At 69.2% G+C, this 205,920-nt stretch carries 202 protein-coding genes, 2 tRNA genes and 2 pseudogenes; 89 read left to right on the top strand and 117 right to left on the bottom strand.

From position 1 onward, the window contains the following. The 5 genes and pseudogenes from C475_RS10025 to C475_RS10005 all read right to left on the bottom strand — a co-directional run. Window positions 1-1,299: pseudogene (locus C475_RS10025) on the bottom strand (hypothetical protein); the annotation flags it as partial. Further along, window positions 1,296-1,784, bottom strand: coding sequence for a hypothetical protein (locus C475_RS10020; protein WP_006883708.1), 489 nt, complete (start codon window positions 1,782-1,784; stop codon window positions 1,296-1,298). The pseudogene C475_RS10025 and the gene C475_RS10020, both read right to left, overlap by 4 nt. 82 nt (window positions 1,785-1,866) lie before the next feature. Further along, complete coding sequence (locus C475_RS10015) at window positions 1,867-2,436, bottom strand: type IV pilin (protein WP_006883707.1); 570 nt, start codon at window positions 2,434-2,436, stop codon at window positions 1,867-1,869. A gap of 249 nt (window positions 2,437-2,685) precedes the next feature. Continuing rightward, the gene (locus tag C475_RS10010; protein WP_006883706.1) at window positions 2,686-3,270 is read right to left on the bottom strand and encodes a DUF7344 domain-containing protein; all 585 of its coding nucleotides are present in this window, start codon (window positions 3,268-3,270) and stop codon (window positions 2,686-2,688) included. A 214-nt stretch (window positions 3,271-3,484) separates the two neighbouring features. Beyond that, entirely contained in the window at window positions 3,485-3,955 is a 471-nt protein-coding gene (locus C475_RS10005) for a type IV pilin (protein ID WP_006883705.1), read from the bottom strand. 402 nt (window positions 3,956-4,357) lie between these two features. Here C475_RS10005 and C475_RS10000 point away from each other — a divergent pair, with 402 nt between their 5' ends. The 10 genes from C475_RS10000 to C475_RS09955 all read left to right on the top strand — a co-directional run bounded on the left by C475_RS10000 (window position 4,358) and on the right by C475_RS09955 (window position 13,808). Beyond that, entirely contained in the window at window positions 4,358-5,398 is a 1,041-nt protein-coding gene (locus C475_RS10000; protein WP_006883704.1) for a monovalent cation/H+ antiporter subunit E, read from the top strand. Beyond that, entirely contained in the window at window positions 5,395-5,670 is a 276-nt protein-coding gene (locus C475_RS09995; RefSeq protein ID WP_006883703.1) for a cation:proton antiporter, read from the top strand. The genes C475_RS10000 and C475_RS09995 overlap by 4 nt, the downstream gene beginning before the upstream one ends. Next, window positions 5,670-5,981 carry a monovalent cation/H(+) antiporter subunit G gene (gene mnhG / locus C475_RS09990; protein WP_006883702.1) on the top strand — a complete coding sequence of 104 codons (312 nt, stop codon included), beginning with the start codon at window positions 5,670-5,672 and terminating at the stop codon, window positions 5,979-5,981. The genes C475_RS09995 and mnhG overlap by 1 nt, the downstream gene beginning before the upstream one ends. Then, window positions 5,978-6,514: a DUF4040 domain-containing protein gene (locus C475_RS09985; protein WP_006883701.1), complete on the top strand. Its 537-nt coding sequence runs from the start codon at window positions 5,978-5,980 to the stop codon at window positions 6,512-6,514. Before mnhG ends, C475_RS09985 begins: the two co-directional genes overlap by 4 nt. Next, window positions 6,511-7,011: an MnhB domain-containing protein gene (locus tag C475_RS09980; RefSeq protein WP_006883700.1), complete on the top strand. Its 501-nt coding sequence runs from the start codon at window positions 6,511-6,513 to the stop codon at window positions 7,009-7,011. Before C475_RS09985 ends, C475_RS09980 begins: the two co-directional genes overlap by 4 nt. Beyond that, the gene (locus C475_RS09975) at window positions 7,008-7,364 is read left to right on the top strand and encodes a cation:proton antiporter subunit C (protein WP_049930403.1); all 357 of its coding nucleotides are present in this window, start codon (window positions 7,008-7,010) and stop codon (window positions 7,362-7,364) included. Before C475_RS09980 ends, C475_RS09975 begins: the two co-directional genes overlap by 4 nt. Continuing rightward, a complete protein-coding gene (locus C475_RS09970; protein WP_006883698.1) occupies window positions 7,357-8,901 on the top strand; it encodes a monovalent cation/H+ antiporter subunit D family protein in 1,545 nt (514 codons plus the stop codon). The genes C475_RS09975 and C475_RS09970 overlap by 8 nt, the downstream gene beginning before the upstream one ends. Next, complete coding sequence (locus C475_RS09965; RefSeq protein WP_006883697.1) at window positions 8,898-10,613, top strand: cation:proton antiporter; 1,716 nt, start codon at window positions 8,898-8,900, stop codon at window positions 10,611-10,613. Before C475_RS09970 ends, C475_RS09965 begins: the two co-directional genes overlap by 4 nt. After that, window positions 10,613-12,373, top strand: coding sequence for a Na(+)/H(+) antiporter subunit D (locus C475_RS09960; protein WP_006883696.1), 1,761 nt, complete (start codon window positions 10,613-10,615; stop codon window positions 12,371-12,373). Before C475_RS09965 ends, C475_RS09960 begins: the two co-directional genes overlap by 1 nt. Window positions 12,374-12,500: 127 nt before the next feature. Continuing rightward, a complete protein-coding gene (locus C475_RS09955) occupies window positions 12,501-13,808 on the top strand; it encodes a glycosyltransferase family 87 protein (protein WP_006883695.1) in 1,308 nt (435 codons plus the stop codon). Window positions 13,809-13,844: 36 nt separating this feature from the next. Here C475_RS09955 and coaBC read toward each other — a convergent pair whose 3' ends face one another. From coaBC to C475_RS09930, 5 genes are all read right to left on the bottom strand, one after another. Further along, the gene (gene coaBC, locus C475_RS09950) at window positions 13,845-15,002 is read right to left on the bottom strand and encodes a bifunctional phosphopantothenoylcysteine decarboxylase/phosphopantothenate--cysteine ligase CoaBC (protein ID WP_006883694.1); all 1,158 of its coding nucleotides are present in this window, start codon (window positions 15,000-15,002) and stop codon (window positions 13,845-13,847) included. Between the two features lie 386 nt (window positions 15,003-15,388). Next, window positions 15,389-16,843: a DUF7519 family protein gene (locus tag C475_RS09945; RefSeq protein ID WP_049930401.1), complete on the bottom strand. Its 1,455-nt coding sequence runs from the start codon at window positions 16,841-16,843 to the stop codon at window positions 15,389-15,391. Continuing rightward, window positions 16,840-18,426: a DUF58 domain-containing protein gene (locus tag C475_RS23090; protein ID WP_006883692.1), complete on the bottom strand. Its 1,587-nt coding sequence runs from the start codon at window positions 18,424-18,426 to the stop codon at window positions 16,840-16,842. The genes C475_RS09945 and C475_RS23090 overlap by 4 nt, the downstream gene beginning before the upstream one ends. Next, the gene (locus C475_RS23085) at window positions 18,423-19,115 is read right to left on the bottom strand and encodes a DUF7269 family protein (RefSeq protein WP_006883691.1); all 693 of its coding nucleotides are present in this window, start codon (window positions 19,113-19,115) and stop codon (window positions 18,423-18,425) included. Before C475_RS23085 ends, C475_RS23090 begins: the two co-directional genes overlap by 4 nt. Beyond that, the gene (locus C475_RS09930) at window positions 19,112-20,209 is read right to left on the bottom strand and encodes a DUF4129 domain-containing protein (RefSeq protein ID WP_006883690.1); all 1,098 of its coding nucleotides are present in this window, start codon (window positions 20,207-20,209) and stop codon (window positions 19,112-19,114) included. The genes C475_RS23085 and C475_RS09930 overlap by 4 nt, the downstream gene beginning before the upstream one ends. Before the next feature lie 94 nt (window positions 20,210-20,303). Here C475_RS09930 and C475_RS09925 point away from each other — a divergent pair, with 94 nt between their 5' ends. Further along, on the top strand, window positions 20,304-21,365 hold the full coding sequence (locus C475_RS09925) for a M48 family metalloprotease (protein ID WP_006883689.1): 1,062 nt from the start codon (window positions 20,304-20,306) through the stop codon (window positions 21,363-21,365). A gap of 26 nt (window positions 21,366-21,391) precedes the next feature. Here the strand turns inward: C475_RS09925 and trpB are convergent, their stop codons facing one another. Next, complete coding sequence (trpB, locus tag C475_RS09920) at window positions 21,392-22,549, bottom strand: tryptophan synthase subunit beta (RefSeq protein WP_006883688.1); 1,158 nt, start codon at window positions 22,547-22,549, stop codon at window positions 21,392-21,394. Window positions 22,550-22,669: 120 nt separating this feature from the next. Between trpB and C475_RS09915 the strand changes: the two genes are divergently transcribed. From C475_RS09915 to C475_RS09905, 3 genes are all read left to right on the top strand, one after another. Beyond that, window positions 22,670-23,089: a universal stress protein gene (locus tag C475_RS09915; RefSeq protein ID WP_006883687.1), complete on the top strand. Its 420-nt coding sequence runs from the start codon at window positions 22,670-22,672 to the stop codon at window positions 23,087-23,089. Window positions 23,090-23,185: 96 nt separating this feature from the next. After that, window positions 23,186-23,650: a DUF5518 domain-containing protein gene (locus C475_RS09910; RefSeq protein ID WP_006883686.1), complete on the top strand. Its 465-nt coding sequence runs from the start codon at window positions 23,186-23,188 to the stop codon at window positions 23,648-23,650. 85 nt (window positions 23,651-23,735) lie between these two features. Beyond that, window positions 23,736-24,266: an SRPBCC family protein gene (locus C475_RS09905; protein WP_006883685.1), complete on the top strand. Its 531-nt coding sequence runs from the start codon at window positions 23,736-23,738 to the stop codon at window positions 24,264-24,266. A 31-nt stretch (window positions 24,267-24,297) separates the two neighbouring features. On the opposite strand, the gene C475_RS09900 is transcribed toward C475_RS09905, so the two are convergent. Together C475_RS09900 and C475_RS09895 are read right to left on the bottom strand one after the other, a co-directional pair. Further along, a complete protein-coding gene (locus C475_RS09900) occupies window positions 24,298-24,957 on the bottom strand; it encodes a plastocyanin/azurin family copper-binding protein (RefSeq protein ID WP_006883684.1) in 660 nt (219 codons plus the stop codon). 129 nt (window positions 24,958-25,086) lie between these two features. Then, on the bottom strand, window positions 25,087-25,827 hold the full coding sequence (locus C475_RS09895; RefSeq protein WP_006883683.1) for a halocyanin domain-containing protein: 741 nt from the start codon (window positions 25,825-25,827) through the stop codon (window positions 25,087-25,089). 147 nt (window positions 25,828-25,974) lie between these two features. Here C475_RS09895 and C475_RS09890 point away from each other — a divergent pair, with 147 nt between their 5' ends. Then, on the top strand, window positions 25,975-26,718 hold the full coding sequence (locus C475_RS09890) for an NAD(+)/NADH kinase (RefSeq protein WP_006883682.1): 744 nt from the start codon (window positions 25,975-25,977) through the stop codon (window positions 26,716-26,718). A 127-nt stretch (window positions 26,719-26,845) separates the two neighbouring features. Beyond that, window positions 26,846-27,295, top strand: coding sequence for a DUF7313 family protein (locus tag C475_RS09885; RefSeq protein WP_006883681.1), 450 nt, complete (start codon window positions 26,846-26,848; stop codon window positions 27,293-27,295). A 455-nt stretch (window positions 27,296-27,750) separates the two neighbouring features. Here C475_RS09885 and C475_RS09880 read toward each other — a convergent pair whose 3' ends face one another. From C475_RS09880 to C475_RS09830, 11 genes are all read right to left on the bottom strand, one after another. Continuing rightward, complete coding sequence (locus C475_RS09880) at window positions 27,751-28,023, bottom strand: DUF7314 family protein (RefSeq protein ID WP_006883680.1); 273 nt, start codon at window positions 28,021-28,023, stop codon at window positions 27,751-27,753. Continuing rightward, the gene (locus C475_RS22820; protein ID WP_085946097.1) at window positions 28,016-28,282 is read right to left on the bottom strand and encodes a DUF7315 family membrane protein; all 267 of its coding nucleotides are present in this window, start codon (window positions 28,280-28,282) and stop codon (window positions 28,016-28,018) included. Before C475_RS22820 ends, C475_RS09880 begins: the two co-directional genes overlap by 8 nt. Window positions 28,283-28,465: 183 nt before the next feature. Next, the gene (locus tag C475_RS09870; protein ID WP_006883678.1) at window positions 28,466-29,227 is read right to left on the bottom strand and encodes a cytochrome b family protein; all 762 of its coding nucleotides are present in this window, start codon (window positions 29,225-29,227) and stop codon (window positions 28,466-28,468) included. 4 nt (window positions 29,228-29,231) lie between these two features. After that, window positions 29,232-30,035, bottom strand: coding sequence for a cytochrome b (locus C475_RS09865; protein WP_006883677.1), 804 nt, complete (start codon window positions 30,033-30,035; stop codon window positions 29,232-29,234). A gap of 2 nt (window positions 30,036-30,037) precedes the next feature. Beyond that, the gene (locus tag C475_RS09860) at window positions 30,038-30,919 is read right to left on the bottom strand and encodes a Rieske 2Fe-2S domain-containing protein (RefSeq protein ID WP_006883676.1); all 882 of its coding nucleotides are present in this window, start codon (window positions 30,917-30,919) and stop codon (window positions 30,038-30,040) included. Between the two features lie 2 nt (window positions 30,920-30,921). Then, window positions 30,922-31,311, bottom strand: coding sequence for a DUF7318 family protein (locus C475_RS09855; protein ID WP_006883675.1), 390 nt, complete (start codon window positions 31,309-31,311; stop codon window positions 30,922-30,924). Next, on the bottom strand, window positions 31,311-31,979 hold the full coding sequence (locus tag C475_RS09850) for a plastocyanin/azurin family copper-binding protein (RefSeq protein WP_006883674.1): 669 nt from the start codon (window positions 31,977-31,979) through the stop codon (window positions 31,311-31,313). Before C475_RS09850 ends, C475_RS09855 begins: the two co-directional genes overlap by 1 nt. A 172-nt stretch (window positions 31,980-32,151) precedes the next feature. After that, complete coding sequence (locus C475_RS09845; protein ID WP_006883673.1) at window positions 32,152-33,069, bottom strand: DUF7319 domain-containing protein; 918 nt, start codon at window positions 33,067-33,069, stop codon at window positions 32,152-32,154. Between the two features lie 99 nt (window positions 33,070-33,168). Continuing rightward, on the bottom strand, window positions 33,169-34,266 hold the full coding sequence (locus C475_RS09840) for a hypothetical protein (RefSeq protein ID WP_006883672.1): 1,098 nt from the start codon (window positions 34,264-34,266) through the stop codon (window positions 33,169-33,171). After that, a complete protein-coding gene (locus tag C475_RS09835; protein WP_006883671.1) occupies window positions 34,263-34,748 on the bottom strand; it encodes a low molecular weight phosphatase family protein in 486 nt (161 codons plus the stop codon). The genes C475_RS09840 and C475_RS09835 overlap by 4 nt, the downstream gene beginning before the upstream one ends. Beyond that, window positions 34,745-35,140: an ArsR/SmtB family transcription factor gene (locus tag C475_RS09830; RefSeq protein ID WP_006883670.1), complete on the bottom strand. Its 396-nt coding sequence runs from the start codon at window positions 35,138-35,140 to the stop codon at window positions 34,745-34,747. The genes C475_RS09835 and C475_RS09830 overlap by 4 nt, the downstream gene beginning before the upstream one ends. A 148-nt stretch (window positions 35,141-35,288) precedes the next feature. Between C475_RS09830 and C475_RS09825 the strand changes: the two genes are divergently transcribed. Together C475_RS09825 and C475_RS09820 are read left to right on the top strand one after the other, a co-directional pair. Continuing rightward, window positions 35,289-35,789, top strand: a complete 501-nt coding sequence (locus tag C475_RS09825; protein WP_006883669.1) for a DUF7321 family protein — start codon at window positions 35,289-35,291, stop codon at window positions 35,787-35,789. A 43-nt stretch (window positions 35,790-35,832) separates the two neighbouring features. Further along, window positions 35,833-36,807: a D-2-hydroxyacid dehydrogenase gene (locus C475_RS09820; protein WP_006883668.1), complete on the top strand. Its 975-nt coding sequence runs from the start codon at window positions 35,833-35,835 to the stop codon at window positions 36,805-36,807. Between the two features lie 16 nt (window positions 36,808-36,823). Here the strand turns inward: C475_RS09820 and C475_RS09815 are convergent, their stop codons facing one another. From C475_RS09815 to C475_RS09805, 3 genes are all read right to left on the bottom strand, one after another. Further along, window positions 36,824-37,213, bottom strand: a complete 390-nt coding sequence (locus C475_RS09815; protein WP_006883667.1) for a hypothetical protein — start codon at window positions 37,211-37,213, stop codon at window positions 36,824-36,826. A 49-nt stretch (window positions 37,214-37,262) separates the two neighbouring features. Then, window positions 37,263-38,417, bottom strand: a complete 1,155-nt coding sequence (locus tag C475_RS09810) for an SPFH domain-containing protein (RefSeq protein ID WP_006883666.1) — start codon at window positions 38,415-38,417, stop codon at window positions 37,263-37,265. A gap of 82 nt (window positions 38,418-38,499) precedes the next feature. Continuing rightward, window positions 38,500-39,093: a DUF6663 family protein gene (locus C475_RS09805; protein ID WP_006883665.1), complete on the bottom strand. Its 594-nt coding sequence runs from the start codon at window positions 39,091-39,093 to the stop codon at window positions 38,500-38,502. A gap of 147 nt (window positions 39,094-39,240) precedes the next feature. Between C475_RS09805 and C475_RS09800 the strand changes: the two genes are divergently transcribed. Together C475_RS09800 and C475_RS09795 are read left to right on the top strand one after the other, a co-directional pair. Then, complete coding sequence (locus C475_RS09800) at window positions 39,241-40,119, top strand: hypothetical protein (protein WP_006883664.1); 879 nt, start codon at window positions 39,241-39,243, stop codon at window positions 40,117-40,119. A gap of 78 nt (window positions 40,120-40,197) precedes the next feature. Then, a complete protein-coding gene (locus C475_RS09795) occupies window positions 40,198-41,466 on the top strand; it encodes an outer membrane protein assembly factor BamB family protein (RefSeq protein WP_006883663.1) in 1,269 nt (422 codons plus the stop codon). Window positions 41,467-41,497: 31 nt separating this feature from the next. Here C475_RS09795 and asd read toward each other — a convergent pair whose 3' ends face one another. The 15 genes from asd to C475_RS09720 all read right to left on the bottom strand — a co-directional run bounded on the left by asd (window position 41,498) and on the right by C475_RS09720 (window position 54,892). Continuing rightward, a complete protein-coding gene (gene asd / locus C475_RS09790; protein WP_006883662.1) occupies window positions 41,498-42,535 on the bottom strand; it encodes an aspartate-semialdehyde dehydrogenase in 1,038 nt (345 codons plus the stop codon). Window positions 42,536-42,670: 135 nt separating this feature from the next. Beyond that, window positions 42,671-42,862 carry a 30S ribosomal protein S17e gene (locus C475_RS09785; protein WP_006883661.1) on the bottom strand — a complete coding sequence of 64 codons (192 nt, stop codon included), beginning with the start codon at window positions 42,860-42,862 and terminating at the stop codon, window positions 42,671-42,673. Window positions 42,863-42,949: 87 nt separating this feature from the next. Then, complete coding sequence (locus tag C475_RS09780; protein ID WP_006883660.1) at window positions 42,950-43,666, bottom strand: SOS response-associated peptidase; 717 nt, start codon at window positions 43,664-43,666, stop codon at window positions 42,950-42,952. A gap of 43 nt (window positions 43,667-43,709) precedes the next feature. Next, on the bottom strand, window positions 43,710-44,018 hold the full coding sequence (locus tag C475_RS09775) for a hypothetical protein (RefSeq protein ID WP_006883659.1): 309 nt from the start codon (window positions 44,016-44,018) through the stop codon (window positions 43,710-43,712). 335 nt (window positions 44,019-44,353) lie between these two features. Further along, window positions 44,354-46,108: an archaellar assembly protein FlaJ gene (flaJ, locus tag C475_RS09770; protein WP_006883658.1), complete on the bottom strand. Its 1,755-nt coding sequence runs from the start codon at window positions 46,106-46,108 to the stop codon at window positions 44,354-44,356. Next, window positions 46,108-47,784, bottom strand: coding sequence for a type II/IV secretion system ATPase subunit (locus C475_RS09765; protein ID WP_049930395.1), 1,677 nt, complete (start codon window positions 47,782-47,784; stop codon window positions 46,108-46,110). Before C475_RS09765 ends, flaJ begins: the two co-directional genes overlap by 1 nt. 28 nt (window positions 47,785-47,812) lie before the next feature. After that, window positions 47,813-48,574, bottom strand: a complete 762-nt coding sequence (locus C475_RS09760; protein ID WP_006883656.1) for an ATPase domain-containing protein — start codon at window positions 48,572-48,574, stop codon at window positions 47,813-47,815. Further along, the gene (locus tag C475_RS09755; RefSeq protein ID WP_006883655.1) at window positions 48,571-49,032 is read right to left on the bottom strand and encodes a CARDB domain-containing protein; all 462 of its coding nucleotides are present in this window, start codon (window positions 49,030-49,032) and stop codon (window positions 48,571-48,573) included. The genes C475_RS09760 and C475_RS09755 overlap by 4 nt, the downstream gene beginning before the upstream one ends. Beyond that, window positions 49,025-49,561 carry a flagellin gene (locus C475_RS09750; RefSeq protein WP_049930393.1) on the bottom strand — a complete coding sequence of 179 codons (537 nt, stop codon included), beginning with the start codon at window positions 49,559-49,561 and terminating at the stop codon, window positions 49,025-49,027. The genes C475_RS09755 and C475_RS09750 overlap by 8 nt, the downstream gene beginning before the upstream one ends. Continuing rightward, window positions 49,545-51,194 (bottom strand): FlaD/FlaE family flagellar protein, encoded by a 1,650-nt coding sequence (locus C475_RS09745; protein WP_006883653.1) that lies wholly within the window; start codon window positions 51,192-51,194, stop codon window positions 49,545-49,547. The genes C475_RS09750 and C475_RS09745 overlap by 17 nt, the downstream gene beginning before the upstream one ends. A 228-nt stretch (window positions 51,195-51,422) precedes the next feature. Continuing rightward, window positions 51,423-51,944, bottom strand: coding sequence for a chemotaxis protein CheD (locus C475_RS09740; RefSeq protein ID WP_006883652.1), 522 nt, complete (start codon window positions 51,942-51,944; stop codon window positions 51,423-51,425). A 3-nt stretch (window positions 51,945-51,947) separates the two neighbouring features. Then, window positions 51,948-53,162, bottom strand: a complete 1,215-nt coding sequence (locus C475_RS09735; RefSeq protein ID WP_006883651.1) for a chemotaxis protein CheC — start codon at window positions 53,160-53,162, stop codon at window positions 51,948-51,950. Continuing rightward, window positions 53,159-53,518 carry a chemotaxis protein CheY gene (cheY, locus tag C475_RS09730; protein ID WP_006883650.1) on the bottom strand — a complete coding sequence of 120 codons (360 nt, stop codon included), beginning with the start codon at window positions 53,516-53,518 and terminating at the stop codon, window positions 53,159-53,161. The genes C475_RS09735 and cheY overlap by 4 nt, the downstream gene beginning before the upstream one ends. A 126-nt stretch (window positions 53,519-53,644) precedes the next feature. Next, entirely contained in the window at window positions 53,645-54,226 is a 582-nt protein-coding gene (locus tag C475_RS09725) for a DUF7500 family protein (protein ID WP_006883649.1), read from the bottom strand. A 102-nt stretch (window positions 54,227-54,328) separates the two neighbouring features. Continuing rightward, window positions 54,329-54,892: a CARDB domain-containing protein gene (locus C475_RS09720; RefSeq protein WP_006883648.1), complete on the bottom strand. Its 564-nt coding sequence runs from the start codon at window positions 54,890-54,892 to the stop codon at window positions 54,329-54,331. 357 nt (window positions 54,893-55,249) lie between these two features. Between C475_RS09720 and C475_RS24625 the strand changes: the two genes are divergently transcribed. Both C475_RS24625 and hepT read left to right on the top strand, forming a co-directional pair. Next, the gene (locus tag C475_RS24625; RefSeq protein WP_006883647.1) at window positions 55,250-55,519 is read left to right on the top strand and encodes a hypothetical protein; all 270 of its coding nucleotides are present in this window, start codon (window positions 55,250-55,252) and stop codon (window positions 55,517-55,519) included. A 123-nt stretch (window positions 55,520-55,642) separates the two neighbouring features. After that, a complete protein-coding gene (gene hepT / locus C475_RS09710; protein WP_006883646.1) occupies window positions 55,643-55,933 on the top strand; it encodes a type VII toxin-antitoxin system HepT family RNase toxin in 291 nt (96 codons plus the stop codon). 143 nt (window positions 55,934-56,076) lie between these two features. Here the strand turns inward: hepT and C475_RS25245 are convergent, their stop codons facing one another. The 6 genes and pseudogenes from C475_RS25245 to C475_RS09685 all read right to left on the bottom strand — a co-directional run bounded on the left by C475_RS25245 (window position 56,077) and on the right by C475_RS09685 (window position 59,973). Next, window positions 56,077-56,988, bottom strand: coding sequence for a hypothetical protein (locus tag C475_RS25245; protein ID WP_394295278.1), 912 nt, complete (start codon window positions 56,986-56,988; stop codon window positions 56,077-56,079). Between the two features lie 69 nt (window positions 56,989-57,057). After that, window positions 57,058-57,417: pseudogene (locus tag C475_RS25320) on the bottom strand (archaellin/type IV pilin N-terminal domain-containing protein); the annotation flags it as partial. Between the two features lie 238 nt (window positions 57,418-57,655). Beyond that, a complete protein-coding gene (locus tag C475_RS09700) occupies window positions 57,656-57,931 on the bottom strand; it encodes a DUF7521 family protein (RefSeq protein WP_006883644.1) in 276 nt (91 codons plus the stop codon). A gap of 207 nt (window positions 57,932-58,138) precedes the next feature. Then, on the bottom strand, window positions 58,139-58,474 hold the full coding sequence (locus C475_RS09695) for an ArsR/SmtB family transcription factor (RefSeq protein ID WP_006883643.1): 336 nt from the start codon (window positions 58,472-58,474) through the stop codon (window positions 58,139-58,141). Between the two features lie 168 nt (window positions 58,475-58,642). Next, window positions 58,643-59,368, bottom strand: a complete 726-nt coding sequence (locus tag C475_RS09690) for an RAD55 family ATPase (protein WP_006883642.1) — start codon at window positions 59,366-59,368, stop codon at window positions 58,643-58,645. A gap of 155 nt (window positions 59,369-59,523) precedes the next feature. Continuing rightward, window positions 59,524-59,973 carry a chemotaxis protein CheW gene (locus tag C475_RS09685; protein WP_006883641.1) on the bottom strand — a complete coding sequence of 150 codons (450 nt, stop codon included), beginning with the start codon at window positions 59,971-59,973 and terminating at the stop codon, window positions 59,524-59,526. A gap of 194 nt (window positions 59,974-60,167) precedes the next feature. Here C475_RS09685 and cheB point away from each other — a divergent pair, with 194 nt between their 5' ends. From cheB to C475_RS09660, 5 genes are all read left to right on the top strand, one after another. Continuing rightward, window positions 60,168-61,283, top strand: coding sequence for a chemotaxis-specific protein-glutamate methyltransferase CheB (gene cheB / locus C475_RS09680; RefSeq protein WP_394295277.1), 1,116 nt, complete (start codon window positions 60,168-60,170; stop codon window positions 61,281-61,283). Continuing rightward, entirely contained in the window at window positions 61,284-63,467 is a 2,184-nt protein-coding gene (locus C475_RS09675) for a chemotaxis protein CheA (protein ID WP_006883639.1), read from the top strand. It begins immediately after the preceding gene. 124 nt (window positions 63,468-63,591) lie between these two features. Continuing rightward, window positions 63,592-64,401, top strand: coding sequence for a CheR family methyltransferase (locus tag C475_RS09670; protein WP_006883638.1), 810 nt, complete (start codon window positions 63,592-63,594; stop codon window positions 64,399-64,401). Continuing rightward, window positions 64,401-65,627 carry a HEAT repeat domain-containing protein gene (locus C475_RS09665; RefSeq protein WP_006883637.1) on the top strand — a complete coding sequence of 409 codons (1,227 nt, stop codon included), beginning with the start codon at window positions 64,401-64,403 and terminating at the stop codon, window positions 65,625-65,627. The genes C475_RS09670 and C475_RS09665 overlap by 1 nt, the downstream gene beginning before the upstream one ends. 85 nt (window positions 65,628-65,712) lie before the next feature. Further along, window positions 65,713-66,576 (top strand): CheF family chemotaxis protein, encoded by an 864-nt coding sequence (locus tag C475_RS09660; RefSeq protein WP_006883636.1) that lies wholly within the window; start codon window positions 65,713-65,715, stop codon window positions 66,574-66,576. An 18-nt stretch (window positions 66,577-66,594) separates the two neighbouring features. Here C475_RS09660 and C475_RS09655 read toward each other — a convergent pair whose 3' ends face one another. From C475_RS09655 to C475_RS09595, 13 genes are all read right to left on the bottom strand, one after another. After that, window positions 66,595-67,110, bottom strand: a complete 516-nt coding sequence (locus C475_RS09655) for a DUF5813 family protein (protein WP_006883635.1) — start codon at window positions 67,108-67,110, stop codon at window positions 66,595-66,597. Window positions 67,111-67,185: 75 nt separating this feature from the next. Continuing rightward, window positions 67,186-67,665, bottom strand: coding sequence for a hypothetical protein (locus C475_RS09650; RefSeq protein ID WP_152436377.1), 480 nt, complete (start codon window positions 67,663-67,665; stop codon window positions 67,186-67,188). 226 nt (window positions 67,666-67,891) lie between these two features. Beyond that, window positions 67,892-67,976 (bottom strand) — tRNA-Leu (locus tag C475_RS09645). Between the two features lie 115 nt (window positions 67,977-68,091). Further along, on the bottom strand, window positions 68,092-68,364 hold the full coding sequence (locus C475_RS09640; RefSeq protein ID WP_006883633.1) for a hypothetical protein: 273 nt from the start codon (window positions 68,362-68,364) through the stop codon (window positions 68,092-68,094). 163 nt (window positions 68,365-68,527) lie between these two features. Continuing rightward, complete coding sequence (locus tag C475_RS09635) at window positions 68,528-69,109, bottom strand: DUF7529 family protein (protein ID WP_006883632.1); 582 nt, start codon at window positions 69,107-69,109, stop codon at window positions 68,528-68,530. A 90-nt stretch (window positions 69,110-69,199) separates the two neighbouring features. Further along, window positions 69,200-69,592 carry a DUF7555 family protein gene (locus C475_RS09630; protein ID WP_006883631.1) on the bottom strand — a complete coding sequence of 131 codons (393 nt, stop codon included), beginning with the start codon at window positions 69,590-69,592 and terminating at the stop codon, window positions 69,200-69,202. After that, window positions 69,582-70,919 carry an ABC transporter ATP-binding protein gene (locus tag C475_RS09625; RefSeq protein WP_006883630.1) on the bottom strand — a complete coding sequence of 446 codons (1,338 nt, stop codon included), beginning with the start codon at window positions 70,917-70,919 and terminating at the stop codon, window positions 69,582-69,584. The genes C475_RS09630 and C475_RS09625 overlap by 11 nt, the downstream gene beginning before the upstream one ends. Further along, window positions 70,916-72,067, bottom strand: coding sequence for an ABC transporter ATP-binding protein (locus C475_RS09620; RefSeq protein WP_006883629.1), 1,152 nt, complete (start codon window positions 72,065-72,067; stop codon window positions 70,916-70,918). The genes C475_RS09625 and C475_RS09620 overlap by 4 nt, the downstream gene beginning before the upstream one ends. Further along, window positions 72,064-73,611: an ABC transporter permease gene (locus C475_RS09615; protein WP_006883628.1), complete on the bottom strand. Its 1,548-nt coding sequence runs from the start codon at window positions 73,609-73,611 to the stop codon at window positions 72,064-72,066. The genes C475_RS09620 and C475_RS09615 overlap by 4 nt, the downstream gene beginning before the upstream one ends. A 4-nt stretch (window positions 73,612-73,615) precedes the next feature. Next, complete coding sequence (locus tag C475_RS09610; RefSeq protein ID WP_006883627.1) at window positions 73,616-74,686, bottom strand: ABC transporter permease; 1,071 nt, start codon at window positions 74,684-74,686, stop codon at window positions 73,616-73,618. 103 nt (window positions 74,687-74,789) lie between these two features. Next, window positions 74,790-76,724 (bottom strand): ABC transporter substrate-binding protein, encoded by a 1,935-nt coding sequence (locus C475_RS09605; RefSeq protein ID WP_006883626.1) that lies wholly within the window; start codon window positions 76,722-76,724, stop codon window positions 74,790-74,792. Between the two features lie 220 nt (window positions 76,725-76,944). Continuing rightward, window positions 76,945-77,493, bottom strand: a complete 549-nt coding sequence (locus tag C475_RS09600; protein WP_006883625.1) for a peptidylprolyl isomerase — start codon at window positions 77,491-77,493, stop codon at window positions 76,945-76,947. A gap of 83 nt (window positions 77,494-77,576) precedes the next feature. After that, a complete protein-coding gene (locus tag C475_RS09595) occupies window positions 77,577-78,647 on the bottom strand; it encodes an anthranilate phosphoribosyltransferase (protein WP_006883624.1) in 1,071 nt (356 codons plus the stop codon). 162 nt (window positions 78,648-78,809) lie between these two features. On the opposite strand from C475_RS09595, the gene ahbB reads away from it, so the two are divergent. The 3 genes from ahbB to mptA all read left to right on the top strand — a co-directional run bounded on the left by ahbB (window position 78,810) and on the right by mptA (window position 81,661). After that, a complete protein-coding gene (gene ahbB, locus C475_RS09590; RefSeq protein WP_006883623.1) occupies window positions 78,810-79,859 on the top strand; it encodes a siroheme decarboxylase subunit beta in 1,050 nt (349 codons plus the stop codon). A gap of 136 nt (window positions 79,860-79,995) precedes the next feature. Beyond that, on the top strand, window positions 79,996-80,565 hold the full coding sequence (locus C475_RS09585; protein WP_049930389.1) for a response regulator: 570 nt from the start codon (window positions 79,996-79,998) through the stop codon (window positions 80,563-80,565). Window positions 80,566-80,725: 160 nt separating this feature from the next. Further along, window positions 80,726-81,661, top strand: a complete 936-nt coding sequence (gene mptA, locus C475_RS09580) for a GTP cyclohydrolase MptA (RefSeq protein ID WP_006883621.1) — start codon at window positions 80,726-80,728, stop codon at window positions 81,659-81,661. 87 nt (window positions 81,662-81,748) lie between these two features. Here mptA and C475_RS09575 read toward each other — a convergent pair whose 3' ends face one another. Then, entirely contained in the window at window positions 81,749-82,153 is a 405-nt protein-coding gene (locus C475_RS09575; protein WP_006883620.1) for a hypothetical protein, read from the bottom strand. Between the two features lie 109 nt (window positions 82,154-82,262). Between C475_RS09575 and C475_RS09570 the strand changes: the two genes are divergently transcribed. Further along, entirely contained in the window at window positions 82,263-82,691 is a 429-nt protein-coding gene (locus C475_RS09570) for a universal stress protein (protein WP_006883619.1), read from the top strand. Window positions 82,692-82,727: 36 nt separating this feature from the next. On the opposite strand, the gene C475_RS09565 is transcribed toward C475_RS09570, so the two are convergent. Continuing rightward, complete coding sequence (locus tag C475_RS09565; RefSeq protein WP_006883618.1) at window positions 82,728-83,183, bottom strand: universal stress protein; 456 nt, start codon at window positions 83,181-83,183, stop codon at window positions 82,728-82,730. Between the two features lie 306 nt (window positions 83,184-83,489). Here C475_RS09565 and C475_RS09560 point away from each other — a divergent pair, with 306 nt between their 5' ends. After that, entirely contained in the window at window positions 83,490-83,828 is a 339-nt protein-coding gene (locus tag C475_RS09560; protein WP_006883617.1) for a ferredoxin, read from the top strand. A gap of 184 nt (window positions 83,829-84,012) precedes the next feature. Then, entirely contained in the window at window positions 84,013-84,240 is a 228-nt protein-coding gene (locus C475_RS09555) for a hypothetical protein (protein WP_152436376.1), read from the top strand. A gap of 904 nt (window positions 84,241-85,144) precedes the next feature. Here C475_RS09555 and C475_RS09550 read toward each other — a convergent pair. Next, window positions 85,145-86,302: a KaiC domain-containing protein gene (locus C475_RS09550; protein ID WP_006883615.1), complete on the bottom strand. Its 1,158-nt coding sequence runs from the start codon at window positions 86,300-86,302 to the stop codon at window positions 85,145-85,147. A 164-nt stretch (window positions 86,303-86,466) separates the two neighbouring features. On the opposite strand from C475_RS09550, the gene C475_RS09545 reads away from it, so the two are divergent. Continuing rightward, window positions 86,467-87,321, top strand: a complete 855-nt coding sequence (locus tag C475_RS09545) for an NAD(+)/NADH kinase (protein ID WP_006883614.1) — start codon at window positions 86,467-86,469, stop codon at window positions 87,319-87,321. A 63-nt stretch (window positions 87,322-87,384) separates the two neighbouring features. Here the strand turns inward: C475_RS09545 and C475_RS09540 are convergent, their stop codons facing one another. Together C475_RS09540 and C475_RS09535 are read right to left on the bottom strand one after the other, a co-directional pair. After that, a complete protein-coding gene (locus C475_RS09540; RefSeq protein ID WP_006883613.1) occupies window positions 87,385-87,672 on the bottom strand; it encodes a hypothetical protein in 288 nt (95 codons plus the stop codon). A 104-nt stretch (window positions 87,673-87,776) separates the two neighbouring features. After that, window positions 87,777-88,358: a GNAT family N-acetyltransferase gene (locus C475_RS09535; RefSeq protein ID WP_006883612.1), complete on the bottom strand. Its 582-nt coding sequence runs from the start codon at window positions 88,356-88,358 to the stop codon at window positions 87,777-87,779. A gap of 152 nt (window positions 88,359-88,510) precedes the next feature. On the opposite strand from C475_RS09535, the gene C475_RS09530 reads away from it, so the two are divergent. Together C475_RS09530 and C475_RS09525 are read left to right on the top strand one after the other, a co-directional pair. Continuing rightward, window positions 88,511-90,574: an AMP-binding protein gene (locus C475_RS09530; RefSeq protein WP_006883611.1), complete on the top strand. Its 2,064-nt coding sequence runs from the start codon at window positions 88,511-88,513 to the stop codon at window positions 90,572-90,574. 81 nt (window positions 90,575-90,655) lie between these two features. After that, window positions 90,656-91,525: an SDR family oxidoreductase gene (locus tag C475_RS09525; protein ID WP_006883610.1), complete on the top strand. Its 870-nt coding sequence runs from the start codon at window positions 90,656-90,658 to the stop codon at window positions 91,523-91,525. A gap of 49 nt (window positions 91,526-91,574) precedes the next feature. Here the strand turns inward: C475_RS09525 and C475_RS09520 are convergent, their stop codons facing one another. The 6 genes from C475_RS09520 to C475_RS25125 all read right to left on the bottom strand — a co-directional run bounded on the left by C475_RS09520 (window position 91,575) and on the right by C475_RS25125 (window position 98,014). Continuing rightward, on the bottom strand, window positions 91,575-92,783 hold the full coding sequence (locus tag C475_RS09520) for a hypothetical protein (RefSeq protein ID WP_006883609.1): 1,209 nt from the start codon (window positions 92,781-92,783) through the stop codon (window positions 91,575-91,577). Window positions 92,784-92,810: 27 nt separating this feature from the next. Further along, window positions 92,811-94,055: a double zinc ribbon domain-containing protein gene (locus C475_RS09515; protein WP_006883608.1), complete on the bottom strand. Its 1,245-nt coding sequence runs from the start codon at window positions 94,053-94,055 to the stop codon at window positions 92,811-92,813. Between the two features lie 109 nt (window positions 94,056-94,164). Next, on the bottom strand, window positions 94,165-95,346 hold the full coding sequence (locus C475_RS09510; RefSeq protein ID WP_006883607.1) for a PP2C family protein-serine/threonine phosphatase: 1,182 nt from the start codon (window positions 95,344-95,346) through the stop codon (window positions 94,165-94,167). Window positions 95,347-95,348: 2 nt separating this feature from the next. Then, on the bottom strand, window positions 95,349-96,581 hold the full coding sequence (locus tag C475_RS09505) for a serine/threonine protein kinase (RefSeq protein ID WP_006883606.1): 1,233 nt from the start codon (window positions 96,579-96,581) through the stop codon (window positions 95,349-95,351). After that, entirely contained in the window at window positions 96,578-97,765 is a 1,188-nt protein-coding gene (locus C475_RS09500) for a vWA domain-containing protein (protein ID WP_006883605.1), read from the bottom strand. Before C475_RS09500 ends, C475_RS09505 begins: the two co-directional genes overlap by 4 nt. 117 nt (window positions 97,766-97,882) lie before the next feature. Then, window positions 97,883-98,014 (bottom strand): hypothetical protein, encoded by a 132-nt coding sequence (locus C475_RS25125; RefSeq protein ID WP_268869907.1) that lies wholly within the window; start codon window positions 98,012-98,014, stop codon window positions 97,883-97,885. A gap of 233 nt (window positions 98,015-98,247) precedes the next feature. On the opposite strand from C475_RS25125, the gene C475_RS09495 reads away from it, so the two are divergent. The 4 genes from C475_RS09495 (at window position 98,248) to C475_RS09480 (ending at window position 101,215) form a co-directional block, all read left to right on the top strand. After that, window positions 98,248-99,264 carry an ABC transporter ATP-binding protein gene (locus C475_RS09495; protein ID WP_006883604.1) on the top strand — a complete coding sequence of 339 codons (1,017 nt, stop codon included), beginning with the start codon at window positions 98,248-98,250 and terminating at the stop codon, window positions 99,262-99,264. Next, a complete protein-coding gene (locus C475_RS09490) occupies window positions 99,261-100,109 on the top strand; it encodes an ABC transporter permease subunit (RefSeq protein ID WP_006883603.1) in 849 nt (282 codons plus the stop codon). Before C475_RS09495 ends, C475_RS09490 begins: the two co-directional genes overlap by 4 nt. A gap of 176 nt (window positions 100,110-100,285) precedes the next feature. Next, window positions 100,286-100,924: a hypothetical protein gene (locus C475_RS09485; protein ID WP_152436375.1), complete on the top strand. Its 639-nt coding sequence runs from the start codon at window positions 100,286-100,288 to the stop codon at window positions 100,922-100,924. 3 nt (window positions 100,925-100,927) lie between these two features. Continuing rightward, window positions 100,928-101,215 carry a winged helix-turn-helix domain-containing protein gene (locus C475_RS09480; protein ID WP_006883601.1) on the top strand — a complete coding sequence of 96 codons (288 nt, stop codon included), beginning with the start codon at window positions 100,928-100,930 and terminating at the stop codon, window positions 101,213-101,215. A 177-nt stretch (window positions 101,216-101,392) separates the two neighbouring features. Here C475_RS09480 and C475_RS09475 read toward each other — a convergent pair whose 3' ends face one another. The 3 genes from C475_RS09475 to C475_RS09465 all read right to left on the bottom strand — a co-directional run bounded on the left by C475_RS09475 (window position 101,393) and on the right by C475_RS09465 (window position 112,888). Continuing rightward, complete coding sequence (locus tag C475_RS09475) at window positions 101,393-101,809, bottom strand: hypothetical protein (RefSeq protein ID WP_006883600.1); 417 nt, start codon at window positions 101,807-101,809, stop codon at window positions 101,393-101,395. Next, window positions 101,802-104,264 (bottom strand): penicillin acylase family protein, encoded by a 2,463-nt coding sequence (locus C475_RS09470; RefSeq protein ID WP_049930386.1) that lies wholly within the window; start codon window positions 104,262-104,264, stop codon window positions 101,802-101,804. Before C475_RS09470 ends, C475_RS09475 begins: the two co-directional genes overlap by 8 nt. A 248-nt stretch (window positions 104,265-104,512) precedes the next feature. Next, a complete protein-coding gene (locus C475_RS09465; RefSeq protein ID WP_006883598.1) occupies window positions 104,513-112,888 on the bottom strand; it encodes a PKD domain-containing protein in 8,376 nt (2,791 codons plus the stop codon). 1,147 nt (window positions 112,889-114,035) lie between these two features. On the opposite strand from C475_RS09465, the gene C475_RS23835 reads away from it, so the two are divergent. Beyond that, entirely contained in the window at window positions 114,036-114,200 is a 165-nt protein-coding gene (locus C475_RS23835) for a hypothetical protein (protein ID WP_161625182.1), read from the top strand. A 99-nt stretch (window positions 114,201-114,299) separates the two neighbouring features. Here the strand turns inward: C475_RS23835 and C475_RS09460 are convergent, their stop codons facing one another. Then, a complete protein-coding gene (locus C475_RS09460; protein WP_006883597.1) occupies window positions 114,300-115,271 on the bottom strand; it encodes a phosphoadenosine phosphosulfate reductase family protein in 972 nt (323 codons plus the stop codon). Between the two features lie 146 nt (window positions 115,272-115,417). Between C475_RS09460 and C475_RS09455 the strand changes: the two genes are divergently transcribed. Next, window positions 115,418-116,113 (top strand): stage II sporulation protein M, encoded by a 696-nt coding sequence (locus tag C475_RS09455; protein WP_006883596.1) that lies wholly within the window; start codon window positions 115,418-115,420, stop codon window positions 116,111-116,113. Window positions 116,114-116,197: 84 nt separating this feature from the next. Continuing rightward, window positions 116,198-116,452 (top strand): HalOD1 output domain-containing protein, encoded by a 255-nt coding sequence (locus tag C475_RS09450; RefSeq protein ID WP_049930384.1) that lies wholly within the window; start codon window positions 116,198-116,200, stop codon window positions 116,450-116,452. A gap of 75 nt (window positions 116,453-116,527) precedes the next feature. On the opposite strand, the gene C475_RS09445 is transcribed toward C475_RS09450, so the two are convergent. Continuing rightward, window positions 116,528-117,133, bottom strand: coding sequence for a DUF7110 family protein (locus tag C475_RS09445; RefSeq protein WP_006883594.1), 606 nt, complete (start codon window positions 117,131-117,133; stop codon window positions 116,528-116,530). 196 nt (window positions 117,134-117,329) lie between these two features. Here C475_RS09445 and C475_RS09440 point away from each other — a divergent pair, with 196 nt between their 5' ends. The 5 genes from C475_RS09440 to C475_RS09420 all read left to right on the top strand — a co-directional run bounded on the left by C475_RS09440 (window position 117,330) and on the right by C475_RS09420 (window position 121,044). Then, a complete protein-coding gene (locus tag C475_RS09440) occupies window positions 117,330-117,779 on the top strand; it encodes a DUF5788 family protein (protein WP_006883593.1) in 450 nt (149 codons plus the stop codon). Then, window positions 117,776-119,518: a DNA polymerase/3'-5' exonuclease PolX gene (polX, locus tag C475_RS09435; RefSeq protein WP_006883592.1), complete on the top strand. Its 1,743-nt coding sequence runs from the start codon at window positions 117,776-117,778 to the stop codon at window positions 119,516-119,518. Before C475_RS09440 ends, polX begins: the two co-directional genes overlap by 4 nt. Before the next feature lie 152 nt (window positions 119,519-119,670). After that, complete coding sequence (locus C475_RS09430; RefSeq protein ID WP_268869908.1) at window positions 119,671-120,105, top strand: Mut7-C RNAse domain-containing protein; 435 nt, start codon at window positions 119,671-119,673, stop codon at window positions 120,103-120,105. Window positions 120,106-120,168: 63 nt separating this feature from the next. Continuing rightward, a complete protein-coding gene (locus C475_RS09425) occupies window positions 120,169-120,663 on the top strand; it encodes a DUF5797 family protein (RefSeq protein WP_006883590.1) in 495 nt (164 codons plus the stop codon). Window positions 120,664-120,720: 57 nt separating this feature from the next. Further along, on the top strand, window positions 120,721-121,044 hold the full coding sequence (locus C475_RS09420; protein ID WP_006883589.1) for a DUF5783 family protein: 324 nt from the start codon (window positions 120,721-120,723) through the stop codon (window positions 121,042-121,044). A 55-nt stretch (window positions 121,045-121,099) separates the two neighbouring features. Here C475_RS09420 and C475_RS09415 read toward each other — a convergent pair whose 3' ends face one another. After that, on the bottom strand, window positions 121,100-122,179 hold the full coding sequence (locus C475_RS09415) for a DUF5787 family protein (protein WP_006883588.1): 1,080 nt from the start codon (window positions 122,177-122,179) through the stop codon (window positions 121,100-121,102). A gap of 126 nt (window positions 122,180-122,305) precedes the next feature. Next, entirely contained in the window at window positions 122,306-122,767 is a 462-nt protein-coding gene (locus tag C475_RS09410; protein ID WP_006883587.1) for a bis(5'-nucleosyl)-tetraphosphatase, read from the bottom strand. Between the two features lie 126 nt (window positions 122,768-122,893). Between C475_RS09410 and C475_RS09405 the strand changes: the two genes are divergently transcribed. Continuing rightward, window positions 122,894-123,208 (top strand): uS10/mL48 family ribosomal protein, encoded by a 315-nt coding sequence (locus C475_RS09405; protein WP_006883586.1) that lies wholly within the window; start codon window positions 122,894-122,896, stop codon window positions 123,206-123,208. Between the two features lie 297 nt (window positions 123,209-123,505). Continuing rightward, window positions 123,506-124,786 carry an amidohydrolase gene (locus C475_RS09400; protein ID WP_006883585.1) on the top strand — a complete coding sequence of 427 codons (1,281 nt, stop codon included), beginning with the start codon at window positions 123,506-123,508 and terminating at the stop codon, window positions 124,784-124,786. Window positions 124,787-124,829: 43 nt separating this feature from the next. Here C475_RS09400 and C475_RS09395 read toward each other — a convergent pair whose 3' ends face one another. Both C475_RS09395 and C475_RS09390 read right to left on the bottom strand, forming a co-directional pair. Further along, window positions 124,830-125,309, bottom strand: coding sequence for a type IV pilin (locus tag C475_RS09395; RefSeq protein ID WP_082223286.1), 480 nt, complete (start codon window positions 125,307-125,309; stop codon window positions 124,830-124,832). A 251-nt stretch (window positions 125,310-125,560) separates the two neighbouring features. Continuing rightward, entirely contained in the window at window positions 125,561-126,931 is a 1,371-nt protein-coding gene (locus C475_RS09390) for a geranylgeranyl reductase family protein (RefSeq protein WP_006883583.1), read from the bottom strand. A gap of 144 nt (window positions 126,932-127,075) precedes the next feature. Between C475_RS09390 and C475_RS09385 the strand changes: the two genes are divergently transcribed. Further along, a complete protein-coding gene (locus C475_RS09385) occupies window positions 127,076-127,687 on the top strand; it encodes a DUF998 domain-containing protein (RefSeq protein ID WP_006883582.1) in 612 nt (203 codons plus the stop codon). Between the two features lie 21 nt (window positions 127,688-127,708). Here C475_RS09385 and C475_RS09380 read toward each other — a convergent pair whose 3' ends face one another. From C475_RS09380 to C475_RS09370, 3 genes are all read right to left on the bottom strand, one after another. Next, complete coding sequence (locus C475_RS09380; protein WP_006883581.1) at window positions 127,709-128,161, bottom strand: NUDIX domain-containing protein; 453 nt, start codon at window positions 128,159-128,161, stop codon at window positions 127,709-127,711. Window positions 128,162-128,698: 537 nt separating this feature from the next. Further along, the gene (locus C475_RS09375; protein ID WP_006883580.1) at window positions 128,699-129,433 is read right to left on the bottom strand and encodes a hypothetical protein; all 735 of its coding nucleotides are present in this window, start codon (window positions 129,431-129,433) and stop codon (window positions 128,699-128,701) included. Next, window positions 129,423-130,988 carry a protein kinase domain-containing protein gene (locus C475_RS09370; RefSeq protein ID WP_006883579.1) on the bottom strand — a complete coding sequence of 522 codons (1,566 nt, stop codon included), beginning with the start codon at window positions 130,986-130,988 and terminating at the stop codon, window positions 129,423-129,425. The genes C475_RS09375 and C475_RS09370 overlap by 11 nt, the downstream gene beginning before the upstream one ends. 220 nt (window positions 130,989-131,208) lie before the next feature. Here C475_RS09370 and C475_RS09365 point away from each other — a divergent pair, with 220 nt between their 5' ends. The 3 genes from C475_RS09365 (at window position 131,209) to C475_RS09355 (ending at window position 135,974) form a co-directional block, all read left to right on the top strand. After that, window positions 131,209-132,837 (top strand): DUF3604 domain-containing protein, encoded by a 1,629-nt coding sequence (locus tag C475_RS09365; RefSeq protein WP_006883578.1) that lies wholly within the window; start codon window positions 131,209-131,211, stop codon window positions 132,835-132,837. Between the two features lie 102 nt (window positions 132,838-132,939). Next, window positions 132,940-135,249: a methyl-accepting chemotaxis protein gene (locus C475_RS09360; protein WP_049930381.1), complete on the top strand. Its 2,310-nt coding sequence runs from the start codon at window positions 132,940-132,942 to the stop codon at window positions 135,247-135,249. Between the two features lie 2 nt (window positions 135,250-135,251). Continuing rightward, a complete protein-coding gene (locus C475_RS09355; protein WP_006883576.1) occupies window positions 135,252-135,974 on the top strand; it encodes a bacteriorhodopsin in 723 nt (240 codons plus the stop codon). A 166-nt stretch (window positions 135,975-136,140) separates the two neighbouring features. Here C475_RS09355 and C475_RS09350 read toward each other — a convergent pair whose 3' ends face one another. After that, window positions 136,141-137,112, bottom strand: a complete 972-nt coding sequence (locus C475_RS09350; protein WP_049930379.1) for a transcription initiation factor IIB — start codon at window positions 137,110-137,112, stop codon at window positions 136,141-136,143. 431 nt (window positions 137,113-137,543) lie between these two features. Here C475_RS09350 and C475_RS09345 point away from each other — a divergent pair, with 431 nt between their 5' ends. After that, on the top strand, window positions 137,544-138,602 hold the full coding sequence (locus C475_RS09345; protein ID WP_006883574.1) for a 3-hydroxyacyl-CoA dehydrogenase family protein: 1,059 nt from the start codon (window positions 137,544-137,546) through the stop codon (window positions 138,600-138,602). Further along, window positions 138,599-139,210: a DUF2391 family protein gene (locus tag C475_RS09340; protein WP_006883573.1), complete on the top strand. Its 612-nt coding sequence runs from the start codon at window positions 138,599-138,601 to the stop codon at window positions 139,208-139,210. Before C475_RS09345 ends, C475_RS09340 begins: the two co-directional genes overlap by 4 nt. Before the next feature lie 39 nt (window positions 139,211-139,249). Here C475_RS09340 and mce read toward each other — a convergent pair whose 3' ends face one another. Together mce and C475_RS09330 are read right to left on the bottom strand one after the other, a co-directional pair. Next, a complete protein-coding gene (gene mce / locus C475_RS09335; RefSeq protein ID WP_006883572.1) occupies window positions 139,250-139,639 on the bottom strand; it encodes a methylmalonyl-CoA epimerase in 390 nt (129 codons plus the stop codon). A gap of 105 nt (window positions 139,640-139,744) precedes the next feature. Further along, the gene (locus C475_RS09330) at window positions 139,745-141,430 is read right to left on the bottom strand and encodes an acyl-CoA mutase large subunit family protein (RefSeq protein ID WP_006883571.1); all 1,686 of its coding nucleotides are present in this window, start codon (window positions 141,428-141,430) and stop codon (window positions 139,745-139,747) included. 643 nt (window positions 141,431-142,073) lie between these two features. Between C475_RS09330 and C475_RS09325 the strand changes: the two genes are divergently transcribed. Then, window positions 142,074-143,177, top strand: coding sequence for an aminotransferase class V-fold PLP-dependent enzyme (locus C475_RS09325; protein ID WP_006883570.1), 1,104 nt, complete (start codon window positions 142,074-142,076; stop codon window positions 143,175-143,177). An 84-nt stretch (window positions 143,178-143,261) separates the two neighbouring features. Here the strand turns inward: C475_RS09325 and C475_RS09320 are convergent, their stop codons facing one another. Next, entirely contained in the window at window positions 143,262-143,909 is a 648-nt protein-coding gene (locus C475_RS09320) for a glycerophosphodiester phosphodiesterase (protein WP_006883569.1), read from the bottom strand. 80 nt (window positions 143,910-143,989) lie between these two features. Here C475_RS09320 and C475_RS09315 point away from each other — a divergent pair, with 80 nt between their 5' ends. Next, window positions 143,990-144,715: an SDR family oxidoreductase gene (locus tag C475_RS09315; RefSeq protein WP_006883568.1), complete on the top strand. Its 726-nt coding sequence runs from the start codon at window positions 143,990-143,992 to the stop codon at window positions 144,713-144,715. 25 nt (window positions 144,716-144,740) lie between these two features. On the opposite strand, the gene C475_RS09310 is transcribed toward C475_RS09315, so the two are convergent. Beyond that, window positions 144,741-145,373, bottom strand: a complete 633-nt coding sequence (locus C475_RS09310; protein WP_006883567.1) for a hypothetical protein — start codon at window positions 145,371-145,373, stop codon at window positions 144,741-144,743. 82 nt (window positions 145,374-145,455) lie between these two features. On the opposite strand from C475_RS09310, the gene C475_RS09305 reads away from it, so the two are divergent. Then, on the top strand, window positions 145,456-146,814 hold the full coding sequence (locus C475_RS09305) for a sodium-dependent transporter (protein WP_006883566.1): 1,359 nt from the start codon (window positions 145,456-145,458) through the stop codon (window positions 146,812-146,814). A 39-nt stretch (window positions 146,815-146,853) separates the two neighbouring features. Here the strand turns inward: C475_RS09305 and C475_RS09300 are convergent, their stop codons facing one another. Further along, window positions 146,854-147,480, bottom strand: coding sequence for a uracil-DNA glycosylase family protein (locus tag C475_RS09300; RefSeq protein ID WP_006883565.1), 627 nt, complete (start codon window positions 147,478-147,480; stop codon window positions 146,854-146,856). 242 nt (window positions 147,481-147,722) lie between these two features. Between C475_RS09300 and C475_RS09295 the strand changes: the two genes are divergently transcribed. Both C475_RS09295 and C475_RS09290 read left to right on the top strand, forming a co-directional pair. Continuing rightward, window positions 147,723-149,099, top strand: a complete 1,377-nt coding sequence (locus tag C475_RS09295) for a sensor histidine kinase (protein WP_006883564.1) — start codon at window positions 147,723-147,725, stop codon at window positions 149,097-149,099. Between the two features lie 115 nt (window positions 149,100-149,214). Beyond that, on the top strand, window positions 149,215-150,765 hold the full coding sequence (locus tag C475_RS09290) for an acyl-CoA carboxylase subunit beta (RefSeq protein ID WP_006883563.1): 1,551 nt from the start codon (window positions 149,215-149,217) through the stop codon (window positions 150,763-150,765). Window positions 150,766-150,787: 22 nt separating this feature from the next. Here C475_RS09290 and C475_RS09285 read toward each other — a convergent pair whose 3' ends face one another. The 5 genes from C475_RS09285 to C475_RS09270 form a co-directional block, all read right to left on the bottom strand. Further along, entirely contained in the window at window positions 150,788-151,795 is a 1,008-nt protein-coding gene (locus C475_RS09285) for a YndJ family protein (protein ID WP_006883562.1), read from the bottom strand. Beyond that, window positions 151,792-152,463 carry a DUF4166 domain-containing protein gene (locus tag C475_RS09280; RefSeq protein WP_006883561.1) on the bottom strand — a complete coding sequence of 224 codons (672 nt, stop codon included), beginning with the start codon at window positions 152,461-152,463 and terminating at the stop codon, window positions 151,792-151,794. Before C475_RS09280 ends, C475_RS09285 begins: the two co-directional genes overlap by 4 nt. A 124-nt stretch (window positions 152,464-152,587) precedes the next feature. Next, window positions 152,588-152,746, bottom strand: coding sequence for a DUF1059 domain-containing protein (locus C475_RS23080; RefSeq protein WP_152436373.1), 159 nt, complete (start codon window positions 152,744-152,746; stop codon window positions 152,588-152,590). Window positions 152,747-152,857: 111 nt separating this feature from the next. Beyond that, window positions 152,858-154,000 (bottom strand): pyruvate dehydrogenase (acetyl-transferring) E1 component subunit alpha, encoded by a 1,143-nt coding sequence (pdhA, locus tag C475_RS09275; RefSeq protein WP_006883560.1) that lies wholly within the window; start codon window positions 153,998-154,000, stop codon window positions 152,858-152,860. 57 nt (window positions 154,001-154,057) lie between these two features. Then, window positions 154,058-155,881 carry an L-aspartate oxidase gene (locus C475_RS09270; RefSeq protein WP_006883559.1) on the bottom strand — a complete coding sequence of 608 codons (1,824 nt, stop codon included), beginning with the start codon at window positions 155,879-155,881 and terminating at the stop codon, window positions 154,058-154,060. Between the two features lie 195 nt (window positions 155,882-156,076). Here C475_RS09270 and C475_RS09265 point away from each other — a divergent pair, with 195 nt between their 5' ends. The 4 genes from C475_RS09265 (at window position 156,077) to C475_RS09250 (ending at window position 161,304) form a co-directional block, all read left to right on the top strand. Continuing rightward, entirely contained in the window at window positions 156,077-157,924 is a 1,848-nt protein-coding gene (locus C475_RS09265) for an ATP-binding protein (protein WP_006883558.1), read from the top strand. 64 nt (window positions 157,925-157,988) lie between these two features. Continuing rightward, window positions 157,989-159,338 carry an outer membrane protein assembly factor BamB family protein gene (locus tag C475_RS09260; protein ID WP_006883557.1) on the top strand — a complete coding sequence of 450 codons (1,350 nt, stop codon included), beginning with the start codon at window positions 157,989-157,991 and terminating at the stop codon, window positions 159,336-159,338. After that, a complete protein-coding gene (locus C475_RS09255) occupies window positions 159,335-160,195 on the top strand; it encodes a hypothetical protein (protein ID WP_006883556.1) in 861 nt (286 codons plus the stop codon). Before C475_RS09260 ends, C475_RS09255 begins: the two co-directional genes overlap by 4 nt. 101 nt (window positions 160,196-160,296) lie before the next feature. Next, complete coding sequence (locus C475_RS09250; protein WP_006883555.1) at window positions 160,297-161,304, top strand: biotin--[acetyl-CoA-carboxylase] ligase; 1,008 nt, start codon at window positions 160,297-160,299, stop codon at window positions 161,302-161,304. 40 nt (window positions 161,305-161,344) lie between these two features. Here the strand turns inward: C475_RS09250 and C475_RS09245 are convergent, their stop codons facing one another. The 4 genes from C475_RS09245 to C475_RS09230 all read right to left on the bottom strand — a co-directional run bounded on the left by C475_RS09245 (window position 161,345) and on the right by C475_RS09230 (window position 164,673). Beyond that, window positions 161,345-161,842 (bottom strand): universal stress protein, encoded by a 498-nt coding sequence (locus tag C475_RS09245; RefSeq protein WP_082223290.1) that lies wholly within the window; start codon window positions 161,840-161,842, stop codon window positions 161,345-161,347. 117 nt (window positions 161,843-161,959) lie between these two features. Then, window positions 161,960-162,316, bottom strand: a complete 357-nt coding sequence (locus C475_RS09240) for a four-helix bundle copper-binding protein (RefSeq protein WP_006883553.1) — start codon at window positions 162,314-162,316, stop codon at window positions 161,960-161,962. 80 nt (window positions 162,317-162,396) lie between these two features. Then, entirely contained in the window at window positions 162,397-163,428 is a 1,032-nt protein-coding gene (locus C475_RS09235; protein WP_006883552.1) for an amidohydrolase family protein, read from the bottom strand. Window positions 163,429-163,449: 21 nt separating this feature from the next. Then, window positions 163,450-164,673, bottom strand: a complete 1,224-nt coding sequence (locus tag C475_RS09230) for an HD domain-containing protein (RefSeq protein ID WP_006883551.1) — start codon at window positions 164,671-164,673, stop codon at window positions 163,450-163,452. 103 nt (window positions 164,674-164,776) lie between these two features. On the opposite strand from C475_RS09230, the gene dgoD reads away from it, so the two are divergent. Further along, on the top strand, window positions 164,777-165,904 hold the full coding sequence (gene dgoD, locus C475_RS09225; protein WP_006883550.1) for a galactonate dehydratase: 1,128 nt from the start codon (window positions 164,777-164,779) through the stop codon (window positions 165,902-165,904). Window positions 165,905-165,973: 69 nt separating this feature from the next. On the opposite strand, the gene C475_RS09220 is transcribed toward dgoD, so the two are convergent. Together C475_RS09220 and C475_RS09215 are read right to left on the bottom strand one after the other, a co-directional pair. Continuing rightward, the gene (locus tag C475_RS09220; RefSeq protein ID WP_006883549.1) at window positions 165,974-166,525 is read right to left on the bottom strand and encodes a protein-tyrosine phosphatase family protein; all 552 of its coding nucleotides are present in this window, start codon (window positions 166,523-166,525) and stop codon (window positions 165,974-165,976) included. A gap of 117 nt (window positions 166,526-166,642) precedes the next feature. Next, on the bottom strand, window positions 166,643-167,374 hold the full coding sequence (locus tag C475_RS09215; RefSeq protein WP_006883548.1) for an HFX_2341 family transcriptional regulator domain-containing protein: 732 nt from the start codon (window positions 167,372-167,374) through the stop codon (window positions 166,643-166,645). Between the two features lie 123 nt (window positions 167,375-167,497). Between C475_RS09215 and C475_RS24330 the strand changes: the two genes are divergently transcribed. Continuing rightward, window positions 167,498-167,659 carry a hypothetical protein gene (locus C475_RS24330; protein WP_006883547.1) on the top strand — a complete coding sequence of 54 codons (162 nt, stop codon included), beginning with the start codon at window positions 167,498-167,500 and terminating at the stop codon, window positions 167,657-167,659. Between the two features lie 13 nt (window positions 167,660-167,672). On the opposite strand, the gene C475_RS23830 is transcribed toward C475_RS24330, so the two are convergent. Further along, window positions 167,673-167,819, bottom strand: coding sequence for a hypothetical protein (locus C475_RS23830; RefSeq protein ID WP_006883546.1), 147 nt, complete (start codon window positions 167,817-167,819; stop codon window positions 167,673-167,675). Between the two features lie 213 nt (window positions 167,820-168,032). On the opposite strand from C475_RS23830, the gene C475_RS09210 reads away from it, so the two are divergent. From C475_RS09210 to C475_RS09180, 7 genes are all read left to right on the top strand, one after another. Next, complete coding sequence (locus tag C475_RS09210; protein WP_006883545.1) at window positions 168,033-168,554, top strand: hypothetical protein; 522 nt, start codon at window positions 168,033-168,035, stop codon at window positions 168,552-168,554. 90 nt (window positions 168,555-168,644) lie between these two features. Then, window positions 168,645-169,910 (top strand): serine hydroxymethyltransferase, encoded by a 1,266-nt coding sequence (gene glyA / locus C475_RS09205; protein WP_006883544.1) that lies wholly within the window; start codon window positions 168,645-168,647, stop codon window positions 169,908-169,910. After that, window positions 169,907-170,461 carry a GNAT family N-acetyltransferase gene (locus tag C475_RS09200; RefSeq protein WP_006883543.1) on the top strand — a complete coding sequence of 185 codons (555 nt, stop codon included), beginning with the start codon at window positions 169,907-169,909 and terminating at the stop codon, window positions 170,459-170,461. The genes glyA and C475_RS09200 overlap by 4 nt, the downstream gene beginning before the upstream one ends. Before the next feature lie 81 nt (window positions 170,462-170,542). After that, the gene (locus C475_RS09195; RefSeq protein ID WP_006883542.1) at window positions 170,543-171,556 is read left to right on the top strand and encodes a lysylphosphatidylglycerol synthase domain-containing protein; all 1,014 of its coding nucleotides are present in this window, start codon (window positions 170,543-170,545) and stop codon (window positions 171,554-171,556) included. A 76-nt stretch (window positions 171,557-171,632) separates the two neighbouring features. After that, window positions 171,633-171,968 (top strand): 2Fe-2S iron-sulfur cluster-binding protein, encoded by a 336-nt coding sequence (locus C475_RS09190; protein ID WP_006883541.1) that lies wholly within the window; start codon window positions 171,633-171,635, stop codon window positions 171,966-171,968. A gap of 20 nt (window positions 171,969-171,988) precedes the next feature. After that, window positions 171,989-172,291: a hypothetical protein gene (locus C475_RS09185; protein WP_006883540.1), complete on the top strand. Its 303-nt coding sequence runs from the start codon at window positions 171,989-171,991 to the stop codon at window positions 172,289-172,291. Window positions 172,292-172,353: 62 nt separating this feature from the next. After that, the gene (locus C475_RS09180) at window positions 172,354-173,439 is read left to right on the top strand and encodes a S66 family peptidase (RefSeq protein WP_006883539.1); all 1,086 of its coding nucleotides are present in this window, start codon (window positions 172,354-172,356) and stop codon (window positions 173,437-173,439) included. A gap of 22 nt (window positions 173,440-173,461) precedes the next feature. Here the strand turns inward: C475_RS09180 and C475_RS09175 are convergent, their stop codons facing one another. The 5 genes from C475_RS09175 to C475_RS09155 form a co-directional block, all read right to left on the bottom strand. Further along, window positions 173,462-174,742 carry an ABC transporter substrate-binding protein gene (locus C475_RS09175; RefSeq protein ID WP_006883538.1) on the bottom strand — a complete coding sequence of 427 codons (1,281 nt, stop codon included), beginning with the start codon at window positions 174,740-174,742 and terminating at the stop codon, window positions 173,462-173,464. Window positions 174,743-174,849: 107 nt separating this feature from the next. Continuing rightward, on the bottom strand, window positions 174,850-175,680 hold the full coding sequence (gene panB / locus C475_RS09170; protein WP_006883537.1) for a 3-methyl-2-oxobutanoate hydroxymethyltransferase: 831 nt from the start codon (window positions 175,678-175,680) through the stop codon (window positions 174,850-174,852). A 97-nt stretch (window positions 175,681-175,777) separates the two neighbouring features. Beyond that, window positions 175,778-176,149, bottom strand: coding sequence for a hypothetical protein (locus C475_RS09165; protein WP_006883536.1), 372 nt, complete (start codon window positions 176,147-176,149; stop codon window positions 175,778-175,780). 69 nt (window positions 176,150-176,218) lie between these two features. Then, window positions 176,219-178,612 carry a glycoside hydrolase family 2 TIM barrel-domain containing protein gene (locus C475_RS09160; protein ID WP_006883535.1) on the bottom strand — a complete coding sequence of 798 codons (2,394 nt, stop codon included), beginning with the start codon at window positions 178,610-178,612 and terminating at the stop codon, window positions 176,219-176,221. Window positions 178,613-178,683: 71 nt separating this feature from the next. Beyond that, entirely contained in the window at window positions 178,684-179,121 is a 438-nt protein-coding gene (locus C475_RS09155; RefSeq protein WP_006883534.1) for a hypothetical protein, read from the bottom strand. Between the two features lie 111 nt (window positions 179,122-179,232). On the opposite strand from C475_RS09155, the gene cofD reads away from it, so the two are divergent. The 5 genes from cofD to C475_RS09130 all read left to right on the top strand — a co-directional run bounded on the left by cofD (window position 179,233) and on the right by C475_RS09130 (window position 183,725). Next, window positions 179,233-180,225, top strand: a complete 993-nt coding sequence (cofD, locus tag C475_RS09150) for a 2-phospho-L-lactate transferase (RefSeq protein ID WP_006883533.1) — start codon at window positions 179,233-179,235, stop codon at window positions 180,223-180,225. Beyond that, window positions 180,222-181,061, top strand: coding sequence for a tRNA-dihydrouridine synthase (locus C475_RS09145; RefSeq protein ID WP_006883532.1), 840 nt, complete (start codon window positions 180,222-180,224; stop codon window positions 181,059-181,061). The genes cofD and C475_RS09145 overlap by 4 nt, the downstream gene beginning before the upstream one ends. Beyond that, window positions 181,058-181,897 (top strand): triphosphoribosyl-dephospho-CoA synthase, encoded by an 840-nt coding sequence (locus C475_RS09140; protein ID WP_006883531.1) that lies wholly within the window; start codon window positions 181,058-181,060, stop codon window positions 181,895-181,897. Before C475_RS09145 ends, C475_RS09140 begins: the two co-directional genes overlap by 4 nt. Further along, complete coding sequence (locus C475_RS09135; protein WP_006883530.1) at window positions 181,894-182,514, top strand: DUF447 domain-containing protein; 621 nt, start codon at window positions 181,894-181,896, stop codon at window positions 182,512-182,514. Before C475_RS09140 ends, C475_RS09135 begins: the two co-directional genes overlap by 4 nt. 251 nt (window positions 182,515-182,765) lie before the next feature. Beyond that, window positions 182,766-183,725, top strand: a complete 960-nt coding sequence (locus tag C475_RS09130) for an AAA family ATPase (RefSeq protein WP_006883529.1) — start codon at window positions 182,766-182,768, stop codon at window positions 183,723-183,725. A gap of 23 nt (window positions 183,726-183,748) precedes the next feature. On the opposite strand, the gene C475_RS09125 is transcribed toward C475_RS09130, so the two are convergent. From C475_RS09125 to C475_RS09110, 4 genes are read right to left on the bottom strand one after another with little or no spacing between them, the layout of a single operon-like run. Continuing rightward, complete coding sequence (locus tag C475_RS09125; RefSeq protein WP_006883528.1) at window positions 183,749-185,395, bottom strand: DUF7519 family protein; 1,647 nt, start codon at window positions 185,393-185,395, stop codon at window positions 183,749-183,751. Beyond that, window positions 185,388-186,854 (bottom strand): DUF58 domain-containing protein, encoded by a 1,467-nt coding sequence (locus C475_RS09120; protein WP_006883527.1) that lies wholly within the window; start codon window positions 186,852-186,854, stop codon window positions 185,388-185,390. The genes C475_RS09125 and C475_RS09120 overlap by 8 nt, the downstream gene beginning before the upstream one ends. Further along, window positions 186,851-187,579 (bottom strand): DUF7269 family protein, encoded by a 729-nt coding sequence (locus C475_RS22815; RefSeq protein WP_006883526.1) that lies wholly within the window; start codon window positions 187,577-187,579, stop codon window positions 186,851-186,853. Before C475_RS22815 ends, C475_RS09120 begins: the two co-directional genes overlap by 4 nt. Further along, the gene (locus C475_RS09110; RefSeq protein WP_006883525.1) at window positions 187,579-190,425 is read right to left on the bottom strand and encodes a transglutaminase domain-containing protein; all 2,847 of its coding nucleotides are present in this window, start codon (window positions 190,423-190,425) and stop codon (window positions 187,579-187,581) included. Before C475_RS09110 ends, C475_RS22815 begins: the two co-directional genes overlap by 1 nt. Window positions 190,426-190,831: 406 nt before the next feature. On the opposite strand from C475_RS09110, the gene C475_RS09105 reads away from it, so the two are divergent. The 5 genes from C475_RS09105 (at window position 190,832) to queC (ending at window position 193,585) form a co-directional block, all read left to right on the top strand. Next, on the top strand, window positions 190,832-191,257 hold the full coding sequence (locus tag C475_RS09105) for a DoxX family protein (RefSeq protein WP_152436372.1): 426 nt from the start codon (window positions 190,832-190,834) through the stop codon (window positions 191,255-191,257). Window positions 191,258-191,363: 106 nt separating this feature from the next. Beyond that, window positions 191,364-191,437 (top strand) — tRNA-Phe (locus tag C475_RS09100). 166 nt (window positions 191,438-191,603) lie between these two features. Next, window positions 191,604-192,053, top strand: coding sequence for a 6-pyruvoyl trahydropterin synthase family protein (locus C475_RS09095; RefSeq protein WP_006883522.1), 450 nt, complete (start codon window positions 191,604-191,606; stop codon window positions 192,051-192,053). Continuing rightward, window positions 192,053-192,844 carry a 7-carboxy-7-deazaguanine synthase QueE gene (locus tag C475_RS09090; protein WP_006883521.1) on the top strand — a complete coding sequence of 264 codons (792 nt, stop codon included), beginning with the start codon at window positions 192,053-192,055 and terminating at the stop codon, window positions 192,842-192,844. The genes C475_RS09095 and C475_RS09090 overlap by 1 nt, the downstream gene beginning before the upstream one ends. Window positions 192,845-192,877: 33 nt before the next feature. Next, window positions 192,878-193,585 carry a 7-cyano-7-deazaguanine synthase QueC gene (gene queC, locus C475_RS09085; protein WP_006883520.1) on the top strand — a complete coding sequence of 236 codons (708 nt, stop codon included), beginning with the start codon at window positions 192,878-192,880 and terminating at the stop codon, window positions 193,583-193,585. A 23-nt stretch (window positions 193,586-193,608) separates the two neighbouring features. Here queC and C475_RS09080 read toward each other — a convergent pair whose 3' ends face one another. The 5 genes from C475_RS09080 to C475_RS09065 all read right to left on the bottom strand — a co-directional run bounded on the left by C475_RS09080 (window position 193,609) and on the right by C475_RS09065 (window position 197,351). Beyond that, window positions 193,609-193,842 carry a DUF2249 domain-containing protein gene (locus tag C475_RS09080; RefSeq protein WP_006883519.1) on the bottom strand — a complete coding sequence of 78 codons (234 nt, stop codon included), beginning with the start codon at window positions 193,840-193,842 and terminating at the stop codon, window positions 193,609-193,611. A 67-nt stretch (window positions 193,843-193,909) separates the two neighbouring features. Further along, complete coding sequence (locus C475_RS24325; protein ID WP_006883518.1) at window positions 193,910-194,086, bottom strand: hypothetical protein; 177 nt, start codon at window positions 194,084-194,086, stop codon at window positions 193,910-193,912. 93 nt (window positions 194,087-194,179) lie between these two features. After that, entirely contained in the window at window positions 194,180-194,566 is a 387-nt protein-coding gene (locus C475_RS09075; protein ID WP_006883517.1) for a hypothetical protein, read from the bottom strand. 509 nt (window positions 194,567-195,075) lie between these two features. Next, on the bottom strand, window positions 195,076-196,551 hold the full coding sequence (locus tag C475_RS09070) for an MATE family efflux transporter (protein WP_006883516.1): 1,476 nt from the start codon (window positions 196,549-196,551) through the stop codon (window positions 195,076-195,078). Next, a complete protein-coding gene (locus C475_RS09065; RefSeq protein WP_006883515.1) occupies window positions 196,551-197,351 on the bottom strand; it encodes a TetR/AcrR family transcriptional regulator in 801 nt (266 codons plus the stop codon). Before C475_RS09065 ends, C475_RS09070 begins: the two co-directional genes overlap by 1 nt. A 145-nt stretch (window positions 197,352-197,496) precedes the next feature. Here C475_RS09065 and C475_RS09060 point away from each other — a divergent pair, with 145 nt between their 5' ends. Then, window positions 197,497-197,805: an Hsp20/alpha crystallin family protein gene (locus tag C475_RS09060; protein WP_006883514.1), complete on the top strand. Its 309-nt coding sequence runs from the start codon at window positions 197,497-197,499 to the stop codon at window positions 197,803-197,805. 49 nt (window positions 197,806-197,854) lie between these two features. Here the strand turns inward: C475_RS09060 and C475_RS09055 are convergent, their stop codons facing one another. After that, window positions 197,855-198,817: a C-terminal binding protein gene (locus tag C475_RS09055; RefSeq protein ID WP_006883513.1), complete on the bottom strand. Its 963-nt coding sequence runs from the start codon at window positions 198,815-198,817 to the stop codon at window positions 197,855-197,857. 151 nt (window positions 198,818-198,968) lie between these two features. Here C475_RS09055 and C475_RS09050 point away from each other — a divergent pair, with 151 nt between their 5' ends. The 4 genes from C475_RS09050 to C475_RS09035 all read left to right on the top strand — a co-directional run bounded on the left by C475_RS09050 (window position 198,969) and on the right by C475_RS09035 (window position 205,915). Further along, window positions 198,969-200,243 carry an AGE family epimerase/isomerase gene (locus C475_RS09050; protein WP_006883512.1) on the top strand — a complete coding sequence of 425 codons (1,275 nt, stop codon included), beginning with the start codon at window positions 198,969-198,971 and terminating at the stop codon, window positions 200,241-200,243. Between the two features lie 121 nt (window positions 200,244-200,364). Continuing rightward, window positions 200,365-201,696: an aminomethyl-transferring glycine dehydrogenase subunit GcvPA gene (gcvPA, locus tag C475_RS09045; protein ID WP_006883511.1), complete on the top strand. Its 1,332-nt coding sequence runs from the start codon at window positions 200,365-200,367 to the stop codon at window positions 201,694-201,696. Between the two features lies 1 nt (window position 201,697). Further along, window positions 201,698-203,188, top strand: coding sequence for an aminomethyl-transferring glycine dehydrogenase subunit GcvPB (gcvPB, locus tag C475_RS09040; RefSeq protein WP_006883510.1), 1,491 nt, complete (start codon window positions 201,698-201,700; stop codon window positions 203,186-203,188). Window positions 203,189-203,305: 117 nt separating this feature from the next. Continuing rightward, the gene (locus tag C475_RS09035) at window positions 203,306-205,915 is read left to right on the top strand and encodes a PAS domain S-box protein (RefSeq protein WP_006883509.1); all 2,610 of its coding nucleotides are present in this window, start codon (window positions 203,306-203,308) and stop codon (window positions 205,913-205,915) included. Window positions 205,916-205,920 lie beyond the last annotated feature (5 nt).

Here is a 205,920-nt window from a genome sequence, read left to right as displayed (position 1 = left end):
GAGGTTGATCGCCTGGTCGTTGTCGCGGGCGCCGATGGACCCGTCGTACCCGGCGCGAGCGAAGGTTCGGTACAGCGATTCGGGGTCGGAGACCGCAGACTTCGCACCGGCGACCAACGGGCCGAAGATGAGCCCGGACCGGTCCGCTACCGTCGCGACGATAGTTCGAACGGGTGCCGGCAGGAGCGGCACCGACCCGCCACTCGTGGCGCCACCGCTTCCGTCACTCCCCGCCCCACCGTCGGTCGGAACGGCGAACTCCGAGAGCATCCGCGGCGGTCGGACGGGGTCGCCGGAGATAGCCGCGTTCGTCGCCAAAAGGGGGATGAGCGACGCGGCGAAGGCGGCGGCGACGACGGAGAGGGTCCGCCGGTCGTTTGACGGCGCCGTCGGCAGGTCGACGGCGACGAGCGCGAGGAAGACGGCGAACGCCTCGCCCGCGTGGACCCAGGTGTACAGCCCGACGAGGGCGTATGCCAGCGCGCGAAAGCCAGTCGGCGAGAGGAATGCGTCGCGTTCGTCGGCGTCTTCACCCGTTGACCGACTGCGGTAGAACGCGTAGACTACGCCCGCGAGGAGCGCCGTGACGGTGACGTGGCGCTTGGGGATCGCCGCCCAGAAGCCGACCGGCGTCGCGAAGACCGACACGACGGCCGCGGCGACGCCGAGCCGCCGGTCGTGCATCCGGGTGAACAACCGGTAGATCGTCGTCGCGACGAAGGCGGTTGCGAGGACCGTTCCGAGTTGGAGCGCTGCCAGCGCCGTCAAGCGTTCGGGGATCGGCTCCGCCAGCGCGGCACTGGCCACGAACGTCGCGAGCGCGAGGACGGCGCCCGTCGTCGCGCAGAGCGATTCCCGACCGGTGAGTCGCCCGACCTGAACTCCGAACGCGAGCAGGAGGAGCGACCAGGCCGCCGCGAAGACGAGCCCGATATCGGCGACCCCCGTGACCGCCCGCAGACCCCACAGCAGCGGGACCGCGAAGGCCACCTGACCGTAGTTGCGCCCGTAGGGTCGACCGTCGTACACCTGCATCCCTGGCGCTTCCAAGGTGCCGTAGACCGCCTCGTCGACGACGAGACTCCCGTCGGCCAGCGCGACCAGCGCGTTCGCGAGCGTGTAGTTGTCGGTGATAAATACGCCCAGCCGCCAGGTGACGCCAACCGCGAGGAGTGTCCCGAGGAAGACGACGAGTCCGAGGCGGTCGCCGACGACGGCGCGGACAAGTACCGTTCGAGCCGTCGCAACCCGTTCGCGAACGTCCATCGAGGCGACCGATTCGGCGCGTCCGGTACTCATTCGTTCACCTCCACGGGGACCGTCCGGTTCGCGAGGACGGTCTTCCCGTCGCTGCCGCGTAACACGAGGGACAGCGTCCCGTCGTACCGGTCGGCGTCGACCGCGTCTTCGGCGAGCGTGTCCTCGCGCAGGGACAGCGAAGCCCAGCCGGTGTCGCCGTCGCTTAGGAAGTGCGTCGTCGAGCGGGAGTACCCCAGCGCGGGGATGTCGATGCCGTAGGCGACGGTCGGTTTGCCGTCGATGGCGGCGATGTGAATCCGCGCGTCGGGGACGGTGAGATAGTACGACTGAGACTGGTAGCCCCGGTCGATCGCGACCGACGATGGGAGTTCGACCTCGTCGACGGTCACGTTGCCCTCGCCGAGCCCGGACATGTCGTACCGCGGCGTCGTCAGGTCGACGAGACCGATAGCAGGGCCGCTGAGAACGGTCACGCCGACGATGACCGCGACGGTAGCGTAGACGAACACGCGACCCCGATCCATTGACGGATGACTGCACCCGACCGGTATAAAGCCGCCGGCCGCGACTGGCGAGCGTCGAAGCCGAAAGAAAGGGCGACGAGAGTTAGGCGTCGGGGCCTTCCTGCTCGTTGAGCGTCGAGGAGGTGTCGCCCTCCTGGGACTGGTAGACGACGCTGATCTCGTAGTCCGAACTCACATAGACGTTCGCGCGGTCGCCCGAGACGACGTTACTGTCGTCACCGCTCGTGGTGCCGTTCCAGAGGCCGGTGTCGACATGGTCGATCTGGCCGCCGCCGTTGTCAGCGACGTAGTTCTCCAGTTCGGAGTACGAGGTCGTCGGCGGGTCGTACTCGAAGGTACCACCGGAGTTCTGCCCGCTCGCATTGAATCCGCTCCCCCGAACGTACAGTTCCTGGCTGGAGACGGAGTCGCCGCCGTCGTGTGAGACGCTCAGGACTCCCCAGTTACTCTGACCGCTCCCCGAGTTCTCGTCGATCTGTTCGTAGTCGAAGCCGATCGTCGCCGTCGGTGCCCCCTGCTGTGCCTGGTTCCCCAGTCCGAGGACGAACGAGGCGATGACGGCCGCCAGGATCACCGTGATCGCGACCATCAGGATGACGCCGATAACCGGCGACACCGCGTCGTCGTCGTCCAGTAGTTGCTTGAGTTTCATGTGTGTGCCTGCATCCCGCTCGGCGGGTGTGAGTCCGCCGAAACCCGGGAATGCTGTCGCCACCTCCGACAGTATCGATAGTTAATTCCGTCCACCGTTCACGGGCCTTCGGGACTTCAGACGCGCATTGAGTCGACCCGCTCCAGATATCACTACGGAGAATCTTCCCGGAGAGAGTCGCAGAGAGGAGATACCGTTCACAACGGTGGTCGCGGAGTGGTGTCGGGGAGACGTTCGGTCGCGTTGTCGTTACCGTTCGAACTCGTCGGGGACGTACTCGTCGTCGCCGAGTTGCATGTCGGCGCCGCTGTAGGTGTGATAGGCCGCGGAGGCGGTGAACGTCGCGGCGATTACGGTCGCCCATTCGAGCGGCGTCAGGAGCGTGAGCGGGAAGAGGCCGGTCCACAGCGCGGCGACGATGGCGCAGCTGATCGACCCGAGCGAGAGGTAAAACTCCCGCCAGGGGAACTCGGAGCCGGGGACGATCTCCAGGTAAACCGTCAGCTCCTCGGTGTAGGGCGTCCGCGCGACCGTGTTGTCCTCGGTGTCGTACTCGACGATACCGGCCTCCTCCATCTTGCAGAGATGGGTCTGCTGGAGGGTCGTGTAGACGCGCTTCTTCTGGTCGGTGGTCACCTCTTCGACCGGCGTCTGGTACTCCCAGGCGGCGACCTGCGTCGCGAGGTCGCTCAGCCCGACCGGCTCGTCGTAGCGCTTGAGATACTCCAGCACGTACCGACGGCGCTGGTTCTGCAGCACGTCGAAAATCTCCCCTTTCGACAGCTCCACGTCCTCGTCCGCGCCCGTCGGAAACCGTCTCGTCTCGTTGCTCATGATGTGGGACCCGTGTTCGCGAGGGGCGATCAGCCCGCCCAGTCGATGATATGTGATTCTATGGGCATATGCTAAGAGAGTTTCGGAGCCGACGTTTCATCTCGATCATAGAATCCGCGTCCGACCGTGATTCCCAAAAGGAATACTCCAGTTGCAAAGTCAATTTCGAGATTTTTGGCACCGTTCAGTCAGGGCACCGGATCGGCGGCGTCGGTCAGGCGTCCGGCCCGGCCCACTTCTTCAGCGTCGAGGAGCTATCTCCGGCGGAGTTCTGCCAGACCAGACTGACCTCGCCGTCGGAACCGATCTGTTCGAAGTCGATTGACATGCCTGCCTGTACCTCGGAGGTCCCACTGACGCCGCTCTTGTATGCGTCCCAGGTCTGATCTAGCGAGTCGGGGGAAGGACCTACATTGCCCCCAACCGATCCGCGCATGTAGAGGTTCTGCGCCTGGATCGTCTCACCGCCGTCGTGCGTGACCGTGAGCGTGCCGTAGTCGTTGGCCTCGACTTCCCACTCGAAGCTAAAGGATGCCTGCGGGGAAGTGTTGCTGACCTGGTCGCCGAGTCCGAGGACGAACGTGGCGATGACGGCCGCGAGGATGACCGTGATCGCGACCATCAGGATGACCCCGATGACCGGCGACACCGCGTCGTCGTCGTTGAGTAGTTGCTTGAGTTTCATTGGTTGTCGTCACGCCCGATGCGTGGGGATAGTCCCCGGTGAGTCGCCACCGGACCGAGCCAGCCGCGACGGACCCGGCGGCGATCGGTGCGTGTCACCTGTGTCTCGCCCAGCGCGACACATAAGGGTCACTACCGTATTATCAAAAACATAAATTCAAGCTCAGCCTTCAGCACCTCAAAAATGATAATAGCGTAGGGTTTCACCCCGTCGGGCGGCGTCCACGCGCGTCTCGCGAGGAACCGGACGGACCGTCCGAGGACGCGACGAAAACGGAAGAGACCGCCGGGCAGTCGGGGGAGAAAGAAATCCTTTAACGAGTTCCGGCTAAGAATCAACCGAACGATTGATGACACCCACCTTCGTCCGAACGACGCTCCGTGAGTCGAGGGGGCCGGCCCAGTGACTGGAACCGGCTTGCTCGTGCCGGTTTCGGAGTCCCCGACCCTCCGGCCCACCGTCGCGTACGCGCTTCAGGAGGCGCTCGACCGCATCGAAGACGGGAGCGAGTCCGTCGCGGTCCACTTCGTCTATCCGGTCTCAGAGCGGTCGACCGTGGGCGAGGACTCGGCCGAGACCGAGCAGGCGCGTGCCCTCCTCGAGAAAGTGTCCGTCTGGGCCGAGGAGGACCTGGGTGAAGCGAGCGACGCGGTGACCGTCGAAACCGGGCTGGTCGGTACCCGCGAGTACCTGTTCAGTCCGGGCGACTACGCCGAGGTGCTGACCCGGTACGCGCGCGAGTTCGACCTCGACGGCGCGGTGTTCGACCCCGAGTTCGATCCCCTCGGAACGACGCCGCTGTTGCCCACGCTACAGAGCGAGGTTCGGCGGGCCGGCCTCGACGTGACGGAAGCGCCCGTCCAGCGCCAGCGGCGGAGCCCGCTGCTCGTCAAACGCGGGACGGTCGCGCAGTTCCTCGCGCTGTTCGGCGTCTCCTATCTCTTCTATCTGCTCCTCGCGGGGTCGCTGGCGACGTTCGAACTCGCCACCGGCGCGATCTCCGCCGGGATCGTCGCGGTCGCGCTGTGGGGCGTCTCGCTCACCACGCCGGTCGAACCCGTCCGGACGGTCAAGCGGCTCGCGAGGTTCGCGCTGTACGTCCCGTACCTGCTCTGGGAGATCGTCGTGGCGAACTTCAAGATCGCCTACGTCGTGCTCCACCCCGACCTGCCGATCGACCCGAAGCTCGTCGAGTTCGACGCCGCGGTGTCGTCGTCGCTCCCGGTGACGACGCTGGCCAACAGCATCACGCTCACCCCGGGCACGCTGACCGTGGACGTGTCGCGGCGCCACTTCACCGTCCACACGCTGACGCGCGACTCCCGGGCGGACCTGTTCGGCGGCTCGCTCGAACGGGCGGTCAGGTTCGTCTTCTACGGACTGGCCGCCGCGCGCATCCCCAGCCCCAGCGAGCGCACCATGGAGGAGGGTGAGGAGTCGTGACGCTCATCGAAGACGCCCTCCTGGCAACGGCGGGCGCGTTCGTCATCACGTCGCTGGTCGCGGTCTACCGGATCGTCGACGGGCCCACGATGCCCGACCGCGTCATCGCGATCAACGTCATCGGGTCGAACGTCGTCATCGTCATCGCGCTGCTGGCGGCGGCCATCGGCGAAGCGGGCGCGCTCGACATCGCGCTCGTCTACGCGCTGTTGAACTTCCTGTTGAGCATCGCGATCTCGAAGTTCTCGGTCGAACGCGGAGGGGTGCTCTGATGACGCCCCGAGAGATCGCGGTACTGGTGTTGGCGGCCGGTGGCGTGTTCTTCGCGCTCGTAGCCGCCGTCGGTCTGGTCCGACTGCCGGACCTCTACACGCGCGCCCACAGCACGTCGAAAAGCGAGACGCTCGGCGCCGTGTTGGCGCTCTCGGCCGTCGCCGTCGCGTTCGGACCCGGGCTGTCCTCGGTGAAGGTCGTACTGCTGCTGGTGTTCATGTTCCTCACGAACCCCACCGCCGCCCACGCCATCACTCGGGCCGCCATCGAGGAAGGCATCGAGCCGTGGACGACGGAGGACGACTCATGACGGGGGCGCTCGAAGTCGGCCTCGTCATCTTCGTCCTCGCCTGTGCGGTCGCGACCGCCCTGCTCCGGGACGTGCTCGGGTCGATAATCGCCTTCGGAGCCTACAGCCTCGGCATCGCCGTCATCTGGGTGTTCCTGCGCGCGCCCGACGTGGGCCTCACCGAGGCCGCGGTGGGCGCCGGTATCATGACGGTCCTGTTCCTGTTGACCATCGCCAAGACCGTCCGGCCGGTCGACGACGAAGTCCTCGAATCGGTCGACCTGCGCGCCCTGGCCGTCTCGGTCGCGCTCGTCGCCGCGCTGTCGACGACGCTGCTCGCGCTCCCGGCCGTCGGAGACGCCGGGTCGGCCGTCGCGAGCGACAACCTGACCGACTACTACCTCGACAACGCCTACGAGGAGACCGAGGTGAAAAACGCCGTGACGGCCGTCCTCGCGGCCTACCGAGGGTTCGACACGCTCGGTGAGGCCGTCGTCGTCTACTCGGCGGGGATCGGCCTGCTGGTCGTCCTCGACAGGGAGGTGCTCGGATGAGCGACGCCGCGGAGACGCCCGTCGGAGACGAGGCCGTGACCGAAGACGACCAAAGAAAGGGGCTCTACGTCGAGAGCCCGATAATCATGACGACGGTGCGGATCATCACTCCGTTCGTCTTCACGCTCGGGCTGTTCGTGATGTTCCACGGCGCCGACTCCTCCGGCGGGGGCTTCCAGGGCGGGGTCATCGTCGGCACGGTCGTGCTCATGCTCGGCATCGCCTTCGGAATCGAGACGACCCGCGACTGGGTCGGGCCGCGACTGGCGGTCGGACTCGTCGGTCTGGGGGTGCTCGCCTTCCTGCTGACCGGCATCGGGTCGGTGGTGCTGGGCGGCGGCTTCCTCGAGTACGAGGTGTACCCCGTTCCCCACGCGATCAAGTACGGTATCGAGTTCGTCGAGCTGGCGATCGGGCTGGTCGTCTCCGGCATCGTAACCGGCCTCTTTTTCGTCATCGCCGCGGGAATGTCGAACGACGGGAGTGATTTCGCGTGATAGATATGGTCGCCGACCGGCTCTACTACCTAGTCTCGTTTCTCCTGCTGGGCGTCGGGACGTACATGCTGATAGCCAACGGGAACGTCGTCAAGAAGGTGATCGGGATGAACGTTTTCCAGACGGGCATCTTCCTGTTTTTCATCACCTCCGCGTTCGTGACGGGCGCGAGCCCGCCGCTGCTGACCGCGCCGGAACCGTACGTCAGCCCGCTGCCACACGTGCTGATCCTCACCGCGATCGTCGTCGGAGTGAGTCTCACGGCCGTCGCGCTCGGGCTCGTCGTGCGCGTCTACGAGGCGTACGGAACGCTCAACGAGCAGGCGATCCGGCAGGTGAGCCACGATGAGTGAACTGCCCGCCCTCGTCGTCGCGCTCCCACTGTTGGGCTCGGTCACGGTGTTGCTCGCCGGGCTCGTCCGCCCGCGGACCGGCTGGCCGATCACCGTCGTCGCCGCCCTCGGGCAGGTCGTCGCGGTCGGGACACTCGCGACCCGCGCGTTCGGCGACGATCCGGTCCGCTACGTCGTCGGCGGGTTCACCGCCCCCTTCGGGATCGAACTCGTCGTCGACGGCCTGTCGGCCTCGATGGCGCTGCTCGTCGCGGTCGTCTCGCTGGGCGTGCTCGCGTACGCGCGCGCCGCGGGCCCGCGGTCGAACCCCTTCTACGCGACGTACCTCCTGCTGGTCGCCGGCCTGACCGGCATGAGCATCACCGGGGACGTGTTCAACATGTACGTCTTCCTGGAGATCACGGGGCTGACCGCCTACGCGCTGGTCGCCAGCGGCGAGGGCGGCCGCTCGGCGCTGGCGGCGCTGAAGTACCTGCTCGTCGGGACGGTCGGCGCGTCGCTGTTCCTGCTCGGGATCGGCTACGCCTACGTCGCGACGGGGACGCTCAACATGGCCGACCTCTCGACCCAGCTCGCCGCGGCCGAGGTCGGCTACACCGACCCGCTCGTTCAGGCGGCGTTCGGCCTGCTCGTCGTCGGCCTGTTCGTCAAGGTCGCCGTCTTCCCGGTCCACACCTGGCAGCCGACCGCCTACGCCGGGGCCCCCGACTCCGTCAGCGCGTTCATCTCCGCGCTCGTCTCGACGGTCGCCGCCTACGCGCTGATCCGGATCGTCTTCACCGTCTTCACCGTCGACTTCCTCGCCGCAAACGGCTTCGCCCGGACGATACTGGCGGTCGCCGCGGTCGTGAGCATCGTCGTCGGCAGCCTCCTCGCGGTGAGCCAGACAGAGATCAAGCGGATGCTCGCCTACTCGTCGGTGTCGCAGTTCGGACTCGTCCTCGCGGCCATCGCGGTCGCCAACACCACCGCGCTGACCGGCGCGGCGATCCACCTCGTCGGTCACGCCGTCATGAAGGGCGGCCTGTTCCTGACGAGCGGGCTGATCGCGACCGAGACCGGCGCCCGCTCGATCGACGCCTACGACGGGCTGGCCGCGCGGCTCCCGTCGGGCGCGGGGGCGTTCGGCGTCCTCGCGCTCGCGATGGTTGGCGTCCCGCCCGCCGTCGGGTTCGTCGGCAAGTGGTACGTCGCCCTGGGCGCCGTCGAGGCCGAGGCCTGGCCGCTCGCGGTCGTCATCTTCGCGAGCACGCTGCTGACGCTGGCGTACTTCGCCCGGATCGTCGAGCGGATGTACTTCCGCGAGGCGCCCGAGCCCGCCGCGAGCGTCGAATCGGTCGAGACCGACGCGACGACGGCCGTCGTCACCGACGGTAACGGACCGACGGACGACGGGGCCGCCGCTTCGACCCCGCGCGTCTCCCTCGGGATGCGTGCGACGGTCGTCGGCGCGGCCGTTCTCGCGATCGTCCTCGGCGTCGCCGCGTTCCAGTACGGACAGCTCCTCGAACCCACCATCGAACGGCTCCTGTCATGACGGAACTCACATCGCTCAGACCGGTCGCCGCAGTGCTCGTATCGGCCGTCGCTATCCTCCCGATCCTCGCCTCCCGCGGGCGGCCGAACCTCCGGGAGTCCTGGACGGTGATCGCGGCGCTCGCCAAGCTGGGGATCGTCGCCAGCATGGTCCCCGGTGTGCTCGGCGGCGACACCTACGTCACCGACTTCGGCACGTTCGTCCCCGGGGTCAACTTCGTCCTCCGCGCGGACTCGCTCGGGGTCCTCTTCGCCCTGCTGGCGAGCCTGCTGTGGCTGGTGACCAGCTTCTACAGCATCGGCTACATGCGCGGGCTCGACGAACACAGCCAGACGCGCTACTTCGCGGCGTTCGCCGGCAGCCTCGCGTCGGCGATCGGTATCGCCTTCGCCGGCAACCTACTGGTCCTGTTCGTCTTCTACGAGCTGCTGACCGTCGCGACCTACCCGCTGGTCGCCCACGACGAGACCGACGAGGCCCGCGCCGCCGGCCGGAAGTACCTCACCTACACCTTCGGCGGCGGCGTCGCCGTCCTCGCGGGTGCGGTGCTGGTCTACTGGCTCGCCGGCACGACCGCCTTCGCCGCCGGCGGGATCGCCGACCTGGCGGCGGCCGACCCCCTGTTCGCCCGCGTCGCCTTCGCCCTGTTGATCACCGGGTTCGGCGTCAAGGCCGCGCTCATGCCGGTCCACTCGTGGCTGCCCGACGCGATGGTCGCGCCGACGCCCGTCTCCGGCCTGCTGCACGCGGTCGCGGTCGTCAAGTCCGGCGTCTTCGGTATCGCACGCGTCGTTCTGGACGTGTTCGGACCGGACCTGATGACCGAACTCGGGGTGGGGACCATACTGGCGGCGATCGCCGCGTTCACCCTCGTGACCTCCAGCGTCATCGCCCTTCGCCAGGACAACCTCAAGCGCCGGCTGGCCTACTCGACGGTGAGCCAGCTGTCGTACATCGTCCTCGGACTGGCGGTGTTACACCCCTACTCGCTGGTCGGCGGACTCCTGCACATCCCCGCCCACGCGTTCATGAAGCTCACGCTGTTCTTCTGTGCGGGCGCGATCCACGTCGAGACTCACACCGACGACATCTCCAATATGGCGGGCATCGGCAAGCGGATGCCGCTGACGATGACGGCCTTCGGCGTCGCCGCCCTGGGGATGGCCGGGATCCCGCTGGTCGCCGGGTTCGTCAGCAAGTATTTCCTGCTCATCGGCACCGTCTCGGCCGGCGACGTGGTGTTCACTGGCGCGCTGCTCGTCTCGGGCGTGCTCAACATCGCGTACTTCTGGCCGATCGTCTACGCCGCCTTCTTCGAGTCGCCCGGCGACGAGGACCCCAAGCCGCTCGTCGAGGCCGTCCTCGGCGGCCGCTTCGGCGAGCCCGACGTTGCGGCCGACGGCGGCGCGCCGGACGATAGCTCCGACCCCGACGACGGGGTCGACGACCACGGCTACGCCGACGACCACGAGGGCCAGGGCTCGGTCGACGAGGCCGAGGCCGCGGCCCACATCGAGCACGACCACGGTCACGACGAGCGCCTCGCGTGGGAACACCGCCGGTGGACCGGCGAGGAGTCGACCTGGCTGATGCTCGGTCCCATCCTGTTCGCCGCGACCGGATCCGTCGTCCTCGGGATCGTCCCCGACGCCGCCGTCTTCCTTCGGATCGTCAGACTCGTCGTCTCCGGCGTGACGGGGGTGAGCGTCTGATGGTCGACCCGCTGGTTCCACCCTTCCTCCCGGTCGCGCTCGCGGCGCTGTTGCTCCCGTTCATCGGCCGCAAGGCCGGCCACGCGCTGGGCGCCCTCGCGTCGGCCGCGGTCGTCCCCTACGTCTGGCTGACCGACGCGGGGACCCACCTGGAGGTGTCGCTGTTCGGCTTCCGGACGGTCCTCTACAACGTCGACGGCTTCTCGACGCTGATGGGCCTGATCTTCGGGTTCATCGCCGCGGCGGCGGGGGTCTACTCCTACTACAGCGAGGCCGACTCGATCCAGACCGCGTTCGCGCTGAGCTACGTCGCCGCGAGCCTCGGTGCGGTCTTCGGCGGCGACTGGCTGTCGCTGATCTTCTTCTGGGAGCTGATGGCGGTGACCAGCACGCTGCTGGTCTGGTACTACGGCGGCCGGGCGGTCCGCGCGGGCTTTCGCTACGCCCTCCTGCACGGCGTCGGTGGGACGCTCCTGCTGGGCGCCGTCGTCTGGCACTACGTCGAGGTCGGATCGTTCCTCTTCTCGGCCGCCGAGGGCGGGATGGCCGGCCCGGTCGCACCCGTCCTCGCGGCGGTCGGGATCGGCGTCAACGTCGGGTTCATCGGCCTTCACGCGTGGCTGCCCGACACCTACCCGCGCCCGCACGTCGCCGCCAGCGTCTTCCTCTGCGTGTTCACCACGAAGACCGGGGTCTACGGCATGTACCGCGCGTTCCCCGAGGGTAACGTCGCTATCGCCTACATGGGCGGACTGATGGCCGTCTTCGGCGCGACCTTCGCGCTGTTCCAGAACGACATGCGCCGGCTCCTGTCCTATCACATCCAGTCGCAGGTCGGCTACATGGTCGCCGGCGTCGGCATCGGCACCGCGCTCGGCCAGGCCGGCGCGATGGCCCACGTGTTCAACCACATCCTCTACAAGGGCCTCCTGTTCATGACCGCCGGCGTCGTCATCTACCGGACCGGCAAGGAGAGCCTGAAGAAACTCGGCGGGCTCGGCCGCGAGATGCCGATCACCGCCGTCTCCTTCGCCGTCGCCGCGCTGTCGATCGCCGGGTTCCCCGGGTTCAACGGCTTCGTCAGCAAGGGAATCGTCATCTCCGCGAGCCACTACGAGTTCCCCGCCGGCCCCTTCGCAGTCGGCGACTTCCACACGCTGGAGTTGCTGTTGCTGGTCGGTGGCGTCGGCACCTTCCTCTCGTTCATCAAGTTCGGCTACTACGCGTTCCTCCACGGGGAGTACGACGGGAGCGTCGCCGACGCCAACCGCGGCCAGGCCGTCGCCATGGTCGGCGTCGCCGCGCTGTGTGTCTTCTACGGCCTCGTCGACGGGGCGCTGTTCGCCATCCTCCCGTTCGACGTGACCAGCGACGCGGTCGTCGGCCACGTCTACGAGACCTACACCGTCGACCACGTCGTCGAGGGCGTCGCGCTGGCGGTCATCGGCCTCGTCGGGTTCGTTCTCATCAAAAAGCCCCTGTCGAAGGCGGGTCGGCTGCCCGACATCGACAGCCTGTACAACCCCGCGGCGCTGTACGGGACCCGCGCGCTCGTCGTCGGCGTCACCGAACTGTACGCCGCGGCCGACCGCGTCGCGGTGAGGCTCGCGGACCGCTCGACCGCCGTGGCGGCGCGCCCGCGCGCGGCTATCACGGGCGCGACCGGTGAGGAACCCGCGACCCTCCGCGCCGGCATCAGCACCAGCATCGTGCTCGTCGCGCTCGTCGCTATCGGCATTCTGTTCGTCCTGGTGGTCTGACCGGCGGCGCCGTCCGTCGCTGGCCCCAACCGCCGCTTCCAACCGTCGAGACCGCCCGATCGCGAAGGATCAAAGAGTTATTTGACTCGACAGAAGACACTCAATACGAACGACAGTATCGGCGAGCATGTCGCTGCTGCACCGGTTGTGGGCGCGCCGCCGCGAGCGCCCGGCGCTGGTCGCCGTCGCCGCGCTCCTCCTGATGTCCCTGTTGGTGTACCCGGCCGTCGACTGGTGGCTGCGGGCGTCCTTCGAGTTCGTCTCAGACTTCCGGTTCGGCGACTTCGGCGCCTACGGGGGCGCAGTCGACCGCTGCCGAGCGGGCGAGTCGCTGTACCGGCGAACCGAGGAGGGCGGGTTCTGGGGCACGTACCTCTACCCGCCCGTGGTGGTCCTGCTGTTCTGGCCGTTCGAGGCGCTGCTTTCGTTCCGCGACGGGGCGATGGCCTGGCTGCTCGCCAGCGGCGTCTTCTGCTGGGGCGGTCTGCAGGCGCTGGTCGCCGCGCTGGGATACGACCTCCGGTGGTACGAGCGGGTCGGGCTGGCGGCCCTGCTCGCCGGGTTCCACCCTGCCGTCCTGACCGCCAAGCTTGGCCAGACCGCCCTGTTCATGGGCGGCCTGCTCTCGGTCGCCACGGCGGCGCTGGTGCGGGACGGACGGACGACTCCTGAAGACGCCGACTCACGCTGCTCCCCGTCGGCGCTGCTCGCCGGGGCCGCCACCGCCCTCGTCGGCGTCGTCAAGTTCGCCTACGCGCCCGTCGGCGCGCACCTCCTCCACGACCGGCGGCGGCTGGTCGGCGCGCTGCTCGTGATGCCGCCGGTCGTCTGGCTGTCGATCCGCTTTTTCGGGGTCGATGCGCACCTGACCTACCTCGACGTGCTCCGCTGGGGCGTCTCACAGGGCAGCGACGCCACCCGCTCGCCGACGCTGTGGCTCGCGCCGTACTACAAACCGCTGGCGTGGATCCCTGGGGCGCAGGCGGTCAGAGTCGCGGTCTCGCTCGGTATCGCTGGTCTCGCCGCCCTCGCACCGTCGCGAGCGCGAGGGACGGTGTTCGCGCTCGGCGTCGCGGCCTTCCCGCTCCTGACCCCGCAGACCTACACTTACTACTTCGTCGCGCTGGTGCCGGTCGCTGTCGTCCTGCTCGCCGGCGAGGTCGAACGAGACGGCTACCCCGAACTCGTCCTGATCGGAGTCCTCTGCCTCCATCTGCACTCCTACGGGCTACGCTTTCTGGTCCTCACCCTCCCGAACGCCGTCCCCGCGTTCGAGGCGTTTCGTCCGGTCTACCTGCTCCTCCAGCCCGGGCTGTGGGGCAACGCCGTCCTCGTCGGCCTCGCGGCCGCCCGAGTGACCCAGATGGTCGCTCTCTCGGCGGATCTACTGCCCGTCGGGAGCCGCTCCGCTCCCGAGACGACCGACGGTGACTGAAAACTGCGGCGTCGAGACGGGGCGAACCGACCCGAGTCAGTCGAGTTCGGTAGCGAGCTCCCCGGCGACCAGGCTGCCCAGGCCGGCCTTCCCACCCTCGTACTCGCGCACGTCGTCGCCGCGAACGACCAGCGCCCGCGTGCGGTCGCCGGCCATCACGCTCGCGTCGTTGCCGACGACGAAGGCCATCCCCGCCCGCTCCAGCAGGTCGCGGGCCCGCGAGACGATCGCGTCGTCGTCCCCGCCGGTCTCGGCTTTGAAACCGACGATGGGGAGGTCGGGCAACGCCTCGCGGACGGTGTCGACGAGCTTCGGCGTCGGTTCGAGTTCCAGGGTCAGCGACTCGGCGCCCGAGCGGATCTTCGAATCGCGGCGCTCGACGGTGTAGTCGGAGACGGCCGCCGCCGAGACGAGCGCGTCCGCGTCCGTGACGGCTTCACGGGTCGCCGCCAGCATCTCCGCCGCCGATTCGACGGATTCGACGGTGGCGTAGGGGCGGTCGTCACCGTCGTGGACGAGGGTCACGTCCGCACCGCGGACGTAACAGGCGCGGGCGACGGCGCGACCGGTCTTGCCCGACGCGCGGTTCGAGAGCGTCCGGATCGGGTCGATCGATTCGGTGGTGGCGCCGCTGGTGACGACGACGTGGCGGCCCGCGAGCGCGTCCGGGGTGGCGGCCCGCGCCGCAGCGAGCGCGATGGCGTCCTCGGTCGCGATCTTGGCCTTGCCCTCCTCGACGCGCGGATCGACGAAGTCGACGCCCCACGACTCGACGCGGTCGATGGCGTCGAGGACGCCGGGGTGGTCGTACATCGGCTCGTGCATCGCGGGCGCGACGACGACGGGCACGCCCGCGCCCAGCGCCGTCGTCGCGCACGTGGTGACCGGCGTGTCGTCGACCGCCGCCGCGACCTTGCCGACGGTGTTCGCGGTCGCCGGTGCGACCAGTAGCACGTCCGCCCACCCCTCGCGTCCGCAGAGGTCGACGTGTTCGACGGCGCCAGTGATCTCGGTGACGACGGGGTTGTCGGTGGCGAACTCCAGCGCCCACGGGTGGACGATCCCCTCGGCGGCGTCGGTGGTGACCGCCCTGACGCTCGCGCCGCGGCGGCGCAGCTCGTGGGCGAGTTCGACTGTCTTCACCGCGGCGATCGAGCCGGTGACTCCCAGCGCGACGTTGACGCCGTCCAGCATCGCTCGCATCTTCTCGCCGTCGTGACTTATAAGGGGTGGCTCGCGTCGGCCGCCGACCGGGCGCGTCCGTCCGGGAGTGCGGTCGCTCGACGGGTCGAGACGCGAGAACGGGGACCGAGAGGGGAGAGCGGGTGTCCGATCCGATGGGGGATGCCTCTGACACCCATCGGATATTCGTAGCGAGCGACCTATTCAGTGTTCCGTTTGTTCATCCGCCGCGCACGACCGTGATATCGCGACCGTCAGCCGGTACAGTGCCCGAGCGTCGGGATATCGCGGCCCGGTCGTTCACACACAGGCTCGCCGACGGAACGCCGACCGCGACCACGTTTTCGCCGGTCAGACGGGTCGATTCCGCTGGATCCGGGTAACCGATGCGGTCGCGGCTACTCGCGCAGCGCGACCGAGAAGGCGACGACCGACACCATCACCAGCGCGAGCGCGACGGTCGCCCGGTCGCCGGGGACCCGGAGCGGGACGGCGAGGTAGCCGACGAGGAGCGCGACGACGACGGCGCCGACCAGCACGGCCCCCGCCGCGGTCGCGTGAACGAGTTCCGTCCGCGTCGGCGGCCGGACGCCGCCCAGATCCCGCTCGAACCCGACCGCGTGGACGCCCAGGTCCCAGACCGCGAGCGCGGCGGCCGCCGCCAGCACGACCGCGAGCGTCGGGAGGGTGTCGGCGAGCAGGGCCGTCCCGATCAGCAAAGAGCCGGCGCCGACCGCGAAGCCGCCCGCGCGCCGGACGAACAGGTCTGTCACAAGGTGTAGCCCGTGGACGAACGCCAGCATCGTCAGGAGGGCACAGAGGGCGGCGACGAGCGCGGGCACGGCCACGGCGACCGCGTTCGGGGCCTGCACGGCGACAGAGAGGTCGAACGCGCGAACGAGGGACGCGAGGGCGCCCCCGCCGAGGGCGACCACCGCCACGACGAGCCCGCCCGCGCCGTACGCGACCGTGTTCCCCGGCGACGGGCCGGTCCAGAAGACGATCGCTCGGTGGACCGACGGGGCGGCGGCGACGCAAAGCGACAGCGCCAAAACGACGCCGAGCGCGGCGTGAGCGACCCCGGTGAGCAACACCGCGTCGACGGCGCGACCGACGAGCGGCCGCGCCGCGAGCGCCGAGGCGACGGCCTCGCGGACGACCGCTGACGACCCGAACAGCAACGCGAGGACCAGTGCCGCCACGTACCACCGCGGCAGGTCGTCGAGCGTCAGTCTGAACGACGCGGCCAGCCCCGACTCCGGCGCGCCCGCCCCGGGCACCAGCGACTCGAGCGCGCGCGCCGCCCGGTCGGCCGCGAGCCCGGCCGCGACGCCGAGGACCTGCAGCCAGACGGCCGCGGTGACCGGCGCCGCGGTCGCCCCCTCGAACGACCACGCGACCAGTTCGGGCACGAACCCCGTCCCGACCAACAGGAACCACGCGACCACGAACGCCGTCGCCACGAGCGCGACGAAGCCCGACTCCGATGCGACGCGGGTCAGCCGGTCGGTCGTCTCGTCGGAGAGCCCCGCCAGCGCCGCGAGCGCGACGGCCGCCGTCGCCGCGAGCACCACCACGTGACCGGCGGGCCGCGGCGTCGTGGCGAGCCAGCCCGCCGCCGCCGTGAGCGCTGTGGTCCCGACCGCGACCGAGACGCTCCCGGCGGCGAGTCGGCGGGTCCGCGACGGGTCGAGCGCACCGACGCCCCAGCCGAGTACGACGGCGCCCGCGACACCGACGACTCCGACCGCGCCCGCGCCGGAGAGCGCGAGCAGGAGGACCGCGACGCACGCCGCGACGGCGAGGGCGCCCCGCGCCGACACGACGCCGGCCTGCGGGCGGGCGGCGGTCATCGTTCCCACCTCGCGGCCGCGCGGTCGACCGCGACCTGGAGCGGCTCGTCGGGCGACCAGTCGACGACGCGCGCCCGCCGAGCGCCCGTCACCGAGCCGACGCGCGCGACCCGTCGGATCCGCTCGGCCGCCGCGCCGGCCGTCGCCCGTCCGGTCAGGTCGGGACTGACGACGGTCGTCGCGTGCTCGTGTGCGACCAGTCGCTCGACCGCCCGGACCGCGTCGTCGTCCAGCAGCGGCGAGACGAAGACGACCTGCGCGCCGGCCGGAATCTCGTCGGTCAGCCGGCGCCGGCCGCCGGGGATCCCCTGACCACCGCCGGAGTGGCGGGAACGGCGGGCCGCGTCGGCGTCGCCGGTCGCCGCCGCGAACGACCGCCCGACCGCCGTGCTCAGGTCGTCGACCGTGACGCCGAGTTTCGTCCGTAACAGCGCTCGCAGCCGCAACGACTGCTCGGTCCCGGTAGCGGGCGCGAGCGTCCCGCCCGTCTCGAAGTAATCGGCGCCGGCCGCCGAGATCACCGAGGCCCCGACCTGTGTCCCCTGGTCGAGGAGGTCGTCCGCGAGCCTGACCGCGGCGTACCCACAGAGGTCCCGGGCGTCCGGGTCGCCCGGTGCGGCCCGGCGCTGGACCCGGCCGTCGACGACGAACGCGACGGTCGCGGCCTTCGACTCGCGGTAGGTGACCGTCGTCAGCTCGCCCGTCGACGCGTAGCGGTTCCAGTCGACGCGACTGGCGGAGTCGCCCGGCGCGTACTCGCGGGTGGCGTAGAACTCCACCCCCTCGCCCCCCGAGTCCGTCTCGACCCGGCCGGCACCGATCCCCGTCTGGGCGGCCAGCGGCAACGAGTCGACCGCCGCGTGACAGACCAGCGACTGGCCCGCCTCGAAGCCGGTCCGCCTGACGGCCTCGCCGGCGGCGCTGCGTGCGACGGCCGTCACGTCCCCGAACTCGTGTTTCCCGCGGGAAGCGCCGAGTTCGTACTCGACCGCGAGGTGGTCGCCGGGTTCGATCGTCCCCGCGTGGCGGGCGTCGCCCTCGACCACGTCGAGGCCCGCGGGCGGGTCGTCGGCGACGCGCACGTCCGCGAGCGGCACGTCCCCGGCGTTCTCGACCCGTACGGTCACCGCGATCCGGTCGCCCGGCGAGGGGTCGGCCGGCTCGACGCGGCGCTTCGTGACCAGCGACGGCGACGGCGGCCGCGACAGCGACGCGTACGCCGCGTAGACGAGCCCGACGATCGAGGCGAGGAAGAGGCCGGTGTTCGACAGGAAGACGCCCAGCGCCACCGACGCGAGCGCGAAGACCACGCCGGCGACCCAGCGGTTCTCGACGCCCGTCGCCGTCGTCTCCGCGCCCGTCGTCGCCGCCAGCGTCACGCCCGACCCGTCACCCGTGATCGACGGCTCGGACTCGCCATCGGCGTCGGCTGCCAGATCGGCGTCCGCAGCCGCGTCGGCGTCCGCGTCCGTATCGTCGAATCCGTCGGCGGCCTCGGACTCCACGGCCGACCCGTCGGTGTCGACGGCAGTCTCGGGCGGGTCCCGTTCGTCGGTCGTCGTTCCGGGACGCGTGTCGCTCACGCCTCGGCCACCTCCGTCTCGACGCCGGCGACGGCGGACAGTTCCGCGACGGTCGCCTCGACCTGCCGTCGATAGGGGTCGCCGCCGGCCCAGTCGGCGACCCGGATCCGGACCGGCAACGGCACGTCGTCGCCGAGGTACGCCGCCGCGCGCGGGTCGTCGGTCCACTCGCCCGTCGCCAGCGCGGCCGCCGGGTCGTCGGTTCCGGCCTCCCGAAGCACGTCTATCGCCAGGGAACGGATCTGGGAGTACGCGTCGACGCGGCGCCACCCGCTGTCCGTGGTCTCCGGGTCCCCGAGCGCGTCGAGCACCTCGTCCACGGCGTCGCCGACCAGTCGGTCTCCGGACCCGTCGGCGTCGGCCGGGTCGGGGAGCGAAACGTCGGCGTCCTCGTCGGTCGAGCGGCCGCGCCACAGCGACCACGCGCCGAGGACGAGCGCGAAGTGCGCGACGAAGTACACGAGCGGGCGAGCCGGCCAGACGACCGCGTCGACCGCGTCGGCGAAGCGCTCCCCGCCGACACCCGTGACGAGCGCGAGCGCCGTCGCGAACGCGACGGCGCCGACCGCGGCCGCGGCAAGTCGGACTCCTCGCCCGCCGAGGCTGCGGCCGAAGTCGATGTCTGCGTCGACGTCGAGACTCCCCAAGCGGGGGTCGCGGTCCGGTCCGGCCGACGGCGGCGCGTTCATTCCTCGTCCTCCCGCCGGTCCAGCACGGCCCTGGCGGCCTCGACGGCGGTCCGCGTCCGGTCCTCGCTCGCCGGCGCGCCGCCGTAGCGCACGTCCCTGAACACGTCCCTGAGTCGCTCGACCCGGTCGGCCGGGTCGCCTCGGTCGACGGCGGTCCGCGCCAGTTCACCGGGCGTCCGCGCCTCCCGGTCGCGGACCGGGAGCGGGTCGGCGAACGCCTCCCACGCGCCCTCGACCGTCCGGATCGGGTCGTCGCTCGACTCGGGCTCGACGGGCGCTGCCGTCCGTGCGTCGGCGTCGGGCGCGCGCCCGCTCGCGCCGCCCGACCCGCCGCTCGCCAGTCCGGACAGGACACCCCTGATCGATAGCAGCGATCCGCCGGAGGACGAGAACAGCCCGCCCAGCCCGGCGAGCAGGCTGCCCGTCGCCCGCGACCCGCCCTCGAAGGCGGTGGCGAGCCCCGCAGCGGCGTCGCCCGCGACCGATCCCGCGGTCGACAGGACCCGGGCCGTCCCGGTCGACGCGCCGACGAGCGCGACCATGGTCGCCTGCGGGACCCGCTTGACCAGCCCCGCCGGCGAGACGCCGTCCCCGCCGAACGCCCAGCCGAACGAAAACGGCCCGAGTGCCGGTCCGTCGCCCGAACCGCCGTCGCCCAGCCGCGACGACAGGCCGGCCAGCACCGAGACGCCGGCCAGCGCTAGCAGGCCTGCACCGAGCAGCCACGAGACCAGGCCGATTGCGCCGCCGCCGCTCGACGTATCGTCGTCACTGTCGGGGACAGCCGTCGGCGTCGCTGTCGCTGTCGGTTCCGGCGTCGGCGATGCCGTCGCCGCGTCTCTCTCGGCGACAGTCGAGACGGGCGTCGGTTCGTCGGCCGCGGCCGTCTCGACTCCGTCGGTCCCCGTCGGTCCGGACCCTCGGGTGTCCGAGCCGGATCCGGCGGCCGGTTCGGCGGCCCGGTCGGCGCCGATCAGGTCGGTTTCGTCGGCCGGTACCGACCCGAACCCCGAAGCGGGGAAGAGGGCGCCGCCGAACGCGACCGCGAGGACCGCCAGCGCTACGAGCGTGATGCGGGGACCCGAACGCGTCACATCCGAGACTAGACGCTCCACGATAAAACCTTTCTGCCCGAGATACAGTTCAGCTACCACACAGCTTTTCACCCGGCGGGTAGTACGAGCCGGCGTGTCCCTCCGGAACGACCGCGGCCTCGCGGTTCGGATGGCGGCGGCGCTGGCCGTCGTCGTCGCCGCGAACGCCCTGTTCGTCGGCGTCGTCGTCACGCTGGTCGCCCCGTGGCTCGGCACCGCCGTCCGCAGGGTCGCGAACGGGGCGGGCGTCCCCGACGCCGTCGCCGCGCTGTGGTGGCTCCCGCTCGCCGTCGCGCTCGTCGCCGGTAGCGTCTGGGCGCAGCTGCGCTACGTCCGTCGGGAGACCCTCGCGGCGGTCGACGCCGAGCGGGCCCACCCCCAGACCTACCCGGATCTCGACCGCCGCCTGACGCGCCTGGCCGCCCAGACTGCCGTCCCCACGCCCGACTGCTACGTCGTCGACAGCGAGACGCCCAACAGCTTCGCGCTCGACGGCGCCGGCCCCCCGACCGTCGTCGTCAGCACCGGCCTACTGACGACGCTCGACGGCGACCGTCTGGACGCCGTCCTCGCACACGAACTCGCACACCTCCAGCACCGCGACGCGACCGTCATGACGCTGGCCTCCTTTCTCCCCGCCCTGACCGGCGACCGCTACTCGCCGCTCGACCACCTCGGCCCGTGGGCGCGCAGCCGCGCCGTCTGGGCCGCCGCGCTCGCCGCGCTCTACGCCGTCGGCGCCGTCGCGACGGCCACGAGTCCGTTCGACCCGGGCTACGCGCTCGGATTCGCGGGCGGGCTCGTCGCCGCAGTCGTCGTCGGCGGCGTCGCCCTGGGCGCGTTCGCGGTCGCGACGACCGTCGCCGCCCGTCGGCTGTCCCACTACCGCGAGTTCGCCGCCGACCGAGCGGCCGGCCGGCTCTCGGGCGACCCCGCCGCCCTCGCGGACGCGCTCGCGACCCTCGACGGCGAGACGACCGAAGCTCCGGCGACGGACAAGCGGCTCGCCTACGACGAGGTGCGCGGCCTCTGTCTGCTCCCTGCGGGGTTCGCCAGCGAGGCGGCCGACCCCGACGAGTTCCACGTCGAGACGCGTTCGCACCCGCCCACTGACGAGCGGGTCGCACGGCTCCGCGAGCTGATCGACCGGCAGTAACGGCGGGACTGCGGTTCTCCAAACACCTACGACAGGTCGAACTGCTCGGCGGCGGTCTCCATGTCCTTGTCGCCGCGGCCGCTGAGATTGACGAGTATGGTCTCGTGGTCGGTCTCCTCGGCGACCCGCTTGGCCATCGCCAGCCCGTGTGCCGTCTCCAACGCCGGGATGATCCCTTCCTCCTCGCTGAGCGCGCGGAACGCGGCCAGCGCCTCGTCGTCGGTGATTCCCCGGTACTCGGCGCGCCCCATCTCACGGAACATGGCGTGTTCGGGGCCGACACCGGGGTAGTCCAGCCCCGCAGAGACGGAGTGGACTTCCGTGTCGTCGTCGATGACGCGGGTCTTCATGCCGTGGATCACGTCCTCGTGGCCGTCGTCCAGCGGCGCGGCGTGGCGGTCGGAGTCACCGCCGTCACCGCCGCCCTCGCCGCCGTAAAAGGCCACGTCGTCGTCGCGAAAGGCGTGGAACAGGCCGATCGCGTTCGACCCGCCGCCGACGCAGGCGACCGCGGCGTCCGGGAGTTCGCCCGTCCGCTCGCGGAACTGCTCGCGCGCCTCGCGACCGATGACCGACTGGAACTCCCGGACCATCCGCGGGAACGGGTCCGGCCCCACGACGGAGCCGACGAGGTAGTGCGTGTCGTCGATGTTCGCGACGAAGTCCTCCAGCGCGGCGTCGACCGCCTCGGAGAGGCCCTGGCCCTCGCGTTCGACTTCGTTGACCTCCGCGCCCATCAGGCGCATTCGGAAGACGTTCATCCGCTGGCGCTCGACGTCTTTGGCGCCCATGTAGATCTCGGTGTCCATGTCGAACAGCGCGCCGACCATCGCCGTCGCCGTGCCGTGCTGGCCGGCGCCGGTCTCGGCGATGAGCCGCGACTTGCCCGCTTTCTCCGCGAGCAGGGCCTGGCCGACCGCGTTGTTGATCTTGTGCGCGCCGCCGTGGAGGAGGTCCTCGCGCTTGAGGTAGATCTCCGCACCGTAGCGCTCGCTGAGGTTCTCAGCGTGGTAGATCGGCGTCGGCCGCCCGGCGAACTCCTCGAGGAGCGCCCGCAGTTCCGCGCGGAACTCCTCGGTCCCTGCCACCGACTCGAAGGCCTCGGCCAGCTGGGCCAGCGGTTCCTGCATCGGTTCCGGGACGTGTCGACCGCCGAACTCGCCGAACTCCTCGCTGTCGCTCATAGCGTCCCCTGTCCACGCACTCGATAATAGGTCTATCGGGCACACGGTCGCTCGCGCTCCCGTTCCCAGCGAGAGGGAACGGCCGGGAGCGGTTATACTGTCGACCGCGAACCGTCGGGTATGCGCTATCTGGTCGCCACCGACGGATCGACAGTCAGCGATACGGCCGTCGAACGTGCCGCCCGCGAAGCGAGCGTCTGGGACGCGGATCTGGACGTCGTCCACGTGTTGACCCCCGAGACGAAACTGGTCGACGGCGACATCGTCCTGCCGGGCGAAGAGGACGCGGTCGACCACGCCGAGGAGATCCTCGACGCGGCGGCCGAGACGGCCGACGTAGTCGCCGACCGCGACGGCATCACGGTCGAGACGCACCTGCTGACCGGCCGACCGGCCGAAGCGATCACGACCTACGCCGACAACGCCGGCGTCGACGCGATCTTCGTCGGCCACCGCGGTAGCTCCGAGCGGCGCCGCGTCGGCAGCGTCGCCAAGACCGTCATCGACAAGGCGTCGGTCCCGGTGACCGTCACGCGGTGACCCGGCATACCGATACTCGATAAATTCGGCCTTTCAAGCCCTCTGGACGGACATCCTACGCATAGCTTTATCGTGTGATGGGTCGTATATATCACTATGGCTACGAAAACCGACTCGTTCGTCGAGCGCCGCGAGGGTGACTTCTGGGTGAACGCGCTGATCGGGGCAGTCGTGATGGTGGTGCTGTCGTGGATCCCCTTCGCCACGGCACTGGGCGGCGGCGTCGCGGGCTATCTCCAGCAAGGGACCCGTATGGGCGGTGCCAAGGTCGGAGCGGTCTCCGGTCTCATCGCCGCGATCCCCGTGTTTGGGGTGTTAGGACTGGTGTTCGGCGGCCTCGGTCTCGGCGCCATCGCCGGCGGCGAGGCGCTGGGATTCGTCGTCCTCGGCGCGATCACGCTGTTCGCGCTCGTCGTCACCGCGGCGTTCGTCGCCGGGACCGGCGCCGTCGGTGGCTACCTCGGCGTCTACCTCCGCGAGCGCACCGACGGGGACGACTTCGACGACCGCGGCTCGGCCGTCGACCCGACCGTCGAGGTCGACCCCGAGACGGCGCCCTGACTGACGACCGACCATTTCCCTGGACCCGCCGTCCGAGCGAGGACCATCGGCGAGGCTATTAGTACCAGCGGGCCCCAGAGCGGATGTGGACGAAGTCGAGGTCAGCACGGTCATCCACGTGCCGCCCGCGGAGGCGTACGACTTCATCGTCGATTTCCCGCGGTACGCGAACTACTCGGAGTACCTGGAGGAGGTCCGCCGCGACGGCGACGGCTCGCCCGGTACGCGCTACGCGCTCCGATTTTCCTGGTGGAAGCTCACCTACACCGCCCACACGAAGGTGGTCGGCGCCGACCCACCGAACCGTCTCGACTGGCAGGTCATCAAGAACATCGACGCCGACGGTCACTGGCGCGTCGAGGACGCCACCGAGGAGGCCCCCGAGGGCGTCGAGGTGGCCTCGCGCGTCTCGCTGCGCATCGAGTACGACCCCGGCTCCGTCAACGCCGGTAGTATCGATCTGCCGCGGTTCGTCTCGCTGTCGTGGGTCGTCGAGAAGGTCAAACCGCTGATCCAGAAGGAAGCCGAACGGGTCGTCGAGCGCATCGTCGCCGACATCGAGGGCCAGCCCCGCGAGGTGGACCTGACGGTTCACACGCGTCCGGACGCCATCTGACCCGACCACGAACGGAGAGCGCCGCGACCGCTTACTCGTCGTACTCGCCGTAGTCGCCGCCGTACTTGATGAAGAAGTACCCCAGCCCGAGCGTCGCCGCCATGCCGAACCCGGTCGCGATGCCGAGCGACTTCGCCGCGTCGGGGACCTGCGGCCGAGTGCTCCCGCCGCCGCCCGTGTCTAGTTCCTCCGTCTCGACGTCGCCGCCGACGGCGATGGCGCCCTTCATGCCCTGGCCCTCGTGGGGCGCACAGTTGTACGTGTACATCCCGCCGGTCTCCAGCGTCACCTCGTACGTTTCGCCCTCGGGGATGGTGGCGAACTGGCCGCCCTCGGTGCCGGCCAGGCCGCCGCCGTCGGGCTGGGTGTTGGGCTTGACGTTGTGACTCGGTGCGACGAACTCGAAGACGACGGTCGTCCCGGCGTCGACCCAGATGTTGGTCGGGGCGAACGCGAAGCCGCCGGAGCCGGCGCCGACCTCGACGGTCACTTCGGAGCTGCCGCGCATGTCCTCGTACCCGGGACCGTTGGCGTCGCTGACGTAGGAGGGGAAGACCGCCTTGACGTTGCCGCCGCCCCCGCCGCCCTCTTCCTGGGCGGCCGCGGTGCCCGCACCGGCCGCGACTGCTGTGGCGCCTGCACCGGCGCGCAGGAACGCCCGCCGTGACACGTCCGCGCTCTGGTCGCTCATGTCCGGCCGTATGGACCCGCCCGTAGTGAATCCACCGGAACGACGCCGAGCCGACGGCGATATCCCGCTGGCCCAGTTCGTGCCCCGCGATCGGCCGCTTCGGTCCACTATCCCGTGGAAACCGCCCGTTCAGGCTTCGTCGAACTCGCCGTAGTCCCCGCCGTACTTGATGAAGAGGTACGCCAGCCCGAGCGTCGCCGCCATCGCGAACCCGGTCGCGACGCCGAGGCTGAGCGCCGAATCGGGCACCGTCGGGAGGCCGGGACCGCCCCCGCCGCCGCCGGTGTCGACCGTCGGGTAGTCGGTCCCGACGACGACTGCCCCCTTCATCCCGAGCTGGAGGTGCGGTTCGCAGATGTACCGGTAGATGCCGTCCTCCTCGAAGGTGTGCTCGAAGGGGCTCACCTCCTCACAGCCCGGCTCTCCGGAGTCGAACACCTCCTCCTGTTCGACAACGTTGTGCGGACACCCCTCCCCGGTCCAGGTCCAGGAGACCGTCGCGCCGTTCTCGACGTGGACGGCCGGCGGCCCGAACCCGAACGCCCCGCCGTTGGCTTCGGTCCCGACCTGAACTTCCGGTTGCCCCTCGCCCCGCAGATCGACGACCTCGCCGTTGTAGTTGCCCACGTCCTCGAACCAGTCGCCGAAGTCCGGCTGGCCGCCCCCGCCACCGCCCGTCGCCGCTCCGTCACCTGTAGCCGTCCCCCCGCCCGCCGCAGTCCCATCGCCCGAAGCCGTGCCCCCGCCGGTCGGCGTGCCACCGCCGTCGGTTTCGGTCTCCTGTGCAGCCGCGGGGGTGACCGCCGCTCCGGCAGCCCCCGCGCCGACGACTCCGGTTACGAACCCGCGCCGCGTCGTCTCTCGGGTCATACCCCGGGTACGGTCCCGGCTCGCCTGAATCCGCGGCTTGCAACGCCAACCGCGTCCGCCATCGGGCGGTGGTTCCGCCGGACCGCGACACGACCCTCGCGCCCGCGGTGCGGTGCCTTTTTGCCGAGTCACCGCCACGCTCCGGTGATGAGCGACAGTCCGGTGGTCGGCGTCGTGGGCGCCGACGCCGACGCGGTGGTCGCCGCCGTCGAGTCCGCCGGCGCCCGGGCGACCGCGGGGACGGCCAAACGCGTGGTCGAAGACAGCGACGCCGTCGTCGCCGTCGGCGAGCCCGCGCTGCTCGCGGTCGCGCGCACCGGCACCGACGCCCCCGTCCTCCCCGTCGCCGCCGGTCCCGGCGTTCGCTCGCTGCCGCGCGAGGAAGTCGCCACCGGCGTCGCGGACTTCGTGGCCGGCGACTACGAGCGCGTGCCCTATCCGCTCGTCGACGTCCACGTCGCTGACCGGACCCGCGCGACGGCCCTGTTCGACCTGATGCTGGTCAGCGCCGAACCCGCGCAGATATCCGAGTATGCCGTCGAACGCGGCGACGACCGCGTCGCGCGGTTCCGCGCCGACGGCGTCGTCGTCGCCACGCCGGCGGGGTCGTCCGGGTACGCGAGCGCCGCCGGCGGGCCGGTCCTCACTCCCGATACCGACGCCGTCGCCGTCGTTCCGGTCGCTCCCTTCGAGACGGACATCGACCACTGGGTCCTCCCGCCGGCGGGCCTCAGCGTCTCCGTCGAACGCGACGAGACCACCGTCCACCTGCTGGCCGACGACAGGGTCGTCGGGCCCGTCGAGCCCCACGAGGCTGTCCACGTCGCCCCTGCGGGCTCGGTGTCCCTCGCCCTGGTCGCGGCTGGCCGGTCGCCGTTCCCGCCCGCCTGACCGGCGCCGATATGCGGCTCAGACCGGCGACGATATCGCTCGCACGAGCCAGTTCGACCGTCGAAACGGGAACGAGACCGCGCTGGATTGGAAAAGCTCTAATGGGCGACGGACCGATCCATCGGGTATGGTTGCATACGAGCTGTTCGGACCGGTCGACGCGGTCCTCGACAGCCACATCACCGAGGAAGTGCTCGTCATCGAGGCGGTGCTCCTCGGTCTCGTGGTCCTGAACATCGCGGCGCGCGCGCTGGCGCATCGACGCCACCTCTCCCAGGCCGAGAGCGGCGACGCCGACGAACTCTCGCGGCACCCCTTCCACGTCTTCACCAACGTCGCGCTCGTGGTCGGGTCGTTCTACTTCCTCACCGTCCACCACCACGCCGGCATGGTCACCGCCGTCATCGCCATCTTCGTGCTCATGACGGACATCTTCGAGTTCGAGTCCCGCAAGGTCGAGGTCCGCCGGGAGATCGACGTCGAGCGCCCCAAGGCCGCTATCGGCGCTTCCCTCGTCGCACTGACGTACGTCGCCTATGTCACGTTCTTCTACGGCCCCCTCGGCCAGTTCCTGTAGGGCCGTCTTTCACTTCGGCTTTTTCGGTCGTCTCCGGCGACCAGCGGGACCAACTCCCGCAACAACCCAGGCAGTACTCACGTCGGAACAGGCTCCAGGACGCTCTCGTTTGCTCCGCTCTCTCACGGACTGTCGTGCGAGGAACCGGGAGGGCGTCCGCGCACGAGAATCCCGGACGACTGGTTCCAGCCGTTCAGTGTAGGCGATGGAGGTATGATGCGAGCATCCGCCGAGCGACCACCGGGAGCGAGGCGGTTCACCGGACGCGAGCGAACGAAGTGAGCGAGCCGTCCGGCGGTTTTTCCCCAAGTTTTTGCGGACGGGGGTTCCCGCAGCGAGGCCGCAGGCCGAGCGAGGAAACCTCCTTCCGTAAAAAGTGGACAGGCACACCCAACGAACTACGGGGAGAGATGCCACTACGCGGCGAGAGACCGAAGTAGAAAAACCGGCTGCGGTCAGTTCGAGCGCTCGGCGTAGGCGCTCCGGAGCTCTTCGACGGCGGGGATGATCACCCAGAAGGTCAGCGCGCCGAAGACTGCGAACCACGCCATCACGTCCATGATCGCGACGCCGAGTTCCCCGTAGACGGTGTTGACGCCCTCGACCGGGGCGACAAGCTGGACGCCGCTCCCTTCGAAGCTGGGCGTGCGGTACCAGCCGGCGAGGGTCAGCCACGCCAGCCCCGCGGCCGAGAAGACCGCCATCCCTTTCGCGAATTCGTCAGCCATTATCCGATGTTTCGTCGGTTTCGTCTTTAGCGTTTCCCATTCCGTCGGCCCGAAAGCGCGTCGAGAACGCGTACGTGACCGCACCGACGACGATCAGCCCCAGCCCCGCCAGCGCGACGAGCGGCTGAACCTCCGACAACTCCGCGGTCGCCCTGTCGGTCGCCACGTCGAGCAACAGGAACCCGCCGACGACCGCCGCCACGGCGAACAGCGTCGAAAACACCGTCACCCGCTTGTACACCGCGTCGGGGACGACCACGTCGCGTCCGCGCGCGTCCGCCTGCTCGTCTTCGCTATCGGCGGCCGGTTCGACGGCGGTCTCGTCGGTAGGGGATGCGGAATCAGCGGCTGAATCGGCGGTGGATCCGTGAGAATCGGCACCGTCCGTCCCGTCGGCGGTCGCGTCGGCCGGGCCGCCGGAGCGGGACGGGTCGGAGACCATCTACTTCGGTGGCCGCAGGCGGTAGTACCGGCGGTTGAGGTTGAACATGTACCCCTCCCGCATCGTCCGGAGGACGGCGTAACTGAGGAACGCCGCCAGGACCGGCAGGAGGAACGTCAGGTCGAAGATGAGGTGGGAGTCCATCGGGATGAGGTTCTTGACCGACAGCGCGGCGACCGTGAACGCGAAGACGACGCCGCTGACGCCGACGGCCGACCAGAACGGCTGCTCGACGGGTCGGCGGGCGCTCCCCTTGTTGAGGAAGGGCACGATGGCGACGAAGCCGACGACGACCAGGTTGGCGAGGACGCCGTAGGTGCGGTCGGCCATCAGCTTCTGGCCGCCCAGCAGACTGATGTCGGGGTTGAGCGGGCCGAGTTTCAGCAGGCCGAACGACCAGTAGAGGTACCAGTCAGGCAGGATGATCGCCGGCGTCGACGAGGAGTCGGCCGGCGGGCCGATGTGGGGCGGCAGCGCCGCCGAGAGGAAGATGATCATGCCGACGAAGAAGCTCGTCAGCGCGAGGTTGCGGATCATCTCGTGGGGCCACGTCGGGAACGCGAGCACGTCACGCTCGACGTAACTGGACTGCTGGCGCAGGTCCTGGTCCTCTCGACGGGACCGCTCGAAGTACTCGTAGGTCAGCCGGGCGAGCCCCTGCTTGCGCGCCTTGCGCTCGCTCCAGGTCGGGGTCTCGTCGTCCGGCGGGACGATACCCGTGCCGTCGGTGCGAACTTCCTCGCTGTTGTCGTTGTCGCTCATTGTATCAGTGGGGTTCCGCGATGCCCTGCATCCAGACGATGCCGATGTGCACGGCGATGATCCCGGTCGTGACGAACGGGAGCACGAACACGTGCAGGATGTACATCCGCTGGACCGTCGACTGGCTCAGGGTGAACCCGCCGAACAGCAGCTGGGCCACCCACTCGCCGATCAGTGGTATCGAGAGGCTCATCTCGACGCCGATCTGGCCGGCCCAGAAGGCCAGCTGGTCCCACGGGAGCAGGTAGCCCGTGTACCCGAAGACCATCGTCAGCGAGATGAGCACGATGCCGATGATCCAGTTGAGTTCCCGGGGCTCCTTGTACGCGCCCGTGAAGTACACACGCAGCATGTGGAGGAACACGGCCGCGACCATCACCTGCGCCGACCACCGGTGTAGCGACCGGAGGAAGAACCCGAAGTTCAGCTCGGTCATGATGAAGGTGATGGAGTTGTACGCGAGCGCGGGCGTCCCGTTGGAGGCCCCGGCGCCCGGCGCGTAGTAGAACCCGAGTAACGCGCCCGATATCGCCGCGACGACGTACGCGATCGTCGAGAACGATCCCAGCGCGTAGAGGGGGTACCAGTACCAGAACTTGTTGTCCAGGTTGTACTGCTCGGTGTGGCTCTTGGGCATCTGGAAGTTGACCTTGTAGTACATGTTCTCAAGGATCTCCAGATAGTCGACGATGCGTAGTCGCCGGTCGAGCCACAGCAACACCGTGAGGTAGATCTCTTCGATGGCCGTGAGGTCACGGCTCTCCATCCAGCCGTCGTGGTCGTGTTCGTCTTTGCGTTCGAGACTCATTGTTAGCTATCCGGCCGCGGTCGTGCGACGAACTGTACCTGCGTCGGGCTGAACGGGTCGTAGATCGACTGGTGACACTGGCAGTACACCGCGTTCTCGCCGTTGAAGTTCGCGCTCCCCGCCAGCTGCTTGTACCCGGGGACACAGCAGAAGTGGGTACACTTGTTGATCCAGGCCATGAAGTCCTGGTCGGTCGCCGCGTCGATGAAGCTCCGGACGTTGCTCGGCAGGTCGCTGTACTCGCCTTCGCCGTTGGCCATCTTCGAAACCTCCGGCGAGCGCAGCACCTGCACCGGGAGCGTCTTCGCGCCCTCTGCCTGCGAGCGCCACGTGGCGCTCGCGGGCTTGCCGAGGCCTGCCTGCCCGATGCCGTTGCCCCACTCCTCGTAGTCGTCGAACATGTCGACGGTGAGGATGGTGTCGCCATCGACATCCTGCTGCCACTCGTAGGCGGGCGGCGGGCTCGCCGACGCGCGCATGTAGTTGTCCGCTTCGACCCCTGGCGTGACGCCCTGGTAGCCTTCGAGTCCGCAGTACTGGAACCACTGTGAGGAGTAGGTCGTCCCGCCCAGATCCATCTCCGCGACGGTCCGCTGGACGCCCTGGACCGTCTCGGTACTCGCCTCGGGGAAGATCCCCTGGAGCTCGCCCGAGTCGTTCACTTCGACGGGGACGATCGGCATCCCGCGCGGCGCGGGGCCGTCCGTGTTCTCGATGGCCATGTACTGTGTCGGGCCACCGCCGCCGCCCGCCGCGGATGTGACCGTGTTCACGGCGGCCGCGCCGCCGGTGCCCACGCTCGCAAGCGCGGCGCTGCCGACGACGCCTTTCACGAAGCGGCGTCGGCCCGTCTCGCCCGGATACTTGTCTTCGTCCAGTGGCATTGTTATCGTTTGTAGTAGGGGTAGACAGCTCGTTTCACGCTCTCCAGCGGGTCGCCCTCCGCGAACGACGTCCCGTCGACGTCCTCCTCGCGGATGTACAGGTCCTCCCACTTGCGGCGCCGTTTCTTGACGATCATCACGTCCGGCAGGAACTCCTTGCGGTAGACCATCAGGATGAAGGCCAGGTCGACGAAGATGATCGCGAGGATACCGCCCAGATACATATTCCCGAGCGGGCTGTACCCCCAGCCGTTCACGAGCCCGAACGTGAACAGCCCGACGAAGACGACCTCGACGATCGTCAGCAGGACCAGCGCGACCGCGGCCGCCGTACTCTCGCGGGCGGGCTCGTATCGGTGGATGTCACCGTAGGTCGATCCGGAGGAAGACATCAGTTGTTCCCCCCCTTGGCGTTGGGCGATTCACCGTACTTCAGCAGGAAGAAGGTGAACAGCAGCGACACGACCATCATCACGATCGTCGAGATGCCGACGTAGTGGGGGTGGAAGGGGACGCCCATGTGCTCGGGGTTGAGCGGCGTCTGTCCGCCGCCGCCGACCTCTTCCGTCTCGACGTCGCCGCCGACGGCGATAGCGCCTTTCATGCCCTGTCCTTCGTGGGGACCACAGTAGTAGGTGTACATACCGTTGGTCTCCAGCGTGGCCTCGTAGGTCTCGCCCGCGGGAATCGTCGCGAACTCGCCGCCTTCCGTGCCGGCGAGTCCGCCGCCGTCGGGCTGGCTGTTGGGCTTGACGTTGTGACTCGGCTCGACGAACTCGAAGATGACCGTCGTCCCGGGGTCGATCCAGGTGGTCGTCGGACCGTACCCGAAGCCGCTCGAACCGACGCCGACCTCGATGGTCACCTCCGACTGGCCGCGCAGATCCTCGTAACCGGGGCCGTTCGCGTCGCTGACGTACGACGGCCACACGGGCTGGACGCTCCCGCCGCCACCACCACCGCCGTGTTCCTGGGCAGCGGCCGTTCCGGCCCCCGCGGCGACGGCGGACGCACCGCCCGCGGCGCCACCGGCGGTCCGCAGAAAGTCCCGTCTGTTCATACAAACGATGGTCGGTACCGAATTTGTATAAACCCACCGAATACCCTCGCAGGCGCGCGATTAGACCCCTGTACCGTTCGTCACGGCCGGAAATATTCGGCCCGTCGTTGGGCCGACCCCGCCGGCGTGCGACGACCCCTGCAGCCCTCGACAGGGCTCGCCGCCGGCCCGATCACGAGCGCTCGGGCTCGCCGTCCCCGCTCTCGGACGGCCGCTCGTCCCCGCCCTCGCCCGGCAACCCCTCGGAGGCCTCGCCGGGGATGCCCGCCGCGCCCGCGGAGGACTCCTCGTCGGGCAGGAAGTCCGGCCGCTCGCCCGGTTCGAGCTCTACCGCACGCAGTCGGTTTCGGTACTCCTCGGCGCGGAACTTGTCCGACAGGCGCGCGTTGGCGACGACGCCGAACAGCAACACGCCGACCGCGAGGAAGACGAAGCCCCCGAGCAGCATCGCGATGACGTTCAGCGAGCGCACGGACCCGCCGCCGGGCGGCGAGACCACCCCCAGGAAGAAGACGAGCCAGCCGCCGACCAGCACCAGACCGGCGAGCACCTGGATCCCGGCGATGACCTGCAGCATCGTGTTGCCGAGCTCGCCGCTGCCCTCGGGGACCTCCTGGGGCTCGGGCAGCAGGTCTTCGGGCGGGGCCTCGGGCACGTCGTACGACTCCATCGACGCGAGCGCGACGGTCGGTTTCACGTCGCGGAGCACGGTCCCGTGCCCCTCGACGGAGCCGTCGGCGCGGACGGTGGCGTACCCCTCGTCGGAGTAGGCCACCAGGCGGTCGTCGCGGCGCTCGACCCGCGCGAACACCTCGCGCTCGGCGACCCGCCGCTTGAGGTCGGCCTCGACGCGGTCGAGTAGCTCCTGGCCGGTGATCCACGACTCCGCGTCGAAGACGGCCTCCCACTCGTCGGCGGACATCGACGCCATCTCGGCCGGGCCGAAATCGTCGAAGTCGTACTCGGCCTCGACGCGCTCGCGCAGCGCCTCGATGGACTCGGCGTCGTCGCCGGTCACGTCACCGTCGGCACCCGACGCCTCCTCGGCCTCTCCGGCCCCGTCGACCCGTTCGTCGGCGGCGTCGCTCATTGTCGGAACTCGGTTCCCGAGGGGTAAAAGCGCCCCGACCCGGCGGCCCGAGACCGTCGACCCCCGCCCGAAGTCACCGACTCGGCGCCCGGCCGCGACTCAGGGCGTCGGCACCCAGGCCGCGGCCGGCAGGACGCCCGCGATCGCCAGCGCGCCGATGACGCCGGAGGTGACGACGATGCTCGCCGCCGGCGGGTCGAGGTGCGTCCCCGCGTGCGCGTAGAAGACCCGCTGTGCGACCTCACCGACCAGTCCGCCGAGGACGCCGAACGCCCCACCGACCGCGAGCGCGACGCCGAGCGAGACCGACTCGGCGACGACACCGGGTGCGGGCACGCCGCCGGAGACGCCGGCCAGCGCGACCACCGCCGTGCTCGCCGGGAGCGCCATGTGGTGGGTGACCGGAATCTCGGCGACCCCGGCACAGAGCAGGAACAGTACCGCCACCGTGATCCCGAACGCGAGAAAGGCGCTCCCGGTCAGGTAGGCGGTGTACGCCGAGAGGACGCCGACGACCGCACCGAGGCTCGCGACCTCCCCCCACCGGAACTGGTAGGGGAGCCACGGGTCGACGCTCCGGGCCGTCGACGCCCCGGCGGCCGCGTCACGTCCGCCGTCCGTTTCGACGGACGGCCCGCCGTCGGCGCCGACCGATTCGTCGCCCCGGTCGCGCTCGAAGGGCGACATGTCGAACAGTCGGCTCGCCGGCGCGCCCACGACGCTGTAGCCGAGAACGACCCGGTGGGCGAGCGCCGAGACGACGACGCCCAGCGCGACCGGGTCGACCGGGAGCGACAGCGACCCGGCCAGCGTCGCGACCCAGTAGCCGACGACGCCGAACGCCCCGCCGACCGCCAGCACGTCCGGTCGGCTCCCGAGCCCGCGGGTCACGTCCTTCGCGTCGTGGGCGTCGCCCGCCGAGTTCAGATATCCCCGACGGGAGGCGTAGGCCACCGCCGCGGCGCCCCCGCCGAAGGCGACGTGGGGTCCGAGGACGGCCCCAAACGCGACGCTTCCGGTCACGTCGACCGGGACCGCCCCGCCCAGCGACCGGACGCCCATCGCGTACAGTTCGCCGACGACCACGACCAGACCCGCCAGCGAGAACGAGGGCAAGGCGCCTACGGCCGCGCCGAACGCGCCGCCGGCGAACGCCGCGACCAGTAGCTCCACGGCGACGAGATCCGCCAGCGTCATTCCTGGGACTGCCGGTCGTCCGCCGGGTCAGAGAACTCGTCGAACAGTGCGACGACGCTGGACTCGACGGTCGCGCGGATCTCCCGGACCGCGTCGAGGTCCTGTCCATGCGGATCGTCCAGCGCCCAGTCGCGCACGTCCACGCCCGCGGCGGGATCCAGTTCCAGCGTCGAACAGCCCATCGTCGCCACGTAGTCGCAGGTCGCCATCTCCTCGGTCGTGATCGCCCGCGGTTCCCGATCGGCGATGTCGATACCGACCTCGGCCATCGCGTCGACGACGACGGGGTGGACCTCGTTGGCAGGGTCGGTGCCGCCGGTCAAGATCTCGACGCGGTCGCTCAGCCCACGGCGCTCGCGTTCGCGCTCGGCGAACGCCGTCGCCATCTGACTGCGGCCCGCGTTCTGGACGCACATCAGCGCGATCCGGACGGTGTCGCCTTCGCCGGGAACGGCCCCGGAGCCGTCGGTCCCGTCGCTCATCGGTCACCCCGCGTGTCGTCGAGCGCGTCGAGCAGCCGCTCGGCCCGGTCGGTCGCGTCGTAGTGCCGCCAGGTCCCCTCCTTCCGCCGGGTGACCAGCCCCGCGTCGCGTAGGTCCGAGAGCGCGTGGCTGATCGCGCTGTCGCTCACGTCCACCAGCGGCGACAGCTCGCAGACGCACAGCTCCCCGTCGGCCGCCGCGAGGTAGCGGACGATGTCGTGGCGCGTCCCGTCCGAGAGCGTCGACAGCGCCGCCAGGTCCCGCTCCCGGTCCGTCGGCGTCGCCGCCGCCAGCGCCTCCAGTTCGTCGATGCGCGCCGCCACGTCGGCGTCGCAGCAGTCCTCCAGTTCCTCGGCGAGCAATCGCCGCAGTCGCGTCGAGTCGGTCGACATAGTTGAATAGATGAACAACTGTTCATATAGATATTCCGGACGAGCGAGACGAACTCGTTCGGTTGCGGACGTGATTCGATCGTCGAAGCGGGAGAGCGAGCGGTGCGCTTTCGGCACGTTTTAGCGCGACTGGCCGAAAGCACCGATTATGGTCACGGACAGGGTGATCGCGACGGTCGTACTGGTGGCCGTGACGGCGAGTTTCCCCTGTTTCCTCTACGGCGCCTGGTACATCATCGAGACAGAGCCGGTCACCTGGTCGGTGCTGATGCACCACCTCAAGTTCGTGGTCACGGGGCTGGTGCTGACGACCGTCCCGATGCTGGTCTGGATGGCGCCGCGACTGCTCGACCAGTTCGGGAGCTTCGCGATGGTCCACGCGTTCCTCGGCGCCCAGGCCTACGCCCTGCTCGCGTTCGGGTTCACCGGGATCGTCAGGATATTCAGCGCCAAGCGCCGCCACGACCTGTACAACGACTACGACGAAGACGTGCTGCTCGACGAGATCGGCGGCGAGCGGATGAGCCACTGGCGCAGCCGCCTCCGGATCGGCGTGTTCGGCTACGTCATCTTCTGGATGCTCGCCTACGGAGCGGGGCTGGCCCGGTACGTCCTCCGCTACGACGTGCTCGAGTTCATCGGGGTCTGACGCGACGGACGGTTTTTTGCCCACAGCCGCAGAATGCGCGGGTATGACAGCCGACTCGACCGCCGACGCGCCCGAAGTGCTCGTGTTGCGACAGAACATCCACGGCATCCCGCCGAGCGAGTACGTCGAGGCACTGCGCGAGCGCCTGCCCGACCGTGACGTGGGCTACGCCGCGACGCCGGACGAGGAGCGGGAACTGCTCCCCCACGCCCGCGTCGTCGCCGGCTTCTCCATCGACGAGGACGACCTCGAACGCGCCGAGAACCTGGAGCTGTTCGCGTGCTCGTTCGCCGGCGTGGACCACCTGCCCCTCGACGCGTTCCGCGAGCGCGGCGTCGCCGTCACCAACGCCTCCGGCGTCCACGGCCCGAACGTCGGCGAGTACGCCCTCGGCGCGATCCTCACCTTCACACGCGAGTTCCTCGAATCGCGCCGTCGCCAGCGCCGCCGGGAGTGGCGCTCGCACCGCACCCACGAACTCGCCGGAGCCACGGTCGCGGTCGTCGGGATGGGACCCATCGGCGAGTCCGTCGTCCAGCGCCTCGGCGGCTTCGACGTCGATACCGTCGGCGTGCGCTACACCCCGGAAAAAGGCGGGCCGACCGACGAGGTGTACGGCTACGACGACATCGCCGAAGCGGTCGCCGACGCGGCCTACGTCGTGCTGGCCTGCCCGCTGACCGACGCGACCGAACACCTGATCGACGGCGCGGTGTTCGAGACGATGCCGACCGACGCCGTCCTCGTCAACGCCGCCCGCGGCGGCGTTGTCCACACCGGCGACCTGGTCGACGCCCTCCGGTCGAACTCGATCCGCGGCGCCGCCCTGGACGTGACCGACCCCGAGCCGCTCCCGGAGGACCACGAGCTGTGGACCTTCGAGAACGTCCTGATCACGCCGCACAACGCCGGCCACACGCCGAACTACTTCCAGCGACTGGCCGACATCGTCACCGAGGCCGTCGACACCGCCGAGCAGCGCGGCGAGTGGACGGAGCTGCCGAACCAGGTCGTCTGAGGTCGGCGAACGCGGATCAGAGTCCGTTTTCGGCTGTCGATTCACGGTAGCCGTCGCGGGCTTCGACGACCAGATACCCGAGCGCGACGGCGGCGCCGGCGCCGCCGAGTACCGCGTCGGAGGTGACCGGTCCGAGCGAGACGGGGTCGGTGAGGACGGCGAGGGCGGCCAGCGTCAGGACGGCCGCGACGGCGGCGACGAACCGCCAGCGCGAGGCGACCGGGACGAGGCCGTCCTCGCCACGCCAGGCGAGATACAGGTGCGCGCCGGCGAGGACTGCGCCGTTGTAGCCGACGAGTGCGACGGCTGTCACCGCGGGCTCGGACGGAAGCCGCGTCAGCGCGGCCAGGCCGGCGAGAGCGAGCGTGACGACCGTCAGGTGGACGGTCGTGTCTCTGGAGACCATACTCCGGCGGTGGTTCGCGCGCGGGATAAACCTTCAGGCGAGTCGGCCGCTACGACTCCGGTTCGCCGATCCGTTCGCCGCCGTCGGTGTCCAGCCCTTCGCCCTCCTTGACCGCCTGGGCCTCCTGCTCCATCGCGTCGATATCCACCTGCGCCTCCTCGTCTATCTCCCCGATGATCTCGGCGATGTTGTCGAGACCGATGAGTTCGCGCGTCTCGGCGTCGAAGTTGAGGCTGTCGAGTTCGCCGTCGCCGTCGGCGCCCGCCATCCCGTTGACGTCGCTGCCCGAGAGGTGCTTGCCGTACCGCCCCACCAGCGAGGTGAGTTCCTGGGGCATGACGAACGTCGTCGACTCGCCCTGNCCGATGTTTTCGAGGGTCTCCATCCCCTTGTCGATGATAGCGCGCTCGCCCATCGATTCGGCGGATTTGGCTCGCAGCACGGTCGAGATCGCGTCACCCTGCGCTTCGAGGATCTGCGACTGTTTCGACCCCTGGGCGCGGACGATGTCGGACTGTTTCGCACCCTGGGCCTGTTCGATGGCCGACCGGCGTTCGCCCTGCGCTTCGAGGATCATCGCCCGACGCTTGCGCTCTGCGGAGGTCTGTTGCTCCATCGCCTGTTTGACCCCGGCGGCGGGGTTGACTTCGCGGACCTCGACGCTCTCGACGCGGATGCCCCACTCGTCGGTGGGTTCGTCCAGTTCCTCGCGGATGCGCGCGTTGATCTGTTCCCGTCGGGAGAGCGTGTCGTCCAGTTCCATGTCGCCCAGCACCGCCCGCAGCGTCGTCTGGGCGAGGTTCGAGACGGCGCGTTTGTACTCCTCGACCTGCAGGAACGCCTTCTTGGCGTCCATCACCTTGATGTAGACGACGGCGTCGGCGGTGACCGGGGAGTTGTCCCGGGTGATCGCCTCCTGCTGGGGCACGTCGATCGTCTGGGTCCGCATGTCGAAGGGGTACGTCCGGCTCACGAACGGCGGGATCACGTGGATCCCCGGCTCCAGCAGTTTGCGGTACTCGCCGAAGACCGTCAGCGCCTCCTTCTCGTAGGCCTCGACGATCTCGACCGCCGAGTACACCGCGGCGATGGCGATCAGGAGGAGCAGTCCCCCGACTATCGTCAGCGGCGAGATGTCCGGAAGTAACTGGAGAGGCGGTGTGGCCGAGCCAGTGAGGGCGGCCACGACGGACGGGACACTCATACGTATGCTAGCGCGTTGCAGACTGATAAGATGTTGCACCGAGCGCGGTCGTCACTTCACGGGCGGAGGGGAGAGAATGCGCTCACGCCAGCGGCTCGTCGGGGTGGTCGCGCTCGTAGGTCTCCCGCATCGTCTCGGCGAAGCGACCGCCCTTCGAGAGGGTGATCGTGACGACGGTGAACGCGCCGTCGACGGGGTCGAGGACGAACACCTCCCGCGCTCGCGGTTCGTCGGGGCCGTCGTTGACCCGGTCGACCAGCGGTTCGATCGGGCGGGCGCCCGACCGGAACTCGTCGTAGATAGCGGGCTGGCCCGAGTCGGCGAAGACGTAACAGACGCCGTTGACGCTGTTGTCGGTGTTGTATGTCTGGGTGGCGTTCATGCCGTCGCCAGCGGCGCGGGTCTCCTCCCAGAGGCTCTCGGCGACCTCGAAAACCGGGTCGGCGTCGGCGACGTAGGTGTAGAGCGTGGGGCGCTGCACCGAGAGCGTCCGGACGGCGGGCTCCTCCGACCCCCAGTCGAGTCCGGCGTCGACGAGGTAGCCCGGTTGCAGGTCGTCGACGGGCGCGTCGTGTCCCTCGCGGGGGACGGCGACCGTCTCGTAGGTGTCGCGGTCGAAAAAGCGCCACGTCTCCTCGTCGCCGCCGGGCAACACGCGATAGGTCCCCTCGTCCATACCCGTGGTACGGGTTCAGGCGGCATAACGTCCGTCGTTTCCACTCGACGGCGCGCGCGAGCGCTTCCCGCGTCCGACCGAAGACACTCAAATCCCGGTTTGACTCACAGCCGTATTTACGTGCGCCCCACATGGATCGGCTCGTAGATGGACGAGACAGTCGCGAACCCGTCTCGCCGACGGCTGCTCTCCGCGCTCGCGGTCGGCGGTGTCGCGGCCGTCGCCGGCTGCGGACACCCCGCCGTAGTCCTCGACTTGCAGGCGGCGTCGTCCGAGACTATCGCCGACGAGCTGTCGACGACCGCCGAGTCCGGGTCCGAGGCGTACGCCGTCGTCCGGACGGCCCGCGAGAACGGCTCGGCGACGCGGACCGGCCGCCGCGAGCTGTTCGACCGCGCCGAGGCCGTCCGCGTCGACGACGCGTTCTACGAGGTCTCGGCCACGCGCGTCGGCAGCGGCGAGGTGACGGTGTACGATGTCCGGATCGACTTCGATCCGGCCGATCCGACGGCCGAACGCGGAGATATCGCGGTCGAGAACCTCCCGGAGGCCGACCGCCAGCGGCTCGAATCCGCGCTCTCTGACGAGAACCCGCCCGACGGCGAGGGCTACGACATCGGCGTCGAGTACGGCTCGGCCGAGGAGGTGGGTGACGAGTCGGTGCTGGTCCCCGACCAGGAGTACGACATCCTCGTCGAGGGCGACGACCGATACCGCGTCGAAGTCGATAGCCGGACGGCCGAGGAGACCACGTACCGGTACGAGGTGTCCGAGGTGGCCCCCACCGTCGAGGCGTACGCCGCGGGGATCCGCGAGCGGTACCTGTTCGCGCTCGACGGCCTCTCGGAGGCCGAGCGCGCGGTCGTCGACCAGGCGATCGAGGGCGGCTACTTCGAGGACGACGACGCGTTTCAGTCGGTGATCGACCGCATCCGCGACCACGAGGCCCTCTCGGTCGACGAGTTCTACGGGACCTGGCTCCTCGAATACGACGAGAGCGAGTACGTCACCTACGCCGAGTGGTGACCGCGACGGCAGCGCCGACCGCGACCGGCGAGTCATCAATTCGACAAAACTTATGCGGCGCGTGGACGCCTTCCTGATGTGCCCTCCCACTCGCGCAGGCGGTTCCTGGCGGCGGTCGGCGCCGCGTCGCTCGCGGGCTGTACCCTCGCCGACGGCACCGGCCTCGGCGGGGACGGCTGGCCGGAGACCGCCGAGACGACGACCGATCCGCTCCCCGACGAGTCGAACGGCTGGCCGCAGTTCGGCCGCGACGCCCGCCACAGCGGGTTCGCGCCGGAAGTTCGGATCGACGACCCGACCGAGGAGTGGTCGGTCGAGCGGAGCGGCGGGCTGGCGACGCCGGCGGTCGTCGGCGACCGCGTGTTCGTCTACGGGAGCACCGCCACCGAGTCCGGCGACGGGGACGGCGAGTGCATGGTCGACGCGCTCCGCGCGAGCGACGGCCGCCGCGAGTGGCGGCGTCCGCTCCCGGGTTTCGGCGACGCCATCTCCGGGTGTCCGCCGCTCGTCTATCACGGCTCGGTGTACGTCGGGACGGCGAGTCGAACCGGCATCCACGTCATCGACGCGCGCGACGGGAGCCCGCGCTGGAGTCACGAAACCGGGGGCTCGATCAACGAGGCCGCGCTCGGCTATCGCGGCACCGTTTACTCGTCGACCGGGAGCGAGTTGCTGGCGTTCGACCAGCGGGGTCGCGAGCAGTGGACCTACCGGACGGGCGACGACCGCCTCGCGAGCGGATCGCCGGCCGGCGCGGACGGGCGCGTCCTCTACACCACGTCGATCGTCGGGACCGTCGTCGCGCTCGAACCGGGCGGGACCGGCTCGTCGGACTGGCGCTACGTCCGCGAGGCCTCGTTCGGAACCCCGACCGTCGCGAACGGCGCCGCCTACGTCCCCGCGCGCTTCGAGAACAGTCGGATCCACGCCGTCGACCTCGCCGACGGCGAGCGCCGCTGGAAGCGTCCGGTCGACCTCGTCACCGGACTCGCCACCGACGGTGACCGCCTGTACGGCGCGACCGGGAGCGGCGACCTCGTGGCCGTCACGACCGTCGATGGGACCGAACGCTGGCGGACGACGCTCGCCGAGAGTGAGGGTGCGAACCTCGACACTCGCCCGCTGGTGACCGACCGATCCGTCGTCGTCACGGCGGACGCCGCCGACGCGAGCGGCTCCGCGACGACCACCGCCGTCGATCGACGGACGGGAGAGAGACGGTGGAGCGTCGACCACGCCGTCGACCGGGGGCTCCGCGGTGCGGTCGCCGCGGGTGGACGCGTCTACGTCCCGCTGTACGCCAGCGACGAGCCGGTGTATCGACTCGTGGCGCTGTCCGACCGATAAGTTCGGAGAAGTCGTTGTCTCGCGACGGCGGTTACAGGTAGCCGCTGTCGAGTAGCAGCTCGCCGTTCAGCACGCTCGCACCGGCGGCGCCGCGCAGGGTGTTGTGGGCGAGACAGTTGAACTGGAGACCGTGGGAGGTCTCCTGGACGCCGCCGACGGAGACGGTCATGCCGTCGCCGAGGTTGCGGTCCATGCGGGGCTGTGGGCGGTCGGGCTCGTCGAACACCTCGATGAGCTGGTCGGGCGAGGACGGCAGGTCCAGCGAGGGGTACTCCGTCATCGCGTCCTCGGCCGCCGAGGGCGAGAGGTCCTCCTCGGTGTCGGCCCAGACGTTCTCGAGGTGGCCGTCGATGGTCGCGATGCGGTTGCAGGAGGCCGCCACGTCGGCACCGTGCCAGTGAACCTCGGCGCCGTCGAACTCGCCGAGCAGCTTGCGCGATTCGGTCTCCATCTTCTTTTCTTCCTTGCCGATGTGGGGGATGGCGTTGTCGATGATCTCCATCGAGGAGACGCCGGAGTAGCCGGCGCCCGAGACCGCCTGCAAGGTGGCGACCTCGATGCGTTCGAGGCCGGCGGCCTCGTCGAGGGCGGCCAGCGGCGGCACCATCGTGATCGTCGAGCAGTTGGGGTTCTTGATGAGCGCGCCGTCCCAGCCGCGCTCGTCGCGCTGGACCTCGATGAGGTCCATGTGGTCGGCGTTGACCTCCGGGATGACGAGCGGCACGTCGTCGTCCGCCCGGGCGTTCGAGGAGTTCGAGGAGACGACGTAGCCCGCCTCGCAGAAGTCGGGCTCGACGGCCTCGCCGACGCTGGAGGGCAGCGACGAGAAGATGAGATCCACGTCGTCCGGGACCGCGTCGGGCTCGGTGGCCACGACTTCCGTCTCGGCCACGTCGTCGGGGATCGGCATGTCGATGCGCCACTTGCTCGCCTCCCGATACGTCTTGCCCACGCTGGACTCGCTGGCGGTGAGCGCTTCGATCTCGAAGTCGGGGTTCGGGTCGATCAGCTGGATGAGTCGCTGCCCCACCGCACCGGTCGCACCGAGGATGCCTACGCTGACAGTCATTGTTCCGGGATAGTGCGACCGCCATTCAAAACTGTTTGGATACGTCTACCACGGTCAGGGTCTATCATCCGCAATACCGGGGACGGCGCGGCCGCTCGGGGAGAGTAGAGACTGCGAGAGAGAGGAGAGAGTCGCTTACGCTTCGACGGGCTGGCCCTGCTTGCGGGTGACGTAGCCGGCGATGCGGTTCCGGACGCCCTTCGACTCGACGTTCGTGAGCTCGGCGACGACTTCCTTGTTGTGCTCGAAGTCCTGGCCGAAGGCGTTCGGATACCGCTCCATCAGCAGTGTCCCGGTCTTCTTGACGTAGGCGGGTTTGATAGCCATACCGTCCCGTTGTCCGGTCGCACTCTAAAAGGATTCGAATCGGGGGCGCACCGCGAGCGACGCCGAGTCCGGCTGCGGATTCGGCGGTCACCCGCCGACCTGAACCTCTTCGAGGACCTCGGGCGTGTCGTTAGCGGGGTTGTTCACCGCCGTCGAGACGGGGTAAGCACGCATTGTCTCGGCGGGATAGGGGTCCAGCAGGGATTCGACCGCGTCCGGGTCACCGGTGAGCCACTGCTGTTCTTCTTCGGGGTCGAGGATCACGGCCATCCGGTGGTGGAGATCGGCGATCGTCTCGTTCGGTTCGGTGGTGATCACGGTGAACGTCTCGACCGGGTCGGGCTCGGCGTCGGGGTCGGAGTCGGCACCGAAGTCGCCCAGACCGGTCTGAGTCTGCTGGGGCGTCCAGCGCTCCCACAGCCCCGCCATCGCGAACAGTTCGTCGTCGCCGACGGTGACGCGATAGGGCTGTTTGCCGCTCTCTCCGCCGAGGTCGGTCCACTCGTAGAACCCGTCGGCGGGAACGAGACAGCGTCGGGAGTCGTACGCGTCGGCGAAACTGCGCTTCTTTCGCACTGTCTCCGCGCGTGCGTTTATGAACTCGAAGTCCGAGCGGTCGTCGGCCCACGAGGGGACCAGTCCCCACTCCATGCGCCGGATCGTCTCGGGCTCGTCGCCGGTGATCACGGGCAAGGCCTGGCTCGGCGCGGCGTTGTATCGGGGTTCGAATTCGGACTCGAAGGTCGCGTCGAATCGGTCCTCGATGTCGCCGGGCGGGGCGAAGAGGCTGTAGCGGCCACACATGATCCGGAGTACGGGCGCCAGGGTCAAAACGGCTCAGCTTTCGTCAGTCCTCGAACAGCGCGGCGGCGAGGATGTTGGCGTCGGCGACGACTTTGAACGCCGCGCCGACGACGCCGCCGAAGAAGAACGTCGCGCCGACGAGGACGATGACGAGGCCGATGATCTGGCGGACGATCTGCGCGAGCCCGCCGATGAAAGGCGGGTTCACGAACATCGAGAGGCCGATCGGGAGCAGGAGCGTCCCGACGAGATAGAGGATGATGAGCCGGCGCATCTCCGGGTGGAGCGCGTACGCCACCGCGGAGTCGAAGTCGACGGGCGAGCGCGCGAGCGTGTCTTCCGGTTCTGCCATGGTCGGTCGTCGAATGGCTACCGGATAGTTGTGGGGGCCTTCGAGCGAGCGATGGGAGGGGAGTTGTGTGCGGCTGGCGGCGGCGGTTACCGTGCTGTATGGGACGGTGTGGGGCGGAGCAGGCGGGGTAGGCGGGGTAGTGTTGAGCGATGGCCGAGAGGCCGTCTCGTCGGCCGACCCGGGGAAAGGCTGGTCTGCTCCGAGCATCCGGCGCCGGAGGCGCCGGTTCACCGCTCGCGCGGCGCGCGAGCGGCTTTTTCACCCATGTTTTTGATTCGGGGGTTCCCGCAGCGCCCGCAGGGCGCGAGGAAACCCCCGAACGAAAAAGATGGTTCTTAGATGGCGAGGAACTGCGTCACCAGCCACTTCGTCATGACACCGGTGATCGAGCCGATCCAGGTCAGGGCGACGAAGTGGACGTAGGTGTTGATCTTGTGGCCGCCGTCGACGGTGCGGACCATCAGCGCCGACAGCATGGCGCCGAACATGATGATGACGACCAGCAGAAACTCGATGAGCGGGATGTTGTAGGACGCGGTGTTGATGAGGGTGCTGGCGTCGAAACTGCTGGAGCTACTGTCGAGGTCGAGAGTCATCGAGGCGAGGATGTTGACGACCTGAAGGCCGATGAAGAAAGCGAACGTGGAGGCGGCGGTGATCCCGTAGAGCAGGCCGATCAGGGTGGTCGTGGCCTGGCTCCGGCGCTGGCGCAGTTGCTGGACCTCCATCATGTTCTCGGAGATGAGCTCGCCGAGCAGTTTTGGATCGCCGCCCATCTCGCGGCCGATGAGGTACATCTCGGAGAACTTCTGGATGAGCGAGGAGCGACACTCGGCGGTGAAGTGACGCCAGGCCTGGGTCGTCTCGATGCGCATGTTCAGCCGCTTGTAGAGGTTGTCCACGTCGTCGGTCAGCGGCCCGAAGTCCTTCTTCCGGAGCGATTCGAGCACCGTCGAGGTGGTCGACTGCTTGGCCCCCTCGGTGGCCCCGAGCGCGCGGATGAAGCTCGGGAACTCCCCGTCCCTGGCCTTGATCCTCTTCTCCTCGGCGCCGACGACGAGGCCGGGGATGAGCAGGGGAAGCGTCGGGATCGCGGCGTAAAACGGCAGCGGTAACGGGTCGAGGAAGAAGACCACGTCGTCCAGCGTGACCGGTGAGATCCCGAACATGCCGACCAGCGAGAAGGCCAGCAGGCCGCCCGAGAGCGCGGTGCCGGCGACCGTGGCGTTGCGTATCTTCGACTCGATGGGGGAGGGCTTGTCTTCGGGGTGGTACCACAGCGGGTCGTGGGGTGCCATCGAGCGGATAGCGAGGTAGAAGCCCGACTGGACGAACACGTAGAGGACGATGACGGCGCTGACGGTCACCGTCGGGTTCGTCCCGGTCAGCACCGGGAGGACGACGGCGAACACCAGCGCGAACGTCATCGAGAGGATCATCGACAGGTAGAGGTCCTTCATGACCTCCAGGTTGTCCAGCGTCCCCTGGTAGACGGTCTTGTAGTTGGCGATGATCTGGTCCTGTTCGGAGACGAGGTAGTCGTCCAGGGCCTGGCCGGCGCCGAGCGTGTAGCCCAGCCGGTCGAAGAAGTCCGAGACGGCGTCGCTGGGGACCTGCTTGGCGCGGCGACGGCATGCGTCGTCGAGGCTGAGGTTCCAGGTGTCGACGAGTTCGACGACGCGGCCGATCTCGGCGGCCATCTCGCCGTACTGGTCCTGTTTCGACAGCTGGCGGAACACCTCGATCCGGTCGATGTTCGTCGTCGCGAGCACCGTCATGTGGGTGACGACGAGGTGGAACTGGTTGTTGAGTTCGCTCTTGCGCTGGGAGAGCAGGATCTTCGGGTAGAAGACTGCCGACGCGAGCATCAGGAAGCCCAACAGCGGGATCGGCCCGCGGATCATCAGCGCGACGTCGAGGAAGACCGCGGCGGCGACGGTCCCGACGAAGAAGACCGCAGAGGGAACGAGGATGACGCCGAGATACCGGTTCATCGGCATCGGCATCTGCTCGTAGGCGTCGACGAGCCCGGCCAGCGCGGACGTGACCGTGATCTCGATAGTCCCAGCGGATTCGTCTGCCGACGCCATCACTCGGTCCTGTGGATGTCGAAGGGGAGGCCTTCCACGCCGTCGCGCTGGAAGTCCTCGATCAGCTCGTTGACCTCGTGATACCCCAGGATGCCCTCCTGAATGGCGCGCTCGATGACGCTCGCCCGGAAGTTGAGATCGTCGTAGATGTCTCGGGTGTCCTCGTAGCCCAGCAGGGTCGCGATCTGCTCTTCGAGGACGAACGAGTTGTTCATCCCCTGGAAGATGATCTCGTCCTCGACGGGGTCCCAGTAGAAGCTCTGGCGGGTGACGACCCCGTCCATCTCCTTGGAGTAGCCCTCGATCTCCTGGACCGAGGTCACGCGGCGCAGGACCTGGTCGCCCTGCTTGACGCGGTTCTGGAACAGCGCCACGTCGGCCACGTCCATGAACGTCTCCGGGACGTTGATCGGCTCGCCGGTGAAGCGCTGGATCATCGAGACGATGTCGCTCGCGTGGAAGGTCAGCATCACCGGGTGGCCGGTCTGGGCGGCCTGGAAGGCCATCCGACCCTCCTCGCCACGAACCTCACCGACGATGATGTAGTCGGGACGCGAACGGAGGGCGGCCGCGACGAGGTCGAACATGTCGACGCTGGATCCCTCGTCCTCGCCCTCCCGCGTCAGCAGTTTCTGCCAGGTGTCGTGGGGCGGCAGGACCTCGGCGGTGTCCTCCGCGGTGTAGATCTTCGCGTCACGGGGGATGAACGCCATGATGGAGTTCAGCGTCGTCGTCTTCCCCGAGGCCGTCTCTCCGACGACGAAGACGGTCTGTTCGTTCTCTAGACAGAGCCAGAGGTACGCAGCGAGTTGCGGCGAGAGCGTGCCCCACTTGGTGATCTGGAAGATCGACAGGGGCACGTCGTCGCCCTGACGGATAGTGAGCGAGGGGCCCTTGACCGACACGTCGTCGGAGTAGATGAGGTTCAGACGCGAGCCGTCCGGGAGCGTGGAGTCGACGATGGGGTCGCTGTCGGAGACGGGGTCGCCGATGCGCTCGCCCATGTTCTTGAGCCACTGGTCGTACTCCTCGGGCGTGCCGAAGTCCACGGTGGTCGAGAGCATGCCGTAGACCGAGTGGTCGACGTGACACTCGTGGGGGCCGATGACGTGGATGTCCTCGTTGGCCGGGTCGCGCATGACCGGTTCGAGCGGGCCGAGCCCGACGATATCGCGGTTGAGCCGGTAGAGGATGTTCTCGTAGGTGGACTCGGTGACCTCGACTTTGCCGAGGTTCGAGAGCTTGTTGAACCGCGAGAGGACGCCGTTCTCGTCGCTGGCGCCGCTCTTGACCGCCGTCGACTCCTGCAGCAGTTCCTCGATTCGGTCGTCGTACTCGGTGTCGCTGGTGGGGGCGGGCTTGTTGACGGACTTCTGGAGGAGCTTGTTCCGGACCTGCTCGAAGACGACCGACTCCTCGTCGTCGAGCTCCGGCTCGATGGCGTAGTACTTCATGTCCTGGCCGATGTCGCCGTAGATGTGACAGAAGATCGGCCCGCCGACGGGGTAGAGGACGTTCGGCCGGTGTGACTCGTAGTCGTCGTCGGCCTCCTCGATGAACGTGGGGAACTCCCCGGTGATCTGCTTGAACTTCTTCAGGTGGTCCATCAGGTGCGGACGGCGCGAGGCCACCTGTCTCAGTTGGTCCGAGGGTTTGGGTCGTCCGTGGTCTGTCATGGCTGTGCTGGTCTCCTGAGTGGTGCGGTCACGCGACGCTGCGCGATTCGATCACGATGCCGGTGCCCGAGCGGACCGAGTACCCGATGGTGTCGCCGACCTGCTCGCCCATGCCGGCGAAGCGGAGGACGCTGATCTGGCGGCGCACGTCGTTGCCAACCTCGATCATCTCCAGTTCGAGGAACACGTCGGCGATCGCCCGGAAGGGGCCGATCGCCTCCTCGTCCAGCGTCGACGGGTCGACGGTCAGCATGATGACTTTCCCCTGGGAGATGATGTCCCTGAAAAAGGATATGATCTCCAGGGCCGCCTGCCGCTCGTCGTTCTGGCGGACCAGCGCCTCGAACTTGGGGTCGTTCCGGAGGATGGCGTCGAAGGTGTCGATGACGATGACTTCCGAGTCCCACATCACTTCCGCCTCCATCAGCCGTTTGAGTAGCTCCTTTCGGTCGCCCTCCTCGTCCTGGCCGGAGAAGGTGTTGCCGTCGCCGATGTCGGCGTGGAGGAACAGCATGTTCTCGTCGAGGAGGTGCTCGACCATTCCGTAGTCCAGCGAGTGCATCTGGTCGAGGAAGCTCCCCACCGTGAGTTCGGTCGAGAGCATCGTCACCGAGTGGCCCTCCTCGCAGAGGCCGTAGGAGATCCGCTGGCTGATGGCGGACTTGCCGGCGCCGTAGTCGCCTTCGACGAGGACGATGCTTCCGGGGGGGATCCCCCCGCCCAGTTCCTTGTTGATCCGGTCGCGCTCCTTGCAGCCGAGCGAGAGTAGATCTGTAGTTGCGATGCTCATGTGCGGAACTCGAACACCTCCTCGTCGCCGTTGACGACCACCTTCAGGCGGTGGTCCTCGTTCGTCGCCAGCGGGGCGTCCGAGCGGTCGATCTGGAGTCGGACGACCTCCGCCGACCGCCAGCTCGACGCGCCGCCCACCAGGCTCACCGAGACGTCCGTCTCGTATCGCCCGTCGACGAACACGTCGACGGTGTCGCTTCGCGCCGGCAACGTCTCCGAACCCGTGTTCTTCACGTAGATCGTGACCACCTCCGAGGTGCCGTCGTACACCGTACTCGAGCCGCTGTCGCTGATGATCTCGACATCGGTTCCGATGTCCTCGCTGAGCCGGAGCCCCTGGTCCTGCAGGGCGCCCCCGAGTCTGTCGACGCTCTCGGTCAGGATGCCCGCCACGCTGGCGGCGACGAGCATCGACGCGATGAACAGTATCAGATGCGACGCGGAGACGCTAGCCACGCAGTCCCACCTCCGGCAGTCCGCCGATCCCGTCGGCGCCGGACGGGACCAGGCGGGGCGTCCCGAGTGCGGCGGGCGTCGCGGTGACGGTGGTCGTGACCGGACTGGAGGCGGCGACGCCCAGGCCGGTGACGAGTTTGACCTGCTGGGGGTCCGAGACGGTCACGTTCGTCGAGAGCTCCTCGCCGGGGAGCCAGAGGTCAGTCTCCAGCGCGGTCCCGTCGATGGTCGCTCGGTCCTGCCACCCGGCCCGGTACTCGTTGTCCACCAGCAGGTCCGTGTCGTCGAGCGACAGCGACGTGGACCCGGTGTTGGTCACGTTGATCTGGAGGGTCTCGTTGACGGCGTCGTAGGTCACCGACTCGACCGCGACGGCGGTGTTGCGCTGTTCAAGCGTCTCGTCGACGCGGTCGCTCTGCGCTTCGGTGACGCGTTCGAACCCGTTCGAGGCGGCGGTGTGCCACACCCCGAACGCCAGCAGCGCCCCGACGAAGATGATGGCGAACGAGCCGCTAACGCTGAAGCCCATCGGCACCACCTCCCCGAGATCCCGCGAGTTTCGAGAGCGCGACGGTCTCGGCGGCGTCGCCGTCGAGCTGGCTGATGTATCGCAGGCTCTGGGTGTGGTGGTCGATCGTCAGTCCGCCCTCGCCACCCGAGCCGTCGAACCCGCGCAGGTACGCCTGCAGGTCCTCCGCGACCGGCTCGGCCACCCAGTCGATCCGCTCGTAGTAGTCGATGGCCCGCGCCGTCTCGCGGACGCCAACCCGGTCGACGAGGTACTCCAGCCACTCGACGATCACGAGTTCGCTCGCCAACCCCTCCGGCATCGTCGCCAGGTACGGCTTACCGTCGGAGTCGGCCTCGTCGGCCGGAGCGCCGGCCGCCTGAGCGGCCGCGTCGGTCGCCCCGCCGCCGGGGTCGGTCGCCGGTTCAGGCTCGGGCTCCGGGTCCGGCTCCGGTTCCGGTTCGGGCTCCGGCTCCGGTTCGGCCGCCGCCTCGGTGTCGGACCCAGACTCCGGTTCCGCAGTCACGTCCGGGTCGTGTTCGGGGTCGGCGGCCGCCTCGGCTTCGTCGTCGAGTCCGTCCATCCCGTCGTCGATGACCTCGTCGAAGAGGTCGTCGTCGGCCATATCACCGTCGGCCGTATCGCCGTCGGGTTCGCCGGTGTCGTCGAGGAGGTCGTCGGCGTCGCCCAGGCCTTCTTCCAGCGAGTCCTCGCTGGAGTCGTCGTCCTCGGGCTCGCCTTCCAGCTCCTCGGCCCACTCTGCGTCGCCGGACTCGTACTCGTCTTTCAGTTCCGCGAAGGACTTGCCGCCCTCCCCGTCGGATGTCTCGCTCATATCGTCTTCCTCTCCGTCGTCGTCCGCGTCGTCGAAGTCGCCGTCCAGGTCGTCCATTCCGCCGAACTCGTCGTCGTCCAGCGCGTCGTCGTCGAACGTCCCGCCGTCGTCCTCGAAGCCGCCGAGGTCGTCATCGCCGCCCATCACGTCGTCGACGCTGCCCTCGGGCGAACCGTCGTCCTCGACGAGGTCCTCGTCGAAGAAGCCCTCGGCGTCGGCGTCGGCGATCTCCTCGTCCAGGTCCTCCTCGTCGCCGCCGTCGTCGCCGTCGTCGAACAGGCCGAAGCTCCCGCCGCCGCCGGCTCCGCCCATTCCGCCGGGCTCCATGTCGTCGGCGAAGGGGTTGACGCCGCGGGTGACCATCTCGTAGATATCGAGCAGCTTCCGGACGTTCTCCTCGACATCGTCGACGGTCTCGGCGATCTGCTCGTTCTCGTTTCGGACGGTGTTGACCGTCGAGGAGAGGCTCCCGACCTCGGTCTCCAGCTCGTCGAGACGGTGTTCGAGTTCGTCCGTGTCCGAACCGCCGCCGTCGTCCATGTCGCCGAACTCGTCGTCGCCGAACTCCCCGAAGTCGTCGCCGTCGTCGTCGAGACCACCGAAGCCGCCGAGCTCATCGTCGTCACCGTCCTCGGCCATCAACCCACCGTCGGCCATGCTCTCGTCGTCCTCGTCGCTCCCGTCGTCGTCACCGAAGATGTCGATCATCTGCCGGATGCTCATCCCGAGAACGCCGCTGGTCAACACGACCAACAGCGCTGGGAGCGCGTCCGACGCGCCCGGCGCGACCGGGCCGAGCGACTGAGCGACGGGACTCATTACGTCGGTAAGTCCGCTCTAACACCCTTCAATGTATCGTTTCTGGTATCATTACTGATAATAGACGCGTTAATTCGAGGCTACCAGCGTTGAACTAACGGCGAGCGAGCGGAAAGAAACGTCGGACGTAAATTTCGCGGCGAGGACGGAGAAAGAAGCGGGCTTCCAGGGGCTTCGACCGCGCACCCGTCGGACGCGCGTCGGACGGAATTGACCGAACCCCGACATTCATAGCGTGAGTGGGTCGCGGTTCGCACTTTTGACGACGAGTTCGCCGCTGGTCGCTTTGAGGCGCAGCGACCGGCCGTGGTCGCCGCCCACGTCTTCGCCGACGATGGGGATGTCGAACTCGGCGAGGGTCCGTCGCCCCATCTCGACGTTCCGCACGCCGATCCCCGAGCCGTTCTCGGAGAAGTCGAGCATGTCGCTGCCGCCGGCGATCTTCGCCTCCATGCGCTCGCGGTCGGCGCCCCGCCGTTCCATGTCGGCGACGAGGGCGCGGATCCCGGAGTCGGCGAACTTCGCGTCGTTGTCGCCCTCCATCTCGTCGATCGAGGGGAGCATGACGTGGACGAGGCCGGCGACCGCTGTCGACCGGTCGTACACGGCCACGCCCAGACACGACCCGAGCCCGCTCGTCGTGAGCAGGGCGTCCTCGTCCGCGACTTTCGATTCGGCGATCCCGACTTTCACCCGTTCGGGCTGGGTCGCGGGCTCGCTCTCGGCCGTCGTCCCGTCGTATACTTTCATGTGTCAGAAGATCGTTTCCACGTCGGCTTCGGTCTCGTCCGCCCGTTCGACGAGTAACTCGTCGAGCGCCTGGCGTAATTCGGTTTCGTTCGGGAGGGCGTGGATCTCGGCCCCGAAGGCGATATCGTCGGTGCGCATCTCCGAATCGATGATGAAGGCGTGTTCCTGATGCTGGCCGACCTGCGCGGCCAGCGGGTCGACGACCGCCCGGCCCATGTCGTGGACCAGCCGCGGCGGCGTGTGTTCGACGGAGGTCTGGAGCACGTTCGCCCAGCCGTCGACGAACCCCGAGGTCATGATGTTACCCAGCTCCTCGATGGCGGCCTTGTGCTGGTCGGTCAGCTCGTCGGCGTCCATCTCGACCGGCATCATCGCCTCGGCGATGTGGACCGCCGACGCCTCGTCGAACAACACGAGGAGGAAGCCGCTGGGAATACCCGTGAACTCGACGACGGTCCCGACGTAGGTGTCGGTCCCGACCTGCTTGGGTACGTCCTCGATCGGCGCGAAGCTGAGCCGAGTGACCTCCGCCTCGGTCTCGATCCCGGTCATCATCTCGACGTTGGCGGCGGCCTGCTGGGTACCGTCCTTGGTCATCTCGTTGAAGACCTCGAGCTTGTCGATGGGGATGGCGTCGTCCTCGGTGTCGCCGGTCTTGGCCATCACGTCCGCGAGCGGGTCGTACTCGGGGAACATGTAGATGTAGAAGCTCACCGACTCGCCGACCCACTCGATCTCGCTCTTGAAGACGAACACCTGGTCGCGCTCCGCGTCTTCCGGGGGATCCGGGAGCATCGCCGACCCGTCGCCCGCCACGTACTCCGGCGGGGAGTGTTCGATGGTCGTCTCCAGGAAGTCCGCCCAGCCGTCGATGAACCCGCTCATCATGATGTTGCCGATCTCCTCGACGCTGGAGCGGGCCATCGCCTCGTCGTCGGACCCGCCGGGCACCAGCGACTCGACGATGGTCTCGCTACCGGCCTGGTCGAACACGAGGACCGTGTCGCCGGCCAGTTCCCCGTCGAAGGCGAACTGGACGCCGACGTACTCGCCGTCGGCCAGCTGTTCGCCCACGTCCGCGCGGTCGACCAGCGTGATCTTCGTCACGTCGACGACGGCGTCCAGACCGGTCATCTGGCACAGCGACTGGGTCGCCTGCTCGGCACCCTCGTGAGCCAGGCGGTTGAACGTCCCGAGCGACTGGACGTCGACCTTCATGACGGGACGACGTCCTCGATCGCTTCCATGACGCTCGGTTTCTGGAACGGCTTCGTGATGTAGCCGTCCGCGCCGGCCCTGACCGCTTCTTTCATCTTCTCTTCCTGGCCGACGCTCGTACACATGATGACGTTCGCCTCCGGATTGGAGGTCTTGATCTCGTCGGTCGCCTCGATCCCGTCGCGGATGGGCATCACGATGTCCATCATCACCAGGTCCGGATTCGCTTCCTTGTACGTTTCGACCGCCTCGACGCCGTTCTCGACCTCACCCACGATGTTGTGATCCTCCTCGAGGATCTCGCGTAGCAGGTTTCGCATGAACTCCGAGTCGTCGGCTATCAATACGTCTGACATGGGCCTATCACCTCTGTCGTACTGCGAAAACCCAGATAAAGCCTTCCCGTAAATTATCGGGATTGATAGCACCCGCGAGGGGCGTCGGGTTTCAGGGGAGCGGTTCGACCCCGAACGTGAAACGGCTCAGAGCCGGAACCCGTCCTCGTCGCCGACGGCGGCGATGAGCTCGGCGATCGAGTCGTCGGGCGAGAGGTCGGTCGATTCCAGCAGCCGCTGGAGGCTCGCGGGCGGGTACCGGACCGGGACGTTCGCCTCCATCAGCATGATGCCCAGCACCTCCTCGACGGGGGTCCTTCCGTCGATCTGCTGGGCGTACCACAGCACGAGGCTCTCGAAGATCGTCACCACGTCGTTCGAGACCATCTGTCGCTGCCGGGTCGCCCCGTCGAACGTCGCCGTGATGTCGAAGCCGTAGCGCGACCCCGAGTCGTCGAACTGGGTCGCGAGGAACTCGTGGACCGCCTCTTCGGTCAGCTCCGGTGGCTCGGGTTCGGGCTCCGAAGCGGGCTCCGGTGGCAGTTCCGTGCCCGCTCCGCTGCCCCCGGAATCGACGGCCGCCACGTCGTCGATCGGGTCGCTCGGCGAGACGACGTAGCGGCCGTCGTCGATCTCCGCGACGTGCTCGTCCTGGCTGATGTCGAGCTCGTCGGGCGAGAGGATCCCCCCCTCGTCGGTGTCACCGCGGTCGTCCGAACGGCGTGCCATACCCTCCCTTGACCATGGGGACTGATAATTCCGTCGCCGCGTCTGACGGCCGCAACACGCTGGATCCGTCCGCGCGGATTCCGGTCCGTGACCGACAGTCGGTCACTCGCGATACTCACCGACGACCCGGTACCCCACCGCCGCGAACCCGACCAGCGCGAGGGCGAGCCCCCCGACCGCGAGTTCGACGCGGTCGACCGGCCCGCCGAGCCCCGGCGGCGCCTCGTCGACGACTTCGAGCGTCACCGGCTCCGAGGTGTCGAACCGCACGCGCGTCTCGGGGTCGAGCAGCTGGATCTGGAAGGCGTGGGTCCCGTTGGTGGTCGCGTTCAGCGGCTGGGAGAGCTGCACCGACTCCCCGGGTTCCAGCGCCGGCTGCCCGATCTGATAGATCCCGGTCTCGTTGGCCGACTGGGCGACCGACAGCATGACCGACGGCGACGCCGTCTCGTTGCCGACGTTCTCGATCGTCGCCGTGATCTCCCCCTGCTCGCCGTCGACGAGCACCGGGTCCGATAGCGACACGTCCTGCACGCAGACCTGTCGACCTTCGACGGCGCGACAGTCCTCCTGGGCCGCCGCCGGACCGACCGGGGCGACCGCCAGTAGCGCGAGGACCGCCGTCGCGACGACGAGCGCCGTCTCTGGTCCGTTTCGACTCGGCATGTCTCCGAGAAATTCGGACGGCGACTAAAGGGTTCCTCCCGGAGTATCAATCGAGAGAGCGCGAGGGGATCGGCGAAGGCGATACTCGCACTGAGGCGGACCGGGGTCGTGGGCGAGGTCGACTGTCGTGCCCGTGTCGTCCGAGCCAGTGACCGTCGGCAGAATATAAGAACCGGGGACTCGATCCAACGGTATGGGACAGTCCGACGACCGACTACCCAATGGGGTGGACATCGACGGATTGCGGGACCACCTCGGGGAGACGCCGGTCCGGTTCGCGCTTCTGTTCGGGTCGCACGCTCGCGGAACGGCGACGCCAAGTCGGATGTCGATATCGCGCTCTCGTTTCCGGACGAGATGGGCGACCGGGAACGGTTCCGGTGCCGGAACCGGATCGACGCGGAGCTACAGACGTACGTGGACGGATTCGCCGACGTGAGCGACATCGATTCGCTCCCGACGTACGTCGCGTACGCGGCGCTCCGGGACGGCCGTATCTTGGTCGGTGACGAACGGACAGTCGAAGAGCGTCGACAGCGACTGCGAGCGGAGTACGAGCGGACCGAGCCCGACCGGGAACGCGAGCGCCGCGAGTTCATCGACCGACTGGCCCGCGGGGAGACGTAGATGGTCGACGAGGCCGTCGTCGTCGACAAACTGCGGCAGGTTCACGAGTAAACCGAGGACTTGAGAGAGATGCGCGACGTTCCAAAAGAGGAGTACGTCGACGACACGGTCACCTAGCGAGCAGTGGAACGGACTCTCATGAACGTGATCCAGTCGTGTGTCGATCTCGCTCAGCACGTTCGCGCGAGCGAGGGGCTCTCCCCGAGCGGGATGTCGAAAGAAGAGATCGAAGCGCTCGCGAACGCGGGAATCATCTCGGAAGAGACCGAGGACAGGATAGCGGAGGCCGTCGGGTTTCGAAACGTCCTGGCTCACCGGTACGGCGATATCGACCACGATGTCGTCTACGGTGTTCTCCAAGAGAACCTGCACTGGTTCGATCGGTTCCAGCGGGAAGTCGCGCAGTGGTTCTGACGAGTAGCGTAGGCCGAATACTCGCGAGCACTCGTCTCATCTCAGTCCAGAAATTGTCCAGTTAGCGTCGCCACTCGGCGGTCAAGCGCGTCGAAGAAATCGGAGCCGCAGAGAGTCAGAGAAGAGAGAGGGGAGCCGCTACGTTATATCGAGACGGCTTCCTTGTTCGCCAGCGAGTCGGGCACGCGGAGCAGCACGGTCTTCGTGGCGCCCGAGGGCGTGGTGATCGACAGTTCGGCCGTTGCGCCCGCGCCCAGCGTGCCGGGGTCGACCATGATGGTGAAGCGGTCGCCAGATGAGAGGACCGGCAGCGTGTCGTCCTCGTCCTGGACCGCTTTGAGGACGAACTCGGAGTCCTCGGCCGGCGTCTCGCTGTCGGAGTACGTCAGGTCGTGGCTGCCGTCAGGTGCGATGAAGCTGATCGTCGTCTGGCTCATGTCGATGTCGTCGGCACCCGGCGACTGGGTGACGATGACCTCGATGTTACCGACCTTGGGATCGATGCCCGCGTCGTTGGCATCAACCAGTGAGAGCGTGTCTGCGAGGTCCCCGGTGCTGAGCTGGACGTCAGTCCCGTCGTTACTGAGAACAACGTCCTCGGTGAACGACACGAGTTCACTACTACCACGGTCGACTTCCAGCGTCTGCCCGTCAGGACCGGTCAGTCGGTAGGTGTTATCCGAGAGGTCGCTATCGTCTTCGAGGACCTCAACGCCGATGTCCACTTCGCTGCTGTCGACGTCAACGGTAATACTGTCGCCCGTGCCGTCCGAGATGTCGACGGTCGACGCCTGTGCCGAAAGGCTGAATTCGCCCTCGTCGAGGATGTCGATCGAACTCGTCCCGTCGTCGTAGGTCAGCTGCGAGACCTTCAGCTCGATGGTCTCGGTGTCGAGCGTGGAGGCGATGCTGACAGTCGACGTGGACCCGAGGCCGTCAGGCAGTGCAAGGTTGAACCCGTCGGAACCAGCGGTCAGCTCTTCGCCAGTACCGATGTTAACGACGAACGAAGCGTCACCGTTCGCTTCTTCGACACCGTAGGCGCTCTCGTTGATCGGGTTGAAAACCAGATCCTTCGACTCGCCGCTAGTGAAGGAGATCTGGTTGTCAGTAGTACCACTGCTGTCACCGAGAGTGTTCGCTGCAGACGCAGTTTCGGTCACAGTCACAGTGGTCTCCCCAAGGAAGTTCTCGGTTGTACCACCACTGCTTCCCTGAAAGGTCACGAGCAGACCAGTATCCTCAGCGGACGATGCACCAGCCGTGATCTGCCCCGTGGTCCCGATGACCTGCAGCTGGTTGGTGACTTGCTGGCTACTCTCCTCGCCGGTCTGCTCCGCACTGGACTGCAGGAAGCCGGCGGTGTTGATCAGGACACCGGCCGCGATGGCGGCGACCAGGACCATCGCGATGAACACGATGAGGGTCCCGATCCCGACCTGCCCGCGGTCGGTCGGCCGTTCCGTCGTTGTATTGTCGAACATGGGTTTGTATCCGCCCGAGCGTACTGCGCGACTCGGACTTACCCGAAACGTTCACTTCGCCCGTATTAAGGGTATCCTACCGAATATCGTTCTTGAAAACGGTAATCTCCAGCCGAAATCGCGGTTTCACTGTCGAAAATGGGCAGTATAAACTTTAACGCACCAATTCAAGAACGGCTCGAAATACGAGACCTCGTAACGATAACTGAAAGAGGTCGGCCGCTACCGGGCCGACTGCTCACTCGTAGATGACGAGACTGTACATGACGAAGAGGAACCCGAATGTCGTCAGGCCGCTGTTGACCAGCAACAGCGACCGGGTGCCGGTAAAGCCCGTGAGGAAGGCGCTGATCATCGTCGACGCGGCGCCGGCCACCGCCAGCGAGAACCCCAGCGAGAGGTGCAACATCGCCTGTCGTGATGTCTTCACGTACGCGCGCATGGCCATCCCGACCATCGTCAGCCCGGCGACGACGAACACGACCGTCGAGACGGCGTAGAGGATCTCTATCACTGAAACCACGTTGTATCGGCCTTCTCGATACCCCGTATTAAATCCACTCTCGAAAATATCTCCCGTGATAATCACCGATTAAAACGGCGATTCAGCCTCTGAAGTGCTATATTCGTCGCGACACCGGCGCTCCCCGCCGGGGTTCGACGTTGGAGGAGGAACGGAACTGGGGGATGGAGCTGTCGCGCCCGTGCGCCCACGCGCGAGTCAGCTTTCAGAGAGTGTCCGCCAGGCTTCGTCGAGCTTGTTCGTGACCTCTGTCCGTTCCTCGACTTCGACTGTCAACGACTCCTCGAAGTCGATGTGGACCTGGTCGACGTTTCGCCGATACACCTTGATACGCCGGCGATCGTCCGAGAGGATGTTGTCGTGGAGCTCGAGCAGGTTGTGCTCGGTCAACTCGTCGATCCGGCGATAACAGGTGGCGATCGGGATCCCGAGTTCGTCACTCAGTTCCTGGGCCGACTGGGGCTCGTCGGTCGCGTCCAGGATCTCTGCGCTGTATTTGTTCCCCAGTGTCTGAAGGATCTCGGCTGAAGCCATCCGTTATCAAAAGGTATATTCACCGCAGTATAAATCTACCGCTGCCGGTACTGACTGGCTACCGGGACGGCGTCGGAATCGAGAACCGGAGTCGATCACCGCCGAGACAGTTCGAAACTGCCGTTTTTCGAAGTAATAACGGGTTACAATCGTGAGAACGGGGGTCGACTACAGCGGGTTGTCGTCTTCGCTCATCATCGAGAACGCGCTGGCGTTCTGATGGACGCGGATGCCGCCCTGGGAGATCTCCATGGGGAAGATGTCGGTCTCGATGTCCTGCTTGCGCATCTTCGCCACCCAGACGTACCGGTTGACGCCGGACTCGGTCGGCGTCTGGATCAGGTAGATGTTCCCGTCGGTGAGGTAGTTCTCCAGCCCGATCTCCGTCTCGGGGAACACGGCGCCCTGCTCGTTGGTCATCAGCGTCGTCAGGTCGTTCTCGCTGAGGATGTCCGTGAACTTCAGCAGGTAGGTCCGTTTCTCCTGTTCGTTCTCGAAAAAGAGCTCGAACATCGCCAGCGAGTCGAGGACGACCCGGTCGTAGTCGTTGTCCTCGAAGTCGTCCAGCAGGAGTTCGAGCGACGAGGAGAAGTCGTTCTCCCGCAGCAGGACCTTCTTGTCGTAGACTTTGATATCGCCGTTGTCGACGTACTCGCCCCATTTGTCGAAGCCGATCGATTCGGCCGCCTCACGCAGGTCCTCTTCGTCTTCCTCGAAGGTCAGGTAGATGCCCTTCTCGTCGAACTGCTCGACGCCGTTGTAGATGAACTGCAGACAGAGGATGCTCTTGCCCGCCCCGGGATTCCCGCTCACCAGGGTAGTCGAATTTTTCACAATACCACCGTTCAGGATCTCGTCCAACCCGTCGATGCCGGTTTTCGTTAGTTCGATCATGTCTTCCGTGGATCCTCGCGGAGTTCGGCTGGTGGAGCATCCGGTGGCTGTGGTAAAAAGTCTTGTTCATGCGATCACTTCGCGACCGCGGGCACGCGGGGGATTCAGCGGCGTCGGTACTGTCCGCTTACCGGTCCATCGACGCGGTGGAGCCGTCAGCCCGAGTGGACCGCCTTCGGGTCGACCCAGATGACGAACCCGTCGTCCCGTTTGACGACGCCGTGGATGGCGTCTTTGTCCCGCGAGGGGGAGTCGTCCACGTCCGAGCCGTCGACGTGGACGACCTGGTACACCTCGTCGACCAGCCAGCCGGCGGCGCCCTGGTCGTCGACGATCGCCGGATCGAAGACGATGATCCGACGCTCGGCGCCGTCGCCGTCGATGCCGAAGACGACCTTCGGGTCGACGATCGATGTCGTGCGCCCGCGCAAGTCCATCACGCCCCGGACGTGGGGCGGCGAGTTGGGAACGGTCGTCACCTCGCCGGTGTCGACGATCTCGGTGACGTAGTCGATGCTCACGCAGTAGGTCTCCTCGCCCAGCGAGAACTCCAGGACCTGTCCGTCCGTCGCCGTCGGCGCCGCGTTCTGAGTGCCTGATGCCATTGGTAGCCGTTGTCTCAAAGGGCCCGCGACGGCGTCTTAAGCGTGTCTCCCGGGTTATCAACGCTGATTCCGCGGGCGGAGTCTTTATGCCGGCGCTACCGCCACACGTGAGTAGGTATGGTGCCGGCTCCGGCTGGGTTCCGGCGACACCGCTCGGGCGCGGCCCGAGCCGTCACCGGGGGTCCGATATGGCGATAGGCTCGACGCCGCGAGCAGTCGTCGCCGACGATTCGCACTTCATGCGGAGCGTCATCTCCGACATCCTGGAGGAGGGCGGCATCGACGTGGTGGCCGTGGCCAAGAACGGCCAGGAAGCCGTCGACGCGGTCGCCGAGACCGACCCCGACGTGGTGACCATGGACGTCGAGATGCCGAAGATGAACGGTATCGAGGCGACCGACCGGATCATGTCGACCCGGCCGACCCCGATCCTGATGCTGTCCGCCCACACCGACGAGAACGCCGACGTGACCTTCCAGGCCCTGGAGAAGGGCGCCGTCGACTTCTTCCGCAAGCCCGGCGGCGAGGTGTCGATGGAGATGTCCCGCATGCAGGACCAGCTCGTCGACATCGTCGAGTCGGTCGCGGCCGTCGACCCGACCGACTCCTCGGACGTGGCCTCGGCGCGGACCGCCGGGTCCGGGGTCGACCTCGGCGGCGTCGGGACGAGCGAGACGACCGGCGCGGAGACGACCGACCCGGCCGGAGGAGCCGCGGCGACGGAGTACGTCGACGACCCGACGGTCGTCATCGGCTCCTCAACCGGCGGCCCGACCGTCGTCGAACAGGTCCTCTCGGACCTGCCGCTGGCGGCGGACCTGCGAGTGCTGGTCGTCCAGCACATGCCCAGCGGGTTCACCGACCGCTTCGCAGAGCGACTGGACGCTCGCAGTGAGTACAGCGTTCGCGAGGCGGAAGACGGCGACCGGATCGGCGGCGGCGAGGCGCTCATCGCCGCGGGCGACTACCACATGGAAGTGACGGGCTACCGGCGCGGTCGCCTGCGGGTGGGGCTCACGCAGGACCCCCCGGTCAACAACGTCAGGCCCGCGGTCGACGTGACGATGGAGACGGCCGCCGAGCGGGTCACGGACCCCCTGGCAGGCGTCATCCTGACCGGGATGGGCGAGGACGGCGCACGCGGCGTACGCGCCATCCACGAGGCCGGCGGCTACACGGTCGCACAGGACGAGGCCACGTCGGCGGTCTTCGGGATGCCCAAGCGAGCCATCGAGACCGGCTGCGTCGACGGCGTGGCGCCGGTCAACGACGTTGCGGCGGCGATACTCGACGCATTCGAGGTGACCTAAATGGACGATCAGTATCTTGACGCGTTTATCCGCGAGAGTGAGGAAGCGATCACCGACCTGAACAACTCGTTGCTGGACCTGGAGGCCGACCCGGACGACCAGGCCGCGATGGACCAGATCTTCCGGACGGCCCACACGCTGAAGGGTAACTTCGGCGCGATGGGATTCGAGGACGCCAGCGACCTGGCACACGCGATCGAGGACCTACTCGACGCGATGCGCCAGGACGAGATGGCGGTCACCCCCGAACGGATGGACCTGATCTTCGCCGGCGTGGACACGATCGAGGTCATCGTCCGGGAGATCGAGTCCGAGGGCGAATCGACCACCGACACCGCCGAGACGGTCGCGCAGCTCCGGGCCGTCCTCGAGGAGAGCGACTTCGACTCCGAGTCCGGCGGGGCGCCCGACCCGGCCGCTCTCGGGAGTTCCGACAGCGCCGTGGACGGGGACGACGGCGCCGCCGCGGACGGGGACGACGCCCCACCTGTCGAGAACTTCGACGTGTCGGCCGACGACGCCGAGGGGCGCGTCGTCCGCGCGGACGTGTCGGTCGGCGAGGGCGACATGCTCGGCGTCGACGCGATGCTCGCGCTGGACCGGATCACGGCCACCTTCGACCTGCTCGACGCCGACCCCGGCCGCGAAGCCGTCGAGAGCGGCGAGTTCGAGGACACCTTCGCGCTCGCGCTCGACGCGCCCGACGCCGACGCCGCCGCGGCGGAACTCGACGCCATCGGCGCCGTCGAAGACGCCGACGTGGTCGACGTGACCGACGCGCTGGCCGGCGCAGACGATGGCGGCGCAGACGAGAGCGACGCGGGCGACGCGGACGGGGCCGGTGACGGCGGGGGACCGGACCCCGCCGGCGACGCCACGCCGGCGGCCGCAGGCGACGACGACGGCGCACACGTCGACGAGATCAAATCCGTGCGCGTCGACGTCGACCAGCTGGACGATCTGCACGGACTGGTCGAGCAGCTGGTGACCAGCCGCATCAAGCTCCGCCGGGCCGTCGAGACCGACGACCTCGCGGGCGCCTCGGAGAATTTGAACGAACTGGACAAGATCACGGCCAACCTCCAGAACACGGTGATGGACATGCGGCTCATCCCGCTGAAGAAGGTCGTCGGCAAGTTCCCGCGGATGGTCCGGGACCTCTCGCGCGAGCTCGACAAGGACGTGGAGTTCACCATCGAGGGCGAGGACATCGAGCTCGACAGGACGATCCTCACCGAGATCTCGGACCCGCTGATGCACATCATACGCAACGCGCTCGACCACGGGATCGAGGCGCCCGCCGAGCGCGAGGCGGCCGGGAAGGACCCGACCGGACAGGTCGAACTGCGCGCCTCCCGCGAGCGGGACCACGTCATCATCGAGGTCGAAGACGACGGCGCCGGCCTCGACGTCGAGGGCATCGAGCGCAAGGCCATCGAGAAGGGCGTGCGCTCGTCCGACGAGATCGAGGCCATGAGCGACTCGGCGATCTATGACCTGGTCTTCCACCCCGGCTTCTCGACGGCCGACGAGGTGACCGACACCAGCGGCCGCGGCGTCGGCATGGACGTGGTCCACGACACCGTCACCCAGCTCGACGGCTCGGTCAGCGTCGACTCGGAGCCCGGTGAGGGGACGACCGTCTCCTTGCGCCTCCCGGTGACGATGGCCATCGTCAAGGTGCTGTTCGTCGAGGTCGGCGACGAGGAGTACGGCGTCCCGCTGAAGAACGTGGACGAGATCACCCGTACCTCCGCCGTCAAGCAGATCAACGGCAACGACGTGATCAAACACAACGACGACATCTACCCCGTCGTCGACCTCGCCGAGCGCTTCGACGTGCCCGGCACGCACGCCGCCGCCGACGCCGAGGGGGCCGAGACGGCCGCCACCGACGGCGGCGAACCGGCGGACGGCGACGCCGCTGGCGCGGTCGCGAGTGCAGGCAGCGACGGCGCGACGGGCGCCGTAGACGCGGCCGGCGCCGGCGGCGACGAGGGGATGCTCGTCCGGATCCGCGAGTCCGAGCGCCAGGTGGCGCTGCGTTGCGACCAGGTGAACAGCCAGGAGGAGGTCGTCGTCAAGCCGCTGGAGGGGATCCTCAGCGGGACGCCCGGCCTCAGCGGGACCGCCGTCCTCGGCGACGGGAACATCGTCCACATCCTCGACGTGGTGACGCTTTGATGGCACTGGGGCGAGAACCGGCCGACGTGACCGAACGCACGGGGGACGCCCGAAGGGCGCGCGCGAGTGCGCTGGGGCCGACCGACCGCGAGAGACGACCGACTGGCGGGGACGGGAGAGGACGATGAGACAGGAACGCGGCCCCGAGTTCGACGAACTGCTGAGCTACATCGAACGCGAGCTGGACTTCGAGTCGGGCTTCTACAACGACGCCTACCTCGACCGACGGATCAACGCCCGGATGCGCCGCACCGACACGGACGACTACCGGGCCTACCAGCGACGGCTCGAAGCCCAGGCGGACGAGCGCGAGGCGCTGCTCGACTCGCTGTCGATCAACGTCACCGGCTTCTTCCGCAACCCCGAGGCCTGGGAGTCGCTGCGGGGCGTCCTCCGGGAGCTGACCGCCGAACAGCGGCGCGTCTCGGTCTGGAGCGCCCCCTGCGCGGACGGCCGCGAGCCGTACTCGATCGCCATGCTCGCGCTCGACGACGACGAGATCGACGCCCGCCGCGTCGAGATCCTCGGCACCGACATCAACCGCGACATCCTCCGGACGGCCCGCGCCGGTCGCTACGAGACCTCTCAGACGACGGACATCGAGGCGGAGCTCGAACCGCTCTCGGCCACCGAACCGTACGTCGACCGCGAAGGCGACGTGTTCACCGTCACCGACCGCGTGTCCGACCTCGTCGACTTCGAGCGCCACGACCTCATCCGCGGGCCGGAGAAACGGGACTTCGACCTCGTGTGCTGTCGGAACCTCCTCATATACATCGACGCCGACTACAAGGTCCCCATCTTCGAGACGATCACCGGGTCGCTGACCGAGGCGGGCTACCTGATGATCGGCATGACCGAGACCCTGCCCACGGAGTTTCGCGACCGCTACGACCCGGTCGAGAAGAGACACCGCATCTACAGACGCGCCTGATGTCACTCTACCAGCTCGAACGCGACGGCGACGTACAGGAACTGATCGGCGTGATGCGTCGCAGCGACAAGCCGGAGCTGCGCGCCCGCGCCGCCGAACTGCTCGGCAACTTCGACGAACACGACGACCGCGCGGACGTGATAACCGCCCTCGTGAGCGTCGCGAGCGACGACGACAGCGCCGCGGTGACCGCCGCCGCAGTCGACTCGCTCGACCAGCTGGGCGGCGACGCCATCGAGCAACTCATCGCCGAGATGGCGGGTGTCGACATGGGCGAAGGGGCCGACTGGATGAAGGCCCAGGCGTTCGCGAAGGCGCTGGACGCCGGCGTGCCGGAACTCCGGATGGCCGCCGCCAACGGCCTGGGCGCCCTCGAAGAGACCGACGCCGTCCCGAAACTCGCCGAGCGATTCGACGACCCCGATCCCAGAGTGCGGGCCCGCGCCGCCCGCGCCTGCGGGCAGATCGCCGACTCGCGAGCGACGGGCGGGCTGGAAGGGCTGCTGACGGACGCGAACCCGAAGGTCCGTCGCGAGGCCGCCGAAGCGCTGGGGTCGATCGGCAACCGACAGGCGCTGTCGGCGCTGCTCCCCCTCTACGAGGACGGCGACGAGCGAGTGCGACGGGTGGCCGTCGGCGCGTTCGGCAACTTCCCGAACGCCCAGCCCGTCGAGTATCTGGTCGCCTCGCTGGCCGACGACTCCCCGACGGTGCGCCGGACGGCCGTCTACTCGCTTGTCGAACTGCTCGCGAACGTGCCCACCCAGCAGAGCCACGAGATCCGCGAGACCGTCGTCGAGCAGCTGAGCGAGACCGACGACCGCAACGTCGTCGTCCCCCTCGTGGAGATACTGGAGGAGAGCCAGCAGGCGGCCCAACAGCGCAACACCGCGTGGCTACTGGGCCGCGTCACCGAGGCCGAGGAGCGCGACCGTGTCGTCGACGCGCTCGTCGACGCGCTGTCGGCCGACGACCAGATGACGGGGCAGTTCGCGGCGACCAGTCTCGCCGAACTCGGCGGCGACGCCGTCGAGGACCGCCTGCTCGCCCTCGTCGACGACACGGACGCCCCGACCGACGCGCGCGCCCAGGCCGTGTTCACCCTCGGCAAGGTCGGCGGCGAGCGCGCCCGCCAGCGCATCGACGCCTTGCTGGACGAAACCGAGTCCGAGAAGATCCGGAAACGAGCCTTCTCGGCCATCTCGAAGCTCGGTGGTCGGGGATGACCGGGGCGGGCCCGCGGACCGGCGCCGGGCGAACGGCCGGAGCGGACGGGCGCCGCCCGCTGCCGTCGCCGGGAGGTGACCGCCCGTGAGCGACGAGCGCGCGCTGGCGGACACCCAGGGTCGGTTCGTCCAGGTGGTCAAGAGCGGCCGGAAGGTCAACGACCTGGAGTGGTTGAGCGGACGCATCCTCCTGTCGAACAAGCGGCTCGTCCTCGCCAGCAACGAGGGCAAACGACAGATCGCGCTGGCGAAGGTCAGCACCGTCAAGAACCGCAAGAACGCCAACCAGGCGATGACGGCCGTCTCGGGCTATTTCTCCGTCCAGACTGGGTCCGACGTGTTCCTAGTCGCGCCCGCCGACGCCGACGCCTTCGAGGAGCACCTCTACACCGCCCTGCTCGACGGCGAGGTCGTCCTCGTCAAACACCCCGCGGTGGAGGGCGGCGTCGTCCGGGACACCGGCTGGGAGAAGGGACGGATCAACATCGAGTCCGACGTGGTCGGGCTGGGCGTCGCCAGCGGCCAGTTCGTCGAGATCGAACTCGTCGACGTAGGAACTGTCGACGCCAGAGACGGGACGGTCCGAGGCGACGAACGGCGCGTCCTGGAGGTCGAACACACCGACGACGAAGGAACCAGCGTCCAGACGTACGTCTCCGGGACATCGCGTCACGTCTCCATCCTCGAATCGCTCGTCCGCCAGGGGGAACTCCAGAACGCCACCGACGCCGACCTAAACCAGACGGAGATGGAGGTCCTGATGGCGCTGTACTCGGGCGTCTCACCGTTCGAGATTCCGGAGTTCGTCGGGCTGGAGGTCGACGAGGTCGAGGCGGTCTTCGACCGACTCGTCGAGGAGGGAATTCTCCGCGAGAAGCGCGTCCGCCGCGACGTGCGCCTGAAGGCCCGCGGACGCAACATCGCCAGCGACGTGATCAGCGACCAGTAGCGGAGCCGTCGTTCCGTCTCACAGCGGGGTGCCGCCGCGCTCGCCGTCCTCGTCGGTCGCCGCGGCCGAGAGCAGGTCGGTCACCGGTTCGCCGTAGTCGTAGCCGGGGACGACGCCCTCCACGTAGGTCCCCTCGACGTACTCGACGAACGTCTTCGCGACCGCGACCGCGCGGTCGGCGTCGCCGAAGGCGAACTCGTAGGTGACGACGACGGTGCCGCCGGCGGTCGTCACGTCGAACCCGTCGAGGTCGACCGACGCCCGCGTGGCCATCGGCGCGTCTTCGAGCCGCCGTTCCAGGGTGTCGAGCCACCCCGACTGGACGGCCTCGCCGACCTCGCCGTCCTCGGCCGCGCTCCGGAGCGTCGGCACCTCGACGCGCACCCGGAAGTCCGTCGCGTAGTCGTCGCGCTCGCTCGCCGTCACCTCGGTGTCGAAGACGGTCGTCGTCAGCCGGTAGCCGCCGTCGGCGGGCGCGAACGCCTCGTGTGCTTCGAACGCGTCGCGCGCCTCGGTCGGCATGGCATCGGTCATACCCGCCGGTAGGGCGTTCGTCGGCAAAAGACCGTTGTGTCGCGGCTCGGCGGCGGTCGCTCCCGCCCGCGGCGTTCAGCCGACCGTCCAGCGGGCCACCGTCACCCGCGCGGTCGCGTTCCCGCGACTCCCGAAACAGTAGTCGGGGAGTGGACGCTCGTATCCCCGCCAGACGACCCGTACCTCGTCACCGCCCGACAGCGGCCGCCCGCCGACCGTCACGTTCTCGATCCTCGCCGATTCCGCCGGTTCGAACGGGAGCCCCTCGCTCGCGTTCACGGCGACGTACTCGCTCGTCGCCCCCGTTTCGCTGGCGGACACGACGGCGGTGACCGACAGCGTCCGCTCCTCGGTCAGGATGTCACCCTCCACGTGTGTGACTTCGACGGCGCGTTCGTCCGTGTCGGCCGTGACTTCGACCCCGGTCGTCGGCCCCTGGAACGCCAGGTCGTCGCTACACGGTCCGACGGCGCCGCTCACCACCGACAGCGCTCCGAGGACGGCTCCGACGGCGACGAGCGCGACCGTGACCGTCCCCACGGCGGTTCGGTCCACGAGAGCGTGGTCGAGCGACTCGTACAAGCGTTTTCGGGTCGTACCGGCCCGACCGGCCCGGTCGTATCGTTTCCGTTCACTCGTCGCTCACGGGCGGGAACGACAGAATGCGAGGGATGGGATTCGAACCGAAATCAGACGTGCTCACTCACTCCGCTCGCTGCGCGCGACTGATAGGCTTCGAATCCACGACGAATTCGTCGCTCGCGAGTTGCGAGCGACAGAATGCGAGGGATGGGATTCGAACCCATGGACCCCTTCGGGAGCGGGTCTTAAGCCCGCCGCCTTTGGCCTAGCTCAGCCACCCTCGCGCGTTCGTCCGGTGCCCCTCCGGCGGAATAGCGGTTACGGTCCGGCCGCGCTGCTGTCGGTGTCATCGAGCGAGAAAGACAGAGAGAGACTGTTCGGAGGGCGCGCCAGCGGAGTTTAGACCTCGACGTGGATGTCGGTGAACGGGACCCGGACCATCAGGACGCGGGTCACCGGGCGGCGGCGCAGGCGGACCCGGACGATCACCGCCGTCAGCGCCCACGAGACCGCCGCGAGCGCGACCGCGAGCGCGGTGACGGCGGGGTACATGAGCATCAGGGCACCGACGGCGACCGCGAGCGACATCGCCAGCGAGACCAGCAGGGTGCGCGCCAGACTGTACTGCGTCGGCAGGCCGGCCGAAGCGACCGGCGGACGAGTCTGTCTCATCACATCCGATCCTACACCGGGGACCACCGTAAAGGTAATCTGAAACACATTTCTGTAGGCGAAGTTACTGAACTGAGTTTCACGAGAGAGCGTGACACCCCGGTCACCGAGGACATCCAGCGGGCGTGACCGACGGTCGCCGACTCGACGGGAGCGGACGGAGTTACCGGTCAGAGCGGCGCTCGGGGTCGTCGGGTTCGGTGATGTCGTAGGCGTAGAACTGCTCGGGGTCGGGGAAGAAGTCGGCGGGGTCGTCGTGGTCGAACGTGCCGAGGACGGTGCCGTCGAGGGTCTTGACGTGGGTGTGCATCTCCCCGCGCTCGGTCGCGGTGCGGACGAGTCCGGCAGAGAAGCGCATGTCGTACGAGCCGGCGACGAAGATGACGACCTCCTGGTCGAGGTCGATGCACTCGGTCACGACGAAGATGAACCCGCCGCTCTCCATCTGGTAGACGCCGGTCTCGTCGAGCGAGAACGTCTCGTACTGCTCCCGGAAGTCGTCGGCGAAGTTGTTCGGGACGACGTGTGAGAGCCCCCAGGTATCGTCCTCGCCCATCGACGGCGAGAGGGTCGTCGTGTCGCCCGCGGGGATCGCCAGCGTCTCGTAGCCCTGCTCTTCGCGGTCGTCGGCCATCGCCTGCATGTCTTCGAGCGCGCGCTCCCAGTTGCTCTTGAGTTCCTCGCTGTGGTCGGCGACGATCTCTTTCCGGTCGACATCGTCGGGGCTGTCGGGGTGATGGGACATACACTCGTCAACGCGATTCGCACAGTAAAGGGTGGTGCAACGGACGGTCGGCCGGCGGATCGTCGGCCACCGGCTGGTCCCCGATTCCGCTCAGGGACGGACGCCGAGACCGAACTCCATGACGAGCGAGACACCGAGGACGATCAGGCTGGCGGCGAAGACCTTCGCGTTGCGACCGACCCGGTTGTCGAAGGGGATCCGTTCGCCCCGCAGGGGCGGGATCCGTTGCAGTCTGGCTTCGAAGCCGGTCTGGCGGTCCGACTCCAGGGTCACTCGCTTTTGCTCCTTGTAGGAGGGTGTCGGCTGGATGCCGAGACTCCCGACGCCGAACAGGGCGACGCCGACGAGGAAGACGGCGTACTTCGCGGCGACGAGCGTCCCGCCGACGAGGTAGCCGACGGCGAGGGCGCCCGCGGAGACGACTCCCCCGACGGCGACGACCCAGACGACGAACTCCGCGAGCAGGAGGCGCTTACTCGCCATCCGACTCGCGGCCGAGCACCGACTCGACGCTCTCGTAGCCCTCGCCGTGTCGGTGACAGTAGCTCAGCCGGTCGGTGTCGCCCACCGGGTACAGCTCCGGCCGCTCCGTGTCGCAGACGCCGTCGAACTGCTCGCTCATGTACTCGCGGGCCTGGTCCGGACGGCCCGCCTTGACGTACTCGGCGGCCTGCTCGACGTGGCTCCGGACCTCGTCGGGGGCGCCCTCGAACATATCGACGACGGTCTCGTCGATGTCGTCGAACCGGTGGAACGCGCCCATACTCCGGCGAACCCGGTCGCGTATCGACAGGTCGATCCGCGTGCGCTCGCGGATCACCTCGCGGAACCGCTCGATTGCGTTCCACGTCTCCGCGTCGAGGTGGTCGTACTCCGGAGGGTGGATCTTCGCCGGACAGCGGGTGGTGAACTGACACCCCGTCGGCGGGTCCCGCGGGCTCGGCGGCGTCCCCGGCAGGGTGATCCGCTGCTTGTCGACCGTCGGGTCGGGCTCGGGGATCGCCGACAGCAGCGAGTGCGTATAGGGGTTGGCCGGGTCGGTGTACAGCTCCTCGGTGTCGCCCATCTCCATGATCTTCCCCAGGTACATCACCGCGACGCGGTCGCAGATGTGCCGGACCGCCGAGAGGTCGTGGGCGATGAACAGGTAGGTCAGGTCGAACTCGTCCTGCAGGTCCTCCAGCAGGTTGAGGATCTTCGCCTGCACGGAGGTGTCCAGCGCGGAAACGGGCTCGTCGAGGACGACGAACTCCGGTTCGAGCGCCAGCGCGCGGGCGATCCCGATCCGCTGGCGCTGCCCGCCGGAGAACTGGTGGGGATAGCGGTAGTAGTGTTCGGGTTGGAGCCCCACCTGCGCGAGCAGGTCCTTCACTTTCTCCTTGCGCTCGCGGGGCGTCCCCTCCTCGTGAACGTCCAGCGGTTCGCGGACGATCTCGCCGACCGTCATCCGGTCGTTGAGGCTCGACTCGGGGTCCTGGAAGACGATCTGGGCGTTGCGGCGCCACTGTTTGAGCCGCTGGCCCGACAGCTCGGTCACGTCGGTGCCGTCGAACTCGACCGTGCCCTCGGTGGCCGTCTCCAGCTGGACGAGCGTCCGGCCGAGCGTCGTCTTCCCGCAGCCGGACTCGCCGACCAGCCCGAGCGTCTCGCCGCGCTGGATGGAGAAGCTGACGCCGTCGACGGCCTTGACCGGCGGGTCCGCGAAGACGCCGCCGCCGCCGTAGTACTTCTTCAGCCCGTCGACCTCGACGAGCGTCTCGCCGACCGCGGCGGCGTCGGTTCGGCCGCGCTGCTGGGTCATCTCGCTCATCGGGAGTCACCTCCGTCGGCCGCCACGTCTTCGCCCGTCGGCCGCGAGTTCCCGTCACCGTGCGCCTCGCCGAGCCGTTCGTGGTGTGCGACCGCCTCGCCCTTCGACATGCCTTCCGGATAGAGCAGACAGGCGGCGGTGTGGTCGGCCGGGCTCTCGTCGACGTCGACGAGTTCGGGGTGGACCGCCTCGCACTCCTCGAAGGCCTTCGGACACCGGGGGGCGAACCGGCAGTGAGTCGCCGCTTCGTTCGGCGTCGGCACCTCCCCCTCGATCGTTCGCAGTCGATCCTCGTCTGCGTGCTGGCCGGGGATCGCTTCGAGCAGTCCCTCGGTGTAGGGGTGTCGGGGGTCGGCGAACAGCTCCTCGGTCGGCGCTTTCTCGACGATCTCACCGGCGTACATCACGTTCACGCGGTCGGTGATGTCGGCGATGACGCCCATGTCGTGGGTGATGAACAGTATCGACAGCCCCCGCTCGTCCTGCAGGTCCGAGAGCAGTTCGAGGATCTGCGCCTGGATGGTCACGTCCAGCGCGGTCGTCGGCTCGTCGCAGATCAGCACTTCCGGGTCGCAGGCGAGCATCATGGCGATGACCGCCCGCTGGCGCATCCCGCCGGAGAACTCGTGGGGGTACTCCCCCAGCCGGCGGGCCGCGTCGGGGATCTGGACCGCTTCCAGCAGGTCGATCGCCTCCTCGCGGGCCGCCTCGCCGGTGATCCCGCGGTTGACTTTCAGCGCCTCGCGGATCTGGTTACCGACGGTGAACACGGGGTTCAGCGAGGACAGCGGGTCCTGGAAGATCATCCCGATGCCGCTGCCCCGCAACTCCTGGTACTGGGCGGTGTCGTAGTCGGTGATCTCCTCGCCCTTGAACCGGATCGACGACTCGGGGAGCACCTCGCCGGGCTCCTCGACCAGTCCCATGATCGACCGGGCGGTGACGGACTTGCCCGACCCGGACTCGCCGACGAGGCCGACGGTCTCGCCCTCGTAGAGGTCCAGGTCGATGCCGTCGACCGCGCGGATGGTCTCGCGGTCGGTCCGGAAGACGGTCTGGAGGTTCCGCACCGAGAGGACGGGTTCCTCCTGACCCCGACGGTCGCCCCGTCCGTCCTCGACGCTGTCGCCCGATGGCGGGGCGCTCATCCGGCAGCACCCCCTGCTTGCGCCTCCTCTTCACCGCCGCCCTCGCTCTCGGGGTCGATGGCGTCGCGGATGCCGTCGCCGAAGGCGTTGAGCCCGGTGACGAGCACGACGATGAACATCCCCGGGATGAAGGCGATGTGCCACGACTGCGTGGAGACGTAGTTGCGTCCCATGTCGATCGCCCGGCCCCAGGCCGGCGTCGGCGGGTTGATCCCGAGTCCGCTCCCGATGAACGACAGCGCCGCCATCGAGATGATCACCCCGCCGACGGTCATCGACCCGTAGACGAGCAGATACGGCACCACGTACGGGAGCATGTGCTTGCGCATGGTCGTCCGCGGTCGCTGGCCGAAGCTCTTGGCGGCGTCGATCCACTCCTCCTCGGAGACCTGAAGCGCGGGGCCGCGCACCGACCGCCACAGGCTCGGGAAGAGGATGATCCCGAAGGTCAGCGCGTAGAGGAACCCCCCGTTGAGCACGTTCACGAGCCAGTGTCCCTGGAAGGCCATCCCGACCATCAACAGCAGGAGTAACCCCGGTATGGACGTGATCCCGTCGGCGACGAGGATGGTCACGAGGTCGACCAGTCCCTTGTAGTACGCCGACATCATCGACGCGATGATCGCGATCAGCGACGCGAGCACGATCGCCAGCGCCCCGACCATCATCGAGACCCGGGCGCCGGCCACCGAGAACGTGAACAGGTCGCGGCCGTTGGTCAGCGTCCCGAACGGGTGGAACCGACCGTAGTCGTCGTAGGTCATCGGCCCGACGTTCTGGTCGCCCTGTCCCTTGGACTTGGAGTTGAAGTTGGCGTCGCCCGCGTAGATCGTCTCGACGCTCCCGCTCTCGGCGTCGAAGTACTGTATCTCGTTGCTGTAGGGCGACTGGATGTTCTGCTCGACGGTGGTCGGTCCGAGCGCCGGGGAGAACAGCGCCATCGTCACGAACACGAGCACGACGACGATGCCGAACTGCCCCCAGCGGTGGTCGCGCAGGCGGTCGACCACGTCGTCGCGGGGCGTCCACTCGACCTGCCGGTAGTGGTCGCGGAAGACGAGCCAGCCGCGGTACACCCAGTAGGACACGACCGCCGCGTACAGGTAGACGAGGACGAACCGGATGGCCCAGGCCACGGCCGGCTGCAGGCCGAGGAAGGTGCCCTCCCAGGAACTCGACGGCCCCGTCTGGTACCCCTGGTTGGGGATCGTCTCCCGCGAGAGGAGCGTCGGGACGTTCCCGGCGGCGGCCCGAAGCCCGTCGAGGAAGCCGCTGGCCGACTGCTGTGCGGCGTACACCGCTTCGCCGGCGCTCTGTGAGACGGCGCCGAGGACCACTTCGATCAGCGCGGTGACCCCGATAACCGTCGCGTCGAGCAACAGCAAGAGCCCGCCCGCGAGCGCGCCGAACTCTAACACGACCAGAACGAGGGCGACCGCGCCCCACCGCAACGCGGGTTCGGGGTTCGCCAGCAGCCGCTCGCGCAGCGTCGATTCCTCGTGGCGACTTCGGTCGCGTGCGGAGTCGGTCACCGTTGCGCACATGGTCTCAGCCCTCCTCCCCCTCGAGACCGATCCGCGGGTCGATCATGGTGTACGCCACGTCTTGCGCGATGTTGAAGAACACGAGTATCAGGATGAACACGTAGGTGAGCGCGCCGATGATCGGTACGTCCGACGCGAGAACGGCCGAAAGGAACAGGTTCCCCAGCCCCCGGATCCCGAAGATGAGCTCCACGAGGACCGAGCCGCCGATGAGCAGGTAGAACTCGCCCATGATGACGGGCAGCAGCGGGATCATCGCGTTGCGCGCGACGTGTTTCCCGATGATCACCCGCTCGGAGAGGCCCTTGGCCTTGGCCGTGTCGATGTAGGGGGCGTTGATGCTCTCCAGGACGGCGGTCCGACCGATGCGGACCTCGTTACCCATCGAGGAGGAGCCGAGCACGAGCGCGGCCGGCAGGATCCACTTGAACGCGACCGCCCAGTTGTACGGGTCGGGAACCGGTATCCCGACCGGACCCAGCGAGTAGCTGCCGAACAGGTTACCGAGTGCCGCGGGGGTGCCGATCACGTCGGTCGGTATCAGAAAGCCCCGGTAGAACGACAGCAGGCCACCGGCCGACAGGAGGCCGGCGAGCATCACGGCCAGCCAGAAGTTCGGCATGGCGCGCCAGACGATCCCGCCGAACGAAGCGGTGTAGTCGCCCCAGGTGTTGGCCCGCAGACCGGCGTAGAGCCCGAGCGGGATGCCCAGCGCCAGCGCGATGAGGACCGACCAGCTGCCGAGCCAGATCGTCGCGGGCATGCGTTCCCAGACGAGCTGGGCGGCCGACTGGCCGCGAGTGACGACCCACGACTGGCCGAAATTGAAGGTGATCGTCTCGGTCAAAAAGTTCCAGTACTGGATCCACAAGGGTATGGGCTGGCCGTTCGGGTATCGAAGGCCGAGCGCCACGGCCAGCTGTCGGGCGGTCTGAGGGTCTGCGTCCCGACCGAGGATCGCCGTCGTCGGGTCGAACGGCGACAGGTAGATGATGACGAACGTCATCGTGAGGCCGAACAGCACGACTGGTACCCCGAGGACGAGCCGTTTCGCGATATACAGGAGTTTGTTCATGGCGTCTCCGTTATGCGTGGTGGTGTCTCTGTGTGTGTGCCGCAGAGCAATACATTCGTCGTCGGGAGCGCATCATCGGGGGACCACCGGTCGGCCCGTCCGATTACTCCGAACCGACGTGTTCGTCGTAGGCCTCGACACCGCCCGGGAAGATCTGCGCCGGCGTCAGGTGGTAGGCCGGCTCGAAGCGACCCTTGAACACCTGATCCATGAACTCCGGCTGGTTGACGACGTACGCCATCGCCTGTCGGACGGCCTTGGGCACCGCCTCCATATTGAAGCCGATGTAGTAGGTACCGATGTCCGGGGTACGGGCGTAGTTGACAGTGGTCCCGTTCTCCAGCTCGTAGGTCCCCAGGTCGCGACCGACGTCGTCGGTCTCTTCGATGGAGACGCTGTCGGCCTGGTACTGCGCCGTGGGGACGGTTCCGATGTCGGCGTTCTCGTTGAGGAAGTAGTTGTACCGCGCCTGGGTCTCCGTGAGGATCGCGGCGTCGATGCCGTCGAAGGAGGCGCCCTCGCCGTGGTAATCGTCGTAGGAGTCCATAACGAACTCGCCGCCGTTGCCCGATTCCCAGTTGACGAACTCGAAGGGACCGGCCCCGACGGGATTCTGGGAGAACTCCTCCCAGGACATCTCGCCGTCGTACCCCTCCAGGTCGCCGACGATGCCCTCGGGTACCGCCGAGAACGCGGAGTAGGCAAGCACCGACAGCGAGAACGCGAACGGGTTCTCCGTCGTGATCTCCAGCGTGTAGTCGTCGACCGCGGTGACGCCGATCGAGTCGGGGATGATCCGGGTGGTCGTCTGCGGTTCGCCGGAGGCGGTCTCGGTGACGGTGTTGCCCTCGTCGTCGGTCACCGTGACCTCCTCGGTCTCGTGTTCGATCCCCATGACGCTGACGGGGAACCGCGCGTTCGTGGAGTTCGGGGACACCATCAGCCGCTTGATGGCGTACTCGAAGTCCTGGGCGGTCACTTCGTCGCCGTTGTGGAAGGTCGCGCCCTCCTTCAGCGTGAACGTGTAGGTGGTGAAGTCCTCACTGAGTTCGTACTCCTCGGCGAGCAAGTTCTCGACCTCGGTCGTCCCGTTGGCGTAGTTCGTCAGCGCGTCGTACATGTCCATGATCTTGCCGCCGGACGCCGTGTTCCCGGAGGCGATCGGGTCGAGGCTGCTGAACGTCGAGGAGATGGTGCTGAGGCGGTCTTTGCCCTCCAGCCCCGCGACGGAGTTGCTGGCCTTCGCGCGGGAGGGACCCATCGGCCCCGGCGGGTTGTAGTCGACGTGGTCGTACCACATACCCTCGGTGACGCCCTGGTAGAGGGGGATGAGCGCGGCCTCCTGCCACATGCCCTCCTCCATCGCGACGGCGGCCTCGCCGCGGATCTGGGCGGCGTCCTCGGTGTCCTGGGGGTTCTCCTCGATGCGGTCGAACTGGTCGATCATGTACTGGCGGACCGCCGGGTCGGCCTCGGCGTCCTCCGACCAGAACAGCCGAGCGCCGTTGGCTGCGGCGTTGTCGGCGTACATCGTGTTCGGCGGGTCGAGCAGCTGGACGAAGTTCTGGGGACCGGGGTAGTCGGCGATCCACCCCAGCGTGTAGGCCATGTGGTTGCCGTTCCGGGTGGTCTCCAGCAGCGGGGAGAACGCCGCCTCGCTCTGGTTCATGTCGATGTAGGCCGACTCCAGTCGGCTGGCGATCGTCGACGCCATCTCCGACCACGTCGGGCTGGTGTACTGGAGCCAGTCGAGCTCGAATCGGTTGTCCGGCCCGTAGCCCGCGTCTTCCATCACCTGCTGGGCCTCCCCGATCATCGTCTCGCCGACGCCGTAGGGATACCCGTCGACGTTTACCGGGTTGCCGTCGGTCCCGGTGTCGGTCATCCCGCCGTCACCGCCGTCCTCGCCGCCGCCGGGCGTAGCGGTGTCGCCGCCGTTGCTTCCACACCCTGCGACCGCGGAGGTGAGGGCAGCTGCACCGGTCGCTTTCAGGAATCGTCGTCGGCTGGTGTCGGAGTCGTCAGTATCGCGAGACATACGCCACTATTACCGAGCGCGATACTTAAATTGCGGTGGAACTTGCCGTAAGTTGTTAGCAAAACCGCAGTACCACGGCGGTCGAAAATTATCTTAAATTATATTCTATCCCCTGGTATTATAACGGGGAATTGCAGGACCGCGGAGGGATACCCGAGACTCACTAATGGATTAAGGGAATAAAAGCGTAGCGGGCGAAAGCTGCGATGAACGGTCGGTATTACCGGTGAATTTCGACCGATTCGAGGACGACGGTGTCGATCGGGCGATCACTCGGGTCGGTGTCGACCGAGCCGATCGCCTCGACGACGTCCATGCCGTCGACGACTTCGCCGAAGACGGCGTGTTTGTCGTCGAGATGGGGCTGGGCGCCCAGCGTGACGAAGAACTGCGAGCCGTTGGTGTCGGGGCCGCGGTTGGCCATCGAGAGCTTCCCGGGCGAGTCGTGGCGCAGGTCGTCGTGGAACTCGTCGTCGAAGGTGTAGCCCGGGCCGCCCCGGCCGGTCCCGGTCGGGTCGCCCACCTGCAGCATGAAGTCCTCGATGACGCGGTGGAACTCCACGTCGTCGTACAGCGGGTCGACCCGCTTCTCGCCGCTCTCGGGGTCCTCCCAGGCGCCCTCGCCCGGCCCGACCTCGGCCGACTCGTAGTCGGACTCGGTGGCGTGGTCGACGAACGCCTCGACGGTGTTCGGCACTTTGTCTTCGAACAGTCGCACCTCGATGTCGCCTTCTGAGGTGTGGAGCGTCGCTGTCAGTTCGTCACTCATACCCGGTCGGAGGCTCGCCGCGGAGAAAACGCTGGTGGTACCGCCCGCGTCGGCGGCGGTCCGGCCGGCGGCCGGCGGGACGCTCAGAACGCCCGCAGGTCGTCCAGCACCGCTTCGGCCTCGCCGCTGTCGAGAACCTCACGAGCCGTCTCCAGCCCCTCGTCGATCGAGGCGGCGTCCTCGCGGGCGTAGATACGCAAGGCGGCGTTGAGCGCGACGGCGTCGGCGAACTGGTCGTCGCGCTCGCCGGCCAGGATTTCCCCGGTGATCTCGGCGGACTCGGCGGCCACGTCCTCCACGCCGAGGTCCTCGCTCTCGAAGTCCATGCCGTACTCGGCGGTCTTGATCTCGAAGTCGTCGAGTTCCCCGTCACCCTCGTTCCATTCGCCGACGACGGTCGTCCCGGGGCGCACGTCGTCGTAGCCCTCCATCCCCTGGAAGAACAGCGTCCGCGAGACGGACTGGCTCTCGGCGGCTTTGAGCGTGTCAGTCATCTTCACCGCGAACGGCAGGTGGTAGAACGAACCGAGATGCACGTCGGCGTTGGCGGGGTTGGCCAGCGTCTCGACGGTGTTGACGAACGTGCGAACGCCCATGTTGTCCCGCCGCTCGTACAGCGCGTGGATGCCGGGGTTGAACTCCGGCTGGTAGTAGTAGCCGAAGCCCGTCTCGTCGACCATGTCCGCGCTCTCGCTCGGTTCGATCTCGGTACGAACGCCGAGTTCGTCGAGCACCTGCTTGTACGAGTCCTGTTTCTGCGTGGGGACGCGGTCGCCGCTGTGGACGACGACAGGGGTGCCCGCGGCAGCGGCGACGGCGCCGGCGGCCACGCCCAGAATCGCCGAGCGGCCCTTTCCGTCGTAGTTGGCGCCGCAGTCGACCGGGTCGGCGTCGGGTTCGGCCGTCTCGACGCTCTCCTCGCGCATCACGTCGACGTACGCCCCGAGTTCCTCGGCGTTGTTGCGCTTCCAGCGGTTGGCCAGCCAGAACGCCCCCAGCGTCGTGTGGTCCGGTTCCCCGGCGAGGACCCGCTGGAACGCCTCGCGGGCCTGCTCGCGGGTCATGTCGTCGGCCGATTTGTGTCCGGATCCGACGACCTCCGTCATCAGCCGCTTGAGCGGCCAGTCGCCGAACTCCTGGGTCGCTTGTGCCATGCATAGACCTTCGGTTCGATCCGGTTAAAGCGACCTGATTTCGCCGAGCCACGGACGCCGCGGTCAGTTTCGCCGCCGCGATCTGGACGTTCGTCGGCTTCCGGTTCCGACGGCGACGGGGAGTCGAAAGAGTCACACGGGACTACTCCTAACCCTCGACGAATGAGTCAGGGGACGGCCGACTGGCGGGCACAGGTGGACGCCGTCGACGCGGCGCTCATCGACGGGTGGCAGAGCGGGTTCCCGGTTCGCGAGCGGCCCTTCGAAGCGGTCGCCGCCGACGTGGGCGTCGACGAGCGGGAGGCGCTCGACCGGGTCCAGCGCCTCTACGACGACGGGGTCTTCCGGCGGTTCGGCCCCGTGTTGAACCCGCCGGTCATCGGGAGTTCGACGCTGGCGGCGGTACAGGCCCCCGCGGACCGCTTCGACGAGGTCGCCGCGGTGATCAACGGCTACGAGCAGGTCAACCACAACTACGCGCGCGACCACGAGTGGAACATGTGGTTCGTGGTGACCGCCGCCTCGAAGGAGCGCCGCGACGAGATCCTCGCCGAGATCGAGGACCGGACCGGCTGCGAGGTGCTCGTGCTGCCGATGCTGACGGACTTCTACATCGATCTCGAGTTCCCGGTGGTCAACGGCGACCGCTTCGCCCGCGAGAGCCTCGCCGAGACGGACGTGGCGGCGACCACTATCAGCGAGCGAGCGGCGGCGGATCTGTCGGCGCTGGACCGGCGCGTCCTGCTGGAAGTCCAGGGCGGCTTCCCGCTGACGGCGACGCCCTATCGGGACGTGGCCGAGGCCGTCGGCGCGCCGGTCGACGAGGTGCTCGCGAGCGTCGAGAAACTGCTCGCCGACGGCTGCATCAAGCGGATCGGCTGCGTCGTCAACCACCTCGTGACGGGGTTCGACGCCAACTGCATGGTCGTCTGGGACGTGCCCGACGACGACCTCGACGACCGTGGCGTCGAGGTCGGGAAGTTGCCGTACGTGACACTGTGTTACCACCGGCCGCGCCGGCCCGACCAGGACTGGTCGTACAACCTCTTCACGATGATCCACGGGCGCGAGCAGGACGCCGTCGACGCGAAGATCGACGAGCTGGCCGCGGAGTACTTGCCCGTAAACCACGAGCGACTCTACTCGACGGAAACGCTGAAACAGACCGGCGCGCGCTACGAGGACCTGGTCGACGAGTACGCCGAGGAGTGAGGCCGGGAGCCGGACGGCGCGACGGCGAGCGCAGACGGCGGCAGAGGAACCGGCGGCGAGTCGAACGGGCTTGCGTGGCGCAGTGGGACCCGACGGAACCTTTTTGCGCCCACTGGCGCCATATATCCACGTTCGTATGACGGGTCCTGAGCGGGCGGTGGTGCTGATCGTCGACGACGAGCCGGCAGTCGCCGACTCCTACGCCGCACACGTCCGCGATACCTACGACGTGCGGACCGCCTACGGGGGAGAACAAGCGCTCTCGAAGCTCGACAGCGATGTCGACGTGGTGCTGCTGGACCGGCGGATGCCGGACCTCGTCGGGGACGAGGTGCTGGAGACGGTCCGCGAGCGCGAGCTCGACTGTCGGGTGGCCATGGTCACCGCGGTCGACGCCGACTTCGACATCGTCGACATGGAGTTCGACGACTACGTCGTCAAGCCGGTCACCGGCGAGGAGCTGCTCGACACCGTCGACCGGCTCCTGCGCTGCGCCGAGTACGAGCGCGCGCTCCGGGAGTACTACCGGGTGACGCGCACCTACGTCGCGCTCCGGTCTGCGAAAGCCACCGCGGAACTGGCCGACAGCGACGAGTTCCGCCGGCTGGAAGACCGCCGGTCGGAGCTGCGGGCGTCGCTGTCGACGGCCGCCGAGAGCCTCGCCGAGGACGACTTCGAGGCGCTGTTCCGCGACCTGGAGCAGTAATCGAACGGGGACCGGCGCGGTCGACGCAGGCCGCGATCCCGGTCGCCGTCGGTCGTTCCGGGCCGATCCACCCCCGTGAACAGCGACGCGTCGTCACCGAGCGAGGCGGGTACTGGCCCTTTCGAAAACACTATTCGGGGAAGGTCCTAAGCCGGGCGCAATGACACCGCAACTGCCGGACGTCCAGGCGTCGAGCCCGGACGTGACCGTCGGCCTCAACCGCGTCGGCGTCACCGGCGTCGAGAAGCTAGTCGAGATCAGCCGCGAGGACAAACGCCCGTACGTCCTGATGGCCGAGTTCGAGGTGTTCGTCGACCTGCCGTCCTGGCGCAAGGGCGCCGACATGAGCCGCAACATGGAGGTCGTCGACGAGACCCTGGAGGAAGCGGTCAGCCAGGGCGACCTCCGTATCGAGGACATCTGCGGCACCGCCGCCGAGCGCCTGCTCGACAAGCACGACTACACCGAACAGGCGGAGGTCCGCATGGAGGCGGAATTCGTCACGCGCGAGCGGACGCCAGAGAGCGACCTTCCCACACAGTCGACCGCCGACGTGATCGCCTCGGCGACCGCCACCGAGGACGGCGACATCCGCGAGGAGATCGGCGCCGAGGTCACCGGAATGACCGTCTGCCCCTGCTCGCAAGGGATGTCCGCCGCCCGCGCCCGCGAGAAACTGCGCGACCAGGGCGTCGACGACCGCACCATCGAGGAGTTCCTCGAAGAGGTCCCCCAGCCGGGCCACTCCCAGCGCGGTCACGCGACGCTGACCGTCGAGAGCGAGGGCGGTCCCAACGTGGACCTCACCGAGTTGATCGAGGTGGCCCGCGACTCGATGAGCGCGCGCATCTACAACCTCGCCAAGCGGCCCGACGAGGACCACATGACCTACCAGTCCCACCTCGACGCGAAGTTCGTCGAGGACTGCGTGCGCGCGATGGCCGAGGGCGTGATCGACGAGTTCCCCGGCCTCGACGACGACGCGGTCGTCCGCATGGAGCAGTCCAACGACGAGTCCATCCACCAGCACAACGCCCACGCCGAACGGGTCGCCGAAGTCGAGACCCTGCGCGAGGAAGTCAACGGCGACGACTGATACGGCGTACTGCGAGCGGGTAGCGGGCCGACCGCACGCTGCGTGCGGTCGACCCCGGAGTGTCTCGCGATACGGCGTCCGAAGCGGTCAGGAGGTCGTCTCGGCGTTCTCGCGGTAGACCAGCAGGTAAAACAGCGGTAGCGTCACCAGCGCGGCGCCGAAGGTGTTGCGCGGCTGGGCGAACACGTCCGGCGGCGAGAAGACGGTGCCGACCATCATGGCCGCCAGCAGCGCGAGGAGGACGGTCAGCGCGAGCCGTTCGCGGTCGGACTGGGAGGTCGTCCGCTCGGGACGATAGGCGACGTACGCGACCAGCGCGGGCGGGAAGACCGCGACGGCCGCCGTCGAGCGAACCGGGTGGTCGCCGTCCCGCGCCAGGGCGTCGAGATACACCCAGGCGACGAGCGTGGCCCACGTCAGCGCGGGGAACGCCGCCGCCGCGACTAGGGCCCCGGTCGACTGGAGCGGCGCCGCGACGAGCGTGTCGAGCATACCGCCGGGTAGACGGCGAGCGGGACTAAGCGTTGTCGGTCGGTGGATCACCGCGTCGAACCCGGCGACGCGCCGAAGATTGAAGCACCGGCCGCGTCGTACGTGAGACATGGGCAAGCGCATCCTCGTCCCGGTCGACGGGTCCGAGCAGGCACACACGGCGTTCGAGTTCGTCGCCGAGGAGTTCGGCGACGCGGAGGTGGTCCTGTTGCACGTCGTCAACCCCGCGGAGGCCGGCTACAGCGCTCAGACCTCGATCCCGAGCTTCTCCGAGGAGTGGTACGAGAGCGAGCGGGCCGCCGCCGAGGAACTGTTCGAAGAGATCGCCGCCCTCGCCGACGGGACCGATCTCTCCCTCGAACGGGAGATCGAGGTCGGCAAACCGATCCGCGCCATCGTGGAGTTCGCCGACGAGAACGGGATCGACCAGATCGTCATGGGGAGCCACGGCCGTTCGGGCGTCACCCGCATCCTTCTCGGGAGCGTCGCCGAAGCGGTCGTCCGCCGTTCGCCCGTCCCCGTCACCGTCGTGCGGTGAGGAGTGTCGTCGTGCGGTCGGCCGGAGGGGTTCGACTCAGTCCTCGTCGACGTGGCGGACGATATGCACGTCGTAGCGAGGGTCTTCCGAGACCGGTGCGCCGACGCTGGAGACCGGCGTCGAGACGCGGCCGGCGTTCTCGCTACCGATGAAGACGATCTCGGCGTCGACCTCCTGGGCGACCGTGCGGATGGTCCGGACCACGTCGGTCGTCACCGACGCGACCGAGCTCACGTCCTCGGGTCGCTCGCAACGGATCGTCGCGTCGGGCGCGACGGCACGGATCCCCACTTCGAGCTGGGCCTCGATCTCATCGGGATCGTAGCGCTCGCCCTCGTCGATCCACCCGCGCTCGACGGCGAAGTCGCGCTCGTCCAGCGGGATCACGATCAGCGCGACGACTTCCTCGTCGGTGAGTTCGGCGAACTCCGTCGCCCGCTCCAGGGCGGCCTCGGCGAGCGCCGACCCGTCGAACGGAACTAGATAAGTCATGAGTCGTGGTGCGGCCGCCCGCGTCTTATAATCGGCGGGCCGCTCGGTCACCGACTCGGCCGCCGCTCCGATCCGAGGCCTCGCTCCCTGTGGTCGCTTCGCGACCACCTCCGCACGTCTCCGCGGCTCCCTCCGCTCACGGGTCACTTCGCGGCGCGAAGCGCCGCGCACTCCCCGTTCGCACCGAGGCTTCCCTGCGGTCAGCCTCGCGTCGCTCGCCGCTCCGATCCGAGGCCTCGCTCCCTGTGGTCGCTCGGCCTCGCACGAAGCGACAGACGAAAGGCCCGTCACCACCGATCGGACCGTATGGCCGAGGACGGACCCGTCGATCCGGCGACGATCGGCGAGCGCGACGCGCCCCCAGTCGAGGAGAAACCCTACAAGATCATCTTCGAGGCGAACAAGTGCTTCGGCGCCGGGAAGTGCGCCGAGGTCTCGGACAACTGGAAACTGGACCTCTCGACCGGGATCGCCAAACCGCGGGCGTACTTCGTCGACGAGAACGACCTCGACGAGAACGTCCGCGCGGCGGAGATCTGCCCCGCGAAGAAAGACCGCGGCGTCATCCACGTCGTCGACCGCCGCACCGACGAGGAGATCGCGCCCGACCCGAACGGCGACGGCACCCTCTCCGTCGACTGGTAACTCGCTGCTCGACCGTCGCGAGATGGCGTCGGCGACGACGGTAGCACTGTCACCCTCGGGTTCCCGGACGTTCGCTGAGGCGACTCGCGAGTAGATGTCGTGGTTCGCAGGCGCCGACCGCGGGCTAATCGTTTTGCGAGTCGAGTTTTCCATCCGGAAGCCGTACGACGGTTCGGGGATCGATATGTCGCGATCCGACAGCGGACCCGATGAACGGTTCTGGTCGGCCCTGAACGTGGGCGCGCTGTTGCTCGTCGCGGTGCTGGCGTCGGTCGGGCTGTACGGGTCGAACGGGGAGTGGCCCGCGGGTTTCGGCGGCGCGGTAGTCGGCGTGTTCGCCGTCCCCGGAGTCGCGCTGGTCGGCTACTCGCTGCACGCGTCGGTTGCCTCGGGAGACTCCGCCGGACAGTGACGCGGTGAGTGCGGCCGGGCGGCGTTCGGCTCCTCGTCCCGCTCTCCGTTTGTGCGAGTTGAGCGTCGGTCTCTGTTGGGTGTGTCGTGGAAGAAAGTGGAACGATAGCGACCGCGCTCACAGGGGACAGCAAGCGTTGAACGCCCTCGACGCGCTCGCTAGCTGGAGGCGGGACCGCACTTGACAACAGGCGCTGAAAGCCCTCGGCACGCTCGCGGTCGCTGAGCGGGATATCCTCGCTTCGCTCGGATAGGGCCCGCTCAGGCGACTAAATGGAACGCGAGCGCGTCTCGCCCTTTCAGTCCACCAGGAGAGCAAGCTCTCCTGAGCCCTCGTTCGCTTCGTCTTCGCGCGGCAGCGCCGCGCGAACGGTCCGAGGGAGCTTCGCTCCCTCGCTACTCACGAGGNTCTCCTGAGCCCTCGTTCGCTTCGTCTTCGCGCGGCAGCGCCGCGCGAACGGTCCGAGGGAGCTTCGCTCCCTCGCTACTCACGAGGACGCCAGGACAGCACCGCGCCAGCAACCGCAAACAGCCACACGCCTCCCCAGCCGATTCCTTCGCTCGCTGTGCTCGCTCAGTCATCCCTCGCACGGCTACGTCGCGCGCACAAGAGCGCGCCAACGTCAGAGCAAGCTCTGACGGCCCATCGGAATCGCGAGCGATTCCGAGACGACAGCGCGCGCCACGGTAGATTGTTACCCCATCGCCTGTACTGAGCATCCGCGCGCCGCAGGCGCGCGGTTCACGCGAGCGGCTCTGCCGTCTTCTCGCGGGCTCTGCCCGCTCGAACGGTCCGCGGAACTTCGTTCCGCGCTACTCGCGCTTTTTCGCCCATGTTTTTGGCGGGTGGGTTCCCGCAGGCGCGCTCCGCGCGCCGAGGAAACCCACTCGCGAAAAAGATGGTCTCAGAAGATATTGGCCTGCTCGTAGACGGAGATGCCGTCCATCGTGATCTCGTAGGGTTTGGTCTCCCGGGAGTGGTTGGCGTTACGTATCTTCTGGATCTCGACGGCGAGGCGGGTCTCCTGGGTCTCCGAGCGGACGTATCGCAGCAGGAAGACGGCGTCGGTGAGGTACTCGATGATGCCGTGGCGGGAAGCGTAGGGGTTGTTCTCGTTGGCCTCGCTGGTGAGAACGGTGGTGACGCCGGCCTCCTTCAGACTCTGGGTGAAGTCGAAGACTTCGGTGCGGCGCCGCGACACGTCCTCGTACATCATCTCCAGCAGGGAGACCGAATCGAGGACGAACCGGTCGGCGTCGAAGTCCTCGATGAGGTCGGGGAGTTCGCCGCGGATGTTGTCGAGGCTGTTGGCCATCTCGACGGGGTCGAGATCGATGACGGCGAGGTTCCCCTCTTCCTCGTGGCGCTCGAACTCCCAGCCGCGCTCCTCGGCGGTGGCCATGATGTCCTCGTAGGTCTGTTCGAGGGTGATGAAGACGCCGCGGTCGGTGTCTTCTTTCTCCAGGCCGTGCTGGAGGAACTGGAGGCCGAACGTGGTCTTGCCGGTGCCGGCGCCGCCGACGATGACGATGAGGTGACGGAGCGGGATCCCGCCCTGAACCATGTTGTCGAGACCTTCGATGCCCAGATCCAGCCGGGGGATGTTCGACTCGAAGTCCTCGTCCTCGAAGTCGGCGTCGCCGCCGCCGACTCCGCCCATAGCGTTGGCGAAGTCGTCGTCGAAGAGGCCGTCGTCGGTGTCGCTACCGAGCGCGTCGCCGCTGCCGCTGTCGCCGAACGCGCTGTCTCCGTCGGTCCCTACGTCGCCGAACGCGCTCGTGTCGCCGCCGGTGTCGCCGAACCCGTCGTTCCCGCTCGAATCGCCGAAGGCACCTGTACCGTCCGAATCGGCGACCCCGCTCTCGCCGCCGAAGGCCCCGCTGTCGTCGGACTCGTCGAACTGGGCGTCGGCTTCGGAGTCGCCGAACGGCTCCTCTGCGGAGTCGTCGAGCGCGTCGTCACCTGTCGCTCCGGAGCCGTCGTCGTCGGCTGCGGTCGACGCCGCAGACTCCTCGTCGTCGAGCGCGCCCTCGAACCAGTCGTCGTCCGCGTCGTCGCTCATCCGTTCGCCTCCCCGGACTCCGGGGTGATCATGAGCGAAGGTGAGTCTCGCCCGGCATTAAACTTGCCCGCCGGCTATCGGAGTTGATTCGAGGAGCCGACCGCCCCGCGGTCGGCGGACGCCGAAGGGGTCGTTTATTGGGGAGGAACGCGAATCGGGGGTCAATGCGAGTCGGAATCGTCGGCCAGCGCGGCAACCGCCGCGCCGCGGGGATCGTCGCGGACCTGTACGAGCGACTGGCCGGGATGGGCGTGGCCGTCGCCGTCGACGAGGAGTCCGCCGACGAGCCCGCCGCCTGGCCGAGCGGCCATCCCGATCCGGCGGAGCTGGGCGTCCCCGTCGAGGAGCTGGCCGGCTGCGACCTGGTGGTGAGCATCGGCGGCGACGGCACCTTCCTGTTCGCCGCCCGCGCCGCCGGGGCGACGCCGATCATGGGCGTCAACCTCGGCGAGGTGGGCTTTCTCAACGCCGTCCCGCCCGAGGACGCCGTCGACGCGGTCACCGCCGAGGTCGAGCAGTACCAGGACCGCGGCGCTATCGAGACCCGCGACATGCCGCGGGTCGAAGCCAGCGGCGACGGCTGGTCGCTGCCGCCGGCGCTCAACGAGGTCGTCGTTCAGGGGCCCCGGCGGGGCCACGGCGGCGGCGCGGCCGTCGAAGTGCGCGTCGACGGGTCGCTGTACACCAGCGGGCACGCCGACGGCGTGCTCGTGGCGACGCCGACCGGCTCGACCGCCTACAACCTCAGCGAAGGGGGCCCGCTGGTCCATCCGGGCGTGTCGACGCTCGTACTCACGGAGATGTGCGGCGAGGAGTCGATGCCCCCGCTGGCGGTCGACGCCGACAGCACGGTCACCGTCCGGGTAGACGACGCCGAGGGCGCGTTCGTCGTCAGCGACGGCCGCGCACGGCAGGAACTGGCGGTGCCCGCGCAGGTGACGCTCGAACGCGCGGCGCGACCGGTCCGGATCGCGGGACCGCCCCTGGACTTTTTCGCCGCGCTCGGCAAGATCGAGTGACGGCGTCGCCGCCGGTCGGACACGGTAGGTAGCGGGGAGAACGGACGCAGCCTGCGACGGCGTTTACTTCTGTGCGGTCGTGTAGAGGACCGGGGAGATGACCAGCAGGACGAGGCCGATCATCTTGTACTGGATGATGCTGTCGAGGAGGCTCAGCTCCTGCGACGCGTACATGCTGGCGGGGCTGAGAAGGAACAGGGCGCCGAACGTCATGAGATGTAGCGTCAGCAGCTTCCGCGAGCGCTGGGTCGCCACGGCGAACAGTCCCAGGACGAACCCGACGATGAGCGCGTCGCCGAAGTTCACCTTCAGCAGGAACCCGTCGACCAGCTGGAGCGGGATCGGGAGCATTCTTGTTTCGAAACTCGCCCTGAGAGAATCTTTAAACTTCCGTTCCCGCCGCGGGAGCCGGTGGACTGACCGTCCCCGAGCCGGGATACCCGGTCGTCACCGGGTCACCGACCGGTGTCGTACTTGTAGGTCGCCTCGTCGGGGTCGATCCCGAAGTCCTCGGGTCCCTCCTCGGGTTCGTCGTCTTCCGGTGCGGCCGCCGCGCCCTTGAACGCCTCACGGAGCCGGTCGGGCACGCGGAAGCGTTCGGGCTCGACCCGCATCGGGATCGCCTCGGGCGCGACGCCCTCGCGCTTCTCGCCGAGACGCTTGCGGAGCCGCTCGGGGAGCCGGGACTCCTCGATGGGGTCGAAGCCGAACGTCGCGAGGTAGTCGGGCTCGCCGGTCAACGAGTAGACGACCTCGAACCCCTCGTCGGCGGCCGTGCGAACGAGTCGCTCGACGACGTGAGCGCCGACGCCCTGGCCGCGCCAGCCGTCGAGGACGCCGATGCTCGTGAGTTCGCAGTGCTCGCCGTCGTCGGTCTTGTGGACGCGGTAGCGCCCGAACCCCGCCTTGACGTTGTCCACCTCGTCGACGGCGATAACGTAGTCGCGCGAACGGAACGCTGTCTCGTCCAACCCCATCGCCTCGATGTGGTCCAGCAGCCAGGCCTCGTCGCGGTTCTTGGCGTCCCGAACGTACATACCGTATTCTCGGACGGCCACGCGAAAAGAAGTTGCGGGCGACCCGGAGGCCCGGCCGCGGTGGCCTATCGACGGTTCGCCGCCGCCGGTCGCCGGCAGTCGTTCACGATCGACCGGGCAACGACTTTGGGTTCACCGAACGAACGGCTCGTATGGCGTCCGATTCACTCGGAGACATCGACGAGGTGGTCCATCGGCCCGACCCGGCGTTCGTCGAGTCGACCAACGTCCGGGAGTTCATGCGGACCTACGACATCGACGACTACGAGGAGCTGATCGACCGGACGACCGAGGCCGACCCCGGCGAGCCAGCGTCGGGCGTCGACTGGTTCTGGGACACGATGACCGACTACCTCGACGTCGACTTCTTCGAGCCCTACGACCGGGTCAGAGACGACAGCGAAGGGCCGCAGTTCTCCGACTGGTACCCTGGCGGGACGACGAATATCGCGCACAACGTCTGCGACCGCCACGCGGCCCGCGACGCCGAGGCCCGGAACAAGGTGGCCTGCATCTGGGAAGGCGAGCCCGTCGGCCCGAGCGGCGAAGCCGCCGAGGTCAGGGAGGTCACCTTCCACGAACTCCACCGCCAGTCGAACCGGGTCGCGAACTACCTCGATTCCCGCGGCGTCGGCGTCGGCGACACCGTCGGGCTGTACATGCCGATGGTCCCCGAGGTCGTCTCGATCCTCTACGGCTGTTTCAAAGCCGGCGCCGTCGCCGTGCCCATCTTCTCGGGGTTCGGCGTCGACGCGACCGCGACGCGGATCGACGACGCCGAGCCCTCGGTGCTGTTCACCGGCGACGGCTTCTACCGCCGCGGCAGCGAGGTCCGCCTGAAGCCCACCGCCGACGAGGCCGTCGCGGCGGCCGGCCACGTCGAGGAAGTCGTCGTCTACGACCGGCTCGGGAGCCGAGCCGAGACCGACGTGGCGGCGGAGTCCGCGGACCCGGGCGACCACGACATCCCCTGGACCGACGGACGGGACCGCTGGTGGGCCGACGCGGTCGAGACCCAGCGGGACGAGTTCGAGACGCGCGAACTCGACGCGGACCGGGAGTCGATGCTCCTCTATTCGTCGGGGACGACCGGGAAGCCGAAGGGCATCGTCCACACGCACGCCGGCGTGAACGTCCAGTGCGCCAAGGAGCTGTACTTCGGGTTCGACCTGAAACCGGCCGACCGCTTCTTCTGGGTGTCCGACATCGGCTGGATGATGGGTCCCTGGACGCTGATCGGCAACCACCACTTCGGCAACACCGCCTTCATGTACGAGGGCGCGCCGGACTACCCCGATCCGGACCGCTACTGGGCGATGATCGACCGCCACGACATCACGCAGTTCGGCGTCTCACCGACCGCCATTCGGGCGCTCCGCAAGCACGGCGACCAGTGGCTGGCGGGCCACGATCTGTCCAGCTTGCGCATCCTGGGATCGACCGGCGAGCCCTGGGACCCCGAGTCCTGGCTGTGGTTCTACGAGCACGTCGGCGGCGGCGAGGCGCCGATCATCAACATCTCCGGTGGTACGGAGATCTGCGGCTGTTTCCTCATGCCGATGCCTATCCAGGAACTGAAACCCTGCACGCTCGGCGGCCCCGGCCTCGGCATGGACATCGACATCGTCGACGAGCACGGCGAGAGCATCGCCGACACGGGCGAGCGGGGGTATCTGGTCGCTCGCGACTCCTGTCCGTCGATGACGAAGTCGCTGTGGTCGGGCGACGAGCGCTATCTCGAGGAGTACTGGTCGACCTGGGACGGTCTGTGGGACCACGGCGACTGGGCCCAGAAGGACGAGGACGGCTTCTGGTTCCTCCACGGCCGAGCCGACGACGCGCTCAACGTCGCCGGGCGGAAGGTCGGCCCGGCGGAGGTCGAGGGCGCCGCGATCGACCACGAGGCGGTCAACCGGGCTGCTGCCGTCGGCGTCCCCGACGACACCACCGGCACCGCGGTCGTCTGCTACGTCGTCGTCGAGGACGGCGCCGCGGAGTCCGACGAGCTACGCGCCGAGATCCGGGCACTCGTCGGCGAGGAACTCGGCAAGCCGTTCCGGCCACGGGAGGTGCTGTTCGTCGACGAGTTCCCCAAGACCCAGAGCGGGAAGATCATCCGTCGGGCCGTCCGGGGGACCTACACCGGCGAGGACCTGGGCGACATGTCCTCCATCGAGAACCCCGACGCGCTCGACGGGGTCGCCGACGCGCGGTAGCGGCGTCGCGTCGGCCGCGCGTCGGCCGGGGTGAACATATCAACCCACCCCTTTTCCGCGGTCCCAGCCGTTTCGTGTCGTATGGCAACAGACGCCACGCACGGCCGCCTGGCGGTCGACCCGATCACCGACGACGACCTGCTGTTCGTCGACGACGACCGATTCGCCGCCGAGAACGTCGCCGTCGTGACCGGCGCGGCGTCGGGCATCGGTCGGGCCACCGCGGTCGCGCTGGCCGCCAACGGACTCACCGTCGCGGCGACGGACGTGGACGAGGACGGTCTCGCCGAGACCGTCGACGAGGCCGACCGCCTCGAAGTCGACGGGCGCGTCGAGCCGATCGTCGCCGACCTGACCGACGACGCGGATATCGAGCGGATCGTGGACCGGGCCGCCGAACTCGGGACGGTCCGCTATCTCGCCAACGTCGCCGGCCTCCAGCACATCGACGCCGTCGAGGACTTCCCGATGGACCGGTACGACGAGATGCACGACGTGATGCTTCGGGCGCCGCTGTACCTCTCGAAACTCGTCGTCGGTCGCGTCCGCGAGACGGACGACGGTGCGGGCGTCGTCGGCAACATGGCGTCGGTTCACGGGCGCTACGTCACCGCCGACAAGGTAGGCTACAACGTCTCGAAGTTCGGACTTCGGGGACTCACACAGTCGATCGCGGCGGAGGGGGGCGACGGCCTGCGCGCCTTCTCCGTCTCGACGGGCTACGTGAAGACGCCGCTGGTGACCGACCAGATCCCCGACACAGCCGACCAGCGCGGGATCTCGGTCGACGAGGTGATCGACGACGTGATGCTCGGGCAGTCCCGCGTCTCGGAGCTGATGGACCCCGTCGACGTGGCGAACCTCTTCGCCTTCGGCTTCTCGGAGCACGGGAGCCACCTCAACGGCGGCGACCTGCTGTTCGACGGCGGCATGACGCTCACCTACGAGTGACCGGTCTCCGGGCGGGCGACGGCGGCGGTCGCGTCCCCTCGCGAGCGGGTCAGTCCCGGTCGAGAACGGCGTTGCAGTTCGGGCAGTTCGTGCGGTCGGGCTCGGCGGCGTAGGTCTCCCCGCAGATGGGGCAAAACTCGTTTTTCACTGCCGTTCCGCCCGATCCGGCGTCGGCGCCGGGGACCTCGGCGTCTTCGGGCGGGGAGAACACGCGCGTCTGCCCGGCGGGCTCGACCGATTCCTCGTCGGCGTCGGCCGACTCGGACGCGTCGGTGGCCGGACCGCCGGCGTTCGACGCGGTGTCGGCGGTCGAGCCGCCCGACGACGCGCCGTCGGAGCCGGCCGTCTGTGCCTCTCCACCGGGGGACCCGCTCCCGGGGTCGCTCCCGGACTCGGCTTCGGAGGCCGTCCCCATCGCGAGGCGGTCGCTCGTGCCCGGCTGGACGACCTGCGGATAGCGCTGGCCGGCCCGGATCGCCGAGCGGGGCACGTCCGGTCGGCGGATCCGGACGACCAGGCTGGCGAACAATTGGATCCAGACGTACGCGAGCGCGAGCGCGGCCGGGGTCGCGACCGCGGCGAGCGGGAGCAGCGGCGCCGTGAACCCGGCGCGAGCCACCTCGCCGAAGACCACGTCGCTGACGCCGTAACGCGCGGCGGCCGCCTCGACCAGGGCGGTCTGACCGCCCAGCGAGGCGACCCGCGAGACGATCGCGGTCGTCGCGACGACGGCGGAGGCGAACACGAGCGCCTGGAGCAGCCGCGGCGTCGAAAAGGAGTAGACGCGATAGCCGTACGCGACGGTCCGGACGAGCAACAGCGTGTTCGCGACCGCCAGCAGGGCGAGCACGTCCCACGTGGCGGCGCCGCGGGCCGCGCCGACCGCGACGGCGACACCCAGTAGAACGAGCGGCGGGACCAGCGCGACCAGCGGCCGGTCGAAGCGGTAGCACTGTTCGACGTTGCCCCGCAGGTTCGTGAGGTTGCCCACGACGTAGCGGACGGCGACGGCCGACGGGACGAGCACCCAGAGTACGGCGAACGTCACGGCGAGGCCGGCCGCCTCGGTCGACCAGGGATCGACGGCGTAGGCGCCGACGACGAGGTCGGCGACCTGCGAGACGGCGACGCCGGTCCCGGCCAGCCAGATGAGGTAGCCGCCGGCGCCGGCGAGGAGGCCGAGGAAGAGCCACCGCTCCTCGTCTGCGAGGAGGCGAACGGACCTGCCGAGTTCACGGCGCGTGTCTCTGGTATCCATGCTCGCTCGTCGGGCCGAGCCGCGGGGTCAGGGGGCCTGGACGCGCAGCGTCGCGACGCCGGAGAGTTCGATCCGGTCGCCCGGCGAGACGGGGGCCCGCTCGCCCTCGTCGAGTGACTCGCCGTCGACGACCGTCGGGTTCTGCCCGAGCGCGACGAGGTAGAACTGCCCGTCCTCGCGGACGAACTGCACGTGTTCGCGGTGGATGCGCACCGCGTCGTCCTCGTCGCCGCCCGTGTTCATCACGATACTCCGGACGGTTCGACCGACCGTATCCCCGTCCCACACTTGAACCTCGCGGTTACGCACGACCAGTACCAGCGACTCCGGTCCCTCGTCCGCCGCCCCGTCGGCTCCGGCCGCTGTCGACTCGCCGCCGGCGTCGTCCGCTCGCTCCACCGTCCGGTCGTCACCGCCTCCGTCGCCAGCCTGGTCGGCTCCCGCCTCGTCGGTCGCCGCGCCGTCACCGGCTCCCGCGCCTGCGCTCCCGGCACCGCCGCCCGACCGATGGGCGTCGAGGTCCTCGCCACACGAGGCGCAGAAGTTGTCCTCCGGGCCGACCTCGCCCTCGCAGGCCGGACACTCCGTCAGCGGTCCCGGCTCCAGCGCCGACACGTCCTCGCCGCAGTTGGCACAGAAGTTGTCCTCGGCTGCGACCGACTCGCCACAGCCCGGACAGGAGAGGTCGGCCGCCTCGTCGACGTCGCCATCGCCGTCGGCCTCGGCTCCGGCCGCTCCGTCGGCCGCCTCGGCTTCCGCCCCGTCGTCCGTCGCGGGGACGGACGACCCCTCGTCTGCCGCCCCGTTATCGGTCGGTTCCGCTCTATCGCCGTCCGGCGCGTCCACGCCGGCGCCGGCCTCGGCGGCCGCGACGCCGTCGGCCGTATCGGCCGGCTCGGCCGTCGATTCCGCGTCACCACCGTCCGTGTTCGTGTCTTCGACCGGTTCCGCGTCGCCGACCTGGTCCGCGTCGCCATCCCCAGCGGGCGACGCGTCGGCCGAGTCGGCCGCCTCCTCGGTCGCGTCGGCCGTCTCCCCGCCCGCTCGGCCGACTTCAGCCTCCGAAACCGGATCGTCCGACGAATCGGGCTCGCCGGCTTCGGCCCCGGCGTCCGTCTCTCCGGCGTCGGCCTCGTCGTTGCTCTCGGGCGCGGCCGCTTCGTGTTGCCATTCTCCGCAGTCCGAGTTCGTACACCAGCCCCCCGCGGCGGTCGGGTCGAACTCCTCCCCGCAGAGGGGGCACTCGACCGTCTCGCTCGTGCTGTGCGACATAGCTGTCGGCATATGCAGGCCGGTCATCAAAACAGTTGCCCCCTCGTGTCGGCGCGCCGGACGGTCGGAACCGCGCGACCGCGCCGACCTCACCGGCCGCGCCACCGCCTCAGTCGTGTTCGAGGAGCGTCTCACGGTCTGTTACTGACTGTCGGGCGCCCGCGGCACGGGCGGGCGGGTCCTCGGGCGTCGGCGGGAGCGTCCCGTCGTGCAACAGGACCGTCGAACAGTTGTCCTTGCCGCCGCGCTCGTTGGCCAGCTCGACCAGTCGCTCGGCCGCGTCGCCCAGCGACGGGGCCGACAGCACCGCTTCGCGGATCTCCTCGTCGGTGACCGCGCGGTCGCGGACCACGGCGGCCATCTCGTCGTCGCGGCCGGCGTCGACGTACCACTCGTAGAGCTTCGCCGCCTCCGTCTGGGCGTCCAGCAGGCCGTCGCTGGTCACGAGCAACACGTCCTCGCGGTACAGCGGGACGGTGGCCGTCTCCACGTCGACGGTGGCGGTCTCGGGATCGGCGCGGCCGCTCCCGCCGAGGGCGCGGGTGATCTCGTTGCCCCGCGGGTGGACCAGCGCCTCCACGTCGTCGATCTCGCCGGCGTCGCGCAGCCGCTGGACGACCGCGTGGTCCGTCGTCAGCGGGAGGATCTCGTCGCGGGCGGCGTTGACGACGTAGGCGCGGCTGTCGCCGACCCAGCCGTAGTGACAGCGCCCGCCGACGCAGACGCCGGCGACGACGGTGGCGTGAGCCTGCTCGTCGGCGTCGGCGGCGTATTCGAGAACCTCGCGGTGGGCCGCGACGACCGCCTCGGCGACCGCCGACTCCATCTCCGCGGCCCGGGGCGGGGCCGGGAGCGGTTCGTCGACTGCCACGTCGAACCCGCCCGGCTCGCTGCGCGCGGCCGAGACGGCCGTGCCCGCGAGGTGTTCGCAGACGGCCGTCGTCGCGATGTAGGAGGCGGCGTCGCCGGCGTCGTGGCCCCCGGCGCCGTCGGCGAGCGCGAACACCGCCGCGCTCCGGTTGGACGCGCAGTCGTCGCGATCGCCGTGCCCGTCGGCCGTCGCGTCGCCTTCGGTGTCGGAGTCCTCGCTCCCGGTGCCGTCCCCTCGCTCGTCCGCATCGCGCCCCTCGTCGTCCGAATCGCTCGTTTCGTCACCGCTGGGAGCGTCGCGGTCGTAGCCGCGAAAGCCCTCGCGGTGGCCCTGTTCGAACACGGAGACCGCGACGCTGTCCTCGTTGATCCCCCCGTCGCGCTTGCGGTCCCCCACGTCGTAGTGCGTTGCGTAGTCCATGGTTACTCCGTACTGAACTCGAAGGTGACGCCGTAGCTCGGGTGGACGAGGGCGATCAGGTCGCCCTCGCGCAACCCGTACAGTTCCGGCGGCACGTTCCCCTCCGCGTCGGTCGCGTCCTCCCCCGATTGCTCCAGGCGCTCGCGACCGGCCTCGCTGAGCACGCGCTGCCAGCCCCCACCGGTCTGGACGTAGGTCCCGTTGAGGCTCCGGTCGCGGATGAACCACTCGCCGTCGGCGTCCGTGTCGAACTGCACCTGCACGGTCGAGATGTACTCCTCCTCGTCCTCGATCACGACCGACGACCGCGGCCCGTCGGCGTAGCGCCGTCCGATAGTGTCGCCCGGGTAGATCGTGTAGCGCTCGCCGGCCTGCGTGTAGCGGACCGTCGCCGACGGCGGCGGGCTCGGGTCCCGCGCTTCGAGGACCCGCTTCATCGCCGTCGCGTTCCGGTACCGGTCCTCGTAGTCGCTCGCGGTCGCCTTCTCGACGATGGCCGCGAGGTACGGCTCGCACTCGGCGCCGAAATCGCGCGGGTCGACCCCGTCCTTGCGCGGGACCGTCCCCTTCAGCAGATAGAGGAGTATCTTCCCGACCGAGTACACGTCGGACCACGGTCCCTGACGGGCCTCCGTCGCGTCGGCCTCGGCGACCTCCCGGGGTTTGTACGGGCCGACGATGGTCGTCTGGTCGGTCGCTTGCGCTCCCGTATCGAACCCGGTCGCCGTGTTGAAGTCGATGAGCACCGGCGTCACGGTCCCTCCGCGGTGGGTGATCATCACGTTGTCCGGCTTCAGGTCGCGGTAGACGATCTCGTTCTCGTGGAGGAAGCTCATCGCGTCACAGAGGGCGATCCCGATCTGCCGGACCTCGTCGATGTCGTCGAGCGGGCCGGTCCGCCGGATGGCGTCGTCGAGCTCGTAGCCGTCGACGAGTTCCACGACGAGGATGGAGGTGCCGTCCTCGTCCTCGGCGGTTTCGCGCAGCGACATGATGTTGGGGTGGCCGCCCGCGTCGCGGATCGCCGCCAGCGTCTCGGCCTCCTTCTCGAAGTAGGTCCTGACGATGTCGCGGTCGTTCTGGCTGCCCTCGTAGTTGGGGTACTTGAGCGCGACGGCCTCGCCGGTCTCGGTGTCGACGGCGTCGAACACCTTGGCGAACCCGCCCTCGCCGACCACCTCGCCGAGTTCGTAGCGGCCGACGACCAGATCGCCCTGCGGCGGCGCGGCCGTCATTCGAGCCGAGAGTCGTCGACGATCCTGGTTGCGTTCTCGCGCTCGTTGCGCCCGCCCTCGCTCACGAGCCGGGTCTGGCGCTGGGCCTCCTCGACGACGGCCGTGTCCTCGCCGTGGATCCGGGTCATCTTCTCGACCTCCGTCTCGGCGGCCGCGACGTTGCCCCTGCCGAGCTCCGTGCGGACGACCGTCTGGCGGTGGTCGAGCGAGACCCCCTCGTTGTGTTCCGCGAGCGCCGCGTTGTCGTCGGTGTACTCGGCGGCGATACGGTCGCTCGCCCGCTCGCCCGACGCCGTGAGCGTCACGTCGACCAGCGAGTGGTCGCCGAGATCCTCTCGGGCGGGCGCGTGGACTTTCAGGACGACGCGCTGGTCCTCCCGCTCGGCCAGGTCGGGCAGCGGGACCGTTGCGGTGTTGCCCGACCAGTTCACGTCGACCTCCTGGGCCTGGGGGAGCGCGCGGTACACCTCACCGACCTCGACGCCGGCGGCCGCGTCGAGTTCGAGGCTCGCCTCCGTCGCGACGACGGACTGGGCCTGCTCGACGGCCTCGCCGAAGAACGATTCGATGTCGCCGGGCGATTCGAGGTGGGTCCACTCGCCGCGAGCGGTCGTCCCGAGCGTGCGGATGGTCTCTTCCTCGTAGTCGGTGCCGATGCCCGCCGAGAGGATCCGGATACCCGACCCGTCGATGTCGGCGGCGAGTTCGCGGAAGTCGGCGGGCTCGTGGGAGTTGTCCTTGCCGTCCGACAGCAACAGGACCCGGCGGACGGCGTCGTCGGTCTCCGGGCGATAGCCCAGCGAGTCGAGCGCGGTCCGGGCGGAGTCGAGGCCGTCGTACATGTCGGTGCCGCCGCCGGCCCCCAGTTGCTCGACGCGATGCATCGCGTCCTCGCGGGCCGTGTCGCCCCACCGCTGGGGACGCATGACGACCTCCGCGTCGGAGTCGAACGCGACGATGCCGACGTAGTCGTCGGGTTCGAGGAGACCGAAGACCCACGAGGCGCCTTCGCGAGCCTGGTCGAGTTTCGCCCCGTCCATCGAGCCGCTCGTGTCCAGGCAGAGGAGGATGTGCCGCTCGCGGGACCCGCTCCCCGTCCCCGGTTCGACGTCGACCGTCGCCGTCAGCGTCGCCCCGTCGGCGGGCACGTACGGCCGGTTGACGTCGGTCTCGATTGCTACCATCGTTCGCCCTCTCGCTCTCGTCCCGTATGTGTTTTTCTCCGATCCGGCGGTTGCCACTCGCCGATCCGATGGGTCCCGGTCACCGATCGGTCGTGTCCACTCGCTGACCCGGCCGCTCTAGGCGAGTATCCCCTGTATCACGTCGCCGAAGCGAAACAGCACGATACCGCCGATCAACATCGCCAGCAGCCAGAGCACAGTGATGAGCACGCTCCGACGCATGAACGGATCCTCGGTCCACGTTGTCATGGGTCATAGTCGGTTGCCCGGACGCAAAAAGTCTCGCGTCGAACCGGTTTCGGTTCGACACGAGTCGCGCTTTCCATCGCAAACCTCACTTTGTAGTGCAAAGTGAATTTGCTACGCAAACTTTATTGGTGCAGAAACTAGTTTTCGGATCGAGGCATGAGCGAACTGGTCCCCCGTCCGGCCGAGCAGTACAGCCCGCCCGCCGACGCCCGCTCCACGGAGGTGCGGGTCGGATGAGCGCGGTCGAGATAGACGGGCTCACGAAGCGCTACGGCGACGTGATAGCGGTCTCGGAGCTGTCGCTGTCGGTCGACCGCGGCGAGGTGTTCGGCTTCCTCGGCCCCAACGGCGCGGGGAAGTCGACGACGATCAACGTCCTCCTGGGGTTTCTCGACCCGACCGCTGGCGAGGTGTCCGTGCTCGGGACCGACGTGACGGCGGACCCCCAGTCGGTGAAAGCCCGCGTGGGACTGCTCCCGGAGGCGTTCGAGCCGGTCCCGAACCTCACCGGGCGCGAGCACGTCGCCGCAGCGATCGAAACCAAGAGGGCCGACGACGACCCGGACGCCCTCCTCGACCGGGTCGGGCTCGCCCCCGAGGCCGCCCGTCGGCCGGCCGACGACTACTCGACGGGGATGTTCCAGCGGATGGCTCTGGCGGTCGCGCTGGTCGGCGAGCCGGATCTGCTCGTCCTCGACGAGCCCTCCGCCGGGCTCGACCCCAACGGCGTCCAGCTCGTCCGCGAGATCGTCCGCGAGGAGTCCGAGCGCGGCGCGGCCGTGTTCTTCTCCTCGCACATCCTCGACGAGGTCGAACGCGTCTCCGACCGCGTGGGGATCCTCCGGGACGGCGAGCTGACCGCGGTCAACTCCGTCGAGAACCTCCGCGAGGACCTCGGGATGGGCAGCGTCGTCTCGGCGACCGTCGACGCGGTGCCGGACCTCGACCCGATTCGGGCGGTCGACGCCGTCACTGACGTGTCCGCCGACGATTCGATAGTCCGAGTGGCCTGCGCGGCTCCCGGCGCGAAGATGTCCGCGCTCCGCCGGCTCGACGACCGCGCGACCGTCGCGGACGTGACGATCGAGGAGTCCTCGCTCGAGGATCTGTTCGAGGCGTACACGACCGGTCGGTCCGGAACCGGAGACGGCGACGCCGGGGACGGCGCCACCGGTCAGAGTGGCGGCGGCGAGAGTTCGGCGGCCGGATCGACTGCCGACGCCGCGACAGCGGGCGGTGATCGGGCGTGAGTACCGCCACCGTCGCCGGGGTCGACTTCCGCAGCATCAGGCGCTCGTACGCCGTGGTCGGCGTCGTCGTCGCGTTCGCGGCCCTGGCGGGACTGGTCTTCCTCGGGTCGAGCGAGGTCCACCCCCATCCCGTGCGGACGACCTTCGGGCTCTCGGCGCTGGTGGCGTGGGCGCTCCCCCTGTTGCTCGCGCCGCTGGCCTACCTCGCGATCGCCGGCGACCGCGCACGCGGGACGATCACCTACCATCTCGGCCTGCCAAACTCGCGGGCGTCGTACTTCCGCGGGAAGTACGTCACCCGCGCGGGCGTCGCCGCGGTGACGACCGCGCTGGGCGTCGCCGTCGCCTTCGCCGTCGCGCTCGCGACCTACGAGCACGCGCCCGACCCAGGTCGGTTCCTGGCCCTCGGCGCGCTCTCGACGGCGTTCGCCCTCGCGATGGTAGGCGTCTTCGTCGCCGTCTCCGCGTCGGTCGCCGCCCGGTCGCGCGCGATGGTCGGCGTGATCGGCGCGTACTTCGTCCTCTCGGCGTTCTGGGTCGGCCCGCTCCCGCTCCTGAACCTCGGGACCGCGCTCGACGCCGTCGCCGCCCTTCCCGGCGTCGCACTCCCCGACTCCACTCGGGCGCTGATCGGCTCGCTGTCCCCCGCTGGCGCGTACTTCAACCTCCTCCCCGAACTCGTCTGGGCCCGCGCGCCCGGCGAGTACGCCGCCCTCCAGCAGTTCGCCGGTCGGCCGGACTACCTCGGGTACGAGCCGTGGTTCAACGGGCTCGTCCTGGCCGCCTGGACGGTCGGCGCGCCCCTCGTCGGCTACCTGCGCTTCCGCTCGGCGGAACTCGGATAGACCCTCCTCGGCGGTGGTCCCCGCCGACGCTTCCGGAACCGACTTACCGGCCCTCCGACAACACCGCGGCAACGATCCCCGGGCCAACCAATGACGACGAACATACGCTCCACGCCGGACCGACGTGCGACCGCTCCCGACGCGGGCCACCGGGGCGACTCCCCGAGGTGGTCGCCGTGAGCGACGCTTCCGAGAGCGTCGACCCCGAGGAGCTGCAGCGACAGCTGTCGGACATCAAGGGGGCGATGGGGCTGGCCGAGCAGTACCCCGGTCGCGCCCGGCTGTGGCTGGTCGCCGGGCTGATCATCGGCGTCGCGGCGCTGCTCGTCCAGGCGACCTTCTTCCTCTACGAGACGCTCGGGGCGGCCGCGTACGTCGCGATCTGGGGCGGGTTCTGTGTCGTCGCGGTCGCGGCGCTGTGGTTCGTCTCCTCGCGACTGCCCAGCGAGGAGGCGCCCCCCGGCGCGCCGAGCTGGCGGGCGGTCTACGGCTCTCTGGGCGCCTTCCTGCTGGCCGCGACGGGAGTCACCGGCGACGCGGCCGGCCAGATCCCCGGGCTCGACCGGGCGTTGCTGTACTTCGGGCTGGTCATCGCGACCCTCGGCCTGGGGCTGTTGGTGACCGGCGCCGTGCTGGCGGCCTACCGGGTCCGGCGGCGCGACCGGCTGGTCTTCTACGCCGGGGGCGCGTGGGTCCTGCTCTACGCGTCGTTCATCCCGTACGTCGAAGCGCTTCGGTACCTGGGCGTCGGCCTCTTCGGCATCCTCTTCAGCCTGTACGCGATAGCCGCCTACGTGTACCTGACGCGGGCCTGATTCATGGACTTCGACAAACTCGTCCACCAGCCGACGCGACTCCAGATCTTCGCCTACCTCTACAGCCACGGCGAGACGAGTTTCCCCGATCTGAAGGAGGCCCTGGACGTGACCGAGGGCAACCTCGCCAGCCACATCGGGAAGATGGAGGACGCCGACTGCGTCGCCGTCGAGAAGCAGTTCGTCGACCGCAAGCCCCAGACCACCTACGAACTCACCGACCTGGGGCGCGAGAAGTTCGAAGAACACATCGGGACGCTCGAAGCGCTGATCGACGACCTCGACGGGTGAGTCCCGCGAGCGAGCGGCGGGAGCGAGCGGCTTTTTTGGCCCAGCTTTTTGGCCGAGACGGGTCGCGAGCGGAGTGAGCGACCCCGAGGCGAAAAAGATGGTCGCCGGGAGCACATCGGGACGCTCGAAGCGCTGATCGACGACCTCGACGGGTGAGGGCGCGAACGCTGGCGACCGTCAGGAGTCTCGCGACTGTGGCGCGTCCGGAACCAGCCCGCGAGCCGCGGCGCCGAGCGGCCCGGCGACGAGCGGAACGGCGACGCTGACCGCCAGTAGTTGCCCCATGGCGAGGTACTCGTCGAGGCTTCCGGCGAGGGCGAACTGAACCGCCATCGCGAGCAGGACGACGACGCCGAACCCCAGCCCGGCGACGAGCGCCCGGCGGAGCGTCGGCCAGCAGAAGCCGACGAGCGCGCCGCCGACCAGCAGGCCGACCCAGTGGACGGTCCCCAGGGCGAGTCCGACCGCGGTCGCCACCGCCACCAGCGCCCACCGGTCGCGTGGGTTCGTCTGTGCGGCGTACAGCCGAGCGCGGATCCCCGTCGAGGAGTCGTCGGTCTCGGACCCGTACACGTCCGCCAGCGATTCACTCATCGCCGGCACCTCCGTCGGCAGCGGCGTCTCCCGCCTGGAACCGGATGTCAGGCGCCCCCTCGCTCGTCGCGACCAGCGGGCGATACTCGCCGTCGGCCCACGGTTTCAGGAGGTCGCTGTAGTGCTCCGAGAAGTACTCGCCGTCGTTGCCGCCCGGGATCATCCCCAGCGAGGGGTCGCCGTCGAACCGCGCGAGCAGGCGGAAACTGCTGCCGACGGCCGACTCCCTGCGGAAGTTGCGGACCGTCGCCGGCGAGCCGTCCGTCGGGAGCCGCGGGTAGTTCAGGAAGCCCAGGCCGAAGGGATGGTCGATCGCGGTCCGGTTGTAGTCGCCGTAGGTCTCGTAGCCCTCCGCCTCGATCTCGGCGGCCGCGTCGGCCATCGCCCCCGCGATCAGGCCACTGCTGGATCGGGAGTCGACCCCCTCGGCGGGCGGGTCGGCGAACCACCGGCTCTCGGGGCCGAGCGTGAACAGCACCCAGTCGTTGGGGTAGTGGCTCCCGTCGAGACCGGCGGCCTCGAACACGGGGTCGAACACCCGTTCGAGGTAGTGGTCGACGAACAACTCGAAGACGAGCGCGGCCCGGGAGTCGCGATTCATGCGGTAGTCCCACTCCGCCAGACGGTCGGCCGCGGCCCGCGCGGCGTCGTCCATCGACTCGCGGGCGTCGAGGATCGTCGGGACGAACAGCCGGGCGCGCTCGTCGACCACGTCGCGCTGGACGCGACGCATGGACGCGAAGTCGAAGGGGTCGTCGCTCGCGGCCCGCTCGTCCAGCAGGTCGTAGATGCGGCGGGCGCGGAAGGGCGCGGCGTACCCCTCGCCGATGTAGCGGTCGAGGTCGTCGGCGATCCGCTGGTTCGCGGTCGCGACGTAGTCGGGGTCGCGGACCCCCGGCTTCTCGCCGAAGGGGATCCACCCCGTCTCGAAGTCGGGTTCCCCGTACGGTTCGTACCCCGGCCACACCCCCTCGCGGGCGGAGCCGTCGAAGACGCGGTCGCCGCGAACGGCTTCCCCGTCGCCGGGTTCGCCGCTCCCCGCGCCCTCCCCGTCGGACTCGCGGACGGGGACGAGCCCGGTCATCCAGTAGGCGGTATCGCCCTCGCGGTCGGCGTAGACGGCGTTCTGCGTCGGCGTGTCGAACTTCGACAGCGCCGCGAGGGCGTCCTCGCGGCCGCCGCTGCGGTCGAGTTCGTGAACCGCGATCGCGGTCCGGGAGGCCTGGAGGCCGGTCCAGGCGACGCCGACACGCCGCCCCTCGCGTTCGAGGACCGGCCCGTGGACGCTCTTGCGGACCGTGACCGTTCGGTCGTCGCCGCCGGCGACCTCGATGGTCCGCTCCTCGGTCTCGAAGGCCCGCCACTCGTCGCCGTAGCGGTACTCCCCGTCGCGCGTCTCGTACGTGTAGGTGTCCAGCACGTCGGCGCCGGCGTTGGTGAACCCCCAGGCGCCCGCGTCGTTCTCGCCGATGACGACGAACGGGACACCGGGGAACGAAACACCCCGCACGCGCATGCCCGGACAGCGCTGGACCATCTGGTACCAGACCGGCGGCGCCATCAGGTTCAGATGCGGATCGTTGGCCAACAGTGGGTCGCCGCTCGCGGTGTACTCGCCCGAGACGAGCCAGCTGTTCGAGCCGATCCCCGGCTCGGACTCGAAATCGGCCAGCCACGTCGACAGCGACGCGAGGCCGCCCTCGTTCCGTACGTCCGTGGCCGCGGTGGGTGACGCCGCCGCGGTCGTGTCTTCGCGCTCCGCGCCAGTCCCGCCCCGCAGGACCGGCACGTCGTGGTCCATCCGCTCGGGGTACAGCGTCGCCGCCGCCGACTCGTCGAGCGCGTCGGCCGCGGCCGAGCGACGCAGCGACCGGAAGCTCCCGGTCAGGCCCCAGCTGATCTGCTTCTCGACGAGCATCGAGTCGATGGGCGTCCACGCGGCGGGCTCGTAGTCCAGCAGCCGAAACTCCAGGGGGAGCGGTTCGCTCGCCCGGTGGGCCTCGACGCCGGCGGCGTACGCGCGCATGGCCTCACCGGTCGGGGTGTCGCGGACGGCCCGCCAGCTCGCCTCGGCGGCGCTCGCGAAGTCCATCTGGGCGTGGAACCGGTCCGACTCGACGGTGCGCTCGCCGACGGCCGCCGAGAGGGTCCCGCGCATCCGCCGGCGGATCAGGTCCATCTCGAACAGCCGGTCGGCCGCGTGGACGTACCCCACCGCGAAGTACAGCGACAGTTCGTCGCCGGCCTCTACGGTGGGGACGCCCGCGTCGTCGTAGCGGACGGTCGCGTCGCCGTAAGGCGTCGCGACTCGCTCGCGAGTGTCGGCCGTCGCCGCACCCCAGGCGTCGCCCGACAGCGGCGCGAACCGGTCGAGGTACCCCCGTGCGTCCGTCAGCGTCGCGGCGCCGACGCTCCCGCCGAGGAGCGCGGCGATCACCGACCGTCTGGATGGCATTCCCCTTCTCTGGGGGCTGTGCGGACTTAAGCGTGGTCCGAGTGGACCTCGAAATGGGATTCGGCTGGCCGACATCCAACCACCGCACCGAACCGGTGAACTAAGAAGCAAACTGCTTCGGTAGCAAGTCGGAAAAACCAATCCGGACCGGTCGCCACTTCGCAATCAAAACCGAGGTCGAAGACAGTAGAACACGTTGTAACAGATCGTCGATCCCGTTCGGAAGTCAGAGAGCGCCGGACATCCACCTACGAGGAACCGAACGGGAGCGAGACCTCGGCGAGGGCGGTACAGATCTCTGCGAGCCTCTCGGTCGGTGTCGTCGTGGGCATCAGAAATCTCGTCTGTTGGCCTGCCCCCATTGGGACGGTAACCGACGTGCCTATCGTCGTTTTTCCCCTCGACAGAGTGTCCGAGACTTCCATCATCGGAGATGGCGCCGTCTCTTTGCCGGTCAAGCGCGACTGAGACGTCTCTATCGGCGTCGTCGTGATGGTACTCGTCGGCGTCGCGGTTGCTGTGGGAGTACTCGTCGGCGTTGAGGTCTCCGGTGGAGTACTCGTTGGGGCTGAGGTCCCCGTTGGGGCCGAGGTGCCCGTCGGTGCTGGAGTACTCGTTGGCGTCGCAGTCGGTGGTGGAGTACTCGTCGGCGTCGCAGTCGGTGGTGGAGTACTCGTCGGGGTCGCGGTTGCTGTGGGAGTCCTCGTCGGCGTCGCAGTCGGTGTTGGAGTACTCGTCGGCGTCGCAGTCGGTGCGGGAGTACTCGTCGGGGTCGCAGTCGGTGTTGGAGTACTCGTCGGGGTCGCAGTCGGTGTTGGAGTACTCGTTGGGGTCGCAGTCGGTGCTGGAGTACTCGTTGGCGTCGCAGTCGGTGCTGGAGTACTCGTTGGGGCCGAAGTGCCTGTCGGAGTCTTCGTTGGGCCCGAGGTTCCCGGTGGGGTACGCGCTTCTTGGGACTCCGTGACTTCGAAGACGCTGTCTCCGGAGACGGTGAAGCCGGTCCCGTATCGGTCGGGGAGCGTGGCTTCGACTTCGACGCTGTACTCGCTCGGCGACTCGGTGGAACTCCCTTCGAGTGCAGTCGCATCGAACGTGCCGACGAACAGGTCGGTCTCGTAGAGATACTCGAGCTGGACCGTCTGCTTGTCCGTCGTCTCGCCCGGCGTGTCGACGGACGCGTTGTAGATCGTCGCCTGGACCGTCGAACCGCGCGGCAACGTGCTCCCGTTGACGGCGAAAGCGACGGTTCCGGAGGTACTGTTCTGCCCGTACTCCGCTACGTACCCGGAGACGAACGACTCGGTCTCCGACGTCGCGATCGTTTCGTTCGTCCGTGCGTCTTCGAGTCGCACGCTGAGATTGAGTACACCCTCCGTCGGGAATTCGCCGCGCACCGTCGACGATGCGGTACGCAGATCGGTCTCTCCGACGGCCCAGAAACGGGCAGCTCCGCTGGCCTCCCCGTCGGCGCCCCGGCCGTTGAGAACGATCGTCGTTCCGGCATCGATTGACTTGGAGACGGGCGGAGTGATCCGGACCTCGCCGTCGGTTTCGCGGTTCTCGATGACGAACCGGTAACGGTCGCCACTCTCGAACGTGATCGAGCGGTTCAGCGTCACCCCCGGAACCTGCCCGACCGTGTCGCCGGCGGCGTAGGTGTTCCCATCGGGGTCCAGGAGATCGATCGCGGCCGGTTCGACGCCCGTGTCTCCGCCAGCGGACTCGTCCGTTTCGCTCTCTTCAAGAGCGTAAACCTGGGCGAAGTCGTTCCCGACGTAGAGAGTCCCGTTGGCCACAGCCGGCGCGGTGACGTCACCGCCGACGGGGAACGTCCCTTCCCGAACGCCTGTCCGGGCGTCGAACGCCGAGAGGGTCCCGGTGCCGTTCCCGACGTAGACCGTATCGTCGACCACCGTCGGCGGGGCCGTTACCTGTCCGCCGACTGCGGCGTTCCACGTCTCGGTACCGGTAGCAGCGTCCACCGCGAGCAGATCCGAGTCGCCAACCACCACGTACACGGACCCGTTGAGAACCGCTGGTCGGGTCGGACCGCGTTCCATCGACGATGGCGAAGTCAACCACTCGCGATCGCCCGTCCGTGCGTCCAGCGCGTACAGGTCACCGCCTCGGGTCGAGAAGTAGACGGAGCCGTCGGCGACCACCGGCGGCGACGTGACCGCCCCGAGCGAGGCGTTCCAGACCTCCGCTCCGGAACCTGCGTCGAGGGCGTACACCTCGCCGTACCGGTCTCCGACGTAGACCGTCCCGCCGCTCACTGCTGGCGAGGGCGGGAGCTCCGAACCACCCGTCGCGTATTTCCACTGCAGGGCACCGGTATCGGCGTCCAGTGCGTACAGGGTTCCGCTCCCACCGCCGACGTAGACGGTCCCGTCGGTGACTGTCGAGACGGACAGCAGATACTCCTCGGTGTCGAAGCGCCACCGTTTCGAACCGGATCCGGCGTCCAGCGCGTGGACGGTCCCGTTCGCGGTACCGACGTAGGTGGTCCCACCGACGACGGCCGGCGATCCGGCCACGCTTCCGTCGACCGAGACCGTCCACAGGTGCGCGCCGTTGGCGGCGTCCAGAGCCCGGACGGCCCTGGGCGGCTGACTGACGTAGACGGTACCGTCGACCGCCGACGGCGACGAGTATCCGGTACCCTCGGTCGACGCACTCCACAGTTCGTCGAGCGGCGGCGAGGGACCGCCGGCCGCGGTGGCGCCCGTATTAGCCGGACCGCCACCGAACATGGGCCACGACCCGACGACGGGTTGCTCGTTCCCGCCGTCGGTACCGTTCTCGGCCCGGACGACGACTGTGTCGTTCAGGACGGTTCTGCTCCCGTCGTCGTCGGTGATCGTCACGAAGAACTCGACCGGTCCCGTCGAGGAAAACTCCGTCTCGAACGACCGCCCGCTCGCGACCGCGGTCTCGTCCCGGCCGACGCGCCACTCGTAGCTCGCGACCGACCCGTCGGGGTCCCTCGCGTCGGCTTCGAAGACGACCGGGTCGCCTGCGGTCACTCCCTCGGGACCGCTGATCGTCCCGTTCGGCGAGCGGTTCACCACCGTGAGGTTCCGAGCGACGGTATCGGTACTTCCGTCCGAATCGACGACTGTGACCGCTACCGTGACGACGCCGTCGTCCGGGAACGAGCGATTCACCACCGGCCCGGTCGACGAGGAACTCCCCACTGGCGTCGTCCACTCGTAGCGGACGACCCGGCCGTCGGGATCGGTCGAACCCGACGCGTCGAGTGTGACTGTCTCGTCGGTCAGCACTGTCTCCGGTACCGCGAGGGAAGCGGCCGGTTCCGCGTTCACCCGAACGGAAACCTCACGCGTCGTTTCGGCGCCGTCGTCGTCGGTCACCGTCACGTCGACCCGCTCCATCCCCGGCTCCGGGAACCGGTTAGTGATCGTCTCGCCGGAGGCGTCAGCGTCACCGTCCCCGTCCAGGTCCCAGGAGACCGACGCGATCCGTCCGTCGCGGTCGGAACTGTCCGTCGCGGCCAGCGTGACCGTCTCGTTGGCCGGGAGGACCAGATTCGAGCTATCGCTCAGGTCCGCCGGACTGGAAACCGACGCGGTCGGAGGCCGGTTTCGGACGGTGAACGTCCGGTTTACCGACGCCGTCTCCCCGCGGTCGTCCGCGACTTGCAGCGTGGCTCGGACCGTACCATCGTCCGCGTAGCTTCGAGTCGCGGTCCGACCCGTCACGTCGGTCGCGTCGTCTCCCGCCAGATCCCACCGATACGCGGTGATCGTCCCGTCCGGATCGGTGGCGTTCGCGGCGCTGAAGTTGACTGGCTGGCGAGTCAACACCGTAGACGGAAGTTCGACGGCCGGCTCGGGTGGAACGTTCACGTAGATCCGCTCGGTCGTCGCGTTCGTCGCCCCGTCGTCGTCGACTACCACGACCCGCACGGTGTGGTTGCCGCCGGTATCGAAGCGCGTCGGGAACGTCGTTCCGTTGGCCTCGATACTGCCGTCGGCGCCGATGTCCCACTGCACGGTCTCGACCGATCCGTCCGGGTCTGTGCTCCCGTTCGCGTCGAACACGGTCCGCTCTCCGATCACCGGAACCGCCGGGCGGACGGTCGCGTTCGCTCGCGGTGGTCGGTTCCGTACCGTGACCGTGGCGTTCGCCGTATCGCTCGCTCCGCGCGCATCCGTGACGCGGAGCCTGACTACGTACGTGCCGTCGTCGTCGTACAACCGATCGACGGTCTCGGACGCGCGCTCGAACGACCCGTCGTCGTCGATGTCCCACTCGTAGGCCGTGAGAGAACCGTCGGGGTCGGTCGACCGGCTTCCGTTCAGCGGCGCACGCTCGCCGGTCAGCACGCTGTCCGGCACCGCCGCGCGTGCGGTCGGAGGCGCGTTCACGTAGAACGTCCTGCTGACCCGGCTGCTGTCCCCGTCGTCGTCGACGACGCGCAGCGTGACCGTCCGCATGCCTGCGGACCGGAACGTCTCGGTAGCGGTCGAGCCCGTCGACTCGACGCTCCCGTCGCCGTCGACATCCCACTCGAACCGCTGGACCGACCCGTCGGGGTCGCCACTCCCGGCACCGTCGAACGTGACCGAGTCGCCGACGAGCGGTGCTCGGGTCGACAGATTGAACGATGCCTGGGGCGGCCTGTTCCGGACGCGAACCGTTCGCGATCGGTCGCTAGACGCGCTCTCGTTATCAGTCACGCGCACACGGACCGTGTAGTTCCCGTCGTCCGGATACCGAACCGCAACCGAATCGCCGGTCGCCTCGAACGCCCCGTCCTCGTCGGTATCCCACCGATACCGGTCGACGTGCCCGTCGACGTCGACGGATCCCCGGGCGTTCAACACGACCGAGCTGTCCGTCCGGGTGTCCGTCGGCCCGTCGACTTCCGGTTCGGGAGGCGCGTTCACGTCGATCGTCCGGGTCGCGCGGCTGCTGGACCCGAAGACGTCCGTCGCTCTGACGACGACGGAGTTGGCACCCGAGTGGACGAACGTCGTGTTGACCCGCTCGCCGGTAACCTCGAAGGTCCCGTCCAGATCGAAGTCCCAGGCGTATTCGGTAATCGATCCGGTGTCCGACTGCGCCGTCGAAGCGGCGAGCGTCGTCGACCGCCCCGCTATCGGCGTCTCCGGCTTCGTCTCGACGGTCGGGCCGGTCGGGGCCGCGCCGTACAGTCGGAGACTCTCGAGGACGACATCGGGGTCGTCACTCGACCCGTTCAGGACGCGAACGCGCAGTCGGTCACCCGACGTGAGGTTCCCCGGAAGGTCGGCGCTGACTGTCTCGTTCCGGTCGGGACCGTACTCGATGGTCCGGAGAGAGAGCGTTCGGCCGTCCCGCGAGGCGACGTACAGTTCGATGAGCCCCCTGCCGGAGAACGGCTCGAAGGTCATCTCCGCGCTGCCGCCGGCCGGGAGCGGTCCGAGGCCGTCCCCGTCGCCCCCGTCACCGCCGCCACCGCCTTCGCAGCCTGCCAGGCAGGCCCCGTTCCCACCGCCGACCGACTGTTCCAAGTCGTCGCCCTCGGTCACCGCTCGCTCGCTTCGGAACGAGCCGTACTGCCAGTCGCCGCGGTTGCGGGCGTGGTCGGTAGCTCGGGCCCGGATATCGAACGTCCCGTTCTCCGGAACCCCGAGGTTGAAGCGGTGTGTCCCTCCTTCGAGTTCGGTCAGTGCGGTCAGCCGCGTCCAGTCCTCGGACCCGTCGCTCGGGCGGTACTCGATCCGAACCGAACGGACCCGCTCCGAGACATTCAGATCGACGGCCGCCCCCATCGTCGCGTCGTCGGCGGTGAACCCGAGTTCCGGAGCGGTTCTATCGACGGTGAAGTCGACCCGATGACGACCGACGTTCCCGGCTGGGTCGCGGACCTCGACGACGCCGCGGTTCGCGCCTTCGCTCACCTGCCGCGTGACGGCCACACGACCGTCAGCACCCACGGTTTGCCAGTCGGTCCACGTGCCGCCCTCATCGTCGTCGTGTCGGAAGCGGTACGAGAGCGTTTCGTTCGCCGCTCTGTCGTCTGCGACCGACCACGCCAGCGTCACCGGGCTCTCGTCGATGACGCGGCGCCCGTCCGCTCGCACCGGCGGAGCGTGAGCCAGTTCGACGGTCGGCGCCGTCAGGTCCGGGGGGTGGTACTCCAGCGTCGTGTTGTCCCAGGCCCCGGTGGTTCCGGCCAGGTTCGTCGCCCGAGCCCTGATCTCGTAGGTTCCGGGCCCCGACTCGGTGAACTCGAGCTTGCCGAAGTCTCGGGTGTCGTCGACGACTCGCCACGTCTGCCAGGACGACGTGCCGGCTTCTCGGTACTCCAGCGTAACCGAATCCACTCGCCTCTGTGCAGGGAGCACCCTGACGAACACGTCGTTCTCGGTCGAGTCGCCGTCCGTCACGACTGTCGTCGTCGGGGTGAACCGACTGACGGCGACATCGACGTTCCTGACGGCCTGTCTCCCGGCGGCGTCCCGGACGACCACCTGAACTCTGTGGACGCCGTCGTCGAACTGGAAGGACAGCGAGACGTTCCCCGACGAGGAGGCGTTGCGCCAACTGGACCAGCTCGAGAACCCGGCGCCCTCGGCCGTTCGGTACCGGTATTCGATCTCGCCCGGTGGCGTCTTGTCGTCCCACGCGTTCCATCGGAAACTCACGTTCCGTCGCGTCGTCGCGTAGACGACGTCACCCGAGCGCAGTTCCTCGCGCGGCGGCGTAGACCGGGCCGTAAGAACCGGGCTCTGGATGTCGGGACCGGCACGCGTGACGACGGAGACGCTGACGCCGTCGCCGTCGGAAGACGACGCTTCGAGGTTGTAGAGGCCGGTCGTCCCGTTCGCCCGGACGACGACGTAGTAGCTACCGTTGGCGTTCTGAACGGTGTACTCCTGGCCGCCGCGGGGAACGGTGTCGAACGACTCGTTCACCGCCGTTTGGAGGTTCGTCGGTCGGTAGTCGAAGATCGACGCCTGGACAGACCGCGAGGTGTTCCGCTGCAGGCGGAGTTCGAGCGACTCACCGGTGTCGTCGCTCGAATCGATCCGATACACCGTATAATCGTCCTCGGTTTCGAACGTATCGTGGACGACGGTTTCGCCGTCGAGGGCGGCCAGCGACTCACCGTACCACCCGTGGGTCGGCATCGTCGTCTGGTTCCGCAGCGATGAGGGCGATCCCGTCAGCATCTCAGTCGTCTGCTGATAGTCCGCCTCGACGTACGTGCGAAGCGTTTCCAGATGCTCGCGCGTGATGACGTACGCGCGCAAGTCCTCGTCGCCGACCGAGTTGCGGGTGACGCTCCGATAGAGCGCGTCCGTGTACCGGGGAACGTCTCGGTGGAGTTCCTCCAGTAGCGCCGTTCGCTCTCTCAACACGGCCTCCCGTTGCTCCCGGTCGTCGTCGGCGACCGCCGTTTGGAGTCGCTCGGTGTTCGCCTCGAGCGCGCGGATCGTCTCCCTGATGTCCTCGTACTCCGCCGAGGTGTATCGGTCGTCGAGGTGGATCGACACCGCTTCGCTCTGGATCGCGCTTCCCATTCTGTCCGCAGCGACGGCCGTCCGCATCGACGTGAGCGCGAGTCGATAGACTCTGAGAGCGGAATCGATCGTCTGCCGTACGGTAGCGCTCACCGTCGAGAACACCGCGTCGGTCAGCGACTCTTTCGCCTTGTCCGCGGCCAACTCCTCTCCGGTCCGAACCTGATCGGTGACGTATGACCGCAACGCGTTGTTGAGCTGGTCGGCGACGACGTCGGCGTCGTCGACCGCGCGCTCGTGCCAGTACCGCTCGTTCAGGGCACGCTGGTGATACACGCTGTACACGTTGTTCGACTTCGATATCAGCGCGACCGTCGCGCTATCCGCGTCGAGTTCCGCCGAGAGCGGCTCGTACTGCACCGTCGTCTCCGCCCGCGCGGCGAGGTCGTGGTCCCACGTTAGGTCGTCCGATTCGATGGTATCGTCGTCTCGGAGCTCGACTGTGACGGGGAGTTCACCAGCCGAATGCGCGTTGAGTTCACTCCAGCGGATAGGGATCACAAAGCTCCCGTCTCGCTTCCGACTGACCCCCTGTTCGGCTCGTTTCACCGGGGCACCGTTTATCAATACCTCGAAGGAGGGATCGCCGTTCCCATCGCCGTCGTATCCCCGAAGCGTCGTATTGGCTCGAACCCGAACGTCGAAGTCCGAGTAGCGACCGTCGTTGTCATTGTCGGTCCTGTTGACGACGGAGACGCCTTTGATCGCGTCAGGCGACTGCGCCTGTCCGAGGAGTTCGCGCAACGACGGGAGGAACCCGAACACCGACAGCCCGGACATCCGCGCTCGGTACACGTATCGCGAGTTGGTTTCGTCGATTCGCTCGGCCTGCGCCGTCTCCCATCCGGTATCGTTGTATCGGTACAGCGTCGGTGACCCTCTCCGCGAATCGACGACGGACTTTTCGACGCTGTAGACGAACTCCGCCTCGCTGATCTCGGCATCGGAGAGCGAGGGATGTGAGACGTTGAGGTAGGTGAGCGCCCCCCCTAGCTGGGTCACGCCCAGACTCTCGCGATAGTTCTCGTGGCGCGTCACCGACAGTGAGACGGACTCGGAATCGTTCGTCGTGACGGTCAGGCGCTCCACGAGAACCGCGTCGTCGGCCGCGATGGAATCGGGAACGGCTGCCGAGACGACTCGCCGACTGGTCGACCTCGTTCCAGGGGCCGTGATCGAAGCTGTATCCCCGTCGACAACCGTCGACGACGCGTTCTGCACGATCGGCTCGTCTGATCCGCCGCCTGGAGTCGGTGTCGCCCCGGAGGTACCGTCCCCACCGCCTGGCCCGGACGTCCCGCCCGCACCGCCTGATCCGGAGTTACCGTCCGACCCGGACGTCCCATCCGCATCGTCCGATCCAGAGGAACCATCCGCACCGCCTGACCCAGAGGTCCCATCCGCACCGTCTGACCCGGACGTACCGCCCGACCCACCAGTCGGTGTCGCCGTTTCGTTCGCGGCAGGCGTCGCCGTATCACCCGGAGTTGCAGTATCACCCGGAGTTGCCGTATCGCTCGCCGTCGCCGTCCCGGTGCCCGTCGCCGTCTCACCCGGAGTTGCCGTATCGCTCGCCGTCGCCGTCGGTCCGACAGGGGCTTCGGTTTCTGTCGGCCCTCCGGACGTTGTGGTCTCGCGCACGGTCGGCGTCGCATCGCTGGGGGCCGAGTCGACTGCAGTCACCGTTTGAGTATCGATCACCGCGGGGGACGGCCCGTCCGAACCGCCTCCGTCGAACGACGGAACCCCGAGTCCCAGTCCAGTCAGCGCGGCGACGACGACGACCGCGATTGCCACTGTTCGGCGACTTACCTCGACCATCGCTCCACCACCCGAAACCGGATTGCTCGTCTCACTGTCCACCCGCCGTAGCGTGCATTCCGCTTTTCACCCATCGAATTCACCCACCGACAGTCGTCTCGGGTATTCCAGACACACCACATATAACTTGTGAACACTGTCAACTCAGCCCGTATTTCAGCTGAATCAGACGGATCGTGGTCTCTCACCGCGTCGCCGAGCAGATGCGCGCTCGCTGATATAACCGAGGAAAGAGATTCTAACGGTCGTACGGGGACATCTCGCGTGAGAGGCGAACGCTACCTCACGATCCGTTCACGCTCGTTCGCGAACGACGAAACGGGAGACCGAGCGGGCGCCGCGAGAGGGCGTCGGAAATTTTCAGTGATCGGGATTCGGCGATGGGATTTTGTGACAGCGAGAGCGACTTTCGGACATGGAACTACAGGTGAACAGACTCGGTGTGCTGGGCGTGCTCGGCGTCCTCGGCGTGCTGACGAACCAGCCCGCGCTGTACGCGCTGTTCGCGCTGTTCGTTCTCTTCGGCGTCGACCGAACGATCACGGTCCCGCCGGGCGGCGGGCAAGCGATCGACGAGTGACGCCGCGACGAGCAGCCGCTCGAAACGTGAGAAAGCAGGCAGTGGAACCCGCCGGCTCGACCGATCCGTGACCGCGAAGAAGGGGTTCTCCGACCGACGTTACATGTAGCCCAGATCGCGCAGGCGCTCCATCAGGTCCTCTTTGTCCTGGGCGCGGCCGGCGCGTTCGGTCGTCGAGTCCAGATCCTGCTGCCAGGCGGGCTCCTCGGCGGCTTTGTCGGTACTGACCTCGGATCCGAGCGAGCGGAAGCCGGCGAAGTACTTCGGCGAGACGGGGATGTCGTCCTGCTCGATGCCCTCGGGCAGGTCGTCGTCGGTCTCGGGGACGTAGCCCTCGTCCGGGAAGTCCTCGACGGTGTCGGGGACGACGAAGTTCCAGAAGGCGTCCCAGACGGCGGCCTCGTCGAACTGGAGGATCGTCTGGACGCGGTCGTGGGGCGGGTAGATGTCCGGGTCGTGGCGGGGCGAGAAGAACGTCTCGTCGGCGCGGGACTCCTGCTCGTCCCAGCGGATGCCGGAGATGATGCCGTCGACGTCGTACTCCTCGATGGCGTCGTTGAGCGCGACCGTCTTGAGGAGGTGGTTGCCGACGTAGGTGTCGAGCAGGAACGGGAAGCTGTCCTCCTCGTACTCCAGAATCTCCCGGACGTGGTGCTGGTTGTGCTCCGAGAGGTCGTCGATCGCGATATCGTCGCCGGGTTCGAGGCCCTGCTCGTCGACGATCTCGCCGACGTCCTCGTTGCGGGCCCAGATGACTTCCAGGTCCCACTCGTCGGCCCAGTGCTCGACGAAGTCGATCAGCTCGTCGAAGTGCTGGTAGTGGTCGATGAAGACCACGGGGGGGACCTCCAGGTCGAACTGGTCGGCGACCTCCTTGACGAAATACAGCGTGAGCGTCGAGTCCTTGCCGCCCGTCCACATCACGACCGGGTTCTCGTACTCCTCGAGACCCCGTCGGGTGACCTCGATCGCCTTCTCGATCTTGTCGTTGACGTGCGGGTAGTCGGCCGGGTCTTCGCCTTCGCCTTCGCTGTAGTCGACGTCCAGGTAGTCGGGGAACTCGGCTGACATCGGTAATGAGATATAATTAGTCGGCCGGTTAAGTTCTTTTTGGAGGACCAGTCGTCTGTCGGATGTGGGCAGTTACCACGGCGTCTCCGGGCAGTCGGTCCTGTCTGTCGGAGGACAAAAGGGAGTCGGGAGCGAACGGGTCGGTAATGAGCCGTGAGACCGACCAGCGGGGGGCGGACGATGACGGGACGGACCCCGACGCGGGAGACGCGAGCGGGAGACGGTCGCTCCGGGAACTGCACCGGGAGGCGCGATTCACGCGGTGGTTCCGGTGGCACCTGGTCGCGGCGCTGGCCGTCTTCTTCGGGAGCGCGTTCGCGGCCTACGCGGTCGTCGGGTCGATCCCGGTCGCGCAGCTGGAGGCGCTGATCGAGGACGCCCAGGCGGGCATGCCCGCCGACAGCCCGTTGCCGGAGCTGGCGTTCGTGCCGCTGTTGCTCAACAACCTCCGGGCGCTCCTGTTGATCGGCCTCGGGACGATCACCGGCGGGCTGCTCTCGCTGTTCGGGCTGGTCGTCAACGGCGGCCTCGTCGGAGCGGTCGTCTCGGTCGTCGTCCGCCAGACCTCCTGGGCGGTGATCCTCTCCCTGTTGCTCCCTCACGGAGTGATCGAACTCTCGGCGTTCTTCGCCGCTGCGGCGATCGGACTGCGCGTCCCCCACCGGATCGTCCGGTACCTGCTCGGCTGGGACGAGACGCCGCTGTCGCGGGTCGAGCTGTACGAACTCGCCGTCATCGCGGCGCTCCTCGTCGTCATGATCGTCGTCGCGGCCTGGATCGAAGTGTACCTCACTCGCGACGTGGCCGAGTGGATCCTCGGCCCCGGTGCACTCCCGGAGTGAGCGGCCCGACCCGGCCTTCAAGTTCGACGAACGTCGTATGAACCTTCGATGGAATTTTACGTGGGACTGGAGAACCCGCGCTCAATGAGTACGACCGCACCAGGTCACAGCGAAGATAGCCAGCCGCCGAGCGAGACCGTCGTCTCGGCGGTCGCGGCGTACAAGGGAGTCGAACAGATCGCCCTCCCGCCGCTGTACGATGCGCTCGACCCGGACGCGCTCGACGCGCTGTTTTCGGGGCCTGACGGGACCGGCGGACGGGTGACGTTCGACTACGCTGGCTGTACGGTCGAGTGTACGAGCGACGGGAGCGTCGACGTGCGCGACGCCGCGGTGTAGAACGCGGCCGGCAGACTCCGCGGTCGGCACACCAGTGGGTAAGGGGGTGAGAGACGGGGACGACAGGAACGACCGCTAGCCGCTGATGAACTCGTTGTCGCGCCAGTTGACGCCCTCGGAGTCCTCGTCTTCGCGGGGGTCCTCGACGACGTTGATGGAGGCGGGCCGGTCCTCACTGTCGACGATGCGGACGGCTTCCAGATCGTCGTCGGGGCACGTGATCGCGGTGAGCGTGCCTTTCTCGGCCTCGCGGGCGATCTCACAGAGCACGAGAAACATCTCGTACTGGAGGGTGCTGTTCTGGAGGACGGTCTCGCGGTCGCCCTTGAAACAGGCGTACTCGACGAGTTCGGAGGGCGGTTCCTCCTCTTCCTCTTCGAGGGCACCCCACTGCGGGCCGCCGGCGGTGTCGGTGGTGTGAACGGGGGAGCTGTCGTCCTCTTCGTCCTCTTCGATCTCTTCGTAGACGCGGTTCTCCGTGACGCTGGCTTTCAGCTGCGCAGTCGGCGTGTACTTGCTGATGCTCTCGTCGGCGGAGACAGCGCTGATTATGAGTGTGTTGTTCCGGCGGGTGATGTCGACGTCTTCGATACCGTCCGGGAGATCCGGGTCGTCGAAGAAGTCGTACACGTCCTCCAGGGGCAGTTCCAGTGTCGAGTGGAGTCTGTATACGCGGGACATAGTTGATGGAATCGCCGGCCGTCCGCTGACGACGGTGCTACACCCTCGTAGGACGCCCACCCATATAGGGCCTACCCTTCGGATTCGGCGCGAACTCGCGCGGCGACGGCGGCCGTCCGTCCGGGTCCGGCCCGCGAACGAACCGCGGAGGGTGCCATCGCGTGGATTTTTGACCGTCGAGACCCCACTGACGACCGTGAAAGAGTACGAGCGCAAACAGCTCCTGGAACGCATCGGCCGCGAGGGAGCCACCGTGGGTGCGACCATCCCCGACCGCATCGAGATACAGGGGGAGACCGTCGACCTGCGGGAGTTCGTCTTCGAGATCAAACGCCGCGACACCGTTCCCGCGGGCGAGCGCGAGCGCGTCGAGCAGGCCAAGAAGAACCTTCGGCGCGAACGCCGCGAGCGCACGGAGCTGATCGAGGACGGCGACATCTCCCGCGAGGAGGGCGAAGCGCTGGTCGAGGCGATCATCGGGATCGACCGCGCGCTCAACGCTCTGGAGAACCTCGGCCCGACGAACCTCGAAGCGGAGATAGAGGCCCAGGAGACCGCCGACAAGAAGCGCTGGATGAACTTCCTGCAGAAGGCGCTCGGACAGGACCGGGACAGCCAGGGGAGTCACCGGTCGAGGTCGTCATGAGCCGCAACGACGAGATCGCCAACCGTCTCGAGGAGTTCGCCGACCGCCTCGAAGCCAGGGCCGTCGAGTACAAACCCCGCGCCTACCGCCGCGCCGCCGAGAACGTCCGCGACTCGCCCGCCGACGTGGCCGGCCTCGCCGCCGACGACGGCGAGTCCGCAGTCGGCGAGATCGAGGGCGTCGGCGACGCCATCTCCGCCAAGATCGTCGAGTACGTCGAGACCGGCGAGATCGAGGAGCTGGCGGAGTTGCGCGCGGAGATGCCGGTCGACATCGACGCGCTGACGCGCGTCGAGGGCGTCGGCCCGAAGACCGTCGGCAGCCTCTACGAGGCGCTCGGCGTCGAGGACCTCGACGACCTGGAGGCCGCCGCCGAGGCCGGCGAGATCCGCGAGGTCAGCGGCTTCGGCGAGAAGACCGAGCAGAACATCCTGGAGAACATCGAGTTCGCCCGCGAGGCGACCGAGCGCGAGTTGCTGGGCGAGGCCCGTCCCCGCGGGGACGGCGTCGTCTCGTATCTCGACGGCGAACCGGCCGTCGAGCGGATCGACCTCGCGGGGTCGCTGCGCCGGTGGAAGGAGACTATCGGCGACGTGGACGTACTCGTCGGAAGCGACGACCCCGAGGCGGTGGTCGAGGCGTTCGTCGACTGGCCCGACGCCGACACCGTCATCGAGGCCGGCGACCAGAAGGCCAGCGTCCGCTCCGGGGAGGTACGCGTCGACCTGCGCGTGGTCGCCCCCGCCGAGTTCGGGAGCGCGTTGCAGTACTTCACCGGGAGCAAGGACCACAACGTCGCGCTCCGCAACGTCGCCATCGACGCCGACCTGAAGATGAACGAGTACGGGGTCTTCGACGTGAGTGAAGTCGAGGACCCCGACGCCGACCAGCGGGCGGGCGAGCGCGTCGCCGGCGAGACCGAGGCGGGGATGTACGAGGCGCTCGGTCTGCCGTGGATGCCGCCCGAGATCCGAGAGAGCTGGGGGGAGATCGAGGCCGCACAGGAAGGCGCCCTCCCGGATCTGGTCGAGCCGTCGGCGATCCGGGGCGATCTGCACACCCACACCGGCTGGTCGGACGGCGACCACACGATCGCGGAGATGGTCGAGGGCGCGGCCGCCTTCGGCCACGACTACGTCGCGATCACCGACCACGCCACCGGACCCGGGATGGTCGGCGGCGTCGGCGTCCCCGACGAGGAGTTGCGGGAGCAACTGGCAGAGGTCCGGGCGGTCGCCGAGGAGGCCGACATCGCGGTGTTCTCCGGCGTCGAAGCCAACGTCGACGCCGACGGGTCGGTCTCCGTAGCGGACGACCTGCTCGCCGAGCTGGACGTGGTCGTCGCCTCCCCTCACTCCGGGCTGGACGGCGACGGCACCGACCGGCTGGTCGCCGCCGCCGAACACCCCGAAGTCGATGTCATCGGCCACCCGACCGGCCGCTACATCAATCAGCGGTCCGGGCTGGACGTGGACGTCGAGCGGCTGGCGTCGGTCGCGGCCGAGTCCGGCACCGCGCTGGAGGTCAACTCGAACCCCGCCCGGCTGGATCTGGGCGGCGGCGCGGTCAAGGTCGCGGTCGAGGCGGGCGCGACGATCGCCGTCGATACCGACGCCCACCGGCCGGAGAGCTACGGACTCGTCCGCTACGGCGTCCACACGGCCCGTCGGGGCTGGGCCGAACAGACCGACGTACTCAATACGCGAGGCGTCGAAGGCCTGCGCGAGTTCCTCGAATGACCGGCGACCAGTCCGACACCGACGAGCGCGCGAGCGACCGCGGGGGAACCACTGTGGCCGCCGAGGCGGTCGGAGACGGGGGGCCCACCGACCGCGACGGCGGTGCCGACCGCGACGACCTCCCGCAGGAACCGGCGGGCGAGACGGCGCTGTTGCTCGACACCATGCTCGGGAAGCTGGCGACGTACCTACGGATGTGCGGGTACGACGCCGCCTACGCGGGCGAGCGCGGTATCGAGGCCGACGACGACGTGCTGGCGCTCACCCACACCGAAGGGCGAGTCCTGGTGACCCGCGACCGCGAGCTGGCGGCCCGCGCCGAGCGGTCGCAGTTGCTCTCGACGCGGGAGGTGACCGAGCAGCTGCTCGAGCTGCGCCGGTCGGGGTTCGACCTCGAACTGGCCGACGAGCCGGCGCGCTGTTCGGCCTGTAACGGCCCGCTCGAACGCGTCGACCGGACCGAGCCGACCCCGGACTACGCCCCCGAGACCCACGAGGAGACCGTCTGGCGCTGTCACAACTGCGGCCAGCACTTCTGGAAAGGGAGCCACTGGGCGGACGTGGCCGGCACGCTCGACGACCTGTGAGCGAAGCGTCGTCGTCCGGCAAGCAACACGGATTAATAACCCGGTGAACCTACCCCCGGACGAATGACGCTATCGGACGAGGCCCGCGAGCGACTCGCGGACGTGGTGGCGCTCCAGCCGACGAAAAACGCCGAGCTGCAGGCCCAGTGGGACATGGACAGCGGGAGCGACGTTCACCAGTACCTCGAATCCGAGCTGAAGGACTACTACTACCGCGACGAGGACAGCCTCATCTGCGCCACGCCGGAGGCCAACAGCCTGGTCGGCGACGAGGTCGAGGGCGAGATCGACGAACAGACCGTCACCGTCCCCGCGCTGCAGGCCGCGACGATCGACGTACTCCCCGACCACGACGACGAACCCCAGAGCGTCGTCGCGACGCTGCACGACCTCCGCGAGGCCGGCCGCGACCCCGATGTCGACGAAGTCCGGTCTGCGCTGCGCTCGCTCGCCGAGAAGGGCGTCGTCGACCGCGTCCAGAAGACCGTCCCGACCTACCGGCTGGCCGTCGAGCGCGACGCGCTGGAGGTCACTCGGCTCGACGACGAGGGCGACTGAGGTCCGTCTCCCCGTCGAACGGAGCCGTTTACCGGCTCGCGATCGAACGGGCCGGCGATGACGGCCTTCGACCCGGAGCAGTTCGAGGACAAGTACGTCCACTACATGGACGAACTGCAGACAGCGTACAGGAACGCCTACCAGCACTTCCACGGTCGATACGACTCGACGCTCCTCAAAGCGATCGACCGCCGGGTGCTCGACGGGAGCGAACCGTTCTACGAAGGGGACGGCGAGTTCCGGGTCGAGCTCCCGGAGAACCCGCGCGAACGGGCCGGTGAGGTCCCCGTCGACGACGAGACGTTCGACGCCGTCCTCGAGGAGTTCGTCGACCGCATCGAGTTCGAGTTGCGGCGGATCTTCGGGTTCGAGGACGACTGAGAGCGGAGACGGCGACGACTGGACGCGACCGCAGGGGATCGAACGCCCGAGACCGCTACGTTTCTCCGTCCAACCCCGGCCGCTGGCGACGTCGCTGCCGGTCCAGCAGTCGCTGGATCCCCTTGCCGGGTCCGCCCGAGATGGGCCAGTCGCCCGAGCGCCACACGGGCGGCTCGGGTTCGAACTCGCCGCAGGAGCCGGAACACTCCCCGGCCGTCGGGTGACAGCCCTTCGCGGCACAGTAGGGGAGAAAGCCCGCTTCGGTGTCCGTCAGCCGGAAGTGTCGGCAGTCGGGGCGCATCGTGTCGGCGTAAGCGCGCCAGCCGCGGCCGTAGGCCCGCTCGGCGAGTTCCAGGCGTTTGTCGGCCTTCCACTCGGGGTCGGCGTACTCGAAGCGGGCGGCCGAGGCGTCACGGTCGCCGCCCGTCGGTCGTTCGAGGATGCGTGTTCCGGGGTCGTCGACAGCCAGCGACCGGGGGTGCCAGGACACTGCGGCTGTTCCCGTCGCGTCGACCGTGAGGACGCCCGCTTCGACGGGCACGTCCTCGACCAGCGCCGGCTCGACCGTCTCGCCGGTCTCGGTCGTGGCGACCCACACCTCGTCGGCGAGCGAGAGCGCCACGTCACGCTCCAGTTGCGGGCCGAGCGCCCGCGCGGCGCTGGCGTCGAGATCCGGCTTGTTCTCCACCGCGACGATCCGCTCGACCCAGTCCGGATAGGCCCACTTCCGGCGGATCTCGACGCGGTTGTTCGAGCGGCGACGGGTCTCGACGACACCCCTGTCGGCCGCCTGATGGACCGCTTCGCGGACGTAGCGCCAGGGATAGCCGGGGTCGGGGAGGGCGTCGCGATACCAGGTCCACTCGGCGGGAGCGTTGCGGACGACGTGGAGCAGGTCCGAGTCGAGTTCGGCGAGCCCGAACTTCGCCCGCTGGGCCAGTCCCTCGGGGTCGCACTCGACGACGACGGTGTCCCACCGGCGCCGTTTCGTCCCGATCTGCCGGGCGACGACGGCGATGTGGTCGTCCTCTCCAGTTCCGCTCCCGGTCGGCGGCCACTCGCGTTCCGCCCACTGACAGACCGCCAGCTCGAAGACGAACTCCGAGTCGGCGACGGCGCCGTCCCTGGGTGACACGACCCGAGATTGGTTCCCCGGCGCGGTTATACGTTTCGCGAGCCGGCGAGCGTCGCGGGACGGAGCGGCCGCTGGCCGCGGCCGGGCACCGCACCCGGCCACGGGACCGCACTCCGTCCGGAGCGGTTACGCCTCGCCGTCTTCCTCGCTCTCGTCGTCTTCGTCCTCTGCGAGTTTCTCGTCGAGGAACTCGTGAGCCTCTTCGAGGATCTCGCGTGGGCCGTCCTGCGTGACGGTGTTGATGGCCTGTTCGTAGTCGCGCCACTGGAGGTCGCGGTGCTCGTGGGAGAGCTCCGCCGACGCCTCGAAGGAGCGAGCGATGAACAGGTGTACGGTCTTGTGGATGGTGTTGCCGTTGGCTTCGAACACGTAGTCGTAGTCTTCTCGGAAGCCGTCCAAGAGCCGGAAATCACCGATTCCGGCCTCCTCTTTCACTTCGCGGATGGCGGTCTGCTGGAGCTCTTCCTCGCCCTCGACGCCCCCTTTCGGGAACTCCCAGTCGCCCGGGCGACTCTTGAGGAGGAGGTACTCCCGCCGGCCACGCGTGTCGCGAAAGAGGATGGCTCCCGCGCTCGTGGCCTCTATCATTGCCACTAAGTACTCTATCACTCCTTAAGTGAATATCGGAGCGTCGTCGCGGTGACCACTCGGCCCCTCGACAGGTGTTCGGGGGCAAACGCATGGCTTATCCCGGTGCCCGGCGACCGCACTGACATGCCCTTCGTAACGAAGCTCACGTTCACGAGCGGGGACCGACGGCTCCTCGACGACGTCGTCGACGGGGTCAAGGCCGCCGCCGAGCGCAAGGGCGTGGAGCTGAAAGGGCCCCATCCCCAGCCGCCGACGGACCATCGCGTGCCTCAGTCCAAGCGGCTGGCCGCCGACGGCGGCGAGTTCGAGCCCTGGCAGTACACCGCCTACACCCGCACCGTCGAGGTCCACGGCCACGACGACTTCGCCCGCTCGGTCGCCGGCGACGACTACCCCGACCGCATCCACGTCGAAGCCGAGATCGAACAGGTCCGCTGACTAGGAACTCCGTTCTCTGGCACTCTCGTCCCGTCCCGCTCGACGATCAGGTCCACAGCGACCGCGAAGTTGAACGGAACCGCGAACAGCGTGAAAGAGGCGGTCCGCTCCGGGAAGACGGGAGCAGCAAGCACTGGAGCGAGCATAGTGAGCGAAGCGCGCAGCAATCCCCTCGACCGGAGCGGTCGGGGGCTTTCACGCTGTTCGTTGCGGTCGCTGTACTCCAAACAGAGCACACCCCGTTCACAGAGACCCGTCGCCGAAACCGACACCTTCCCGCGGCGCCCATCACCCTCCATGAGTCAGCCGAGTCGCGAGCGTCTGGTCGCGTTGCGCAGGGAGTTCCACCGCAAGCCCGAGCCCGCCTGGCGGGAGTTCTGGACGACCGCGCGGATCGTCGACGAACTCGAATCGATGGACGTGGACGAGATTCTGGTCGGCCCCGAGGTTCTGGCCGACGGCGAGCGCATCGCCGTCCCCGACGACGAGGAGCTACAGCGGTGGTTCCGCCAGGCCGAGGAGGCCGGCGCGAACCCCGACACGCTGGAACGACTGCGGGGCGGCTACACCGGCGCGATGGCCACCCTCGAACGCGGCGACGGCCCCACTGTCGCCCTGCGGGTCGATATCGACGGCCTCCCGCGCGAGGAGTCGACCGACGACGCGCACGTCCCCGCCCGGGAGGGCTTCCGGTCGGAGCACGACGGGGCGATGCACGCCTGCGGGCACGACGCCCACGCGACCATCGGGCTCGGGGTGCTGGAGGCGGTCGCCGACAGCGACTTCGCGGGGACGCTGAAGGTGTGTTTCCAGCCCGCCGAGGAGTCGATCGGCGGCGGCAAGCCGATGGCCGAGAGCGGCCTGCTCGACGACGTCGACTACCTGTTGGCCGTCCACATCGGGCTCGACCACCCGACGGGGGAGGTCGTCGCGGGCGTCGAGGGGTTCCTGGCGGTCCACCAGTTCCGGGCGGCGTTCTCGGGCGAATCCGCCCACGCCGGCGGCCGTCCGGCGGACGGTCGCAACGCCGTTCAGGCGATGGCCGCAGCCGTGCAGAATCTCTACGCGATCCCGCGCCACGAGGACGGCGTCACGCGGGTCAACGCCGGAAAGGTCGGCGGGGGGAGCGCGACGAACGTGATCCCGGAGGAAGCTCACATCGAGGGCGAGGTCCGCGGCGAGACGACCGAGCTCATGGCGTACATGCGCGAGCGCGCCGAGTCGGTGATCGAGGGCGCGGCGACCATGCACGACTGCGAGGTGGAACTGACGCCCGACGGCGAAGCGCCGGGAGGGGAGAGCGACGACGCTATCGTCGACGTGGTCGAGACGGTGGCGGGGCGGACGGCCGGCGTCGATTCGATCCTGCGCAACGACGACCTCGGCGGGAGCGAAGACGCCACGTTCCTGATGAACCGGGTACAGGACCGCGGCGGGAAGGCGGCGTACGTCGGCGTCGGGACCGACCATCCGGGCGGCCACCACACCGCGACCTTCGACGTGGACGAGGACTCGCTCGTCGTCGGCGTCGACGTGCTGACGGAGACGGTTCTGGCGCTCGCGCGTGACCGGCCGTGAGCGAGGGCGGGAGCCCAGCGGGGCGAGGACCGAAAGCGCGGACTCAGGCCCCGGGACCGCGCCAGCGGTAGAGCACCTGTCCGCTCGCGGCGCCGGGCTCGACCCACGAGACGGTCACTTCCGTCCGCGAGAGGTCCAGCTGGCTCGCCGCCGTCGGACAGACGTTCCCGACCGTCACCTGCGCGTCCGTCCCGGCGGCGATTGTCGACCCGGAGACCCCGAGTTCCCCGACGCCGTACCGGTCGGTGACCGACCCGACGCCGCGACAGCCCGCGTTCGCGACGTGTATCTTCACGTTCTCGCTGGCCACGACATCGCCGCCCGTGAACTCCACTGCGAGCTCGTGTCCGCCGCTGTCGACGGCGAACTCGCCCTGCACCGCGACGGTAGGCGAGCCCGACAGCGACCCCTCGAACCCCATGAAGAACGTCGCCGCCGTCGCCGCCAGCAGGACGGTGATCGCGACCATCAGGATGACCCCGATGACCGGTGAAACAGCTCTCGATGTGTCGCGTTCTGTCATGCTTGTCTTCCCCACGCGCGCCTGAACGATGCCCGGACACCCTCGTGGGACGGCGACCCCAGCCGCCGACCCGCATTCACCCGGACTGTTCCCCACCGCGCGTTACCGATCGATATGTTGATGAATACATATAAATATTCGTCACGATCTATGAGGTAGTCACCGTTTACTAGCCGGAATATCACGGGTAACGGCGGATCCGGCGGCTCCGGGTCGATGGGAAGCGGTCGGGACGGGGAGAGCGCGAGCGCTCAGTACTTCGGGTCGGCGCCGGTCGTCTCGTACACGTCGTCTAAGATCTCGTCGCGGCGAACCTGCCAGTCGGAGAATCCCGCACGGGTCTCGGGGTAGTCCTCGTAGTGGGCGAGCACGCGCTCGGCCAGCTGTTTCGTCTCGTAGAGGTCGTAGATCGTCCCCCAGTGGCCGACCGATTTGACCGCGGTCTTGAGCTTGAGCCAGAGACCGATGTCGGTCTCGCCGGCGTACAGGCCCTCGGCGATCTTCTCGGCCGGCAGCGCCGCCAGCATGCCCATCAGGCTGTCGATGTCGTAGGCCGTCACGAAGATGTTGTACACGTCCAGCGTGGCGAAGCGGGCCCCGAAGTGGTCCATCACCCGCTTGTTGTACTCCCAGAGGGCGTCCTCGCTCACGTCGCCGTCTTCGATGGCGGCGACGGCCTGCTCGCCGGCGTACTGCCCGGAGTAGGCGGCGCCGCCGATGCCGCCGCCGGTCGTGGGGTTGACGAGCCCCGCCGCGTCGCCCGCGGCGACGAAGCCCGGTGCGACCGCCGAGTCGTAGGGCCGGCGGGTCGGCAGCGCGGCGCCGAGCTTGTCCTCGACGGTCGCGCCGTCGAACTCCTCGCGGTTGCGCAGGTCGCGCTTGAGGTCCTCGACCAGGTGCATCGGCTCCTCGTTCATCTGGAAGCCCAGCCCGGCGTTGATCTCCGTGTCCGTTCGCGGGAAGTACCAGAGGTAGCCAGCCGCCCGCTCGGTCGGCTTGAACACGAGCGCGTCGTCCCACTCGACCGGGTCGTCGACCGTGACGACCTCGCGATAGGCCGAGCAGAACTGACTGTAGCTGACGTTGGTGTCGAAGCTCGCTCCATCGAAGTCGACCTTGTCCTGGAGGATCGACAGCGCGCCCGCGCCGTCGATCACCATCTCGGCCTGGTAGTCGACGGGGTCGCCCTCGTGCGTGGCTCGGACGCCTGTCACGGTGCCGTCGTCGGCCTGGTGTACGTCCTGGACGACCGTGTCGAAGTGGATCGCCGCGCCGGCCTCGCGCGCCCCCTCGATGACCGCCTTGCCGTACTCCCAGCGGTCGATGACGGCAAGTTCCCCGGGGACGGGAATTTCGAGGACGGTGTCCTCCTGGGGTATCTCGAAGCGCCCGTGGTCGACGCCGGTGTTGGTCATCGCGGGTTCGATCTTCGATTTCGGGATCGCGTCGGGGAAGGAACTGGCGCCCTTGAGGGCGTCGCCACAGGCGATGTGGCCCCCCTCCTCCTCGGGTTTGCGCTCGAGGAGCGCGACGTCGTAGCCCTCGCGGGCGACGGTCGCCGCGGCGTAACAACCGGCGGTCCCCGCCCCGACGACGACGACGTCGTACTCGCGTGTAGTCATGCACACCCCTGATACGCCCACGGAGAAAATCTTTACCAACCGTCGTTCGCCTCGGGAGGGGTCCGCGGTGGCGGACCGCCCCGGTCCGACCGCCAGTCGTCGGCGACCCCCTCCTTTTTCCTCGCGGCGGTCCCAGCGGGCGCTATGGCCGAGTACGACCCCGCTCGCCCGCTGGTCCCGCCCGCCGTCGGCCTCGCGGCCATCGTCGTCGCCTTCGGCGGCGTCTGCTACGCGATGGTCGCGGCACCGTGGTTCTCGCCGCTGTCCTACGCCCTCTCCGACCTCGGCGCCCGCGGCGCGGTGACGGCCCCGATCTTCAACGGCGCCCTGCTGGTCGGCGGCGCCCTCGGCGCCGGCTTCGTCGTCTCGGTGCTGGCCGAGACGGCGCATCCGATCCGGCAAGCGGGCGGCGTCTTCGGCCTGCTCGCCATGCTGTTCATGGCGCTGGTCGGCGCGTTCCCGATCCCCAGCCCGTTCCACGGCCTGGTCGCGATCCCCTTCTTCGTGTTCCTGACGCTCGCCGTGTTCCTCTGGGGCGCCGGCGACTACGCCGCCGGTCGGCAGTTCCGCGGACTGGTACTCCTGTTGCTCGGCGTCCTCCACGTCGTCTCGTGGGCCTGGTGGGCGCTGTTCCCGTGGTTCCCGCCGGGTATCGCAATCCCTGAACTGTTCGGGTCGGTCGCGTTCGCCGTCTGGGGCGGCTGGCTCGCCGTCGAGGCGTTCGAGCGGGTGCGCGTCGACCGCGACCGGCTGTGACCGGCGGCGCTCCGGCGCGACTCACTTCGAGTCGCGAACGGCTGCGGCCCGCTCGACGTACGTCTCGGTGAACGCGGGCACGTCCTCGCGAGCGCGAATTTCGTCCATCGTGAGCCAGTGGACCGCCGCGACCTCCTCGGGCTCGCGAGGGCGGGCGTCGCCACCGTCGTAGGCGCACAGCGTGACGACGTTCAGACACTGGTGGCCGGTGTCGGTCTCGAAGGTGCCGCTGCAGACGTACGCGACCTCCCCGACGACGACGCCGACCTCCTCCTCGATCTCCCGTCGGACCGTGGCCTCGACCGCGTGGTCGATGCCCGGTTCGGGTTCGAGTTTCCCACCGGGGAGGCCGAGCAGGCCGGCCGCGTGGTCCTCCTCAGCGCTTCGCTCGACGAGCAAATACTCTGTGCTGCCGTCGTCGCGCGCTCTCGCGACGGCACCGTCGACGTTGACGACGTGTGCGTACTCGTCCATGGTGTGTCTCGTGGTGGATCTCGGTGTTCGTTCTTTCGAGTCCGTGTGATTGGTTCGACGTGATAGCGGGGGGCTCTCTACTTGCTCGCTCGGAGTTGAACCACCACAGTCGACGGCAAGCGCTGAAACCCCTCCGCCCGACCCCTAGCAGTCGTTTCGACCGCACTCGACGGTGAGCGATGAAAGCTCTCGGCACGTTCGCGGTCGCTGAGCGGGATATCCGCGCTCTCGACACCGCCCGCGCGGATAGTGGCCCGCTCAAGCGACTGGATGAACGCGAGCGCGCCTCGCCCTTTCAGTCCGCCAGGAACAGCACAGCACCGCGACCGCAACAGTAGACTGCCCCGCACAGCACCGCAGACGGCCACGACCCTCCCCAACCGATTCGCTCACTCCGTTCGCTCATCCACTGTCAGAGCAAGCTCTGACAAGCCCTCGCTCACACGGTTCGCGAGGACCTCGCACGACTATTTCGAGCGGCCCGCCATGAGGCGGGCACGCTCGACAGCGCGCGCCGGTTCGAAAATCCACCGAGAGTCACAGACTCACGAGGTTCTGCCGGAGTTTGATCGTGGCGGTCATCAGCGCGGTGGCGGTCATGATGACGAAGACGATCTGGACGTGCTGGACGACGACGCGGTCGAGGCCGGCGACGGTCGCCAGGTCGACGGCGGGGACGAGCGTGGCGAAGGCGAGGACGGGCAGCAGGTGGCGGAGCAGCGAGTCGATCATGGTGCCCTGAACCATCGCGGCGGCGGTCTGCTTGCGGCCGAACCAGAAGCCGTAGCCGGCGAACGCGAGCGCGCCGGCGCCCTGGAGCGCGAGCAGCGGGCGACGGAGGCCGACGAGGGCGATCCCGAAGACGACGGCGGCGACGACGCCGACGAAGACGACTTCGAGGAAGCGCCGTCCCGGGAACGCGCCGTCGGCGCCGGTGGTCGAGAGCGCGGCGTTGAAGTAGATCTCCCGCACGGACAGCGCGAGCAGGAGGACGACGGCGAGCATGAGGCCGGTGTTGTACGGAGTGCGGATCGAGGAGACGATCTCGAGGATGCCGACGACGCCGTAGAGAGCGGCGACGGCCCCGACGTACAGCAGGTACTCCCAGAGGACGCGCTGGGCGTCGACGCCGGTGGCGCGCATGTTGAGGTAGGCGTAGGCGCCGAAGCGGGCGGCGATGACCGTCAGGAGGACGAGGCCGATGAAGACGATAAAGGTCAGGTTGGGGTTGTCGGCGACGAGATAGAGCCCGAACTCCACCTCACCGGCCATCGACGTCGACCCCCCGGAGTTCCCGACGGAACCCCGTCACCGTCTCGTACCTGGTGAGTTTCCCCGTCGCCGTCGCCTTGCGGACCACCTGGTCCAGCCCGCGGGGGAGGTCGGGGGCGACCTCGCTCGGCACCGGGGTGCGGTCGGAACACACCCCGGCACGGACCTCCTCGACGGGCCCGTCGTATGGCGGTTCGCCGGTCACGAGCCGGTAGAGCAGGACGCCGAGGCCGTACACGTCGGTGGCGCGGTCGACGCCGCCGAACCGGCCGGAGTAGTGTTCCGGGGCGGCGAATCTGGGGTCTATCACGTTCGCGAGCCCGCGACGGTCGGCGTAGACGCGAGCGAGACCGAAGTCGGTGAGCCGGGGGCGCTGGCGCTCGCGCTCGGTGAGGGTATCGCCGGGATAGGCGACGGTCCCGGGGTCGAGCGCGCCGTGGACGACGCCGCGCTGGTGGGCGTGAGCGACGGCGTCGGCGACCTCGACGGCGTTCGTGACCGCCTCGCCGGTTTCGAAGGTCTCGTCCCCGCGGTCGGCCAGCGTGGTCCCGGTGTGTTCCAGCGCGGCCCACGGCCGCGGTCGGAGCCCCCAGTCGTAGACCGACACCACCGACTCGTGGTCGTCGACGCCGACCCAGGCGTCGAGAGCCTCCCGGAGCGCGCCGGCGAACGCCGCGCGGTCGTCGTCGGCCACCCGGAAGACAGCCAGCGAGAGGGGAACCTCCTCGTCGCCGACGGTCCCGACGGCGCGGTAGCGGTCGCCGAACCGGTCGCCGCTGCGGTCGGTGAGGACCGACAGGTCGTCGAAGCGACTCCGCTCGATCACCGCCGAGAGCCGGCGGGTGACCAGCGCCAGCCGCCCGCGCGTCAGCGCCCGCCGGTCGTCGTCCGCGTCGTCGTCGGCAGAGTCGCGCTGGTCCGCTTCGGCGTCACCGCCGGTTCCGTCGCCCTCCGCTCCGCTCGCACCGCCTCCCTCGGCGAGCGTCGACGGGTCGAAGTCTGCGCCGGGCGAGCGGTCGGTGTAGACGCGCTGGCCGTCCTTGCCCCCGGCCTCGCCGCCCGCCACGCGTGCCCGGCCGACACCGCGCTCGCCCGGCTCCGACGAGAGGTAGCCGCTGCGGGCGAACCCGGCGCCGGACTGATAGAGGTGCTCGCGCGCCCGCAGTTCGCGCCCCTCGTTTAGATCCGTGACCACCTCGTCGACCGCCTTCGGCCGGCGGGCGGCGAGGTAGTCCAGCGCGTGGGGCACCTCGACGGGCGAGTCGTCGTCCAGCCGGTCGACCAGCCGCCGGACCACCGGGTCGAGCAGGTCCGGGTCGGCCTCGACGACGAGACAGAGCGCGAGCGCGGCGCGCAGTCGCCCGGTGTGGTCGCCGCCGTCGAGCGCGCCGAGCAACTGCGGCAGCCGCTCGTCGCCACGCCCGGGGTCGGCGAGGACGGTCAGCACCGGGTCGTCGTCCGCGTCGCGGTCGTTCCGGGCGGTCGCCATCCCGTCGCGGTCGCTCTCGCCGGTTCCCGTCCCGTCCCGGTTCGTCCCGTCGTCGTCCTCGGACATCGTGGTCGGTGGCCGCGCCGCGCTGGGCGGCTCGTACTCCGCATATTTCTCCGGTCATCTACCAAGACTGTTTGGGTCCCGGAGGGCTCCGGGCGGACCGAAGCGCCGGGAAACTTAACCGCCAGCCGCGCCACCCCGGTGGTATGCCCGTTCAGACAGGCGCTCGCCCGGCAGTCGGCCGGGTCGGCGCGCCACCGCGTTCGGTTCGGCGGTGGTCCCAGTGCTGACCAAAGCCATCGAGTCGGTGAAAGTCTTCGCCGAGAACAACCCCTCACTGGCCGACCTCGCCCGCGGCCGGCAGCGCCGGTTCGACGACGTGGAGTGCGTCCTGCCATCCCGCGTCGTCACCACGGAGCCGCTGTCTGCCACCGTCTCGGTCTGGGACGAGTACCTCCGTCTGCTCCCCGACTACGACGGCACGCTCACCCTCGACAGTACCGACCCCGAGGCGATCCACCCCGAGGAGATCGACTTCGAACTGACCGACCAAGCCGTGACAGAACTGGCCGGCGTCGCCTTCGAGACGCCCGGCGTCCAGTACCTGACGCTCACCGACGAGTCGGGCCGGCGGTTCACCAGCAACCCCGTTCAGGTGTTCGAATCCGAACCCGACCACCGGCTGTTCTGGGGTGACATCCACCTCCACTCGCAGTTCTCCGACGGCGCGGGGTCGATGAGCAAGGGGTTCCGGTTCGGCCGCGACGTGATGGACCTTGACGTGGTGGCCTACACCGACCACGACACGATGGGCTTTTTTATCCCGCCCAAGCTCCAGCGCCGGCGGATGCACAACGGCTACTTCGAGGACATGAAGACCGTCACGAAGCACTTCCACGACCCCGGGGAGTTCGTGACGCTCTTTGGCTACGAGTGGACGAAACAGCCCAACATGGGCGGCCACATCAACGTCTACTTCGAGGGTGTCGACGAAGCCGAGCTGTTCGACTCGCTGGACACCGACACCAACCGCTACGAGAAGCTGTTCCGCAGGCTGCAGGAGTGGCGCGCCGAGACCGGCAACGAGGTGCTCGCGATCCCGCACCACCCGGCCGAGGCGATGTACCCGCTGGACTTCTCGGCGATGGAGTACGACGACGACATCGCGCCGCTGGTCGAGGTGTACTCCCAGTGGGGCTCCAGCGAGATGCCGGAGGTCGACGGCAACCCCAAGCCCGTCCGGATGGGCCAGGGCGAGATGGGCGACCCCGGCCACTACGTCCAGGACGCCCACGAACTGGGCTATCGCGTCGGGATGATGGGGTCGTCGGACTTCCACGCCCCGCGACCGGGCCGGTCGCACATCCACCTGCCGCCCCACCTCCCCTCCCTGTCGGACATCTGGGAGGACGGGATCGGCTGGGGCCACATCTGGCGGGTCTGGGACGAGGGGTCGTATCCGGGCGGGCTGACGGGGTTCTACGCCGAGGACCTCTCGCGGGAGTCGATCTTCGAGAGCCTGCGCTCGCGGCGAGTGTACGCGACCAGTCAACCGCACCGGATCCTCGCCGAGTTCGCCGTCGACGGGACGGCGGTCGGCGAAGACGACAGCACGGTGGTCGCCGACGGCGAGCGGACCGTCGAGTGGCTCGTCGCTGGAACCGCACCCATCGAACGGGTGACCGTCGTCAAGAACAACGACGACTGGCACGTCGTCGGCGGCACGACCGACGAGTCGGCCGGGCTGGACGCCTACACCGAGGCCGGCGAGGTCACCGACGACGAGCCCGTGGCCGGGATGGCGTGGGACGAGGAACGCGCCAGCGACGCCGACGTGTACTACCTCCGCGTCGAGCAGGCCGACGACGGGATGGCCTGGGCCGGCCCGGTCTGGGTCGAGCCCGGGGACTGAGCGCGACCGACCGGCGATACTCGCCGGAACTGTTCGGTTCGACTATCACCGCTGAGAATCGCGCACGAACGCTTTACAGGGAGTATTCCTCTGTATCGGACGATGACATCGGATGTACCTTCTCTCTTGCCCGGGGTGATACAGCGGTCGTACGCCGCTCGCCTCGGTGCGGCGCTCGCAGTCGCGGTGGTGGTGATGGTCGGCTTCGGTGCCGTCATCAGCACGCAGGCCTCGGCCACGCTGCAGGACGACGTGGAGAACGACCTGCGAACGCTCTCCGAGACGCGGACGGCCGAACTCGACTCGTGGCTGGGGAGCGTCCAGCGCGAGGCCGTTCTCACCTCGCAGCTGGAAGCCGTCCGCTCGGGCGACGGCGAGGCCATCGACCGGGCGCTGACCGACCAGTTCGAGTCGGGAGCCGTCCCGCCGGACGTGGTGGCGATCCACTACCTGAACACCGAATCGATGGTGTTCGCGGAGAGTACGAACGACGAGTTCGAGGGACTCAGTCCCGCCGAGCAGGGCGCGCCGTTCGCGACCGACCCACCCCAGTTCGACGGGCCGGGCGACACCTACGTGACGGAACCGTTCTCCGTGCCGGCGGCCGACCACCCGGTCGTCGCCGTCGTCACGCCCGTGCCCGGCGTCGAGAACCGCGCGCTCGTCTTCATGACCGATCTCGCGGCGCGGTCGTCGTCGCTCGCGAACGCGAACGACGACACCTCGACGGTCGTCGTCAACGGCGACGGACAGTACGTCACTCACCCGAACGCGAGCAGGATCCTCACCGACCACGAGGGCCACGAGACGAACGCTTCGGCCGCCGCGGGCGCGACGACGTTCATGGACATGGGCGACCGGCTCATGGCCAGTACGGCGATGGAGACCAGAGACTGGACCGTCATGATCCACTCGCCGAAAGAGGCGGCCTACGCGCTGGGCTCGCAGATCAACTCCGACCTGGTGGGGCTGGTGCTGCTCGCGATCATCAACCTCGGCCTGGTCGGCGTTACCATCGGGAGCAACACCATCGTCTCGCTGCGTCGGGTGTCCGAGCGGGCGGAGTCGATGGCCGACGGCGACCTGGAGGTCGACCTCGCGACGACCCGCGAGGACGAGATCGGGGCGCTCTACCGGTCGTTCCAGGACATGCGCGACTCGATACGCGAGCAGATCGCAGAGACCGACGAAGCTCGCGCCGAGGCCGAGGAGGCCCGCGAAGAGGCCGAGCAAGCGCGCCAGCGCGCCGAGCGGGAGGCCGCGGAGATGGAGTCGATGACGACCCATCTGGAGGCCAAGGCGACCGAGTACGGCGACGTGCTCTCCGAGGCGGCCGACGGCGACCTCACCCGCCGGGTCGACCCCGACAGCGAGAACGCGTCGATGGCGTCGGTCGGCGAGAGCATCAACGAGACGCTCGACGCCCTGGAGGAGACGATCTCGCGGATGAAATCCTTCGCCGGCGACGTGTCGGCCGCGAGCGAACAGGTCGGCACCAACGCCGAACGGGTCGACCAGGCGAGCGAACAGGTGACGGCTTCGATCTCGGAGATCTTCGACGGGACGACCGAGCAGTCCGAGCGCCTGGAGGGGGCCGCCGGCGAGATGGAGAACCTCTCGGCGACGGCCCAGCAGGTCGCCTCTTCGGCCCAGCAGGTCGCGACGACCTCCCAGCGGGCCGCCGAAGTCGGTGAGGAGGGCCGCGAGGCCGCCCAGCGCGCCATCGAGGAGATGAGCGCCATCGAGGGCGAGACCGAGGAGACCGTCGCGGCGATCAACGATCTGGACGACGAACTCGACGAGATCGGCCAGATCGTGAGCGTCATCACGGAGATCGTCGAGCAGACGAACATGCTGGCGCTGAACGCCTCGATCGAGGCGGCTCACGCCGACGGCGACGGCGCCGGCTTCGCGGTCGTCGCCGACGAGATCAAGGGCCTCGCCGAGGAGACCAAGGAGGCCGCCGGCGACATCGAGTCCCGTATCGACGGGATCCAGGCGCAGGCCGGCGAGACCGTCGACCGGATGGAGTCGACCAGCGAGCGGGTGACCGACGGCGTCGGGACCGTCGAGGGCGCCGTCGACGCCCTCGAAACGATCGTCGAGCACACCGAGGAGGTCGACACCGGCATCCAGGAGATCGACGACGCGACGGAGGAACAGGCTCGCACCGCCCAGGAGGTGATGGGCACCATCGACGAGCTGACGGCGATCAGCCAGCAGACGGCGACGGAGGCCGACACGGTCGCCGGGGCGGCCGACGACCAGTCCCAGTCGATCGACCAGGTCGCCACCTCCGCCCGCGACCTGCGCCAGCGGGCCGAAGAACTGACGACGGCGCTGGCGCGCTTCGAAACGCGGACCGGCGGCGGCAACGCTGGAACGGCCGCGACCGCGGCCACGGACGACTAACCATGCTCGGACTCACAACCTGGTTCACCATCGGCACGCTCGGAATGGTCGTCGGGACCGGGATGCTGGCCTACGGCATCCTGCTGGTCCCGTCGGAACGACGGCGACAGCTCGCACTGGCGGCGCTGGTCCCCGCGATCGCCGCGGTCGCCTACGGGCTCATGGCCCTCGGAATCGGCGGACTCGGGACGGCCGACGGCGGGACGGTCTTCGTCCCGCGCTACGTCGACTGGCTGCTGACGACGCCGATCCACGTCGCGCTCATCGCGCTGATCGCCGGCGCGTCGACGCGCGCCATCGCCCGGCTCGCCGCGCTGCAGGCGGCGACCATCGTCTTCGGCTTCGTCGGCGCGACGCTCGCGGCCCCGCTGAACTGGGCGCTCTACCTCGTCGGGAGCGCCTGCTTCGGCGGCGTCGTCTATCTCATGTTCACGGAGACGGAAGCGCTGGCGGAAGAGAAACCCGACGACGTGGCGGCGCTGTTCCGGAAGCTCCGGGCGTTCGTCGTCGTCCTGTGGCTGGTCTATCCCATCATCTGGTCGGTCGGCCCCGCGGGGTTCGAGATCATGGACCTGGAGACCACCGCGCTGGTCGTCACGTACATCGACGTGGTCTCGAAGGTCGGCTTCGGCCTCATCGCGATCAACGACTTCGTCAAGATGGCCGCCGCGACCGACGAGACCGCCGACGTCGACGTCGTCGGCGATCCGCAGGTCGCCGACTGACCCCGGCGAGCGCGACGTTTTCCGCGGCGAACGGCGATGAGCGACAGCGACCGCTGACGGGTCGAGCGTGCGGAGAACGGAGGACGGCGCGAAGCCGTCGGTGGTGTCGGAACCGGATCGTCGGTGCCGAACGAGCTTGACCGTCACCGGACCGGCGCGAAGCCGGTCAGTGGATGCCCATCGCTTCGATCTGTTCCTGGTAGCGATTTCGAATGGTGACCTCTGTCACCTGCGCCACGTCGGCGACCTCGCGCTGTGTCTTCTTCTCGTTGCACAGAAGCGAGGCGGCGTAGATGGCGGCGGCGGCGTAGCCGGTGGGCGATTTGCCCGACAGCAGGCCCTTCTCGGCGGTCACGTCGATGATCTCGTTGGCCTTGGCCTGGACCTCCTCGGACAGTTCCAGCTCGGAGACGAACCGGGGGACGTACTGCTTGGGGTCGACCGGTTCCATCTTCAGGCTCAGTTCCTGGGCGACGTAGCGGTAGGTGCGGCCGATCTCCTTCTGCTCGACGCGGGAGACCTCCGAGACCTCCTCGAGCGAGCGGGGGATGTCCTCCTGTCGGCAGGCGGCGTACAGACAGGCGGTGGCGACGCCCTCGATGGAGCGGCCGCGGATGAGGTCCTCGTCGAGCGCGCGTCGATAGATGACCGATGCGACCTCCCGCACCGAGCGGGGGACGCCCAGCGCGCTCGCCATCCGGTCGATCTCCGACAGCGCGAACTGGAGGTTGCGCTCGCCGGCGTCTTTCGTCCGGATGCGCTCCTGCCACTTCCGGAGTCGGTGCATCTGCGACCGCTTCTCGGACGACAGCGACCGACCGTAGGCGTCCTTGTCCTTCCAGTCGATCTGGGTGGTCAGCCCCTTGTCGTGCATCGTCTGGGTCGTCGGCGCGCCGACCCGGGATTTCTCCTGTCGCTCGCTGTGGTTGAACGCCCGCCACTCCGGTCCGCGGTCGATGTTGCCCTCGTCGATGATCAGCCCGCAGTCCTCACAGACGATCTCCCCGCCGTCGGCGCTCGTCACGAGCGCGGACGACTCGCATTCGGGACACTGCTGCTGTTCGGCCTGCTCGTCCGTTTGTTCCTCCTGTTTTTCCTCGGACTCCACACGCTCGCGCTGGCGGCTCGGCCGTTCCATTGTTCTTATATAGACAAATTTTGGGGACGTATAAACCCTTCGGCCGTCTTTCGTCGCATGTCAGACGACAGAAAATGCAAGTTCGCACATATTCGGGACCTGGGTGGTCGAAGGCGGCGTTTCTCGGGTATCGATCGGGTGAGAGACATGCGTCCGACATGCGGCTGACGGCGGCGTTTGGGGGACGGGTTCGTGGACCCGTCGACCGTTCGAACGGACGAGCGGCCGGTGGAGGCCCCCGTGCGCGGCCTATTCGCCGTCGCTCGCGGCGTCTCGCGGCCGGACGGGCCGGCGGCCCCGGTCGCTTCGAACGCTCGAAACGGTGGAAACTCAGCTGTGCGGCCCCGGGTGGCCGGCACCGTCGCGACCGCTCACCCTCCGACGGCGAGCGGGGAACAACGCTTAATCGGGTCGGCGCTCGCATGGGGAGTATGGACGTAGCCGTACTGGGCGCGGGCGCGAGGGGCCGCGGGATCGCGCAGTGCTGCGCTGGGGCGGGCCACGCCGTGACTCTCTACGACGACGACGCCAACGTCGTCATGGACGGCATCGACGCCGTCGAGGCGGGCCTGGGCGACGCCGTGGCCGCGGGCGAACTCGACGCCGACGCGCGCGAGTCCGCCGTCGACAGCATCGAGGCGACCACCGGACTGGAGGGCGCGGTCGCCGGCGCCGACGTCGTGATCGAGACGACCGACGCCGACCGCGACGAGCGGCGGGCGCTGTTCGCAGACGTCGAGGAGGCGGTCGACGAGGGGACGCTCGTCACCACCAGCGGCGCCGCAGTGTCGGTGACGGCCGTCGCCGCCGGGCTCAGGAACCCCGGCCGCGCGGTCGGCCTCCACTTCGTCGACCCACCCGCGGCCCCGCTGGTCGAAGTCGTCGTCGCCGAGCAGACGGCCGAACCGACCCGCGATGCGGCCGTCTCGTTCGTCGACGGGCTCGACAGGGAGTCGATCGTCGTCCGGGACACGCCGGGCTTCGCGGCGACGCGGCTGGGCCTGGCCCTGGCCGTCGAGGCGATGACGATGGTCGACGAGCGCGCCGCCGGCGTCGCGGCCATCGACCGGGCGACCACCGCCGGCCACGACCACCCCGTCGGCCCCCTCGCCGCCGCGGACGAGCGCGGGCTCGACGCCACGCTCGACGCCCTCGAACACCTCCAGGGGGCGCTCGGCGAGCGGTTCGCGCCGCCACCGGTCCTCCGGGCGAAAGTCGAGGCCGGCGACCTCGGCCGCAAGACCGGCGAGGGGTTCTACGTCTGGGAGGGCGGCGAGCCCGTCGAGCCGAGCGAGCCCGACCCCACGCCGGAGCTGCGCGCCGAGACCCCGGTCGACCCCGACGACCAGCCCGGGCCGGGCGACGCCGACAGCGGGGTGGGCGGCGAGCGGCCGGACGGCGACGGACCGGGGGGCGCCGGTCCGAACGACGACCGGCCGGACGGTGACTTCGACGACTTCGGCGGCCCCGTCGGTCCCGGTGACGGATGAGCGACCGACAGGGCCGACCCGGCGGTGGTGGCGATGACGGCGCCCCCGACCTCGGAGACGTCGACGAGGACGACCCCGACATGGGCGACCTGTTCGACGAACTCGCCGAGCTGGAGGAGACCGTCGACTCCGAGGCCGAGCGCGAGCAGGTCCGCGAGACGATGCGGACGGCGATGGAGGTCCAGGAGACGCCCGTGTTCGGCCGCGTCGTCTTCGGCTTCGACCGCTCGGACGCCGCCGAGGCCCTGCTCGGGTCGCTGCTGTTCGGCATTCCGATGTTCGTCGAGGGCGGGACCTACGACGTGGGGCTGTATCTCAGCGGTCATCCGTTCTACTTCCTTCTGACCAACGCCCTGACGCTCGCGCTCGTCACTGGCATCCTCTACGTCGCCGACTTCCAGGACGTGCGCGTCTACCAGCCGATCTTCGGGTTCCTCCCGCGGAAGTTCCTCGGCGTGCTCACCATCCCGCTCGTGACCGCCGCCGTCGTCATGACCGTCTGGGGCATGATCGACTGGACCGACCCCTGGCTCGCGGTCTGCCAGGTCGCCGTCGCGCTCGTCCCGATGTCCATCGGCGCCGCGCTCGGCGACCTCCTGCCGGGGTGACGGCGACGGCCCGTCTGGGGTTCGATCCGCGACCGCTCGTCAGTGCTCGACGAACTCGATCAGCACGCCGCCGGTCGACTCGGGGTGGAGGAAGGCGACCTCGTGGCCCCAGGCGCCCGGCCGCGGCTGTTCGTCGATGAGGGCGACCTCGGCCGCGCGGGCGCGGTCGAGCGCGTCGCCGATGTCGTCGGTTCGCAGCGCGAGGTGGTGGATCCCCGCGCCGCGGGCGTCGAGGAAGTTCGGGATCGGTCCCTCGGCGTCGGCGGTCGGTTCGAGCAGTTCGAAGTAGCCGTTCCCCAGGTCGAGGAAGGCGACCCGTAGCTCGCCGAAGGTCTCCTCGTGAGCGACCGAGGCGTCCAGGATCGCTCCGTACTGGTCGACGAGCGCGTCGCGGTCGTCGGTCGCGATGCCCGCGTGGTCGAACTCCATAGCGGCGCTTCGACCGTCCGCGGCTTAATCCCGGCGTCGCTCGTCTCGACGGTGTTCGGTTGGAGCTGTGAGTCGGGCGGTGGTTCGAATCGACCGGCTATCCGCCTACAGCGCGGCGCCGGGCTGGTACTCGCCGAACTCCTCGCGCAGCGCGTCACAGATCTCGCCGGTCGTCGCGTAAGTCTTCACGGCGTCGACGATGTACGGCATGAGGTTCTCCTCGCCCGCGGCGGCCTCACTCAGGGCCGCCAGCGCCGCCTCGACGGCCTCATCGTCGCGCTCCTCGCGAACGGACGCCAGCCGTTCGATCTGCGACCGCTCCTGCTCCTCGGAGACCTCCTCGACATCGGGGTCCTGGGCGTCCTCCTCGACGGTGTACTCGTTGACGCCGACGATGACCCGCTCCCCGCTCTCGATCTCCTCCTGGCGCTCGTAGGCCACGTCCTGGATCTGCCGTTGCACCCAGCCGCTCTCGATGGCCTGGCCCATCCCGCCCCGGGCGCCGACTTCGTCGATGATCCCCCGGGCCTCGGCCTCGACCTCGTCGGTGAGCGATTCGACGTAGTAGCTCCCGCCGAGCGGGTCGATGGTGTCGGCGGCGCCCGACTCGTGGGCGAGGATCTGCTGGGTTCGCAGGGCGGTCCGGACGGACTGCTCGGTCGGCAGCGAGAGCGCCTCGTCTTTGCCGTTGGTGTGGAGGCTCTGGGTGCCGCCGAGGACGGCCGCCAGCGCCTGGTAGGCCACGCGGACGACGTTGTTCTCGATCTGCTGGGCCGTCAGCGTCGACCCCGCGGTCTGGGTGTGGAACTTCAACTGCTTGGAGGCGTCGGCCTCGGCGTCGAAGCGCTCCTCCATGATGCGTTTCCACATCCGGCGGGCCGCGCGGAACTTCGCGACCTCTTCGAGGATGTTGTTGTAGGAGGCGAAGAAAAAGGACAGTTGCGGGGCGAACTCGTCGACGTCGAGCCCGGCGTCCTCGGCCGCCTCGACGTACTCGATGCCGTCGGCGAGGGTGAAGGCGATCTCCTGGGCCGCCGTCGATCCGGCCTCGCGGATGTGATAGCCCGAGATGGAGATGGTGTTGAAGTTGGGCACCTCCGCGGCGCAGTACTCGAAGATGTCCGTGATGATCCGCATCGACGGCTCCGGCGGGAAGATGTAGGTGTTGCGGGCGATGTACTCCTTGAGCACGTCGTTCTGGATGGTGCCCCGCAACTCCTCCCGGGGGACGCCCTGCTGGTCGCCGATGGCGATGTACATCGCGAGCAGGACGCTCGCGGGGGCGTTGATGGTCATCGAGGTGGACACCTCGTCGAGCGGGATGCCGTCGAAGACCGTCTCCATGTCCCGCAGCGAGTCGATGGCGACGCCCGCTTTCCCCACCTCCCCGGCGGCCATGCCCGCGTCGGAGTCGTAGCCCATCTGCGTGGGCAGGTCGAACGCCATCGAGAGGCCGGTCTGGCCCTCGTCCATGAGGTAGTGGAACCGTTCGTTGGTCTCGGTGGCGGTGCCCATGCCGGCGTACTGGCGCATCGTCCACAGCCGCCCGCGGTACATCGTCGAGTAGACGCCGCGGGTGTACGGTTCCTCGCCGGGGAAGCCCAGGTCCTCCTCGTAGTCCAGGTCGGCCACGTCGGCGGGCGTGTACAGCGGCTCGACCGCCTGGCCGCCGGTGTCGGTCTCGAAGGTCTCCTCGCGCTCGCCGAAGCGGTCGACGGTGGGCCCCCGGGTCTCGGCCTCCCACTCCTCGCGCCCCTCGCGGATGGCCGCGAGGTCGTCGTCGTCGAACATACCGGAGGGTTCGTCCGGCGGCCCCTTAGCCGTTGGCGAGCGACCGGGAGAAGAGTGTGTTTGTGTTCCTCGCTTATCAGCTGTTTCGGGTGAACGGCTCGCGAAACGGAGGCGAACGACAGCGACCGTACTCACCAGGGGCAGCAATCGGTGAAAGCCCTCGGCGCGCTCGCTCGGAGATGCCCTGACCGCAGGTGACGGCAATCGGTGAAAGCCCTCACCGCGCTCGCCCTTTCAGTCCACCAGGAGAGCTTGCTCTCCTGAGCCCGCGCGAACGCCGTTCGCGCGGACACCAGGGACCGCACCCGCCCCGCACAGCTACCGCAGACAGCCACGATCCTCCCCAACCGATTCGCTCACTCGCTGTGCTCGTTCGCTCATCCCTCGCACGATGCTGTCGCGTCGGGCGAGAGCGAAGCTCTCGCTGACCCTCGTTCGCTTCGTCTTCGCGCGGCAACGCCGCGCGAACGGTCCGAGGGACCTTCGGTCCCTCGCTACTCACGAGGAAGACGAGACTCGCGACAGCGCGCGCCACGGTGGATCGCTACGTCCATCGCCTGTACTGACTGCGACCGGCGGCATACGACCCGAACGACGACCGCGTGGCGGGTGCTTTAACCGCGCACGGTCCGTCGATTCGGGTATGACTCCCGAGGAACTTCGGGCGGAGACGCCGGCGCTGGACGACGCCGTCTATCTCAACACTGGGGCGGGCAGCCCGAGCCCGCGCCGCGTCGTCGAGGCCGTCCAGTCGGAAGCGGCGTATCACGAGTTCGAGGCGCCGACGGGCGCCGGCACGTACGGCGCTGTCGGCGAAGCGCTGGAGGAGACGCGCGACGTCGTCGCCGACCACGTCGGCGCGACGCCCGAGTCGGTCGCGCTCACCGAATCGACGACGGACGGGATCGCCCGCGTCGCCGCCGCGATGGACTGGGCACCCGACGACGTCGTCGTCCGAACCGACCAGGAACACCCGGCCGGCATCATCCCCTGGGAACGACTCGAACGCGAAGTCGGCGTCGAGGTCCGCGTCGTCGAGGCCAGCGGCGGGCACGTCGACCGCGACGCGTGGAAAGCCGCGGTCGACGGCGCGACGCTCGCCGTGTTCAGCTCGCTGTGCTGGACCGACGGCTGTCGCCTGCCCGTCGCGGAACTGGCCGACGTCGCCCACGACGCCGGCGCTCGCGTCCTCGTCGACGCCGTCCAGTCCGTGGGTCAGCGCCCCGTCGACGTGAGCGAGTGGGGCGCCGACGCCGTCGCAGCCGCCGGCCACAAGTGGCTGCTCGGCCCTACCGGCACCGGCTTCCTCCACGTCACCGACGAGTTCGCTCGGGAACTCCGACCCGCGCAGGTCGGATACATGGGCATCGCCGACCCCGAAGCCGACGACTGGGACCTCAAGCCCGACGCCCGCCGGTTCGAGGTCGGGAGCGTCTCGCCGGTCCCATACGCCGGCCTCCGGGAGGGCATCGAGACCGTCGAAGGCCTCGGGTTCGACACCATCACCGACCGGATCGAACGGCTGACCGACCGGCTCAAGGACGGACTGGGCGACCGCCTCGTCTCCCCCGAGCGTTACGAGTCCGGGCTCGTCTCGTTCGCGGCCGACCACCCCGAGGCCACTGCCGAGCGACTCGCCGACGCCGGGGTCCACGTTCGGGACATCCCGCCGACGGGCACCGTCCGCGTCTCCGTCCACGTCTTCAACACCGCCGACGATGTCGACGCGCTGCTCGACGCGCTCTGAGTCGGACGGACTGCTCTCACCGTATCCAACGACGACCGTCCGCATCCGGGCGGTCGATGTGGAACTGACCGAGAGCGATCCGTATCAGGACGGGCAGCAGTCGGGGAAGTCCGTGATCACGCCGTCGGCTCCGGTCGCGCGCAGCCGCTCGGTCTCCCCGGGCGCGGTGACGGTCCAGGCGTTGACCCCCATTCCGGCGCCGTGGGCGCGCTCGACGAGTCCGGTGTCACAGGCGTTTAGATTCGGATGCACGAACGAACAACCGAGCTGGCGCGCCCGCGAGACCAGCGCCTCGCCCTCGAACTGGACGAGCGCGGTCGGCAACCCCTCGACCTCGGTGAGCGCTTGCGGGTCGAACGACGAGACGACGGCGTCGCAGTCGGCCTCGGCGACGACTCGCTCGACGCCCTCGCCGGTCCCGCGCTCTTTCAACTCCGCGTGGAGCACCACGTCGTCGGGGATCGCCGCGACGACATCCGCGAACGTCGGCACTCCCTCCTCCGTCCCCTCGACCGACAGCGCCGCCAGTTCCGCGGCGGTGTGGGCCGCGACGGCGCCGCTTCCGTCGGTCGTCCGGTCGACCGTCTCGTCGTGGTGGACGACGAGTTCGCCGGAGCCACAGACCCGCACGTCGACCTCGATCCCGTCGGCCCGGTCGGCGGCGGCTTCGACCGCCGCGACGGTGTTCTCGGGGTTGACGCCAGCGAAACCGCGGTGCGCGATGCAGTCCATGGGCTGCGTTCGTCCGGCCGGTCGGTAGGCCTTGCGCCCGCCGACCCATCTTTAACCGCCACCGGCCCTAACGGACGGGTATGTCAGCCGAATTTGACTTCGGGGACAGCGTAGTGCTCGTGACCGGCGCCGGCGGGACGCTCGGCAGCGCGGTCTGCGAGGCGTTCGCCGACGCCGGCGCGACCGTCTGCGGCGCCGACGTGGTCGGACCGGAGAACGAGGACTTCGCGCTCGACACCGACCGCGACCGCGTCGACTTCTACCAGGGCGACTTCACCGACGAGGACGAGGTGGCCGACACCCTCTCGGCCGTCGTCGACGACCACGGTGGGCTCGACGCACTCGCGAACATCGCGGGCACCTGGCGCGGCGGCACGCCCATCGACGAGACCGACGCCGACAGCTTCGACTTCCTGCTGGACGTGAACCTGAAGACGATGTTCCTCGCCTCGAAACACGCCGTCCCGCACCTCCGCGAGTCGGATCTGGCCGGCCAGGGCGCCATCGTCAGCGTCTCCGCGCGCTCGTCGCTGGAGGGCGGCGAGGGCGACGGCCCCTACCGCGCGTCGAAAGCGGGGGTCAGGATCCTCACCGAGACCATCGCCGAGGAGAACCAGGAAGACGTGCGCGCCAACGCCGTCATGCCGAGCGTCATCGACACGCCGATGAACCGCGAGATGATGCCCGACGCCGACCACGAGTCGTGGGTCGACCCCTCGGACATCGCCGAGACGATTCTCTATCTCTGCTCGGACGCCGCGAGCGTCACCAGCGGCGCGGCCGTACCGGTGTACGGCGAAGCGTAGCGACCCCGAAAACCGGATTGGGGCGCTAACAGCCGCCGGCACCGCCGGCCGCACCGGCGCCTGCACAGCTGGCCCCGGCGGCGCTCGCGCCCGCCATCGCGGCCGCCGAGCCGGTCACGACCGCCGCGTTGTCGTTCCTGCTGTAGTCGACGCACTCGCCCCACGCGACGGGCGCGACGTGGTCGTCGATGTCGTCCGCTTCGAGCATCGCCGATTTGAACGCCGCGGCGTCGAAGCCCGTCTCGGTTACCAGCCGGTCGGCCAGTTCCGGCGTCACCGCCATCCGTCGACACTCCTCGGCCTCGAACAGGCCGTCCCCGTCGAACGTGAACTGCACGTCGTAGTGGCGGACGAACACCCCCTCGAAGGCCGGGTCCATCGCGCGGATCGCCTCGCTCGCCAGGTCCCAGACCAGGTCCAGGTCCGGCGATTCCACGTCCTCGCCGAGCGAGAAGCGGGCGATCGGGACGGTTATCGGCTCCTCCTCGGGGCCTTCGTTGACGACCGCGACGCCGGTCACCGCGCAGTCGTCGATGCCGTAGGTCTCCGGGGTGACGCGGTTCCCCAGCGCCTCGTGGGCCTCGTCTTCTCGCTCTTGCAGGTCGATCCCTTCGTCGGTGTCGTCGTCGCCGAGCAGTCGGTCGAGTAGGGAGGGCATCGCGCCTCGAATGTCGGACGGACAGTACTTAGCGCCACTGGTCGTAGCCGTTTTTACGGACAGCAGTCGAACGCGGAGACAGATGGTCGAACGAGAGACGTGGGCGACGCGGGTCGGCTTCCTCGTCGCCGCGATCGGGAGCGCAGTCGGCCTGGGGAACCTCTGGCAGTTCCCGTTCAAGACGGCCGCGAACGGCGGCGCCGCGTTCGTCGTCTTCTATCTGATCGCGGTGACGCTCATCGGCTTCCCGGCGCTGCTCGCGGAGTTCGTGGTCGGTCGGCGGACCCACCGCAACGTCGTCGACTCCTTCGCGGAGTTGGGCGGCCCGGCCTGGCGGGTCGTCGGCGCGATGGGGATGGTCACCGGCTTCTGGATCCTCTCCTACTACGACGTCGTCGGCGGGTGGGTCCTCCGATACATCCTGGGCAGCGCCACCGGCGCCTACTTCGACGACCCCGGAGCGTACCTCTCGGCGGTCGCGTCCGGTCCCGAAGCGATCGCCGCCCAGGCCGTCTTCCTCGCGATCGCCGTCGGCATCGTCGCGATGGGGATCGAGGACGGCATCGAGAAGGCGACGAAGGTGATGGTCCCGTCGATCGTCGTGCTCATGCTCGCGCTCGGGGCGTGGGCGCTCACGCTCGGCGGCGCCGCCGACGGCCTCGCCTACTTCCTCTCACCGGACGTGGGATCGCTGGTCGAGAACGCGGGCACGGTCATCCCCGACGCGGTCGGGCAGGCCTTCTTCACCCTCTCGCTGGGGATGGGGATCATGGTCACCTACGCCTCCTACGTCGGCGAGGACGACAGCCTCCCGGTCGACGGCGGCGTCATCGTCGTCTCGAACACGCTCATCGGCGTCCTCGCCGGCGTCGTCGTGTTCCCGATCCTCTTCGCCGAGGGGATCGGCCCGGCGGACAGCGGCCCGACGGCGCTGTTCGAGGCGATGGCCGCGGCGTTCGCCACGCTGCCCGCGGGTCGACTGCTCGGCGTCGTCTTCTTCGGCGTCGTCGCGCTCGCGGCGCTGTCCTCGGCGATCAGTCTGCTCGAAGTCGCCGTCTCCTACGCGACCGACAACACCGACGCCTCGCGATCGACGCTCGCGCTCGGCGCCGGCGCGATCCTCTTCGTCCTCGGGCTCCCGTCGGCCCTCGACACGGGCGACCCGGGCGGCTTCTCGGCCTGGTTCGTCTGGTTCGACGCGATAGCCTACAACCTGCTGTTGCCGCTGTCGGTACTGCTCGTCGTCGTGTTCGTGGGGTGGGTCCTCGGGCGGGACGCGGTCGCGGAACTGCGCGCGGGGAGCACCGCCTCGGGCGGGCTCGCGATGGTGTGGCTGTGGACGGTCCGGCTGGTCGTCCTCCTCGGGATCGTCGCGACGCTGGCGCTCGGCTTCGAGAGCCTGTTCCTGGCGGAGGACGCGACCTTCTTCGCGCCGTTCTGAGCGGCGCGTCCCGCTCGCGACAGCCCTCCGACGGACCGCTTACCGAACCATGTACGGGTCGTCGTCCGGGAGGAACCGCCCCAGATCCGCCCGGCGGACGTAGTCGCGCTGTCGCAGTTCCGCGAGCGCCTCGACCAGCGCTCGCTCGTCCTCCTCGGACCACTGGGCGGGGTCTTTCAGGGGGACGACGAGCCAGCCGCTACCGGGGATCTCGGTGGCGTGCTGGGCGTCCAGGTCGACTTCCTCGGGCGGCCGGGCGGTCATGTTCGCGAAGACGTGGCGCGTCGCGCGCTCGCCGACCGGCAGGAGGACGTGGGCGGTGATCGCCCGGATCTCCGAATCGAAGATGTTCTCCAGGTCGGCGTAGTCCCCCGCGCTCGGCACGCCCTCGGGGACGCAGGGGTAGAGATACGAGAAGTAGGTCTTCTCGACGACGGGCGGCGCCCCCGCTTGGGCGAGCAGGCCGCCCTCGACGAGCGTCCGCTGGAGGCGCTCGCTGGCGTCGAACTCCGTGAACGGGTAGCCCGATTCGGCTCCCCCGTGGACGCCGGGGTGGTCCCCGATCACGTGGAAGTCGGCGTTGGCGTCGCCGAACCCGGCGACGAACGGCTCACACGGCGGCGAGAAGCCGAAGGGGTTCGACTGGCGGGACGTGACGTTCTTCACGTCGCTGTGCAGGATCGACGGCGGCAAAACTCTCCCGGTTTCCGCGATCGAGTGTGCCAGTGGCCACCGCGTTACCGCTCGTGATAGCCGGGCAGATGCAGTTATGACACCCGTTCGCGTACTACCGCTATGAGCGGGACTAGCCACGGGTCGCGCGCTCGGAGCCGAGGCCCATCGCCCCGCCTCGCGGTCGCCCGGCAGTGTACTGCCGGGCGGCTTCGACGAGTGCGGAGGATGCGTCGATGAGCGAGTCGCAACTGCAGCGAGAACTCGACCGGAGGAACCAGTTCCTGGAACTGGTGCTCGAAACTGGCCGGATGAACGGCGCGTTCGTCGATACCGACCTCAGACACACGTGGGTCCACAACGACGCGCCGGAACCCCCGGACGAGGACATCCTCGGGCAGACCGACAGCGACCTCTTCTCCGAGGAGATGGCGAAGCCGACGCGGGAGGTAAAGCGCGCGGCGATGCAGACCGGTTCGCGAGTCGAACGCGAGTTCACCTTCAACAAGCCCCACGGACAGAACCGCTATCGGGCGGCCGCCGAACCGCTCCGCGATGCGGACGGTGCGGTCACCGGCGCGATGTTCGCGGCGATTGACCTCTCGGACCGCTATCGACTGCTCGACCGAACGAGCGACGCGGTGTACACCGTCGACGGTGACTGGACCGTCACGTTCTGGAACGAGCGGATGGCCCAGCGAACCGGCGTCCAACCGGAAGACGTGGTCGGGAAGACCATCTGGGACGTGTTCGGCGACGACATCCCCGAGGAACTCGAAGCGCGGTACCGCAGAGTGATGGCGGACGGCGAGCCCGCCGAGTTCGAGCAGTACGTGCCCGAGCCGCTGGATTACTGGGTCGAGGTCCGGGCGTTCGCCGACGAGGACGGCCTCACCGTCTACTCCCGAGACGTGACCGAACGCAGAGAGCGGCGGGACCGACTCACCGAGCAACGCGACGACCTCGACGTGCTGAACGAGGTGCTGCGCCACGACATCCGCAACGACCTTCAGGTGGTCCTGGCGTACGCGGACCGCCTCCGAGACGCGGTCGACGATGACCACGAGGCGCTCGTCGAGACACTGCTGGAAAGCGCGATGCACGCGGTCGACCTGACGACGACCGCCAGGCAGATATCCGAGGTCGTCCTGTCGGCCGAAGACCGCGTCGAGCGGGTCGACCTGAGCCCGGTGCTCGAACGCGAGGTCGAGAGCGTCCGATCGGCGTATCCGGACGCGGCCGTCACGCTCGACGACAGGCTCCCGGAGGCGACGGTCGTCGCCGACGACATGCTCGCGTCCGTGTTTCGAAACCTGCTGAAAAACGCGATCCAGCACAACGATAGCGACGTGCCCGAGGTGTCGCTCACCGTCGAATCGGCGGCCGACGACATCACCGTCCGCGTCGCGGACAACGGCCCCGGCATCCCGGAGGCGCGCCGTGAAGCGGTGTTCGGTCGGGGTGAGACGGGACTCGGTAGCGGCGGCACTGGCATGGGACTCTACCTCGTCCAGCGCCTCGTCGGCGAGTACGGTGGCCGCGTCTGGATCGAGAGCAACGAGCCCCGCGGAGCGGTGTTCGCGGTCGCGTTGCCCCGCGTCACCCAGGAGTGAACGGTTCCGTCGCGCGTCGGCCGGGCCGTCGGGAAACGTTTTTCTCCCGGTCTGCCGATGTCTCTCCAATGACGCGAGGGTACGGCGGGCTGTCGGCCGGGCGAGGTGGTCCGGGGTGACCCGCGAAGAGGACATCGAGGACCTGCGCGAGCGCAAGGAGTCCGCCCGAAAGGGCGGGGGCGACGAACGCATCGAGGCCCAGCACGACCGGGGGAAGATGACCGCCCGCGAGCGGATCGACTACTTCCTCGACGACGACACGTTCGTCGAGATCGACGCGCTCCGCGAGCACCGGTCGACGAAGTTCGACATGGCCGACAAGGAGTTCCCCGGCGACGGCGTCGTCACCGGCTACGGCAAGGTCGACGGTCGCACCGTCTTCGTCTTCGCCCACGACTTCACTGTCCTCGGGGGCTCGCTCGGTGAAGCCTTCGCCCAGAAGGTCTGCAAGGTGATGGACAAGGCCATGGAGACGGGCGCCCCGATAATCGGACTGAACGACTCCGCCGGCGCCCGCATCCAGGAGGGCGTCGACGCGCTCGCGGGCTACGCCGACATCTTCCACCGGAATCAGCTGGCGTCCGGTGTGGTGCCCCAAATTTCCGCCATCATGGGGCCCTGTGCCGGCGGCGCGGTGTACTCCCCGGCCATCACGGACTTCATCTTCATGGTCGAGGAGACCAGCCACATGTTCATCACCGGGCCGGACGTCATCGAGACGGTCACCGGCGAGGAGGTGACCTTCGACGAACTCGGCGGCGCCGCGACCCACACCGGCGACTCGGGCGTCGCTCACTTCGCGCCCGCCGCCGAGGAGGAGGCCCTGGACGACATCCGGTATCTGCTCTCGTATCTCCCCGCGAACAACGCCGAGGACCCGCCCCGGATCGAGCCCTGGGACGACCCCGACCGCGCCGACGACGGCCTGCGCGACGTGGTTCCCCAGGCCCCACAGAAGCCCTACGACATGCACGCGGTCATCGACGGCGTCGTCGACGAGGAATCCTTTTTCGAGGTGGCCGAGCGCTACGCCCGCAATCTCCTCACCGGCTTCGCCCGCCTCGACGGCCACGCCGTCGGCGTCGTCGCCAACCAGCCGCGGGTCAACGCCGGGACGCTCGACATCGACTCCTCGCTGAAGGGCTCGCGGTTCGTCCGCTTCTGTGACGCCTTCAACATCCCCCTGCTCACGTTCGTCGATGTGCCCGGGTTCATGCCCGGGAAAGACCAGGAGAAAGGCGGCATCATCAAACACGGCGCGAAACTGCTGTACGCCTACTCGGAGGCGACCGTGCCGCTGATGACGGTCATCACCCGCAAAGCGTACGGTGGCGCCTACGACGTGATGTCCTCCAAGCACGTCGGCAGCGACGTGAACTACGCCTGGCCCACCGCCGAGATCGCGGTCATGGGTCCCGAGGGCGCGGTGAACATCCTCTACGACGACGAACTCGACGCCGCCGAACAGGTAGAGGAGAAACGCCAGGAACTCATCGACGAGTACCGCGAGGAGTTCGCCAACCCCTACACCGCCGCCGAGCGCGGGTTCGTCGACGACGTGCTCGAACCGCCCGAGACGCGCTCGCGGCTGATCGGCGACCTGGAGACGCTGCGCTCGAAACGCAAGGACCACCCCGACCGGAAACACGGGAACATCCCGCTGTAGCGGAAACGCGCGACGGTCGTTGCTACGCCGCTGCCGACGCAGCGGCGACCCGCCACCCGACGACGCCACAGAGCGCGAACCCGTAGGCGTTGAGCGAGCCGTGCAGCGTCACCATCCGGCCGATACTCAGCCCGAGCGGGTTCGTCCCCGAGAACGCCGCGACGCCGTAGCCCAGCGCCAGCGCCATCGACGCCGGGAGCGCGAGCGCCGACACGCCGACGAGGGTCGCCGGCAGAACGTCCAGCGAGGGAACTGCGCGGACGAGGGTCAGCAGGCCGAACGCCGCCACGGCGAGGGTGAACGCGCCGACGGCGACGACCTCGACGAGCGGCGAGACGGAGATGCCGACCGCGATGATGGCGGGGCCGACGAGGATCACGGCCGCGACGGCGCGAGCGGCGCCCTCGAACCCGCCGATGTGGCGCCCGGTCGTGCCCGCGAGCACCGGCAGCACGAACCCGGCGAAGTGGAAGTGGACCGCGGTGAGCAGGACGATCGTCGGGTCGAACCAGACGGTGATCCCGAGATGCGAGAGCACGAGCGCGACGGCGGCGACCGGGACGTACGCGAGCCCCGCATCGACGAGCGCGACGTTCAACGGCCGGAGCGTGCCACGTTCGAGCGCGCGCGAGACGCCGGCGAGCGCGAGCAGGCTCGTCACGAACACCCACGGCGCGGCCAGCCCCGCGGCGACCGGTCCCGACTCGACCACGAGCGAGAGCGCCATCGACGCCGCACCGACCGGGAGGAGCGCGACGGCGGCGCCGAGCAGTCGGCCCGACAGCCCAGCGAACTCGCCGCGGGCGGCCAGCCCGACGCCCAGCGGGACGACGACCAGCGGCGCCAGCGCGAGCGCGCGCTCGACCTGCGAGAGCCCGCCGGCGACGGTGAGAACGATCCAGAGACCCGCGCCGAAGACGGCGCTCAGGTCGGCGAGCGAGACGCCCGCGACGAGACGTGCGAACGGGTCCGGATCGGCCGCCGCGTCTGTCTCGGTGTCCGCGTCCCCGCCCGTTTGTGCGCCGCTCATGGCGGCAGCGGATCGATCCCGGTGACCGGTTTGAGGTCGTCGGGCACCCGATCCATCTCCCGACGCTCCTGCGTGAACGAGCCGCGATAGCCCAGGATGTGCCCGACGAGGCCGCTCTCGACGGTCGCGGTGACGTGAAACCGCTCGTCGTGCTCGTCGTAGCGGTCCCGCACCGTCACGTCGACGCCGAGCGGGCCGGGCGTCGGCAGGTACCGGCCGCCGACTCGTGCCCACTGCTTGCCGCCCTCGACGACGAGGACGCCGTCCTCGACGCGCGGGTGCAGCTCCGAGACGACCATCCCGCCGGTCCCCAGGAAGTCGAACAGTCGCTCACGGTCGGCGTCCCACACCGTCGTCGAGTCGAACTGTCGGGTCTTTCCGTCGAAGTCGAACTCGCGGCGAGTCGTCAGCGCCTCGTACCCCGCGGGGTCGCGCCAGCCCACCGTGGTCACCGAGAACGGCACCTCCTCGCCCGATTCGGGGAAGAGGAGGTTCCGGGCCGGCATCACGTACAGGACCGGGAGCGCGACCGCGCCGCGCGTGATGTCCATCAGGCCGCGGCCCACGGTCGCGAACGCGTCGTCCGGACCGAGCGCGTACCGCTCGCGCACGTTCGGGTGCAGGTCCTCTGCGGCCTCCCCCAGCGCGTACTCGTAGACGCCCGTCACGCCACCACCGCCACCGACGCCGTATGCATGCCTGAACTGAGAGGCCCGCCCACAAAACGGTTGGTGGCGCCGCTCGGCGGTCGAGTACGCCGGAAACCGATACCGCGGAGCGACGGACCGACGGTCAGGACGCTTCCTGAACCATATCGCGAGCGTCGTCGTCGCTCAGGTCCATGTCGTGTTTCTCGTGGGCGTGTTCCTTGACGTGCTCGATGACCTCGTGCTCGTCTTCGGATTTGATCATGAACTCGTCGTCCTGGCTGCATTCGACCTGGTAGGCCATACGAGCGCCGACGGACCGAGCCGGTATTGCTATACGGCGGCTTCCGGGCGGTAGGTCGCCCCCCGTCGGTCGGTAACGCGGTACATCGGCGAGTATCGCGACCTTTCGCCGTCACTCGTCGCGCAGGAGCGCGTCGTCGCCGTGGCGTTCGCGCAGCTCGCGGAGGTACGCCTGACTTTCCCGCACGCGACGGGTCGGCTCCTCGTAGGCGTGTTCGAACCACGCGTCCACGTCGGGCTCGTAGGCTTCGGCCGCCTCGACCAGTTCGGCCACCCGCTCACGGTTTCGCTCCTCGACGGCGGCGACGCGCTCGTCGTCGAGCAGGTCGCGCTCGCGGAGGAACCGTTCCATCCGCGGGATCGGGTCGCGCTCGCGCCAGCGCTCGACCTCCTCGTCGGTGCGGTACCGCGAGGGGTCGTCGGCGGTGGTGTGGGCGCCGAACCGATACATCTCGGCCTCGATCAGCGTCGGGCGCAGTTGCTCCGCGCCGGGGTCGCGAGCCTTCTCGACGGCGGCGCTCGTCACCTGGTAGACGGCGAGGGGATCCATCCCGTCGACGCGGACGCCGGCGAAGCCGTAGGAAGCGGCCTTCTCCGCGATGGTCGCGCTGGCGGTCTGGCGTTCGCGCGGGACGGAGATGGCGTACTGGTTGTTGTTGCAGAAGAAGAGCGCGGGCGCGTCGAAGACGCCAGCGACGTTCAGCGCCTCGTGGAAGTCGCCCTCGCTCGTGGCGCCGTCGCCGAAGTGACAGCAGACGACGCGGTCGTCGCCCTGCAGTCGTGCGGCCCAGGCCATCCCCGTCGCGTGGGGGAGGTGACTGGCGATGGAGATGTTGAGCGGGAAGACGTGCTTGCTCGCGAGCCACTCGTTGCCGACCTCGTGGCCCATCCAGTAGAGCAGATACTCGGGTTCGAGCCCGCGGACGACGACGGCCCCGTGTTCGCGGTACTGGTCGAGTATCCAGTCGTCGTCCCGCAGCGCGTGCGTCGAGGCGACCTGGGCGGCCTCCTGGCCGGCCAGCGGCGGGTAGGTTCCCATGCGGCCCTGTCGCTGGAGCGAGACGGCTCGCTCGTCGAGGTGGCGGGCGAGCTTCATCTCGCGGTAGATCGCCACGAGTTCCTCGTCGGAGAGGTCGGGAACAGTCGCCTCCTCGCGGACTCGGCCGTCGGCGTCGAGCACCTGCGCCAGCCCGTCGTCGGTGCGCGCGACGCGTTCGCTGTCGCTCACCCCCGAAGCGACGGCCAGCAAGCGCATAACGGTTTTCCCGACCGGGCGGGTCCGACGGTCGAGCGGTGGGACGGCGTCAGCCGACTACTCGAGCTGGTGGTAGTCCAGTTCGTACCCCGCGTCGAGGGCCTCCTGGACGGCCTCGCTCGGCGTGCCGACGGGGGCCGTGTCGACGCGCATCGCACCGACGCTGTCGGGGCCGATCACGACCGAGCGGCGCCACTCCGGGTCGGTCTCGGGGAATTCGGTACGGACGTGGGCACCGCGAGACTCCTCGCGTTCGAGCGCGCCACGCACTACCGCCTCCGCGACGGTCAGCGCGAACCCGAGGTCGAGCGCGAACTCGAACGAGCGGTCCGTCCGGTCGCCGACCGCGAGATCGGCCGCGCGTTCGCGGATCGACGCCAGTTCGTCCAGCGCCTCGCTCAGCCCCTCGCCGTCCCTGAGGATCCCGGCGTGGGTCCAGAGCGACTCCCGCAGCTCGTCCAGCAGCGCCTCGGGGTCGTGCGCGCCGTCGCGTCCCGACAGCGTCGCGAGGTCGGCGAACTGCGAGCCTGCACGCTCGTGGAACGCCCCGTCCGCCGGTCGCTCGACGCCGTCGCCGAGCCGCTCGGCGACGGCCTGGCCCGTCACCTCCCCGAACGCGATGGTCTCGGCCAGCGAGTTGCCGCCGAGGCGGTTGGCGCCGTGGACGCCGGCCATCGTCTCGCCGATGGCGTAGAGGTCGTCGACGCTCGTCTCGCCGACCTCGTCGACGACGACCCCGCCCATGCCGTAGTGGGCGGTCGGCGCGACCTCGACGGGCTCCTCGGCCATGTCGACGCCCAGGTCCGCGAACCGCTCGGACATCCGCGGGAGTCGCTCCTCGATGAACTCGCGCTCGCGGTGGGAGATGTCGAGGTAGACGCCGCCGCTCTCCGTTCCGCGGCCCTCCTCGATTTCCTGTGCGATAGCGCGAGCGACCACGTCGCGGGCGTCGAGCTCCATCTGGTCGGGCGAGTACCGCTCCATGAACCGCTCGCCCTCCGAGTTGTACAGCCGGCCGCCCTCGCCGCGGACGGCCTCGGTGACGAGGCGGCCGTCCCACTCTTCGCCGTAACGGTTGCCGGCCATCCCGGTCGGGTGGAACTGGACGAACTCCATGTCCAGCAGGTCCGCGCCGGCGCGGTAGGCCAGCGCGGGGCCGTCGCCGGTGTTCTCGTCGTCCCGCGAGGAGTGGCGCCTGTAGAGACTGGTGTAGCCGCCCGCCGCGAGGACGACCACCTCGGCGTCGACGCCGACGAACTCGCCGGTGTCCGTGTCGACGGCCGTGGCGCCCAGCACCCGGTCGCCGTCGGTGACCAGATCGGAGACGAACAGGTTCTCGCGGTAGGGGATCTCGAGGTCCTGCGCGCGCTCGACGAGCGTGTCGAGCATCGACTCGCCGGTGTGGTCGCCCGCGAAGGCCGTCCGCCGGAACGACTGGGCACCGAAGTACCGCTGGTCGATCTCGCCCTCGTCGGTCCGGCTGAACGCCATCCCCCACTCGTCGAGCTCCCGGAGGAGCGCGGGCATCCGCTTCGTGACCGTCTCGACCTTGTCGGGGTCGTTGACGTGGTGGCCCTCGTTCAGCGTGTCGGCGGCGTGGACGGTCCAGTCGTCTTCCGGATCGTGGGTCCCGAGCGCGCCGTTGACGCCGCCCCGGGCCCACGTCGTGTGGGCGTCGCCGTGGCCCCGCTTGCCGACGACGAGCAGGTCCTCGGGGGCGACCCCCTGCTCGACCAGTTCGATCGCCGTCCGCGCGCCGGCGGCACCGGCACCGATCACCAGTACTCGCCGCTCGACCGTCTCGTAGTCGTCGGGGTCGATGGCCTCGTCGTCGGCCAGTTCGAACGACTCACCCGTCGCTGTCCCATGGGGACTCTCCATACTACAGTTTAGTACCGGACCGACTTAACACCAACAAACCGATCGGCCGAAAACGGACGAATTAGCCCATCGAAGGGCGGAATCCTCCATCAACGATCGGGTCGGACTTGCGAGTCGAGCCGGACCGCCTGCCGCTGCCGGGGCCCACCGAACCTTCCGATTAGATTTAAAGGGTGACGCTCGGTACAGGGTGATATGTTCGAGAAGGTCCTCGTCGCGAACCGCGGCGAGATCGCCGTCCGCGTGATGCGCGCCTGCGAGGAGCTCGGCGTCGGGACGGTCGCCGTCTACAGCGAGGCCGACAAACACGCCGGCTTCGTCCGCTACGCCGACGAGGCGTACAACGTCGGCCCCGCTCGCGCGGCCGACTCCTACAACGACGGGGCGGCCGTCATCGAGGCCGCGGAGAAGGCCGACGCCGACGCCATCCACCCGGGCTACGGGTTCATGGCCGAGAACGCCGACTTCGCCGCCCGCGTCGAGGAGACCGACGGGATCACCTGGATCGGCCCCGCCAGCGAAGCGATGGAACGCCTCGGCGAGAAGACCCACGCCCGCCAGGTGATGCGGGAGGCCGACGTGCCCATCGTCCCCGGCACCACCGAGTCCGTCGAGGACCCCGAGCAGGTGGTCGAGTTCGGGGAGGAACACGGCTTCCCCGTCCTGATCAAGGCCGAAGGCGGGGGCGGCGGGATGGGCCAGGAGGTCGTCGAGAGCCCCGAAGACGCCGAGGAGGCTCTCGAAACCGCCCAGCGCGAGGGCGAGGCGTACTTCTCGAACGCCTCGGTGTACCTCGAACGGTTCCTCGACAACGCCCGCCACGTCGAGGTGCAGATCATCGCCGACAAACACGGCAACGTCCGCCACGTCGGCGAACGGGACTGCTCGCTCCAGCGACGCCAGCAGAAGGTCATCGAAGAGGGGCCGAGCCCCGCGCTCACCGACGAATTACGCGAGGACATCAGGGAGGCCGCCCGCCGGGGTGCCGACGCCGGGGACTACTACAACGCCGGCACCTTCGAGTTCCTCGTCGAGGACGACGACCGCAACGACGAGGGCCTGCTCGACGCCGACACGGATTTTTTCTTCCTCGAAGTCAACACGCGCATCCAGGTCGAACACACCGTCACCGAGGAGCTGACCGACATCGACCTCGTGAAGTGGCAGATCCGCGTCGCCGCCGGCGAGGAACTCACCTTCGACCAGGACGACGTGGAACTGGAGGGCCACGCCATGGAGTTCCGGATCAACGCCGAGAACGCCGCCAACGACTTCGCGCCCGCCACCGGCGGCGAGTACGAGGTGTACGATCCGCCCGGCGGTATCGGCGTTCGCGTCGACGACGCCCACCGCCAGGGCGACGACCTCGTGACCGACTACGACTCGATGGTCGCGAAGCTCATCACCCACGGCGAGGACCGCGCCGAGTGCATCGCTCGGGGCAAGCGCGCGCTCGCCGACTACACCATCGAGGGCTTCCCGACGATCATCCCCTTCCACCGCATGATGCTCACCGACGAGCCGTTTCTCGAGGGCCGCCACACCACGAAGTACCTCGACGACGACCTCGACCACGAGCGCATCGAGGCCGCCCAGGAGAAGTGGGGCACCGAACCGGCGGGCGCCGGCGACGGCGACGAGGAGGTCGTCGAGCGGGAGTTCACCGTCGAGGTCAACGGCAAGCGCTTCGAGGTGGAACTCGAAGAGCGGGGTGCACCTGCGATCCCGACCGGCGGCGACGGCGCCGCCGGGAACGGCGGCCAGGCCCAGCGACCCCAGCCCGGCGGCGGGGGTTCGAGCGGCGGCGACGCCGGCGGCGCCTCCGCCGAGGGTCAGGAAGTGACCGCCGAGATGCAGGGCACCATCCTCGAAGTCAACGTCGCGGAGGGCGACGAGGTGGCGGCCGGCGACGTGCTCTGCGTGCTGGAGGCGATGAAGATGGAGAACGACATCGTCGCCGAGAACGGCGGCACCGTCACCGCCGTCGCCGTCAGCGAGGGCGACTCGGTCGACATGGGCGACACGATGTTCGTGCTGGACTGACCGACCTCGGTGCGGAGCGCGCGGACTAGAAGATTTTTGACAGTGCGTTTGGACGATCCGGTAGATGGTCCCCGATAGCTCCCTCTCCAGACGCCAGTTGCTCGCGAGCGGCGGTGTCACGGGCACGCTGCTGGGCGGCGGTTACCTGGCGCGTCAGTACCTCCGGACGGCAGCGGGCGCGCAGACGGCGGTCGGCGGTGCGAGCGGCTGGCCGATGGCCGCTCGCGACCCCGGTGGCACGGCCTACGCGCCCGACGCCGACCCGCCGATCGACGGCATCAGCGTGCGCTGGCGGCGTGACATCCTCTCGGGATCCGAAGCGGACGAACGACCCGCGCCCGTCGTCGCCGACGGCGTCGTCTACGCCGTCGGGCCGTTCGGGTCCGAGGACGTCCCTGTCAGCCCTGAACTGCTCGCCGTGTCGGCGAGCGACGGGGACGTACTCGCGCGTGGTCGGCGGTCGACGCGGACCGCGGCGGCAGTTGCGCCCGCTCGCGCCTACCGGGAGCCGACCGTCGCGACGCTGGAGACGCCGACGTTCGACGCCCATCGACTCGTCGGACTCCCGGCTCGCGGCGGTCGGTCGGGATGGTGGCAGGGCGACGACGCGACGCGGTGGACGGCGTCGACCGACGCGGACGCGGACAGCTACAGCAGAGTCCACTTCGGCGGGAGCACGACCCCACCGCCCGTCGTAGCCGGGGACACGCTCCTGACGTACGTCCGCGGCACGCTCGCGGTGGTCGACGGGAGCGGCGGCGCGGTTCGGTGGACGAGCGACGAGGGGCTCCCCGCCGTGCGCCCGGCGGTCCGTGACGGCACCGCCTACGTCGTCGGCCCCGAGGGCGGCGTTCGAGGCTACGACCTCGCGACCGGCGACCACACCACCGTCCGGCGGGCGTTTCCCGCTTCGCCGATGTACCTGACCGCGACGGCCGAGCGGCTGTTCGTCAGCGGCCAGGGCTGGATTCAGGCGCTCGACACCGACGGTTCGGTCGCCTGGAGAACCTCCTTCGAAGGCGAGGACGTGCCGGCGGGACCGCTCGCCGTCGGTGACGGGACGGTCTACGCTCGACGCCCGGCGGATCGGGGCACCGAGTCGGAGGGAGAGACGGAGACCGACGGCGGGACCGAGCCGCTCGCCCGGCTCTGCGCGCTCGACGCCGCCGACGGGTCACTCCAGTGGGTCGCCGACGGCGTCGCCGTCGAGACCGGTCCCTTCCTGCCGGCGGTCGCCGACGGGCTGGTCGCGGTGCCGACCGCCGACGGCGCGCTCGCGGGCGTCGACGCCGCCGACGGCTCGGTCCGCTGGCGGTTCGACTCCCCGGCCGAGCCGTGTTCGCCGGCCGCTCTCGTCGACGACGCGGTGTACGTCGTCGCGAGCGCGCAACTCTACGCGCTGGAGGAAGCATGAGCGGCGAGCGCGACGCGGCGGCCCCGAAGGGTCCGGACGCGCCGACGGCCGCGGAGTCGACCGGGCCGACTTCCGACAGGGCGGCGACCAGAACCGACGGCGGGTATCTGACCGGTCCCGCGGTCGAGCGCGACGACGGGTCGCCGCTCACGGGAACCGGGCTGGTCCGCGAGGGGGTCGCCAGCCTGCGCAGGCAGCCGACCGTCCTCGTCGCGATGGTTCTGGCCGGGCTGGCCGTGGCCGTCGTCGACTGGGTCCGACTGGTCGACCCCGTTCCGGTCGCCGCGTTCCAGGGCCTCACGACCGGGCGCCTGGCGGTCCACTACGGTGTCGTGGTGAGCGTGCCCGCCGGCGTGACGACGCCGCTGTCGGCGCTGGCCGGGTTGAAACCCGGCTGGCTGGTCTGGGTCGGAGCGCTGGAGCTGTTGCGAACCGCGGCGTTCGCGGCGGCGGGGGTCTACGCGTTCGCGACGCTGCTCGACGTCGAGCCGACCCGAGCGGCGACGGCCCGGTACGGATTCGTCTTCGCCGCCGACGCGCTTCTGAGGACCGTCGCCCCCGCGGCGGACGTACCGCTGTTCGTCGGCATTCCGTTCGTCGCGCTGTACGTCTACGTCGTCGTCCACCTGGTCGCGCTCCCGGCGCTGCTCGTCGATGGCGAATCGACGCGCGACGCGCTCGGGCGGAGCTGGCAGCTGTCGACCGGTCACGGCTGGGCGCTGGCGGCCGTCGTGGTCGTCCTCGGCCTCGCGACCTTTCTGTCGGCGAGCGCGCCCGTCGGCGGACCGGTGCTCGCGGGCGCTATCGCGGCGGTGCAGGTCGGGACTGTCGCTGCGTTCGTCCGGCGTGTGCGGTGAGTCGCCCCGGTCGTCCGCGCCGTGACGGCCGGGACGGTGGAATCCCTTCGGTCGCGCTGCGCTCCGGACCACTTACGGTCGCCGGGAACCGACCCGTTCGCATGCAGGAGACGCGCGAGCGGGTCCTCGACGCGCTGAGCGAGGGACCCGTCACCGGGCCGGAGCTGGCCGAGCGGCTGGACGTGTCGCGGGCGGCCGTCTGGAAACACGTCGAGGCGCTGCGCGAGGAGGGGTTCGGTATCGCCAGCGAGGACGAGGGGTACGCGCTCGCCGAGGTCCCGGAGTTCGGCGGTGCCGCCGTCGAGTACGGGCTGGAGGCGCCCTTCGACGTGGAGTTTCACGACTCGATCCCGAGCACCAACGCCCGCGCTCGCGACCTCGCGGGAGAGGGGGCCGCCGACGTGGCCGTCCTCGCCGACGAGCAGACCGGCGGTCGGGGCCGGCTCGACCGCGAGTGGTCGTCGCCCAGCGGTGGCATCTGGCTCAGCCTGCTGGTCCGTCCGGACGTGCCGGCGACGCACGCGCCGACCTTCACGCTCGCGGCGGCCGTCGCGGTCACGCGCGCCGCCCGCGAGGCCGGCGTCGACGCGGGGATCAAGTGGCCCAACGACGTCGTCGTGAGCGGAGCGAACGACGGCCCGTCAGAGCGGAGCTCTGACGACGTGGTCGTTCCCGGCGAGGGCCGGGAGGGCGGCGCAGTCGAACGGAAGCTCGCGGGGATCCTGACGGAGATGGAAGGCGAGGCCGACCGCGTCTCGTGGGTCGTCGTCGGGATGGGGATCAACGCCAACGTCGACCCCGAGGAGCTACCGAGCGAGGCGCGGCCGGCGACGCTTTCGGGCGAGGTAGGGGCTGTCGACCGCCGGCTGTTCACCCAGCGCGTCGTCGAGGAGTTCGACGAGCTGCGGAGCGAGCCGGAGTCGGTGGTCCCCGCATGGCGCGAGTACGCGACGACGCTGGGCAGGCGCGTGCGGGTCGACACGTCCGCCGGCGAGGTCGTGGGCGAGGCCGTCGACATCGAGTTCCCGGGCGCGCTCGTCGTCGACACCGGCGACGAACGGGTCACCGTCACCGCCGGCGACTGCGAACACCTGCGACCGGTCGAGTAGCGAGCGGGAGGTGGGCGGGCGAACGGCCCCACCGTCCGTCTCAGGAACTCTCGACGCCGGCGGTCGGGTCGGCGTCCGCTTCGACGACCTCCTCGGAGCTCCTCGATCTCTCGCTGACTGGCACCGTCACGACCGGCACCGCCGACTTCCGGACGACGCGCTCGGCGACGCTCCCCAGCAGCAGCCGGTCGATCCCCCCGCGCCCGTGGGTCCCCATCACGACCACGTCGACCGGCTGCTCGCGCGTGTAGCGGACGATTTCGGTGCTGGGCGTCCCTTCGACCGTCTCGGTCTCGACGGACACGTCGTCGGGCGCCAGCCGCTGGACCCCCTCGAGCGCAGTCTCCCCCTCCGACTCCAGCACCTGGCGGACCCCCTCCCAGGTGGACTCCATCGGGAGTCCGGTGAAACTCGTCGCGTCGACGACGTACAGCGCCCGGATCGTCGCGTCGTGGACCCGCGCCAGCGCCCCCGCGTGCTCGACCACCCGCTCGGTGCCCGCCGACCCGTCCGTCGGCAACAGGATCGTGTCGTAGATCCCCATGACAGACAGTACCAGCCACGGGCGTATAGTCCTTCGCCAGGGTCGAAATCGACGAACGAGCGGAAACGGACGAGAGAAGACGGTGGGATCGGGGCCTCGCGACCGGGCCGGTCAGGCCGCCATCATGGTCCGACACGACTCGGCGCACTCGCGGAGCACGTCGGCACAGACCTGGCAGTGGTCGGCGTCGTGGCGGTCGCACTCCGCGGCGCACTCCTCGCAGGCGCCGGCGCAGGCCTCGGCGAGTTCGGCGCTGTAGTTGGAGTCCCGCGCCATGAACCGGGCGTGCAGGGAAGCGATATCCGCCACGTCCCGACAGAGGCGGGCACACTCCTCCATGTCGGCGTCGCCGAGGCACTCGTCGGCGCACCACTCGCAGACCTCGGCGGCCTCGTTACAGATCTCGATACACTCGCGCTCGTCGTCGCTCAGACGGTCGATCCTGGAGACGGTTTCGGAGAGTGACATCGCACGCCCGGATACGGGCGGATGCCGTCTCAACTCGGTGCCTGAATCTCCAAGCCGTCGACAGCGCGCCCACAGCCGGCTCAGTCGCCGGTGAGGTACACGTCGGACACGTCCGCGACGCCGGCGCGGCGGACGACCGCGCGGACGAGGTCTTGCGCGCCGGCGAGGTTGTCCGAGTCGCCGTCGAGGACGAGCAGCCTGGCGTCGCGGCCGGGTTCGACCAGCCCGCAGTTGCGGTCGGCGATCTCGGCGCCGTTGACCGTCGCCATCCGCAACACGTCGCGGGCGCTGACATCGGCGAGCTTCGCGGCGAACTCCATCTCGCGGAACATCGAGGGGCTGTTGAGAAAGACGTTGTCCGTCCCGAGCGCGACGGTCGTTCGCTCCAGCAACTCGGCGATCGGCGGGAATCCCACGTCGGTGACGAGATTGGACCGCGGACAGACGGCGACCGGGATCTCGCTGTCGGCGACGCGGTCGAGGTGTAACTCCTCGGCGTGGACCATGTGAACGAGGAAATCGGGGTCCAGATCGAGCGCGGGGTTGATGTCGGAGGCGTCGACCTCGCCGGCGTGGATGCCGAAGGGCTTGCCGGCGCGGGCGGTCGCGTTGCGCTCCCGGGAGAAGTCGGCGTCGTTGGCGCCGCTGGCGCCGAAGCCGTCGGCCGCCTCCATCGCCTCGACCGTCTCGCGACCCATCACCATCGGGTCGATGGGCAGGCCGTGGGCCGCCCGCTCGAACGCTTCGACGCCCTCGACGCCGCCCTCCCGAAACTCGATGCAGGCCGCGGTCCCCGAATCGACCATGAACTGCAACGACCGCCGCATCGCCTCGACCTTCTCCTCCTGGCTCGCCGCGCGCAGCAGTCGGTGTTTCAGGCCGTCCGGCGGCGCGACCAGTTCCTCCAGCGAGAGGCCGCCGCCGGCCTCCTTGGCGATGGAGTCGCCGATGTGGGTGTGGGCGTTGACGAACGCCGGGAGGACGATGTCGTCGCTGTGGGTCGACGCTTCCTCGACGGCCGTGATCTCGCCGCCCTCGACGACGACGCGGCCCTCGACGGGCTCGAACTCGCGCCCGCGGAGTATCGTGCCCTCGAACGTGGTAGCACTCATTACTGTGAGTCTCTGGAGCGGCTAGTTAAAATCGTCGAGGGTCGCGTGGACGCCCGGCCGCACGTCGCGGACCCTGGTATCGTCGATGTCGAGGCCGAGCACCCGGACGGCGGCGTTGCCGACCCGCTCGGCGCTCGCGGCGGGCGCGTAGATGCCCAGCCGCCACTGGTCGCGCTGGGCGGCCCGCAGGGCGTTGACCAGCGTCGACTGCTCGCTCAGCCGGCGCACCTCGCCGTTGACCAGGACGCGACTGGACGACTCCTTCATCGACGGGCGGCCGGGCACGTCGAGGATCACCGCGTCGGGGTCGACGTTGGCCGCCTCGGCCACCGCGCGCTCGTGGTCGGCGATCGCCGTCTGGTCGGCGTCGAACAGGTCCTCCGGGACGGCCGCCATCTCCGCCCAGACCCCTCGTTTGTACAGGTCCCGGCGGTCGAGCCGGTGAGCGAGCGCGGCGGTCGCCTCGCAGTCGCGCAGGGCGACGCGTAGCTCGCAGTCGTCCATCCGCCGGAGTTCCGCCGCGTCGACGTCGGTGTGGGCGAGCAGCCGCTGGGTGGCCCGCCGGAGCATCGCCTTGGCGATGCGGGCGACGTGGTGGCTGTAGACGGTCGGGTTCATCAGCGCGCGAGCGAGCAGGAGGCTCTCGGCGGTCTGGACGTTGCCCTCGTCGAGGACGAGGTCGCCGTCGACGAACCGCAGCGCGCGCACCAGCCGCTCGGCGTCGATGGTGCCGTAGGGGACGCCGGTGTGGTGGGCGTCCCGCACCAGATAGTCCATCCGGTCGACGTCGAGTTCGCCCGAGACGATCTGGCCGAGTTCGCCGTCGCCCGCGACGAGGTCGGCCACGGCGGCGGGGTCGAGGTCGTGGTCGGCCAGCGCCCGGGCGACGGGACCGCTGTCGATGAGGTCGTGGACGTCGTCGTGGTACTTGCCGGTCCGGCGGTAGACGATCTCCTCGACGTTGTGGCTGTAGGGGGCGTGACCAACGTCGTGCAGCATCGCCGCCGCTCGCACCCGTTCGGCCTGGGTCCCCTCGATGCCCAGGTGGGCGAGCGCCTCGTTGGCGAGGTGGTAGACGCCCAGCGAGTGCTCGAAGCGGGTGTGGTTGGCGGAGGGGTAGACGAAAGTGACCGTCCCGAGTTGCTTGATCCGCCGGAGCCGCTGGACGGGCGGCGTGTCCAGCAGCGCCGCCGCGACGCCCTCGACCGCGATGTGGTCGTGGACGCTGTCCTTGATCGTCGTCATTACCCAGGAATTGTGCGCCATCGGACATAAGGGTCCGCCCCGTCGACTGCGGTCTGGTCCCGACGGTACGTAGCTATTTGGGGGTTCACTCCGGGACCGACGTATGGAAGTGACCGACTACGAGCTGTTCGAGGTCCCGCCGCGCTCGCTGCTGTTGAAAATCGAGACGAACGACGACATCGTCGGCTGGGGTGAACCGGTCCTCGAAGGGCGGGCGCAGACGGCCGCCGAGGCCGTTCGGGAGCTGATGGACAGCTACGTCCTCGGTGCAGATCCCTACGACATCGAACTACTCTGGCAGCAGATGTACCGCAGCGGCTTCTACCGGGGCGGAGCGGTCCTCATGAGTGCGCTCTCGGGCATCGATCAGGCGCTCTGGGACATCAAGGGGAAGGCACTCGGGGAACCCGTCTACGAGCTGCTCGGCGGGAAGGCCCGCGAGCGGATCAAACTGTACGCCCACGTCAGCGGGGAGGACCTCGGAGCCGCCGCGCGCAACCGCGTCGAGGAGGGGTTCAGTGCGATCAAAAGCGGGCCCGGCGTCGATCTCGAACACATCGACCGGACCCCGGCTATCGAGGAGGCCCGCGAGAACGTGCGGACGATGCGCGAGGCCGTCGGCGACGACGTGGACCTGATGTTGGACTTCCACGGGAAGCCGTCGAAACCGATGGCGAAGCGACTCGTCGGCGAGCTGGCGGAGTTCGACCCGATGTTCTACGAGGAACTCCTCGGCCCGGAGAAGAACGACCTGCTCCCGGACCTCGCCGAGCGGACGGCCGTTCCTATCGCGACCGGCGAACGACTGTACGGACGCTGGGAGTTCAAACCGCTCCTCGAAAGCGGCGCCGTCGACGTCATCCAGCCGGACATCTCACACGCCGGTGGTATCACCGAACTCCGGAAAATAGCGAGTATGGCCGAGACGTACGACGTGGCGCTCGCGCCACACTCGCCGCTGAGTTCGGTCGCGCTCGCAGCGAGTCTTCAAGTGGACGCCTGCACGCAGAACGCGATCATCCAAGAGCAGATCGTGTTGAACGAAGACGTACCGAACTACCTCACGGATATGAGCGTCTTCGAGCACGACGATCAGGGATACGTCGACCTCCCTAGCGCCCCTGGACTCGGCATCGAAGTCGACGAAGACCTGGTGCGTGAGATGGCGACCGAAGATGCCTGGGACGCGCCGGTCGTGCGCCGGAAGGACGGTAGCATTTCGGAGTGGTGACTCCGGTCACCCCCGTGTGGAATTTGATATGCGGGCTCGCTGGGACGGACGGAATCTACGGCCGACCGCTCAGCGGACGACCGTGAGCAGGTCGCGCAGTTCCTGTTCGGAGGCGTTGCCCTCGCGGACGGGCTCGCGGGGCTGTCGACCGGTCTCCTCGACGGCCTCGATGGCCTCCTCGGGCGCGTAGTCGCGGTCGTGGGCGAGCCAGGCGGCGAGCACCTGCCCGGTGCGGCCCATCCCGTCGAGGCAGTGGACGACGACCCGTTCGTCCGCCTCGACGGCGTCGGCGAGGAACGGCAGCACTTCCCGTTTCAGGAGGGCCGGGCAGGCCAGGCGGCCGTCGGGGATGGGGGCGTGAAGCACGTTGTCCTCCCCGAAGGCGTCCGTGTACCCGGCCACCTCGGGGTCGCCGGGCGACTGGTCGCCGGGAAGGAGCGAACAGACGCGCTCGATGTCGTTGGCGCGGGCGACGGCGATCCAGTCGGCGAGGGCGTAGCTCCGGTCGGCGGCGCTGTGCCAGCCGGGGCTACAGGCGCCGTAGACGTACTCCTCGTCCGGTGTGGCGGGGGCGAGTCGGTGTGCGCCTGCACCCGATTCTCGGTTGTGAACGTCTGGCATCTGGTCCTGGTCGTATCACTCGACCAACCAACTTGAGTTGCGCGGTGTAATTCTCATCTCTGACAACTGCGTGCGCCGGCGTGGCACGGTCGGGTCCCGCGTCCGGCGCGATCGACGTCACTCGTCCTCGACGAGATAGCGGAACGCCCGGAGCGTGTTACGGCCGCTCTCGGTCAGGGAGACGCGGGTCGACCGGCCGACCGCTTCGAGGGTCACGTAGCCGGTGTCCGACAGCGGGCCGAGGACGTGGCTGTCGAGCAGGCGGTACTCGCTCTTGCGGTTTGCGGCGTCCCGGTCGGCGATAAAGGGCAACCCCTCGCTCTTCCCGAACTCGATGAGGTCCCGTTTCCGGGCGCCGTCCTCGCGGTCGAGGTGGTCCATGACCGCGACGTGCTGGGGTTCGGGGCTCTGCATCGGGTAGGTGGGGAGTTCGGTGATCTCGCGGATACCCTCGGCCACGTCGCCGTCGGTCTCGGCGGCGTAGCGCTGGGCGCGGACGTAGTAGGGCGTCGCGCCGGTCGCCATGCAGGCGATCATGCCGCCGATGGCCGTCACTTTCGACCCCGAGGCGAGATTGACGTACACCTCGTGGTCGGCGAAGCGCGTGGCGAGTTCGGCGACGGTCCCGATCGAGTCGTAGAAGTCGAAGACGTTGCACGACACCGTCTCGTGGTCGATCCCGGCCTCGTCGAAGCGTCCACGGACGGTCTCGGCGTAGGAGGGGTGGTCGGTCTCGTCCTCGTAGCGCAGGAGGACGACGCGGTCGGCGCGCAACTCGACCGCCGGCAGGACGATCCGGTCGTTCTCGTAGCCCACCGGGATCAGGTGGACCCGCTCGGCGACTTCCATATCGTCCGCCTCTCGTCCCGCCCCCAAAACGATTGTCCCGACACAGCCGACACAGCGGTACCGGTTACATCGATTGAAAACGCCACGCCGGATTTTTACTACTGTCTCACTTCCATCGGGTGTATGCCGGTCATGGCGAGCGACGACTTCTCGGTCCACACCGACGACTGCGACCGATTCGACGACGGGATGCCGATATCGGACCTGCCCGACGAGGTGGGGTCCATCGACGACCTGGACTGCGAGTGCTGGAGCGCGTTCGACTCGCTGGCCGAGATCGAGTGACGGGGTCGCCGGGTCAGTAGTCGATCGTCCGGATACGGTTCATCCGACAGATCGGACAGCAGACGGCGGTCTCGTCTCTCGGGACGACGAACTCCACCTCGCACGTCCGACAGACGTACCGCTTCCCGCGGTCCGCGGTCGGACGCTCTATCTCGGCCACCGGCGTTCCCCCCGGCCCGCCGTTCGGTTCGCGTACCGTGACTCCGTACGGGTCTTCATGACTTCTGCGCCTGGTCACTCCCAGGGGCCGCGCGCATATGCCACTTGTTACCAAGTATGTTCGCGTTCGCTCCCCCTCCGTGCGCCGGTCGGTGTGGGCCCGCGTTCGGGCGAGGTACCAACGTCCAAATGCCCCCCCGCACAACGGCACGGCATGGACACCCTGCGCGACCCGTCGACGCTCCGTGCGGAGCCCGGCGTGGAGTACACCGAAGCGAGAACGACGGACGGCGCGGACGCCTTCGAATACTTCGACGAGGTCGAGGGACTGGTCGCCGTCGGCGTCACGAACGAGGCGGGCGCGGTGTTGCTGATGGACAGCCCGCACGGCTGGCGTCTGCCGTACGGCCACGTCCCCGGCGGCGCCGACTGGCTCGAACGTGCCGCCGAGATCGCCGCGACGCTGACCGGCGCCGAACCGGCCGCGAACGAGGTTCTCCGCGTCAGCGCGGTCACCCACGAGTTGCGGAGCGACACCGAGCGGACAGCCACGAGCTACGACCTCGTGGCGGGGACCGAGCCCGTCGCGGGCGAACCGGTCGCGGCGGACCCGACGTTCGGGGAGTGGTCGGATCTGGACCTGGCGTGGTTCGACGAGGTGCCCGACGACGCCTACCACGCCCACGGCGACGCCGTCGACGACATCGAGTACTTCCTCGACGCCGCCGAGGACTGATCGCGCCGCTGTGTCGACGGTGTCGTCTGTCGCGTCACTCGTGACTCTGTCAGGGCAGTAGCTATGCCGGAACCGTCGGACCGTACGACCATGCCGACGGATCTCTCACCTGTCGACGGCGCGCTGTCCGACGCCCTCGCGGCCGAGCGCTCGCGCCAGCGCGAGACGTTGTCGCTGATCGCGAGCGAGAACCACGCGAGCGAGGCGGTGCTGGCGGCCCAGGGGTCGGTGCTGACCAACAAGTACGCGGAGGGCGACCCCGGCGACCGCTACTACGGCGGCTGCGAGCACGCCGACACGGTCGAGCGCCTCGCCCGCGAGCGCGCTCGGGAGCTGTTCGGGGCCGACCACGCCAACGTCCAGCCTCACTCCGGGACCCAGGCCAACCTCGCCGCCTATCAGGCGCTGCTCGACTCGGGCGACACGATCCTCTCGCTCTCGATGTCCCACGGCGGCCACCTCAGCCACGGCCAGCCGTACACGATGGTCGACGAACACTTCGAGGTGTCCCACTACGGCGTCGACGAGGCGACCGGCCGGCTGGACTACGACGCCGTCGAGGCCCGGGCCGAGGCGGTCGACCCCGACCTGATCGTCTCGGGGTACTCCGCGTACCCGCGACAGGTCGACTGGGAGCGTGTCCAGACGGTCGCCGACGCCGTCGACGCGTACCACGTCGCGGACATCGCGCACCTGACGGGCCTCCTCGCCGCCGACGTCCACCCTTCGCCGGTGGGTATCGCCGACCTCGTGACGGGGTCGACTCACAAGACGATCCGGTCGGGCCGCGGCGGGATGGTGCTGTGCGACGAGGCGCTGGCCGATGCGGTCGACACCGCGGTGATGCCGGGCTGTCAGGGCGGGCCGCTGATGCACAACGTCGCCGGCAAGGCGGCGGGCTTCGCCGAGGCGCTGACCCCCGAGTTCGAGCTGTACGCCCGCCAGATCGTCGACAACGCCACGGCGCTCGCGGACCGACTGGGCGAGCGCGGCTTCGAGTTGGTCTCGGGCGGGACGGACGTGCACTTCGTCCTCGTCGACCTGCGCGAGACCCACCCGGACCTGACGGGCGAGCGCGCCGAGGCGGCTCTGGAATCGGTGGGGCTGGTCGCGAACAAACAGACGGTGCCCGGCGACCATCGGTCGGCGACCGTCGGGAGCGGCCTCCGGATCGGCACGCCCGCGGTCACCACCCGCGGGTTCGACGCGACCGCGACCGAGCGGCTGGCCGACGCCGTCGCCGACGTGCTCGACGCCCCGGACGACGAGGCGGTCGCGAACGAGGTCGCCGAGACCGTCGCCGACCTCTGTTCGCGGTTCCCCGTCTACGGCGACACGACGGCCGCCTCCGTATGACCATGGTCGAGCCGACCGAGTTGACGATCCGCCGGTACCGCGCCGGCGACGGCGAACGCGTCCGCGAGCTGAACCGCGAGGCGATGGCGGAGACGCCCGAGTGGGTGGTCGACGCGCCCGACGCGGACCTGGATGACGTGCGCGGGCACTACCTCGACGCCGGCGGGGAGTTCCTCGTCGGCGAACTCGACGGCGGAGCGGACGACGCCGGCCCCGACGACGGGGAGATCGGCGCGACCGGCGCCGTCGAGCCCCTCGACGGCTGGATGGCCGAGCGCTTCGACGCCGCGGCGGGGACGGGCGAACTCTCCCGCGTCCGCGTCGACCCTGCGATGCAGGGTCGGGGTTTCGGGACCCGGATCGTCGAGGAGCTCGCGCGGCGCGCGCGCCGTCGCGGGTACCGCGCGCTGGTCCTGAACACCGGCGCGGACAACGAGCAGGCCCGCGGCTTCTACGAGTCGCTCGGCTACGCCTGTGTCGGCGAGGAGACCGTCGAGTTCGACGACGTGGCGCTCGACCTGGCGCTGTACTGGCGCCGCGTCGACGGGTGACCGGACCGGCGACCGCCCCCGACGAGCCGGACTGCCGTCGGTCCCGGAGGGCTTTTCTCCCGACCCGCCCCAGCCCGGGGTGTGCGCCGCAGTCTCCGGTTTCTGGCGGGCGTCCTCGTCGGCGGCGGCGCGCTCGCCGGCTACCTCGCGTTCGTCGGCGTCGACAGCGTCGCCGCCCGCCTCTCGGGGGTCGCGCCGGGGCTGCTCGCCGCGGTCGCGGTCCTCGTCGTCGCCGAGGGCGTCGTCGACGGACTGGGGTTCTGGGCCTCGGTCCGCCCGCTCGGCGACGGGCTCTCCGGGAGCCGGAGCGTCCAGTTCGCCGTTGCGGGTGACTTCTTCGACACGCTGAGCCCCGCCGGACCGGTCAGCTCCGAGCCCATCATGGCGACGTTCGTCGAGACCGCGACGGGCACGACCTACAGCGAGGCGCTGGCAGTCCGCTCGGTCGCCAAGTACGTCAAGTCGGGCGCCCAGCTGCTCGTCTCGACGGCCGGCGCGCTCGTGATCGTCCTCGGCGGTCCCGCACCCCGGTACTTCCTCACGACCCTCGGCGGCGCCGTCGTCGGGCTCGTCGTCCTCGGCGGCGTCGTCGTCCGGTTCCGCGACCCGATCAGCGGCGGCCTCGCCGTCGTCCTCGGCCCGGTGGTCCGGTGGGTCTCCTCGCTGTACCGCGAGACGCCCCACGACCGCTCGGTCGTCGACCGGGCGCTGGAGCGGTTCTGGACGCGGATCGTTCGATTCCGGGACCGGCCGGGGTTGCTCGCGCTGGTCGCCGTCGGCGGCGTGGCGGAGCAGGTCCTGACCGCGGCCGCGCTGTGGGTCGCGCTGGTCGGCGTCGGCGCGGAGGTCGGCGTCCCGATCGTGGTCCCGCTGGTCGTCGTCGTCCCGCTCCCGCAGGTCGCGAGCGCCGTCCCGATCCCCGGGAGCCTCGGGGCCTACGACGTGTTGCTCGGCGGGGCGATCGGTCTCGTCACCGCCGTCTCGCCCGCGACGGCCGCCGCCGGGGTGCTGGTCGTCCGGACCGCGACGCTGCTGTTCAGCGTCGTCGTCGGCGGCGTCGCCGTCGCCTTCCTCCGCGGGTGGCGACTCCGGTGAGGTGCCCGGTCGAGCGGGGTCTACGCGCTCGCGTCGGGCATAAAGAGTTTAGGCGGAGAGCCTCGAATCGAGGGTCATGACCGACTACACCGTCGAGTTCGCTGGGACCGGTGAGACGATCACGGTCTCGGACAAGGAGACCATCCTCAGTCGGTGCATCGAGGAGGGCATCGCCCAGGAGTACTCCTGTCGGGTCGGGATGTGTCTCGCCTGCTCGGCGAAGATCGAGGCGGGAGAGGTCACCCAGCCCGCCGCCCGCGGGTTCACCGAGGAGGAGGCCGAGAGCTACGCGCTGACCTGCATGGCCCGGCCACAGTCGGATCTGGTCCTCGACCGGGGCAAGTACCCGCCGAGCATCGAGGACGACGTCGCCCGGGCCGCGGGCGCCGACCCGGCCTCGGCCGACGACTGACACGGTCGAACCGAGTTCCTATGAAGGCCCTCCGCGTCGTCGGCGTCACCATCCTCAGCATCGTCGACGCTCTCGTCCCTTCCGTCCTCGCCACACTCACCGTCTTCTTTTTCGTGGTGGACCCGTGGGTCGATGCCGCGAACCCGTTGTTGCTGTCGGCCGGCGCCGGCGCCATCGTCTTCGTCGGCACGCTCGTCGTCGGCTTCGCGATGACGATGCTGGGCCAGGGCCCGTTCCCGGTGACGCGACTGACCAAGCGGCTCTGGCAGTGGTGGCACCGCCCCTGGTTCGCCGGGAGCGACCGGCGCGGTCGCGGTCGGTAGTCTCTGTCAGTCTGCCTCACGGCGGCGAAAACGGTTTTCCGTGCGAACCTGACTGTCCGTGTATGAGCGACAACGACGCCGAAAACGCCGATTTCGTCACCCCTCCGCCCGCCGAACCGGGCGACCGAGTCGCCGTGATCGCGCCCTCCAGCGGCGCAGCGACGATGTTCCCGGACGTGCTCGACCTCGCGCTCGAACGCCTCCGCTACTGCTTCGACCTCGACCCGGTGGTCTACGAAACCGCCGAGGCCGACCCCGACGAGCTTCGCGAGAACCCCGAGCTGCGCGCCGCGGACGTACACGAGGCGTTCCGCGACCCCGATATCTCGGCCGTCTTCGCAACCATCGGCGGCGACGACCAGGTCCGCGTGCTGCGACACCTCGACGGCGAGATTCTACGGGCGAACCCCACCCGCTTCTTTGGCATGAGCGATAACACCTGCCTCGCCAGCTACCTCTGGACCCAGGGTGTCGTCTCGTTCTACGGCGGACAGTTGCTCAACCAGGTCGCGACCGCCGGCCACCTGCCGGAGTACACCGAGCGGTACCTCCGCCGGGCGCTGTTCGCCGAATCGCTCGGCGAACTCGACCCCGCCGGGGCGTGGACCGACGACCCCGTCGAGTGGGCACGCGAGGACTTCCGGGAAGCGGAACCGGAGTACGAGGACAACGACGGGTGGCGCTGGGACGTGCCCGACGAGCGCGAGGGTGAGGTGATCTCGGGGCGGCTCTGGGGCGGCTGTCTCACTGTGCTCCCGTGGCTGCTGGCCGCCGACCGGGCGGTTCCCGACCCGGCGGACCTGGAGGGATCCGTCCTCGCGCTGGAGACCTCGGAGGAACTCCCCACGGCCGACGACGTGCGGCGGAAGCTCACCGTCCTCGGCGAGCGCGGGCTGCTGGAGCGGTTCGACGCCGTCATCGTCGGTCGCCCGCAGACGCGCAGCCGCGAGGACGAGCGGTCCGAGGAGGAGCGGACGGCGTTCCGTGATGACCAGCGGGCGACAATACGCGAGTGGGTCCGCGAGTACAATCCCGACGTGCCGGTCGTCTTCGACCTCGACTTCGGCCACACGAACCCGACGGCGCCCGTACCGATGGGCGGTCGAACCGAGATCGATACGGGTGAGCGGACGATCCGCTTCGCCTGAGCGTCGGCGGAAGCGCTTGCCGTCAGTTCCCGGTGACGATGCCGGCGACGCGCTCGCGGTCGAACAGCTGCTCCTCGGCGGGGATCTCGGGGTAGTGGTCGCCGTTCTCGTAGTCGGGCCACTCGCCGAAGACGTCGGGGTAGAGCTGCTTGGCGGTCATCTCGATCTGGAAGAGGTTCATCAGCGGGCCCTGGTAACGCATCCCCTGGGCGTAGACGCGGTCGTTCTGGACGGCGGAGAGCTCCGCGCCGATATCGTCCGAGCGGAGCTGCTCGCGGATGTTGGCCATGTCGTAGCGCGGCGTCATTCCCCAGAGATGGAGGATCACGTCGGGGTCGGCCTCGATCATCGTCTCGTAGCCGACCGAGCCCCACAGGCCGTCCCACTGTTCGCTGTCGAAGGCGTCGACGGCGGCCAGCGGGCGAGTGTCCGCGAGCCAGAACCCGGGCCGGTTCAGGTGGTACGTCCAGAACTGCCCGTCGCCGAGCGTGACGCGCACGGCGGTCGGGCGCTCGTCCTCAGGCGGCAGGTTGGCCTCGATGGTCCCGAGGAGGTCGCTGTGGACGGCGTCGAGTCGCTCGTACCGCTCGCGTTCCCGGAAGAGGTCGGCGACGTGGCCGAACAGCTCCCAGAGGGTGTAGTACTGGTAGTCGTCGGCGTAGGACTCGGGGGGCGCGCCGTGGGTCCCGCTGTAGAAGTTCCCGAGGAAGGGGCCGACGGAGTCGGTGATCGCTTCGACGTCGTCCCGGCTCCAGTTGTCCTGGGTGGTCGCCCAGGCGGGGTCCAGGAGGTGGACGTCGCTGTCGAGGCTGTAGAAGAACTCCTTCGAGAAGTCGTTGAACGGGTTCGGGATCCCCTCCCAGTCGAAGGAGACGCCGTCGAGGCGCTCGTAGTAGTGGTTCATCGTCGGACCGGCCATCTCCGGGACGAACATCGAGTTGACGGTATCGCCGTATCCCAGCGCGACGAGCATGTCGGCGAACTGGTTGTACATCGTGAAGACGCTCTCCGGGGCGGAGTCGAGCGCCACCTCGCCCATCGGGGAGAGCGTCGCGCTGTATCCGCCGTCGTCCGTCGCGGTCGGCGACGAACCGGGCGTCTCCGGCGTGTCCGTCGCTGTTCCCGCCCCCACCGCCGTCTCCGTCTGCTCGCCGTCAGCCGACCCGTCGGTCGCCGTCCCACCGCTCGGCGTCTCGTCGCCAGTCCCGGCACAGCCCGCGAGCAGCGCGCTCCCGAGGAGGGCGCTCCCGCCGGCGAGCCACTTCCGACGCGTCAATCGAGGGTCGCTTGTATCGTCGTCCATGTTTTAGGTAGACCTAATCCAAGATAAAGTAGTTTCGGAACGCCCGCAGCGAGGATCGGCGGGGATCGATGCGAACGTCGGTCACGCCGACGGGGCCGCCGGGCGGTTTACCCCTCGTCGACCGGGTCGAAGGCGTTGTCCCGCGTCGGGAACTCGCCCGATTCGACCTCGTCGACGTACCGCTCGACCGCGTCGCGGATCTCCGAGTCGAGGTCGGCGTACTGCTTCGAGAGGCTGTAGGGCTCCGCGCCGAGCCCGAGCACGTCGTTGGTCACCAGCACCTGACCGTCCACGTAGCGGCCCGACCCGATGCCGATGGTCGGTACGTCGACGGCTTCGGTGACCTCCCGGCCGACGCCCTCGCTGACGGTTTCGAGGACGACCGAGAACGCCCCCGCCTCTTCCAGCCGCCGGGCCGTGTCGACCAGCGCCTCGCCCGGCGAGGAGGTGTCGGTATCGCGGCCCTGGACGTAGGCGCCGCCGATCTCGTTTCTCCGCTGCGGTGTGAGCCCCACGTGTCCTTGGACGGGGATCCCGAGTTCGGTCAGCCGGTCGACGATCTCGATCGTCGTCTCGCCGTAGGGCGCGGTCTCCAGCTTGACGGCGTCGGCGCCCGCCTCCTTGAGGAAGCGACCGGCGTTCTCCACGGATTCGGCCATCGACGTGCCGTAGGTGAGGAAGGGCAGGTCGGCGACGACGAACGCCGCCTCGGTCCCGCGGACGACCGCAGCAGTGTTCGACAGCGCCTCCTCGAGCGTGACCGGCAGCGTGTCGTCGTAGCCGAGGTGGTTGTCGCCAGCGCTGTCGCCGACGAGGATCATGTCGACGCCCGCCGCGTCCACCTGTCGGGCGATGGACGCGTCGTAGGCCGTCAGCATCGTCAGCGGCTCGCCGCCCTCGTACTTCTCGTAGAGGTCCGGTATGGTCGTGCGAGACATCGCGATTGGTCGCCCTTCGACGGCCAGCCGTTTATCAGTTGCCGGAGCCTGACGGCGAGGTTCCGCGTCGTCCGCGAGCCGAGCAGGTGTCGGTCGCTCACTCCGCCGCGTCGGCGGCGTCGAGGTTCTCCAGGGCGATGCCGGTCCCGACGGCCACTCCGAGCACGCCGACCCCGACCAACCCGAGGATGACCACGAGCGGGTCCGTGTGGGGGCCGGCCGTATCGCCGACGAGCAGCATCGTGAACGTGAAAAGGCCGCCGAACGCGCCCGACCACAGCGACGGTCGCTTCCACGAGTCGACGCGCGATTTCAGGTCGAAGTGTGCCTTACAGAGCAGGCCCAGGCCGACGGCGTACACGAAGCCGAACCCGACAGCGCCGAGGTGCAGACCGGCGAACTCCCACGAAACGGCGGCGACGCCGACCCCCGAAGCGATACTCAGCGGCCAGTAGCGGCGGGCACGCATACCCCCGATGTGCGCCCGCCGGCCGAAAAGTGTTCTCGAACGGATCGGTCTCGGGCCGTGTCTACCCGATCAGTCCCCGTCGGCGCCGACGGGGAGCGTGACGCCGTCTCCGCCGAGTTCGTCGGCCTCGGCCTCGATCTCCACCCGGCCGCCGTCGCGGTCGGCGCGGACGACGGCGATACAGGTGCCGTGGTAGGCCGATCGAGACTCCCCCACCCACGGCTCGTCGCTGTCGAGGTTCCCGTTGTCGACGCCGGCGATCTCGCCCGCGCCCGAGACCGAAAAGTCGACTTCGTGGTCCGCACGGGGGACGCGCACGCCCTCCTCGTCGACGACGGTCGCCTCGGCGTAGACGAGGTCGCGGCCGTCAGCGGCGAGCGTCTCGCGGTCGGCCGACAGCTCGACCGCCGCCGGCTCGCCGGCCGTCTCCAGTTCGTGTTCGGCGACGACCTCGCCGTCGTCTTTCGCCACGGCGCGCAGGGTGCCCGACTCGTAGGGGACGTACCACTCGATCGGCCGCGGGCCGTAGTCGTCGGCGTGCTGGACCCCCAGGCTCTCGTCGTTCTGGTACAGTTCGACCGTCTCGGCGTTGGTGTAGGTGTAGACGTCGACGAAGCCCTGGGAGTCCTCGCGGTCGGGGAAGTTCCAGTGCTCGGAGAGGGGCGGGCCGCTCCAGGCCGGGCGACAGGCCGGGCGCTCGCGGTCGTGGTCGACGGCGGCGGCGAAGACGACGGACTCGTCGGACCAGGCCGCCTGGTGGAACCGCCCCGAGGGCTTGATCGCACCGGTGGTGTCGATCAGCCCCGTGGGCCACCCCTTGCTGGGCCAGTCCCGGGCCTCGCCGAGGTAGTCGATGCCCGGCCAGAGGAACTGTCCGCACACGTCGTCGCGTTCTTCCACGTCGTACCACGGGTTGCGGGGGACGAACGCGAGCGGGTCGTCGCCGGACCCGCGGAAGAACCGCCGGTTCTCCGAGCCGAGGAGGGGCAGGTCGATACCGGCCTCGCGGTAGTCGTCGTACCAGTGTTCCTGGTAGTTGCCGACGAGCACGTCGACGTGTTCGGCGACGCGCTCGATGTTCTCGACGACGCCCTCGGTGCCGTCGCCCCACGGCGGATTGCCGTACGTGACGGGGCGCGTGGGGTCCATCTCGCTGGCCGCCTCGGTGAGCATCGCGAGGTCCTCGATCATCTCCTCGGAACCCTGGTCGAAGTTCTCGTTGCCGACGCTCCAGAGCACGATAGAAGGATGGTTGCGGTCGCGGTCGATCATCGCCGACAGGTCCTCGGCCCACCACTCGTCGAACCACTCGTCGGCGCCGACGTGGCGCCACTTGTCGTACACCTCGTCGATCACGAGAAAGCCCATCCTGTCACAGAGGTCCAGCAGTTCGGGCTGGGGCGGATTGTGGGCCGTCCGGATGGCGTTACACCCCAGCTCTTGCAGCGTCTCCAGCCGCCGTTCGAGCGCGCGCTCGGTGACCGCCGCGCCGAGACAGCCGGCGTCGTGGTGGAGGTTGACGCCTTTCATATCGACGGGCTCGCCGTTGAGGAAGAAGCCCTCGTCGGCGGTCCACTCGAAGGTGCGGACCCCGAACGGAGTGACGTAGTCGTCGACAGCGATGGCGGATCCGCCGCCGTCGTTCCGCGACGGCGACGCCGTCGCGCCCCCGCCGTCCTCGCGGTAGACGACGCTGCGGGCGAAGTAGCGGGTCGGGTCGTCCAGCGTCCAGCGGTCGGGGTCGGCCACGGAGAGCCGTTGCTCGAACTCGTGGAACTCGCCGGGTTCGACGGTCGCTTCGTCGCCGGCGGTGGCGACCACCTCGCCGTCGGCGTCGAGGATGTCGGTCTCCAGCGCGACGGTGACCGCCTCGTCGTCGTCGTTGGTGACCTCCGTCAGCACCTGCACCTCGGCGCGCTGGCGGTTGACGGCATTGGTGCGCACGTCGGTGCCGAAGGGGACGACCGCGACCGGGTCGGTCTCGGTGAGGTGTACGTCGCGGTAGATGCCCGAGCCGGTGTACCAGCGAGTGTGGGGGTGTTCGTCGTTGGCGACGCGGACGGCGAGCGTCTCGCCGCCGGTGACGCCGAACTCCGAGAGGTCATAGTTCACCGTCGAGTAGCCGTACGGGCGGGTGCCGACGTGTTCGCCGTCGACGTACACGTCGAAGTTGCGGTAGACGCCGTCGAAGCGCAGCGTCGGCTCGCCCTCGATGTCCTCGGGCAACTGGCGGCGGTACCAGCCGACGCCCTCGGGGGCAAAGCCACCCGCCGCCTCGCTGGGGTTGTCCGGGTCGAACGGCCCCTCGATACTCCAGTCGTGGGGCACCTCGACGCGCTCCCAGTCGCCGTCGTCGAGCGCGGGGTCGGCGCCGTCGTCGACGTCGCCGCGCGTGAACCGCCAGCCCGTCTCCAGGCGGCGTGTCCGTCGATGCTCCTCGTCGGGACCGTCGGTCGTTGACATACGACCAGGTCGCCCACCCGAGTCAATTAGCTTGCGGCACCGGCGGAGCGATCCGGGGATCGCGGTATCGGTCAGGGACGGCCGCCCGGTCGCACCACGATGTCGTCGAGCCGTTCGGCCAGTCGCTCGACGTCGCGACGGCGGCGCCGCGCCGCCGCGCGCCCGACGAACGGGACCGGGACGGCGGTTTCGACCGCGGTCGCGATCTCGACCCGCGTCCGCTCCCCGTCGCCCTCGGAGACCAGTGTGACCGTCGTCTCGGCGGTGACGAGGGGGCGGGCCTCGTGCAGTCGCCGGTAGGCGAACCCGTCCGGACGGTGCTCGAAGACGAACCGCGTGGCGAATGGACGCCCGCTCGGGCGGGCGGTGACCACGGTCCGGTCGTCCTCGACGGCCACGTCCGCGACAGCGAACCGGCCTTCCGCCTCGATGACGGCCCGCGGCGTGAGCCGCTCGGCGACGGTCTCGGACGAAACGGGGACCACGCGGGAGACGGCGGCGGCGCGCATAGCCCGAGTCCGACCGGCGCGCGGAAAACGGTTGGGCCGCCGTCACGAGACATTCGAGCGGCGGGTCGCCGTCACGCAAGCTTTAGCCCGGGCTCGCACCTACGGCGGGGTATGGTGACGCTTCTGTCCGGCGGGACGGGCACGCCGAAGCTCCTGTCGGGCGCCGACGCCGTCTTCGACCCGGGCGAGACGACCGTCGTCGGCAACACCGGCGACGACGTGGAGCTGGGCGGCCACCTCGTCTGCCCGGACGTGGACACCGTCCTCTACCTCCGCGGCGACCGCCTCGATCGGGACACCTGGTGGGGGATCGCCGACGACTCGGCGACCACCCACGGGGAGCTCGTCGACATCGCCGAGTCGGCCGGGCTGGGCACCGAACCCCGATACCTCGACGACGACCGACAGACCGCTGGCCGCGAGATCGCGCGCTGGCGCCGGTTCTCCGGCGTCGGCGAGTTCATGCTGATCGGCGACGCCGACCGCGCCGTCCACCTGACGCGGACGAGCCTGATCGACGAAGGGGCGACGCTGACCGGGGCGACGCGGACGCTCGCCGACGCGTTCGAGTTGACCGTGGACCTGCTGCCGATGAGCGACGACCCGGTGGCGACCATCGTCCACACCCCAGAGGGGCCGATGCACTTCCAGGAGTTCTGGGTCGCCCGCGGCGGCGAACCCGCGATCGAATCGGTTGAGTTCCGGGGCGCGGAAGACGCGACCGCGACCGACGCCGTCGTGGAGGCACTGGCCGACCCGGTCGTGATCGGTCCCTCGAACCCGATCACGAGTCTCGGGCCGATGCTCGCGCTCGACGGGATCGCCGAGGCACTCGCCGAGACGCCCGTCGTCGCCGTCTCGCCGTTCGTCGAGGACACCGTCTTCTCCGGCCCCGCCGACGACCTGCTGGAGGCCGAGGGCTACGAGGCCAGCACCGCCGGGGTCGCCGAGGCCTACCCGTTCGCCGACGCGTTCGTCCTCGATTCGACGGACGCACCCGACCTCGACCGGCCGGTCGTCCGCACCGATACCCGGATGGACGACGAGGCCGACGCCGAGCGGGTCGCCCGCGCCGCACAGGAGGCGCTGGAGGGGGTCTCGTGACCGAGGCGCCCGCCCCGCCGTTCGAGCCGCGCCTGGCGCTGGCGAGCCTGAGCGGCCGGTCGGACGCCGAGTGGGCGCGGTCGGGGAGCGAGTTCGCCGGCGCGGCGTTCCTCGGGGGGATCGCTCTCGACGAACCCACGCGCGAGGCCGCCCGGCGGATGGTCGACCGAGACCGCGAGGAGTTTCTCCCGGCCGACCCGCTTTCGTTCGTCGACGACCAGCTGGCCGCGCTCGCCGACGCGCCGCTCCGGCCGGGGTTCAACGTCCGCGCGAGCGAACCGGAGCCGATCCGCGCGGCCGCCGAGGTCTGCGCCGACCGCGGGGCGATGCTGGAGGTCAACGCCCACTGCCGCCAGGACGAGATGTGCGCCGCGGGCGCTGGCGAGTCGCTGTTGGGCGAGCCTGCCCGGCTCGCCGACTACGTCGCGGCCGCGGCCGCGACCGGTGCGACCGTGAGCGTGAAAGTCCGGACGGAACTGGCGAGCGTCGACCTGCCCGCGGTCGCCGCGCGACTCGACGACGCCGGCGTCGATATCGTCCACGTCGACGCGATGGACTCCGAGGAAGTCGTCGCGGACGTGGTCGAGGCCACCGATGTGTTCGTCGTCGCCAACAACGGCGTTCGCGACCGCGAGACGGTCCGCGAGTACCTCGCCCACGGCGCCGACGCCGTCAGCGTCGGCCGCCCGAGCGACGACCCACGGGCCCTCCGGCGGGTCCGCGCGGCCGTCGACGAGTGGTTCGACGGCGACGCCGGCGATGAGTCGAGCGGCGACGCCGGCGACGGATCGCACGGCCGGGCCGTCCCGGCCGGCTCTGGAGGGCCGAAGTCGTGAGAACCACCGCCCAGAACGCCGAGTTGGCCCTCCTGCTCGAAGTCGCGGGGACGCCCAAGCCCGGCAACGTCGACCGCCACCGCGACCACGACGACCTGCGCTTCGAACACTTCCTCACCGGCGCCGTCGGGGCGCAGGAGGGCCTGCGGATGGCCGCCGCCGGCGAGCCAGTCGGCGAGTCGTTCCACCGGGCGATCGAGGGCATGGCCGACCAGCGCGGCGGCAACACCCAGTTCGGCGCGATCTTGCTCCAGTTGCCCCTCGTCGTCGCCGCGGGAGCCGACGACCGCCACCTCTCGCCCGAGGGCGCCACCGCCGTGGTCGAGTCGACGACCGTCGCCGACGCCGCCGGGTTCTACCGCGCCTTCGAGGCGGTCGACGTGGCCGTCGACGACCCGCCGGAGGACATGGCCGCCCTGGACGTGCGCCGCGGGAGCGACGCCGTTCCCGCCCTGGAGGAGCGCGGGCTGACCCTCGCCGATATCATGGCGCGGTCGGCCGACCGCGACGGCATTGCCCGCGAGTGGGTCGACGGGTTCGAGCGCACGTTCGGCGCCGCCGAGTCGATCGAATCGGGCGAGGGACCGGTGGCCGACCGCGCCGCCGACGCGTTCCTCGACCTGCTCGCCGCCGAGGTCGACACCTTCGTCGTCACCCAGCACGACCGCGCGACGGCCGAGCGGGCGACCGAGCGCGCGCGAGCGGCGCTGGACGGCGACATCGACCCCGAGGACCTCGCAGCGGAGTTCGTCGCCGAGGAGATCAACCCCGGCACGACCGCCGACACCGTCGCCGCCGCACTCTTCGTCGCGCTGGAACGGGGGCTGGAGGTATGAGCGACGACGCTGTGGGCGGGACTGGTGACGGGAACGATGACGGGGCGACCGACGACTGGCCGGTCGAGATCGCGGGCGTCGTCGAGTCGGTCGTCACCACGCTCGGGCCGAACGACCGCTGGAACGTCGCCGCGCTCGGTCTCCACGCCGGCGACCCGGTCACCGCCCGGACATACGGCCGGACCCGCACCTGGCGCAACTTCCGCGAGCGCGGCGGCGGCGTCGTCCAGTTCACCCGCGACCCCGTCGGCTTCGTCGACGCCGCGCTCTCGATTCACGAGGTCGACGAGCCCGTCCTCGACAGCGCGGACGCCTGGGTCGAAGTCGAGGTCGAGCGCGTCGGAACCGACCAGGAGGGCGACACCGAGATCGTGACGTGGAAACTGGGGGCCGTCGACAGCGGCGTCGAGCGGCGCGTCGTGCCGACGACGAACCGGGGGTTCTCCGCCGTCGTGGAGGCGACGGTGGCCGCCTCGCGCCTCGACGTGGACGGGTTCGACCGCGAGGAGTTGCTGGAACGGTTGGCCTACTTCGAGCGCGTCGTCGAGACCGCCGGCGGCGAGCGCGAACGCGTCGCCTTCGAGCGGATCCGCGACCTCGTCGACGCCGAGTGGTGATCTGACGTGGAGCGGGGTGCTGTGAATGGCGGCTCGGCCGCTAGATTTGCGGTCACCGCAAACAGCGTAAAAGCCCCGGCCGTCGCCGAGACGGTCGCCCCTTTCACGCTGTTCGCAGCGGTGGTGACAGCGATAGTTGCCGCGGTACACGCTGATTCGGAATCGAGTCTTCGGTCGCGACCCTCAGTTCCACCACGTCCACAGCCACCGGAGGCCGAAAGCATTTGGTCGCGCCATCCCGGACGGCGTGTATGGACTACGACGAGGCGGGGCGGACCTGTCGGCGGATCCTCGACGCGGTGAGCGAGGCGGTCATCGCCGACGACCGGTTTCTGGAGCAGGTCCTGACGGGCGTCCTCGCCCAGGGGCACGTGCTGCTGGAGGACGTACCGGGGACCGGGAAGACGCTGACGGCGCGGTCGTTCGCCAGCGCGCTCGGCCTGTCGTTCTCGCGCATCCAGTTCACGCCGGACCTGCTCCCGTCGGATATCACCGGCTCGAACGTCTACAACGAGGGGACCGGCGACTTCGAGTTCGTCCCCGGACCGGTGTTCGCGAACGTCGTCCTGGCCGACGAGATCAACCGCGCGCCGCCCAAGACTCAGGCCGCGCTGCTGGAGGCGATGGGCGAGGCCCAGGTCACAGTCGACGGCGAGACGACGGGCCTTCCGGATCCCTTCTTCGTCATCGCGACGCAGAACCCCATCGAACAGGAGGGCACCTTCGGGCTGCCGGAGGCCCAGCGCGACCGCTTCGTGTTCAAACTCGCGATGGGGTATCCCGGGTTCGACGACGAGCGGACGCTGATCGACCGCCGGGCCGACCGGACCAGCCAGTCGCCGAGCGTCGAGCCCGTCGTCGACCCCGAGACCGTCGCCGAGCTACAGGCGGTTCCGGAAACGGTCTCGGTCGACGGGAAGCTGCGCGACTACGTCGTCGAACTCGGGCGGGCGACCCGGGAGGACGACCGCGTCGACGTGGGCGTCTCGCCCCGCGGCGTGCAGCGGCTGTTCGAGGCGGCGCGGGCGGCGGCGGTCATCGAGGGCCGCAGGTACGTCGTCCCGGAGGACGTGCGGCGGGTCGTCCACGCGACGTTCGCCCACCGGCTCGTGCTGACGACGGAGGCGACCGTGCGCGACGCCGATCCCGTCCAGGTGGTCGACGACGTGCTGGAGCAGGTCGCGGTCCCGGCCGTCGACGAGCCGCGGTAGCGCCCTCGATTCGAGCGTTTTCGCTATCGTAGCGCGGCGACGAGCAGCAGCAGGCCCGCGACGACGACGGCGAGGGCGAACGGGACGGTCGTCGCGTCGGCGATCGTAGCGTTCGCGGCGATGCGATGGACGGCTGCAGCGGAGACGGCGCCGCCGACGCCGACGGCGAGCGTGGCGCCGACGTGAACCGACTCGGGGGCGAACGTGTCGGCGGTGGGGCCGACCTCGCGAGCGAGCGTGGCGCCGTACTCGCCGGCGTCCCAGACGACGAAGCTGGCGACGATACCGCCGAGGACGAGCGGCGCGCCGACGCCCGCACCGGTCGCGAACGCGGCGGCGACGAAGACCCCGGCGGCCGCGAGCGCCGGGCCCGGCGCCGACTCGGGGAGCGCGCCGGTACTCGTGACCAGCGCGAGCGCGAGCGAGAGGACGGCCGTCATGCCGACGAGGACCGCCGCGAGCGTCGTGACGACCGGGAGCGAGCCGTAGAACTCGACGACCGCGCCGGACTGCCGGGCGAAGGCCGTCTCGAACTGGCCGGGGAGCGCGTCGGCGACGAACGACAGCGTCGGCGGGAGGACGACCCCGTGGAGCGCGACGGCGAGCGCGACGACCGCGCCGCCGCCGAGGAACGGCGTGAGCGCGACGACGGCGTCCGCCGCGTCCGCCCGGGCCAGGCGTCCGAGCAGCCAGACCGCCGCGGCGGTCCCGCCAGCGACCAGCGCGGTCGCGAGGAGGAGCGCGCGGAGCCCGTGGCTCGCGGTCACCGCCGCGAGGAGGCCGTAGACGCCCGGCGGGACGAGCGAGCGCAGATCGGACGGTGCGAGGACGACCTCGATCAGCGTCACCGGAAGCGCGAACGTAGTGACGAGGAGGGCCCGGCGAGCGCCGCGACCGACCGCGTCGGCGGTCGCCTCGACGCGGTCGTCGGTCCGCGGCGTCGACAGCTCGGCGACGGGGAGAGCGTCGACCCCGCGGGCGACCGCCAGCGACGCCGCCCCCACGAGGAGCGCGAACGTGAGCAGGTGCGTCCGGCCGGGTACCGGTGCGACGACGGCACCGACGGCCCCGCCGGCACCCTCGGCGAGCGGGGCGAACACGGGCGCCTCGCTCGCGCCGCCGAGGCGGGCGAGCAGCGCGGTCAGGAGCATGAGCGCGGCGACCGTCAGCGGCACGACGAACGTCTCGACGGCGAGCTTCGCGTACGACCAGACGGTCTCCGAGCGGAGCCGTCCCGAGACCGTCGCGAACCCGCCGACCAGCGCGAGCGTCCCGCCGAGGACGACCGCGGTGGCGCTGACGATCCGGAGCCCCCGGGCGCGGATCTGCGAGACTTCCGGGACCGGGTAGGCGGCGGCGAGCAGGTCGAGGAAGGTGTAGCCGACGGCGACGGCGAAGCTCGCCCCGACACCGAGTGCGAGCACGCCCGCGGCCGCCGCCGCCGCGCCGCGCCACCGGTCGCGGTCGACCAGCCACAGACTCGCCGCGAAGACCGCGGCGTGGGCCACCGCGACGACGAGGGAGAGCGTCGGTCCGGCGCCCGCGATCAACCCGACGGCGGCCGCCAGCGACGCGACGAAGACGACCGCGGCGCTGGCCCTCGTCGGCCCGCCGCCCCGACGGGACGCCCCGTTCCGTTCGACCGCTTCGGGAACGCGCTCGTCAGCCACGAGAGCCTCCCGGCAACCGCGACAGCGCGGCCGCCAGCGACCTCTCGACGGGGTCGCCGCGGTCCCAGTCGACGGCGGCCGCGCCGGTCGCCGACACGTCCGCCAGCCGAACGCCGCGCTCGTGGCCCGCGACGCGGCCGCCCAGCGACCCCCCGCCGGTCGCGTCCGGGCTGAGGACCACCACCGGATAGCCGCGCCGGCGGAGCCGTCGGACGAGCGAGACCGGCCAGTCGTCGGCGAGCGGCGTCACGAGGACGACCTGCGCGGTCGCCGGGAACTGCGAGAGCAGCATCTCGACGGCGTCCGCCCCGCCGTCCGGCGTCGCCTGGTCGGGCCGATTCGCCGGCCCCGCTCGGTCGCCGGCGGTCCCGCGGTCCGGAGTCGCCCCGGCCTCGCCGGCGGTCGGCGTCCGGTCGGCGAGCGTCGGACCAGCGGGCTCGCCGTCGGTCGAGGCGGCGGTCGATTCCGCGGCGCTCGCGCCGGGGTCGTCGGCGACGCGCTGGACGGCGTCGAACAGCGTCCGCGCGACCGCGGTCGCGTCGGCGCGCTCGCCGTCGACCCAGGGGATCGGTCCCGCCCCGGTCGGAACGGACGAGGCGCCCCCGTCGACGCCGAACGCGGCGACGCTGGTCGTCACGTCCCCGTTGACGAGGGTCTCGTAGATCCGCTCGGCCGCGTAGCCGCCCAGCGAGGCGGCGGTGGGCGCGCCGGCCCGGGGACGGACGCGCCCGACCGGCCGCGCGTCGACGGCGACGACGACCCGGACCGCCCGCTCCTCGCGGTAGGAGACCGTCGACAGCTCCTTGCTCTTGGCGAACCGCCGCCAGTCGATACGGCTGATCGAGTCGCCCGGGCGGTACTCCCGCGTCGAGTGAAACTCCAGGCCCTCACCGCCGCTGTCGGTCGGGTGCGTCCCCGCGCTGACCGGCGTCGTCGACCCGACCGGCGCCGCCGATACCGGGTCGAGCGAGGACAGTTCCCCCTCGCCCGCCGCCGGCACTGTCTCGGTGACGAGGCGGCTGGCGCCGAGCGACCGCAGGCGCACGACCGGGTCGGCGAACGGGAAGTCGCCGCGCTTTGCCACCACGTCGTAGGCGACCGTCGCCGACTCGCCCGGGCGGAGGACGAACGAACCCCGGGCCGACCCGTCGACGACCGCCAGGTCGTCGGGCACGCCGTCGACGACCCGGAGGTCCGGCAGCGTCGCCTCGGAGACGTTCTCGACGGTGAGCCGGACGGTCACCGTCTCGCCCGGCGGCGGCGTCGCCTCGTCGAACGACCGCTCGACCGCGACCGCAGCGTCCGTCGGGACCGACGAGACCGCGCCGTAGACGACGTATCCCAGCGGGATCGCCGTCGCGGCCAGCAGCAGCGGCGACGCGTACAGCAGCCCGAGCGCGACGAGCGCCCCCGCCGCGACCGCGCCGACCCGCCAGCGGTAGACCCGCTCGCGGCTCACGACGCCGCACCTCCGGGTTCCTCGTCGACGGTCCCCGAAGCCTCCGCGACCGACTCGCCCGACGCGCTCGCACCCCTGACGGACTCCTCGTCAGCCGTCGGCTCGGCGACCTCGTCCAGCGCAGCGACCGTCCGCCGGACGCGACGTTCACGCTCGCTCTCGGGGTCGAGCCAGAGCCGGAGTCGCGCCCCGAGCGTCGCGACGGGACCGCTTTCCTCCGAGAGGAACACCGCGGCGGTGTGATCGTCGGTCCACGTCCCTGCGGCGACGGCGCGGTCCGCAGCCTCGGGGTCCCACCCCGCACGGCCGAGTCGCGCGACGGCCAGCCGCCGGAGCCGCTCTCTGAGTCCGGTGAGCGCCCGTTCGTCACCTTCGACGGCCCGCTCGACCGCCTCGTCGAACTCGCCCGCGGCGAGCGTCCCGTCCGGTGCGGTCGCGGTCTCGGGCTCGGCGGCGACGACGGCCGCGAACCGCCGGCTCGCCGCCGCCGAGTCCGAGACCAACCGCGACCCCCGGGAGGTGACGGCCGCCCGGAGCAGCGAGAGGCCGAGCGCGGCGCTGCCGGCGACGAACAGGTCCCGCGGCCCGACAGTCGCGGCCGCGCTCACCAGCGTCGACAGCGGCGCGGTCTCGGCGACCGCCGCGGGCGCCGCGACCGCCAGCGCGCCCAGCAGCGTCGCGAGAACGCCGAGCCCGCCCAGCGCCGCCCGGAGCGTCCCCACCATCAGTTCTCACCCGGTCCCTCGTCGCCGGCATCGTCGGCGTCGTCACGGTCGTCCTCGGTGGCGTCGAGCGTCGACTCGATGCGCTCGATGGCACCCTCCACGGCCGGGACGGACTCGTCGGGCGAGCGGGGACCGTACTCGACGGCCCGGAACTCGTCGCGCAGGGTCGCGACCGCCTCGGCCGGGAGGCTGTCGGCCGTCACCGCGTGGTCGGCCAGCTGCCCCGGCGTCTTCGTCCACGGCCGCCGGACCGAAACGTGCCCCAGGAACCGGCCCCACGCCTCCCGGATCGTCAGGTGGGCGTCGTCGGCGTCGTGCCCGGTACCTCCGGCGGTCGAGCCGCGAGTCGATCCGGACCCCGCGGACGCGCTGGGGCGGAGCCGCCGCGACCAGTCGTCGAGCCACGCGCCCAGCGCCGCCAGCAGTTCGGCCGGGGAGCGCTCGCCCGCGACCAGCCCGCGGAGGTGCGCGAGCGTCGCCCGGAGGCGCGCCGCCGCGGCGACCGCGCCGCCGACGAATCCGCGCACGGTCCAGCGGGCGAGCGCCCGAACCCCCGCCGCGATCCGCCGCGTGACCGCTCGCGGATCGAACGACCGACGTGCGACCCCGGCGGCCGCGAGCGCGACCAGCGCTACCGTCGCGAGCGCGACCGCCGCCGCGTTGACCAGCGGGTTGGCGACCGTCGTCCGCGCGGTCTGCCCGCTCGCGGCGACGGCGACCGACGCCGACGACGCGAACGGGAGCGTCGCGGTCAGCGTCCCGTCGACGCCGGTCGTCCCCACGAGTTCGCCGTCGACGCGGACCGGCGCCCCGGCGACCGACTCGTTACCGAGTCGCGCAGTGACCTCGACGGGCGTGCCCGCGAGCGGGAGCGGCCAGAGCGGGTCGGCCCCGACGGTCAACCCGTCGAGTTCGAGCGTCCGCTCCCCGATGACGGGGTCGCGGACGACCCGCAGCGTGACGTTTCCGGGCGAGTCGGGGAGCGCCACGTTCGCCCGGCCGGCCGCGCTCGTCCGCGCGACCGACTCGCCGTCGACGGTCACGGTCGCGTTCGGGACCGCCACGCCGTCGACCGTCGCCGTGACGAGTACCGTCGCCCCGGTCCGCACGTCTCCGGAGACCGACAGCGTCGCGTTCGTCGCCACGTCGAACGACCGCGAGGTGTTGGCCGCTTGCCGGTCGAGCGCGTCACTCGACTCCCGGTTCGACGCCTCGGTCCGTCGGCGGTCGGCCAGCCACCCGCCGGAGCCAGCGGGGAGCGACTGGGGCGCGTCCCGATCCAGCGACCCGCCGGCCGCCACGCCCGACCCCGTCGTCGTCCCGCCCGACACCGTCACCGTCAGGTTCTCCACGAACGGGACGCGCCCCGTGACGGTCCCGTCTCGACCGGTCTGGCCGATCGGCTCGCCGTCGAGCGCGACCGTCGCCCCCGCCACCGGCTGGGCGCCCGCCTCGACCGTCACCTCGACGGTCGCCCCGGGCGCGGCCGTCCGGTTGAGCGACACGTCGTACCCGCTGGTCGGCTCGTCCGGTTCGCCCGCCGGCGTCTCGACCGGACCGCTTGGCGTCACCGGCGTCGACGGCGCCGGCGTCGCAACCGGTCCCGGCTGGGTCCCCGGGTCGGTGGCCGTTCCCGTTCCCGGAACCGTGGCGTTCTCACCGGACTCCGCCGAGAACGTCTCGCCGGGGCTGCCCTCCTCCTGCGGGGCGTACTGTCCCGGGGCACCGCTCTCCTCGTACGCCGACTGCTCGGCGCGCAGGCGCTCGGCGCCCGGCGTCGGGTCGAAACGGACCCACCCCACGTCGGCGAAGTACACTTCGACCCACGCGTGGGCGTTCATCGCCCGCACCTGGAAGGTGTTCGCGCCGACCTGCCGGCCCGTCGAGTAGCCGACGACGTAGCGGGCCGGGATGTCCTGACTGCGCAGCATCGTCACCATCCCCGTCGCGAAGTGCTCGCAGTAGCCCGCGTCCATCCGCGTGACGAACTCGCGCGCGACGTTGTCACCCGACGGCCGCGAGGCGTTCAGCGAGTACTCCTTGTTGGTCTCCAGCCACTCCTCGATCCGCGTCGCCGTCTCGTAGGGGTTCTCGGCCCCCTCCGTGACGTTGTTCGTGAACGGCCGCAGCGACACCGCCGTACTCGGCGGGAGCCGCGTGTAGCGCTCCTCGACCTCGTCGGGGTAGTCCCGACCGCTCGGCCGGAGGACCGCCGGGTCCCGCGGCGGTTTCCGGCTCACGCCGACGTAGCTGGCGCCCGCCGCCAGCCGGTCGTCCGCCCGCGCCAGCCCGCCGTCGGTCAGCGAGACGCCCTCGCCCCGTTCGAGGCCCGTCGGCCGCCACACCGTCGGCGCCGCGCTCGCCGACTGGACGAGGTCGACGCGGTAGCGCGTCTCCTCTCCCTGGACCGGCGCCGTCGCGTCGCTCGGCTCCGAGCGCGACCACCCGCTCCCCGTGTACGTGTCGTAGGCCCCCGTGCGCCAGTAGTTCGACTCCTGACTCCGCACCCTGAAGTGGACCTCCGTGTCCTGCGAGCGGAACGGACTCCCCCCGCTCTCCCCGATCGGCTCGCCAACGGTCGTACTGTTTCCGACGTTCAGCGCGCCGAACCCGCTGGCGCCGGCCCCCGGCGGGCCCGCGCCGTCGCCCGACCGGTTCTCCGCGCCGGCGGGTAGCGGGATCAACGACTCCGCGGGCGCGTCACCGAGCCCGACCGACGCAGCAGCGGGGATCAGCGCCGTCGCCAGGATCGCCGCGACGACGCAGGCGACCGCGAGCGCCGCGACCCCGTACTCGCGAGTCGGCGCCGCCTCGTCGAAGTCGAAGCGCTCGTCGGCGTCGCTCATCGGTCAGTCGCGGCGGGGAGGGCGAGTAAAAGCGGTCCACTCCGGGCGATGCATTCACCGAAAGGTGGACTGCCAGAAACAAATACTTCGTGGTCACCGGTTCGCTTCGGCCGCTCGCGCCGGTTTCGCCCGAGTCCCGGGACGCACAAGGGCTATGTGTCCCGCCGAGAGAGAGGTGGCCATGATCGACGGCTCCACCTGCCCGAAGTGCAGCGGGCACGTCAGCACCACCGACGGCACCACGTACGTCTGCGACGACTGCGGCGCCGAGTTCGACTCCGCCGACCTGTTTCTGCCCTGATCACGGCGCGCCAGCGAGTCGTTCGGGAGTTCGTGTCCCAGGAGCCGACATCGCTCCAAATCCGGTCGCCGAGAGGAAGTCTTTCGTCCGTCACTCCCGAACCGTGTGACCGTGCGCACCACTCTCCTCGCCAGATCGAAGCGGCCGCTTCGGTACGTCATGGGGCTCTCGTACGTCCTCGCGGGAGTGCTCCACTTCGTCGCACCGGAGACGTACGAACGGATCGTGCCGCCGCAGTTCCCGCGGCCGCGGACACTCGTCTACCTCTCCGGAATCGCGGAGGCCGGCCTCGGCATCGGTGTGCTGTTCGAACGGACGCGCCGCCGCTCGGCGTGGGGTCTCATCGCGCTGCTCGTGGCGGTGTTCCCCGCGAACGTCTACATGGCCACCGGTGACGATTTCGACCTGGGGGACGTGCCTGCACAGCTACGTGACCCGCGCGACGCGGCGCTGTGGGCGCGGTTGCCGCTCCAGGCCGTCCTCGTCGCGTGGGCGTGGTGGTACACGGACGAGTCGTCGGGTCGGGAGTAGGGCGGCCACCGGAGACACGGTAGAGGTCAACGATCCGAACGGTCGGTCCGACTTTCGAAATCCTTTTTTCTCCCCTCCCCGCACTCGGAGATACGCCCGACGGCGCGCCGCCTTAGCTCAGACTGGGAGAGCACTCGACTGAAGATCGAGCTGTCCCCGGTTCAAATCCGGGAGGCGGCATCCTCTGAACCCGCTCGCCGAGCGAAGCGACCGTCTTCCTCCAGTTCACAAGACAGAGCGTCGTGGCCTTCGGTGACAACCGTCGTTGCCCCGGAACTCGTCGTCACTGCCGGACTAGAATCGGCTCGACAAGCACATTTTAGTACTCCTTCGATAATACCGTGATATGACTCGGCGGGGACAAAGGAGACTGGACGCGACCGGGGGCGAGGAGCGGACGCTCGTCGTCGGCGGCGACCGACCGATCCGGATCAGCGCGGGGCACAGGCTACAGCACCACGATGGGAAGTGTTCGCGACCGCACGGGCACAACTACGAGGTCCGCGTCGAGGTGACGGGGCAGATCCGCGAGGAGGGATGGGTCGTCGACAAAGGCGATATTACCGCAGTCATCTCCGAGTGGGACCACATGTTCCTGCTCGAACGGGGTGACCCGCTGGTCGAGGCCTTCGAGGCGAGCGGCGACGGCGACGCCGTGGTCGTGCTCGAACGGCCGCCGACGGCCGAGGTGATGGCGGTCGTCCTCGAACGGGAGCTGCGCGAAGCGTTCCCCGAAACGGTCTCCGACGTGGCCGTCGCGGTGAGCGAGACGAGCGAACTCCGCGCCACGTACTGATGCCGGTGAACGACGCGATCGAAGCGGGAGCCGACCGGCCCGCCGACGCCGAGGATGCGCTGCCGGTCAACGAGCTGTTCCACTCGCTGCAGGGGGAAGGGAAGCTCGCTGGCGTTCCCACCGTCTTCGTCCGGACGAGCGGCTGTAACCTGCGGTGCTGGTTCTGTGACTCCTATCACACGTCGTGGGAGCCGACCCACGCCTGGATGGGGATCGACGAGATCGTCGACGCGGTCGCCGAGCGCGCCCGGACCGACCACGGTCGGGCCGACCACGTCGTCGTGACCGGCGGCGAGCCGATGATCCACGACGAGGTGGTCGCGCTGCTCGACCGCCTCGACGCGGCGGGGTTTCACACTACCGTGGAGACGAACGGGACCGTCTACCGCGACGCGCCGATCGACCTGGCGAGCGTCAGCCCGAAGCTGGCGAGCAGCACGCCGACCGCCGACCGCGACCCGAAGGGCGACGGCGAGTGGGCCGACCGCCACGAGGACCGACGAATCGACCTCGAGGCGCTCGCGGCGCTCGTCGACGCCTACGAGACGCAACTGAAGTTCGTCGTCACCGGCCGCGAGGACGTAGACGAGATCGAGGCATTGGTCGAGCGCGTGCGCGAGGCGGCGACCGCGACCGTCGCGGACTCGGACGTACTCCTGATGCCCGAGGGACAGACCCGCGAGCGGTTGGACGAGACCCGCGAGGCAGTGGCCGAACTCGCGGCGGAGTACGGCTACCGGTACACGCCGCGGCTGCACGTCGACCTGTGGAACGACGCGCCGGGAACCTGAAGCGAACGACTACGACATCACGACTACTCAGACATGACCGACGACGACCAAACGACCGACGACGACCGAGCCGTGATCCTGGTATCGGGCGGGATGGACAGCGCGACCGCGGTCTACGAGGCGATGGACCGGGGCTACGAGCCGTACTTCTTCCACACCTCCTACGGCCAGGAGACGGAGACGAAAGAACGCGAATGCGCCGAGGCGCTCGCCGAGGAAGTCGACGCCGCCGACTTTTGCCACGTCGAGACGCGCCACCTCGCGGCGATCGGGGCGTCAAGCCTGACCGACGCCGAGATGGACGTGGCCGACGCCGACCTCGACAGCGAGGAAGTCCCGACCTCCTACGTTCCGTTCCGGAACGCGAACCTGCTGTCGATGGCGACCTCGTATGCGGAGGCCACCGACTGTTCGGCGGTGTTCATCGGCGCCCACAGCGAGGACTTCTCGGGGTATCCCGACTGCCGGCCCGACTTTTTCGACGCCTTCCAGCGGGTGATCGACGTGGGGACGAAACCGGAGACCGAGATCGAGCTCGTCGCCCCGTTCGTCGAGTGGTCGAAGACCGACATCGCCGAACGCGGGCTCGAACTCGGCGTGCCCTACGATATCACCTGGAGCTGCTACCGCGAGGAAGCGCCCGCCTGCGGGACCTGCGACGCCTGCGCGTTCCGGCTGCAGGCGTTCCAGCGCGCCGGCGTCGAAGACCCCATCGACTACGCCGAGCGGCCGGACTACTGACCGCGAGGGGCGTGACCGTCCGACTACCGCTTCGGGAGCGTCGCGATGAACTCGTCGGGGCCGACGCGGTCGACCGTGTATCCCTCGGCGTCGAACGACTCGACTTCGGCGGCCATCTGGTGATACAACGGCGCCGGTTCGTGGTCGTTGACCAGCGTCAGCGCCTCGCCGCTCTCGATGTCCTCGAACGCGTCGAAGATCTTCGGGTGTCGCTGCGACGGTGGGATCTCGCGGAGGTCCAGTTGCTGTCCTGCCATCGTCGGGACGGACGCGTCCCTCCCGCGAGTCGGTTTCCCGGAAGATGTTCGCCCGGCGGAGCGTGAGTCACGCGGAGGGCCCCGCCGTGACCGCCCAGACCGTGCTCTGGATCGACTTCCCGAGGAAGTAACCGACGAGCGCCCACAGGACGGCCCGCTCGGGACTCTGGACGGCGGCACCGACGGCGCCACAGGACGCCGCGAGGAGGAGCCCCGGACGCGCCAGGGGCGAGAGCGATGGCATGGTGGTCCTCGGTCGGGCCGCGACGTGAGCCTTCGTCCGAACGGGTTCGGTCCGGGGAGAGGCGGGGCGAGGCACTTGGCGGGACCGCGGCCGTCACCCGAAATCCGTCCGACAGGCCACCGACCACTCGCAGTCGGAGGCCTCGCGGAGTCGCTCGTAGAACCGACGCAGCCCCTCGGACTCCGTCTCCGGGAGGACGTGCAACTGGACGGCGCGGTTGCGAACGGTGACGCGGAACACGTCGGCCGTCTCCTCGTCGCGGACGAGATACAGCGGCATCGGTAGCTCCATGAAGTCGCCCGAGCGGTAGCTGTCGGCGTCGAGCACGTCGGTGACGAGCGCTTCGAGGTCGCCGTCCGACCGGTCGGCCGCCGGGGAGAGGACGAAGACCGTCTCGCCCTCGTACTCGACGCCGCCGCCGCGGGGATAGGTGCGTTCGGGCCGTCCGGGGATGGCGAACGAAGGGTCACGCGCCGGCATGTGGTCGCCTCGCACGGTGATACGGCGCCATGCCTTTTAAGCTCTCGCGCGCTCGCTAGCTGAAGTCGGTGCCCCACTCGACGGTGAGCGTTGAAAGCCCTCGGCCCGCTCGCTAGGAAGAACTGCAATCATCGGGGACAGCAGGCGCCGAAAGCCCTCGGCCCGCTCGCGGTCGCTGAGCGACATATCCACGCTCTCCGCACGGCCCGCGCGGATAGTAGTCGCTCAGACGACTATATAAACGCGAGCGCGCCTCGCCCTTTCAGTCCACCAGGGACAACACGGCACCGCAGACGGCCACATCCCTCCCCAACCGATTGCGATGCTCGTCGCAGGCTCCTGCGCTTCTCATCCCTCGCACGATGCTGTCGCGACACGAGGTCGCGACAGCGCGCGCCACCGCACTACAACCGCACTGCAACCGCTCACTACCTCGATTGTACTGAATATTCGTCGGGAGAAACAATGCAGTTCGGCGTTAGAGGGAATTCTGCGGACGATCCAGTCGCTCAGTCGTCGGTCGCGGGTTCGGCGTCGGGGTCGGCGTCGGGGGCCGGGGCCATGCCAGGAGAGTCGGTGAGGGAAGCGTCGCGCCAGGTGCCCAGGCGGTACCAGGCGTAGGCGATAGCGGCGCCGGCGACGTTGGAGACAGCGAACGCGAGCCAGATCCCCTCGTACCCCATCTCGCCGGAGGCGAAGTAGGCGACGGGGAGCCGGACGAGGCCGAGCATCGTGATGGAGATGGCGGCGGCGGTCAGCGTCTTGCCGGCGCCGCGGAACCCGCCCTTGTAGGAGTGGAAGATCCCGGTGAAGCCGAAGGTCGGGGCGACGTACCGGAGGAACAGGCGGCCGATCTCGACGACCTCGGGGTCGTCCGAGAAGATCGCGACGATGTTCGGGGCGCCGAGCCACGTGAGGACGCCGACGGCGGCGAGGACGCCGAACATGGCCTTGGCGGCGAAGTTGGTGGCGCGGCCGGCCCGGTCCTGTTCGCGGGCGCCGATGTTCTGGCCGACCATCGTCTCGACGCCGCGGCCGACGGCGATGGCGGGGAGGAAGATGACCGAGAACATGCGGACGCCGACGGTGTAGGCGGCGATGACCGTCTCGCCGAACGGCGTGACGATGGTGAGCATGATGACGACGGCGATGGAGTTACCGGTGTTCTCGATGGAAGCGGGGACGCCGACCCGGACGATCTTCCGGAGGTAACCCAGGTCGGGCCACATGTCCGAGAGGTGGATCTGGACGCCGCGGTTGCCCCGGAACATGATGGCCATGCCGATGACGGTCGCGAGCGCTCGGGAGAAGATAGTGGCGTAGGCGGCGCCGTTGATGCCGAGCTCGGGGAAGACCCACCACCCGAAGATGAGGAAGGGGTCGAGGACCATGTTGACGACGACGGTGACGAACATGACCAGCATCGGCGTGATCGTGTCGCCGTAGCCGCGCATCAGCGACATGAACACGAAGAAGGCGAACATGAAGATCATCCCCAGCGAGATGATTTGCAGGTAGCCCGTCGCGCCCGCGACGACGTTCTCGGGGCCGCCGATCAGGTCCAACAGCGTGCCGACGTTGAGGTAGCCAAAGGCCCCCAGGAGCAGCGACGCGATGATGGCGAAGGTGACGGTCTGAGAGGCCGCGAACTCCGCCTGGTCCTCGTCGCCGGCGCCGATATTCTGTGCGACGAGGATGCTCCCGGCGATGGATATACCCAGCCCCAGCGAAATGAGGAAGAAGACGAGCGGGAACGCCATCCCGATGGCAGCCAGCGCCGTCTCGCTGTACTGGCCGAGCCAGATGGTGTCGACGAGGTTGTACGCCGTTTGCAGCAGGTTGGTGATGACGATGGGCAGCGAGAGGTAGAACAGCGGGCGCGGGATGTCACCGGAGGTGAGGTCGAACTCCTCGCGGTCCTTGAACACCATGTTCACCCGCCTGCGGACGCCGGCGACGAGGCGGTCGAGTCCGGAGTCCGCCATCAGTCGTCGCCTCCCGCGGTCGCCAGGCCGTCGTCGCTCTCGGCGCCACCGCTCGCATCGGCGGCGTCGCTCGCCTCGCCGCCATTCGTTTCACTGTCTGGTTCGAGATCGGCCGCCACGTCGGCGTCGGGGGCGAGGAGGTTCGCACGGACGTACGCGAGGAAGGTGTCGCGGACGCTGCCGTCGGTCTCGCCGAGGGCGACCCGGCGCGTGTTCACGCCGTCGACGAGCGTCGCGACGAAGGCGGCGGTGTCGTCGGGGTCCACGTCCGACCGGATGGTCCCCTCGTCGATCCCGGCGGCGACGATGTCCCGAACGCGACCGCGGACGAACGCGTCGACCCGCTCCAGCTGCTCGCGATAGGCCTCGACGTACGGCCCCTGGGCCTTGATCTCCAGCAGCGCGGTCTGGAACTCCTCGTACTCGCCCGTTCCGTCGTCGTCCGGCCCGTCGCTCCCCGTCTCGCCGCCGTCCGACTCGCCGTCGGCCTCGTCCGTTCGCTCGGCGGGACAGAGCACCTCGTCGACGAACCGCACGAGCCGCTCGACGGCGTCGTCGCCGTCGGTCGTCCCGACGTCGTCGGTGAAGGCGTCGTAGAGGTGGTCGAGAAAGGCCAGTAGCAGCTCCTCCTTGGTGTCGTAGTGGTAGTGCAACGAGGCCTTGCTCTTGTCCGATTGGTCGGCGATGTCCTGCATTGTCAGGTCCGCGTAGCCGTGTTCGCACAGCGCGCGGTAGGTGGCCCCCATGATGGCTTCCGGGGTGGAGCCGTCGGCCGCGGCGCTGTCCGTCGCTCCGGTCATTACCGATCTTAACTGACCGGTCAGTCAAAAGCGTTGCGAACTGACTGACCGGTTAGTCAATGTTTCGCACGGGCGCTCCCGCCGACCGGGAATCCGCGCGGCGATTGAAATAGCTCGGGCTCGACGTTTCAGACGGAGGCAAACCGTGACACACCACCCGGACCACGAGGTCGAACTGTTCAAAGACGAGGGAGCATATCAGGTGTACGTCGACCTGCCGGGGTACGACCGCGACGACGTCGACCTCCGCTGGCACGACGGGCGGCTCCACGTCACCGCCGAACACCGGACCGGGGCGGGCGAGACCCGCGTGTTCAACCGCCACGTCTCGGTGCCGCGGCGGATCGACGCCGACGCCATCTCGGCGACCTTCGGCGAGGACGTGCTGACGGTGCGGCTTCCGGTCGCCGAGGGAGGGTCCCGGCCCGGGACGCGGATCGAGGTCGGGGAGTAGCGGGACGGACCGTCCGACCCGGTCCGCCACCGGGCGTGGAGTCGCCCGCTCACACCCAGTCCAGGTCGGGGTCGATCCGGTCGGGCGGCGTCTCGCCGGCCAGCGCCGCACGGACGTTGGTCGCGACCGTCTCGTGGAGGTCCGCGCGCGCCTCCTCGGAGTACCACGCCGCGTGGGGAGTCAAGATTGCGTCGTCGCGGTCGAACAGCGGCGAGTCCTCGGGCGGTTCCTCGGCGAACACGTCCAGCCCGGCGGCGGCGACCTCGCCCGCCTCCAGGGCGTCGGCCAGCGCGGCCTCGTCGACGACCCCGCCGCGCCCGGTGTTGACGACGACGGCGTGGTCGGCCAGCCGCTCGAACGCGGCGGCGTCGACCATCTCACGGGTCTCCTCGGTCAGCGGCGCGTTCACCGAGAGGAGTTCCGTCCTGTCGAGCAGCTCCTCGAAGTCGACGGACTCCACGCCGTCGTCGGCCATCTCCTCGGCGTCGACGTACGGGTCGTACGCGACGGACTCCACGCCGAAGCCCTCGACCTGTTCGCGGACGCGCCGAGCGATCGGCCCGTAGGAGACGAACCCGAGCGTCAGGCCCGACAGTCGATGGATCTCGCGGCCGGCCCGCCAGTCCCACCCGCCGGCTTTCACGTCGCGGTCGTACCGACCCAGCGAGCGGAGCGAGGCCAGCAACAGCGCCACGGTGTGAGTCGCCACCTCCTCGGTGCAGTACTCGGGCACGTTCGTCACGACCACACCACGCTCGGCGGCGGCGCCCACGTCGATGGTGTCGATGCCGACGCCCGCCCGAGCGACGATCCGCAGGTTCGGACACGCCTCGAGCACGTCTGCGGTCACCGGCGTCGACACGTCCGCGACCAGCGCCTCGGCGTCGGCCGCCGCTTCTCGGGCCGCGTCCTCCGAGCTCGTCTCGGCGACGGTAACCGTCGCGTCCGGTCCCAGTCCATCGCGTAGCAACTCGGCGTCGATCATCGGATCGTCGCTCACGACGACTTCCATACCGGGACACGGGACCGGGCCGACATAAATACGGTCGCCCCTTCCCGCCCGCTGGTGTTGGCGATACCCGGCGTCACCGACGCCGATCAACCCGTACTCGCTCGCTTCCGCCTTGAGAGCGTTCAAGTACCGGCCGGGAGAACGCGAGGCCATGACACCCGACCCCGAGACTCTCGCCGAGGCGTACCTGCCCCGACTCCGGGAGAACCTCCGCGAGACGGTGATCGACTTCTGGTACCCCCGCGCCGTCGACACCGAACACGGCGGTTTTCTCACCAGCTACGACGCCGAGGGCGAGTTCGCCGGCAACGACCGCAAGATGATCGTCACCCAGGCCCGGATGCTGTGGTTCTCCGCGCGGTGCTATCGGGCGGGCTACGGCGACGAACTGCTCGACGCCGCCGAGCGCGGCTTCGACTTCCTCACCGAGGAGATGCGCGACGAGGATCACGGCGGCTACTACTGGGAGGTCGAGCGCGACGGCGACGTGGTGAAACCGAACAAGCACATGTACGGCCAGTCGTTTGTCCTCTACGGTCTCGCCGAGTACTACCGCGCCAGCGACGACGAGGCCGCCCGCGAGGCCGCCGTCGACCTCTTCGAGCTGTTCGAGGCGGAGGCGTACGACGACGACCACGGCGGCTACGTCGAGTACTTCGAACCGGACTGGACGCCGATCACCGACGGGGGCACCTACCTCGACAACATCGAACCGGACTGGTCGCCCAAGGAAGACGTCGACGCCGAACTCGACCCCACGACGAAGCTCATGAACACCCACCTCCACCTCATGGAGGCGTTTACCACCTTCTACGAGGCCACCGGTCACGACCTAGGCGGGAAACGGCTCTCGGAGCTGCTGACGATCAACACCAACACCGTCGTTCGCAAGAGACTCGGCGCCTGTACCGACAAGTACGCCCCCGACTGGCGGCCGCTGCTGGACGACGAGAACTACCGCATCGTCTCCTACGGGCACGACGTGGAGAACGTCTGGCTGACGATGGACGCCGCCGACGCGCTGGACTCGCCGCTCGAGTACTACCGCGATCTGTACGAGACGCTGTGGGACTACTCCCTTTCGTACGGCTACGACGACGACCACGGCGGCTTCTACTTCTACGGTCCCTTCGAGGAACCGGCCACGAGCCGGGTCAAGGCCTGGTGGGTTCAGGCCGAGGCGCTGACGAGCGCCCTGCGGATGTACGAGCTGACCGGCGACGACCGCTACGCCGACGTGTTCGCCGAGACCTACGACTTTATCGACGAGTACCACGTCGACCGCGAGGTCGGCGAGTGGCACTCCGGCGTCACCGAGGACCTCGAACCGGTGGGCCGCAAGGGCGCGATGTACAAGGGCGCCTACCACAACGGCCGCGCCCTGATCGAGTGCATCGAGGCGCTGGAGCGGTTGCAGGACGCGTAAGGCGTTCGCGCCCGGCGACGGTCGTCCTCGCGGTGTGCCGAAGCGGGAGGCTCATGTGCGAGCACCCGATAGGGTCGCTATCCCCCCGACGGGAGTCTACTATGACACGCGAGGGACACTCATGACACGACAGAGACGCGGGAGCCCGTACGCACCGGGCGACGCCGACGACACCGCGGCGATGCTCGACGCGGTCGGCGTCGACGGCGTCGAAGACCTGTTCGACATCCCCGAGTCGGTCCGCTTCGACGGCGAGTTCGGCATCGAACCGCGCAGCGAGCGCGACGCCCGTCGGCTGGTCGAGCGGACGCTCGGACGCAACGACGAACTGACGGAGTTCATGGGCCGGGGCCACTACGACCACTACGTCCCGGCGCTGGTCGACGACCTGGCGAGCCGCCAGGAGTTTCTCACCTCCTACACGCAGTACCAGCCCGAGGTCGCCCAGGGCTTCCTCCAGGCGCTGTTCGAGTACCAGTCGATGCTCGCCGAGTTGACTGGTCTCGGTGTGGCGAACTGCTCGATGTACGACGCCGCGACGGCGCTCGGCGAGGCCGCGACGCTCTCCCAGCGCGTCCGGTCGGTCTCCGGCGACCGGATCCTGGTCCCCGACCAGCTCCGCGAAGGCAAACGCGAGGTGCTCGCCGCGTACGCCGACGGTCCCGACCTGACCGTCGAGACGTACCCGACCGACGAGGGGACCGCTGACGTCGACGGGCTGGCCGACGCGCTCGACGACGCGTCCGCGATGGTGTACGCCGAGAACCCGACGGTTTGCGGCGCCATCGAGCCCGAACTTGGTGCGGTGGGCGACCTGACGGACGACCACGACGCGCTGTTCGTCCTCGGGTCGGACCCGGTCGCGCTCGCGCTCCTGGAACGACCCGCCGACATCGGCGCCGACGTGGTCGTCGGCGAGGCGAGCGCGCTCGGCGCCGGGACCGCCTACGGCATGGGTACCGGCCTGTTCGCCACCCGCGAGGACTTCCTCCGACAGGTGCCCGGCCGACTCGTCGGGGTCGGCGAAGACGCCACCGACCGACGGGCGTTCACGCTGACGCTTCAGACCCGCGAACAGCACATCAGGAAGGAGCGGGCGACGAGCAACATCTGCACGAACCAGGCGCTGATGGCGCTTCGGACCGCGATCCACGTCGCGACGCTCGGCCCGGACGGCCTGGTCGACCTCGCGAAGGACTGCGTGACGCTCGCCCGCGACCTCGCGGTCCGACTGGACGAGGTGTCGGGGCTCCGGGCGCCGGTGAACGACCGGCATCACTTCCGCGAGTTCCAGGCCCACACCGACCAGCCCGCCGCTGCCGTCGCCGCCGACCTCGAATCCGAGGGGTTCGCCGTCCACGTCGTCGGCGAACACCGGATCCAGGTCTGCGTGACCGACGCGAACGAGCCCGCAATCGACCGGTTCGTCGACGCGATGGCGGAGGTGGCCTGAGATGAGCGAGAACGGGGCGCCCGAGCCGAACGCCGGCGACGACGCCGAGGACCACGCTCCCGAGGCGGGGACGCTGTACGACCAGGCGCGCTGGACCGACGACGGCGAGTACGAGCCGCTGCTGGCCGAGAAGGACGCCACGGCGGTCGAGATCGGCGACGACTCGCCGCTGCCCGACGACCTGACGCGCGACTCGCTGGAGTTGCCCGACCTGGCCGAACCCGAACTCGCCCGCCACTACACGCGACTGTCGCAGATGAACTACGGGGTCGACAGCGGGCCGTTCCCGCTGGGGTCGTGTACGATGAAGTACAACCCGAAGTTCACCGAGCGGGTGGCGGCGCTACCCGAAGCGGCCGTCCACCCCGACCGCTCGGCGGGGAGCGTCCAGGGCACGCTCGAACTCCAGGCCGAGCTACAGGACTACCTCGGGCGGATCGGCGGGATGGACGCGGTGACGCTGCAGCCGCCCGCGGGCGCAGCCGGGGAGTTCACGGGCATCCGGATCGCCGCCGCCTACCACGATGCCAACGGCGACGACCGGACGGAGGTCGTCATCCCCGACAGCGCCCACGGGACGAACTTCGCGACGGCGGCGATGGCGGGCTTCGACGTGGTCGAACTCCCCAGCGCCGAGGACGGCCGCGTCGACCTCGATGCGCTGGAAGCCGCGGTCGGCGACGACACCGCGGCGCTGATGCTCACCAACCCCAACACGCTCGGTCTGTTCGAGCGCGACATCGAGGAGATCGCCGAGATCGTCCACGACGCCGGCGGACTGCTGTACTACGACGGCGCGAACCTCAACGCCCTGCTCGGCCGCGCTCGGCCGGGCGACATGGGGTTCGACGTGATGCACTACAACGTCCACAAGACGTTCGCGACGCCCCACGGCGGGGGCGGCCCCGGCGCCGGCCCCGTCGGCGTCACCGAGGAGCTGGCCGAGTTCCTGCCGACACCACACGTCCGCCTGCAAGCGGACGGGAGCGGCTACGAGCGTTACGAACCGACCCAGTCGATCGGCAAGGTCCACGGCTTTGCGGGCAACTGGCTCGTGCTCGTGCGCGCGTTCGCCTACATCGCGCGACTGGGCGACGCGGGCCTGGCCGACGCCAGCGCGCGGGCGGTGCTCAACGCCAACTACCTCGCCAGCCGGATCGACTACGAGGTGCCCTACGGGCCGTTCCACCACGAGTTCGTCGCGAGCGCGGGCGACCAGGACGCCGCCGACGCCGCGAAGCGGATGCTCGACTACGGCGTCCACCCGCCGACGACGAAGTGGCCCGAGATCGTCGACGAGGCGCTGATGACCGAGCCGACCGAGGCCGAGAGCAAAGAGTCGCTCGACGATCTGGCCGCCGCGTTCGACGCGGTCGCCGCCGAGGACGACGCGGCGCTCGAAACCGCGCCCGAGCGGACCGCGGCCCGTCGGATCGACCAGGTGAGCGCGGCGCGCGAGCCGCGCCTGTCCTGGCACGCGCTGGAGGACTGACCCGCGTTCGCGCCGCGCGACCGACTCCGGGCGCCTCGCGCGCTCGCGACTCGCACCTCAGTTTCGATAATCGGGGGGAAGCGGATATATGGGCGGCTTCGTTGGATCCGGTCACGAATGGGAGGGACGGTGCTGGCGGTCGGTCCGAAGCACGACCGGCCCTGGGTGGACGAGCTCGAAGCCGACGGGTGGGACGTGGCCGAGGCTACGTCGACGCGGACGGCGCTGTCGATACTCGGAACGACAGACGTGGCCTGCGTCGTGATCGACGGCACCGACGGTGCCGACGGCGACACCGACCCGCTCGACGCCCTCGGCGGCGTCCGCGAGTTCGGATACGACCAGCCGGTCCTGGTGACCACCACAGAGCCGGACGGCGAACTCGCGGCGGCCGCGACCCGACTCGGCGTCACCGAGTACGTCCCGCGAGCCGCGAGCGACGAGTCGCTGGTCGACCGCGTCCGGACGCATCTGCCGGACCCCGACGCCGCGACCGAGGCCGACGGCGAGCCGACGGAGGCGACCGGGGGCGACGCGTCGAGCGGTCGGGGCCGGGGGGCGACGGTCGCGACCATCGAGGAGACGGCGGACGCGCTCGACGACGTCAGCGACGGGCTGTACGTCCTCGACCTGCAGGGACACTTCGCCGTCGTCAACGAGTCGCTCGCGTCGATGGTCGACCGTGACGCCGGAGCGATGGTCGGCGAGCACGTCTCGTCGATCACGACCGACGCGGCCGCCGAACGGGTGTTTCCGGCGGTTCGTCGCGTGATCAACGGCGAGAGCGACGCCGAGACCGTCGAGACGACGATCGTGCCGGACGACGGCGAGCCGTTCCCGGCCGAGGACCACCTGACGGCCGTCGAAGAGGACGGCGAGGTGGTCGGCGTCGCCGGGGTGATCCGGGACGTGACCGACAAGCGCGAGCGGACCCGCGAGCTCGAGCGCTACGAGTCGATCATCGAGGCGGTCGACGACGGCGTCTACGCCCTCGACGACGAGGGACAGTTCGAGGTTATCAACGACGCGCTGGCCGAGTTGACCGGCTACGACCGGGAGGAGCTGCTGGGCGAACACACCTCGATCGTCAAGGACGAGCAGACGGTCCAGCGCGCGGAGAACAAGCTCCGTGACCTGATCCACGGCAACGCCGTCGAGACGACCTTCGACCTGGACCTGTTCCCGAAGTCGGGCGAGCCGGTCGACGCGGAGGACCACATGGTGATGCTGACCGACGAGGACGGAGAGTTCGCCGGAACCGCGGGCGTCATCCGCGACATCACCGACCGGAAAGAACGGGAGCGCGAACTCCGCGCGGCCCGTGGGCAGTTCGCCGAGCTACTCGACACCTCGCGGGCGTTGCTGGGCGCCCACAGCGCCGAACGCGTCGGCGAGATCGTCGTCGACGCGGTCGCGCACACGCTGGGGTTCGACATGAATGTCGTCCGCATCTACGACGCCGAGCGCGACTGTCTCGTCGCGCTCGCGGCCTCCGATAGCGACGCGGTCACGGTCGACGACCGACCGGACTACGCGGTCGGCGATGGCGGCCCCGGGCTGGCCTTCGAAACGGGCGAGATCCGTCACGCGCCCGCCGACGTCGCGGTCGCCCCGTCGGAGATGCCCGGCGAGGCCGTCGAGACGCTGTTCGTTCCGCTGGGCGAGCAAGGGGCCGTGAGCATCGGCGCGACCGAGCCGGGCGCGTTCGACGACCGCGCGCGCGAGCTGGCGGAGATCCTCGCCGCGAACGCGGCGGTCGCGCTCGAACGCGTCGCCTACGAGGACGAACTCGTCCGGTACCGGACCGTCCTCGAAAACGTCCAGGACATGGTGTACGTCGCCGACGAGGAGGGGCGCTTCTCGCTGGTGACCGACCCGCTGGCGACGTGGCTCGGCGTCGACCGCGCGGACCTGGTCGGCCGGCCGGTCGCCGCGGTGCTCGCCGACGCCGACGCGCTCGACGTGGCCGTCGACGCGGTGAGCGACGGCGCCGACAGCCGAGTGCTGGAGGCGGACTTCGAACGGGTCGACGGCGCGTCGCTCCCGGCGGAGGTCGAGGTGTCCCCGCTGCCGGGCGAGGAGATCGCCGGCACCGTCGGCGTGGTCCGCGACCGGACGGAACTGGTCGAGACCCGCGAGCAACTGGAGACCCAGCGCGACCGGTTCACCTATCTCTTCGACAACCTCCCGGACGCCGTCGTCGAGGCCACCCACGTCGACGGTGAACCCGTCGTGAACGCCGTCAACGACGCCTTCAGCGACGTGTTCGGCTACGACGCGGCGACGATCACCGACGAGTCGCTCAACGAGTTCGTCCACCCCGACGACGAGTACGAGAGCGGCCACGACCTCGACCGGCGGGCTGCCGAAGGCGAGACCGTCCAGAGCGAGGTCCGCCGCCGGACCGCCGACGGCTATCGAGACTTTCTCTTCCGGGGGATCCCCTACGACGCCGGCGAGGAGGAGATCAACAGCTTCGGCATCTACACGGACATCACCGACCAGAAAGAGCGCGAGCGCCGGCTGCAGGTGCTCAACCGCGTCCTCCGGCACAACCTCCGCAACGACCTCAACGTGGTGCTGGGCTACGCGGAGATGATCGCGGGACGGGTCGACGACGAGACGGTCAACGAGTGGGCCCAGACGCTCATCGACACCGCCTCCGAGGTGGCCTCGCTCGGCGACCGCGCGCGCTCGCTCGACCCTGTCTCTTATACACATCTCTGAGCGGG

It is taken from the genome of Halosimplex carlsbadense 2-9-1 (assembly GCF_000337455.1).
GTDB lineage: Archaea > Halobacteriota > Halobacteria > Halobacteriales > Haloarculaceae > Halosimplex > Halosimplex carlsbadense.
The sequence above is the reverse complement of the archived record's forward strand: the minus strand, read 5'-3'. Positions and strand labels throughout refer to the sequence as shown.

Excerpts from the sequence above, each read along its gene's own strand:
- C475_RS10020 (WP_006883708.1), bottom strand. The coding sequence starts at position 1,784 with ATGGATCGGGGTCGCGTGTTCGTCTACGCTACCGTCGCGGTCATCGTC.
- C475_RS10015 (WP_006883707.1), bottom strand. The coding sequence starts at position 2,436 with ATGAAACTCAAGCAACTACTGGACGACGACGACGCGGTGTCGCCGGTT.
- C475_RS10010 (WP_006883706.1), bottom strand. The coding sequence starts at position 3,270 with ATGAGCAACGAGACGAGACGGTTTCCGACGGGCGCGGACGAGGACGTG.
- C475_RS10005 (WP_006883705.1), bottom strand. The coding sequence starts at position 3,955 with ATGAAACTCAAGCAACTACTCAACGACGACGACGCGGTGTCGCCGGTC.
- mnhG (WP_006883702.1), top strand. The coding sequence starts at position 5,670 with ATGACGCCCCGAGAGATCGCGGTACTGGTGTTGGCGGCCGGTGGCGTG.
- C475_RS09985 (WP_006883701.1), top strand. The coding sequence starts at position 5,978 with ATGACGGGGGCGCTCGAAGTCGGCCTCGTCATCTTCGTCCTCGCCTGT.
- C475_RS09980 (WP_006883700.1), top strand. The coding sequence starts at position 6,511 with ATGAGCGACGCCGCGGAGACGCCCGTCGGAGACGAGGCCGTGACCGAA.
- C475_RS09970 (WP_006883698.1), top strand. The coding sequence starts at position 7,357 with ATGAGTGAACTGCCCGCCCTCGTCGTCGCGCTCCCACTGTTGGGCTCG.
- C475_RS09965 (WP_006883697.1), top strand. The coding sequence starts at position 8,898 with ATGACGGAACTCACATCGCTCAGACCGGTCGCCGCAGTGCTCGTATCG.
- C475_RS09960 (WP_006883696.1), top strand. The coding sequence starts at position 10,613 with ATGGTCGACCCGCTGGTTCCACCCTTCCTCCCGGTCGCGCTCGCGGCG.
- C475_RS09955 (WP_006883695.1), top strand. The coding sequence starts at position 12,501 with ATGTCGCTGCTGCACCGGTTGTGGGCGCGCCGCCGCGAGCGCCCGGCG.
- coaBC (WP_006883694.1), bottom strand. The coding sequence starts at position 15,002 with ATGCTGGACGGCGTCAACGTCGCGCTGGGAGTCACCGGCTCGATCGCC.
- C475_RS09945 (WP_049930401.1), bottom strand. The coding sequence starts at position 16,843 with ATGACCGCCGCCCGCCCGCAGGCCGGCGTCGTGTCGGCGCGGGGCGCC.
- C475_RS23085 (WP_006883691.1), bottom strand. The coding sequence starts at position 19,115 with ATGAACGCGCCGCCGTCGGCCGGACCGGACCGCGACCCCCGCTTGGGG.
- trpB (WP_006883688.1), bottom strand. The coding sequence starts at position 22,549 with ATGAGCGACAGCGAGGAGTTCGGCGAGTTCGGCGGTCGACACGTCCCG.
- C475_RS09915 (WP_006883687.1), top strand. The coding sequence starts at position 22,670 with ATGCGCTATCTGGTCGCCACCGACGGATCGACAGTCAGCGATACGGCC.
- C475_RS09910 (WP_006883686.1), top strand. The coding sequence starts at position 23,186 with ATGGCTACGAAAACCGACTCGTTCGTCGAGCGCCGCGAGGGTGACTTC.
- C475_RS09900 (WP_006883684.1), bottom strand. The coding sequence starts at position 24,957 with ATGAGCGACCAGAGCGCGGACGTGTCACGGCGGGCGTTCCTGCGCGCC.
- C475_RS09895 (WP_006883683.1), bottom strand. The coding sequence starts at position 25,827 with ATGACCCGAGAGACGACGCGGCGCGGGTTCGTAACCGGAGTCGTCGGC.
- C475_RS09890 (WP_006883682.1), top strand. The coding sequence starts at position 25,975 with ATGAGCGACAGTCCGGTGGTCGGCGTCGTGGGCGCCGACGCCGACGCG.
- C475_RS09885 (WP_006883681.1), top strand. The coding sequence starts at position 26,846 with ATGGTTGCATACGAGCTGTTCGGACCGGTCGACGCGGTCCTCGACAGC.
- C475_RS09880 (WP_006883680.1), bottom strand. The coding sequence starts at position 28,023 with ATGGCTGACGAATTCGCGAAAGGGATGGCGGTCTTCTCGGCCGCGGGG.
- C475_RS09870 (WP_006883678.1), bottom strand. The coding sequence starts at position 29,227 with ATGAGCGACAACGACAACAGCGAGGAAGTTCGCACCGACGGCACGGGT.
- C475_RS09865 (WP_006883677.1), bottom strand. The coding sequence starts at position 30,035 with ATGAGTCTCGAACGCAAAGACGAACACGACCACGACGGCTGGATGGAG.
- C475_RS09860 (WP_006883676.1), bottom strand. The coding sequence starts at position 30,919 with ATGCCACTGGACGAAGACAAGTATCCGGGCGAGACGGGCCGACGCCGC.
- C475_RS09855 (WP_006883675.1), bottom strand. The coding sequence starts at position 31,311 with ATGTCTTCCTCCGGATCGACCTACGGTGACATCCACCGATACGAGCCC.
- C475_RS09850 (WP_006883674.1), bottom strand. The coding sequence starts at position 31,979 with ATGAACAGACGGGACTTTCTGCGGACCGCCGGTGGCGCCGCGGGCGGT.
- C475_RS09845 (WP_006883673.1), bottom strand. The coding sequence starts at position 33,069 with ATGAGCGACGCCGCCGACGAACGGGTCGACGGGGCCGGAGAGGCCGAG.
- C475_RS09840 (WP_006883672.1), bottom strand. The coding sequence starts at position 34,266 with ATGACGCTGGCGGATCTCGTCGCCGTGGAGCTACTGGTCGCGGCGTTC.
- C475_RS09835 (WP_006883671.1), bottom strand. The coding sequence starts at position 34,748 with ATGAGCGACGGGACCGACGGCTCCGGGGCCGTTCCCGGCGAAGGCGAC.
- C475_RS09830 (WP_006883670.1), bottom strand. The coding sequence starts at position 35,140 with ATGTCGACCGACTCGACGCGACTGCGGCGATTGCTCGCCGAGGAACTG.
- C475_RS09825 (WP_006883669.1), top strand. The coding sequence starts at position 35,289 with ATGGTCACGGACAGGGTGATCGCGACGGTCGTACTGGTGGCCGTGACG.
- C475_RS09820 (WP_006883668.1), top strand. The coding sequence starts at position 35,833 with ATGACAGCCGACTCGACCGCCGACGCGCCCGAAGTGCTCGTGTTGCGA.
- C475_RS09815 (WP_006883667.1), bottom strand. The coding sequence starts at position 37,213 with ATGGTCTCCAGAGACACGACCGTCCACCTGACGGTCGTCACGCTCGCT.
- C475_RS09805 (WP_006883665.1), bottom strand. The coding sequence starts at position 39,093 with ATGGACGAGGGGACCTATCGCGTGTTGCCCGGCGGCGACGAGGAGACG.
- C475_RS09800 (WP_006883664.1), top strand. The coding sequence starts at position 39,241 with ATGGACGAGACAGTCGCGAACCCGTCTCGCCGACGGCTGCTCTCCGCG.
- asd (WP_006883662.1), bottom strand. The coding sequence starts at position 42,535 with ATGACTGTCAGCGTAGGCATCCTCGGTGCGACCGGTGCGGTGGGGCAG.
- C475_RS09785 (WP_006883661.1), bottom strand. The coding sequence starts at position 42,862 with ATGGCTATCAAACCCGCCTACGTCAAGAAGACCGGGACACTGCTGATG.
- C475_RS09780 (WP_006883660.1), bottom strand. The coding sequence starts at position 43,666 with ATGTGTGGCCGCTACAGCCTCTTCGCCCCGCCCGGCGACATCGAGGAC.
- C475_RS09775 (WP_006883659.1), bottom strand. The coding sequence starts at position 44,018 with ATGGCAGAACCGGAAGACACGCTCGCGCGCTCGCCCGTCGACTTCGAC.
- flaJ (WP_006883658.1), bottom strand. The coding sequence starts at position 46,108 with ATGGCGTCGGCAGACGAATCCGCTGGGACTATCGAGATCACGGTCACG.
- C475_RS09765 (WP_049930395.1), bottom strand. The coding sequence starts at position 47,784 with ATGACAGACCACGGACGACCCAAACCCTCGGACCAACTGAGACAGGTG.
- C475_RS09760 (WP_006883656.1), bottom strand. The coding sequence starts at position 48,574 with ATGAGCATCGCAACTACAGATCTACTCTCGCTCGGCTGCAAGGAGCGC.
- C475_RS09750 (WP_049930393.1), bottom strand. The coding sequence starts at position 49,561 with ATGGGCTTCAGCGTTAGCGGCTCGTTCGCCATCATCTTCGTCGGGGCG.
- C475_RS09745 (WP_006883653.1), bottom strand. The coding sequence starts at position 51,194 with ATGAGTCCCGTCGCTCAGTCGCTCGGCCCGGTCGCGCCGGGCGCGTCG.
- C475_RS09740 (WP_006883652.1), bottom strand. The coding sequence starts at position 51,944 with ATGAAAGTATACGACGGGACGACGGCCGAGAGCGAGCCCGCGACCCAG.
- C475_RS09735 (WP_006883651.1), bottom strand. The coding sequence starts at position 53,162 with ATGAAGGTCGACGTCCAGTCGCTCGGGACGTTCAACCGCCTGGCTCAC.
- cheY (WP_006883650.1), bottom strand. The coding sequence starts at position 53,518 with ATGTCAGACGTATTGATAGCCGACGACTCGGAGTTCATGCGAAACCTG.
- C475_RS09725 (WP_006883649.1), bottom strand. The coding sequence starts at position 54,226 with ATGGCACGCCGTTCGGACGACCGCGGTGACACCGACGAGGGGGGGATC.
- C475_RS09720 (WP_006883648.1), bottom strand. The coding sequence starts at position 54,892 with ATGCCGAGTCGAAACGGACCAGAGACGGCGCTCGTCGTCGCGACGGCG.
- C475_RS24625 (WP_006883647.1), top strand. The coding sequence starts at position 55,250 with ATGGGCGACCGGGAACGGTTCCGGTGCCGGAACCGGATCGACGCGGAG.
- C475_RS09695 (WP_006883643.1), bottom strand. The coding sequence starts at position 58,474 with ATGGCTTCAGCCGAGATCCTTCAGACACTGGGGAACAAATACAGCGCA.
- C475_RS09690 (WP_006883642.1), bottom strand. The coding sequence starts at position 59,368 with ATGATCGAACTAACGAAAACCGGCATCGACGGGTTGGACGAGATCCTG.
- C475_RS09685 (WP_006883641.1), bottom strand. The coding sequence starts at position 59,973 with ATGGCATCAGGCACTCAGAACGCGGCGCCGACGGCGACGGACGGACAG.
- C475_RS09675 (WP_006883639.1), top strand. The coding sequence starts at position 61,284 with ATGGACGATCAGTATCTTGACGCGTTTATCCGCGAGAGTGAGGAAGCG.
- C475_RS09670 (WP_006883638.1), top strand. The coding sequence starts at position 63,592 with ATGAGACAGGAACGCGGCCCCGAGTTCGACGAACTGCTGAGCTACATC.
- C475_RS09665 (WP_006883637.1), top strand. The coding sequence starts at position 64,401 with ATGTCACTCTACCAGCTCGAACGCGACGGCGACGTACAGGAACTGATC.
- C475_RS09655 (WP_006883635.1), bottom strand. The coding sequence starts at position 67,110 with ATGACCGATGCCATGCCGACCGAGGCGCGCGACGCGTTCGAAGCACAC.
- C475_RS09640 (WP_006883633.1), bottom strand. The coding sequence starts at position 68,364 with ATGAGACAGACTCGTCCGCCGGTCGCTTCGGCCGGCCTGCCGACGCAG.
- C475_RS09635 (WP_006883632.1), bottom strand. The coding sequence starts at position 69,109 with ATGTCCCATCACCCCGACAGCCCCGACGATGTCGACCGGAAAGAGATC.
- C475_RS09630 (WP_006883631.1), bottom strand. The coding sequence starts at position 69,592 with ATGGCGAGTAAGCGCCTCCTGCTCGCGGAGTTCGTCGTCTGGGTCGTC.
- C475_RS09625 (WP_006883630.1), bottom strand. The coding sequence starts at position 70,919 with ATGAGCGAGATGACCCAGCAGCGCGGCCGAACCGACGCCGCCGCGGTC.
- C475_RS09620 (WP_006883629.1), bottom strand. The coding sequence starts at position 72,067 with ATGAGCGCCCCGCCATCGGGCGACAGCGTCGAGGACGGACGGGGCGAC.
- C475_RS09615 (WP_006883628.1), bottom strand. The coding sequence starts at position 73,611 with ATGTGCGCAACGGTGACCGACTCCGCACGCGACCGAAGTCGCCACGAG.
- C475_RS09610 (WP_006883627.1), bottom strand. The coding sequence starts at position 74,686 with ATGAACAAACTCCTGTATATCGCGAAACGGCTCGTCCTCGGGGTACCA.
- C475_RS09605 (WP_006883626.1), bottom strand. The coding sequence starts at position 76,724 with ATGTCTCGCGATACTGACGACTCCGACACCAGCCGACGACGATTCCTG.
- C475_RS09600 (WP_006883625.1), bottom strand. The coding sequence starts at position 77,493 with ATGAGTGACGAACTGACAGCGACGCTCCACACCTCAGAAGGCGACATC.
- C475_RS09595 (WP_006883624.1), bottom strand. The coding sequence starts at position 78,647 with ATGGCACAAGCGACCCAGGAGTTCGGCGACTGGCCGCTCAAGCGGCTG.
- ahbB (WP_006883623.1), top strand. The coding sequence starts at position 78,810 with ATGAGTCAGGGGACGGCCGACTGGCGGGCACAGGTGGACGCCGTCGAC.
- C475_RS09585 (WP_049930389.1), top strand. The coding sequence starts at position 79,996 with ATGACGGGTCCTGAGCGGGCGGTGGTGCTGATCGTCGACGACGAGCCG.
- mptA (WP_006883621.1), top strand. The coding sequence starts at position 80,726 with ATGACACCGCAACTGCCGGACGTCCAGGCGTCGAGCCCGGACGTGACC.
- C475_RS09575 (WP_006883620.1), bottom strand. The coding sequence starts at position 82,153 with ATGCTCGACACGCTCGTCGCGGCGCCGCTCCAGTCGACCGGGGCCCTA.
- C475_RS09570 (WP_006883619.1), top strand. The coding sequence starts at position 82,263 with ATGGGCAAGCGCATCCTCGTCCCGGTCGACGGGTCCGAGCAGGCACAC.
- C475_RS09565 (WP_006883618.1), bottom strand. The coding sequence starts at position 83,183 with ATGACTTATCTAGTTCCGTTCGACGGGTCGGCGCTCGCCGAGGCCGCC.
- C475_RS09560 (WP_006883617.1), top strand. The coding sequence starts at position 83,490 with ATGGCCGAGGACGGACCCGTCGATCCGGCGACGATCGGCGAGCGCGAC.
- C475_RS09555 (WP_152436376.1), top strand. The coding sequence starts at position 84,013 with ATGTCGCGATCCGACAGCGGACCCGATGAACGGTTCTGGTCGGCCCTG.
- C475_RS09550 (WP_006883615.1), bottom strand. The coding sequence starts at position 86,302 with ATGAGCGACGACGCGGACGACGACTGGTTCGAGGGCGCGCTCGACGAC.
- C475_RS09545 (WP_006883614.1), top strand. The coding sequence starts at position 86,467 with ATGCGAGTCGGAATCGTCGGCCAGCGCGGCAACCGCCGCGCCGCGGGG.
- C475_RS09540 (WP_006883613.1), bottom strand. The coding sequence starts at position 87,672 with ATGCTCCCGATCCCGCTCCAGCTGGTCGACGGGTTCCTGCTGAAGGTG.
- C475_RS09535 (WP_006883612.1), bottom strand. The coding sequence starts at position 88,358 with ATGTACGTTCGGGACGCCAAGAACCGCGACGAGGCCTGGCTGCTGGAC.
- C475_RS09530 (WP_006883611.1), top strand. The coding sequence starts at position 88,511 with ATGGCGTCCGATTCACTCGGAGACATCGACGAGGTGGTCCATCGGCCC.
- C475_RS09525 (WP_006883610.1), top strand. The coding sequence starts at position 90,656 with ATGGCAACAGACGCCACGCACGGCCGCCTGGCGGTCGACCCGATCACC.
- C475_RS09520 (WP_006883609.1), bottom strand. The coding sequence starts at position 92,783 with ATGGATACCAGAGACACGCGCCGTGAACTCGGCAGGTCCGTTCGCCTC.
- C475_RS09515 (WP_006883608.1), bottom strand. The coding sequence starts at position 94,055 with ATGTCGCACAGCACGAGCGAGACGGTCGAGTGCCCCCTCTGCGGGGAG.
- C475_RS09510 (WP_006883607.1), bottom strand. The coding sequence starts at position 95,346 with ATGGACTACGCAACGCACTACGACGTGGGGGACCGCAAGCGCGACGGG.
- C475_RS09505 (WP_006883606.1), bottom strand. The coding sequence starts at position 96,581 with ATGACGGCCGCGCCGCCGCAGGGCGATCTGGTCGTCGGCCGCTACGAA.
- C475_RS09500 (WP_006883605.1), bottom strand. The coding sequence starts at position 97,765 with ATGGTAGCAATCGAGACCGACGTCAACCGGCCGTACGTGCCCGCCGAC.
- C475_RS25125 (WP_268869907.1), bottom strand. The coding sequence starts at position 98,014 with ATGACAACGTGGACCGAGGATCCGTTCATGCGTCGGAGCGTGCTCATC.
- C475_RS09495 (WP_006883604.1), top strand. The coding sequence starts at position 98,248 with ATGAGCGCGGTCGAGATAGACGGGCTCACGAAGCGCTACGGCGACGTG.
- C475_RS09480 (WP_006883601.1), top strand. The coding sequence starts at position 100,928 with ATGGACTTCGACAAACTCGTCCACCAGCCGACGCGACTCCAGATCTTC.
- C475_RS09475 (WP_006883600.1), bottom strand. The coding sequence starts at position 101,809 with ATGAGTGAATCGCTGGCGGACGTGTACGGGTCCGAGACCGACGACTCC.
- C475_RS09470 (WP_049930386.1), bottom strand. The coding sequence starts at position 104,264 with ATGCCATCCAGACGGTCGGTGATCGCCGCGCTCCTCGGCGGGAGCGTC.
- C475_RS23835 (WP_161625182.1), top strand. The coding sequence starts at position 114,036 with ATGGAACTACAGGTGAACAGACTCGGTGTGCTGGGCGTGCTCGGCGTC.
- C475_RS09460 (WP_006883597.1), bottom strand. The coding sequence starts at position 115,271 with ATGTCAGCCGAGTTCCCCGACTACCTGGACGTCGACTACAGCGAAGGC.
- C475_RS09455 (WP_006883596.1), top strand. The coding sequence starts at position 115,418 with ATGAGCCGTGAGACCGACCAGCGGGGGGCGGACGATGACGGGACGGAC.
- C475_RS09450 (WP_049930384.1), top strand. The coding sequence starts at position 116,198 with ATGAGTACGACCGCACCAGGTCACAGCGAAGATAGCCAGCCGCCGAGC.
- C475_RS09445 (WP_006883594.1), bottom strand. The coding sequence starts at position 117,133 with ATGTCCCGCGTATACAGACTCCACTCGACACTGGAACTGCCCCTGGAG.
- polX (WP_006883592.1), top strand. The coding sequence starts at position 117,776 with ATGAGCCGCAACGACGAGATCGCCAACCGTCTCGAGGAGTTCGCCGAC.
- C475_RS09425 (WP_006883590.1), top strand. The coding sequence starts at position 120,169 with ATGACGCTATCGGACGAGGCCCGCGAGCGACTCGCGGACGTGGTGGCG.
- C475_RS09420 (WP_006883589.1), top strand. The coding sequence starts at position 120,721 with ATGACGGCCTTCGACCCGGAGCAGTTCGAGGACAAGTACGTCCACTAC.
- C475_RS09410 (WP_006883587.1), bottom strand. The coding sequence starts at position 122,767 with ATGATAGAGGCCACGAGCGCGGGAGCCATCCTCTTTCGCGACACGCGT.
- C475_RS09405 (WP_006883586.1), top strand. The coding sequence starts at position 122,894 with ATGCCCTTCGTAACGAAGCTCACGTTCACGAGCGGGGACCGACGGCTC.
- C475_RS09400 (WP_006883585.1), top strand. The coding sequence starts at position 123,506 with ATGAGTCAGCCGAGTCGCGAGCGTCTGGTCGCGTTGCGCAGGGAGTTC.
- C475_RS09395 (WP_082223286.1), bottom strand. The coding sequence starts at position 125,309 with ATGACAGAACGCGACACATCGAGAGCTGTTTCACCGGTCATCGGGGTC.
- C475_RS09390 (WP_006883583.1), bottom strand. The coding sequence starts at position 126,931 with ATGACTACACGCGAGTACGACGTCGTCGTCGTCGGGGCGGGGACCGCC.
- C475_RS09385 (WP_006883582.1), top strand. The coding sequence starts at position 127,076 with ATGGCCGAGTACGACCCCGCTCGCCCGCTGGTCCCGCCCGCCGTCGGC.
- C475_RS09380 (WP_006883581.1), bottom strand. The coding sequence starts at position 128,161 with ATGGACGAGTACGCACACGTCGTCAACGTCGACGGTGCCGTCGCGAGA.
- C475_RS09375 (WP_006883580.1), bottom strand. The coding sequence starts at position 129,433 with ATGGCCGGTGAGGTGGAGTTCGGGCTCTATCTCGTCGCCGACAACCCC.
- C475_RS09370 (WP_006883579.1), bottom strand. The coding sequence starts at position 130,988 with ATGTCCGAGGACGACGACGGGACGAACCGGGACGGGACGGGAACCGGC.
- C475_RS09360 (WP_049930381.1), top strand. The coding sequence starts at position 132,940 with ATGACATCGGATGTACCTTCTCTCTTGCCCGGGGTGATACAGCGGTCG.
- C475_RS09355 (WP_006883576.1), top strand. The coding sequence starts at position 135,252 with ATGCTCGGACTCACAACCTGGTTCACCATCGGCACGCTCGGAATGGTC.
- C475_RS09350 (WP_049930379.1), bottom strand. The coding sequence starts at position 137,112 with ATGGAACGGCCGAGCCGCCAGCGCGAGCGTGTGGAGTCCGAGGAAAAA.
- C475_RS09345 (WP_006883574.1), top strand. The coding sequence starts at position 137,544 with ATGGACGTAGCCGTACTGGGCGCGGGCGCGAGGGGCCGCGGGATCGCG.
- C475_RS09340 (WP_006883573.1), top strand. The coding sequence starts at position 138,599 with ATGAGCGACCGACAGGGCCGACCCGGCGGTGGTGGCGATGACGGCGCC.
- mce (WP_006883572.1), bottom strand. The coding sequence starts at position 139,639 with ATGGAGTTCGACCACGCGGGCATCGCGACCGACGACCGCGACGCGCTC.
- C475_RS09330 (WP_006883571.1), bottom strand. The coding sequence starts at position 141,430 with ATGTTCGACGACGACGACCTCGCGGCCATCCGCGAGGGGCGCGAGGAG.
- C475_RS09325 (WP_006883570.1), top strand. The coding sequence starts at position 142,074 with ATGACTCCCGAGGAACTTCGGGCGGAGACGCCGGCGCTGGACGACGCC.
- C475_RS09320 (WP_006883569.1), bottom strand. The coding sequence starts at position 143,909 with ATGGACTGCATCGCGCACCGCGGTTTCGCTGGCGTCAACCCCGAGAAC.
- C475_RS09315 (WP_006883568.1), top strand. The coding sequence starts at position 143,990 with ATGTCAGCCGAATTTGACTTCGGGGACAGCGTAGTGCTCGTGACCGGC.
- C475_RS09310 (WP_006883567.1), bottom strand. The coding sequence starts at position 145,373 with ATGCCCTCCCTACTCGACCGACTGCTCGGCGACGACGACACCGACGAA.
- C475_RS09305 (WP_006883566.1), top strand. The coding sequence starts at position 145,456 with ATGGTCGAACGAGAGACGTGGGCGACGCGGGTCGGCTTCCTCGTCGCC.
- C475_RS09295 (WP_006883564.1), top strand. The coding sequence starts at position 147,723 with ATGAGCGAGTCGCAACTGCAGCGAGAACTCGACCGGAGGAACCAGTTC.
- C475_RS09285 (WP_006883562.1), bottom strand. The coding sequence starts at position 151,795 with ATGAGCGGCGCACAAACGGGCGGGGACGCGGACACCGAGACAGACGCG.
- C475_RS23080 (WP_152436373.1), bottom strand. The coding sequence starts at position 152,746 with ATGGCCTACCAGGTCGAATGCAGCCAGGACGACGAGTTCATGATCAAA.
- pdhA (WP_006883560.1), bottom strand. The coding sequence starts at position 154,000 with ATGCGCTTGCTGGCCGTCGCTTCGGGGGTGAGCGACAGCGAACGCGTC.
- C475_RS09270 (WP_006883559.1), bottom strand. The coding sequence starts at position 155,881 with ATGGAGAGTCCCCATGGGACAGCGACGGGTGAGTCGTTCGAACTGGCC.
- C475_RS09265 (WP_006883558.1), top strand. The coding sequence starts at position 156,077 with ATGTTCGAGAAGGTCCTCGTCGCGAACCGCGGCGAGATCGCCGTCCGC.
- C475_RS09260 (WP_006883557.1), top strand. The coding sequence starts at position 157,989 with ATGGTCCCCGATAGCTCCCTCTCCAGACGCCAGTTGCTCGCGAGCGGC.
- C475_RS09255 (WP_006883556.1), top strand. The coding sequence starts at position 159,335 with ATGAGCGGCGAGCGCGACGCGGCGGCCCCGAAGGGTCCGGACGCGCCG.
- C475_RS09250 (WP_006883555.1), top strand. The coding sequence starts at position 160,297 with ATGCAGGAGACGCGCGAGCGGGTCCTCGACGCGCTGAGCGAGGGACCC.
- C475_RS09240 (WP_006883553.1), bottom strand. The coding sequence starts at position 162,316 with ATGTCACTCTCCGAAACCGTCTCCAGGATCGACCGTCTGAGCGACGAC.
- C475_RS09235 (WP_006883552.1), bottom strand. The coding sequence starts at position 163,428 with ATGAGTGCTACCACGTTCGAGGGCACGATACTCCGCGGGCGCGAGTTC.
- C475_RS09230 (WP_006883551.1), bottom strand. The coding sequence starts at position 164,673 with ATGACGACGATCAAGGACAGCGTCCACGACCACATCGCGGTCGAGGGC.
- dgoD (WP_006883550.1), top strand. The coding sequence starts at position 164,777 with ATGGAAGTGACCGACTACGAGCTGTTCGAGGTCCCGCCGCGCTCGCTG.
- C475_RS09220 (WP_006883549.1), bottom strand. The coding sequence starts at position 166,525 with ATGCCAGACGTTCACAACCGAGAATCGGGTGCAGGCGCACACCGACTC.
- C475_RS09215 (WP_006883548.1), bottom strand. The coding sequence starts at position 167,374 with ATGGAAGTCGCCGAGCGGGTCCACCTGATCCCGGTGGGCTACGAGAAC.
- C475_RS24330 (WP_006883547.1), top strand. The coding sequence starts at position 167,498 with ATGCCGGTCATGGCGAGCGACGACTTCTCGGTCCACACCGACGACTGC.
- C475_RS09210 (WP_006883545.1), top strand. The coding sequence starts at position 168,033 with ATGGACACCCTGCGCGACCCGTCGACGCTCCGTGCGGAGCCCGGCGTG.
- glyA (WP_006883544.1), top strand. The coding sequence starts at position 168,645 with ATGCCGACGGATCTCTCACCTGTCGACGGCGCGCTGTCCGACGCCCTC.
- C475_RS09200 (WP_006883543.1), top strand. The coding sequence starts at position 169,907 with ATGACCATGGTCGAGCCGACCGAGTTGACGATCCGCCGGTACCGCGCC.
- C475_RS09190 (WP_006883541.1), top strand. The coding sequence starts at position 171,633 with ATGACCGACTACACCGTCGAGTTCGCTGGGACCGGTGAGACGATCACG.
- C475_RS09185 (WP_006883540.1), top strand. The coding sequence starts at position 171,989 with ATGAAGGCCCTCCGCGTCGTCGGCGTCACCATCCTCAGCATCGTCGAC.
- C475_RS09180 (WP_006883539.1), top strand. The coding sequence starts at position 172,354 with ATGAGCGACAACGACGCCGAAAACGCCGATTTCGTCACCCCTCCGCCC.
- C475_RS09175 (WP_006883538.1), bottom strand. The coding sequence starts at position 174,742 with ATGGACGACGATACAAGCGACCCTCGATTGACGCGTCGGAAGTGGCTC.
- panB (WP_006883537.1), bottom strand. The coding sequence starts at position 175,680 with ATGTCTCGCACGACCATACCGGACCTCTACGAGAAGTACGAGGGCGGC.
- C475_RS09165 (WP_006883536.1), bottom strand. The coding sequence starts at position 176,149 with ATGCGTGCCCGCCGCTACTGGCCGCTGAGTATCGCTTCGGGGGTCGGC.
- C475_RS09160 (WP_006883535.1), bottom strand. The coding sequence starts at position 178,612 with ATGTCAACGACCGACGGTCCCGACGAGGAGCATCGACGGACACGCCGC.
- C475_RS09155 (WP_006883534.1), bottom strand. The coding sequence starts at position 179,121 with ATGCGCGCCGCCGCCGTCTCCCGCGTGGTCCCCGTTTCGTCCGAGACC.
- cofD (WP_006883533.1), top strand. The coding sequence starts at position 179,233 with ATGGTGACGCTTCTGTCCGGCGGGACGGGCACGCCGAAGCTCCTGTCG.
- C475_RS09135 (WP_006883530.1), top strand. The coding sequence starts at position 181,894 with ATGAGCGACGACGCTGTGGGCGGGACTGGTGACGGGAACGATGACGGG.
- C475_RS09130 (WP_006883529.1), top strand. The coding sequence starts at position 182,766 with ATGGACTACGACGAGGCGGGGCGGACCTGTCGGCGGATCCTCGACGCG.
- C475_RS22815 (WP_006883526.1), bottom strand. The coding sequence starts at position 187,579 with ATGGTGGGGACGCTCCGGGCGGCGCTGGGCGGGCTCGGCGTTCTCGCG.
- C475_RS09110 (WP_006883525.1), bottom strand. The coding sequence starts at position 190,425 with ATGAGCGACGCCGACGAGCGCTTCGACTTCGACGAGGCGGCGCCGACT.
- C475_RS09095 (WP_006883522.1), top strand. The coding sequence starts at position 191,604 with ATGACTCGGCGGGGACAAAGGAGACTGGACGCGACCGGGGGCGAGGAG.
- C475_RS09090 (WP_006883521.1), top strand. The coding sequence starts at position 192,053 with ATGCCGGTGAACGACGCGATCGAAGCGGGAGCCGACCGGCCCGCCGAC.
- queC (WP_006883520.1), top strand. The coding sequence starts at position 192,878 with ATGACCGACGACGACCAAACGACCGACGACGACCGAGCCGTGATCCTG.
- C475_RS09080 (WP_006883519.1), bottom strand. The coding sequence starts at position 193,842 with ATGGCAGGACAGCAACTGGACCTCCGCGAGATCCCACCGTCGCAGCGA.
- C475_RS24325 (WP_006883518.1), bottom strand. The coding sequence starts at position 194,086 with ATGCCATCGCTCTCGCCCCTGGCGCGTCCGGGGCTCCTCCTCGCGGCG.
- C475_RS09075 (WP_006883517.1), bottom strand. The coding sequence starts at position 194,566 with ATGCCGGCGCGTGACCCTTCGTTCGCCATCCCCGGACGGCCCGAACGC.
- C475_RS09070 (WP_006883516.1), bottom strand. The coding sequence starts at position 196,551 with ATGGCGGACTCCGGACTCGACCGCCTCGTCGCCGGCGTCCGCAGGCGG.
- C475_RS09065 (WP_006883515.1), bottom strand. The coding sequence starts at position 197,351 with ATGACCGGAGCGACGGACAGCGCCGCGGCCGACGGCTCCACCCCGGAA.
- C475_RS09055 (WP_006883513.1), bottom strand. The coding sequence starts at position 198,817 with ATGGAAGTCGTCGTGAGCGACGATCCGATGATCGACGCCGAGTTGCTA.
- C475_RS09050 (WP_006883512.1), top strand. The coding sequence starts at position 198,969 with ATGACACCCGACCCCGAGACTCTCGCCGAGGCGTACCTGCCCCGACTC.
- gcvPA (WP_006883511.1), top strand. The coding sequence starts at position 200,365 with ATGACACGACAGAGACGCGGGAGCCCGTACGCACCGGGCGACGCCGAC.
- gcvPB (WP_006883510.1), top strand. The coding sequence starts at position 201,698 with ATGAGCGAGAACGGGGCGCCCGAGCCGAACGCCGGCGACGACGCCGAG.
- C475_RS09035 (WP_006883509.1), top strand. The coding sequence starts at position 203,306 with ATGGGAGGGACGGTGCTGGCGGTCGGTCCGAAGCACGACCGGCCCTGG.